Raw genomic sequence first — 230,686 nt, 5'->3', positions numbered from 1 at the left:
AACCCGGTCAACCCGAGCAACAGGTAGCGGCTGCGAGCACCGCCCGGCACCGAGACCCGCTGTGGCCGATAACGACGCCGGCTACGGCTCACAGTCTCCGGCGCGATCATGATCATCGGCACCGCAATGATCAACAGGGCGATGAAGATCAGATACACCATGCTCAGCGGCCGCGGCAGCAGCCCGGCCAGGATCCCGGCGACGATCGGGCCGAGGCCCAGGCCGCCGAGATTGGCAGCGGTGGCGACATGGTCGGCCAGCAGCGGGTGTCGGTCCGCATCGGCCCGGCCGTGCAGGTCGACCAGATAGGCCGTGGCGGTTGCCGTGATCAGTCCGATCCCGAAGCCGGAGATCAGTCGGGCGACCAGCAGAGCGGGCAGAGCGGTCGATGTCACGAAGATGACTGCGGCCACGATCTCTGCCAGCACCGCCGCGACCATGATCGGCCGGCGGCCGACCCAGTCCGAGACGTGACCGCCGAGGAACAGGCTGATCAACACCCCGACCGCATAGGCGGAGAACGCGATCGTGACGCTGCTGGTGCTCATCCCGTTGGCTTGCTGGTACAGCGGCCACAGCGGCGTCGGCAGGGTGGTGAACGCCATCGTGATCAAGAACGCGATCGCGATCAGCCAGAATCCGCGGCGGCTCGCCGCCCTTGTGATGGTCACGGGCTCAAGTCTGATCCCGATCGGCTGTCAGGAAAAGCGATGAACGATGATCGCCGTCATCTGAAATGGAGATAATGGCGGGATGGAGCTGCGTCAACTCGAGTACTTCGTAGCGGTTGCCGAGTCGCGGACGTTCACCGCTGCCGCCGCGCGGCTCAATGTCGTCCAGTCCGGGGTCAGTACGACGATCCGGGCACTGGAGCGCGATCTCGGGGTCCGCCTGTTCGAGCGTTCGGCCGGCACCGGTGCGCCACGGTTGACCGCCGCCGGCCAGGCACTGTTGACGGAGGCCCGGACCTTGATCAATTCCGCCCGGGCGACCCGTGAGGTGGTGCAACGTGCCGATGATCAGTTGGGCGGCGAGGTCGATCTCGGCATCATGACCGCGCTGGCGCCGGTCGACCTGCCCCGGTTGCTGGCTGATTTCGGCCGGGCCGCTCCCGGAGTTCAGGTCCGACTGCACGTCCGGCCGCGGGGATCGACCGACTTGGTGCGCGGTGTCGACGCCGGCGAGTTCGATCTGGCCTTCGTCGGCCCGAGCGAGGCGGCCCCGCCGACGGTTCGGCTGGAGCCGATCGCCACCCTGCCGATGCCGCTGCTGCTGCCGCCGACGCATCGGTTGGCGCGGCGGTCCCGGGTGCGTTTGGGTGACCTGGATGGCGAGCGGTGGGTCGACTCGCCGCCGGGATTCGGGACCCGGATCGCGGTGGACGCCGCGTTCGTGCACGCCGGTCTGACGCGGACCGTCGTGCTCGAAGTGCCCGACGTGCAGATGATCCCGGGGATGGTCGCCGCCGGACTGGGGGTCGGTTTCGCGCCGGGCGAGGTCGACCCAGACCTCGGCGTGCGGACGGTACGGTTACCCGAGCGGGAGCAGCCGATCTGGCGGCTGCGGCTGGCGACCCGGCCTGGCCGGCGGCGTCCCGCCGTCGCACTGTTGCTCGATGTGCTGGCACGCCAACACTCGCCGACGGCCCGGCACCGTTGACCAGCGCGACCGGCCGTGTCGGTGTCGATCATTACGGTTGACCGCGTGCTGTCGACATTGGCGATTGACGGATATCGGTCGATCCGGAGCCTGCGGGTCGCGCTCGGCCGGGTCACCGTGGTGACCGGCCCGAACGGGAGCGGCAAGTCCAGCCTCTACCGCGGACTCCGGTTGCTGGCGGCGGCCGGACGGCACGGAGCGGTGGCAGCGCTGGCCGGTGAGGGCGGGCTGCCGTCCACGCTGTGGGCCGGGCCGGAGGTGATCGGCCGCGCCGTCAGACAGGGCCGTGCCCCGGCTCAGGGCACCGTACGGCAGGGACCGGTCGCGTTGCGGTTGGGGTTCGCCGGCGACGGCTTCAGCTATGCCGTCGACCTCGGGCTGCCGACCCCGAGCGGGTCGATGTTCGAACGGGATCCCGAGATCAAGGTCGAAAGCATCTGGCACGGACCGATCCTGCGCCCGTCCACTCTGCTGGCCGAGCGGCGTGGCAGCCAGGTGCGGATCCGGGAAGACACCGGCTGGACGTCGGAGCGCAAACTCCAACCGTGGGAGAGCATGCTCGACGAGGTCGATGCTCCGGAGATCCGCGCGGTCCGGGCCGCGTTGCGTGGCTGGCGGTTCTACGATCACGTCCGGACCGATGCCGCCGCTCCGGCCCGCGCGGCGATGCTGGGGACCAGGACACCGGTGCTGTCCGGCGATGCCGGTGATCTTGCTGCCGCGATCCAGACGATCCGCGAGATCGGGAACGCCGACCTGCTCGATGCCACCATCGATGAAGCCTTTCCCGGCAGCACGATCATGGTCACCGAGCACGACGGCCGGATGACGCTGCAGCTACGGCAGCCGAATCTGCTACGGCCGCTGGATGCCGCCGAGCTGTCCGACGGCACTCTGCGCTACCTGGTCTGGGCCGCGGCCCTGCTGTCCCCGCGGCCGGCCGAGCTGATCGTGCTCAACGAACCGGAGACCAGCCTGCACCCGGAGTTGCTGCGACCACTGGCCCGGATGATCACCCGGGCCGCGGACGACTCCCAGGTCATCGTCGTCACCCATGCCGGCACCGTCGTCGAGCAACTCCGCCACGACGATGCCAGGCTGGTCGAGTTGGAGAAGCCCGATGGTGAGACCCTGGTCGTCGATCAAGGCGCGCTGGACGGTCCACCCTGGCAGTGGCCCAAGCGGTGAACCGCTGCCGCTCCAGTTCGTACGTCGAGCAGGGCCGCACGTCGAGCAGGCGATCAGTGGAGGTCGGCGGCCAGCCTCTGATAGCTGGGCACAAGATCGTTCCAACGAGCTTCCTCGTCGTCGGGCTCCTCATCGGCGAGGTAGCTGCGGAGATGCTCGGCATGCAGCTGCCAGCCGACCCCGTAGAAGGCGATCTTGTCCAGCGGCATGCCATGCGCCTCAATGATCAGGGTGGTGCCGTCGCCGTCGCCGGTCAACACCGCCTCGATGGACTCGTCGAACGTCAGCCCACCGTCACCCGGTCGCCAGGACTCCTCGGTCTCGGTGCTGACCACCTGGAGTCGATGCGGGGCATCGCACACCTCGATCCGACCGGCGCCGTGCAGCCCCGGGCCTGCCAGGAAGACGCGGTATTCGCCACCGACCCGGAGGTCGCCGTCGACCTCGCCGTACCACCGTGCCAGCCGCCGTGGATCGGTGATCGCGGACCAGAGATCCGCGGCATCGGTCTGGAAGCGCTCCTCGATCCGGACCACTCCGTGTCCGTCGGCAGCCCGAAGGCTGCCCAGGGTGCGACTGTCGGTCGCCGTCTCTTTCGTCATTGCTCTCTTCCGTCCCCGGTCATTTCTCGCTCCTCGCTCTCTTCCCGCGGGCCACCTCGGTGTGCAGCCGCATCCAGTCGCTGCTCCCACAGCACCCGGTACCGGCCCAACCATTGATCGACCTCGGCCAACGGCCGCGGCGCCAAGCTGTAGATCCGGCGCTGCGCCTGTTGGCGTACGTCGACCAGACCTGCCTCCCGCAGCACCCGCAGATGCCGCGACACCCCGGGTCGGGAGATCGACACCAGCGCAGCCAACTCGCCTGCGGTGGCTTCCCCATCGGCCAGTGTCTCCAGCACCGTGCGTCTGCTCTGATCCGCCAGTGCCCGCAGGACGACATCCATAGCGCTATGTAACCAGGTAGTTACGTAACCGTCAAGGTACAGTAGCGTCGACGGCCGGTCAGGGTCATGATCATCTCCAGGTCGCTCGTCGACCGGCGTCGTGATTCCCGAGCGCGCACCCGGCGCCGTATGCTCGCGCTGTGACGGATGCACCTGACGAGGGGCCGTTCTTCCACGGGACGAAGGCGGAACTGAAGCCGGGCGATCTGCTGACACCGGGGTTCCGCTCCAACTACCGGCCCGAGATCGTGATGAACCACATCTACTTCACCGCGCTGCGCGACGGCGCCGGTCTGGCCGCCGAGATCGCGGCGGTGGACACCGAGCCGCACGTGTACGAGGTCGAGCCCACCGGCCCGTTCGAGAACGATCCGAACGTCACCGACAAGAAGTTCCCGGGCAACCCGACCCGGTCCTATCGCAGCGCGGCGCCGCTGCGGGTGGTCCGCGAGATCACCGACTGGACCCGACTCACTCCACAAGCCCTGCAGACCTGGCGGGACCGGCTCGAGGCGATCCGCAACGACGAGCGCGGCGAGATCCTCAACTAGAGCGAGTCTGCCGGCTGCGCCGCGCCGGATGGAAAACCCCGGCACCCGCGAAACGGGTCTCACCCGGACGCGCAGCAGGCAGCTCACCTCGACGTCCAGACGGTGCCGCTCGGCGACATCGAAACTGCGTGGCAGCGCACCGACCTGCGAGGCAGGCGGCTCGTCGGGGAGCCGTGAGATCGGCCGATCCCGACCCGGTCGTAGGGTGTGGGCGGACCTCTCACCCATGAACTGCCGAGGACGACAGCGCGCGATGACCGATCCCGACCTGCTCCCCGATGACGCTGCAACCTTGCCGCGTCGTCGGGGTCGAGCGATCCTGGCCGTCATCGGCGTGCTGCTGGTAGCCGCCTGTCTGCGACCGGCGATCACCTCGGTCGGACCGGTCCTGCATCGGATCGGCGTCGACGTCGGCATCGGACCGGGTCTGCTCGGTCTGCTCGCCGCGCTGCCGCTGCTGGCCTTTGCGGTGGTGTCGCCGTTGGCCCATCTGCTGGCCCGCCGGGTCGGAACCGACCGGGCGGTTCTCGCCGCGTTGATCATGATCATCATCGGTCTGGCGGCGCGGTCGCTGGCAGTGCCCGGGCTGCTCTGGATCGGGACGTTGATCATCGGGATCGGCATCGCGATCGGGAACGTGCTGGTGCCGGCGGTGGTGAAACGAGACTTCCCCGGCCACATCTCACCGATGACCGGCGGCTATACCGCGACCATGAACACCTTCGCCGCGACCGCCTCGGGGATCTCGGTGCCGATCGCCGCATTGGCGATCGGCGGCTCGTCCGGTTGGCGTGGGTCGGTGGGGATCTGGTTGCTACCGGCGGCGGCCGCAATGATCATCTGGGCAGTGCGAATGCGGCTGGTCGAGCATCCGACCGCGATCGTCCCCGCTGGTATCGGTGATCATGATCGACGTCGACAGCGGTTGTGGCGGTCCGCCTTGGCCTGGCAGGTCACGCTGCACATGGGACTGCAGTCGACCGTCTTCTACACGCTGGTGAACTGGTTGCCGGCGATCGAGGCCGAACATGGCACGACGGCCGCTGCGGCGGGCAGCCATCTCTTCCTGTATCAGGCGGTCGGCATCGCCGCAGCCTTCGCCGTGACCGTCCTGATGGGGCGCCGTGATGATCAGCGCGGTATTGCGATCATGGTGGCGTTGCCGATGCTGATCGCGTTGACCGGGCTGCTGCTGTGGCCCGACCTGGTCGTCATCTGGGCCGTGCTCGGCGGCATGACGTCGGGCAGTTCGGTCGCGCTCGCGCTGGCGATGATGGGCCTGCGCACCGGCGACCCGGCCGATACCGCCCGGCTGTCCGGAATGGCGCAGGGCTTCGGTTATCTGCTTGCCGCGGGCGGTCCGATCGCGGCAGGATCGATCCGCGAACTGACCGGCAGCTGGTCGGCGGTGATCATCATCCTGATCGCGCTGACGCTGCTGCAGGCGACCGTCGGTCGGCTCGCCGGCCGCGATCGAGTGATCGGAACCACATCATGAACCTGTTGCTGCCGATCGTTTTCATCGTGCTCGGCTCGGTGACGACGGTGCTCGGGATCCGCGGCAGTCGACAGCTGTCCGAACGACGCCGACGCTGGATCTCCTATCCCGGTGAGGTCTACGACTATGTCTGGGACACCGGTAGCGACACCTCGGTGCAGTACTGGATGTTGCGTTGGATCGGAGCCGACGGTGTCTCCCGGACGGCCAAGAATCCGCACGGTGTCTCCGGTGGGACGCTGCGCGAATTCCCGTTCCCGATCAGGGTGCTGGTCGATCCCGATGATCCGACGAACGCCCAGGTCGCCGACGGCGCACACAGCGGCCGGATCGGTCTGCTGATCATGATTCCGGTCGGCGTGATCTTCGTCGGCCTCGGCGTGCTGATCGCCGTCCTGGGTTGATCCCTGTCCCGGTCTGATCCTGTCTCGGTCTGATCCCTGTCCCGGTGTCGTGGTGGGCCGCGTTGATCGTCGGACGGACCGGGATCTTCGTGGGCGCAGGGTCCCGGCATTCTCACGGGCTGTCAACCCGGTCCCACTCAGCGGGACCCGCGTTTGAGTCGCGGGCGCAAACGGGGGACGGTGGAGGAACCTGTTCACTACGGAAGGAGAGCGCATGCTCACCCTCACCGAGAACGCCAGCAACATCGTATCCACCATCGTCGACAAGCAGACCGAGTCCGAGGACGGAGGGCTGCGGATCAGCGGCCCGACCGATGGCGCGTTCGCCATCTCGGCGGTACCGTCCGGGGAGCCGGGCGACACCGTTGTCGAAAGTGGTGAGGCCAAGGTCTATCTCGAGGAGAGCGCGTCGGAGGTTCTCGACGACAAGGTCCTCGACGCCCAGGTCACCCAGGACGGCGACGTCCAGTTCCAGCTCGCCCAACAGCCTGAGACTGCCTGAGCGACCTGGCGCACCGATCTGCGCAGGCCGTCGCCCTTCGGGGCGGCGGCCTGTCCGCGTTCCGTCCCGGTGCTGCGAGGTCGGCGCCGGCGACACCCGTCGGGATACCGTGAGGGCCCCGAACCTGGTGGCCCGACACCGGGAGCCCGAGCCTGGAGGATGGATGACGACCGAGGGTGCCTGGCCGGTTCAGTTCCCGGACCTGTTCCGGCCGATGTATGTGGACTACGCCGATACCGACGTGACCTTCAGCGTCGATCCGTCACCGCAGGACGAGCTGATTAGCCGGATCCATTGCGTCGCGGTCGATCCGCAGGACCGGGTGATCGTCTGCCGCAGCGTGCAGGAGTGGCGCTTCCTGCCCGGTGGCACCCGAGAACCGGGCGAGTCGATCAGCGAGACGGTGACCCGGGAACTGTTGGAGGAGGCCGGAGCCAAGACCACCGGCGAGCCGATGATCTTCGCCTCCCACATCTCCCGCAGCCGTCGGCCGGAGCCGTACCGTCCGCACCAACCGCACCCGCTGTCGCACTGGGCCTTTGCCGTCGTCCGAGCCGAGGTGATCCAGCCGCCGACCAACCCGGCCGACGGCGAAGAAGTCATCGAGGTCCGGTCGATGGCCGCTCCGGCCGCAGCGGACTGGCTGACCGTCCATGACCCGGTGACCGCCGACATCGTCCGATTGGCCGACGCGATGGGACTGATCCACGGCGCGTGAGGGCAGCAGCGACCGCTGTCAGCCGCCGGATCAGCTCGCCGCGACCGGACGAAAACCCGAGCACATGATCCGGAGCCAGTCGATCCGCCCGCCGGTCTGCTGGGTGTAGGCGCGCTGCTCGACCACGAAATCGCCGCCGGCGTTGTGGCCGCGCAGCCGGTAGTGCACGGAGGTCCGGTCGGCCACCCGCTCCCCGCCCGCACTCAACACCGCCGTGATCACGTCGCCGGGTTCGAACCATGATCCGAAGACGATCTCGACGACCTCGTCGCGGTCGCCGGCCTCCCAGAAACGGCCCGGTGTCATCGCCCTGAAGTCGATCTGCTCGGTCAGCAGATCACGCAGCGCGGCCGCATCCCGACCGGCGATCGCGCCGGCCAGGCGGTGGGCGAGATCGCCGGCGTCATCTGATCCGCCCGGCCCCGGGCCGGTGCCGTTCTCGCGTCTGTCCGCGGCCGTCGCCTCCATGATCATCCCCCTCGGCGGCCGCTTGATCACCGGGACGGGATCAGCTACGACCGCACGATCCATTGAAGCAGCCGGCGGCCGGCCGGGGGCGGTATTCGTGCTGTCGCTCGGGTTTCAGCCGATCGCCTTCGCGAGCCGCGCCGAGACATCGGCCAGGACGTCGTCGACCGGCTGCTCGGCCAGTGACTTCATGAACGGCTCGACCTTGACCGGTCCGTCGTAGCCGGCGGCGCGGAGGGCGGACATGAAGCCGTCCAGATCGATCACCCCTGTCGCACCGGGGAGTCGACGGTCGAGATCCTGCTGCTCGTCGCGTTCCCGGTCGTCGCGGGCGTCGTTGATGTCGGCGGAGACGATGTCGGCGTCGGACAGGCCCTCGAGATCATCGGCGCTCTCGCCGGCGGTGTACCAGTGGTAGCTGTCCAGGATCAGCCCGATGTTCGGGGCGCCGACCTCGACGATCAACTCCAGCGCCTCGCCGAGGGAGTGGATGAACGGGAACCGCTCGGTGGACCAGAAGGTCTTCGGACCGATGTATTCCAGCCCGAGCCGGATGCCGGAATCGGCCAGCAGTTCGGCGATCAGCGACAGCCGGGACGCGTGTAGCGCCCAGTTGCGACGGTACGGCAGCTCGTCGTGCATCGGCCGGACCCAGGTGCCGACCGCGGTGACGCCGGCGGCGTTCAGCACCTCCAGTTTGGCCGGCAGCTCGGCGAGTTGCTGGGCGAACTCGGTCCCGGGTGCGGTGACGTTGATCGGCAGGCCCGCCATGCCCCACCGCAGTCCCTTCTCCGAGACCGAGCTGGCGAACTCGCTGACCGCGGAGGTACCGCCGAGTCCACTGAGGTAGCCGAGGTCGGGATCGACGCCGCCGAAACCGTGCTTGGCGGCCAGGTCGATCGCTGTCGGAAGGTCGGCGGTGAGGCCGAGGGCACCCATGCTGAGGTTGGAGAACACGGCTCAACGCTAGAACGTGATCTTGGTCGTGTCATCTCCGGGCCGTCCTGATGTCGCCTGGCGAGACGAGATGACGACCGTCCCGGTGCGTCGGGGCTCGGCCGCCCCGGCCGATCCCGATCAGCCGATTCGGCGCGCGAGTGTCGCCAACCGGCTCAACAGATCGTCGAAGAACGCGTCGACGTCGGTCCGGTCGGCGATCTGCGCATTGGCCGGTCGGCCCCAGAATCCGCCCTCGTCGGCGACCGTCATGCCGCGGGTCAGGCTGCCGTCCAGTTCGACGTCGACCACCGCCGGTCGGGTCTGGACGATGCCGGGGTCGATGGCGACGGCGGCCGCGAACGGGTCGTGCACGTGCGCGCGATACCCCTCGCCGACACTGTGGTGGAATTCGAAGTAGAACCGCAGCGCGTCGGTCAGCAGGGCGATCACCCGGTTGTCCGACACCGATCGTCGTCCATGATCATCTTCGGCGGTCGCCAGCTCGATCGGGGTACTGCCGGCCAGCTCGGCCAGTCGGGTCAGATGCTCGGGAGTGAAGGCGATCTGCTCGGTCAGCTGGAGTCCGCAGACGATCGGTTGCGGCGCGCCGTCGGTGCCGAAGGCGGTGAACACCTCGTGTGCCGCCTCCGGATCGACCAGCACATTCCACTCCGCGACCGGGGTGGTGTTGCCGGGGTGGACGAAGCTGCCGCCCATGATCACCAGTCGTTTCAACCGGGTCGGAAGATCGGGATCGCGGCGGATCGCCAAGGCCAGGTTGGTGCACGGCCCGACGACCAGCCCGACCAACTCGCCGGGACGATCGCGGGTGATCTCGATCCAGGCGTCGGCGGCGTCGCGGTCGGGTCGACCGGCCGACGGTGCGGTGCTCGCCGGCCGATCGGCGTATCCGAGCCCGTACGGGCCGTGGGTGTCCTCACAGGTCCGCAGCTCGATCGCCAACGGTCCGTCCGCGCCGCGGCAGACCTCGATGTCGTCACGACCGCAGAGCTCCAGCAGCGCACGATTGTTGGCGTCCACCTCTGCCACCGGAACATTGCCGGCGGTGGACAGCACGGCAGCCAGCTCGACGGACGGATGGGCCAGCAGGTAGAGCAGGGCCAGCGTGTCGTCGATGCCTGTGTCGCAGTCGAGCAGGAGCTTCTGCGCGGTCGGGGTGTTCGAGCTGGCCGCTGATGCACTCACACGGCGACACTATCGGGGTGGCTCGCAGCTGATCAGCGGGCCGTCGTCGGCGCCCGTTCCTCCGCGGTCGCGCGGTCGATGACCCCGGTCAGTCGGGCATGGAACTCCTTCAGTTCCGCCACATCCATGCCGAGCTTGTCCATCATCGTCGGCGGGATCTTCAGCGCCTGCTTGCGCAGGGCACGGCCCTTCGGGGTGAGCGCGATCTGCAACGACCGTTCGTCGTGGACGCCGCGGGACCGGGTGAGATAGCCGATCGTCTCCAGCCGCTTGAGCAGCGGTGACAGGGTCGCCGACTCCAGCGACAGTTTGGTCGCCAGTTCGCGGACGGTCAGTGGCCCGTCCTGCCACAGGGCCAGCATCACCAGATACTGCGGGTGCGTCAGCCCCATCGGCTCCAGCAACGGTCGATAGAGACCGATCACCCGTCGGGAGGCGACGGCCAGGGCGAAGCAGACCTGATTCTCCAGCGCGAGGAGGTCGCCGGCATCGATCGATTTCTGGGTGCTCACCCGGCCACTATAGAATGGGTACCAACAGTTAGCCCACTAACGGAACCACTGATCAAGAGGAGCTACTGCGGCCGGTGCTGCACGCCCGCTCGCTGCGTTGCACCGGTTCGACGGGCCCGGCCCGCCTTCACGCGTGCGCCTGGCGATCCGACGGGCAGCGTGGTCGTCGCAACGCTCCTCTTGGTCAGTGCTTCCCTAACTGTTCGGCAGATCTGCAGCGCAGGGAGGGATCCATGGTCGACCGGGAACCGAGCGGGACACGCTCGACGAGCAGCATGACCGATGAGATGACCCCGCGCTCGGCGGCCGAAGGGCGCAGCCTGGACCGGGTGCAGCGGGTGCTGGTCTCGTTGTTGATCACCGTGGTGGTCGGCATCCACGCCGCATCACTGGCGGTCTACGTGACCTTCAACCGGGCCGAGATGGCCCGCTCCGATGTGATCGGGCTGTGGGCGATGACCGGCCTGACCGGGCTGGCCAGCGCCGTGATGATCTTGATGATCAACCGGCGTAAGCCGTACAACCCGTTGGTGCTGCTGGGGCTGTTGCCGCTGGCCGCCTCGGGCCTGTCGATCTTCCTGTAGGGAACCACTGATTTATTCGGGCTACAGCGGCCCGCGCTGCACGACCGCTCGCTGCGTTGCCCTCGCTTGACGGGCCCCGGCCCGCCTGCACTCGTGCGGCTGGCGATCGAACGCGCATCGCGGGTCCGCAGCTCAGCCCGAATGAATCAGTGCTTCCCTAGTATCCCGCGCCCGAAGCTCGTACGATTATTCGAAGCCTGAAACGGCGATCTGCTGCGTTGTCGTCGGCTTACATGCACCCGGCATGCGCACCTCCTCCGCCTTGCAGCTCACCATTTCAGCCTCCGACTAATCACACGAACTTCGGGCGCGGGATACTAGACCTCAGCCCTCGGTCAGCGGTCGCAGCCGGCGGAGCACCTCGTCGGCGCCGAGCACCTGGGTGATCGCATGCATGTCGGGGCTGCGGGTCGACCCGGTGAGCGCGATCCGGACGATCTGTGACGCCTCCCGGATGGAGCCGGGGTAGTCGTCGGGATTCTTCTTGTATTCCTTGGCGTTCTTGGCAAAGCCGTGCTTGGCCGCCAGCTCCCGGATCTGCCCGAACCATTCCTGCGGATCGTCCAGCTGCTGGTAGCCGTTCACCAGATCGGCCGCGAACGCGGTGATCACCTCGACCGGCACCCCAAGATCAACAAGCCGCTGGTCGCCGGGCCCGTTGACCAACTCGAACAGAGAGGAGAAGAAGAAGCCGTACGCCGGTCGGAAGTCCGACCACATCCGCAGATCCTTGCGGGGGTTGTCCGAGCCGTCCCGTTCGACGGCCAGCGCGCGCAGCGCGAGATCGGCCTGCTGTTCCAGCAGTTCGGCGACCTCGGCGTCGTACTCCCGGGCCCAGACCTTCAACCGCTCCAGTACGGTCGGGCTGTCCAGGGTGCCGATGAAGTCGGCGCTGATGTCGGTCAGCTTGTCGAGGTCGACCAGCGGGCCGGCGACGCCGCAGTCGGCCAGGCTGATCGGCGTTGCCAGCGCGTCGGCCAGCGGCAGCTCGGCCAGCTTCCCGTTGGCCAATCCCTTCAGGTAATAGGAAACCGCCTCGGCCGGGTAGCCGACCGACATGTACCAGTCGACGTTGGCCTCGTCGTCCTTGCGCTTGGACAGCTTGCGCTTGCCGCCGGGGATCAGCTTCAGCAGCGGCGCGATGTGGGCATAGGTCGGCTGCTCGAAGCCGAGCGCCTCGAACAGCTGCAGGTGCAGCGGCACCGAGGAGATCCATTCGTCACCACGAATCACCGTGTTGACCCGCATCAGATGATCATCGACGGCGTGCGCGAAGTGGTAGGTCGGCAGCCGCGGTGACTGGTCCGACGACTTCAGGATCACCGCATCGTTGCGGTTGTCGTCGGCCGACAGCTCACCGCGGATCGCGTCGACGAAGCTGACCCGACGGCTGTCCGAGCCGTCCGGCGCGCGGAACCGCACAACGTACGGCGCCCCCTCGTCGAGCTTGGCCTGCACGTCGGCCGGGTCGGCGTCGCGCCAGATCGCCCAGCGGCCGTAGTAGCCGGTGGGCAGCTTGGTCGCGCGCTGCCGTTCGGTGATGTCGGCCAACTCCTCCTTGGTGGCAAAACACAGGTAGGCCTTGTCCTGACGGAGCAGTTCGCGGACGAAGCTGAGGTAGATCTGCTCCCGCTCGGACTGCTGGTACGGGCCGTAGTCGCCGTGCTCGGTGTCCTCGTCGGAGGCGATGCCGAAGTAGGAGAACGCGCGGTCGAACTGCTCGATCGCGCTGTCCACCAGCCGCGTCTGGTCGGTGTCCTCGACCCGGACCAGATAGACACCGCCGGAGTTGCTGGCGACGTCTCGGTCGATGGTGGCCACGTACACCGTGCCGATGTGCACGAATCCGGTCGGGGACGGCCCCAGCCGGGTGACCTTCGCACCCTCGGGCAGGTCGCGTGCGGGATAGCGCTGCTCCCACTGCTCGGCCTCGGGCAGGTCGGCGGGGAACAACGAATCGATCACTGCACGGTCCAGCATGGGGTTGATGACGCTCGCTCTCTGGGTGGTTCCGGTGCGCGACGCGGCCGTCGTGCTGTGTTCATGAAATGCCGTAGCGGCCGCCTCGCACAAGTCCGTTCATTATCCCCGGTCCCACGGCCACCCTCGACCAAGGTCCCTGAGCTTGTCGAAGGGCACCCCGTACCAGGTCCCCGAGCCGGTGGAAGGGCACCCCGTACCAAGGTCCCTGAGCTTGTCGACGGGGTGTTCTGTTGCTGGTGATCAGCACTTCGACGGGCTCAGGGCTCGGAGGTCAGGCGATCACCCGCACCGAGTCGATCGAGACGGTGCCGGTGGACGTGCCCTGGACCGGGTCGATCCGGAGCTGCCGGATCCGGCCGGTCCATTGCGGATTCTGCCGCAGGTCGATCCGATAACTGGTGAAGTCGGTGTCGTTCGCGGTGATCGTGATCGCCGCCCGTCTGCTGCCGTCGATGACCGGAGCGTCGTCGGTGCTGAAGTAGACGACCAGCTGGGTGTCCGCTGTCCGGTTGCGCATCCGGATCTCGACCTGCCCGTAGTCGGCGGTGGGTAGGCCGAGCAGGTCGGGCGTGACGATGCCCGGGTCGTCCTGGTTCACGGTCAGGTTCAGCGACCCGTCGGCCACGGTTGCCTGCGCCTTCCGGACGGTCACGGCCTCGAAGTCACCGTCGGAGTCGAAGGTCCAGCTCGATCTCCCGGAGGCCGGATACGGCTCGTCGGCCAACGCCAGATCGTCCAGCCCGTCGGTCAGCGGCAGCGTCCAGCCGAAGGTCTGATGATCGTCGGTGAATCCGGCCCGGTCGAACGATTCGAGCACCGTGCGGATGTCCGGGTTCGCCGGGTACTCGCGGTGGGCGAGCTCGTACAGGGTGACCAGGTTGTATTCGAGCGCGCTGGCGACGTAGTAGCCGGTGCGTGCGCCCGGGTCGGCCGTCATCAGGAAGTCGTCGTAGATCTCGAACGGCAGCTCGAGGTGCTCCCCGCGAGGACCCACGTAGTCGAACCAGTCGCGTCCGCTGCCTTCCTGGTTCTTCGCGATGTCGGCCTGCAGCATCAGCAGTTGCAGATGCAGGAACGTGTAGTGCAGCCCCTTGCCCTGCGCGGTGCGGCTGCGGTCCCAGATCTCTCCCGGTTCCGGCAGCGGCGCACCGTCGGTGTACGTCGGATCGCCCTTGTAGAGATCGCCGTCCGCGACGCCGCCGCCAAGATCATCCGGCATCACGATCGCGCCGTTGATCAATTCCTTCAGGTCCTTGTCGTTCCTCGGTGAATCGAGTTGCTCGGCGACCATCTCCCGATCACGCAGCGCGGCCCCGATCGCCAGCAGGCCGAGGTTGTGCGCGGACAGATGGTTGCTGAAGTAGTTGCCGCCGAGATAGGTGCCCGGCTCGCCGCGATAGCGGCAGACGCCGTAGTCGCAGGTCTCGGTCTCGTAGCGGAAGATGTTCCGGCTGATCATGATCGCCTTGGCCATCTTGCCGAACCACTGGGCCATCAGGGTGCGCTCCGCGGTCGGCAGCTCGTCCCAGAGCATCGCGTACGCGTCGGCGAAGATCGGCACCACCCGCCCGATCACCAGTCCCATCTGGTGCGGGCTGCCCCACCCCGGGTAGTCGCCGTCGATGGCGTCCCGGGCCCACAGCCGGAGGATCTCCCGGGCCTTGTCGGCATACGTCCGGTCGCCGGTGATCCGGGCGACGAGTGCGAGGCTGCGGGCGTCTTGTGCTTGCGGCCGGGCGATGCCGAAATAGGTCTCGTGGTTGTAGGACTGCTCCGGGATGTACGTCTTCGCCAGCGCCGCATCGGCCGCGGCCTTGGTCTTCAGCCAGGAATCGTAGAAGGGCTGCTGATGATCATGGACGCGACGGATCGCGCGGCTGATCTCCGCCTCGGTGGTGAAGATCACCGGTCGCGGTCGCTCCTGTGGTGTGGCAACGGCGGACGGTACCGCCACCGACACGCTCAGCAGGACCGCCGACAGCAGGCACAGCACAGCCGACACGGGCTTCATCATCGACGCCTCCGATTCTCCGGGAACGAGGTGAGCCTGGAAACACCGGTTTCCACCTACTGCGCGACTCCGGACGGGCACATCGGCGGCGTTGCCGACGCTCGATACACGCCCGGTATGCCGTTCGCGTCGGCGCCCGGCCGCTGCACCCGTCTGGCGCCGCTCGCGACGGTGCAGATCGGTGTTTCCAGGCTGAGCCTGCACCTGGCAGCACACCGAGGACCAGACAGCGAGTAGCAACCGGTCAGAACCCGTCAGCGCCGCCCTAGCCGGACTCCCTGATCACCAGGTCCGGAAGCAGCATCACCTGCTGCGTCGCGTGCGGCGGCGGGCCGAGGCGGGCGATCCTGCGCAGACACAGCATGATCGCGCTGAACCCGATGTCCTGCTTGGCCGGCGCGACCGCAGTCAGGGGTGGTGTCGCGGCACCGGAGAGTTCGTCGTCGTAGCTGATCACGGCGAGATCCTGTGGGATGCGCACCCCTCGGGCCCGGGCCGCGTCGAGCAGGTACAAGGCCGCCTCGTCCGGCTGGCAGAGGACCGCGGTGACCCGCTGTGCGCGCAACGCGGCCAGAGCCTCGACGACCTGACCACGATGATCTTGGTGGTCGATCCGGCCGAGCCACCGCAACGGGTGCTCGACCACAGTGGCGCCGGCGTCATCGATGGCGGTCCGCAATCCGGTGAGGACCGGTTCGTAGGTGGGCGAGACCGGCCAGCCGAGGAAGGCGATCCGGCGGTGCCCCCGGTCGAGCAGATGCCGGCCGGCCAGTCGTCCGCCGTGCGAATGATCGGAGGTGACCGAGTCGACGTCCCGCGTTGCGAAGGCCTCCGGAACACGTCGCTCCAACAGAACGACCGGCACGTCCACCCCCTGCAGCGCCTCCAACACCCTGGTGTCGCCGAGCCGGTGCAGGTTGGGGGCGACGAGCAGCGCGTCGACCTCGAGGTGCAGCAGGCTGCGGAGCCGTACTGCTTCGTCGGTCTGCGGATCGGGAGCCTCGCCGAGAACCAGGCGCAGCCCGGTCAGTTCCGCGGCACGTTGGGCGCCGTCGAGCACCGCGGCCCAGTAGTAGCCGCGCTGCGGGATCAGCAGCCCGACCGTGCCGGTGCTGCCGAAACGGTGTCCGCGGTTGGTGCGCAGGCCCAGCGCGACGGTTCGCAGCTCGTCCAGGACCGGTCCGCGGGACTGCCGGTCCTCCACCGTGGTCGCGCCGCCGTGCACCCGGCGCAGTTCGCCGAGACTCTCCAGCACCGCGAGATCGCGACGCGCCGTCGACTCCGAACAGCCGATCCGCACCATCACGTCGGCGAGCCGTACGGCGCCACGCAGTCTGAGTAACCGCATGATCTCGCGGTGCCGCTCCGGTGCCAACACGGGATCACCCAATCATGGGTCCCGGCCGAGCGGGGCCGGCCGCGTGCGGTCAGGGGTTGCGGTCTGCCTACTGATTGGTCCTTCGACAGCCTCAGGACCCGCGGGGTGTGGCGCGTGGATAGGGTTCTGGAGCCGACACCGTGGACCGAATCGAGGATCACCTGATGACTGCCAGCCCGTCCGAAACCAGTTCCGACGGAGGGCGGGAACGCCTGCGTGCGGTGATCGCCGTACCGCTGCCCGACGACCTGGTCGAGTTGATCCGCACCGCCGAGCCACGGCTGGAGGTCGTTTCTCGACCGGACCTGACGCCGCCGACCCGGCATCCGGCCGACTGGGGTGGCGACCCGGCGTTCCGACGGAGTCCGGAGCAGCAGGCAGAATTCGACCGGCTGGTGGACGACGCCGACATCCTGTTCGGGGTGCCGGACGTCGACGCGGACGCGCTGTCCCGGACGGTGGCGGCCAATCCACGGTTGCGCTGGGTGCACACCACGGCAGCCGGCGGTGGCGCGTCGGTGAAGGCGGCCGGGCTGACCGACGAGGCGCTGCAGCGGATCGCGTTCACCTCCAGCGCCGGTGTGCACGGATCGACGCTGGCCGAGTTTGCGGTCTTCGGGATCTTCGCCGGCGCGAAGGATCTGCCGCGGCTGCTGCGTCAGCAGGCCGACCGGGAGTGGCCCGGCCGGTGGGCGATGCGCCAGGTCGACGAGCTGACCGTGCTGGTGGTGGGTCTCGGCGGCATCGGCAAGGTGGTCGCGGCCAAGCTGTCCGCCCTCGGCGCCACCGTGCTCGGCACCAGTCGCAGCGGCGAACCGGTCGACGGCGTCAGCGAGCTCGTGGCGATGGATGATCTTGCCGAGGCCGCGTCCCGGGCCGACGCGATCGTGGTCACCCTGCCGGGCACCGATCAGACCACCGGCCTGATCGGGCAGCAGGTCTTCGACGCCGCACCGGACGGAGTGATCATCGTCAACGTCGGCCGCGGCACCGTGATCGACGAGGACGCCATGATCGCCGCCCTGAACTCCGGCCGGATCGGTTTCGCAGCCCTGGACGTCTTCGCCGTCGAACCGCTGCCCGCCGACAGCCCCCTCTGGCAACACCCGAATGTGCTGATCAGCCCACACACCGCAGCCCTCAACCCGGCCGAAGAACGCCGGATCGCCGAACTCTTCGCCGACAACGCAACCCGCCTCCTCGACAACCAACCCCTCCGCAACCCCATCAACACCCACGAGTTCTACTAACCCACGCCCCCGGAGGTGCCCAACCTCGATATATCGAACTTAGGCACGTTCCCGCGCCCCCGGAAGGTGCCTAACCTCGACGTCGAGGCGTGGTTTCAGGGCCGGGCCCGCCGGGACAGGAGATAGCCCGCGTCGCGGTCGAAGCCGACGACCGACCAGCCGGCGTCGAGGAGTCCGCCGAGCCAGCGGCGGAGCACCTCCCGCCAGCGGCGGGCGGCTTGTGGGTCCTGTCGGCGCAGCGCCTCGATGTCGGCCGGGATGGTGAGCCGGGCGGTGGTCGTCGTCGGCCCGAGCCCGGCCGGGCCACCGTGCGCCTCGACCGGCTCACCGTTCGGTCCGATCTTCACGACCGGCCGACAGCCGACGGCGGCGGCCGCGCCAGGGTCCGACGGTTCGACACCGGCGGATCGCAGGTCCCAGCCGACCAGCAGCCGGTCGGTCGGCTGGCCGTCGTTGACCCCGTCGGACATCGCACCGTAGAAGTCGGTGAGATAACTCCGGACGCCGACGCCGAGTCGGTGCAGGTTGAACGACGCATTCCGGGCGACCAGCGGATCGAAGGTCCAGGTGATGGTGCCGACGTCGCGCCGCAGGCACCACAGCCGCTGATGCAGCTTGAGCGCCGTCCCGATCCCTTGACCGGCGTGGTCGGATAGGACACCGGCGATGTGGCTGTGCAGGGCCGTGGCCGCGCCCGGGCCTCGGCCCGGCGGTGCGGAGAAGAAGCCGACACAGACGCCGACCAACCGATCGCCGCGGTAGGCACCGGCGACGTAATTGCCGCCGTGGGCCAGGGCGACCAGCAGCGACGGATGCAGGAGCGGCTGGTCGGCGCCGGTCTGCCAGATCGTCCGCAGCACCTCGGCCGCGGCGTTCATGTCCGCCCCCGATTCGAGCTCGAGGATCTCCACCGCTGCGGCGCGTGCGCAGCTGTCGGCCGCCTCTTCGGCCGCCGACACCGCGGGCGCGGTGATCATCCGTCCGCCGAGGTCCGAGGCAACCGTCGCGCACCGAACTGCAGGAACGACGACCCGTCCGGATCGGTCCGGAACACCGCCTGCCCCCAGGTCGCCGCACCCGGCGGACGGCTGGCGAAGACGCCGTCGGACACCGGCACCAGGTCCAGGGTCGTCGGCGGCTGCTCGGCTCCGGGCACCACGGCCCGCTGGGTGACGGTCACCGACAGCGAATCCTTCTTGCGTTCGACGGCGGCAGTCGTCCAGGCCGTCCGATACTCGCCCGGGAAGCCCGCCAGGGACACGGCGGGGCTCGGCGACGGCGGCAACAACCGGTCGGGTGGAGTGAGGCCGGTGAGCAGATCGGCAGCCTCGGCGAACAGGTCGGCCGACAGCCCGTCGACGACGCCACCGTTGGTGAGCAGCGCGATCGCCACCCGCTGGTCGGGGAAGAGCCGGAGGAACGCCGACTGGCCGATGGTGCCGCCGTTGTGGCCGAGCACCGTCGTGCCGTGCCAGTCCTCGATCCACCAGCCGAGTCCCCAGGCGTCCATCCCGTCGAGCAGGTCGGCGACCCGATACTGCGGGGTGGCCATCTGGGCCGCGGCATCGGCCGACAGGATCCGGGTCCCGTCGGCCGCAACACCGCCGCGGAGCATCATGCCGGCGAAGCTGAGCAGATCGCCGGCGCTGGAGTTGATCAAGCCCGCCGGACCCATCGATCGGGGGATGCCCCAGGTCGGCACCGGGACGGCGCCGTCGGGAGTGACGCCGTGGCCGATCGCGGCGGCGTACCGGATCGCCTCCTCGGGCAGGGTGACGCAGTGCTTCAGACCGAGTGGCTCGATGATCTTGGTCCGCAGCACCTGATCCCAGGTCTGTTCGCGGAGCACCTCGATCAGCCGGCCGGCGATCACGAAACCGGAGTTGCAGTAGGACCAGCCCTTGCCCAGCGGGTGCAGCTGGGCCGCGTCGGCGAGGGTGTCGACATAGGCGCGTACGGCGTCGTCGCCGCGTCCGGTGTCGGTGAACAGATCGCCGTCGATGCCACTGGTGTGGGTCAGCAGATGCCGTGTGGTGACCTCGGCGGCGACGGACTCGTCCAGCACGTTCAGCTCCGGCAGGATCTTGCGGACCGGGAGGTCGAGGTCGAGCTTGCCCTCGTCGACCAGTTGCATGATCATCACCGTCGTCCAGACCTTGGTGATCGAACCGATCTGGAAGAGCGCGTCGGGAGTGGCCGCAGCGCCGGTGGTCGCGTTCAACACCCCGGAACCCACCACCGTACGGGTCAGCTCACGACCGTCGTCGGTCAGCTCCAACACCCCGAACTGCGCACCGGGCACCTGATAGTGCTCACGAAGATCATCCAGCCGACGTTGCCAATGATCGCTGCCGAGGCCGGCCGGCACTCGTCCGGCCGGTCGGGTCGTCGCGGACGGATAGCGCTGCAGCCAGTCCACCAGCCGCCGGTTGTAGTCGAGTCGATGGGACGGCCGGCCGTCGATGATGAACAAGTGGCTGGCGCCGGGGTAGGTCACCAGTCGGGTCGGCACATCGGCCGAGCGCAGCGCAACGAACCACTGCTCGGCCTGATTGACCGGACACCGTTGATCATCGGCGCCGTGCAGGATCAGCGTCGGTGTCGTCACCTGGGAGACCTGCGCGATCGGTGAACGCTCGGCATAGCCCTGACGGTCCAACGGCTGATCACCGGCGACCTCCAGCGGAGTCATCAGCGCACCGATGTCGGAGCCGCCGGCGAAGTCGGCGAAGTCGCACAGCAGCCCGCCGGCAACCGCGGCGGCGAACCGGTCGGTGTCGGCGGTCAGCCGGCAGGTGGAGAACCCGCCGTAGCTGTAGCCGGTGACGGCGAGCCGTTGCGGGTCCGCGACGCCCTCACTGATCAAGGTGTCGATCGGCTGCAGGAAGTCGGCGCTGTCACGGCTGCCCCAGCCGCCGACGACGGCGCGATAGAAGTCTTCGCCGTAGCCGTCGGAGCCGCGCGGGTTGAGGGTCAGGATCGTCCAGCCTTGTTCGGCCAGCACCTGATGGTAGAGGTGTGCCGGGTCGGCGACGCCGGACCAGGCGTTGTGCGGTCCGCCGTGGATGTCCAGCAGCAGCGGACCTGGTTGAGCATGATCAGGGTCGCGCAGTAGCCAGCCGTGCACCTGCTGGCCGTCGTCGATGCCGAAGGTCCGCTGCTCGGCGGTGAAGAGATCGATGTCGGGTAACGCATCGGCGGTCAGGGCGCTGAGCGGGGTCAGCTCGCCGGTCTCCAGGTCGATCAGCGCGACCTCACCGAAGGACCGCTGATCGGTGATCAACACCGCCGCCACGGCAGCCGATGTCGCGACCGACAGCCCGGACACCACCTGATGATCATCGGTGATCAAGGATTCCACGGCCGGATGCTTGGCCCGGCCCACGATCGATACCCGATGCAGATGGGACCAGCCGCGTTCCCGCAGGCAGAACAGCACCGATCGGCCGTCGGCAGACAGCACCGGCCCGGCGCCGGGATAGCCAGGCATCCCCGGCATCACATTGCGGTCGGTCGACTCGGTCAGGATCCGGTCAGGCTTCGTCACGTCGAGGTGGAGCATGATCAACAACCCGTGCCCGATGGACACGTCCGGACGCCCGACGGCGATCACCGATGCACCGTTGGGACGCCACACCAGCGGTCCGCTGACACCGGTCGCGTGCCCGATCCGGGTGCCGCCGAGGGTGCGCTCGGCGACCGTCAGGTATTCGACGACGTGCTCGGCGGTGATGTCCGATCTGGGATCGTCGGTCGCGGTGACGTAGGCGATCCGGGTGCCGTCGGGTGACCAGGCCGGTGCCGTGACCCCGTACGGGGAACTGGTCAGTCGGGTGACCGTCCCGGTGTCGGCCTTGATCATGAACAGCTGGGTACGGAGCTCGCCGAGGTAGCCGGCGCCGTCCGCCTTGTAGCCGATCCGATCGGCGACCAGCGGAGCATGCGGATCGCTGTGCACACCGACGGCGGCGATCACGGCGATCCTGCTGCCGTCCGGGCTCCAGGTGGCGCTCGCGACGCCGTACGGGAAAAGGTCGGGCTCGGTGAGGCGGCGTTCGTCGGTGCCGTCGGTGGTGATCAGCCAGAGCTGCGGACCGGCGTCTCCGCTGCGCAGGAAGAGGATCCGGGAACCGTCGGGGGAGAACTGCGGATCGCTGTCCGCCTCGCCGGAGGTGCAGCGGGAGGGCCGAGCATCGGGTGTTGTCGACCGACTCCACAGGGTGCTGGGATTGGTGTCGGTCTGGGGATCGCTGCCGCGGACGGCGTACACCACCCGGGTGCCGTCGGGATCGATGGTGACGGCTGTGGGGACGCGGATCGCCGACAGGTCGTCGAACAGCAGGCGTCGGGACATCGTTGGCTCACTTTCTAGATCTGTTGCTGGCTGACTCGTTCGAGGGATCGGCTGTGGTACCCGTCGAGCTCGGTCGGCGTGCGGGCAGCCTTGGCGGATGCGTGGTCGTCGACCGGCTCGGTGAACAGCCGGACACCCAGCTGCGGCACCGACGCCAACAACTTCTGGGTGTAGGGGTGTTGCGGGTTCTCCAGAACCTCGGTGACCGTGCCGGACTCCACCAACCTGCCCCGGCTGAGCACGGCGACGTCGTCGCAGACGTGCCGGACAACGGCGAGATTGTGGCTGATGAACAGCACCGTCAGCCCGAGCTCGCGTTGCAGACCGGTCAGCAGGTTGAGCACCGATCCCTGGACGGACACGTCCAGCGAGGAGGTGATCTCGTCGGCGATCAGGACTCGGGGTGCGGCTGCCAGAGCGCGTGCCAGTGCGACTCGCTGTCGTTGTCCACCGGACAACGTGCTCGGCAGCGAACGACTCCGATCCGGATCGAGGTCGACCTGCTCCAGCAGGTGGCCGACCTGCTGCCGACGGCGGGTCCGTGATCGACTGCGGGGAGGTTGGCGCCGCTCGGCTGCCAGCAGGGCCTCCTCGATGGTCTCCCCGATGGTCAGGTGCGGATCGAGGCTGGAATACGGATCCTGGAAGACCATCTGGATCTCGTGGCGCAGCCGCGCGGTCCGGCCGCGGGCATGGGCGACATCGACGCCGTCGAGCAGGATCCGGCCGGTCGTCGGTTCGGTGAGGCCGACCACCGATCGGGCGATCGAGGACTTGCCGGACCCGGATTCGCCGACCAGGCCGAGCACCCGACCGGCGGGGACGGTGAGGTCGACGTCGCGCACCGCCGTGGTCGCCGTTCGGCCATGGCCGTACCGGACGGTCAGTTTCTGCAGCTGCAGTTCGCCGACAGGTTCGCCGGTCATGGCAGGTCCCCGATCGTGGCCAACGGTCGGTTGCGGTCGCCGGTCATGCTCGGGACGGCGGCCAGCAAAGCCTGGGTGTACGGGTGTTCGGCCCGTCCGGCCACCAGGTCGTCGACGGCGATCTGCTCCACGATCTCGCCCCGAAACATCACCAGCACGCGGGTGCACAGACCGGTCACCACGGCGATGTCGTGGGAGACGAACAGCACCGCCGAGCCGGCCTCCCGACTGACCTGGTGCAGCAACCGCAGCACTTCCTGCTGCACGGTGACGTCCAGGGCGGTGGTCGGTTCGTCGGCGATGATCAACGACGGAGTGCCCATCAGCCCCATCGCCAGCATCGCGCGCTGCCGCATGCCGCCGGAGTATTCGTGCGGATACTGCCGGGCACGGCGTCGTGGGTCGGGGATCCGGACGGCGTCGAGCCGGTCGATGGCACGCTCAGAGGCTGTCTGCCGGTCCAGACCCTCGTGCAGCAGACCGATCTCCGCCACCTGGGGTCCGACCCGGAGTGCCGGATTGAGCGATGCCATCGGATCCTGGAAGACCAGGGCCATCCGGGTGCCGAGCGCGGCCGCCAGCCGGCGCGAACCGACCCGGCCGCCGGATCCGGCCAGCGGTGCGAGATCGAGTCCGTCGAAGGTGATCTCCTCGGCCGTCACCTGCAGCGGCTCCTCCAGCAGGCCGGCGACCGACAAACAGGTCAGACTCTTGCCCGAACCGGATTCACCGACCAGTCCGACGATCTCGCCGGGCGCGATGTCGAAGCCGACGTCGCGGACCGGTCTCCGCCAGCCGGTGTCGGTCGGTGCGTCGACCCGCAGACCCCGGACCCGCAACACCGGCTGGATCCCAGACACGCGTTCGAACCCGTCGACGGGCTGTGGGCCCGTCCTTGAATCCACCACCGACCGGGGCCCTGGGCTTGTCGAAGGGCTGTGGCTCACGCCGGCCACACCCTCATGATCAACGATCTCTGCAGCTTCCGACCCGACCTGTACCGGACCACCGGCACGGGCCGGCTTCGGCGGCAGCAGCCGGCTCACCCGACGCTCGATCCCCAGGCCGCGGGCCAGGGTCTCGCCGAGCAGGGTGAAGGTGACACCGGCGAACACGACAGCCACGGCGGGACCGACGGCCGCACCCGGGGTCACCCAGATCCGGCCGATGCCCTCGTTGAGCAGCCGGCCCCAGTCATAGCTCGGCGGTTGCACGCCGAGGCCGAGGAAGGACAGCCCGGCAAAGGCGATCAAGGCTCCGCCGGCGGTGATGCTGGCGTTGACGATCAACGGTTCGCGAACGTTCGGCAGCACGTGCCGGAACAGGATCCGTGGCCGGGAGATGCCGAGGATCCGGGCGGCTGCGATGTAGTCCCGGCCGGCGACCGAGGCACTCAGGGTCTGGGTCAACCGCCCGTAGGCGGGAATGATCGCCAGCCCGATCGCCAGGATCGCCCCGAGCAGCCCCTGGCCCATGATCACCGCCAACATGATCACCAGCAACAGACCGGGGAACGCGATCGCCAGGTTGACCGCTGCGGTGACCATCCGGCCGGTCCGACGGCCCAGTACGGTCGGCAGGCACCCGACGACCACGCCGAGGCTGACGCCGATCGCGGTCGCCGCCAGCGCCATCAGGATCGACAGCCTGGTCGCCACCAGGGTGCGGGCGCCGATGTCGCGTCCGCCGGCGTCGGTGCCCAGCCAGTGCTGGGCCGACGGTGGCCGGGACAGGTTGTACGGATCCGCGGTGCTGGCAGCCGACCCCCAGACCGCGGGTGCGATGATCGTCAGAGCGGCCAACACCACCAGGCCGAGGGCCGCGGCAATGCCGATCGGGCTGAGGAAGGCCGATCGCAGTCGGGACGCCTTCTTGATCGACGAGCGGGCCATGATCACGACTCCTTCAACGCCGAACGCGGATCCAACAGGACCAGCACGACGTCCACCAGCAGATTGATCAACAACACCAGCGCGCCGTAGACGATCACGATCGCCTGGGCGACGGGGTAATCCTTGTTGCGGATCGACTCGACGATCGTCATCCCGAGCCCGGGCCAGGCGAAGATCGACTCCACCAGGACGGTCCCGGCGATCAGTGCACCGAGCACCAGCCCGCCGATGGTCAGCGACGAGGTGAGCAGGTTGGGCAACGCGTGCCGCAGATACAGCCGGATCACCGGCATCCGCTTGGCCCGTGCAGTCCGGATGTAGTCCTGGTCCAGCACCAGCAGGGCCTCGGAGCGGACGATCCGGGACAGGGCGGCGATGTTGCCGATCGCCAATGCTGCAACGGGAAGCACGTAGGACACCGGACCGGCCCGGCCGGCGACCGGGAAGATCGGGATGACGACGGCGAAGGCGTACACCAGTCCGACCGCGATCAGGAACTCCGGCACCACCGACAGGAATCCGGCGACGCCGGTGTAGCCGAGCTCGAGTCGGCGGCGCCGGCCGCCGCGGGTCAGGGCAGCCGCCGCCAGGCCGATCGGGATCGCGATGATCATCATCGACACCAGCGCCAGCACCGCCAACTGCAGGGTAGCCGGCAGCCGGTCGGCGATCACACTGCTGACCGGCACCTGCAGGGAGAACGAGTCGCCGAGGTCCCCGGTCAGCAGTCCCACCCAGAAGTCGACGTACTGCTTCGGCAAGGACTGATCAAGGCCGAGCGCGTGCCGCCGGGCTTCGACGACCGAGGCCGATGCCGTCACCCCGAGCATCGTCCGGACCGGGTCGCCGGGAATCAGTCTGATCATCGCGAACGCGGCCGTGACCAACACCACCAGCGAGATCACCAGCCGTCCCAGTCGTCGGAGCAGGAAAGTCGACCACGACCCCTGACCCCGCCGTGTCCTCGGGTCCTGCCCAGAGCCCTCGAACGATTCGTCGTCCACAAGGTCCGGCGGCGCTGTCGTTGCCATCTCCCGCGACCTCTAGGACCAGGACTGATTGTCGGTCACTTGGCCACCACCCGGACGGCAGGGCCGGGGATCATCGAGGTCAGCGGCTCGTAGATCGACGACGCTCCGTTGAAGAAGATCTTGGTCGGGGTCACCGAGATCGGCACCAGATTGAGGTCCTTGATCAACGACGCGTCGGCCTCGGCCCACGCCGCGCAGCTCTGGTCACCGGCGAGCCGGTCGGCCTTGGTTGCCGCGGCGGCGTACTCGGGGTTGTCGATGGAGGAGTAGTTGGTGCCCTTCGGCGGGCCGTCACCGGTCACGTACGGGACGAAGATGTTGGGCAGATTGCTCTGCAGGGTGAGGCCCGGGGTGACGTCCCAGCTCCCCGGATCCTTGCTGGAGATCGTCTCGTTGAGGACGAAGTTGGCGTCACCGCCCTTCAAGGTGATCTTGGCTCCGAGCTTCTGCCAGGCGGTCTGCAGCAGTTCGGCCGAGGCACTCGAACTGTCGCTGTTGTTGCGGAACACGACGGTCAGGGCGAGTTGCTTGCCGTCCTTGGTGCGGACTCCGTCGGAACCCTTCTTCCAGCCGGCCTCGTCGAGTGCGGCGGCGGCTGCAGCCGGGTCGTGGCCGGGCAGATTGCCGGCGATCGAGTCGTACTGGCAGGGCGATGGCGTCAGCACCGACAGCGTCTTGGCCCGCGACCCCTGGTCGGCGGTGTGCACCTTGGTCCAGGCATCCCAGTCGACCGCCTGGAACAGCGCCGTGCGGACAGTCGGGTCTGCGGTCGGTTTACCCTTCATCTGGTTGAAGGACAGCTCTCCACTCATCGATGGCGACGACTTGCTCGTCAGCCCCTTCATCCTGGCCAGGTCGGGGCCTTCGACGGTTGCCATGTTGAGCTGGCCGGACAACACCAGGTTGGCCACCGTGGACGGGTTCTTGATCACCTTGATCGTCACGGTCTTCGGCACCCCGGGTGTATTCGACGTCGTCTTGCCGTCCGGGCCCCACTCGTAGCCGTCGCGTCGGGTCAGTGTGTAGTGATCATTGGGCACCACCTCGGTGAGTTGGAACAGCCCGGTGCCGAGCGCTGCGGTCTTGTATTTGGTCGGATGGTCGACGACGTCCTGGCAGCCCAGTTGTTGGGCGCCGACGTCGAACAGCAGGAACGACTTCGGCTGCGGGACGGTGACGGTGATCGTGTTGGCCGCAGCATCCGCGGTGGCCCTGGCGTCACTGGGAATGATCGAGTCCCGCAGCGGCGACTGGTTCTTCGGATCGACGATCCAGTTGATGTTGTCGGCAACCGTCTCGGCGGTGAAGGCCGAGCCGTCGGAGCAGGTGATGCCCTTGCGCAGCGTGAAGCTGGCCGAGGTCGGCGTCTCGGACCACTTCTCCGCCAGATACGGCTTCGGCTTGCCGGTCTGGGGATCGAAGAACAGCAACGAGTCGTAGAGGTAGCTGTCGACGATCTGGGTCGCGACATAGTTGGTGGTCAACGGATGCAGATTGCCGGCATCCTGCGCGATCACCGTCGCGAAGGTGCCGTCGGTGACGAAGTCGGAGCTGTCGACCGGCGGACCGGACGACGGTTGCTCGGTGTGACCACCACAACCCGCGGCCAGCAGCCCGACCGCGAGGGCGGCGGCCGTCCAGCGTACGGCGACTGACCTGGACCTGATCATCGGATCCCCCTTGATCTCAACGAACTGTCATGACTCTGCGATGGCGGTGACGGTGTGTGCCGGCCGATCGGTGCGCTGCGCTGGGTCGGCGCGCAGGTGGTCGATGGCCAGTCGACCGACCTGGCCGATCGCGGCGTCGGCGACCGGGTTGTGATACCGGATCTCCCGCTGACGCAGGAAGACGGCGACGGCGTAGCGACCGCCGTCCGGATAGCTGACCACCCCGACCTCGTTGCGGACCGGGCCGATCGTGCCGGTCTTGCCGGCAACGGAGATCTCGTCGTCGGGGAAGCCGGAGGTCAGCCGGTGCGGCCAGACCTGCAGTGACAGGATCCTGCGGATCTCGGCACAGGCGGACGGATCGAGGATCTCGTCCCGCCACAGCATCGCCAGCAGAGCTGTTGTCGACCGCGGCGTGGTCCGGTTGGTCCGCAACGGGTCGAAGACGCTGAGCCCGAACCGTCGATCGGTCCCGTCGGCCGGTGCGCGGTAGGCGGCGTACGATTCGCCCAACTCGGCGTCCATCTGATCGAACAGGAACTGGCAGTCGCCCTCCAGGACGGTCGCGGGGAATCCCAGCTCCGCTTGGGTGTTGTTGATCGCGTCCAGTCCGACCAGGTCGACGATGACGTCGGTGGCCCGGTTGTCGCTGACCGACATCATCGCGTACCCGAGATCACGCAGCGACAGCTCGACGTCGTCCAGCATCACCGACAGTCCGGTCGGCCCGACCGTTCGGCGTTCGTCAGCCCCGATCCGGACCCGCTGCCTCGCATCCAGCCGCCCGACGCCGATCTGCCGGAACAGCTCGACCAGTACCGGCAGCTTGAAGACGCTGGCAGCCACCACCGGCTGGTCGGCGCCGGCCTCCAAGCTCGCTCCGGAGTCGAGGTCGACCGCATGCACCCAGCCGCGCACGTCGGCGGCCGCAAGGAGAACGTCGAGCCGACGGGTGAATTCCTGCTGCAACCCGTCGTCGGTCGGCAGAACCATGATCAAAGTCTGTCGGCTGGCTGCCACCGCCGATTCGTCCAAAAGGCCGAGACATCACCCCGAACCTGGTCGATCCGCACAACACGGACCGCGCTGAGCGCGATATATCAAGGTTGCGCACGTTCCCGGGCCCGCAGACGGTGCGCAACCTCGACGTCTGTCGTGGGGTTTGTCGCGCTCAGCGTGTTTCCGGGCTCTGGCCCGCTGGTTCGAGCTGGGTCGAAAGGGGTGGAGATCGGCGGGCTGTTCCCGCAGGGTGACCGATGGCGTCGGCGGGGTTCGGCGTCGTTCGGTCGACCGACGGGAGGGGTCATGCGGTTGCGGTTGACGGCGATCGTTGCGGCGGTACTGCTGTTCGCGGGGGTGACGGCAGTGCCGCCGGCAACGGCGAATCCGAGCAGTGGGCTGCAGCGGCTCTGTCTGGTGAACGAGCACGCTCCGAACCTGGAACACACTGTCCGCGTCCCGAGCTGGATGGTCGACAGGTTGATCGAGAAGACCCTGTCCTACCGCGGGCCGTGCGCCGAGTACGGTGATCGGGCCCCGTTGGGTGCGGGGGAACAGGTCGCCTACACCCAACGCGTCGGGTCGCGGCCGATCGCGGTCGGCTGGCGGGTCGACGGCGACAGCCTGCAGGGGCTGCCGACCGATCCACCCAACGCCGGCTTGTGGTGCTACGACAAGAACGGCGACGGCACGACCGACCGGATGACCGAGTGCACCGGCGGCTACGAGACCAAACTCGACCTCAGCGATCGCTTCACCGACGCTGTCCACAGCCAGTTCAGCTACGTCCTGAACAACTGGAATCCGATGGGTCACATGCCGCCGCATGTCTACGATCTGCCGCATTTCGACGTGCACTTCTATCTCAACGACAATGCCGAACGGCTGGCGATCCGGCCCGGTCCGTGTCCGGCGCTGGTCAACTGTGAGGACTACAAACTGGGCAAGGACCTGCCCGATGATCGTTACGTCGCACCCGACTATGCCGACCTGGATGCGGTCGAACCGGCGATGGGCAATCATCTGATCGACCCGACCGGGCCGGAGTTCAACGGGGAACGCTTCACCCACACCTTCATCTACGGATCGTGGGACGACGAGATCACCTTCTATGAGCCGATGATCACCCACGAATGGCTTGCCGGTGTCGCCGACGGCACCCAGCAGAGTGCCTGCTATCCGATGAAACTGCCCGACGCCTGGCAACAGTCCGGCTGGTTCCCGACCCGCTACTGCATCCGGGACCTGGACAACCGTGACGAGCTCTCGGTGTCGATGGAGGGTTTCGTCTACCGACAGGCTGCCTGATCGGCCGCATCCGTTGCCGGGCAACGGGAGTAGCGTCGTACGGGTGACCAGCGAGTCGGAGATGTCAACGTCCTTCGGTGCCGTTGCTGCGACCTACGATGCAGCCCGGCCGGGATACCCCGCGAAGGCGGTGGCATGGCTGCTGCAGCCGGTCGCCGCCGATCATCCGACGGTCGCCGATGTCGGCGCCGGGACCGGCAAGCTGACCCGGGCGGTGTTGGCGACCGGAGCCCGGGTGCAGGCGATCGACCCCGACCCGGCGATGCTGGCGCAACTGGCCGCAACGCTGCCGCAGGTGAGCACCGCGGTCGGTACCGCCGAACAGATCCCGCTGGCCGACGGAGCGGTCGATGCCGTCGTCCTCGGCCAGGCCTGGCACTGGGTGGACCCGGTCGCCGGATCCCACGAGTGCGCCCGGGTGCTACGTCCGGGCGGTGTGCTCGGACTGGTCTGGAACGTCCGCGACGAGTCGGTCGCCTGGCTGCGACGGCTGTCGACGATCATGCACAGCAGCAGGTCGGAGCAGTTGATCAGCGCCGGCGGTCCGGAGGTGGCCGCACCGTTCGCCGACCTGGAACGCGCCGAGTTCGAGTGGCAAACCACGATCACCCGGCAGGGAGTACTCGATCTGGCCAGGTCCCGCAGCTACGTGATCACCGCCTCGCCGCAGCGGCGGGAGGAGATCGAATCCGGTCTGGTCGCTCTCTGCGACGACCTCGGCCTCACCGGTGACCGGACCGTCGAGCTGCCGTATCGTACGTACGCCTACCGCGCTCGTCGTCCGAGCTGAGAGAGGCGAGCGCTGGTGTCGGAGTACACCTCGACGCGCCGGATCGAGGCGTCGTATCCCTACCCGGGCAAGACCTTTGACAACGCCGGCCGACCCGATCCACAGGACACGGTGAGCAGGGTCCCGCGGTGCTGGTATTGATCAAAGCCTTTGCGTTTGCCGAGTCGAGCTTGGAGCGCATGGCCTGCGAAAAGTCGCTGACGTTGCGATCCTGTACGACGCGGAAGTAGTCGACCCGCAACCGTAAGGACTCCACGAACGCCCTGATCGCCAACGCCCGTTCATCAAGGTTATGACCGGCCACGATGGCGACCACGCCGAGCATTCTCCTGCTCGAATCTAGCGATGGGGCGTTCCAGCGGGACGCCCCAAACCCATCCGCGCATCGGATGGATTCCTTGCAGGGCAGCGGTGCTCGGAGGAGTGCTCGATTCGAGACGACGCGGCCGTCGGCATTGTCTGTCGACGAGTCGATGGTCGCCCGACATGACGATGATCCGGTCCATCAGGACCGGCGGGACCGGTTCTGCCAAGCGATCGTGTCCGGCGAGGAGTTACCACCGCTGATAGCCATCGGAGTCGATTGCCGACTCGTCGACGGCTATGCCCGGCTCCGGGCCGCGCGTCTGCTGGAGATCGAAGACGTGTCGGTGCTCGTCCAGCGAGGTCAGTAGCCGGTTCTCGATCCGAGTCCGGTCGCGCCGCGTGACAGGAGCGGCACGTTCGACGGGAACCCTGCCGGGCGAGAGCAAGATCAACTAGTCAGGTGTCTTGGCGGGTCCGTCGAGCCGGAGCCGGCACTGGCGCGATCTCAGCGGCCGCGGGAGCGACCCGATGATCTTGATCCTGATTCTCCGGCTTGACGCGGATTCGGTGAGCGCCGAAACGTACCGTTGGCGACCCCCGTCCCTTCGAAACTGATCAACATGCCTACCACATCCACTCCGAATCGACCGGGTACCTTGCGTCGGTCTGCGACCGCGCTGGCGGCGTTCGTCATGATCCTGATCGGAGCTGTCTGGCCGACAATCGCTCACGCCGACAGCCGCACCGCGCAGCCGTCCGGCACACCCCCGGGTTGGTATTACCCGACCTGGCAGCACGGCTGTCCGCCCCATCAGGTCTGCGTGTATCCGCGAAACTCCGGATGGCACGGGAATGTCCCGGTCAGACACTGGGCGTACTGGAAGGAGGGCCACTACTGGGTCAACTTGCACAACGCGTTCGGCTACTACCGATTCTTCAACAACGGCGGCTACAACGAGGACTACGGCAACTTCTTCAGCGAGGACCTCCAGATCAACACCGGCTACAACGGCGGGGGCCGGCATGATGGGATCGGAGCCGGCAACTGGGTGGATATCAATCTGACTCCCTACAACTCATTCACGCTGAGCAAGACGATCATCCAGTACACCCACCCGTGAGACGGTGAACGACGTCGTGCCGCGACGCCGTCCCTGCGGACTCCAACTCCTCACCCGTAGGCCCGTTGTGATGGATACTCGGCATCCGGGCCGTCCGGCCGTCATCGCGGGAGGAGACGATCATGGCGCAGTCATCGGTTCTGTCGGGCTTGGATCGGGTGCGGGAATGGCAGGCGGACTTCTACCGAGACCTCCATCAGCACCCGGAACTCTCCCATGCCGAACAGCGCACGGCAGGGAAGGTGGCCGACAGGCTGGCGGACCTCGGCTGGCAGGTGCACCGCAACGTCGGTGGCACCGGGGTGGTCGGGCTGCTCGCCAACGGCGACGGGCCGGTCGTCCTGCTGCGCGCCGACATGGATGCGCTGCCGATGCGGGAGGAGACCGGACTGCCGTACGCGAGCACCGTGACCGGTGACGCCGATTCGTCCGACGAGAACGCCGAGCCCGCGACCGAGCAGCCGGTTGCGCACGGCTGCGGCCACGACATGCACGTCACCTGTCTGCTCGGCGCCGCCGCGCTGCTGGCCGACGGCCGGGACAGCTGGGCCGGCACCGTGGTCGCGGTGTTCCAGCCGGCCGAGGAGACCGGGGACGGTGCGAGCGCGATGATCGAGGACCGGCTGGCGTCGATCATCCCGCAACCTGACGTCGCCTTCGCCCAACATGTGCTGCCGTTCCCTGCCGGGCAGATCGCGACCCGGACCGGCCCGGCGTTGTCGGCAGCGGACAGCATGCGGATCACACTGCACGGTCGGGGCGGTCACGGCTCGATGCCCCAGGCCACCGTCGATCCGGTGGTGTTGGCCGCGATGATCATCGTCCGGCTGCAGACCGTCATCTCCCGTGAGACGTCACCGGCCGAGACAGCGGTGCTCACCGTCGGCAGCATCCAGGACGGGACCAAGAGCAACGTGATCGCCGACCAGGCGGTGCTGCAGCTCAACCTGCGTACCTACAGCGAACGTACCCGGGCCAAGGTGCTGGATGCGATCCGTCGGATCGTGATCGCCGAATGTCAGGCCTCGGACTGCCCGCGAGACCCCGACTTCGAGTTGTTCGACCGGTTCCCGCTGACCGATAACGACGCCGAGACCACCGAACGGGTGGCCGCCGCGTTCGCCGACTTCTTCGGCGACAGCGCCGGTGATCTCGATCAGCAGACCGCGAGCGAGGACTTCAGCGATCTCCCCGACGCGTTCGACATCCCCTACAGCTATTGGGGTGTCGGCTGCATCGATCCGGAGGACTACCGGACGGCGGTGCAGTCTGGCCGGGTGGATCAGGACATCCCGGTGAACCACTCGCCGAGCTTTGCGCCGGTCATCCAACCCACCTGCGACGTCGGCACACAAGCGCTGGTGATCGCGACCCTCGCCTGGCTGGGCACGGATCGTTGATCATCGCCGGACCTTGAGGCAGTCCTGTTGATCATGAGCGACACGTTGATCAGGCACGACAGTCCGCTGCCCCAGGCAAATGCATACACTCCGGCAACATCGTGGCTGCTCGACTTGTCGTATGAGTGGAAGCGTCGCCTCGATCAGGGCCGCGGATCGTGCCGACATCGACGCGGTCAGCGAACTCCTGGAGCAGCTCGGCTATCGACAGGACGATCGGCAGGCAACCGAGCAACGGTTGCGGCACTGGGCCGACGACCCGGCGAGCTCCGTCCTGGTGGCGATCGATGCCGGTGATCTGCTCGGGGTGATCGCCGTCCATGTCGGTCCCTTCCTCGAACGAGACGGCTGCTGGGGTCGGATCGTCGCTCTGGTGGTGGCCGATCGTGCCCGCGGCCGCGGGATCGGAAGCCAACTCGTTGCCGCCGCGGAGTCCTTCGCCGGCGAACGGGGATGTGTTCGGATGGAGGTCACCAGCGCCGATCACCGGACGGCCGCACACAAGTTCTACGTGCGGCGCGGCTACCTCGACCAGGCCGGGACATCATCTCGTTTTGTGCGTGACATCGCCGTCGCCGAGCACCAAGATCACGGACGGACCGCGTCCCGATCAACGACATGATCCTGCTCCAGGGCTGCGGCGACCTCCTCCAGGTGTGCCTCCCGGGAGGCCTTGATCAGGACGACGTCGCCGGCGGTGACCGTGCGTCGCAGCCAATCGATGGCGGCCGCGTTGTCCGCCAGCCTGACGGCTTGCGGACCGGCGCCGTCGGCGATCGGCCGGCTGTTGCCGACCGTCACCACCAGGTCGGCCCGTGCGGCTGCGTACGCGCCGACCGCCCGGTGTTCGGTGTCGCTGTCGGCGCCGAGCTCGAGCATCTCGCCGAGCACGGCGATCCGTCGTCGGCCGTCGAGGGTGGCGAGCGCGTCCACCGCTGCCCGCGCCGAGTCGGGATTGGAATTGAACGAATCGTTCAGCAACGTCACGCCACCACCAAGATCACGGAGCTCGAGCCGCCACTTCGACACCGTCGCGGTGGACAGTGCCGCTGCCGCCTCGACCAGCGGTACGCCGACAGCCAGCCCGGCCGCTGCGGCCGCTGCGGCGTTATGTGCCTGATGGGCGCCGACAAGCGGTAGCGTCACCGGCACCGACGTGCCGTCGGCCGACAGCCTGAACGACGGTCGACCCAGCCGATCCAGCACCAGGTCCGCGATCCGGACGTCAGCATGGTCGGCTCGGCCGAAGGTCAGCACCGCCCCGTCGGTCAAGGCTCGCATCGCGATCACCCGCGGGTCGTCGGCATTGAGCACCGCCGTTCCTCGTGGGGCCAGTCCCTGCACCAGTTCACCCTTGGCCCGGGCGATCGCGGCCCGTGACCCGAAGCCTCCCAGGTGGGCCTGGCCGACGTTGAGGACGACACCCACGTCGGGTGCCACCAGGTCGGTGAGATGGGCGATGTCACCGACCCGGCGGGCACCCAACTCGAGGACCAGGTAGCGGGTCGACGCGTCGGCGCGCAGCATCGTCAACGGCACTCCGAGTTCGTTGTTCAGCGATCCGATCGTCGCCGTCGTGGGCGCACTGCCGGACAGCACGGCCGCCAGCAGGTCCTTGGTGCTGGTCTTGCCCTGGGACCCGGTCAGTGCGGCGACCGTCAAGCCGCCGCGGAGTCGGCCGACAACGTGCGCGGCCAACCTCTGCAACGCCGCCTCGGTGTCGGCAACGACGACGGTCGGCAGTGCGGTCGGCCGCGAACCGAGCACCGCGACGGCGCCGGCTCGACCGGCTTGATCGGAGTAGTCGTGGCCGTCGACGCGGTCGCCGACGAACGCCACGAACAGGCCGCCCGGGCGGGCCTGCCGACCGTCCAGGACCGCCGGAGCGGACACCACAACCGCCGGATCGCCGACCGTCGAGCCGTCGACGACGGCGGCGATCTCGCCGACGGTGAGGGGAAGAGTCATGATCGGCAGTGAAGACGATCGGGCCTATCGTCGGCGTATCGAAATCGCCATACCTGCTGGCAACATCACGCACTGTTGACTGCTCGGCATGAGCTTCAGCCAACCAGAACTGACGGTGAGCCGCCGGGCCCGACCGCCGGTGACGCCGGCCCGGGCGACGTCGACGATCGCGGTCACGATCTACGGCTGCGACCCCGAGGAGGCGGCACGGTTCCGGGCGGCGGCGCCCCGCTTCGGCGTGCTGCCGGTGATCACCGCGGTCGCGCCGTCGGAGGCCACCAGTGACCTGGCGATCGGCAGCCGTTGCGTCAGCATCGGGCACAAGACCACGATCGACAGCCGCACCCTGCGGTGTTTCCGCAACGCTGGTGTGCGATACATCTCCACCCGGAGCATCGGCTACAACCACATCGACGTCGACGACGCGGCCGAGCTCGGGATCACCGTGCAGAATGTGACCTACTCACCGGACAGCGTCGCCGACTACACCCTGATGCTGATCTTGATGGCAATCCGGCACGCGAAGTCGATGATTCGTCGCACCGATGCCTTCGACTACCGACTCGGCGCCACGCGGGGACGGGAGCTACGAGATCTGACGGTCGGCGTGATCGGTGCCGGTCGGATCGGATCCGCGGTGATCGACCGGCTGCGCGGCTTCGGTTGCCGGATCCTCGTCCACGACAACCATCCGAGTGGCCACGAGCAACCCGGCCTTGATCAACTCCTGCAGCGCAGTGACGTCATCACCCTGCACACACCGCTGACGGCGCAGACCCACCACCTGCTCGATCGGCGACGCCTGGCCCGGACGAAGCCCGGGGCTATCGTCGTCAACACCGGCCGCGGGGCACTGATCGACTCCGCCGCCCTGCTCGACCGTCTGCGCGATGGTCGGCTGGCCGGCGCCGCCCTCGATGTCGTCGAGGAGGAAGGCGGCGTCTTCTACACCGACTGCCGCGACAGGCCGCCGCGCGGCGCTGCGCTCCGGCGGCTGCAGGGGATGCCGAACGTGCTGATCAGTCCGCACTCCGCGTACTACACCGACCACGCCCTTGACGACATCGTCGAACACACCTTGATCAACTGCAGGAACTTCGGAGGCGGACCACATCATGGCTAGATTGAAGCTCGGGATCATTTTTGGAGGCGTGTCCGAGGAACACGCCATCTCGGTCAAGTCGGCGCGCGAGGTCGCCGCGCAGCTGGACAGCACCCGATACCAGCCGTTCTTCATCAAGATCGGCACCGACGGCGGCTGGCGGCTGTGCGACGGACCGGACGATCAACAGCCTGGCAGCACCGTGACGCTGTCGCCCGACCGAGGCGTTCACGGTCTGGTGATCTTGGAGCGGGGCCGCTACCGGTCGGTCAGGCTGGATGTCGTGTTACCGGTGCTGCACGGCAAGCTGGGGGAGGACGGAGCGATCCAGGGACTGCTGGAGATCGCTGGGATTCCCTATGTAGGTTGCGGTATCCAGAGCTCTGCTTTGTGCATGGACAAGTCGTTGGCCTACACCGTGGTGCGCAGTGCGGGCATCGCGACGCCGGATTTCCGGGTGCTGGCCGCCGGCGAGGATCCCGATCCCGAGCGCTTGGACTATCCGGTGTTCGTCAAGCCGGCCCGATCGGGATCGTCCTTCGGCGTCAGCAAGGTCAGCCACCCCGAGGAGTTGTCGACCGCGGTGAAGACGGCCCGACAGTACGACTGCACGGTGCTGATCGAGGCGGCCGTGATCGGCAGCGAGGTCGGTTGCGCCGTGCTCGGCAACGGCACCGACCTGATCGTGGGCGAGGTCGACCGGATCGCCTTGTCCCACGGCTTCTTCCGGATCCATCAGGAGGACGCTCCGGAGATCGGGTCGGAGAACTCCACGCCGATCGTGCCAGCCGACATCGCACCGCGGACCCGGGCACTGGTCCAGCGGACCGCGCAGGCGATCTATCGCGCGCTCGGTTGTCGTGGACTGGCCCGGGTCGATATGTTCCTCACCGCCGACGGATCGATCATCCTCAACGAGGTGAACACGCTGCCCGGACTGACCAGTTACAGCCGCTATCCGCGGATGATGGCGGCCGCCGGACTGTCGCTGGGCGACATCATCGATCGGACGATCGCACTGGCGTTGGCGGCTGATCAGGGCGAGGTCCGGCACGATGAAGGATGACTTCGTCTTCGTCGACGATTTCGTCGCCGGCATCCGCTGGGACGCCAAGTACGCCACCTGGGACAACTTCACCGGCCGGCCGGTCGACGGCTACGGCGTCAACCGGATCGTCGGCACCAGGGCGCTGTGCGCCGCATTGGAATGGGCGCGGGAGGACGCCGCCTCGTTGGGCTACGGACTGCTGCTCTGGGACGGCTATCGTCCACAACGGGCAGTCGACCGTTTCCTGCACTGGTCCGAACAGGCCGAGGACGGCCGGACCAAGACCCGGCACTACCCCAACATCGACAGGGCCGAGATGGTCGCCCAGGGCTATGTGGCGACGAAGTCCGGACACAGTCGCGGCAGCACGGTCGATCTGACGCTGTTCCACCTGGACACCGGGGAACTGGTCTCGATGGGCAGCGGCCACGACTTCATGGATCCGACCGCACACCACGAGGCGCAGGGGATCGGCCGACAGCAGGCGAACGGCCGCCGGCAGCTTCGCGTGATCATGGAAAGCTGCGGCTTCCGGTCCTACGACTGCGAGTGGTGGCACTACACCTTGCAACGCGAGCCGTACCCCGACACCTACTTCGACTTCCCGATCAACTGATTGGATACACGCCCATGACGAGGACAGGAGATGGCGTGACCGGGCCCCGTGTTGTGGTGGCCGGCGGGCATTCCGCCGGCCACATCGAACCCATGATCAACTTCGCCGACGCCCTGCGCGAACTTGACCCGGCGGCCGAGGTCACCGCCCTGGGCACCGTACGCGGGCTGGACACCACGCTGATCCCGGCCCGCGGTTACCCGCTGGAGCTGATCCCGCCGGTGCCGTTGTCCCGCAAGCTGGATCGCGAACTGCTGCGGACCCCGGGCCGGCTCCGCGCCGCGGTTCGTGCCGTGGGGGGCGTGCTGGACGCCGTACGGGCCGAAGCGGTGGTCGGGTTCGGCGGCTATGTCGCCGCCCCGGCCTACCTGGCTGCCCGCCGTCGTCGGTTGCCGATCTTCGTGCACGAGGCCAACGCACTGCCGGGGGTGGCCAACAAGATGGCGACCCGGATCACCAAGCATGTCTACACTGCCGCGCCGAATGCCTGGCTGCCGCATGCGACGCCGATCGGGATCCCGCTCCGGCCGGCGATCACCGGCCTGGACCGCGCTGCCGTGCGTGCCGCCGCTCGGGAACGGTACGGGCTGCGCCCCGACGGCCCGGCCCTGATGGTCACCGGAGGCTCGCAAGGAGCCCGGTCGATCAACACCGCGGTGTCCAATGCGGCCGAGGCGCTGCGAACGGCCGGCATCCAGGTGCTGCACATCACCGGTCCGGAGAACAGCATCGACCCACCGCAGCGTGACGTCACCGATCCGCCGTACGTCGTGGTCGGCTATGTCGAGGAGATGCATCACGCTTACGCGGCGGCCGATCTGGTGATCTGTCGTTCGGGTGCGATGACCTGCGCCGAGCTGGCTGCCGTCGGACTGCCGGCGGCGTTCGTCCCGCTGCCGTTGCGTGGCGGCGAGCAGCGGTTGAACGCCGAGCCGGTGGTCGCCGCCGGTGGAGCGCTGATCATCGACGACGCCGATCTTGATGCCGCCTGGGTCGAAAGCGCTCTGATCCCGGTGCTGTCCTCACCGGAACGGATCGCGGCGATGTCCGCCCACGCCTCCGCTGCGGGTTCGCCGGACGCGGGCAAGGTCCTGGCCCGGCACGTCCTCAGGGCTGTCGGGCACTCGATATCGAAAGCGGATTGACGGCGAGGCCGGCTGACACATCGCGCGCAGCGTCGGTCAACCGAGCGCGGTCCGCGTCCCCTGATGATCATCGCCGCCGGGAGTCGCGGGCAGCCAGACCGTCACCCGCAGCCCGCCGTCGGGACGTGGGGTCAGGTCCAGGCTGCCGGCGTGGGCCTGGGTGATGCTCTTCACGATCGCCAGCCCGAGTCCGACACCGGCATGATCGGTCCGGATCCGCTGGGTGCCACGCTGGAACGGTTCGGTGAGAGTGGACACCAGTTGCGGGGTGAGCTGTTCGCCGGTGTTCTGCACGGTCAGCACCACGGCGCCGGCATCGGCGACGGTGTTGACCCACACCGTTCCATGATCAGCAACGTTGTGCAGGATCGCGTTCTGCACCAGGTTGGTGGTCAGCTGCAGCAGCAAGGCGTGGGAGCCGGTGGTCGGTGCGACGTCGCCGGTGGTCTCGATGCTGACCTGGTGCTTCTCGGCCAGCGGCAGCAACGTCTCGGTCGCTTCCTCGGCGATCAACGACAGGTCGACGGGTTCGCGGGTGAACGCTCCCTGGTTGGCGCGGCTGAGCAGCAGCAACGCCTCGGTCAGCTCGATCGCCCGGTCGTTGACCAGATGCAGCCGGTCGACCAGCTCGGCAGGGTCGTGCCCCGGATCGTTGCGGGCGACATCGAGCAGGGTCTGGGTGATCGCCAACGGTGTCCGGAGTTCGTGCGACGCATTGGCCGCAAACCGTTGCTGTTCGACATCATGGGCCTCCAACCGGGCGAGCATCACGTCGAAGGCGTCGGCAAGATCACGGAATTCGTCGCGATGCCCCTCCAGCTGGATCCGATGCGCCAGCGAACCTTCCGCGGCGAGTCGGGTGGCGTGCTTGATCCGGTTCATCGGGGCGAGCATCCGGCCGGCCAGGATCCAGCCACCGATCAGCCCGAACACCAGCAGCACGCCCATCGCGATGCCGGCCTTCGGCCAGAAGGCACGCCACAGGTCGTAGCGGTTGGGGATGAATGGCGGCCCGATCTCAACACCGCCGGGAAACTCCCGGCGGCTGACCGGTGTGTTGATCTCCGCGGGCACGTAGCGCAGCAGGAACACCAACACCACCGACAGCAGCAGGAAGCCGGCAACCATCAGGAAGCCGGCGTAGCTGAGGGTGAGCTTGGACCGAACGCTCATCCCACGTGGTCTACGCACCCCCGACCTCATCGGCGTTCGGCCTCATCTCGTACGGCCTTATCTCGTACGGGGTCGGCCTCGATCCGGTAGCCGACGCCGGCGACGGTGCCGATGATGCCCGGCTCCCCGAGCCGCTTGCGCAGCGCCGACACCGTGATCCGGACGGCGTTGGTGAACGGGTCGGCGTTTTCGTCCCAGGCCCGTTCGAGCAGTTCCTCGGCGCTGATCACACCGCCCTCGGCGGCGACCAGCACCTCCAGGACGGCGAACTGTTTGCGGGTCAGCGCGATGTACTTGCCGTCCCGATACACCTCGCGGCGGAACGGGTCGACGCGCAACCCGGCGATCTCCCGGACGGGCGGGCGGTTGTGCGCGCGTCGTCGGTCCAGCGCCCGGAGCCGCAGGACGAGCTCCTGCAGCGCGAACGGTTTGGTGAGGTAGTCGTCGGCGCCGAGCTCGAAGCCGGAGGCTTTGTCGTTGAGCCGGTCGGCGGCGGTCAGCATCAGGATCGGCATCCCACTGCCGGAGGCGACGATGCTGCGGGCGATCTCGTCGCCCGACGGGCCCGGGATGTCGCGGTCGAGCACCGCGATGTCGTAGTCGTTGATGCTCAGCATCTCCAGCGCGGTGTCCCCGTCGCCGGCGATGTCGGCCGCGATCGCCTCCAGCCGCAGCCCGTCCCGGACGGCCTCGGCCATGTAGGGCTCATCTTCCACGACCAACACACGCATGCTGACGATGCTACGGGGCGGCACATATCGTCGGCATACCGAAAATCGGATACGGGCTGGCAACCGCGACTTCCATTGACTGGCTCCATGACGAATCAGCAACATGTCTCAGCACGTCGGCGCAGCTCGTTCCTGATCGCCGCCGCTATGATCACCGGCGCGCTCGTCGCGGCCCTGGGGCTGCAGTCCTGGGTGAGCACGGCGTCGACGACCCGTCCCCGGCCGGCCTCCCTGACGCTCGACCAATCCTTGACCGACGGTCGCGAGCAGGTGCGGCCGTCCCGGGCCGATGCCGGCGCCGATCATCGCGGTCCGCTCGGCGTGGAGGGTGGCTCCGTACCGGCCGGAGCGACGGTGTTCGACGATGCGATCCCGGCGGTGGCCAACCTCGATCCCGACCTGCTGGCGGCGCTGCGTCGGGCCGCCTCCGCTGCCCGAACCGACGGGGTCGAGTTCGTCGTCAACAGCGGCTGGCGGTCGCCGGCGTACCAAGATCATCTCCTGCAGGAGGCGATCGCGAAGTACGGCTCCGCGGAGGAGGCGGCCCGCTGGGTTGCGACCGCGGACACCTCGCCGCACGTGGCGGGGAAGGCGATCGACCTCGGTCCGGTCGATGCCACCCCGTGGCTGGCCGAGCACGGCGCGGCGTACGGCCTGTGCCAGATCTACCGCAACGAACCGTGGCACTACGAACTGCGACCCGAGGCCGTCGAGCAGGGTTGTCCGGCGATGTACGCCGACCCGTCGCAGGATCCGCGGATGCAGAAGTAGACCTGGGGGCACCATCGGCGCGATTCGTGCGTCGAAACGGCTCTCGCTGCTCGCCGATCTGCGGCAGGATCGAGGAGACGACCCGATCGGGTCGGCGACCCGACAGCGATGTGTGAGGACGGCACGATGACCAAAATCACGACCGAGACATTGCAGGTACCCGGTGCGGCCCTGGTCTACGACATCCACCGGCCGGATCGGCCCGGTGATCATCCGCCGCTGTTCGTCTTCGGTTCCCCGATGGGTGCCTCCGGCTTTGCGCAGCTGGTCGAGCACTTCGACGACCGGGTGGTGATCACCTACGATCCGCGGATCGCCGAACGCAGCCGGCTGACCGACGGCGGCGAGCTGAGCGTCGAGACCCACGCTGATGATCTTCACCGGGTGGTCGAAGCCACCGGGCTCGGACCGGTCGACGCCTTCGGATCGAGTGGCGGCGCCTCGGCCTCGCTGCCCTGGGTGATCGCCCACGGCGACGAGATCCGCACCCTGGTCGCCCACGAACCTCCGCTGGCCACGCTGCTGGAGGACGGCGACGTGATCGCGAAGATCAATACCGACATCGTGAACACCTATCAGCAGCACGGCTTCGGTCCGGCGATGGCGAAGTTCCTGCAGCTGGTCAGCCATCAGGGCATCTTCACCGCCGACTACCTCGAGCAGCCCGCACCCGACCCGGCGCGGTTCGGACTGCCCACCGACGACGACGGCAACCGCGACGACGCACTACTCGGGCACAACATGGCGATGCCGCCGTACACGCCCGACATCGTCGCCCTGCAAGCATCCGGTGTCCGGATCGTTCCGGCCGTCGGGGCCACCAGCGGAGCCGGCATGCCCCGTCGCGGCGGCGAGGCACTCGCCAAGCTGCTCGGTACGACGCCGGTCGAGTTTCCCGGTGATCATGGCGGCTTCGTCGCCAACGAGTGGGCGCCGAACAACAACCCGGCAGCGTTCGCCGACAAGCTGCGGGAGGTCGTTGGTTAGGAGCCGACGACAAGGAGTCTCACGTCAGGGCGGGGCGACCAGGAACTCGGTCACCGTTCGAAGGAAACGATCATGGTGTTCGAGCTGGGCCCAGTGGCCGCAGTCCGGCACCAGGTCCAGCCGGGCATGCGGCATCAGCCGGGCGGCGGTCTTCGACCCGGACGGGTCGACCAGCGGGTCGTCGGCGCCGTGGAACAGCAAGGTCGGCGCCGCGATCTCATGGATCCTCGGGAGCAGATTGTTCGTCATCCTCCGGCGATCGATACTCGCACGGGTGTAGAGCGAATAGGCGTAACCCGATCGTGGCCGCCGAGCCTCGGCGGCGAACTCCTCGACCACCACATCGGGCAGAGTGCTCGGGTCTCGCACCATGGTGTTGATCATGGACCGGACGAACCGGTTGGCCAGCGCTGTCATCGGGATCAGCGCCGGATCGGGGATCAGCGTCCCGATCCAGGCCAGCCGATGGGCCAGCGGGCCGCGCCACTGCTCGATCAAGCCGCCCGCCGCGATCGCCACCACGGCCTCGACCCGCTCCGGATGGCGTAACGCGAACTGCAGTACGACCTCGCCACCCATCGACACGCCACAGACGATCACGCGATCGATCTGAAGTCGATCGAGCAACTCGGCGAGTTGATCGGCCATGCCGGCCGCCGAGCGCGCTAACCGAACATGAGCGGTGTACCCGAAACCGGGAAGGTCAGGTGCGATCACCCGCCGGCCGCGCGCGAATTCCGCGATCAGTCGGTACCAGGAGATGGCCGCGTTGTCCGAGCCACCGCCATGCACCAACAGAATCGGTGTTCCGGATCCTTCTGACTCCCCACGCAGTACGCGGAACACACCGCCGCCGGACGCGACGAAGGTCTCGGCGGACCCAGGAGGGACAAGGCGCGTACGGGCGTCCATGCCGAGACGTTAGCGTGTGCGGCCAAGCCGACACCGGCTGAAGGCCCGAGCCAGAAGGCTTCCCCCATGAGGTGGAGCTAAGGGGACTCGAACCCCTAACCCCCTGCTTGCAAAGCAGGTGCGCTACCAATTGCGCCATAGCCCCTCGGACGTGGTGGGTGATCCACGCTCGGTCCTTCGACGAGCTCAGGACCCTACCAGGTCGACGACTCAGCTTACGGCACTGGAAGGATGGGCAGCAAAGTGCATGCTCAGCCGAGGAGCCGAGGAGCTGTGGTGAACGACCTGACGACACACCCGCACAAGCACGGACCGATCCGGTTCGGGGTGATCGGGAGCGGCTACCGGACAGGCGCGTTCGTCCGGATCGCCGAGCGGCTGCCGGACCGGTTCACCTGCGAGGGCGTCGTCACCCGGACCGAGGCACGGGCCGACGAGATCCTGGAGAATTGGCAGGTGCCGGCGTACACCGATCTGGGCACCTTCCTGGAACGGCATCCGGTGGACTTCATGATCACCTCGACACCGATCTCGGTGACCCCGGACGTGATCGCCGACCTGGTCGGTCGGGAGGTGCCGGTGCTGGCCGAGACGCCGCCGGCCAAGGACGTCGAGAGCCTGCGGTCGTTGTGGAGCACGGTCGGCGGTAGCGGCTTGGTGCAGGTCGCCGAGCAGTATCCGTTCGCACCGGGCAACGCGGCCCGGCGGGCGTTGCTGGACACCGACGTGCTCGGTCGGGTCACCTGGGCAGAGGTCTCCTCGACGCAGTGGTACCACGCGGTCGCGCTGCTGCGGCAGATGCTCGGCATCGGCTTCGAGCCGGCGACGGTCTCGGCACGGACGTTCACCCTGCCGGTGGTCGATCCGCAGACCCGGGCCGGCTGGGCCGAGGACCTGAAGGTCGTCGACCGGAGCACGACGGTGGCGACCCTGGACTTCGGCGACCGGGTCGGCCTCTACGACTACACCGACAACCAGGTCCGCAACCCGGTCCGGGCCAACCGGATGGTGGTCCGCGGCACCCACGGCGAGTTGGTCGACGACCATCTGACCCGGCTGGCGGGCCCGAAGACCCCGTTGGAGTCCGACCTGCGCCGGCTGCGGACCGGGGAGTACCTGGATTTCGAGGCGCCCGATCTCTATCAGATCGGTGACGGCGCTCAGGTGCTCTACCGCAACCCGTACTACGGCGCCTGCCTGTCGGAGGAGGACATCGCGGTCGGGACCGTGATGGAACGCACCGGGCATTGGGTCCGTGACAACGCCGAGCCGCCCTACCCGCTGGCTTCGGCCGCGCAGGACCAACTGATCGCACTGGCGATCAAGGAGTCCGTCCGGACCGGCACCGAGGTCCGTACCGACGCCGAGCCCTGGGCCCGCTGACCCGCCCCGACCACACTTCCCGCGCACTTTTGACGTCGTCGCGCGGGCTCCAGCGTGCGCGGGGCCCGCAAAAGTGCGCGGCATCGGAAGTGGCGGGGCGGGGGTGAGATGAGAAGTGGGCAAGATTTGGCCGTGAAACAGCGGCGGCACGGGTCCGGTGCCGTCCTGGCGGCGGACTGTCGAAAATCGGCCGACTGTCCGGTTTTCGCGTCGCCGCCGCTCGCTGCTCTCGCCGCGGTCGGGTGGGTTCGGTTCGGCTGAGATGTGGCCGAGTGTCCGGTATTCGTGGCTGGATTGGGGTGTGCGGGCCGAGATTCGGCCGAGTGTCCGGATTTCACCGCCCGACGGCCGCTGCCGGTCCCGACCGCAGGACGTGTGCCGCCCGGCCGAGCCGCCGACGGTCTCAGGAAAGGCCCGTCCGACGCGGCACAGCGGGCGCAAAGCTTTAGCTGGGGGTTGTCGGAGTCGTACCCTTATGCCCATGTGGTCGCAGCGGGAGGTCATCGATTATGCGCTGCAGCGTCGCTCAACACTTCAGGCGATGCGGCAGCCGGTGCGTAATCTCGCGTCCGCTGACGCTTGTGACGCGGACCCGATGCTGATCCGGGCGGCCAAGCACCACGGTGAGCCGACCGATGACAGCTGCCCGATCTGCAGCAAGGACGACATGGTCCATCTGCACTACACCTTCGGCGATCAGCTCGGCCAGTACTCCGGCCGGATCAAGCGACTCTCCGAGCTGGACGAGATGCAGGGCCGGTTCGGCGAGTTCAAGGTCGTCGTGGTCGAGGTCTGCCCCGATTGCGGCTGGAATCACATGATCACCTCCTACCTGCTCGGTGACGGCGTCAAGCGGAAGCCGCCGCGCCGGCAGCAGACCGTCGAGGACATCTATGGCTGAACGTCCCCGGGGGCCACGCACAAGCGCCTCCAGCAAATCCCGCACGCCCTCCGCCCGGCGCAAGACCGACGCGAAGGGCGCTTCTGCTGCTACCCGCGCCCCCAAGGGCGGGAAGAAGGGGAAGAAGAAGCTGACCCCCGGCCGGGTGATCCGCCGGATCGCGCTCACCCTGCTGACCCTGATCGTGGTCGGCGGGCTGGCCTCGGCGGCGTTCGTGGTGATCTCCTACCAGAACCTCAAGCTGCCCGATCCGAACGCCGCCTTCACCACCAACACCAGCAACATCTACTACGACGACGGCAAGACCAAGCTCGGCGACATCGAGGTGCAGAACAGGCAGTCGATCCGCTACGACGAGATGCCGACCTCGATCAAGAACGCCACCGTCGCCGCGGAGAACAACACCTTCTGGACCGACCCCGGTTACTCGGTGCAGGGCATGATCCGGGCTGCGGTGAACATCGCCCGCGGCGGCGATCTGCAGGGTGGTTCGACGATCACCCAGCAGTACATCAAGATCATGTACCTGTCCCAGGATCAGACGATCACCCGGAAGTTCAAGGAGGTGCTGCTCTCCCGCAAGCTCTCGGAGAAGATGAGCAAGCAGGAGATCCTCACCGGCTACCTGAACACGATCTACTTCGGTCGCGGCGCGTACGGGATCCAGGCGGCCAGCAAGGCCTACTTCGACATCGACGCCAAGGATCTGACCATCCCGCAGTCCGCGGTACTGGCCGCTGTGCTGAACAATCCGGCCTACCTCGACCCGGACGCCAACGGTGGTGACACCGAGCCGCTGCTGAATCGCTACCGCTACGTGCTCGGCTCGATGCGGCACTCCGGCTTCATCTCCCAGGCCGAATACACCAAGGACGTCAAGAAGCTGCCGACGCTGCCCAAGATCAAGATCAGCGACAAGTACGGCGGCTCCAAGGGCTTCCTGATGAAGGCCGCCGAGGCCGAGCTGGCCACGTTGCCGATCGATCAGGCCAAGGTCCGTGGCGGCGGTTACAAGATCACCACCACCTTCGACGAGAAGGCTCAGAAGGCCGCGGTCAAGGCCGCTGAGTCCAACACCAAGGAGGCCGCCGAGCTGTCCGGACACAAGGCCTCCAAGTTGCACGCGGCGATCGCTTCGGTGGACGTGAACACCGGCGCGGTGCTGGCGATGTACGGCGGCCCGGACTACATCGAGAACTCCCGGAACTGGGCGACCACACCGCGGGCGACGGCGTCCACCTTCAAGCCGTTCGCACTGGCCGCCGGTCTGGAGAACGGCTTCAGTCTCTACTCCCAGTTCAACGGCAACACCTTCACCCCGCCCGGCGACGGTGTGCCGATCCGCAACGAGTTCTCCACCCAATACGGCCAGGTGTCGCTGCTGAAGGCGACCGCGGAGTCGATCAACACCGCCTTCGTCGATCTGGACACCCAGCTGCCCGGAGACGGACCGCAGAAGGTCGTCGACATCGCCCAGAAGCTCGGCGCGATCAAGGAGAAGGGCGCCCAGGACTGGGACGTCAACAACCGGGTTGCAATCGGCAGCGCCCAGGTCAGCCCGGTCAACATGGCTAACGCGTACGCCACCTTCGCCAACAACGGTGAGTACGTGCAGAATCACGTGATCGCCGAGATCAAGGACAACAACGGCAAGATCGTCTACAAGGCCGAGCCGAAGACCCATCGGGCGATCTCCAAGGACGTGTCGGCAGACGTCAGCTATGCGCTGCAGGGCGTGGTGAAGGACGGCACCGGTTCGGCGGCGCAGTCGTTGGGTCGCCCGGTTGCCGGCAAGACCGGCACCCAGGGGGTCGACGACAAGATCACGTCGGCCTGGTTCACCGGCTACACCAAGCAGATCGCGACCTCGGTGATGTACGTCGCCGGCGACGGTGGCACCGAGAATCTGGACAAGTACAAGCGGCCCTACGACCCGACCTTCTTCGGCTCCAGCTACCCGCTGCAGACCTGGGTCGACTACATGGAGAAGGCGACCGAAGGCCAGAAGATCAGGGACTTCCGGCAGCCCGCCTACGTCAACCGGGACAAGTTCCCGCCGCCGGTGATCAAGAAGTCCGCGCCGCCGAAGCAGACCTCCGGCACGGACAACTCCGACAACAACGACAAGCCGGAAAAGAAGACCCAGAAGCAGGACAAGAAGTCCGACAAGACCGAGGACAAGTCGTCGGACAAGTCGAACGACGACAAGTCATCGGACAAGTCGAGCGATGACAAGTCGAACGACGACAAGGGCCAGTCCGACAACAAGAGCTCTGATTCCGGCGGATCGGACAAGAAGAGCTCCGACTCCGGCAGGACCGACGACACCACATCCGACGACACCAAGTCCGGCGACGGATCGTCCGGTGACAAGAAGACGTCCGACGGATCGGGCTCCGGCGACAAGAAGAAGTCCGACTCCACGAAATCCGATTCGACCACGTCGGACTCGACCACCTCCGGGTCGGACAGCACGTCGACCGACACGACGAAGACGAGCAGTAGCACCGGAAGCAACTGATCGAATGCCGTCCGGCACCGCCGCCCGGGAACGCGACGAGGGCTTTGTCGCGCTGATCAGCAGGAGGATCGGCGGACCCCTCGGCCGCCATGCCGGCGCCTCCATGATCGGTTGGCTGACCCCGACCCGGATCGCACTCCTGACCGCGACGGTCGCCTGGATCATCGGCGCGGTCCAGAAGCTGCCCTGTCAGGTGCTCACCGCCGGCCACTACCCGAACAGCTACCGGCGGCTCTGCTACTCCGACATTCCCTTGCTGTACACGGGACGTGGGCTGGCCGACGGCAACATTCCGTACCTGGATCACGGCAACTATCAGACCCTCGAATACCCGGTGCTGACCGGCTGGCTGCTCGAATTGCAGCGCCGGATCACCGCGCTGCTCGGCGCCCCGGTCGGTCCCGGCCTGGACGAGCAGCAGGCGATCGACGCGTCCCGGCTGTTCTTCGAGGTCAACGTCGTCGTCCTCGGCGCGCTCTTCCTGCTCGCCGTCTGGGCCACGGCTCGTACCTATGTCCCCACGATCACTGAGTCCGTCGAAGGGTCCCGTACCAGTCCTTCGACGAGCTCAGGACGCTCGCGGGTGTGGGACGCGATGATGCTGGCCGTCTCGCCGTGTGTGATGTTGACCGGCTTCATCAACTGGGACATGCTGCCGGTGGCACTGACCGCGCTCGGCTTCATGTTCTGGGCCCGCCGCAAGCCCGGCCTCGCCGGGGTGATGTTCGGGCTCGGGATGGCGGCCAAGCTGTATCCGTTGTTGCTGCTCGGGCCGCTGTTCCTGCTCTGTCTGCGATCCGGGCGGATGCGCGAGTTCGGCCGACTGATGGTCGGGTTCTCGATCGCCTGGCTGGTGCCCAACCTGCCGGTGATGATCTTGGCGCCGGACCAGTGGCTGGCGTTCTGGACGTTCAACTCCGATCGTGGCGGCGACCTGGGATCGATCTGGTACGTGCTGTCACTGGCCGGCCATGAGGTGCCGCATCTCAACGTGGTGAACACCGTCGTCCTGCTGCTGCTCTGTGCCGGTATCGGCTGGTTGATCATCAGCGCCCCACGACGGCCGCGATTCGCCCAGGTCGGCTACCTGGTGATCGCGGCGTTCCTGATCACCAACAAGGTCTACTCGCCGCAGTACGTGCTCTGGCTGCTGCCGTTGATGATCCTGGCCCGGCCGCGCTGGCGGGAGTGGTGGATCTTCACCATCGGCGAGCTGGTCTACTTCCTGGCCATCTGGGGACACCTGGACCAGACCCTCGGCCCGGCCGACGGCGGTCCCGACCGGCTCTACTGGCTGGCCGTCGTCGTCCGGATCGGCTGCGAGGTCTGGGTCGGCATCATGATCATCCGCGACATCCTCGACCCCGACCGTCGTGACCCACTCCGCCGTACGCAGCCGTCCACCTCCGAACCGGCCCACTTCGGCGCACCCGACGAATCCCAGACTGTCGACCAGCCGCGACCGCAACCCAAGGGTCCTGAGTCTGACGAAGGACGGGTCTCGGGACCAACAGGTCCTGAGCCTGACGAAGGACCTCCCGGCGAGTCCGCGGAGGCAGGCTCGGCCCCAGCCCTTCGACAGGCTCAGGGCTCCCGTCGACAGGCTGAGGGCGCTGGGAGACCGGTGGTGTACGGGCCGGTGACGGTGGCCTACGGGCCGGTCCCGGACGGGCCCGCGGAAGGTGAGCTGACCGGCGCGCCGGATGCACCGTGGGTGGTCCGGCTGCGGGGGTGGCTGACGGCCGGTGCCACCGGTCCTCGGTAGGTTCGCTGCGATGACCCCGCGCACCACCGAGGCGGTCGGACACAGCCCCGCCGGCTCGGACCAGACCACCGTCGCCGCTCCGGTGACGGCTGCCGGCGCGCTCGAACGACGGGGCGGACTGCTGCGGCGATGGTGGGCAGCGCCGCCCGGTCTGACGCCGCATCGACTCGACCCGCGGGGTGGCCGCACCGTGGTCCAGGCCTGGCTGGCCAGCCGTGGCCTGATCGCGCTGATCGCCTTGCTGCTGGCGGTACTCACCAACCGCGACCTGATGGCGATGACGAACAACTGGGACGCCGTCCATTTCGGCGAGTTGGCCCGGTTCGGCTACTCCTACGATCCGCAGTGGCGGCTGACGGCGTTCTTCCCCGGGCTGCCGCTGCTGCTCCGAGTCGGCCTGTTGGTCGGTCTACCGACCCAGATCACCGGGGTGATCATCGCGGCGATCGCCTCGATGGCGGCGGCGATCGCCGTCGCCCGACTGGGTGGGCCCTGGGCGGCGGTGGTCTGGCTGTTCGTCCCGACGGCGGTCTTCACCACCGTTCCCTACACCGAGGCACTGTTCTGTGCCTTCGCCTTCTGGGCCTGGGAACGCGCCCGGTCCGACCGTTGGTTCGTCGCGGCGTTGCTCGCCGGCGCTGCCTGCAGCGTCCGCGTTTCCGGGCTGTTCCTGATCGGTGCCCTGTTCGTGATGATCATCACCGCCCGTCGGGTCAGCTGGCTGACCAGGCTGCAACGGATGGCGTTGTTGATCATCCCGGCCGCGGTGCTGGTCGGCTACTCGGCCTACCTCTATGGCCTCACCGGCAGCTGGACGGCGTGGTACGACGCCCAGGTCCAGGGCTGGTATCGCGGCTACACCTCACCGGTGCAGTCCTTCCTCAACACCTGGGCCGCCGTCCAACCCGGCGCCTACGCCGATCGGCCCTACTGGGCGTGGATCTTCCGGGCCGAGATGGTGTCGATGGCCGTCGGCGTCCTGGTCACCATCTGGTGCCTGACCCGGAAGCTGTGGGCCGAGGCCAGTTGGGTCGCGGTGCAGGTGCTGGCGTTCTCGCTGTCCTACTGGTACATGTCGGTCAACCGGGCGGTGTTGCTCTGGTTCCCGTTGATGATCATGATCGCCCGGTACGGCAGCTGGCGGCCGGAGAACCGTGCCGCCGCGGTCCTGCATCGGGTGACGGTGATCATCGGCAGCGTGCTCGGCGTGGCCGCGATGATCGTCTGGAGCTGGCTGTATTTCTGCGGCTACTGGGCCTCCTGACCATCGAGCCGTAACGATCCCTACACTGGCCACGTGACGGCGAACTGGATCGAACTCGATGGCTTGGTCAACATCCGCGACCTCGGCGGTACGCCGACGACCGATGGCGCGGTGATCGCCGACGGACAGCTGCTCCGTTCGGACAATCTGCAGACGCTGACCGAGTCCGACGTGGCCGCACTGTTGGACCGGGGGATCACCGATGTCGTCGACCTGCGCAGCGATCTCGAGGTCGAGCAGGAGGGCCCGGGACCGTTGACCCGCGAGCCCGGCGTCACCATCCATCACTTCTCCATGTTCAAGGAGAACCTGACAGACGCCGAGACCGAGACCGAGCTCACCGAGCAGATCAACGCGACCCTGAGCGCGGAGGAGATCACGGCCCAGGCACTGCCGTGGACCGAGATCATCAAGCCCACCGTCGAGGTCGAGGACGAGTCGGCGTCGTTCTATCTGTCCTATCTGGTCGACCGGCCGGACTCGGTTGTCGCGGCGCTGCGGTCGATCGCCGACGCCGACGGGGCGGCGCTGGTGCACTGCGCCGCCGGCAAGGACCGGACCGGCACCATCGTCGCGTTGGCGCTGCTGCTCTGCGAGGTCGATCGTCGACTGGTGATCGAGGACTACGCCCGCTCCGGGGAACGGATCGACAAGATCATCGCCAAGCTCGCCGCCTCCGACACCTACCGGGACAACGTGCTGTCCCGGCCGGCCTCGGCGCAGACCACCCGGCCGGAGACGATGGAGATGTTCTGCGACTACATCGACCGTGAGTACGGCTCGGTACACAAGCTGCTGGCCACCATGGGCTGGACCGATCAGGACACCGCGAAGATCCGGGCCAAGCTGCGCGGTTGATCACCCGCTGCGCTGACCGGGCACGCCCGGGACCGCACAACTGAACGGATTGTTCAGTACCCTTCGTCGAGGAGCACCACCCACCGCCGGGCCTGATGGCGGGTGGGCGAATTGTGTGCGTACCGCCGACGAAGAATGATGGGAGCCGTGCCGGAACAGCTGATCTGCCCGCGCTGCGGGGCGCCGAACGCTCCGAGCTCCACGTCCTGCTACTACTGCGGCTGGGCGCCGTCGAGCGCGCCCGCGGACGGGACGCCGGGTGCCGGATCGGGCTCCGCCGGAGGTCAGGACGCGCCGGGCCAGGACCCTTCCGCCGGCGGCTACGGAGCAGCAGCCGGCGGCGGTTACGGCGCGGGAGCCTACGGCCCGGGCAGTGCGGGCTCGGCCGGGCCGGGCAGCGCTGGTTCAGCCGACCCCGGCGCCGGTTCGGGCGGTTCCGCACCCGACCCGACCTATCCCGCGGGCGGCTACGGCTCGGGAGCGTACGGGACCGGCGCCGACTACGGCTCCGGCAACCAGAACGCCGCGGGCTACGGAGGCGCCGGAGGGTACGGGGCTGCCGGAGGGTACGGGGCTGCCGGCGGCTACGGCGCAGCCGATGGTTACGGCGCGGCCGGGGGCGCGGGCGGACCGGGCTACACCGAGATCCGCTCCAATGCCGGCGGACCGCCGACGCCGCCGCCCGCCGGGGGCGCCGCCGCCGGTGCGTCCGGACCGGGCCGCAACCGGTTGCTGCTGATGATCGCGGGCATCGGCGGCGGTGTGCTGCTGATCGCCGTGGCGATCGTGGTGCTGCTGCGTTTCTTCGGGCCCGGCACCGGTCCGGTCGCCGGACCGGGGCAGTCCCCGTCGGCGAAGGCCTCGGCCAGTTCGACCGCGGGCAAGCCGACGGCCCGCCCCTCCAGCGCCAAACCCACCCCCACCCCGACACCGCCGCCGGACTACGACAAGGTCGCCGGCAAGGTCAAGGACGGCGTCCTCAAGGTGATCGCGACCGGCTGCGGCAACGACGGCACCCGGGTCGGATCGGCCTTCCTGGTCGACGACGACACCGCGGTCGCCTCCTACGCCTCGTTGGCCGGGGCCCAGACCGTCGCGGTGTTCAACGGATCGGAATCGGTGCCGGCCGAGGTCGCGTCGGCCGACACCGAGCATGGCGTCGTGGTGTTGAAGCTGGACCGTTCGGTCGACGGCCACGTCTTCGATCTGGACAGCACCGCACCGAAGGCCAAGGACCCGGTCGGGCTGCTCGGCGTCAAGTCCACCGGATCGCGACCCGGGCTGCAGACGACCAAGATCACCGCGACGTCGGAAAGCGCGAAGGTCGGCCACGACACGGTCTCCGGGCTGGCCTCGACGAGTCTGGACGCCGACGACGGGTGGGCCGGTGGACCGACGCTGACCGACGACGGCAAGGCCAACGGAATGATCTTCGCCGGCTCCGGGTCGTCGAAGGCGATGATCGTTCCCGGCAGCGCGATCAGGGCCGCCGCCAAGAGCAAGGACTCGCTGCCGTCGACCAACTGCAACGACCCCAAGGGCCCCGACGTGACCGTCATCGGTGGCAAACCGACCAAGGCTGTCGAGGCCGTACTGCAGGACTATTTCGGCGGGATCAACTCCGGCGACTACCGCAAGGCCTACGAGCAACTCGGCCCGCACAGCAACAGCGGCAACTACAGCAGCTACGTCAGCGGCTGGCGCTCGGCCTACGACTACAACATCCTGGTGCACAGCGTTTCCGGGTCCGGGGACGGCACCCGCGCCAAGATCAGCTTCAACTCGATCACGCTGCCGGGCCAGGGCCCGAAGGGGCACACCGACGCGACCTGCGCGCGCTGGGACATGACCTACACCTTCGCCAGCAGTGGCGGCCGGCTGTTGATCGACCGGGTCGAGGCCGACCCGAGTCTGTGCTGAGCGGCCGGCTCAGACCTCAACGATCCGGTCCACCGTGGCGGTGGTCAGTCGCAGCTCGACCGGGACCTCCTGACCGACCTCGGGCGGCTGCTGGGAGCGGGGCAGGAAGATCATCGACGCCTGCATGTGCGGCGGTTCGCAGAACCATCGCTTCCGGCCACCGATCGTGTACGGGCTGAGCGCCAGCCCGGCCGCCTCCAGCGTGCCGGTGGCTGCGGAGATGGCCCGCTGCCGCAGCGACGCAGCCGGTGTCGGTGCCTCCAGCCCGATCCCGTGCGATGTCCCGCCGGAGACCACGACGATCCAGCCGTCGCTGGGAATGGCTCGTTGCCGATAGCCGATCCGCATCCCGCGCTTGACCTGATGCACGTCCAACACGGTCGCTGTCGACTCCCGGCTGCCCGGGTCGCCGAGCCACAGCCGGGTGCCGACCCGGAGCCGGACCGGCACCGGATCGCTCGGGCCGCCGAGCTGGCGGCTCAGTCCGATCGCTTCCTCCGAAGGAAGATGTGAATACCACAGCGTGCCGCGGCGGGCTTCCACCGCGGCCCGGCCGAGCCGTTCGGCCTCGGTGTAGCCGGCGCCGAGCTGCAGCGGCAGGTGGATCGTCCACCCTTCGAAGCGCAGGTCTCCCAGCGCCGCGATCGCCGCGGTGAGATCCTCCGGTGCGATGCCGTGTCGGCGCATCGAGGTGAGCACCTCGATCAGCACCCGGGTCCGCTTGCCGGTCTCGGCCAGCCGCCGGACGTCCTCCAATCGGGACACGGTGGTGATCACGCCGTCGTCGTCGGCCAGGTCCTCGGCAAGCGCGTCGCCGGGGCGCCAGGCCTGCAGCACCACGATGCTGCCGTCGAACCGCTCACGGACCGCCGCGACCTCGGCCGGCACCCCGACCGCCACCGTGTCGGCGGACAGTCGGGTCGCCTCGTCGGCCAGCCTGGCATGCCCGTAGCCGTAGCCGTTCCCCTTGATCACCGGCACCAGCCCGGGGGTGGATTCGGCCACCACCCGCAGATGTTCTCGCCAACGGTCAACGTCCAGTCGCAGTGTCACTCCGGTCACCCGTCGAGCCTATCGGCCCGGCGTCCGGTCCGAACGAACCACTGCGCGGCAATCCTGATCGGACGATAATTACTTGTCCGGTATCCCCGGCCCTGCCGCGACGACGGCTTTTCGTCGTCCACGGAGCGAACTGATCAGCACGATCTCGTCGGCGTCGACCAGTTCGTCGATCATGATCGACCGCTCGCGGAGCCGGCCGGCTTCCAGTTCGAGCCGCCGACCGATGCCCGGCAGGCAGCCGTCGGATACCGGCGGGGTGTACCAGGTGCCGCCGATCCGGACGCCCAGGTTGGCGATCAAGGTCTCGGTGACCCGACCGGCTCCGTTGATCAGTGCGACGTCGTCGGCGTCGGGGTGACGATGCCGGGCGTCGTCGATGGCCTGCCGCATCGTGGTCTTGTGATAGACCCAGCGCGACCCGATGTCGATCGGTACCGTGTCGATCGCCAGCCGCACCGGACGCGGTGCTGCCGGCGGCAGATCGCTGACAGTCAAGGAGATCCGGCCGTCGCGGTCGAGCGTCAACCGGGCCCGAGCATCGGATCGGGGGTCGGCTGCGACCACGCGGGCGATCTCGGCACGGACCGCCGCGGCGTCGTACGGGATGTCGAAGTAGCGCGCTGAGCGTTCGATCCGGTCGAGATGCTGATCGAGGTGGACCGCCACGCCGGCCCGGACCCCGAACGTCTCGAGTAGTGCGAAGTCGGCCGCCGGTGCCCGCAGCACCGCCGCCTTGGCGAGCAGTTCGGCGTACTCCTGGGGTGCGGTCGAGGCCCACGTGACCCCGCCACCGACCCCGTACGACGCCCGCCCGGTGACAGCGTCGATCTCGACGGTACGGATCGCGACGTTGAACCGGGCCCGGGGATGATCATGGACGGTGGCCGGTTCCAGGTAGCCGATCGTTCCGCAGTAGGCACCGCGGGGCGAGGTTTCGAGCTCGGCGATCAGCTCCATCGTGCGTTGCTTGGGTGCGCCCGTGATCGAACCGCAGGGGAACAGGGCGGTGAAGACGTCGGCCAGCGTGGTCCCGGTCGGGGTCTGGCCGCTGACGGTCGAGGTCAGTTGCCAGACGGTGTCGTACTTTTCGCAGTCGGCCAACCGGTCGACCAGTACCGTTCCTGGACGGGCGATCCGGGCGATGTCGTTGCGGATCAGATCGACGATCATCACGTTCTCCGCGCGGTCCTTGGCACTGGTCAGCAGGTCGGTACGGGCCCGTGCGTCGGCTGCGGGAGTCAGACCTCGGGCCGCGGTGCCCTTCATCGGCTTGACCTCCAGCCGGTGGTCCGCCCAGGCGAAGAACAGTTCCGGGCTGGCGCTGATCAGCAGCAGGTCGCCGGTGTCCAGGTAGGCGTGGTGGCTGCCGTGCTGGCTCGCCGCCAGCTGTCGGTAGTAGCCGAGCGGATCGCCGGTGAAGGTGCCGTCCAGCCGCGTGGTCAGATTGCACTGGTAGGTGTCGCCGGCTGCGATCGCCTGCCGGACCGCGGCGACGCGTTCGGCGTGCTCGGTCGCGGTCCACTCGACTTGCCAGCCGTCGACCCGACCAGCGTCGACCGCGTCGTCCGGCGACGCCGGGTTCACCGGTTCCGAGCCGGTCGGCGGCTGCGAGGTGATCCCGAACCAGAGCAGCGGCGTACGGTCCGGACGGCGGGTGACCAGCCGCGGATCGAGACCCGACGCGGCCTCGTAGCCGACGTAGCCGAAGGCCCAGTTGCCCGCCCGGACCGCCGCGTCGACCTCGGCCAGTGCCGGCAGCACCTGGTCCCGCGTCCTGGCCAGGACGTCCCGATCGACGGTGTCGAACTGCACTGCGGTGCCGGTCCGGAGATCGTCGAACCGGGCGACCGGACGGTGCGCGTCGTGCGGTGCCGTCCGGACTGCTGCGGACGTCGCCGATGGTCGTGGGTCGTCCCCGATCTGCGCCACGGTCGCCATTGTGGCAAGTCAGTGATCGAAAACGCAGAACTCGTTGCCCTCGGGATCGGTGAGCACGGTGTGATCGTCGTACGCGGCCTGCTCGCGGGCACCGAGCCCGACCAACCTGCCGACCTCGGCAGCGCGGTCGGTGACGGTCAGATCCAGATGCACCCGGTTCTTCACCGTCTTGGCTTCGCCGACCCGTTGGAAGAACAGCCGCGGCTGCCCAGCCGGCGACTCGACCAGCACGGTCGGATCGTCCTCCGGATCGTCGATGCCCATCCCTCGCAGGCGTTCCAGCTCGGCGTCGTCGTACGGCGCCACCCGATGGTCGTCCAGCGCCGCCGCCCAGAAGCGGGCCACTGTCGCCGGGTGCGCGCAGTCGACGACGACGTCCTTGATCCGTGCCATCCGAGCATGCTGCTCCCTCGCATCGGCGACGCCCAGCCGATTTGCGTACGGGTTTGATTGGGGGCAGGGGCGGTATTGGACGTGCGAACCCGATCGGCCGATGGCAGGCTGACCGTCGTGCATCCAACCGTGATCGTGATCACCGGACCGGTCGGCGCCGGCAAGACCACCAGCATCGAACTGCTCGCCGAACTGCTGGACAGCTAGGGTGAACCGGTCGCGATGGTCGACGTCGACGGCCTCCGCCGACTCTGGCCGGCCAACCCCGACGACCCGTTCCACATGCGACTCGCGATGGCCAATCTGGCCGCGATCTGGCCGCAGTTCGCCGATCGGGGAGCCCGCTGGCTGCTGCTGGCCGATGTCGTCGAACAGCCCGACCAGCGCGCCGACTACCAGCGGGCCGTGCCCGGAGCGAAGATCATCATCGTCCGGCTGGACGTGCCGTTGGACCGGGTCCGGGCTCGGCTCCGCGGTCGGGAACGCGACGACTCACTGGACTGGCACCTGCATCGCAGCGGCGAACTGCAGCAGTTGATGACCGACCGCGGCATCGGTGACATCGTCGTGCCGGTCGATGATCATGGTCCGGAACAGGTCGCCGAACTCATCCTGACCGAGGTTCAGCGACGGGACATGTAGAGTTCGAATGCCTTGTACAGCAGGTGATTCAGCGGCAGATCCCATTCGCCGAGGTATTCCACGGCCTCGCCGCCGGTGCCGGTCTTGAACTGGATCAGCCCGACATGCGGGTCTTCGGCGTCGACGGTGTCGGTGATGCCGCGCAGGTCGTAGACGGTGGCGCCGGCGGCCTTGGCGTCCTTGATCATCTGCCACTGCACTGCATTGGAGCCGCGGACCTCACGCTTGGCCGTGGTGGAGGCGCCGTAGCCGTACCAGACGTGCTGGCCGACCCGGACCCAGGTGGTAGCGGCGACCAGATCGCCTTCGTGGTGGGCGAGGTAGAGCCGGATCCGGTCCGGGTCCTCGGCCTGCAGAGCGCGGAACATGGTCTGGAAGTAGTCCAGCGGCCGCGGGTTGAAATGATCGCGCTCGGCTGTCTCGGTGTAGATCCGGTGGAAGTCCGGCAGGTCGGCGGCGGTGCCGACCGTCACCTCGACACCTGCCTTGGTGGCCTTTTTGATGTTGCGCCGCCAGAGCTGGTTCATGCCCTTCAGAAGTTGATCTTCGTCCTTGTCGACCAGCGGCAGTTGGAAGACCCACCGCGGCTGGCCGGCGGCGAATCCGGCGTCGCCGTTCTTCGGCGGCAGCCAGCCCAGATGCCGCAGCTGGGTGAGCGCTCGGGTCGTCGCGTGGTTGAGCTCGTCGGGCCGGACGTCACTCAGCCTGGTCACCGCTGGATCGGCGATCGCCGCCTTGATCGTGGCGCCGTGCCACCGGCGGGCGACCGCCGGTGCGCCGATCCGGACCGCGAAGGCGCCACGCTTCTTGAGGTAGGCCGCCATCGGACGCAGCCATCCGGCCAGATCGTCACTCGCCCAGTCGATCGACGGGCCCTCGGGCAGATAGGCCAGTGTCTTGTCCAGCGGCTTGAACTTGTTGATCTTGGGCAGCCGGCGGTGCAGCACCAGACCGGCACCGACCAGCTCTCCGGCGTCGTCGAACCAGCCCAACGACTCCCGGCGCCATTCGCTCTTCACCTCACCCCAGGCAGGGGTCTGGAGGAAGCTGACGCTCGGTCGGCTCGCGTTGAACGCGACGTGCTCGGCGGTCGTGATGGTCCGTACCTGAAATGCCACGGCCCGCAATCTACCTGTCGCAGCCGAACCGGCCTGTCAGCGCGCGCCGTGGCCGGCCGCCAGCGCGGCTCTGCGCTGGGTCAGATGTGCTCGTTCTGCTGCGTTTTCACAGGTCGCGATCGCGGCGTCGACCGCGGTCAGCGCCTCGGCCGTCCGTCCGAGGCGGCCGAGCAACTCGGCGCGGACGGTGTGCAGCCGATGGCTGTTGGCGAGCGCGCCCTGCTCCTGGCGTCGGCCGTCGGGTCGTACGGTGATGTGGTCGACCAGGTCCAGCCCGGCCTGCGGGCCGTCCACCTCGGCCACCGCGATCGCCCGGTTCAGTGCCACCATCGGTGTCGGAGCGATCGCCAGCAGTTGGTCGTAGAGCTGGACGATCTGGGGCCAGTCGGTGTCTGAGAACCGGGCCGCGTCGCTGTGCACGGCACCGATCGCCGCCTGCAGTTGGTACGGGCCGGGCTGGTTGCGACGGATGCAGTCCAGCACCAACTGTTGCCCCTCGGCGATCAGGTCACCATCCCAGCGGTCGCGGTCCTGCTCGGCCAGCGGGATCAGCGTGCCGTCCTGCCCGGTGCGGGCGGCGCGGCGGGACTGGGTGAGCAGCATCAACGCCAGCAGTCCGCGAACCTCCGGCTCGTCAGGCATCAGTTGCAGCAGCAGCCGGCCGAGCCGGATCGCCTCGGCGCACAGGTCGTCGCGGACCAGATCGGAGCCCGAACTCGCGGTGTGGCCCTCGTTGAAGATCAGATAGAGCACCGCCAGCACCGCGCGCAGCCGGTCCGGCAGGTCGGCGTCGGTCGGCACCCGGTACGGGATCCGGGCCCCCTTGATCTTGCCCTTGGCCCGGACCAGCCGCTGCGCCATCGTCGGCTCCGGCACCAGGAACGCGCGCGCGATCTCCTCGGTGCTCAGGCCGCCGAGCAGCCGCAATGTGAGGGCCACCTGCGCGGGCACCCCCAGCGCCGGATGGCAGCAGATGAAGATCAGCCGCAGTCGATCGTCCTGCACCGCGCCCTCCTCGTCGTTCTCCGCACCATCGATCCCCGGGTCGGAGCCGTCGGTCCCTGAGCTCGTCGAAGGGCTGGTCTGTTCCTGTAGTTGCATCGCCTGGGCATGTTTGACGTCCCGCTGCTTCTCCCGCCGCAGCCTGTCGATCGCCCGATTGCGGGCAGTGGTGATGATCCAGCCGGCCGGGCTGGGCGGCAGACCGTCGGCCGGCCAACGCCGTACCGCTGCGGTGAACGCTTCCTGCACCGCATCCTCGGCAAGATCGAGATCACCGAAGGTCCGGGTCAGCACCGACACCGCCCGGCCGTACTCCTCGCGGAAGATCTCGCCGATCCTCGCCTCGTCGACCGAGCCGTCACCGGTCATCGCTGCGCCCCCTCATTCCCGCACCGGCTGCGTACCCCCGCACCCCGTACACAGGGTGCGGGAGTACGCAGCCGGTGCGGGAATGAGAGACGGGTGGGCATCAGGTGTACTCGTTGAAGAACGGGCGGACCTCGATCGGGAGTCCGATCGCGCCCGCCAACTTGCGGGCCCAGCCGAGCGCCTGGTCCAGGTCGTCGACGTCGATGATGTCGAGACCGCCGAGGTATTCCTTCAGCTCGACGTACGGGCCGTCGGTGAGCAGCACCTCACCGTTGCTGGTGGTGACCACGGTCGCGGTGCTCGGATAGTCCAGGCCGCCGGCGAACACCCAGACTCCGGCCTGCTGCATCTCGGAGTTGATCACCTGCACGTCGGCCATGATCTTGTCCAGCTCCTCCTTCGGCGGCTGGGTCTGGCCGGACGGCTGGTAGATGCTGAGCAGATAGTGCGACATGGGATCCTCCTGGTTGGTGGGTCGGTTCACCAGCTACACGTACGGGGTGGGCGTCGATCGACACCGGCCAGGCAATTTACGATCTCATTCTCGGACGGGACGGTCGGCTGAGCGTGGATCCGGTCCGTGAGTAGCGATGACATCGCGTTCTGCCTGGAACTCAGCTCGTGTCGATGATGTTCAGGTCGCGGACCGCGAAGCGATGGTGGTGCCATTCCTCGTTCATGATCACGCCGAGGCATTCGCGCAGCGTCGGCCGCCACTCCCCATCCCGGCCCTCGGCGAAGGGCGGCGGCGTGCAGGGCCGGCCGAGATCGTCGGGCTCCACGGTGGCCAGGAAGTCCCGTACCATCGCCACCCGCCCGAGCCGCACCTCCAGGGTTTCGGTCCAGGTCGGGGCCGCTTCCAGATCGATGCCGACCGTCGGTGACTGATCGCGCCACGGCACAAAGGCCAGGCCGATCGGGTGGTAGGCGTCGCGCCGGTCCTGGATCGCCCAGCCGAGCCAGGTATCGGTGGCGAAGACGAGATGACGCAACGTATCGGCGAAGGACCACTCCTCGTCGACCGAGATGTCGACGGTGCCGGGCGGCATCCGTTCGACCCGCTCGTGGGTCGTCGCCCACATGTGTTCGAGCCCGGCCCAGCCGGTCCGGAATTGCTCCGGGTTGTGCGCCCGGAGCACGGCTCGTTCGGGGTGTCGCCGATCCAACTCGGCCTCGATCAGCGGCAGCACTTCGACGCCGTTGACCACCAGGCCGTCGATCTGCCCGTCGAGATCGGCATCGCTCAGCCGAACGCCACGCATCCGGATCCCGCGCAGATCGGTCTCCCGGAATGTCGCCCCGCTCAGGTCTTCATCGTCGAAACGGACCACGTCGGGAACGCTACCGCCAGTTCACCCGGATCTGTCCCGAAACCGTTCAGCCCGGAACCGATGGCTTCGGCAGCGGCACCGATCACCACCAGACGCCGCCCCACCACAGGCTGGTGCCGCGCATGCACGGCCGGACACCGTCGATCGTGTTCGCCGGCCAGGCCCGGATCCGGTCGATCGCGACGTCGAGGCGGGCCTTGCACAGCGCATAGCTCGAGCCGCTCGGATGGAGCGGTGAACCAGGGACGGTCAGTCGACGGCTGCGGGTTCGAGGATCGGTTCGGAGGCCGACTTGCGGGGGCGGCTGGCGTAGAGAACGCCGCCGATCACGGCCAGGCCGGCGATCAGCTCGACCACCGAGATCCGTTCGCCGAACATCAGCCAGGACGACAGCACCCCGACCACCGGTACCAGCATCGAGAACGGCGCCACCTGGGAGGACGGGTTGCGGGCCAACAGGGTGTTCCAGATGCCGTAGCCGATCAGGGCGGCGATGATCACGATGTAGAGCAGGCCGAGTACCGAGATCCAGGCGTGCAGGTCGGACAGGCCTGCGAAGCTGGCGCCGATCCGCCGCGGCCCTTCGAAGATCAACGACAGCAGCAGCATCGGGACCGGCGGGACCACCGCCATCCAGAGGGTGAAATGCAGTGGTTTCGGCGCCCGGGCCTGGCGACTGCAGACGTTGCCGATCGCCCAGCCGAGTGCACCGGCCAGGGTCAGCACGACCGGGAGCAGCGCGGCGACCTGGGACTGGTAGGCGGCGATAGCGGCCAGTCCGAGGACGGCCAGCCCGATCCCGACCGCCTGCGGCCGGTTGATCCGTTCCCGCAGGAAGAAGCCGGCCAGCAGCATCGTGAACGGCGCCGAGGCCTGCAACACGAGTGAGGCCAGCCCGCCGGGCATGCCGGCGTTCATCCCCAGATAGAGGAACGCGAATTGCAGGCAGCCGATCCCTGCGCCGGCACCGAGCAGCCAGCGCAGCTTGACCTGGGGCCGGGGCACGAACAGGATCGCCGGGATGCCGAGCAGCGCCCAGCGCAGACCGGCCAGCAACATCGGCGGGAAATGCTGCAACGCCAACTCGGTGGCCGGGAAGTTCAGTCCCCACAGCACAGCGACGATCAGGGCGAGCAGGCGATCACGGAACGACACGCGCCCATTCAACGCCCTGCTAACTGTCAAGGACAAGAACGCATCACTGCCACGTTTGTGTAGCCTGACTTCATGGATGTGGCCCATCTGGAGTTGCTGCGGGAACTGGCAGACCGGGGCAGCGTCACCGAGGTCGCTCGAGCGACCGGCAAGACCACCTCCGCGGTGTCCCAACAGTTGCGGTTGTTGCAGCGTGACGTCGGGGTGCCGTTGGTGATGCGGTCCGGTCGGGGCGTCCGGCTGACCGACGCCGGAGTGGCGCTGGCTCGGACCGCGACCCGGGTGGCCGGCGCGATCGCGGAGGCCGAGGCCGAGTGGGACCGCTATCGACAGACAGCGGCGGGCACCGTACGGTTGGCGTTCTTCTTCTCTGCCGGTGAATTGCTGATTCCCGGTCTGCTGCGCCGGACGGCCGACTATCCCGAGATCGAGTTGATCACCCAGGAACACGATGTCGCCGAGGGCGAATTCGAGCCGTTGACCGCCGATCACGACATCGTGATCGCGCACTGCGCCGACGACGGGGTGGAACCGGATCGTCGGCAGCTGTCGGTGATCAAGTTGCTTCGCGAGCCGCTGGACGTCGCGGTCGCCCTTGATCATCCACTGGCCGGCCGGCAGCAGGTCACCGCCGGGGAGGTGATCGACGAGCCCTGGATCGGCGTACCGGAGTCCTACCCGATGAATCGGGTGCTGCGGGCGGTCGCGATGCAGGCCGGCCGACCGGCCAAGATCATCTTCCGGTCGACCCATCTGCCGTTGATCGAGAAGTTGGTCGCCGACGGTCAGGGCATCGCCCTGCTGCCGCGACACACCTCGCGCGACCGGGCCGCCGGCCGGTTCGCGCTGCTGCCGCTCACCGGGCTGTACGCCGGTCGGCACCTGGAGGTGCTGTCGCGACCCGATCGCGCGGCGCGACGGGCGGTCCGACTGGTGATCGACGCCGTGGTCGACGAGGCGGCGTCGGTACAGGCCTGACGGATCCGGTGACGGGGCTGCCGGATCACCCCGCCAGCCGGGCCGCGATCCCGTCCAGCAGGATCTGGATGCCGAGCTCGAACGAATCCTCGGCCGACCTCGGCATGGCCGGGCCGACCCTGCGCAGCGTCGGCCACTCTTCGGAGTCGGCGGCGGCGCGGGCTGCTCCGATCACCGGTTGTTCCTCGGCCACTGAGTTCAGGACGTGGGCGGCCAGCAGGGCGGTCACACCACCGATCTCGCTCTCCGGCAGTCCGGCAGCCGACAGGATCCGCATCGTCGTCTCGATGTGCCGCAGTCGATGCGGTCCGGTCGGCGGCCGCCGACGTAACAGCGTGGCGGCATCACGGTGGCTGCTGACCAGCCGGCGGAACTGGTGCAGACCGCTCGTCAACTGCTCCCGCCAGGGCGCCGTCTCGTCGATCGCGAAGGCGTCGGCGCAGATCGCCTCGGCCACCAGGTCCAGCAGCTCGTCCTTGTTGCGGACGTGCCAGTACAGCGTCGGGGCGCGGACGCCGAGCGCGGCTGCCAGCCGGCGGGTGCTGATGGCTTCCAGCCCGACCTCGTCGAGCAGTTCGACCGCCGCCGCCGTGATCTGTTCCCGGTCCAGGCCCGGTACCCGCCGTTCCGCCATGCCCGAAGGGTAGCCAGCACCGTCGGGCAGTCGACGGCTGGCTCTCTACCACTGTTAGATAAACTCCGCCACCATGACTCCCCCTCGTGATTCCCGCCGTTCCCCGCGGAGTGATCGGGCCGGCAGTGTGCAGCTCATCACCGGTATCTGTTCGATCGTCTTCACGATCGGCACGGTGCTGCAGAACTTCGTGATCATCAACCGTCGCGCCGTCGAGCAGATGATGGTTCTCGCCGGCCAGTCGGCCGAGGCTGCTTCGGCTGCCGCACCCGGGTTCCTGACCGGCTTCCGGATCGTCGGCTGCGTCTACATCCTCGGCAACGCGATCGGCATCCTGGCCCTGCGCCGGCGCAACGCGACGTGGCTGTTCTGGGTCGTGCTGGCGGTCAACCTGACCCAGGCCGCCGGGGTGGTGATGATTCCGCCGGAGGTCTTCCGGGCCAGCATCGCGCTGTACGGGCCGGCCGGCATCCTGCCCTCGGTCATCACCGACGGCGGTGCGTTGCTGGTGACCGTCCTGCTGGTGATCGTCCTCATCCGCCACCGTCGGCCGTGGGGGCCGGCCCGGACCGGCACCGCCGAACGTCAGCGGCAGCACTGGCGAGATCCGGGATGACCGATCCGACGACTCGGGCGGGCAACCGGGCCGCCGACGAACTGGCCGTCGGATTCGGGGGATGGCGTGGACGAAGCGGCTCGTTCAGCGCGAGCGCAGTGCGGTGACGACGGCCCGGGCCGCATCGACGACGGTCTCGGTGACGACCGCGACCGGGAGGCCGGCGTCGAGTTGTCGGAAGCCGGCGTCGAGGATGCCGACGGTGAGTCCGGCGGCGATCCGGACCCGATCGGTGTCGGCATCCAGCAACTCGTTCCAGGCGTCGGCCAATGAGCTGCGCATCCCGCTGTGAGCCAGGTCAACCGCCTCGTCCATCGAAGCACTCGGCGCCAGTCGGGCGGCCTCCATCAACCAGCCGTGTCCGGTGCCGGCGGCCTGTTCGAGGTTGGCGCGGACCCAGGTAACGACCCGTTCCTCGGGTGTGGTCGCGGTCTCCATCGCCGCCGCGACCGCCGCCAGCCAGTCGGGTAGGTAGCGGTCGACGACCATGGCCCGGAGGTCGTCGACGGAATCCACATACCGGTAGATGCTGTTCCGGGCGATGCCGGCAGCGGTTGTCACCGCGCCGGCGGTCAGGTGCGTCGGATCCGATCGCAGCGCGGCCTCGGCGGCATCCACCAATCGGGCTCGGACGTTGGCGCGGTGCTCGGCAACGGTCGGCGCATCGATCTTCGGCACCGGCGACCCTCCCGTGTTAGCGACATCACTGTCGCTAAGTTGCCGACAGCATGTCTCCAAGACTACAGTGGAGTCTGTTAGCGACACCTTGTCGCAAAGCCTGGCACGTTTGACCGGGCGCATTGAATCGAGGAGCGTCATGCTGAAGAAGCCCGAGTCCGTCCTGTTCCGGATCACCGCCATCTGGACCGTCATCGGGTTGGCGGGCGGGCTCACCTACCGCGAGCTCACCAAGAACCTCGACTTCAGCGGGTCGACCCAGCTCGCCGTCGTGCACACCCACACCCTGGTGTTGGGAACCCTGATCGGCCTCGGACTGCTCGCCCTGGAACGGGTCTACCGACTGAGCCGGGACCGGCGCTTCGGCTGGTTCCTGTGGATCTGGAACATCGGTCTGCTGATCACCGTCGGCGGCCTGACGACCAAGGGAACGCTGCAGGTGCTGGGCTCCGCGGCCGCCGAGAGTCCTGCCCTTGCGGGAATCTCGGGGATGGGGCACATTCTGCTCACGGTCGGCTTCCTGCTGCTGTTCCTGACTCTCGGCCGGCGCATCCGCGATGACCGCTCCGCTGCCGCCGAACTCGGCCCGGCCGATCTCGGAACCGGCGAATCGGCAGCGCTGGACGCCCGCTCATGATCATCAGCAGCGGCCATGATCATCGGCAACCGGTCGCGGCGCTGGGCGGGCCTGGCGGTACTGGCAGCATCGCTGGCGATGATCGTGCTGGACGGCACCGTCGTCGGTGTCGCGCTGCCGACGGTCATCGCCGATCTGCACCTCGATCTCACGGACGCGCAGTGGGTGAACAGCCTCTATTCCGTCGTCTTCGCCGCGCTGTTGATCACTGCCGGCAGGATCGGGGACCGGTTCGGGCGCCGGCGGCTGCTGCTGATCGGACTCGCCGTCTTCGTTCTCGGCAGTGTCTGCGCCGCGCTGTCCTCCGGCATCGGAGCACTGCTGGGGGCCCGCGCATTGCAGGGGCTGGGCGGTGCCCTGGTGTTGCCGTCCACCCTGTCGGCGGTGAACGCCACCTTCCGCGGCCGGGACCGGGCCACGGCGTTCGGGATCTGGGGCGCGGTGATGTCGGGTGCGGCCGCCCTCGGTCCGCTGCTCGGCGGCTGGCTGACCCAGCTCGGCAGTTGGCGGCTGGTCTTCTGGGTCAACGTCCCGATCGGCATCCTCGTCCTCGTCGCGGCGATCCTGCTGGTCGACGAGAACCGATCTGGAGCGGTTGGGCGTGCGGGTCTGGACATCGGCGGAACGCTGTTGAGTGCGGCCGGCCTCGGGCTGATCGTCTTCGGCCTGATCGAGAGCAGCACCCTGGGCTGGTGGCGACCGAAGGCCGTCCTTGACCTGCCCGGCCTGAGCTGGCCGACAACGGCGCCGATCTCACCCGTCCCGGTGGCGATCGCGGTCGGCGGGCTGCTGCTGTTCGCCTTCGTCGGTTGGGAATCCCGGCGTCGGCGGATCGGCCGGGCCACCGTCCTCGACCTGGGGCTCTTCGGCATCCGCACCTTCGTCTTCGGCAATGTCACCGCGATGTTGGTCGCGGTGGGCGAGTTCGCGCTGGTCTTCGTGCTCCCGCTGTTTCTGATCACCTCACTCGGACTGTCCACCCTCGCAGCCGGTCTGGTGCTCGCCGCGATGGCTGCCGGCGCCTTCGTCTCCGGTGCGGCGGCGCGCCACCTCGCCGCGGCGATCGGGGCCACCCGGGTGGTCGTCCTCGGGCTGGCGTTGGAGGTGGTCGGCGCGGCGCTGACCGCGGTCACCGTCGGGCTGAGTGGCCCGGGCTGGAGTGTTGCCCTCACCCTGCTGCCGTACGGTCTCGGCCTCGGTCTTGCGTCGGCCCAGCTGACCTCGACCACGCTGCGGGACATCCCGACCGACCGGTCCGGCAGCGGTTCGGCAACCCAGAGCACCGTCCGCCAACTCGGCTCGGCGCTCGGCAGCGCGGTTGGCGGTGCCACGCTGGCCGGCGTTCTCGGTGGCCGGGCAACGCCGGGACCGGACACCGATCCGGCAACGTTCGCCACCGCCGGCGCTGCCGCGATCTGGGCCTCAGTCAGCATTCTCGCCATCGCCCTGGTCGCTGCCTGGCGGCTCGATCGGGTCAGCGGGCGGCGACCGGACCAGCCGATCAACGTCGGCGACGGGGGAACAACCAGCCGGCCCACAGCGAGCTACCGACGAGGATGAGCAGGCACCAGCCGAGTGCCCACCAGCCGTGAGTGGCCATCGGTGTCCCCATCAACAGCGACCGGAGTGTTTCGATGATCGGGGTGATCGGCTGATGACCGGCGATCCACTGCAGCCAGCCGGGCATCGTCGCCACCGGTACGAACGCACTCGACAGATAGGGCAGGAAGAGCACCGCGAAGCCGTAGTTGTTGGCCGCCGAGGCGGTCTTGGCCAGGATTCCGAGGGCCGCGAACAGGGTGGTGATGGCCAGGATGTAGAGCGTGATCAGGCCGGCGGATCCCAACCAGGCAAGCGCTGTGGCGTTCGGCCGGTAGCCGATCAGGATCGCTACCCCGAAGACGATCACGGTGGCGAACAGGTTGCGGACGACGCTGGCGACAACATGCCCGCCGATCACCATCGCGCTGTGCACCGGCATCGTCCGGAATCGGTTGATCACGCCGTTGGTGAGGTCGCTGGTGACGGCCACCGCGGTGCTGGCCGATCCGAAGCCGGCACACAGCAGGATGACACCGGGGACGACATAGTTGACGTACCCGCCGTCGTCCTCGATCGCTCCGCCGAAGACGTAGGTGAAGAGCAGCATCATGATCACCGGCATCACCACCGCCATGATCAGCGCCTCCGGATCGCGAAGGCTGTGTCGCAGGCTGCGTCCGACGAACGTGAGCTGGGTGGTGATCGCCGAGGGCCGTCGAGTCCGTAGCTCGGGTCCGATCGAACCTCCGCGCGGTTCGGCGTCGCGGGCGGTCGAGGGCGCCTGTCTGATCATGGTCATGCTGCTGTCTCCTGATCCGTGGGTTGTCCGGTGAGGTGGAGGAAGACGTCGTCCAGACTCGGCCGCCGAACGCTGACCCGCAGCCGGCGTTGTTCCTCCGTCAGCCCGGCGAGCAGTCGTTGCAGTCCGTCGGCGGTGCCGTCGGTGCCCAGTTCGGTGATCACCCGGTCGTCGGCATCACGCAGCTCGAGCACGTCGGTGCCGACCCGGTTCTTCAGCTCGTGTGCCGAGCCTTCCGCGACCAGCACTCCGTCGTTGATCACCGCGATCCGGTCCGCCAGCTGGTCGGCCTCCTCCAGATACTGCGTGGTCAGGAAGACTGTTGCGCCGAGCTCGGTCAGCGAGCCGATCACCTGCCAGAGTGCCTGCCGGCTGCGGGTGTCCAGGCCGGTCGTCGGCTCGTCCAGGAAGATCACCGACGGGATCGCGATCAGTCCCAGCGCCAGGTCGAGGCGGCGTCGCATCCCGCCGGAATAGCTGCCCGCCCGCTTGGCTGCGGCGTCGACCAGATCGAACTGCTCGAGCAACTGCGCCGTCCGCGTGGTGGCCTGCTGGCGATCCAGCCCGGACAGTCGGCACAGCATGATCAGGTTCTCCCGACCGGTGAGGATCTCGTCGACCGCGGCGTACTGTCCGGTCAGGCTGATCACCGACTTGACCCGTTCGCGGTCACCGACGACGTCGAAGCCGCCGACCCGGGCTCGACCGCCGTCCGGCGGCAGCAGCGTCGACAGGATGTTGATCAAGGTTGTCTTGCCGGCGCCGTTCGGCCCGAGCAGGGCGAAGATCCGACCGGCTGGGACCCGGAGATCGAGCCCGCGCAACACGGCGACCTCGCCGAAGCTCTTGGTCAGTCGATCGGTCTCGATCGCGTACCCAGTGGGTGAGTCGGTCATCGGGCGGTCCCTTCCGTCGGTCCGGCGGCTCATCGTCGGCCGACCGGGTCGGCGTGGAGCGTGTAGTCGGGGAGCTCGATGGCGTCGGCCTTGGCGAACTGGCGCGCCATCATCCGGTTCAGTGGCCAGCGCAGTGAAGCCCGCATCGAGGCCGTTCGGAGTTTGATCATGAAGCGGCTGGACGGGGCGAACCCGCCGGCTCCGCCGGGTGGCAAGGTCTGGGCCTGGCTGACGTAGGGCCGCATGATCTGCTCGTACCGCGCGAACGCGGTCGCATGATCGGCGCCGGCAGCGCTCAATTCGCCGGCCAACACATAGCTGCCGACCAGCGCCAGGCTGGTGCCGAGCCCGGTCAACGGGCTGGCGCAGTAGCCCGCGTCGCCGAGCAACACGACCCGACCCTGGTGCCAATGATCCAGGTGGATCTGGTCCATCGAGTCGAAGAAGAAGTCGTCGGCCGACCTCATCGCGTCCAGAAGTCGTGGGACCTCCCACCCGACCCCGGCGAACCGCCGGGACAGAATGTCCTGCTGGGCATGCAGGTCGCGGCGGTCGTAGTCGAACGGCGTGGAACGGAAGCTCAGTCCGACCTTGAGGTCGCCCGGTGAGGTCCCCGGACGCACCATCGCGACCCGACCGCCGGGAGCGTTGTGCATCTGCACCCAGCCGTGACCATCGATCGCGGCGTCGCTGCTGAACCAGGACGTGTAGCAGTTCATCGGCCGGACTCCCGCGTCGCCGCCGAGGATCAGATTCCGGACGACCGAGTGCGAGCCGTCGGCGCCGATCACCAGCCGACAGCGGATAGCGGCGGACTTCTCCAGGCGCACCGTCACGCCGTCGTCGTCGGCGTCCAGGGCGGTGATCGTGTCATCGAAGATGTAGTCGGTGCCGGCCGGAACCGCATCGTGCAGCATGGTTGCCAGATCGCCGCGGAGGATCTCGATCTCGGAGATGATCCCCTCGCCGCCGAAGCTGTCGACCGGCAACCGGAACAGCGAACGTCCGTCGTCGCCGACCAACTCGAGTCCGTGTTGATCGGTGGCGATCTCCCGTGCCCGGTCGAGCAGGCCCATCCGTTCGACCACGGTCCGGCCGGCGCCGCGCAGGTCGACCGCCTGTCCGCCGGGGCGAGGTGCCGGTGCTCGTTCGACCACGGTCACGGAGAAGCCGGCCCGGGCCAGCCAGAAGGCAGCAGCGCTGCCGGCGATGCCGGCTCCGCTGATCAGTACGTCGGTGGTGTGCATCGCAGATCCCCTTATGTGTGCGGCATATACAGAGTGCGTGATACACAGAGTATGGCATACACAGAGTGTCCGGTACACAGTTTGCCGGGAAGTCGATAGATTGGTGCCCGTGCAGGAGATCTCGCGATGACCGAAGCTGCCGACGAAGGGCTGCCCCGAGCGGTCGCCATCGCCTGGGGGATGGTGGCCGACCCGCAGCGCGGCCCGAAGCGCGAATTGAGCCACGAGCGGATCGTCGAGGCCGCGATCGAGATCGCCGACGCCGACGGTCTCGGTGCGGTGACGATGAGCAAGGTGGCCAGCTCGCTCGGCTTCACCACGATGGCGCTCTATCGCTACGTGACAGCCAAGGAGGACCTGCTGCACCTGATGCAGGAGGCCGTGACGGCCGATCGGCTGACGGCGCCCGAGACCGATCTGATGCCGCCGGCCGACGACGACGGCGAGCGATCAGGGTGGCAGCGGGAGCTTCGGTTGATCGCCGACCAGCTGTACGCGATGTATCGGGAGCATCCGTGGCTGACCGACATCCCGGTCTCGTCGGCGCAGCTGCTGACTCCGAACAATCTGCTGGTGGCCGATCAGGCCATCCGCGCGATGCGGACGCTGCCGATCACCGATCACGAGAAGGTCGGGGTGTTGTTGTTGATCAGCACCTTCGTCCGCAGCGCCGCCGAGCTCGCCCGGGACATGGCCGACGAGTATCAGCAACTGTCCGCAACGGCGGTAGCGCGGCGCGTCGAGATCGTCAAGGAGCTGGTCTCGCCGGAACGCTTCCCGTATCTGCGGCCCCTGGTCGACTCCGGCGCCTACATCGTGGAGATGGAGGATCCGCCCGACGACGACACCAGCGACTACGAGTTCGGCATCCACGTGATCATCGCCGGTGTTGCGCAGTACGCCGACGGCCGCGAACCGGTTGCCTCGGCAGTCGCCGATCCAGGCATCCGGACCGAAGATCAACTCGCCGAGGCGATGGGACTGGATCACGTCCGCAAGGACGCCAAGGTCCGTGATGCCGTCAAGAAGCGTCGCGAGGCCGAGACCAAGCTGCGTGAGGCTCGCAAACGCGAACGCGAACTGATCAAGGCAGCGCTGGAGCGCGGCGCGAAGTGATGATCAAGGAATGGATTGGTGATCGGAGTCGACCGTCCGATACCAACAAAGCAGCTCGTCGAGCAGAGGGATGCTCGGCGCCGCCTGCGGATGATCAAGGAAGAAGAACGCCACCGAGGAGTGCGCGAACGGCGCCAGCCGGTCGGCGTCCCAGGGGCTCTCGAAGGTCATCCGGAACCGACGGTCGAAGCGGATCGCGTCCAGATCGTGCATCCGATACATCGCCACCGAGCTGTCCAAGGTGTCCTTCACCGGCACCCCGTGCGACGGCCCGATGAATGGACCCTCGCGGAAGTACCAGCCGCCGAGGAAGTAGTCCTCCAGGCCGGTGCCCACGATCTGCGGCGCGGTCCAGTTGTCGTCGATGAAGACGTGTTCGGGCGCCTCCAGGTAGGACAGGTAGTTGGGCCGTTCTCCCTGGCAGGACAGCGTGCATCCCAGGTAGCGGCCGGACCCGGTCAGCTCGGCCAGCAGCAACGGTTCCGAACCCGACTGGCGACCGGTGTGGAAGAAGCCGTGCAGTGACGGTACGTCGTCGGGCAGTTCGTCGACCCGCTGGTAGAGCACGTTGCAGAACACGTCCGTGGCAAAATCGGGGTCGACATTGCGCACCTCGATCCGCAGCGAGCTGCGAAACGGCATCGGCAGGTTGAGGTAGAACCCACCCGAGGACATCCCGAACGCGTTCGCGGCGAAGCTGGCCATCCGGCACAGACCGATCCCGAAGAGGTCGCCGACCGGGGCACTGATCTGTGGTTGCTCCGCACCGTCGAGGTAGACGTTGACGATCAAGGTCTTCAGGACCCGTTGATCAACGGGCCGCTCCGGCTCCCAGTGCGCCCAGAACCAGCCCGGGAAGGTCAGCCACAGTTTGGCCACGTAGCCCGGTCCGGTGATCGTTCCGACATCGGCTCGGGTCAGCGGCTCGAGGGTCAGCACCTTGTTCCGCGTTGCCGGGTCGAAGGTGGTGAGCTGATGTGTCGAACGTGCTGGGGGAAGGTTGATCAAGAGACTGCTCCGATCGGGGTGCGTGCTCGCCGGCCTGGTGTCAACTCGGGACACTGGGAAGGTTCAACCGGCCTGGATGCCCTTCTGCAGCTCGGTCCGGAGTTGGTCGCCACCCTGCTTGCGCCAATCCTGGCGGAACTGTTTCAGTGCGGACAACGGCTTGCGTCCGGTGACCATACCGTTGACGTAGTCGGTGGTCAGCTCGGCCAGCTTCGGTGCGACCTTGGCAGATGAGTCGGCGAACAGCCCGACGGTCGGGTCCTTGATCGAGCTCTTGGTCACCGCCTCGGTGTAATGCACGGTGTCGGTGACGTGCTGGCTGTCGTCGGGGTAGAAGAAGGCCACCGGAACCAGGCCCGTGTAGCTCAGACCGTCGACGTCTCCGTTCGCGGCGTTCTCAGTGATGGGCGTCGGTGCGCCGTCCTTGTCGTAGCGGAAGTTGACGCCTTCCAGACCGAACCGCAGGAAGAAGCCCTCGGCGCTGGCGAACGGCGCCCTCAGGTAGTTCATGATCGACAGGATCTCGGCCAATCGTTTCTCGTCCGACGCCGCCTCGGCCGAGACGGCGACGACGGCGTAGAACCCGGGACTGCTGGGGAAGGCGTAGTCACCGCCGTCGTGGCCGAACGGCAACAGCAGTTGCGGATCCGAGCCCTCGCCTCCCTTGCTGCGGACGGCATCGAGCCCACCACTGCGGAACCAGGTGTCGGCCGACGCCACCTGGCACCCGATCGTTCCGGACTCGAACAGGGAACGGTCCTTGGCACCCTGCTCGGCCAGGCTGAGGGCGTCGGGATGGAACGCTCCGCCGCGCCACAACTTGTTGGTGTAGGTGAGTGCCTGCTCGTACTCGTCGGTCTCGATCATGTGCGTCAGTCGACCGTCGGACTCGGACCAGTTGTTCGGCACCTTGAACATGGCGTTGATGAACTGCGTGACACCGCCGGAGTAGCCGCCGAAGCCGTAGGTCTTGCCGCTACCGACCTTGCTGCCCGACATCCCGGTCATCAGTTGGTAGAACTCGTCGGCGTTCTTCGGTGCCGCGTCGAACCCGAGCTTCTCGGCCCAGTCCCGGCGGTACACGTGCAGCGAGTTCACATACGCCAGGTCGACCGGGATGCCGTAGATCCCGTTGTTGATCGCCGACGCCTCCCACTGATACTGCGGGACGTTGGCAAGGTTGGGATACTTCTTGATCTTGTCGCCACCGAGCACCGCGGACAGCTCGGCGAAGGCGCCGTCCTGGACCGCACGCTGGGCGTTGGCCGAATCGGTGTGCAGGAAGACCATGTCGGCGATCTTGCCGCCGGAGATCATGGTGGCCAGCTTGTCCTCGTAGGCGTCGGCCGGGACGAGGGTCGGCTCGTAGGTCACGCCGAGCCGCTTCTCCAGCTCCTGCCAGTACTTGTTCTTCGCCTTCGGTCGCGGCGGTGCTCCCCAGTTCACCTGGAAGGTGGTGAAGGAGCCGCCCTTGCCCGGCACTGACTTGGTGGTGGTCGGCAGTTTCTTGGGCAGTTGGGTGTAGCCCGGCGGCACGCCGTCGACCGCGCTGACGATCTGACCCGGGACATCGGGCGGATCGACGTGGGTCGGGACCTTCAACGCCGTGTTCTTGCCGAAGTCGGAGCCGGTGCTCTGCGACGAGCAGCCGACCAGGGCACCGCCGACGGCGGTGGCCGACAGTCCGAGCATCAGCCGTCGGCTGAACGGGTGGGTGGCGATCGTGTGTTCCATGATGATTCTCCTTAGCCCTTGATCGCCCCGGTCAGCACTCCCTTGGTGAAGTAGCGCTGGGCGAACGGGTAGACGACCAGGATCGGCAGGGTCGCGAGGACGACGACGGCCATCTGGATGGCCTGGGGTGGCGGTGCAAGATCAGGATTCTGGATCTGGTCCAGCGGCGATCCCTGCAGGACGTACTGGTTGAGCACCAGCTGGACCGGCCACTTGGAGGTGTCATTGATGTAGAGCAGTGCGTTGAAGAAGTTGTTCCAATAGCCGACCGCGTAGAACAGCGCGATCACGGCGATCACCGCACGGGACAACGGAATCACGATCCGCCAGAGGATCTGCCATTCGTTGGCACCGTCGATCCGGGCAGCCTCCAGCAGGTCCTGCGGCATGTTCATGAAGAAGTTGCGGATCACGACCATGTTGAACGCGGAGATCAGCGTCGGCAGGATGAGTGACCAGTAGGAGTCGAGCAGGCCGAGATTCTTCACCAGCAGGTAGTTCGGGATGATCCCGGCGTTGAACAACATCGTGACCAAGATCAGATAGAAGATCACCCGACCACCCGGGACGGCCCGGGTCCGGGTCAGGCCGAAGGCCAGCAGGACGGTGAAGAACACCGACAGGGCGGTGCCGACCACCGTGACCCCGACCGAGACCAGCATCGCTCGGCCGACGATGCCGCCGGACAGCAATGATCGGTACGCCGCCAAGGAGAAGCTGGTCGGGAAGAGGCCACCGGCTCGGGAGTCGGGTGCGGCGAGACTCTTGGCGATCACGTCGACGAACGGGAACGCCATCACGATCACGATCGCGATGATCAAGACCGCCTTGAGGATACGGACCGGCGTCGGTGTCGGGGTCTGCCACGGAGCCGTTGCTGGTCGACCGGCCATCAGAACAGCCCCTCGGCACCGAGACGCTTGACCACCGCGTTGGCCCCGATCACCATCGCGGTGCCGACGACGCCCTTGAACAGTCCGGCCGCGGCCGCCAGGCCCCAGTCGCCGCCGAGCACGCCGCGGAAATAGGTGAACGTGTCCAGCACCTGCGCGGCATCCTTACCGACGGCTCCCTGCTGGAGCAGCAGTTGCTCGAAACCCACGGTCAGCACGGTGCCCAGTCGCAAGATCAACAACAGCACGATCACCGGCATGATCCCGGGCAGTGTGACGTGCAGCATCCGGCGCCAGGCGCCGGCGCCGTCCATCGCCGCCGACTCGTACAGGTCGTTGGAGATGGTGGAGATCGCGGCGAAGAAGATGATCGTGCCCCAGCCGACCTCCTTCCAGATCACCTGGCCGGTGATCAAGGCCTTGAATGTCGACGGATCGGTCATCAGATGTTGCGGTCCGACTCCGATCGTGGTGAGCAGGCCGTTCACCACGCCGTCGCCACCCAGGACGTCCTGCCAGATCGCCACCACGACCACCCAGCTGATGAAATGTGGCAGATACACGACGGCCTGCACCAGGCGCTGGATCCGCCCGGAGATCAGGCTGTTCAGCAGCAGCGCCAGTGCGATCGGTGCGGGAAAGGCGAAGACGATCTGCAGCGCGCTGATCAGCACCGTGTTGCCGAGGGCGGTCAGCACCTCCGGGTCGGTGAAGATCGCGGCAAAGTTCTGCAACCCGACGAAGGTGCTGCCGACGATCCCACGGAACGGCGAGAAGTCCTGGAAGGCGACCACATTGCCGGCCAGTGGCAGATAGGCGAAGACCGCGAAGAACAGGGCGCCAGGAAGGATGAAGAGATAGCTCCAGCGTTCCCGACGCATCCGCGACCACAGCGTCGTCCGCCGCTGCCCGGCGGTCGGGGCGAGGGGCCTCGTACGGTCCGTCAACTGCGATGTTGCCACGCGGCAACATTGGACCTTGCCACGTGGAATGTCAAGGGCGAATCAGCAGTCGGGTGTTACGTGATTCGGGTGTTGCGTCATTCGGGTGTTGCGGGCGATGCCGACCGGCCCAGGGTGCTCTCCCGGGCGATCAGCTCCCAATCGACCCAGACCGTCGTCGGATCACCGGCGTCACCGTCCAGCCGAGCAACGATCGTCTCCACCGCCCGGCGGGCGATCTGCTCCCGGTCCTGGGCGATCGTGGTCAGGCTGGGCACGCTGTAGCGACCGTCGGTGATGTCGTCGAATCCGACCACGGCCACGTCCTCAGGAACCCGGTAGCCGTGGGTCAACAGCGCCCGGATCGCGCCGAGCGCACACGGGTCGTTGTGGCAGACCACGGCGTCCGGCGGGACATCGGCGGCCATCAGTTCCAGCATCGCTCGATAGCCGTCCGCCCGGGTTCCCGGAGCGTTCTTGATCAGCTCCTCGTCCGCGGGGAGTCCGGCAGCCTCGAGAGCCTGCAGGTAACCCTGGTGTCGATCCATCGGGCCGGCGGCAACACCGACACCGCTGCGGATCAACGCGATCCGCCGCCGTCCGAGACCGAGCAGGTGCTCGGTGGCCGCTCGGGCAGCGGCCAGATTGTCGAAGACGATCCGATCGAATTCGCCGGAGATGTCGGCCCGTTCGCCGAGCAGCACCATCGGCAGCCGCGGCCGCAGATCGGTCAGCTCGCGCTCGTCGAGCCCGTCCAGGCTGAAGATCAGGCCGTCGAACAGCGCGGTCCGATCCGGCCGCAGCACCATCTCCCGTTCGCGGTCGGGGTCGCCGTCGGTCTTGTCGATGACGACGGTCAGTCCGTGCTCCCGGGCGACCTTGATGACCTGGTCGGACAGCTCGGCGAAATACGGCGCATCGAACGGAACGACCAGGGTCAGCAGGCCCGTCCGACCCTGCCGGAGCTGCCGGGCCGCGATGTTGGGCCGGTAGCCGAGCTCGTCCATGGCGGCGCGGACCCGGGCCCGGACCGGCTCGGAGACGTAGTGGAAGTCGCGCAGCACATTCGACACCGTCCGAGGTGAGACCCCGGCACGTCGTGCCACATCACGTTGGTTGACCATCCGCTCGCGCCTCCTTCGCCGGCCGATCGACCGGTTCGATCACCAGGATCGACCTGCTCGGGATCGGCTCGGTCACCTGCAGACCGTCCGGTGTCCGATCGAGTCCGATCTTCCGCGGCCGTGCCATCGGCGCCAGCAGCCAGCCGTCGACAGGTCGTTCGGGGACGTCGGACAGGCTCACCGTCTCCGGGTCACCCGAACCGTTGACCACCGCGATCAGCAGATCGCAGTCGTCGTCGCCGCCGGACCGGCACTCGGTGTCCATGATCACCGGGGCCAGGTGCGGACCTCCCGTCACCGTCGGCCACGGATCATTGTCTCCCAGCGCGAACCGTACCGCCGACTGCAGCAGGGTCCGTTCGGTGTCACTGGCCGGCAGCTCGGCCACGGCGTGCGCCGCGGTCACCACGATCCGTCCACCGAGCCGGTTGACCGAGGCGATGCGGCCGGCACCCCACAGCTCGTCGATCGGTGTGCGGATGTCGGTCCAGCAGGCGCCGCCGTCGACGGCCAACCGGGTCAGCCCGGGCTGATGGTTCACGCTGGTCACGGTGTCGCCAGGCAGTCCGGTGGCGGCCTGCCCGTCGGCGGTCAGTCGCTCCAGAGCGTACGGGCTGTCCGAGGCCGACAGCCGCGGAACACTGTCCAGGATGCGTACGCCGAGCAGGTCGCCGAATCCGCGACGAGTGAGCCGTACGGCGGCATCGCCGTCGACCAGCAGCGGTCCGCTCAGCAGGCCCAGCAGTTCGTCGTCGGTCAGTGCGTCGCTGACAGCGCCGAACAGGAATCCCGGTCCGTCGTCGTCGGCGCTGACCGGAACCCCGTTGCGCAGCAGGTACGCGGCGACCGGGGTCGGATCCACCACGAGGTCCGGCCAGGTTGCCTCTTTGCGAAGCCACTGCCGGGTGCTCACCGCGGGATCCCAGATGACCCGTACGCCGCGCCGACGCCGTCGGCCGTCGCAACGCTCGGCGAGCCAGGTCAGCGCCGGGTGTGTGGCATCCAGGAGTGTGTCGATGTCGGGGGTGTCGTCGGGTTCGTCGCCGTAGAAGGAGAACAGGCACAGCAACAAACCGTCGGCGCCGGACAGCTTGGCCAGCGCCAGCTGGGACCAGGTCTCGGTGTGCGACTTCGACCAGCGGGTGTGCGGCCAGTTGTCGATCTCGGGTGTCACCGGAGTTCCCGGCGGGCGCAGCGGGCGTTGCTGATCCAGCAGCGCAAGCTCGGTGGACACCCGGGACGGTGTCGACTCGCTGTAGCCGGCGAAGTGCGGCCGGTGCAGCGTGCCCGGTCCGAGGGCGTCGAACAGTCGGTGCCAATCGCGTCCCTCGACCGCGTGCTGTGCAGGCACCGATGACATCAGTCCCATCCGGGTGTTCCCGCCGGAACGTGTCGCGACCGCGTGCCCGATCGCCGCGGCGGCGTCCAGTTGCGCCTCTCGCCAGGTGAGCTGCAGCGCCGCCCGCCAGGGATGCGGAGCACCCGGCGACAGGATCGCCGCAACAATCTGCTCCCGGCTCGGGCGTTCCCCGATCGCGTCCCGGAAGCGATCCAGCATGATCTCCTCGAACCCGCCGAAGTCCACCGGTGCGTGGTTGTGCAGCCTGAAGTCGTCCTCCAGCCAGAAGACGTCGGGGCGCAGGGCGGCGAGGTCGCCGTACCAGTCGGTGATCCACTGCAGCCAGACGGGACAGGCGAACGACGCCTGTTGTTCCGCGCGGCGGCCGGACGCCGACACCATCGGTTCGAAGCCGAGCCGGTTGGCCCGGCCGAGGTCCCAGGGGCCGACCGAGGACCAGGGGTTGAAGCCGACCTGCAGGTCGAAGCTGCGCAGTTCCTCGGTGGCGACGGCCAGTGCCTGCAGCCAGTCGGCACGCTCGGTCGGCTGCGGATGGCCCGGATAGCGTTCTTCGGCGGCGATGAACAGGACGACACCGCGCGCCCGTCGTTGCCGGCAGTAGTCACCCCACCGGCGTGCCCGGCCTGCCGTCGTCGCGCCGGGCCTGACCTGCAGTCGGAGCTGGATTCCCGGATCGATGGAGGTCTCGCCTGCGCCAAGCATTGCCACGTGGCAAGAGTGCTGCACGACCTGCTCCCTGTCAACCGTCGATGCTCAACTGCCGGTGGTGCGGAGGCAGATCGCCGATCAAGAATTCTGAGCTCGTCGAAGGGCTCACCTGATCGGCGGTCCCTGAGCTTGTCGAAGGTTCGCGTGATCTTGAACGCGGTCCTTCGACAGCTCAGGCCCTTTGGGATCAGCCGGTGATCTTGCCCGGATTGAAGTTGCGGCCGGGGTCGACGGCGGCGAACAGGCCCTTCATGATCTTGGTGCCGGCGGGGGAGATGTCCTGGGCCAGCCAGGGGGAGTGCTCGGTACCGACGGCGTGGTGGTGGGACAGGGTGCCGCCGTTGTCGATGAAGGACTGCTGGATCGCGCCCTTCACCTTGTCGTACATCGGGATCGGGTCCTGATCGCCGTAGGCGAAGGCGAAGGTGAAGTAGAGGCAGGCCCCGGAGTGGTAGGAGTGCGACAGGTGGCACATGATCCAGCCGGGGTCGACGCCGAGCTCGGCGTAGGCGTCGTTCGCCGCCTCGATGGTGTTGTAGTACAGGTCCTTCAGATTGCTCCACGGGCCGGCGGTCTCGGACACGTCGGCGGCGCCGCCCCAGTCCAGCAGGAAGTCCCGAATGTACGGTGTGTCGAACTTCTTCTGGTCGTACAGCACGCCGGGGCCCTTGCCGACACCGATGCCGCCGTGCTTCTTGACGATCTCCTTGACCTCGGCCTGCTGTCGGGAGACGTGGGACTTGGTGCCCTCGTAGCCGATGAACGACAGGCACATCTTGTCCAGATCCCAACCCCGGCGCTGCAGCACCTTGAACAGGATCGCCTGGCCGGCCGAGGACTTCTTGGCCGTGGCCATCGTGAAGCCGGTCTCACCGGCATCGGAGACCCGAGTGATGGAGGGCCGGAAGTCCAACAGCGAGATGTCGTGCATGGCTTCCAGGCCGGCGTCGAAGGTCGGGAAGAAGTAGGCCAGGATGACCCGCTCGTCGGGCAGCCGGTGGACGTGCGCGGTGACCTCGGTGATCACGCCGAGCCGGCCCTCGCTGCCCAAGATCATCTCCCGGACGCTCGGCCCGGTCGAGGTGCTCGGCAGCGGGCGCAACACCAGCGGACCGCCCGGTGTGGCGACCCGGACGCCACGGGTGATGTCGGCGATGTCGCCGTACTTGTCGGACTGCATGCCCGAGGACCGGGTCGCGACCCAGCCGCCGATGGTGGAGTGGTTGAAGCTGTCCGGGAAGTGTCCGACGGTCCAGCCGCGGGCGTTCAGTTGCTCCTCCAGGTCGGGTCCCTGGGCGCCGGCCTGGATCCGGGCCAGCCCGGCCTCCTCGTCGATGTCGATCAACTTGCTCAACCGACCCATGTCCAACGAGATCACGGTCCGGGTCTCGGCCGCCGGCGGCTCCAGGCTGCCGGAGATGTTGCTGCCACCACCGAACGGGATCAGCACCGCATCGGCGGCCACCGCCAGATCGACGATCGCCTGGACCTCGTCCTCCTCACCGGGATAGACGACCACGTCGGGGACCCGCGGCAGATCACTGGCCCGGACCCGGAGCAGGTCCCGCAGCGACTTGCCGTAGGTGTGGACGACCCGTTCCTCGTCGTCGCTGGTCACGTACTCCGAACCGACCGCGCCCTTGAGCTGGGTGAGCAGATCATCGGAGACCTTGGCCGCCGGAATGGTCAGCTGGCTGAAGTCCTGGACCTTGGGCGGATTGTTCTTGGTCAGATCGAGCCCGACCGCCTTCTTCACGAACGGCGCGAACTTCGGCTTGTCGTCGAAGTGGAACGCGACGCCCTCGACGCCCCACCCCCACCACTTCATGTGCTTGACCGAGTTCTGTGGGTTGGTGGCGGTCATGCGTCCTCTTTCCGCGCATCACGACGGCACTGCGGGCGTAGGCCAACGGTCGGTCGTGGTCGACTTGCTGCTGTCCGATAGGTGTTCAGGCGACGCCATCCGGCGGGTCCGCCGAACGTATCGTCTCAGTCGATCTTGCCACGCGCCCGGTCGGCCCGCTCACGACGCTCCATCGCCTCGTCGGTGAGCGCGCGAACCTCCTTGGCCAACCGCTCGGAGAACGCCACCGCATCCTCGTCCGGCTCGGCCGACATCGGCCGGCCGATGTTGATCGTGACCGGCGGGCGGCCCTTCTTGACCCAGTTGGCGCCCTTCGGCATCGCGTCGTACGCGCCGGCGATCGCCACCGGCAGACAGGGCACGCCCTGACCGATCGACAACGCAGCCGCACCGGGCTTGAACGCGCCCATCTCGCCGCTCATCGAGCGGGTGCCCTCCGGGAAGAGCAGCAACGGGATGCCGGCGTCCAGCAGATCCTTGGTGATCCGGTTGCGGCCACGGACCCCGGTGCGATCCACCGGGAAGGCGTTGAAGAAGAGCCGGGTGAGCTGCCAGCGGATCCCGGAGAAGTAGTCCGCCGCCGCGTTGGTCGCCAGGTAGCGGGCCTGCTTGGTGGGCAGTGAACCCATCACCAACGGCGCGTCCAGGTGGCTGGCGTGGTTGGCGACCACGATGTACGGCGGCTGCAGGTCGTCCATGTTCTCCCGGCCGTAGACCTGCACCGAGGTGAGCGACCAGATGAACGGTTTCATCAGCCCGCGCTGGGCGAGGAAGCGCAGTCCCGCGTGCCCGCGCGAGGTGTACCGATTCGGGCTGGTCATTCGTTCACCTTAGCGTCACTTCCGCCGATTGCCACGACTCTGCGAGCCGTGCCGCGGCGGCTGTCCCGGGCCCCGTCCCGTTCCACGGTGACGCATTGCCGGGTACGACGTCGACCGGCTACGGCGCGGACTGACCGGATCTTGCGCAATTCTTGCGCCGCTCAGGAATCATGCCGGCTGGACGACATCATCCGGGAGACGGCGCGGATCGCGCCGCGGGGCAGGTGCCGGGCCAGTCCGATCAGGATCTTGTAGCGCAGACTCGGCAACGAGATCACCTTGCCGGCTTCGAAATCGGCCAGTGCCTGCCGGACCAGTGGCTCGGCGTCCAACCAGAGCGGTGCCGGGATGGAGGAGGCGTTGATCCCGGCCCGCTGATGGAACTCGGTCCGCACCCAGCCCGGGCAGAGTGCGGTGACCCGGACACCGGTGCCGTGCAACTCGTTGGCCAGCGCCTCGGTGTAGGACGTCACCCACGCCTTGATCGCGGAGTAGTTGCCCATCGTGACGAAGCCGGCGGTGCTGGACACGTTCAAGATGCCGCCGGAGCCGCGTTCCCGCATCGCCCGGCCGGCTGCGTTCGACAACACCAGGACGGCCTTGATCATCACATCGATCGCAACGTCGTGCCGGCCGGTGTCCGGATCGAGCAGCCGGGAATGGACGCCGAACCCGGCGTTGTTGATCAACACCTCGATCGGACGGTCCGGGTCGGCCAGCCGTTCGGCGACCCGGTGCAGGTCGGCCTGCTGGCCGAGGTCGGCCGGCAGGGTGTCGACCGTGACGCCGTAGCGGGTGTGCAGCTCTTCGGCGGTCTCGTCCAGTCGGGCCTTGTCCCGGGCCACCAGCACCAGGTCGTAGTTCTGTTCGGCGAGCTGGCGCGCGAACGACGCACCGATGCCGGAGGTGCCGCCGGTGATCAAGGCTGTAACCATGCCGCCGATCCTACGGCCGCCCCCACTCACCCACCCACACCGCCGTTCCCGCGCACTTTCGCGGTTCTGGCGCGGGCTGCAGGTTGCGCCAGAACAGCGAAGCTGCGCGGGAACCGGGGGAGGAGGGGAGAGGGGAGGGGAGGAGGGGTCAGTCGATGGGTTCGTGGGCGGTTTCCTCGCCGTCGTCGGCGAGGGCGATCTCGACGGTGTGCAGGTTGCCGGTGAAGGGGAACTCGCGCGGATAACGAAGACTGACCGGTGACAGTGCGTCACGACCGATCGTCAGGCCCTGCCAACCGAGCATGTACCGGGCGGTGCTCGGCAGCTCGAGCGACCCGACCCTCACGTCGTCGACCAACAGGTCGGCCGTGCCGGACAGCTCTCCGGACTTGCTGAAGTCCAACGACAGCCGGTGCTCGCCGGCCGTCAGGGAACCGCCGGCGACATACCGCCGGGTGCCCTGATGGTTGTACTCGTAGTGCAACTGGTCGCCGTCCACCCAGAGCGCATAACCGCCGTTCACATCGCCCTGAGCGATCAACACACCATGATCATCGGCGGCCAGGGTGACCGAGACATCGATCCGATAGGAGCGGTCGTAGATCAGCGGTGTGACGCCGGCCGGGATCCGTCCGACGCCGCGGTGGAACAGGAAGTGCCGACGGCGCCGGGGTGAGGCGGCGCTGTGATACTTCGCCGCCCGTTCGGCGAAGTTGCGGTCGTCCAGCGGGAAGACGCCGTAGCGCTCCGCCTCGGACCACCAACGCCCGATCAGCTCGGCCAGCTTCTCCGGGCGTTCCCCGGCCAGGTCGTGGCACTCGGAGAAGTCGTTGTCCAGGTCGTACAGCTCCCAGCGGTCGTCGTCGTAGCTGCTGTGCCGTTCGTGGTAGGCGACCGCCTTCCAGCCGTCGTGCACGATCGCCCGGTGTCCGTACATCTCGAAATACTGGGTGGGGTGCCGGGTCGGTGCCTGTGGCTCGGTGAAGGTGTATTGCAGCGAGGTCCCGTGCACCGGCAGCTGCGGCACACCCCGGTACTCCTCCGGCATCGTGACACCGGCGATCTCCAACACGGTCGGCGCGATGTCGATCACATCGTGGAACTGATCGCGGCGTTGGCCGGCGACCTCCCGCAGCCGGTCCGGCCAGGAGATGATCAAGGGTGCCCGGACACCACCGGCGTGCACGTTCTGCTTGTAGCGCTTGAGCGGGGTGTTCCCGGCCTGTGCCCAACCCCAGGGATAGTTGCTGTGACAACGCCAGGTGCCGATGTCGTCGAGCTGCTCGAGGGCGTCGGCGATGTCGATCTGATCGCCGTTCTCGTACGCGATGGTGTTGGTGTTGCCGACCGGTCCACCCTCCTGGCTGGCGCCGTTGTCCGACATCAGGATGATCATCGTGTTGTCCCGGACGCCGAGCTGCTCGAGATGGGCGATCAGCCGCGCCAGTTGATCATCGGTGTGCTCCAGCATCGCAGCGAACGCCTCCTGCAGCCGAGCCATCAGCCGTTGTTCGTCCGGCGACAGCTCGTCCCAGGCCTGCACGCCATCGTTGCGCGGAGCCAACTCCGTGTTCGGCGGTACGATGCCCAGCTCGATCTGCCGCTCCAGCCGTCGCCGCCGGATCTCGTCCCAACCGTCGTCGTACCGGCCTCGAACCCGTTCCAGGTACGAGGCGGGGGACTGGTGCGGACAGTGCGCGGCACCCAGCGCCAGGTAGGCGAAGTAGGGCTTGTCCGGAGCGATCGACCGGTGATCGGAGACGTAGTCGATCAGATGATCGACGAGATCATCGGTCAGGTGATAGCCGTCCTCGGGTGTCCGGGGCGGATCGATCCGGTGGTTGTCCTGGACCAGCTCGGGGAAGAAGTGATCGGTCAGTCCTTCCAGAAACCCGTAGTGCTGTTCAAAGCCACGGCCCAGCGGCCACTGATCGTAGGGTCCGGCACTGGAGGTCTGATCCATCGGCGTCAGGTGCCACTTGCCGAAGGCCGCGGTGTTGTAGCCCTGGTCGCGGAGCACCTCCTGCAGCATCGCGGCCCGGTGCGACACCATGCCGCGCTTGCCCGGGTAGCCGCTGTCGGCGTTGGACAGCATCGACATCCCGACAGCGTGGTGATTGCGACCGGTCAGCAGGCTGGCCCGGGTCGGCGAACACAGCGGAGTGACGTGGAAGTTGGTGTAGCTGAGTCCGTCAGCCGCCAGCGCATCCATCGTGGGAGTCGAGATCTCGGAGCCGAAGCAGCCGAGGCTGCCGAAACCGACGTCGTCGAGCAGCACCACGATGACATCGGGTGACCCCTCGGCGGGCCGCTGCGGTTCGGGCCACCAGGGTTCACTGTCGCGGTAGGTGGTTCCCACGGTGGAGATGGGCGCGATCGGGTGCTCGGTCAACGGATACCTTTCGTCGTCAAAGGGGGATCGGGACGATTCAGCGACGGTGGCCGAATCGAGTGACGCCGCGGGCCAGGTCGTCGAGGCTGCGGCCCTTGGTCTCGGGTGCCAGCAGGAACACGACAGCAAGATTGATGGCTGCGGCGACGGCGATGATCATGAAGATGGTGTTACCCACCGACTCGTACAGCGTGGGCAACGCCAGGGTGCCCAGCACGCTGCCGGCCTTGCCGATCATGTTCGCCAGGCCGACGGCGCGGCCACGGATCGCGGTCGGGAAGAGTTCCGGCGCCCAGGCGTAGAAGGCGATCGACGTTCCGCCGTTGATCACCGCAATCGCAGCGCCGAATGCGACCAGAACCAGAGCCGCGACCCCGATCCCGAAATAGATCAGCAGGCAGGCGATGATCAACAACGTCAGGCAGCCGAGCGCGACGAACCGACGACCCAGGCTTTCGATCAGGTAGAGGCAGACGATGGTTCCGACGACGCCGGCGATCAACAAGGTGGCACCGGTGAACAACAGTGCGGTGTAGGTCTTCGGCGTGACGATCCGGGTGATCAAGGTCGGCTGGTAGAGCAGGATCGCCGACCCGTACAGGTTGTTGAAGCCCCAGAAGACGCAGATGCAGAGCATCAGCCAGCCGAACGGTCGACGGAACAGCGCCCGCAGCGGGGTCGGTGCCGCTGCCGAGACCGGTCGGTGACCGGGCGCAGTGTCGGGCTCGCTGCCCTGGGCGTACTGCCAGGCCGCGACCGCGTCCTGGTGTCGGCCGCGGGATTCCAGCCAATGCGGCGACTCTGGGGTCTTGTGGCGCAGGAACAGCAGCACCAGTGCCGGAATCGCACCGGTCGCCAGCACCCAGCGCCAATGGTCCTCGTTACCGAAGGCGGTGTAGATCGCCAAGGTGACCCCGATCGCCAGCACGCCGCCCAGCATCCAGGCCACCCCGCCCAGGCCGGTGAACGTGCCACGCCGTTGACTCGGAATGAACTCGGCGATCAGCGCCGCCGACGGCGGCATGTCGGCCCCGATCGCCAGTCCGATCACGAAGCGGAGCGCGATCAGCGGTGCCAGCGACGGCACCGCGAGGGTGAGCGCCGACCCGACCACGAACAGCACCATGGCGGTGAAGAAGATCGGCTTGCGTCCGAAGCGGTCGGTCAGCGGGCCGGAGATCGGTGAGCCGACCGCCATCCCGACGAACGCCGCTGCGGTCAGCATCCCGACCTGACCTGCCGAAAGCCCGAGCTCGGGCTTGATCGCCAGCAGTGCGCCGCCGAGTACCAGCAGGTCGTAGCCGTCGACGAAGTAGCCGCCGACGGCAGTGAGCGCGATCCGACGTTGGCCGCGGGTCAGTGGGCCGGAATCGAACGTTGTTGGGGACGTCGTCGTCATCGGGTGTCCTTCGTGCGACAGGGGGCGAGAGCGTTCCCGACGACGCTAGAGAATCCGGTGCCATACGTCTAATGCTGATTTCGTCTAGCAGCCATACGATGGGCGTATGGCGTGGGCAACTGGCGAACCGCCGGCCATCGTTTGGCTGGTGTCCTTTGTGGCTGTGGTCGAGCACGGGACGTTCACCGCAGCCGCTCAATCCTTGAATCGAGCCCAGCCTCGGGTCAGCGCTCACATTGCTGCCCTGGAACGGCAGTTGGGTTCGGCATTGCTGGTGCGCCGACCGCGGCGGGTCGAACTGACCAGCGCCGGTGCCGCCTACCTGCCCCATGCCCGTGCCGTCCTGCGTGAGCTCCGGGGCGGGACCGATGCGGTCTCGGCGCTGACCTCGACGGTCCAGGGCAGGGTGGCGGTCGGCGGTTATCCGGGCGTGATGGCGGTGGTGATCGCCCCGCTGGTTCGGCGGTTCGGTGGCCTTTATCCCGGTGTGGCGATCGAGCTCCGGGAGGCCGATCCGGCCGGGCTGGAAGCGTTGGTCGCCGCCGGGGAGATCGATCTGGCCGTGCGCACGGTGGACGTTCCGCAACGCCATCACAACGTGCCGTCGACCCCACTCTTCGCCGAACGGATCCAACTGATCGTCACCGACGATCATCCGCTGGCCCGGGCCGGGGTCGCCGATCCGGCGGCCCTGGCGGGCCGAACGGTGATCGTCAGCGGCGACCCGCTCAGCGGTTGGTCGGACTACCGGGAGCGATTGGATCGGATCGGGGTGGAGCCCCGGCAGGTGATCACGGTTTCCGAGCCGACGACCGTGGTCGCGTTGGTCCGGGAAGGGCTCGGCATCGGTCTGCTGGGTGCCTTGGCGGCGAAGGTGACGGTGTCGGACGACACGACAGCGGTGGATCTGCCGGAGCCGCTGTGGCTGCGGCAGATCAGCGTCTACCGGCTCGCCACCAACGAGCCGACTCCGGCAGCCGCAGCCTTCCTCGAGTTGCTGACCGAGGAAGGTCCGGTGCTCACCGCAGGTCGGGCGGTGTGGGGCGGATCCTCGGTGACCGACGCACCCGGCTGATCGCGACGCCGGTCAGGCAGAGCGCGCCGCCGATGATCGCGGCGACCGGGGGCAGTTCGTGCAGCACGATCGCCGACATCACCAGGGCGATCGCCGGAATGATCAAGGAACCGGCCGCGAGTTGGCCGGTCGGGATCCGGGTCTGGGCGTAGGCCCACAGCGAGAAGCCGATCGCGGTCGGGCCGACACCGAGGAAGGCGGCGCCGATGGTCGCGCTGATCGGGGCGGTCGCGATCTGCTGCACGGTCTGGCCGACGAACGGCAGGGTGGCCAGCAGGCCGGCGGTGCAGCCGGTCCAGGTCAGGGCCAGGGCGTCGACCGAGCGCAGCACGATCTTCTGGATCAACATTCCCGCGGTGTAGAGCAACGCCGAGGCGAGCCCGAGGACCAGCCCGAGGAGGTCGTTGTCGCCGCCACCGGTCGCAAAGCCGATCAGCACCACACCGCCGAGGGCGATCCCCATCCCCAGGAACAGCGGCCGGGGCAGGCCCTCACCGAGGAACAGCCCGGCCAGCAGGGCGATCAGGATCGGGGCGACGTTGACCAGCATCGCGGCGGTGCCGGCGTCGAGGTGGTGTTCGGCCCAGTTCAGCAACACGGTGTAGCCGGCGAACCAGGCCACGCCGTACGCGACCGCCAACACCAGCGACCGACCGGTCGGGACGCGTCGGCGGCGGACCACGAACAGTACCGACAGCGTCGCCGTCCCGAACGCCAACCGGACCAGTGCCAGCGGGCCCGGCGACAGGTACGGCGCCACCCATCGGATGACGACGAAGGCCGACGCCCACAACAGCATCGTGGAGATCATCGCCAGCCCGGCCGATGCAGGCGCCGAGGTCGGGGTCGACCGATCCGGCACCACCTTGATTGCGCTCACGGATCGATCATGACGGCGCCGAATCAGTAGCACAAGGCGGTATTCGGACATCACAATTCAGCAGCGCTTTACAATGGAGCGTATGTTGGACACCAACCGATTGCGCGTCTTCCGCGCAGTGATCGCCGAAGGCTCGGTCGCCCGGGCGGCCACCAACCTCGGCTACACCCCGTCGGCAGTCAGTCAGCAGGTCAGCACCCTGCAGCGTGAGACCGGGCTGTCGCTGATCGAACGCAGCGGCCGCGGCATCGTCGCCACCGCCACCGGCCGACTGCTGGCCGCCGAGGCCGATGCCGTTTTGGAACGGCTGGCCCGACTCGAATCGCTGACCGCCGACCTCCGCGCCGGCCGAGTCGGCTCGTTGACCGTCTCGCACTTCGCCTCCGCCGGCAGCACCTGGATCCCGCCGATCGTCGCGACCCTGTCCCGCGAGTTCCCCGGCCTGCGGCTGGACCTGCGCCTGACCGAGTTGCATCAGGGCTCGGCGGAGGAACCGGACGTCGAGATCTTCGTCGAAGGCGCCAATTCCACCCCGCTGACCGGCTACGACATCCGGCCGCTGCTCACCGAGCCCTATCTGGCGGTACTTCCGGTCGGGCATCGGCTGGCCGACCGGCAGCAGATCGCGCTGGCCGAGCTCGCCGAGGAGAGCTGGGTCGACAACGACGTGGCCCGCGGCAGCTGCCGGCAGATCCTGCTCGACGCCTGTGCCGCGGCCGGCTTCAGCCCCGGCTTCCAGATCGAGACCCAGGACTACCCGACGGCGGTGGCGTTCGTCGCCGCCGGCGCAGGGATCACCGTGCTGCCCCGGCTGGGGTTGGGTACGCCGCCGGCCGGCGTCCGGGTCGTCGCGCTGGAGGATCCGACACCGACGCGGTCGATCCTGGTCCGCAGCCGCCAGAGCCTGCGCAACAACCCCGCCGTACGCCGACTGCTCGGCCTGCTCGACACCCGGGTGTCGGCGTCGTCATGATCAATCGTCCCGCTGGTCGGTCGATGTGGGACCATCGTGCACGTGACTCTGCGCGACCGCACCCGGGTATCCCGCTCGGGCAGGAATGAGGCGCGCAATCCGGCGCGACTGATCGCGGCCGGCTTCGCGTTGATCATCGCTGTCGGTGCGGTGCTGCTGAGCCTCCCGATCGCATCGGCCGGCGGCGAGTCGACCCCGTTCCTGACCGCTCTGTTCACGGCCGTCTCGGCGACCTGCGTGACCGGACTGATCTTGGTCGACACCGCGACCCACTACAGCACCTTCGGCCAGGTCGTGATCTTGGCGCTGATCCAGGTCGGCGGCACCGGAGTGATGACACTGGCCACGATGATCGGTGTCGTCGTGACCCGCCGGATCGGGTTGCAGATGGCCACCACCGTGCAGACCGAGAACAAGGCCTTCGGGACTGGTGACGTCCGCGACATCGTGCGCCGGATCGCGATCATGACGGTCGCCATCGAGGCGGCGGTCGCCCTGGTGCTGACCCTGGGCTTCGCCCGAACGCCGGGGGTCGGTCCGGGCCGGGCCGTCTACGCCGGTGTCTTCCACTCGGTGTCGGCGTTCAACAACGCCGGCTTCTCGATCTTCTCCGACAATCTGATGGGCTACGTCGGTGACCCCCTGATCTGCGTCCCGGTGATGCTCGCGATCATCCTCGGCGGGATCGGATTCCCCGTTCTGGTGGAGGTCCAGCGCCTGGCCCGTGGGCATCGGCGACGACTGGGACTGCACGCCTCGATCACGATCGGGACCACGATCGTCCTGCTGGTCGTCGGCAGCGTCGGATTCCTGATCACCGAATGGGGCAACCCGAAGACCCTCGGCCCGCTGTCGCTGCCACAGCAGGTGCTGGCTTCGATCTTCGGTGGTGTGGTGCCCCGGACGGCGGGCTTCAACAGCCTCGACGTCGCGCAGTTCCGCCCGGCGACACTGCTGCTCAACGACATCCTGATGTTCATCGGCGGCGGCAGTGCCGGCACCGCCGGCGGTATCAAGGTGACCACCTTTGCGCTGCTGGCCTTCGTCGTGTGGGCCGAGCTGCGCGGCGAGCCGACGGTGCACGTCCGCCATCGCCGACTGCCGGAGGCTGTCCAACGGCAGGCGTTGACAGTGGTCCTGCTCGCGGTCGGACTGGTGACCGTGTCGACGTTGGTGATCATGATGATCAGCCCGTACTCGATGGCCAAGGTGCTGTTCGAGGTGATCTCGGCCTTCGCTACCGTCGGCCTGTCGGCAGGGCTGACTCCGAAGCTGCCCGTCGCCGCCCATTGCATCCTGATGGTGTTGATGTTCGTCGGACGACTCGGCCCGATCACGCTCGGCACAGCGCTCGCGCTGCGGGATCGACGCCGCCGCTACGAATTGCCCGAGGAACGCCCGCTGGTCGGTTGACCCAGGGCTCAGAACACGAGGAGATGATCATGTTCGGAAGCGGTTCCGGCAGACGGAGCCAGAAGGACGAGCCGGCGCACAAGGTCGCCGTTCTCGGGCTCGGCCGGTTCGGCAGCTCGGTGGCGCTGGAGCTCGAATCGACCTCGGTCGAGGTGCTCGGCATCGACTCCCGCCCGGCGGTGATCAACTCCTACGCCGATCAACTCACCAGCACCGCGATCGCCGATACCACCGATCCGGAAGCGATGACCCAGCTCGACCTGCCGAGTTTCGACCGGGTGGTCGTCGGAATCGGCAGTGATCTGGAGGCCAGCATCCTGACCACCTCGGTGTTGGTCGACCTGCAGGTCGAACACATCTGGGCCAAGGCGATCACCCGACAGCACGGCCGGATCCTGGACCGGATCGGCGCCCACCATGTCGTACTCCCCGAACACGACATGGGCGAGCGGGTCGCCCATCTGGTGATCGGCAAGATGATGGACTACATCAAGTTCGAGGACGACTTCGCGCTGGTCAAGACCCACGCCCCGGAATCGCTACTGGGCAAGGCGTTCGCCGAAACCAGGCCACGTAGTGCGTACGGCATCACGATCGTCGGGCTGAAACGTCCGGGCGAGAACTTCACCTACGCCACCGAACGCACCGTGCCGCAACGCGGTGATGTCCTGATCGTCTCCGGCACCGTGGCTCAGGTGGAGCAGTTCGCCAATCACGCCTGAGACCCGCCCGGCCAGGGGCAGCGAGACGAGCACGACATCAGATCGACACGAAACGAGTGACACCGGTGCACAACGATCATCAAGCACTGCTGGACCGACTCCGGGACCGGCATCAGGTGCCGGGCGCGAGCCTCGGTGTGCTCTCCCTGGCCGACGCGGAGAGCAGCGACCGGATCGACAGCTACGCCTCCGGTGTGCTCAACGTCGAGACCGGCGTCCCGGTGAGGACCGACGCCGTCTTCCAGATCGGGTCGATCTCCAAGACCTTCACCGCGACCATGATCATGCAGCTGGCTGAGCAGAGCCGCCTCGAACCGGACCAGACCGTGCAGAGTCTGCTGCCATGGTTCCGGTTGCCGGATCCGGAGGCGGCGGCCACCGTGACGATTCGCCAATTGCTCAGCCACAGCTCCGGGATCGACGGCGACGTCTTCACCGACTACGGGCGCGGCGACGATGCGGTGACCCGCTATGTCGCAGGGCTCGCCGACGTCGGCCAGCTCTATCGGCCCGGCAGCATGTTCTCCTACTGCAACGCGGGTTTCGTCGTTCTCGGACGGGTGATCGAAGAGCTCACCGGCACGACCTGGGACACCGCTCTCCATGATCAACTGCTCGGACCGCTGGGCCTGACCAGCGCGGGAACACTGCCCGAGCAGGCGATCCTCGGCAACGCCGCCGTCGGCCACTCCGGCGGCCCGGGCGAACCTCGCCAACTGATCAGACGCTGGCAGCTGCCACGATCCATCGGCCCGGCGGGCTTGATCCACGCCGACATCACCGACCTGCTGCGCTATGCCCGGCTGCACCTGCGCGACGGCAGTGTCGACGGAGTGGAGTTGATCACCGGCGGCAGCGTGGCCGCGATGCGTAGCAGGCAGATCGGTACGCCGCCGGGCATCCAGGTCGACGGCTGGCAAGGTCTGGGATGGCAGGTCGACCATTTCGACGGCCACCAGGTGTTCGGGCACAACGGTGCCACGGTCGGGCAGTACGCCTACCTGCTGCTGGTCCCCGACGCGGGCCTGGCGGTCGGTCTGCTGACCAACGGCCCCGGCGCCGGCCTGCTCTGGGCCGAGCTGCGTCAGGCCCTGTTGGCCGAGCACGGCATCGCCGCACCGTTCACCGTCGATGCCCCGCCGGAACAGCCCCATCGACTCACCGGGTCCGTGCCCGCGGTCGGACGCTTCGCCCGGACCGGCGAGGAGTACGAGGTCGCCGCCACCGACAGCGGCCTGCAGGTCACCGTGATACCCACCGACGAATCCCCGGACCCCGACGACGAACCGGAGACGATGCCGCTGGTGCCGGTCGATGATCATCACTTCGTCGGCCGGACCGACGATCGGCTCGGCTGGACCACCTTCAGCTACGGCACCTTCACCGATGATCAGAATCCGGCCGGCGGCGACTACCTCTACACCGGCACCCGGCTGACCCCGCGCGCCCGAGCGGACTGACCAGCCGGCGGCGGTCAGCGGAGGGTCCGGCGCAACAGGGCGATCGCGGCCGGGATCCGGTCGACGCCGATGTTGCGGAAGCCGAGCGCCAGGCCGGGCCAGCGGTCGGCGCCGACGAAACGGGGCGAGATCGGTTCGACAGTGACGCCGAGGTCGGCGGCCCGGGCGGCGACCGTCCGGTCTTCGCTGCCCGGGGGCAGTCGGAGACAGACATGCAGCCCGGCTGCCGACGGCAACACGGTCACCTCGTGCAGCCGATCGAGCTCGGCCAGCAGCGTCGTCCGACGCTCACGGTAGATCTTCAGCGATCGACGCAGATGGGTCGAGAGCTGCCCCTCCCCGAGGAAACGGGCCAATGCACCCTGGGTGACCGCGTCGCCCTGCCAGTCCGTCAGCCGCTTGGCCTCGCCGAGCGCGGCCTGCAACGAGCTCGGTGCGACCAGATAGCCGACCCGCAGCATCGGATGCAGGATCTTGGAGAACGAGCCGAGGTAGACCACCCGTCCGTCGGCATCCAGGCTCTGCAACGGTTCGAGCGGCCGGTCGGCGTAGCGGAACTCGCTGTCGTAGTCGTCCTCCAGGATGACCGCGTTGTGGACAGCAGCCCAATCCAGTAAGGCGATCCGGCGGCGCAGCGACATCACCGCACCGGTCGGGAACTGGTGTGACGGGGTGACGTAGATGATCTTGGTCCCGGTGGGCAGCCGGTCGACGATCAGTCCTTCGTCGTCGACCGGGACGCCGATGACCTTCGCTCCGTGGGAGGCGAACAACCGGGCCGCGGCGTTGTAGCCCGGATCCTCGACGGCCACCCGATCACCGGCGGCGAGCAACACCCGCGCACATAGATCGAGGCCCTGTTGGGCACCGTTGGTGAGCAGCACGTCGTCGTCGGCCGCCTGCACCGATCGGGATTGACCGAGGTAGCGCGCGATCTCACCCCGTAACGGATGCGGTGCGGTGTCGTAGACGGCAGAGTTGATCAAGCCCGTCCGCAGCGTCGCCGAGACCATCCGGCGCCAGACCGGCAACGGGAACAGGTTCGTGTCCGGGCCACCGACCGACAGGTCGTAGGGCAGCGCCGGCGCTTCGGAGACCGCCGCCGGCAGCCGATTCCAGATCGGGCGAGGGTCGGCACCGCGCCCGCGGGGTGCGTGCCGGGAGCGATCCGGTCTCGCGTCGGCACCGACGAACGTGCCGGAGCCGGCCCGGCTGGTCAGGAACCCTTCGGCGGCCAGCCGGTCGTAGGCGGTGCTGACGGTCCCGCGCGCGACACCGAGAGTGCTCGCCAATTCCCGCGACGACGGCAATCGCTCGCCCGGCCGAAGCCGGCCGTCGAGCACGGCGTCCAGCAACTCCCGGTAGATGCTCGCGGCGTGCCCGTCGGCGACGTCGAGCCGGACATGGAACCTCACCTTCTTCAGGGTACGCACAACCGCCGACAACTGGACCAATGAGTTTGGGGCAATGTGGCCCTTCTGCACGGTCCACTTCGCCCGCACGATGGAGCCATGGAACCCAGCACATCGATCAGCAGGGGCGATGCGGCGGTGCAGCCGACCGAACTCGCCCCACCCGGGGCGGCATCGTCATCGCGCGGGTTGACCGTCGCGCAGGGCACGGCACTGACGGTCGGTGCCGTGCTCGGTACCGGCGTGATCACGCTGCCGGCGGTCGCGGCCGAGATCGCCGGGCCGGCCTCGCTGATCGCCTGGGCGCTGTTGGTGCTGCTGTCGGTCCCACTGGCCGGCACCTTCGCCACCCTCGGTGGTCGTTACCCCGACACCGGTGGTGTCTCCAGCTATGCCGGCCGCGCCTTCGGGCCGCGGTGGGCGACGGTGGTCGGCTGGATCTTTCTGTTCAGCGTGCCGGTCGGAGCTCCCGCGGCCGCGATGATGGCGGCCGGTTACGTCGCCGACGCCTTCGGCGGTGGCCGGACGACGACGGTTGCGGTGGCGTTCGCGATGATCATCGTCGTGGTGATCATGAACGCGTTCGGTCTCCGGCTGTCCGGCCGGGTCCAGCTCGGGTTGACCGCGGCACTCGCGTTGATCATGACGGTGACGATCGTCGCCGCGCTGCCGCACGCCCGGCTGTCCAACCTGACCCCGTTCGCGCCGCACGGTTGGCTGGCGATCGGACCGGCGGCGGCCGTCCTGGTGTGGGGCTTCGCCGGCTGGGAGGCGGTGTCGTCGCTGGCCGCCGACTATCGGCGTCCCGGACGGGACGTGCCGCGCGCCACCGGAGCGGCGATCGGCATCGTCGGTGTGCTCTATCTGGCGTTGGCCGGCACCGCGCTGCTGGTGCTCGGACCGGCGACCGGCAGCAGTACGGCGCCGCTCTCCGACGTGCTCGCCGTCGGCACCGGAGGTCAGGTCCGCGCCGTCACCGCCGTGGTCGCCGTATTGCTCAGCATCGGTGCGATGAACGCCTACTTCGCCGGCTCGTCCCGGCTGGCCGCAGCGCTCGGCCGTGACGGCGGACTGCCCAGCTGGTTTGCCCGCGGCAGCGAGGCCGGACAGGTCCCGACCCGGGGTGTGCTGCTGGTCGGTGTGCTGTCCCTGCTCGCTCAGGCCATCGCCGCCATCGGCGGCTGGCAGGTCGACGACGTGATGTTGCTGACCACCGGCGGCTTCACGCTGGTCTACGTCGCGGGCACGGCCGCCGCCGTCCGGTTGCTGCCAGCACGGTCCTTCGACCGTCGGCTCGCTCTGCTCGCCCTGGTCTCGGTGGTGATCTTGGCGGTGATGACCGGTCCGCATCTGGTCTGGGCCGGGTTCGTCGCCATCGCGGCGTACGGCTACACCCGGCTCACCGGGCGATCAGGTGACGGCGGTGCGCCGCGCGGGCTGCCTGCGTCGGCCGTGCCGGATGCAACAGGTCCGGACCATGATCAACTGTCTGCTCGCCGCGGCGGATCGCCACTCGGGCCGCAGTGATCGGGCTGTGCACGGTGCACCCGTCGGTCAGCACCACGACCGTCGCGCCACGGCTCAGCAGCCGACGATCCACCTCGATCGATCGCACCTGCTGCCAGCCGATCCGGCGGGTCCGGAACGCTCCGGTGATGATCAACCGCTGATCCGTCACCGTGAAGGACTGCCGCAGACCGGTCAGCAGGATGACAGCGGGGCCGGCGATCAGCGCGACCGACACCACCCAGGTCAGCGGCGTCGGCCCACGGCCTTCCCGATACCAGGTGAGATTGGCCTGCACCATGATCACCGCCAGCAGGGCGACGACGCCGATCGCGACCAGCTGCACCCACAGTGCGTAGCGGGCTCGGTAGAGCACGGTCTCGGTCGTCGCTGGATGCATGGCGCGGACTGCCCTTTCTGGCCGAGGGTGAGCCAGCCTAGTGTCCTGCACCCGAGATCCGTCACATAATTCGAACGCCTGAAGCGGCAATCTGCTGCGAAGCCAGGTGGCTTACGTGCACCCGGCATGCGCACCTCCTCCGCCTTGCAGCTCACCACTTCAGCCGCCCGACTTCTGCAACGGATTTCGGGTGCAGGACACTAGACGATCATGATCAACTCCGGCTGAACCAGCTGACGACGGCGCCGTTGTCGAACGTCTCGCGACGGGTCGGTGTGAAGAGCGTCGGGTCGAACGGTCCGTCGACGAGCGCGATACCACCGCCGGACAGCACCGGGTAGCTCTTGATGATCAACTCGTCGATCTCGGCCATCAGTGAGCCGGCGAGCCGGCCGCCGCCACAGAGCCAGATGTGCTTGTCGCTCTCCTCGGCCTTGAGTCGCCGGACCAGGCCGATCGGATCGTCGGGCACGACGGTGACGGTGTCGTCGTCGATGCTCAGGGTGCTGGAGACCACGTACTGCCGCAGGTGCGCGTACGGGCTGGTGGTGGGGACGGTGAGCGCCGGCTCGTAGGTGCCGCGACCCATCACCAGGGTGTCGAAGGTCGAGTTCGAGCGTCCTTCCACTCCGGCGTCCCGGCGCAGGTGGGTCGGGATCGTCTCCGGATAGCGCTCGGTGATCCAGGTCGCCATGTCCGGCGAAAGCGGAAAGAAGCCGAATTCGCCGCCCGGGCCGGCGATGTAGCCATCGAGCGAGGCGCCGACGTAATAGATGAGCTTTCGCATCGGATTCCTTTCGTACTACTCTATATGTAGTGGTTCAAACGTAGTACTACAACTGGAGTGGTGTCAATGCGCAAGAACGAGGAACGTCGGCGTGGTCTGATTGACGCGGCCATCGAGGTGTTGGCCGATCAGGGCGCGCGCGGCCTCACGTTCCGGGCGGTGGACGCCGGCGCCGCCGTTCCCGCGGGAACGGCCTCCAACTACTTCGTCAACCGCGACGACCTCTTCACCCAGATCGGCGGCCGGATCTACGAACGGTTGCTGCCCGACGACGCGACGATCGCGCAGAGCCGGACCGGCGCTCGGGACACGGAGCGCTATCTCGAGCTGATGCGGGAGGTCGTCGGTCGGGTGACCTCGTTCCCGTCGGGACAACTGGCGCTACTGGAACTCCGCCTGGAGGCCACCCGGCGGCCGGCACTTCGAGCCGTCCTCACCGAGCGGATCCGGCAGGACATCGACATCAACATCGCCAACCACGAAGCGTCGGGACTACCCGGCGACACCACCTCGGTGCTGGTGCTCTACCTGGCGTTGAACTGGCTGATCCTGGAGCGGCTGACGCTGCCCGACCTGCTCACCGAGGAGGAGGTCGAACGGGTCCTGGTCGCCGCCGTCCGCCGAGCGCTGATCACCTAGGGAAGTACGAATAAATCAGTGGTTCCCTAGCCAACCCGCTGACGCAGCCAGTCGATATCGGCCGATTGTCCCTCGACGCCGCCCGGGGTCTCGACCACGACCGGGACGCCGGCATCGGCGACCACCGCGGCCAGACCGTCGGGATCGGCCTCACCGGCACCGAGGTTGGTGTGCCGATCGGCGCCGGAACCGAACGCGTCGCGGGAGTCGTTGGCGTGCACCAGATCGACCCGGCCGGTGATCGCCTTCACCCGATCGACCAGGCCGACCAGTTCCTCGCCGCCGGCATGGAAGTGGCAGGTGTCCAGACAGAAGCCGACCTGCTCGGCTCCACTCGCCGTGCTGATCGCCTGCCAGAGCTTCTCGATACTGGACAGGTGCCGGGCCATCGCACGGTCGCCGCCGGCGGTGTTCTCGATCAGCAGCGGCACCTCGATCTCGGTCCGGTCGATGCACTTGAACCAATTCTCGAATCCGAGCTCCGGATCGTCCTTGGCGAGCACGTGACCGCCGTGCACGATCACTCCGGCGGCACCGATCTCGGCGGCCCCGGTCAGCGTCTGCTGCAACAGCTTGCGGCTCGGGATCCGGATCCGGTTGTTGCTGGTCGCGACGTTGATCACATAGGGCGCGTGCACGTACAGCTTGATGCCGGCCTCACCGGCGGCATCCTTGAGCGCCTCGGCCCCGCCGGCATAGGCGACCTTCGGACCCTTCCAACCCTGCGGATCCCCGAGGAAGAACTGCGACAGCCCGGCGCCGCGCGCCGTCGCCTCCGCGATCGGATCTTCCTGCTCGACATGGCCACCGACCAACAACCCACTCATGACCGCGACCCTAGCGCCCGCCCCCGACACCCGGTCCCACGCCGTACCGAGATCCCCACCGACTCCCGCGAACCTCCAGGGCGATGTGGTATCACGTACTGCGAAAAGTCCCCGGCCGGCGCATTCCGAGGGCGATGTGGCATCAGCTGCTGCGAAATGTCCGGAGGCGAGTCGGGGTTGAGGTGAGCTCAGGGCGGTGACTTGCGGTCACGAGGTGCTGGTGTCGTCCTTCGGCGGATCGTTGCGACCGGCCTGCCACCAGTCGCGGAACCGGCCGGCGGCAGCACCGCCGACACCGCCCATCACGCCACCGACCTTGTTGACCACCTTGAACAGCGGATCGGAGCTGGTGCTGAAGCTCTCCTGGTACGCCGACGCGGCGGCCTTGACGTCCTCGCCGAGCGGGGCGTTCTTGTCCTCCGACCGGCGGGGGTAGTTGCCGGCCAGGATGTCGGGGTACTCCGTCCCGGCAGCCCACTTCTGCAACTCCGCGGCGCGCAAGGCAGCCATCGGGTGCGACTGGCCGGAGATCTGCAGCAGCTTCAACACCGAATCGCGGACGTCGCCGGACTCCTGGTAGTCCTTGGCCTGATCAAGGAAGCCGGCCACGTCCATCTCGTCGGGGTTGAGGGCACCGGCCAGTGACGCGTGCACCTTCAACGCGACCGCCGGATCCTGGACGCACAACAGCCCGGCCCGGTCGCAGGACAGCTCGGACTTGCGGAACCACTCGTTCAACGCGGCGATGATCGCCCGCAGCCCCCAGACGCCGATCGGCATCCATTGGATGTTCTGCGCGATGCCGATCAGCTGCATCAACATGGTGCGATAGACGGCGTGGCCACTCAGTACGTGACCGACCTCGTGTCCGATCGCGAACCGCAGCCCGTCGGTGTCCAGTAGTTGGAGCAGTCCGGTGGAGACCACGATGATCGGCTTGTCCAGCCCGATCGTCATCGCGTTCGGGATCGGATCCTGCTGGATGTAGAGCTCCGGGATCGCCTTCAGGTCAAGGGTTGTGGCGCATTCGCTGATCATCTGGTGCAGGTCCGGATACTGCCGCGGCGACACCCGGATCGAGGTCGCCAGATAGAGCAGCCGGATGCTGCGTTCGCCGATCGCGCCGGACACCGCCTTGAGGACGGCGTCGAATCCCGGGATCGCCCGCAACGCGACGAGCGCGCCACGATCGGTCGGATGCTCGTACGCCCTCGGGCTGATGTCGGGGAATCGGATCCGGCCTCGGCCGACCTGTCGCTGCACCGCGTAGCTCACTCCAGCAGTGTATGAGGTGCCACGGGTCGGTGCGGACGTTCGGTGCCTGGCCGGGTCGATACTCGCGCGCTATTCGCCGGTGCTGTCGTCGATCAACTCCCGTACGACGTCGAGGTGGCCGAGGTGCCGGGCGTATTCCTGCAGCAGGTGGAAGCCGATCCAGCCCAGCGTCGGCGGATCGTCCGCGAAACGTCCGCCGATCGCCGCCCGCCGGTCCAGCGGATGCCCGGCCAGCACCGCGTTCGTCCGCGACGCCTGGTCGAGCAGGAGTCCGCTCAGCTCGGCGACGGACTCGTCGGGCCCGACCGACCAACGGCTGCCGTCTGGCGTGCGATCACCCCACGGCGCGGCGACCGCCAGCGCCTCGAACCCCCAGCCGATCCAGCGCTGCTCGACGAAGGTCAGGTGCTTGATCAACTCGATCGGAGTCCAACCGCTGGGCAGCACCGAGCCCCGCAGCTGGGCCTCGGTCAGGCCATCGACCTTGGCCAACAGCGCGGCTCGGTAGTAGTCCAGATAAGCGATCAACAAGCGTTGCGGATCGCCGATGCTGCCGGGAGGTTCGGTCGGGTGCTCAGCCATGCCTTCAGTATTGCCTCGGACGCGTCGGAGACCGCGGCAGGTCGTGACATGCTGGGATCATGGCCAAGCAGGAATTGCCGCACCCGCGGGCGCGCCCGCAGACCCGTCCCGAACGGGTAGCGGCGGCCGAACGGGCCCGGTCGATGGGTGTGGCCGAACGGATCTTCGACGTGATGATGATGATCTTGTTCGCGATCCTCGGAGCGATCCTGATCGTGCTCGGTGCGATGCTGTCGTCGACCCTGAGTGTGATCGGCGGAGTCGTCGTGCTGGCCAGCGTGGTCCCGCTGTGGCTGGGAGCCGGTGGCCCAGGCCGCCGCGCCCGCAAGCTCGGTTGGTATCCGGTCGCGGTCGCGATGGTGATCATCGGACTGGTGCTGTGGGTCAACCCGTGGGCGTGACGGCCGTCGTCCGGCCCGATCGACCGCCGGTCAGTCGGGTCGGACGTTGTGATTGCCGGCGAACACGTTGCCGGGATCGTAGCGGCGTTTGATCATCGCCAGTCGGCGCCGGGTCGCCGACGGATAGATCGCGTCGACGTCCTGCTCGGTCGCCGTGCTCAGGAAGCTTGCATACGCGCCGCGCACATGCGGAGCGAGCCGCCGCCAGACCGCATCCAGCGCCGGACCGGCGGCAGCGACCACCGCGTCCGGCCCGAGCATCGTCGTCGCCACCATCAGCTCGGCCCCGCGATGGGCATAGGCGGTGGCGTCGTCGGCAACCTCCGCGACGGCGCCACCGACGGCCCGGATGGCGATGATCGGTGACCCCTCCGCTGTGCCGATCTCGGCAAGTGTGCTGATCGCCTGCGGCACAGATCCCTTATAGACAAAGGAACTCCGCGTGATCAACGCGATGCCGGGCGGCGGTGTCATCCCGTCCACCAGGGTGTCGGCGTAGGGGATCACGGCGACGTCGTCGGAGATCACGGTACCGAGCCGGCGGATCGGTTCGAGCACCGCTGCTGCGGTGTCGGTGTTATCGGTGTCAACGACGACGTGCACCTGGATCGGCGCCCGCGGACCGCCGGCGAACGGGTTGGCGAATTCGACGGTCGAGGTCAGCTCGAGCGGAGCGTCCCGGAGATACCCGGCCCAGCCCTGGAGCACGGCGGTCGCCTCGGTCGACGGGAACGCGATGATCCCGCTGTGGACCGCGGTGGTCGGATGGGCGAGGAACTCGAAACTGGTCACGATCCCGACATTGCCGCCACCACCCCGAAGAGCCCAGAACAGGTCGGGGTGCTGATCCGCGCTCGCCCGCGCGACGCTGCCGTCGGCGAGCACGACGTCGGCGGCCACCAGATTGTCCAGGGCCAGCCCGTGTCTGCGGACCTTCCAGCCGATGCCTCCGGACAGCGTCAGACCGCCGACCCCGACACTGCGGGTGTCGCCGGCCGAGATCGCCAGTCCCTCGCCGGCCAGCGCGGTCGACACCTGCCCCCAGGTTGCCCCGCCGCCGATCCGTACCCGATGGGTGTCCGGGTCGATCAGCTGCACCTCGGCCAGGTGACGGAGGTCGATCACCACCCCACCCTCGTTGGTGCCGAAGCCGGCAAAGCTGTGACCGCCGCCGCGGACCGACAGCGGGATCGCTGCCTGGGCAGCAGATCCGACCGCATCCTGGACATCGCGGACGGTTGCCGGGCAGAGCACCCGGATCGGCTGACCGGCGCCGAACACCGTACGGCTGGCCGCTTCGTAGCCCTGATCACCGGGCCCGATGATGTCGCCGGTGAACTGCTGCAGGGATTCCAATGCTGTGGTCATGATCATCCTTCGACTCGAGATGTTGATCACCGGCGCCGCAGGCCCTGCGGCCGATGACGGACGGAAAGAGGGGATGTACAGAAGAGGGATCGCCGATCACGGATGTGACGCGGCCCGATCGTGACCTACGTCACGCCGGCGTCGTTGGGAGGAAAAGGTCGATCGATGTCACACAACCGACGCGGCGTACGTCAGATGGATGAGCAGTCCGACCCGACCGGCAGCCCGCAGCGAGAGGTGGCCACCATGGCCCGTACGTCGTCCGTCGCCCCCGAGGACCGGGAGCTGAGCGCGATCACCGACCCGGCGACCGAGATCTTCCTGGCCCACCGCAACCTGCTCTTCACCGTCGCCTACGAGCTGCTCGGATCGGCCGCCGATGCCGAAGACGTCGTGCAGGAGACCTGGTTGCGCTGGACCGGGGTCGAACTCGACGCCGTGCGGGATCAGCGCGCGTATCTGATCAAGATCACCACCCGGCAGGCGGTGGACCGGCTGCGGACGCTGGCCCGCCGCAAGGAGACCTATATCGGTCCGTGGCTCCCCGAACCGTTGCTCACCACGCCCGACATCGCCGACGACGTCGTCCTCGCCGACAGCATCTCGCTGGCGATGCTGACGGTGCTGGAAACCCTGACCCCGACCGAACGCGCGGTCTTCGTGCTGCGTGAGGTGTTCGGCCTCGCCCACGACGAGATCGCCGAAGCCGTCGACAAGAGCCCTGCCGCGGTCCGGCAGATCGCCCACCGGGCCCGTCGAGCCGTCGCCGTGCGTCGGCCCCGTGCCGTCGCCGACCCGGTCGAGGGGCGGGCGGTGGCAGAGGCGTTCCGGCAGGCACTGCGGACCGGTGACCTGCAGGGTCTGCTCGAGGTGCTCGCCCCGGACGTCGTCCTGGTGGCCGACGGCGGCGGCATCAGGGTCGCCGTGCAGCAGCCGCTGTACGGTGCCGACGCCGTCGCCGACTTCTTCCGGCGGGTCGACCCGCCGATCCTGCGACCGGCCGTGATCAACGGCAAGCCCGCCCTGATCGCCGACCGCGCCGGCGAGATCGAGACCGTCATCTCGCTGCACATCGCCGATGGTGCGATCAGCCGGCTGTCGATCGTCCGCAATCCGCACAAGCTCGGCCGGCTGAACCGTGAGACCCGGCTCACCCGCTGAGCCCGCCCGCGCCGCGACCGGCTGTGGAGTTGATGTGAAAACCCTGGTCGGCTTGTCCGGGTTGATCGGGTCGGGGACGCTGGTGGGATGGCTCTCACTACCGAACGGCCTGTTGCCGTCCAGCACGGGCAGCCGTCCCGGCCCGACCGCTCGGCGATCGCGACCCCGGCGATCCCGGTGGCGATCCTCGCCGTGATCGGATTCGCCGTCACCTCGTGGCTGGCGCTGTTCACCGCACAGGGACAGCAGTACGACGAGACCGCCCGGCAGGTCTTGGACGGGGCGGGCAGCGACACCACCGCCCGGCTGGTCCGGCTGTTGCAGGAGGTCAGTGTCGGCAGTGCGGCTGTCGCACTGGCCGCTCTGATCGTCGTCGCCCTGGCCCGCGGCCGGGTACGGGTCGCGCTGGCCGCCGTCGTGTTGGTCGCCGGTGCCAATGTGAGCACCCAACTGCTCAAGCACTACGTGCTGGATCGTCCCGACCTCGGCGTCGGCTCGGCGGCGAATTCGCTGCCCAGCGGGCACACCACCGTGGTGTTCTCACTGGTCCTGGCGGGCGTCCTGGTGGCACCACGGGCGCTGCGTTGGCTGGTCGCCCTGATCGGTGCCGGCGTCGGTGGGCTGACCGGACTGGCCACCCTGATCGCCGGCTGGCACCGGCCCAGTGACGTGATCGCCGCGATGCTGGTCACGCTGGCCTGGGCCGCACTGGTCAGCGCGCTGCTTGCCGGCCGGCCGCGGGACGGCCGGGTCGGCTTCGGTGGGGTCTTCCCGGCGCTGCTCGGTGCCGGGCTGGCCGCCGTCGGCGTGATCATCTACGGCTTCGGCTGGAGTGCCTCGGCCGACGCCTCCCGGGTGATCCCGTTCACCGCTGCAGTGATCGCCGGCGTCGCCGGGGTCGGCGTCGGTGCCTACAGCCGACTGGTCGCCCGCACCTCCAACTGAGACGCTGCAACAGAGTGAGACCCGGCACGTCCACCGGAGACTTCCGCTGGGTGAGAAGGATCCGCTCCCGGATCGGGCACATCCTCCTGGATCTGGGGACCGGCTCCGTACCAGGAGCGGATCCTTCTCACCGGTTGTCAGCGACGATCAGAGCGTGATCAATGCCTGCACCGGCGCGTGGTCCGACGGATACCGGCCGTCCACCCGGTACATGTTGATCGCGGCCTTCTGGACGGTGCCGGCATCGCGGAGCAGGATCCAGTCGATCCGATCGTTGCCGACCACCGGATCCTTGTAGCCGGGGAAGGTGCCCCAGGCCGGCGTCAGCTGCTTGGCGGCTTCCTTCCAGCTGTCCTTCAGCACACCGGAGCCGACCAGCGTCTGATAGGCGCCGGAGGTGTCGGCGGGGGAGTTGAAGTCGCCGGTGACGATCGTCGGCAGGTCGGCCAGATCGCCGTCCACGAGATCGACGATGGCCTGGGCGCTGTGGATCCGGGCGTTCTCGGACTGGTGATCAAAATGGGTGTCGACGTGGACGAAGTCCTTGCCGGTGCGGCGGTCGTGCAACCGTGCCCAGGTGACGATCCGGGTGACGGTGTTGCCCCAGGTCGCCGACCCGATCAGCTTCGGGGTGTCGGACAACCAGAACTGGTCCCAGCCGACGACGTCGAATCGGCGGGCGTCGTAGTAGATCCCTGAGTATTCGTCGTTGCTGCCGCCCTGGCGTCCGTAGCCGATCAGCTTGTGATGCGGCAGGGCCTCCTCGATCGCCGGCAACTGCTGGTACAACCCCTCCTGGATGCCCAGCAGCGACGGTTGTTCCAGTTTCAGCAACGAGGTCAGGATCGGTGCCCGCTCCGGCCAGTGGTCGGGATCGCCGGGCTGGGTCGAGCTCGACCGGTCAAGCCGGATGTTGAACGACATCACGTGCAGTCGCTCGCCCGCTGCCGGTCCGATCAGGGCCTGCTGCTGGCCGGCCGAAGCGGTGGTGGCGGTGCCGGCAGCCAGGCCGACAGCACCGAGGACGGCTCCACCGGCGAGCAGCGTGCGACGGTCGATGGTGGTCATGGGTCTCCTTGGTGAGAGTGCTGCGGTGACTTGGCAGCAAGGGGGATGGATTCAGACGGCGATCGGTCGCGAACGGTAGGGCCACCGGATGGCACGTCGGTGTACTCCAGGCGACCGTTGCGTGCAGAGACGATCATGGCGCAGCCGGGAGTCGACGATCTTGATCGCCGATGATCATCGACGGTGTTGATCATGAAACTCGGTCCGGCACCGGGCGGGAGGGCGCACCGTACGGCTGGGGTCTTGACGGCACCGGCCGGCACCTCTACATTGCGTTGAAATCGATTTCGCAAAGCGGCGGATCGAGAGACGGGGGCGACCATGACAGTCGGCGGTGCCGGCCCGAGGACGATGCGCCGGGCAGCAGTGGGTTCGACACGCTTCAGGTTGGCAGCGGCGACGGTACTGGCACTGTTGGTGACCGGCGCGGCCAGTGCGCACGCCGACACCGACCGAACCGACACGGATCGAGGTCACACCGGCAGAGCCGGGGTGTCGGCCGGTAGTACGGCCGACAGTCGTTTCGTCGGCACCGCCCAGATCGAGCCGAAGGAGTCGGTCAGCACCGACAGCGACGGCGACCTGTGGGCCAACTGCTGGGCCGACAACGATCACTTGTATGCCGCCAACGGCGACGGCAAGGGATTCAGCACCGACGGCGAGTTCGCCGACATCGCGGTCAGCGAGATCAGTGGCGGACCGTCGGACCTGAGCGGCAGGACGGTCTCTCGCGGCGACAAGATCAGCTCGATCTGGAGCGGCGCCGGCTACAACCGCAAGCCGACCGGGATGGTCTGCATCGGCGACACCCTCTACCTCGCCGTGCAGGATCTGGCACTGGACTTCAACGACGTCCCGGCCGCGACGATCGTCAAGTCGACCGACGGCGGTCGGAGCTGGAGTTGGCATACCTCGGCGCCGATGTTCGATGATCATGTCTTCACCACGATCTGGTTCGCCGACTTCGGACGGGGTGGTGCCGACGCACCCGACGACTTCGTCTACGCCTACGGGCTGGACGGCAACTGGCGGGACTCCTTCGACGACACCGTCGAGGACCCGACCGACGTTTTTCTGGCCAGAGTGCCGAAGGACAAGGTGCAGGACCGCAAGGCCTGGAGGTTCTACACCGGCACCGAGGACGGATCACCGACCTGGAGCAAACGCATCGCCGAGCGGCAGCCGGTGTTGTCCGACGACCGTCGGGTCTACCGGCACACCTACAGCAACGGCGATCCCGGCTTCTCGGTGATCGGGCAGGGAGGTGTGCTCTACGACCCGGCGCTGGACCGCTATCTCTACACCTCCTGGACCGAGTGGACCTATGAGTTCTACGAGTCGCCGACCCCGTGGGGTCCGTGGAAACACTTCCTCAGCAAGGATTTCGGTGCCTACCCCTGGACCACCGACCAATACGGCGGCTACGGCACCACCATCCCGTCCAAGTTCCTCAGTGCCGACGGCCGCAGCATGTACGTCCAGTCCAACGTGTGTCCTTGCGCGCCGGCCGGCACCAGCGTCTATCACTTCAGTCTGCGTAAGCTGCAGCTCGAACCGAGCCGGGACGATGCCGCCGACAATCCGCCGGACGGCAGCGACCTGGCCGCCGATGAGGCAACGGTGCCGATCTCGAAGTCGACCCGCACCGGCACCCTGGACGCCTTGTCCGACGGCGATCCGGCGACCGTCGTCGACGACTTCGACGACGAGGTGAAGTCGGAGAGCTGGTGGGGCTACACCTGGCCGCAGGCCCTCTCGGTGAACCGGGTCCGCTACACCACCGGGACGGTCAGCGAGCGCGGCGGCTGGTTCAACGCCAAGCCGCGGGTGGAGGTCAAGGACGAGGACGGCGCGTGGCAACCGGTGGCCGGGGCGACGATCACCCCGGACTATCCGGGGGACCCCAGTGCCGGCGAGGCCACCTCGTACACGATCGACTTCGCGCCGGTCCCGACCGACGGCGTCCGACTGATCGGCTTCCCGGGCGGCACCCGGACCTTCAGCTCGGCCGGCGAGTTGGCGGCGTCGTACCGTACGCAGCCTGCCGACCCCGGCTTCGAGTCCCGCAGCGCGACCTCGGCCTGGACCTACCAGGGCACCGCCGGCCACGGAGTTGATCGCGGGCTGGGCTTCGAACACAGCGGCGACAGCAACGGCTGGATCCGCACCTCGGGCACCGGATTCAGCAGCTACTCCCAGCCGGTGCCGGTGCAGCCCGGCAAGAGCTACACGTTCAGCGTCTGGACCCAGTCCTCCAGCGGACTCACCGGAGCCGAGTTCGGCGTCCGTGGAGCGGACGGTACGGCGCTGAAAACCGTCGACGTCCCGGCCTCGGCCGGCTACACCCAGCACACCGTGACCGTCACCGCGCGCGACGGGGCCGATACCCTGACGCCCTTCATCGGCTTCGACGGCAACGGCACCGATCAGTATCTGCAGATCGACGACCTCGAGGTCCAGCCGGCCGGCTGACCTCGCCGATTGGCGTGCCGGCGTCGCGGTCGGTAATCTTGTCTGCTGGCCCACCTCGCCTGCAATCGTGCCTACCACGATCACCGGCACTGGGCCGAGCATCGCCCTCCTGTCATGGGGACGTCCCATGACCGCAACAGACCAGAGGAGGAGGAGTTCGCGTATGCGCAAGTACGAGGTCATGATCATCGTCGACCCGGACACCGACGAACGTCAGGTCGCTCCGACGCTCGACAATTACCTCAAGGTGATCACCAACGACGGCGGGTCCGTCGAGAACGTCGACATCTGGGGCAAGCGCCGGCTGGCCTACGAGATCCGTAAGAAGCCCGAGGGCATCTACGCGGTCGTCAACCTCACCGCCGAACCGGCCACGGTGCAGGAGCTGGATCGTCAGCTCGGCATCAACGAGTCGATCATGCGGACGAAGGTCATGCGGGCCGACGCCCAGTGACCCTGGGCACCAGCTGACCCTGGGGACAAGCAGCAGACATCGTCAGGGGTCCGTGGCACAGTGGGGACCCAGGTCGCTGCGAAGCGACATCCCCGTGGTGTCCGACCGCGCCGGTGTCCACCGGTGCCCGGGCATCCAGAGTGCGTACGGACCGACAACCGCTGATCACCGGAGACATTCATGGCAGGCGAAACCGTCATCACCCTCGTCGGCAATCTGACCGCCGACCCGGAGCTGCGCTTCACCCCCTCGGGTGCGGCCGTGGCCAACTTCACCGTTGCCTCGACGCCGCGGACATTCGATCGTCAGACGAACGAGTGGCGCGACGGCGAAGCGATGTTCATCAACTGCGCCGTCTGGCGGCAGGCAGCTGAAAACGTCGCAGAGTCCTTGCAGAAGGGCATGCGGGTGATCGTCCAGGGTCGGCTCAAGTCGCGGAGCTACGAGACCCGCGAGGGTGAGCGCCGTACCGTCTTCGAGATCGACGCCGACGAGATCGGCCCGGCGCTGCGTTACGCAACGGCCAAGGTCACCCGCACCAGCGGTGGCGGCGGTCAGCGTGGCGGTGGCGGCGGATACGGCGGCAACTCCGGCGGCGGTTCCTACGGCGGTAACGCCGGCGGACCCGGCGGTGGCAATGCCGGTGGCGGTTCTTACGGTGGCGGCAATTCCGACCCGTGGGCGACCAATCCCGGCGGCAACGGTGGCGGCCAGGGCGGCGGCAACGCCGGCGGCATGGCAGGTAACGACCCGTGGGCCACCAACACCGGTGACGAACCGCCCTTCTGATCCAGCAACAGCAAGGGCCCTGAGCTTGTCGAAGGGCTCGCAACACACACAAACACCACATGGCACATTCCGGTGAGAGCCGGGCTCAAGTAAGGAGAGCACCACAATGGCCAATGCACCAGCCGTACAGCGCAAGCCGAAGAAGAAGGCCAACCCGCTGCGCGCAGGCCAACCGATCGATTACAAGGACACCGCCACGCTGCGGAAGTTCATCTCCGAGCGGGGCAAGATCCGCGCCCGCCGGGTGACCGGACTGAGCGTCCAGGAGCAGCGCAAGGTCGCCATCGCGATCAAGAACGCCCGTGAGATGGCGTTGCTGCCGTACGCCTCGACCGCCCGCTGAGCTGAGTAGGAGAAACAGGATATGAAGCTCATTCTGACTGCACCGGTCGACAATCTCGGCGTCGCCGGCGACATCGTCGAGGTGAAGAACGGCTACGGCCGCAACTACCTGGTCCCGCGGGGCTTCGCGATCACCTGGACCAAGGGTGGCGAGAAGCAGATCGAGGGCATCAAGCGGGCGCGGGACGCCCGGGAGATCCGTGGCGTCGAGCACGCCCAGGAGGTTCGCCAGCAGCTCGAGGGCGTCGACGTCCAGGTGCCCGTCCGGGCATCGCAGGACGGCAAGCTCTTCGGCTCGGTGACCCCGTCGCTGATCGTCGGCGCGATCAAGAAGGCCGGTGGCCCGGCCGTCGACAAGCGCGCCATCCAGATCGGCAAGCCGATCCGCGCCCTCGGTGAGCACACCGTCGGCGTCCGGCTGCACGACGCGGTGAGCGCCCACATCGGCATCACCGTGGTCGCCGACGCCTGATCAAGGGCGCATTCACGACCAGCTTGGGCGGTTCCCCCTCGGGGGAGCCGCCCTTGGCGTTTCGCCGGATCCGAGGAAACGTTGGACGTCCAATGTCTAGACTTGTAGGCTGCGGAGCACCATCCGTCGCCGTCGCGGCCACCCGAACTCGAAGGAACGCACTGTGTCCACCGCAGGATCTGTCAACCTGGGCGGGATCGTCCCGCCGCTGAGCACGCCACTGACCGCCGACGGCGAGGTGGACACCGATTCGCTGGTGCGGCTGACCGAGTATCTGCTGGCCGCCGGGGTGCACGGATTGTTCGTGCTCGGATCGACCGGTGAGGTCGCCTTCCTCCGCGACGATCAACGCGGTCAGGTGATCGACACCGTCGTCCGCACCGCGGCCCATCAGGTGCCCGTGGTGGCCGGCGTCATCGACACCACCACCCCGCGGGTGATTCCGCACCTGCGCCAGGCCGAGGAACTCGGCGCTGACCAGATCGTGGTCACCGCGCCGTTCTACACCCGCACCCATCCGGCCGAGATCGAGCAGCACTTCCGGCTGCTCGCCGCTGCCTCCTCGCTGCCGATCATCGCCTACGACATCCCGGTCGCGGTGCACACCAAGTTCGACCCGGCGATGCTCGCCCGACTCGGCGCCGACGGCGTGCTCGCCGGGGTCAAGGACAGCAGCGGCGACGACGCCGGGATGCGCGGGCTGGTACTCGCGTCGCGCCCGATCGCCGATCGGTTCGTCGTCCTCACCGGGTCCGAGCTGACCACCGACAACGCGCTCGCCTTCGGAGCACAGGGCGCCGTCCCCGGGCTCGGCAACGTCGACCCGGACGGCTACGTACGGCTCTGGGAGCTGGTGCAGAAGGGTGACCTGGTCGCCGCCCGGGCCGAACAGGACCGGCTGTACGAGCTGTTCGGTCTGGTCAACGCCGCCGATCCGGGCCGGATGGGGGCGGCGTCCTCGGCGCTCGGCGCGTTCAAGGCGGCCCTCCAGCTCCGCGGTGTGATCGACTGTGCGCGGACCGCCGATCCGTACCTGCCGCTGAACGTCGACGAGATCGCCCGGGTCCGGACCCGGCTCGAAGTGGCCGGCCTGCTCTGAGCCGATGATCGCCCTCGGAATCGATATCGGCGGCACCAAGATCGCCGCCGGACTGGTCCGGTCCGACGGCCGGATCCTGGATCGGACGACGGTCCCGACGCCGGCCCGCGAAGGATCCTCGGCGATCCTCGACGTCGCCTGCACGACGGCGGAATCCCTGCTGGACCGGTCACCCGATCGCGTGGTCGGTTGCGGGATCGGGTCGGCCGGGGTGATCGACCCGGACTCCGGGACCGTCAGCTCGGCGACGTCGTCGCTGGCCGATTGGGTCGGCACCGATCTGCGCGGTGGCGTCCGGCGAAGGCTCGGGCTGCCGGTGCGAGTGCTGAACGATGTGCACGCCCACGCTGTCGCCGAAGCCCGGCTCGGCGCCGGAGCCGGCGCGAACCGGATGTTGTTGCTGGCGCTCGGTACCGGCATCGGGGGCGCGCTGGTCGATGCCGGTCGGGTGGATCGTGGTCGGCACGGCGCGGCCGGACACTTCGGCCACCTGCCGGTCGCCGAGGCCGCCGGCCTGCCCTGCCCCTGCGGACGCAGCGGTCACCTGGAGGCGGTCGCTTCCGGCCCGGCGATCCTGGCCCGCTGCCGGGACCGGCTCGGCGACGGACCGGAACTCACCGACACCCGTGACGTCTTCGCGGCGGCGGCCGCGGGTGACATTGCGGCACGGACCGTCCTGGACGAGGCGGCCACAGCGATCGGCGCGGCAACGGCCGGCCTGATCAATGCCCTCGATCCCGATCTGGTGGTGCTGGCCGGCGGACTCGCCTTCGCCGACCGGTCCTGGACCGACCGGATCGTCGACCAGGCCCGGTCGGGCATGATTCCGGTGGTCGAGCAGTGCCCGATCGTGCCGTCACAGCTCGATGTCGGCTCGGCGATGGTCGGTGCGGCACTGTGGTGTCTGTCCGGAGAGGAAGTCCAGTGACACTCGACGTCCTGCAGCGCCTCCGCGGCGGCCTGATCACGTCCTGCCAGGCCTATCCCGGCGAGCCGATGCGCCACCCAGAGACGATGGCGCAGGTCGCCGAGTCGGCGGTCCGGGGCGGTGCGGTCGGCATCCGTGCCCAGGGGATCGCCGACATCAGCCTGATCCACGAACGCGTACCGGTGCCGCAGATCGGACTGTGGAAGGTCGGGTCGGAGGGCGTCTTCATCACCCCGACCCTGGCGCATGCGGTCGTCGTGGCCAACGCCGGCGCCGAGATCGTCGCCGTCGACGGCACTCGCCGTCCCCGGCCCGATGGGCTGACGCTGGCCGACACCGTACGAGGCTTCCGGGAGCAGTCCGACGCGCTGCTGATGGCCGACATCGGCAGCGTCGCCGACGGGCTGGCCGCGGCCGAGGCCGGGGTCGACTGCCTGAGTACGACGCTGTGCGGTTACACCGACGAACGCCCCAAGGCCGACGGACCGGACCTGGAGGTGCTGGCCGAGTTGGCCGCCACCGTCGACCTGCCGGTCTTCGCCGAAGGCCGGATCCACACCCCCGCGCAGGCCGCCGCCTGTCGCGACGCCGGTGCGTACGCGGTCGTGGTCGGCACCGCCATCACCCACCCGGCCACCATCACCGGCTGGTTCGCCGCCTCGATCAGCCGCTGATCCCTCCCGGGCCGCTCGGGGCGATTTGGTAGCTCGTGTTGCGGTATCGCCCTCGGTTCTGCTGCCCTGGGGGCGATTTGGCAGTTCGTGTTGCGGTATCGCCAGTCGGCCGAGCTGCCCTCGGGGCGATACGGCATCTGGTGCCGCGAAACGGCCGATGGCGGGTCGCGCAGCTTTGGGCCGCGCAGGTGGATGATGGGCGGAACGGCCGCCGGCAAGCGGGTCGGGTCAGCGACCGGGGGCGAGTTGTTGATCTTGGTCGGACAGCGAGAGTCCGCCCTGCCGGGCGAAGTCGCCGGCCCAGGAGGCGTCCGGGTGGATCAACTTCTGCACCCGGGCCGGCACGTTGAACGCCATCAACAAGATCACCACCGCGGTGAGCGAGAACGAGATCACCGCCAGCGCCGTGCCGAGTGAGGAGAACGGGCCGGCCAGGGTGGCGCCGAGGACGGGTGCGACGGCACCGCCCAGCGCGCCCACGTTGTAGGTGAAGCCGAGCCCGGCCGCCCGCTGTTCGGTGGTGAAGAAGCCGCCGATCCACTTCGGCAGCAGGCCGGAGATGCCCTGACCGAAGACCTGCTGGACGAACAGCAGTAGGCCCAACAGGAGCAGCGATGCGCCGCCGACGGCAAACATCGGGAATACCAGGATCTCGGAGATGATCAAGCTGATCACGTACGCGCGGCGGGTGCCCAGCCAGTCGCCGGTGAAGCCGGCGACCCAACAGCCGACCGCGGCACCGAAGCCGGCGAAGAACAGCGCGTTGCTGACGTGCGCCGGGTCGTAGTGCAGGTCGGTGCTCAGATAGGTCGGCAGCAACGACTGGATCGGCCAGGAGTAGAGGAAGGCGGCAAACACGGTGATCGTCACGGCCAGCACGGCGGGCCAGCGACGCTGGGAGAACTGCACGATGTAGGAAACGAAGATCGCACCGACCAGCACTGCGCCGAGCACCAGCAGTGCCGGATGCCGGATCAGCTGGCCGAAGATCAGCCCGAGGGTGACGATCGCCAGCACGGCCGTGACGATGTTGATCACCCGCAGGCGTCCGTTGAAGAGCACGCCGAAGACGTTCGGGGCGACCGAGCTGTCCTTCGTGGCGTTCTGCGCCTCGCGCCAGTCGGCGGACTCCGGCAGCGACCGCCGCAGCCAGATCGTGATCGCGATCGGGACCAGACCGATCGCAAACAACGCCCGCCAGCCGAACTCGGGCACCACGAAGCGGTACACCTGGGCGGCGATGATGGTGCCGATCGAGTAGCCGGAAATCAGAAAGCCGCTGGCCTTGTTGCGCAGGTGGGCCGGCCAGGACTCGATCACGTAGGTGGAGCTGGCGCCGTACTCGCCGGCCATCCCCAGGCCGATCACCAACCGGGCCGCGAACAGCACGCCGTAGGACGGTGCGATCGCGCAGACCGCCGAGCCGAGCGAGAACAGCACGATGCTGGTGATCATCGCGCTCTTACGGCCGAATCTGTCACCCAGCGCGCCGAGCGCCAGCCCGCCGAACCAGCGGCTGATGAACGCCGCCGAGATCAACGAGGCACCCTGCACGGTGCTCAGCTGCAGGTCGCGGCTGATCTCGGTGAGCACCAGGGTGATCAGGACGAAGTCGAAGCCGTCCAGCAGATAGCCCAGCCAGGACGCGATGAACTGCTTCCACTGCTGCCGGGAGATGTCGCGGTAGAACGGACCGGACTTCGGTGTCGGCGTTGCAGCCATGCGTGCCCCTCTGCTCTCATGGTCAAATCAAACGTTGGACGTTGGACGTCCAGCGTGACGCTAACATCGGGGCCGCGCGGTTGCAACGGCTGCGTCGAAGAACACACAGCGGAGCTCCCGGCGCACGGCGAGCAGACGACGGCTCGCGACATCGGGCGACGGGCGAGAAAGGGCGGCGGCAGGTGAGTCTTGGTCCGACACGTGAACCGGTGGCGCAGCAGATCGTCGGGATCATCCGCGAACTCGGGCTGCATCCCGGGGATGCGATGCCCACCGAACGGGATCTGATCGACCGGCTGCGACTGTCTCGCAACACGGTCCGGGAGGCGATCCGCGAGCTCCGCGCCTGGGGCATCGTCGACATCCGGCACGGCCACGGAACATTCGTCGCCTCGCCGTCGCTGCAGGCGCTCGCACCGACCTTGGTCTTCCGCACCCTGGTCGCCGGCCCCGAAGGCCTGGACGCGCTTCGCAACCTGGCCCGGATCCGGGAGATCCTCGAGACCAGCGCGATCGGTGAGGTCGCCGAGGTGCTGAGCGAGGAGGACCGCACCGAGCTGGACCGGCTCTGTGATCTGATCGGCGATCCGGAGACGTCCGCCGACGCCGATCGACGCTTCCATCGACTGCTCTACAACCGGGTCGACAACCCGTTGATCGGCCAGCTCGTCGACGTCTTCTGGGAGGCCTACAACGAGGCCCATGATCAACTCGCCGAGGTGGTGCAGCACGGCCAGGACTCCGTGGCAGCACATCGCCGGATCGTACGTGCCCTCACCGCCCACGATCGGCAGGAGGCCGAGCAGGCGATGCACGCGCACTTCGACGGCATCTACGCGCGACTGGACGACAGCAGGGCCGGGTTCTCCTCGGCTCCCGTTGGCGACGGCAGCACCGCCTGATCGTCACTGTCGCGCTACTGCTTGACTGCGCCGGCGATGCCTTCGACGAAGTAGCGCTGCAGCACCAGGAACAGGACGATGATCGGCAGCAGACTGATCGTCGCCGCAGCCGCCATCCCTGACCAGTCGGTGAAGTTGTCTCCCTGGAACGCATAGATCCCGACCGACAAGGTACGCAGCTCCGGCCGGGACAAGGTCATCACCAGCGGCAGCAGGAAATCGTTCCAGGCATGCATGAACTGCAGGATCGTCACCGTGGCGATCACCGGCTTGGCAAGCGGCAGATAGATCATCAGGAATGTCCGGACGAAGCCGGCTCCGTCGACCTTGGCCGATTCTTCCAGCTCGGCGGGCAGCTGGCGGAAATAGGCGGTGAACAGCAGGATCGCGATCACGTGTGCACCGCCGGACTCCGCCAGCGTCAGGCCGACCAGTGACGACGACAGGTGCAGCGACTTGAGCAGGTCGAAGATCGGAATGATCGTGTAGCCCTCCGGCAGGAACACCGCAGCCGCAAACAATCCGATGATGATCGTCTTGCCGGGAAAGCGGTAGCGACCGAGGACGTAGCCGATGGTGGAGACGGCGAACAAGGTGATCACGATGGATCCGGCGGTCACCAGCACGGTGTTCAGGAAGTACTGCCCGACGTGCGCCTGCTGCCAGGCCCTGACGTAGTTGTCCAGGCGAACGACCGAGGTGAACGGATTCAGACCTGCGAAGATCTCGGAGTTGTCCTTCACCGAGGCGGAGACCATCCAGACGAACGGATAGACCCAGGCCAGGGTGATCGGCAGCAGGACAAGGCCGAGGACGGCCAGGCGGATCCGGCCGAGTCGCCGGCTGCGTCGACGCAGGTGCGGTTCGGAAGGCTGCGAAAGAGCCGTCGGCCGGTCATGTTCGGCGAGTGTCGTCGTCATCGGATCTTGGTCCTCACGGTTCGGCCGGGGAGGTGTTGATCATGGTCATCGTGTGGGGCTGCTGGTTGAGCGCCGGACGCCGATCGCGCGACCGACCCAGACCTGCAACACGGCGATGATCATGGTGGCCAGGCCGAAGAAGCAGCCGGCCGCGGACGCGTAGCCGAGTTGCGGTGCGATGTCGGGATCGGACGGGGCGAACGCCGTCTGGTAGATGTAGGTCTCGATCACCTGGCTGGAGAAATACGGTCCGCCGGCGGTCATCGACTGGACGATCGCGAAGACGTGCAAGGTGTTGTTGGCGGTCAGCAGCAGGATGATCGCGGCGAACGGCAGCAGCAGCGGAACCGTGATCTGGGTGAAGACGGCGACCCGCCCGGCTCCGTCCGTCCGCGCCGCCTCGTAGGTGCTCCGCGGAACGGTCTGCAGTGCTGCCAGCCAATAGATCATGGTGATCCCGAAGTCCTTCCAGATCTGGACCGCGATCACCGACCACAGCGCTGTGTGCGGATCACCGAGAAAGTCGATCGGCTTCGAGATCAGGTGCAACTGGGACAGCAGTGTGTTGATCGGACCGTGGAACGGGCTCATCACCGAGGACATCACCACGCCGACCACCGCGGCGCTGGTGACAACCGGCAGGAAGAACATCGTCCGGTAGACCGGCGCGATCTTGAACGACTCGTTGTTGAGCAGGATGGCGACGACCAGGGACAGGAACATCCGGATCGGAACGGCGACGGCGACGAACAGGAACGAACGGCCGAAGGCACTCCAGAAATACTGATCGCCGATCAGCCGGCGATAGTTCGCCAGGCCGACGAACTGGGAGTCGGCGGTGAATCCGTTCCAGTCCAGCAACGAGTAGTACCACGACATCACGGTCGGATAGAAGGTGAACAGGGCGGCGAGGATCAGGGCCGGCGCGGCGAAGAAGTAGCACCAGCGGGCACGGCCCATTCTCGCCCACAGGGATGGGGTGGCTCGCCGCTCCATGACGGACGCGGGCAGCGTCGATGCTGGCATCTCCATCCTTCCCTGGTCGGACCGAAATCTGATTCGAAGTCCGAACCTTGTTATCTAACCCGCGTTAGGTTAGATTGATCAGCATGGCGCAATCACGGACCAGGCGCAAGGGTGCGACCCGAGCTGATGTCGCGGCCCGGGCCGGAGTCTCCCCGGCCACGGTCTCGGTGGCGCTCAACGGGCAGGCCTCCGACGTCGGCCTGGCGGCGGCGACCGTGCAACGGATCAAGGACGCCGCCGCCGCCCTGAACTACACGCCGAACGCGACCGCCCGGGCCCTCAGTACCCGGCGCAGTACGACGGTCGGGTTGATCTTGAACCGACCGCAGGGTGGCCCGCACGCGCCGGTGTTCTCCGACCTGATGCTGTCGGCGGTCGATGCCGCGCGGCAGTCCGGCCACTTCATCCTGTTGATGACCGACGCCGGTGCAGAGGATCTTGATCAGCAACTGCGCACGGCCGACATCGGTGGCCTGGTTGCTCAGTACGGCAACCAGCGGGCGAGCATCGCAGCGGCGGCAGAACGGCGCGGCATCCCGTTGGTCTGGGTCGATCCGGCCGAGACATCTGCGGAGGCGGAGGAGCTGTGTGTCGTCCGTCCCCGACACCAGCCAGGGATGGCGGCTCTCGCCGCTCACCTGGCCTCGGTCGGATGCCGGTCGGTGCAGGTGCTCGACGGGCCCGGCTCCGGCTACCCCGAGTCACCCCGATACGCGACGTTGCGGGCACATTTCGACGGGCGGGTCGATCATCTGAGTGCTGACGGGTGGAGCTCGGAGGACGGCCGGTCGGCGATGCGACGGCTGCTCGCCGGCAGGCGACGGCCGACGACGATCTTCGCCGGCAATGATCATCTCGCCGCCGGGGCGCTGCAGGCGTGCCGAGAGGCAGCGCTGGCCGTCCCCGACGACATCCGGATCGCCGGTTTCGGCAACTTCCCGATCGCCGAGCAACTCGACCCGACGCTGACCACCGTCGACTGGCCGCTGACCGAAGTGGCGCAGCGGGCGGTCGAGTTGGTCATCGGCGAGCTGGCCGGATCGGCCCCTGTCTCCGATCAGGTGGTCGAGGTCGACACCTCATTGTTCGTTCGCAGATCCGCCTGACAAAGGAACCTGCATGCCCTTCCTGAACCCCCACGCCGCATCCGCTGATCATCACCGACCGAGCCGCCGCGCCGTGCTCGGTGCCGCCGCCGGCCTGCTCACGGCGGGCTGCACGGTGCGATTCACCAGCCCGCAGAGCCAGTCCTCGGCCGCGGCACTGACCCTGCCCGACAGCGGAGCCGTGCTGCCCAAGGAGAAGGTCTCGATCCGCTGGCTGAGCGGCGGGCCCGGAGCCAAGAGCAACTACTTCAAGCGTCTGGTGCCGGCCTATCACCGACAGCATCCCCAGCTGACGATCGAGTACGACGAGCTCCCGAATGACAAGATCGCCGAGGTGCTGCCCCTGCAGATCCGCAACGGCAACGCCGACGACATCTTCATCAGCGCGATACCGCTGCCGCAGTTGGTGGCTGCCGGGGAGGTCGCGGCGCTGGACGACATCGTCCCCGACTTCACCGCCTGGCGAGACAACTTCCCGTTCGGCGTCGTGGTTCCCGGCATCAACGAGTTCAACGGAAAGATGTACGGTCTGCCGGCCAGCACCAACCGGGTGCTGGGCAACCTGATGATCTACAACACCGAGTACTTCCGTGCCATCGATGTCGATCCGTCCCGGCAGGCGCTGACCTGGGACGATGTACGCAACGCCGCCCGCAAGATCACCCAGCGTGGAGCCGGTAACTACTACGGCCTGATGATCGCCGCGCCGATGCTGTCCGGGCTCGCCACCACGATCGCCCAGCTCGCCGGCGCCCGCGGCGTCGGCCTCGACTACCGGACCGGCACGTACAACGCCAAGAACGATCATCTCGGCGATGCGTTGGATCTGCTGCTCGCGATGAAGGCCGACGGCAGCTTCTTCCCCGGATGGGCCTCGCTCACCGAGCAGGAGGCGAGAGCACGGATGCCGCAGGGCAACGGCGGCATGATCTTCAACGGAGCCTGGAACTACTCGGTCTGGGCCGAGCAGGCGCCCGGGTTCAGCTACGGAGTGGCCCGCCCGCCGGCACCCGAAACGCAGCCCCGTGGGCTGATCAGCTACTCGCCGGGCGGTGGCAACCCGTACGTCGCCTATGCCAAGAGCCCGAAGAGTCACCAGGCCGTGGTCGGCGACCTGCTGCACTACCTCGGCACCGACGCCGGGCAGACGACCTGGGCACTCAGCGACGGTTCTGCGGACCCCGCCTGGTCGGAGAAGGCGTTGGCCACAGCACGTGCGTCCGCCGACCTCCGTCCGCAGGACAAGGTGTCGTTCGGGATCTACGACGATCTGCTCCGGCTCGGACCCAGCCCGCAGCTCCGCAACCCGCAGACCGATCAGGTCCAACTGGCACTGAAGCCGGTGAAACCGTCGCTGAGCGACGTCGTCCAGGGAGTGCTGACCGGGCAGATCAGCGATGCCGGAAAGGCCCTCCGCAAGCTCGATGATCAATCCGAGAAGGCGTTGGACGAGGCGATCGCCACCGCCCGCAAGAAGGGCGCCGAGGTCTCGCGGGACGACTGGCGGTTCCCGGACTGGGATCCGACCGTGGACTACGGTGCTGAGCACTACTGATCCGTCGGATCGACCGATCTGACGATGACCAACCAGGAAAGTACGGCGGAGATGGCGAGCAGGCACGTGGACCGACCCAACATCGTGATGATCATCGCCGATGATCAAGGTGCCTGGGCGCTGGGCGCGGCCGGCAACACCGAGATCCACACGCCGCAGCTGGACGCATTGGCGGCGTCCGGGACCAGGTTCAGCAACTTCTACTGCACCTCGCCGGTCTGCTCGCCGGCTCGGGCGACGCTGCTCACCGGGCAGCCGCCGTCGCGGCACGGCGTCCACGACTGGATCAGTGGCCGGCACGTCGGAGCGGACGGCGTCGACTACCTCCACGACCAGCCGATCATCACCGATCGGCTGTCCGAGGACGGCTATCGGTGCGGGCTCTCCGGCAAGTGGCATCTGGGCGCCAATGACCAACCACGGAAGGGCTTCGTGCACTGGTACGCCCACCAGACCGGTGGCGGCCCCTACTACGACGCACCGGTGGTCCGCGACGGCGAGCTGACCGAGCAGCCCGGCTATCTGACCGAGGCGATCGCCGACGACGCAATCGGGTTCATCACCGCCGAGGCGGGGCGACCGGACCCGTTCTGGTTGAGCGTCAACTTCACCGCACCGCACGCACCGTGGAAGGACAATCACCCCGAGGAGTTCACCCGGCTCTACCAGGACTGCGCCTTCGACAGCTGTCCACAGGAAGATGATCATCCGTGGACCCGCTACACCGACGGCGGTTGGCCGATCGGCCGCGAGCCCGACGTGCGCCAGTCATTGATCGGCTACTTCGCCGCGATCACCGCGATGGATCACCAGATCGGCCGGATCGTGGCGGCACTGGAGGAGCAACAGCTGCGCTCGAACACGGTGATCATCTTCGTCGGCGACAACGGGTACAGCTGCGGCCAGCACGGCATCTGGGGCAAGGGCAACGGCACCTATCCGCTGAACATGTACGACGAGGCAGTGCGGGTCCCCGCGATCATCAGCCGGCCCGGCCACATCCCGGTTCAGGTCCGCGACGACCTGCTCAGTGGGTACGACGTCGCACCCACCCTGCTGCAGCTGGCCGGGCTGCCGGCTGACGGGTTGGGCGCCGGTCCGGGACGCAGTTTCGGTGACCTGCTGGACGGCAGCGAACGGCCGACCGAACGAGTCGTCGTCTTCGACGAGTACGGCGCCAGCCGGATGCTGCGGACCCGGGAGTGGAAGTACGTCGCCCGTCGCGGCGACGAACCCGACGAGCTGTACGACCTGATCACCGACCCCGGCGAACGGACCAACCTGGTCGCCGAGGAAACGCACGCCGCAACCGTCACAGCACTGGCAGGCGAGCTGACCGACTGGTTCGACCGGTACGCCGATCCCGCTCGCGACGGCAGCAAGCTCGAGGTGACCGGCCTCGGCCAGACCGACCCGATCGCCTGATCCGAACCTGGCACCCCTCTTTCCCGCACCAGTTACGTCTTCCCGCACCCTGTGCACCGGGTGCGGGGGTACGTAGCTGGTGCGGGAATGGGGCGGCGGACCGAGGACCGCGGTCGACACTAGGCTCGGCGGGAGCTGTCGACGGCGAAGGGGAGCACGGATGAGCAAGCGGGAGCGGACCGCCGGGGTCGCGGCCGGAGCGGCCGGTGCGCTGGCGGCGGTGGCTGCCTGGGATCTGTTGCAGCGTCAGCATTCGGTGCTGCGGAACTACCCGCTCGTCGGACATCTGCGCTACCTGCTGGAGGGGATCCGACCGGAGATCCAGCAGTACTTCATCGAAAGCAACACCGAAGGTCGGCCGTTCGATCGGGAGATCCGCGACACCATCTACGAACGGGCCAAGGGCATCCACGGGGAACAGGCGTTCGGCACCGAGCGGGACGTCAACCTGGCGGGTTATGAATACCTGGTGCACTCGATCGCCCCGCTCGAGCCGCCGGCGGAGCCGCCGCGGGTGGTGATCGGTGGACCGGACTGCAGCCGGCCGTACAGCATGGCGCTGTTGAACGTCTCGGCGATGAGCTTCGGCGCGCTGTCGGCCAACGCGATCCGAGCGCTGAACAAGGGTGCGGCGCTGGGCGGGTTCGCCCACGACACCGGCGAAGGTGGGTTGACGCCGTACCACCTGGAGAACGGCGGCGACCTGATCTGGGAGATCGGCTCCGGCTACTTCTCGACGCGGACCAGCGACGGCAACTTCGACCCGGCGAAGTTCGTCGAGAACAGCAGTCATGATCAGGTGAAGGCGACCTCGCTGAAGCTGTCGCAGGGCGCCAAGCCGGGCATCGGTGGGGTGCTGCCGGCCGCCAAGGTGAGCGCCGAGATCGCCGCCATCCGCGGGGTACCGGAGGGTGAGAAGTGTGTCAGCCCGCCCGGCCACAGCGTCTTTTCCACCCCCGTCGAGCTGATCGAGTTCATCGCCCGGATGCGGGAGCTGTCCGGCGGCAAGCCGGCCGGGTTCAAGCTCTGCGTCGGCAGTCGGACCGACGTGTTGGCGATCTGCAAGGCGATGCTGCAGGTCGGGACGACGCCGGACTTCATCATCGTCGACGGCTCCGAGGGCGGCACCGCGGCAGCACCGTTGGAATACGAAGATCATGTCGGGATGCCGCTCACCGACGGACTGATGCTGGTCCACAACGCGCTGGTCGGCAGCGGTCTGCGGGATCGGATCAAGCTCGGCGCCAGCGGCAAGGTGGCCGCCGGCAACGACATCGTCAAGCGGCTGATCCAGGGGGCGGACTTCACCAACTCGGCCCGCGCGATGATGATGGCGATCGGCTGCATCCAATCGTTGCGCTGCCACACCGATCGGTGCCCGGTCGGGGTCGCCACCCAGAATCCGCGGCGGTCCCGCGCGCTGGACGTCGCCGACAAGAGCGAACGGGTGCATCGCTACCAGCAAGCGACCGTCGCCGAAGCGGTCAAGATGATGGCCTCGCTCGGCGCCGGCTCTCCCGAAGAACTGAACCCGCGGCTGCTGCGCCGCAACGTCAGCGAGGTGGAGAACGCCTCGTACGCGGAACTGTACGAGTGGTTGCAGCCGGGGGAACTGCTGGCCGGTGCCCGACCGAGCTGGTCGGTGGACTGGCAGGACGCCTCACCCGACCGGTTCGGCAGCCCGGCCGTCGGCCGCTGAGGTCGGCGCATCGGACTGGTTACCGACCGCTGCGACGGGTACCGGTCGATCAGGGCATGGTGCGGAACGCGCGGTGCCCGTCCGACCTGTACCCGTCGAACGGAGCAAGACGATGACAACCCAGAGCACCGGCGGTGACAACGCCACGGCCCGTGGCCGGACGGCGGTCGTGATCTGCACCGACTTCGGCGTCGAGGAAGCCGAACTCACCCGACCGGTCGACGCACTGCGCGAAGCCGGTGTCCAGGTGACGATCGCGGCGGTCGGCGGCAGCACGATCCAGACGGTGACCGGCGACAAGGATCGGGCATCGACGGTACAGCCCGACGCAGCGCTGGAGGACGTCGTTGCCGACGAGTTCGACATCGTCGTCGTACCGGGCGGCACCGTCAACGCCGATACGCTGCGCGGCAACGAACACGCCCGCAAACTGTTGCGTGCCTTCGCCGACTCCCCGAAGCCGATCGCCGCCATCTGCCACGCACCGTGGATCCTGATCGACGCCGGATTGGCCGCGGGAAAGACACTGACCTCCTACGAGAGCCTGTCGCTCGATCTGGCCAATGCCGGAGCGACCTGGCTGGACACCTCGGTCTATCGCTGCCCGGCCGACGGGTGGGTGTTGATCACGTCTCGCAACCCGGGCGACCTGGACGATTTCAACGACGCGATCCTGCACGAGCTGCAGAACGGAGCCGACGCCGGCAGGTGAGGCGCCGGTGTGGTTTGATCGACGTCTACGACCCGTCGACGAAAGGCAGCCGGCACCATGCAGATGAGCAACGAACTCGAACAGAAGTTCAACAACCAGATCACCCTGGAGTTCGAGGCATCGCTGGTGTACCGCCAGCTGGCGATCGAGATGGAGGTGCAGGATCTGTCCGGCGCCGCGGCGTGGCTGCGGCATCAGGCCGACGAGGAGATCGTGCACGCCAACAAGTTCATCGATCATCTGGCCGACCGGGACAACCATCCGCGGATCGGCGGGATCGAGGCGCCGAAGGTGGCCGCCGACTCGATGCAGGCAGCGTTCGAGGCGGCGCTGGCCCACGAGCAGCGGGTGTCGGCGGCGATCCGCGATCTGGTCCGCGCGGCCGAGTCCGATGGTGATCTTGACTCCCGCCCGTTGCTGAACTGGTTCCTCAGCGAGCAGATCGAGGAGGAGGCGACCGTCGGGGAGATCATCGGCCGGATCGAGCTCACCGGCGACGACGGCCCCGGCCTGCTGCGGCTGGACGAGGACCTCGCCCAGCGCCCGACCGCGACAACCGAAGCCGGCGCCTGATCCGCTGCGGATCCTGATCCTCTGAAGACCCCGCCCCGGCACGCCTGTTGACGGGCGCGGGGTCTCGTCGTAGCCTGTTTGGAACGTTTCAGCCCATCCGGGCTCGCATGATCACGTTCGAAGAGGAGCGGCATGTCGATCGACGAGCTGGCGAAGTTGATCAAGGATCCGCCGATCGAGTACCGCCCCGAGGTCAGGTGGTGGCTGGCCGAGGGACTGCACACCGACCAGACCCTGCGCCACGAGATCGATGCGGCGCATCGGCTCGGTTTCGGTGGCATGGAGTTCCTCGCGATGGACGAGGGCGATGTCGATCATGAGCGGTACGGCTGGGGTGCCGAGGAGTGGGTGCACGACTCCCAGATCGTGGTCGAGGAGACGACCCGGCGCGGGATGGCGGTCAGCTTCACCTCCGGTACCAACTGGTCGAATGCCAACCTGCCGACCATCGACCCCGAGCATCCGGCGGCGGCGCAGGAACTGGATGTGGTCGCCGAGGACCTGCCGGCCGGCGGGTCACGCACCGGCGCGCTGCCGCGGGTCGATCTGCAAGCGCCGGTCGAACAGAGTGTGATCCCGGGCCATCGGGCGACGGTGACCGGTCAGAGCCTGGTCGCGGTCGTCGCGATCCGGATTGTCGATCAGCCCGCCCGGGGCGCCGTGCTGGATGCCGAGTCCGCGATGGTGTTGACAGGTCAGGTCCGCGACGAGACGTTGGATTGGACGGCGCCCACCGGCGGCGGTCGGTGGCGGCTGTTCAGCTACTGGATGCACGGGACGGGGCAGACCGCTTCGCCCTCGGCGTCGGTCAACTACACCGTCAACTACCTCGACCCGGACGGCGCCGAAGCGGTGATCGACTACTGGCAGACGCAGGTGCTCACGCCGCAGTTGCGCGAGCAGATCGATCGCAATCCGCGGACCCAGATGTACATGGATTCGCTGGAGTTGTTCACCTACGGCGCCGGCGGACTGTTCTGGGGTCGGACCGTGGCCGAGGAGTTCCGGAACCGACGCGGCTATGACATCGCGCGCTGGTTGCCCTTCCTGACCAGGGATGTGGACCTGATGGCGCCGGCAACGCAGTATCACCATGAACCGCTCGATGATCAACGTCGTGACGTGCAGAAGGTGCGTTACGACTACGTCCGGACCCTGACAGATCTGTACATCGAGAACATGCTGCGGCCGTTCGCCGCCTTCCTGCACAGTGTCGGGATGGGCCTGCGATCGGAGATCAGCTACGGGCTGCCGTTCGAGCTGACCCGACCGGGGCCGGAGGTGGACGGGATCGAGACCGAGTCGCTGGAGTTCGCGGCTCAGATCGACGCCTACCGGTTGCTCGCCGGGCCGGCACACCTGTTCGGCAAGCAGTACTCGTCGGAGACTGGGGCGACCACCCGCAACCACATGCTCGACCACCGTTTCTACGATCAGATCATCGCCACTCAACTGGCGGCCGGGATCACCAAGACGGTGCTGCACGGCTGGGCCAGCACTGCCGGAGCCGACGGTGTCACCGAATGGCCCGGGCACGAGGGGATGCTCCCGCTGTTCTCCGAACGCTTCGACACCCGGCAGCCGGCCGCCGAGTTCTATCCGCTCTGGACCGCGGCCCTCGGGCGCCAACAATGCCTGCTGCGGCAGGGGAAACCGCGAATCGACGTCGGTATCCTGCGAACCGATCACTTCACCGACAACATGTCCGGACTCGTCTTCTTCGACGCCGACGGCAACAGGATCCCCGACGAGGACGCGTACGGCCGGTGGTGGATGCGTGACCGCCAGAACCATTGGTGGTCGGATCTGGGTATGCAGGACGCCGGTTGGAGCTACGAGTTCTTCGACGGCTCGCTGTTGCTGCGCGACGATGTCCGGTTCGCCGACGGTGTCGTCCAACCGGACGGGCCCGGCTATCAGGCCTTGATCATCTTTCAGAGTCAACTCGATGCCGACGTCGCAGCCCGGCTGTTGCAGTGGGCACGGCAGGGCTGCCGGATCCTCGTCGTGCACGGCGCGGCCGAGCTGAAGCTGCTGATGTCGGCGGAGTACACGGCCCATCCTCGGGCTGCGACCGGGACGCCGGGGCTGGACGGCCGGGACGGCGAACTGGCTGAGGCGATGGCCGCGCTGCTCGCTCAGCCGACCGTTGCCGAGGCAGCGGATCCGTCGGAGACACTGGCCGCACTGCGCGGGCTCGGGGTGACCGGACGTGCCGAGTTCGCCGCAGACAATCGCAACGTGTTGACCCATCTGCGGCAGGACGGTGACCTGCTGCAGCTGTACGCCTACCACTTCCTGTACGAGACTGGGGCACCGACGACCGTGGAGATCACGCTCGCCGGCCGTGGGACGGCGTACCGGATCGACCCGTGGACCGGCGCCGTCCGGCACCATCGCGGCGTGCGGTTCGACGGCGGACGTACGGTGTTGACGGTTGAGCTGGCGCCGGGCGAGACGGCGCTGTTCACGGTGGACTGCTCCGCTACTGCGCGGTCGTCGACGCCGGCCTCCCGGCAGCCGGTCGTCGAGCTGGCCGACTGGACCGTCGCCGTCGAGAGCTGGGACGCCGGTGAACCGGAGTTGATCACCGAGGACCGCGGGCTGGGCTATCAATCGCGGGAGGTGCGCCCGAGGACTGCTGTCACGCGGATCGACGCGCCGACTCCAGGACTCCTTGCCTGGAAGGACATGCCCGGGATCGGACCCGACGTCTCCGGGGTCGGGGAGTATCGGACGTCGGTAGCATTGGACCGACTGCCTGAGCCCGGTGAACGCTATCTGCTCGACCTCGGCAGCACCGCGGGCGGCCTGGGGTCGGTCCGCATCAACGGCGGCGACCCGGTCGGCTTCGACACCTCCCGTCCGGTCGTCGATGTCACCGATCGGCTCCGCCTCGGGATCAATTCGATCATGGTCCGGACCGCCAGCTCGTTGAACAATCGACTGCTGGCGCGTGGCTACTACGACTCCATCCCCGACGTCGCCGCCCAACTCGGCGGCCGCTCGCCGAGGATGCAGCACACGGTGCCGCAGCCGCACGGTCTGCTCGGCCCGGTTCGGCTCGTCTGCGAATCCTGATCTCAGGTCCCTGGGCGTAGCGTGGCGGGGGTGAGTCCGTTCTGGTTGACAGCGTTTGCCGATTACCCGGCCGCGGCGTACCGGCCGGCGGTCGCCCACCTGCAACGGCTGACCGGCTGGCAGTTGTCGGACACTCGTGGCGTGGGTCATGAGTTCGCGTCGCTGCTGCCGCCGGACGGCGATGACTTCCTGCGGGTGCAGCGGCTGGCCGACGGGCCGGCCCGGATCCACCTCGACCTGCACGTCGACGATGCCCGTGCGGCCGCCGACGGTGCCCGGTCCGAGGGCGCCGAACTGCTGGCGGACAAGGGATATCAGGTGCTTCGCTCACCCGGCGGCTACGTGTTCTGCTTCGTCGAGCAGGCCGCTTCCCGGCGGCCGACCACCAGCCGGTGGCCGGACGGTCACAGCGCCATCCTGGATCAGGTCTGTTTGGACATCCCGGCCGACCGCTGGCAGAGGGAGATCGCGTTCTGGGCAGCGATCACCGGCTGGCCGCTGCGGCCGGTCGGCGGTGAGTTCACCCGACTGCAGCAGCCGCCGCTCCCGGTGAAGCTGCTGCTGCAGCGCCGCGACGACAGTGCCGGTCCGGTCCGTGCCCACCTGGACTGGGCGACCGACGATCGACAGGCCGAGATCGCTCGTCATCAACGGGCGGGCTCCGACCTCGTCCGCCGCTTTCCGCAGTGGACGGTGATGGACGGACCGATCGGGACCTACTGCATCACCGGTCGACGGCCGGACTGAACGACGAAAGGGCCGCAGCCAGCAGCCGACCGTCGGTGCCGCGCGGCACGATCACCGGTGCTGCCAGACGTCGCTCGGGATCCGGTCCAGGACATCGCACATCAGGTCCAACCGGGGCTGCACCAGTTCCGGCTTGAGGAATCCGTTCTCGTAGCTGAGCATGTCCGGCCCGGTGAAGCGCCAGTCCCACGGCCCGGTCGCCTTCAGCATCTGCAGCAGCGGCTGCTGCAACACCAGGGCACCGAAGCGGGCATCGTCAGACTTGACCTTGAAGTCGTTGTCGAAATCCGGGTCCCCGCTGTCCACCCGTTCGAAGCCGAGTGCCTCGGCGACCTTGCCGCCGAAGATGCCCTCGCCCTCGACGCTGAACGCGGGGACGGGCGCCGGCAGCTGGACGACGAAGATCGAGAAGTCGTGGTTGTGCCTCCTGGTGGTCCCACCCGACGTGGAGACCGTCGAGTAGTGATACTCGAAGCTGCAGACGTTACGCCCACGGTGCTGCCCGACCACGATGTTGCGTGCGGTTCCTCCCCAACCGGTGAAGGGCTTGCCTGTCCACCGGCTGGCATACGACTCGTCCTCGCCGATGAACTGCCACCCTCGACCGGCGGCGAACTGTTGGACTGCCTGCTGTCGTTGTTCCTGCCGCCGCTGCTTGACGTAGCGTGCCGCAAACCAGAGCCCGATCACCGCGACGAACACGACCACGAAGACGGCGATTCCGATCTGTTCCATCTCGATCTCCTGTTGCCTCGGCTTCGGGTCGGTCAGCGTAGTGCACCGAACCGTCAACGCGATCATCGTGCGGGACCGCACCCGCAACGGAGTCAGCGCCGCCAGGCGTCGTTCGGGATCCGATCCAGGACGTCGCACATCAGGTCCAGCCGGGGTTGCACCAGCTCCGGCGCGAGGTGGCCCTTCTGGTAGCTGAGCATGTCTTGTCCGGTGAGGCGCCAGTCCCATGGCCCGGTCGATTTCAGCATCTGCAGCAGTGGCGGTTGCAGTAGCAGCGCACCGAAGCGGGGATTGTCGGACTTGACCTTGAAGGTGTTGTCGAAATCCGGGTCGCCGCTGTCGATCCGTTCGAAGCCGAGCGCTTCGGCGACCTTGCCGCCGAAGATGCCCTCGGCCTCGACGCTGAACTCGGGAACCGGCGCCGGGAGCGCGATCGCGAAGATCACGAAGTCGTGGCTCTGGGTGGTGTTCACCTGCCCGGTGTGTGACGTCGTCGTGTAGTGATAGGCGAAGGTGCAGAAGCTGCGTCCGCGGTGCTGGCCGATGATGATGTTGTGCGCCATCCCCCGGCTGGCGAAGGGTTTGCCCTGCCAGCGATGGGAATAGGAGTCATCCCGGTCGATGAACTGCCAGCCGCGGCTCGCAGCGAACCGGCCCACCTCCTGCTGCCGTTGCCGACGCCGACGCCTGGTCAGGAACCCGAGCGCGACGCCGATCGCGATGATGACGACAAACAGCACAAGGGTCAGCACCCCGACGTTCTCCACAGCAACCTCTTCCCAACACCTCGGCCGGTCAGCACACCGGCCGATCCGACCGATCCGGCGGGCCAGCGTAGTGCCCCGAACGGCCGGAAGACCGCCGAGCCGGCGGCTCAGCGGTCTTCCGGTTGGATCAGGATCTGGTCAGCACCGGCTCACTTCAGGCTGCCCGCCGTGACCGAGCCCTGCAGTTGACGCTGGAAGATGACGTAGATGATCAGCACCGGAACGATGGTGATGATGACCGCGGCGAACAGCATCCCGAAGTCGGTGCGATAGCCCGCCTGGGAGGCGAACGAGGCGATCGCCTGGGACAGCACCCAGTTGTTCTTGTCGGTGTTCAGCACGATGGGTAGCAGGAACTGGTTCCACAGACCGAGGAAGTTGAAGATCGCCACCGACGCCATCCCGGGACGGGCCATCGGCAACATCACCAGGAAGAACGTCTGCCACTCGCCTGCTCCGTCGATCGCCGCCGACTCGCCGATCTCGTACGGCAGGGTCTTGAAGAACGAGTACAGGAAGAACACCGTGAACGGCAGCGCGAACGCCACGTACACGATGATCAACCCTGGCAGGGTGTTCAGCAGGCCGAAGTTCTTCAACACGAAGAACAACGGCACGATCGCCAGGAACGGCGGGAAGGTCAGCCCGGCCAGCATCAGGTAGTAGATCGCCCGCCGGCCGGGGAAACTGACCCGCGCCAGCACGTAGGCACACATCGCTCCCAAGATCATCACCAGCAGCAGCGCGCCACCGACCACGATCACAGTGTTCAGAAAGGCCCGGCCGATGCCTGCCTGCTGCCAGGCGTTGGCGTAGTTCACCCACTGCGTCTTGGCCGGCAGTTTGAACGGTGAGGCGAAGATCTCCTTCGACGTCTTGAACGAGGACAGCAGGGTCCACAGCATCGGGACGACGACGATGATCGACCAGATGATCAACATCAGGTGGGCGACGCCACCGAAGATCTTCTCGCCCGGAGTGTCACGGGCCTTGCGGTTGGCATCGACGGCGGAGGTCTCGGACTGCTCCGCCGACAGCGTCGTCGTGGTCATCGCGCGGTGTCCTTCTCTGCGCCGGTCAGTCGATTCACGATGAACACCAAGGCTGCGAAGGCCAGCGTCACCAGGGCCAGCGCGACGCCCATCGCGGTTGCCAGACCGAACTTGCCCTGGGTGAAGGCGGTGCGGAACAGCACCTGGCCCATCACCAGGGTCGAATTCTCCGGGCCACCGGCCGGGTTCAGCGCCTGGACGAAAACGAAGCCGTCCAGCGCGCCGATGCCGAGATAGATGTAGGCGGTCTGTACGTTGTCCCTGATCATCGGAATCGTCAGGTGGATCGCGGTCTTGAAGCGACCGGCGCCGTCCAGTCGCATCGCCTCGAACAGCTCCGGTTCGATCCCGCGGATGGCGGCGATGAACAGCACCATGTAGAAGCCGATGCCGCCCCATGCCATGGCGAAGATCGTCGCTCCCATGGCGGTCCGGGAGTCACCGATCCAGGGGTAGGCCTCGAACTGGTCAAGACCGATCCCGGTCAGGATGCCGTTCAGCAGCCCGGCGCTCGGGTCGTAGATCTGAGCCCAGACCAGGCCGATCACAATGCCTGGGATGACGTAGGGGAAGAACGACACCACGCGATAGATGCCCGAGTACTTCAGCCCGCGCACCTGACCGCGACTGCTGCCGGCGACGGTGACCAACGACGCCAGGATCAGCGCCACACCGAGCACCAGGATCGGCAACACGATCAAAAGGATGATGTTGTTGCCGAGCGCCTTGCGGAACAGGTCGTCGGTCAGCAGCGCCTTGAAGTTGTCCAGTCCGACGAAATCCATCGTGGTGCTGAAGCCCGACCAGTTGGTCATCGAGTAGTAGATCGCCTGAGCGAACGGGGAGATCACGAAGATCAAGAAGATCGCCAACGGCACCCCGAGGAAGACCGCCAGGAAGCTGATCTTGTCAAAGGTCCAGCGCCGACGACGCCGCCGGGTGCTGCCCGGCGACGTCGTCTGAACCTGTGCAGTCACTTGGCTTCGGTCTTCTTCACCGAGTCGTCGGCCGCGACCTTGTCCATGATCTTCTGCAGGCCCGAGGTCAGGCCCTTGGCGTCGATCTTGCCGGACAGGAAGCTGTTCCAGACGACCAGCTGGTCGGTGTTCATGCCGTAGGTGCCGATCGTGGTGAACCGGAAGGTGTTCTTCCCGGCGGCCTCGAGCAGCTTGACCTGCGACTTCAACGCCGTCGACCCGAAGGCGTCCTCGGGCAGCGTGTCCTTCACTACCGTCGGTGCCAGCTTGGTCTTGGCGAAGTTGGCAGCGGCCTCCTTGGACAGCATGGCCCGCAGGATCTCCTTGCCACCGGCCGGATTCTTGCCCTTGGTCGGCACCAGGAAGCCCTCACCGGCGGTGCTGTGCAGCGCCTCACTCGGCAGCGCACCGTTGGCGGAGACGTCCGGCGTGTTGAAGCCGGTCATCTCGAAGCCTTCCTTGGTCTGGTCCTTCATCTCGTTCTCGATCCAGGAACCGGACGGATAGAGGACGGCGTCCTGCGCGTTGCTCCACTGCGCCTGCGCGGCGGTGAACTGGGTGCCCGAGCCGCCCGGCTTGAAGTAGCCCTTCTTGACCGCGGTCTCCAGCGCGGTGAACACCTTCTGGATCGCCGGATGCGACCAGGACTTCGGCTTCAGGTTCTCCAGCGGCAGCCGGAAGTCGTCGCCGGCCTCCTTGACCGCGGAGTCCATCGCCAGCGTCTGGTAGTAGGTCGCCGCCTCCTTGCCCCAGACGAAGAGGTACTTCTTCTTCGCCTTGGCCTTGGCCCCGAGATCGAGCACCTCATCCCAGGTTGCCGGCGTGGTCCAGCCGTACTGCTTGAACAGTGAGGCCGAATACCAGATCCCGAAGACCGACAGCACGTAGTTCAGCTGCAACAGCTTGCCGCCGTAGGTGCCGGCCTCGATGGTGCCGGGGTAGAGGGTGTCGGCGATCTTCTTGCCCTCGTAGTTGTTGGCGTTGACGACGTCGGTCAGTTCCTCGAGTTGATCTTGGATCGAGGTGAACGTGATCGCGCCGGCGCCGGAGTTGTCGATCAGGTCCGGCGGGTCGCCGCCGGCGAAACGCGGCTGCAGCTCCTGCGAGATCTGTGTCGACGGCGACACCTTCGGCTTCAGCTTGGGGAACTTCTTCTTCACCTGGTCAGCGGCGAACTGAACGTAGTCGTAACCGTAGCCGCCGTTGAAGATCACGGCATCGATGGCCGAGGCGTCCGGCACCCCGAACGGGTTGTCACCGGACTTCTCTCCGGTCTCCTGCTTGGGGCCGCCGCCCCCGGCGGTTGCACAGCCCGCCAGTACGCCGCCGAACGGCACCGCGACGGCTGCTGCCAGCGACCCTCGCAGCAGGGTCCGTCGCCCTAGCGTTCTCGTCTCAGTCATTCGGTCTGCCCTTCTCCTGGTCCCGACGTCGGTGTCTGGGAACTGGTTTTGCCTCCGACCGTCACCACGCCCCTTGTGGCTACATGTGATCGAATCCGCCCCAAACGGACAGTTTTGCTCAGCATACGATGCGATCGGCCCTGCCGTTGGTCACTTCTCCTAGTCGTAACATCATCGGGCAATGAGCAGGGTGACGGCATGCCAAAACAGGAAGAAGTGCGAAACTTTCCTACATCTGGCCCAGATTCTTCCCGTTCGGAGACCCTCGAAGGCGTTGAAACCTTTCGACTGTCGAGTCCGCCACGAGACTCGCCGGACCCCACCGCCGTACCGATCGCAGACCATCACCTCACCCCCGGCGGCGCATTTCTCAGCACCTGGCGCAATATCGCCCCGGGAAGTCGAGCAATAGGGGGCGGATGGCAGTACGTGGTGCCATATTGCCCTTGTCGGTCCGGATGGGTCAGAGTTCGCGGTTGCGGTAGAGGCGGGTGGCCAGGGCGGCGGAGGCGGCCAGCAGCGCCGTACCGAGCACCAGCACGGCGACGACGGCCAGGGCGGGCGGGGCGTCGATCGCACCGAAGGTGGACGACGACCTCCCGCTCAGCATGCCGGTCTGGCCGGCGATCCAACCGGCCACGGCGATCACGGCCACCGGGATGAAGATCATCGGTCGGCCGCGGGTGAACCCCATGGCGAAGAACCAGGGCAGCTGGACCGACAGCGCAACGGCAACGATCGCGTACGACCCGAGCAGCATGATCGCGATCAGCGGCCAGCTCAGCTGCTGGTCACGGACGACGCTCAACACCAGGGTGGTGATCACACCGAGACCGATCGCCGCAGCCGCCATCGCGAGTGCGGAGAGGTAGCGTCCGACGGTGACCGCTCGGCGGCTGATCGGCGAGGTCGCGTACAGGGTGTCGAGCAGGCCGCGTTCGTCGCCCTGGAAGGAATACGAGGCGGTGACCGAGGCGATGATCGCGCCGGCCAGGATCGGCATCCCCGGCACCGGCAGGGTCGCCCCGAAGACGACGACGAAGGCCAGCGGGATGATCACTCGTGCCGGCTGGGTGGTGGCGAAGTTGCGGAGGTCGAAACGGGTGAAGGTGGCGATCATGAACGGATCTCCTTGCCGTGTTGCCGATGATCAGGTGCAGGACGGCCGGCTGCTGCGTCGGCGCGAGCCTGTTCGCCGAAGTGCACCACGATGTCGTCGGTGCTGGCGGCGTCGATGACGGTCTCCGGGCCGAACCAGGAGGTGTCCTCGACCCGGATCAGACCCTCGTAGCGGCCGGACGTCTCGATCCGCAGACCGATCGTCGACGGCCGGGCGGCCTCGGGGAACGGCGCCTGCCCGCGGACGACGGCGAACTGCTCATGCAGCTCATCCAGCATTCCGGTATAGGCGACCGTGCCGGCGTTGAGGACGACGACGTGATCGGCCAGATCGTCCAGGTCGGAGGTGATGTGGGTGGAGAACAGCACCGTGTGGCTCGGGTCGATCATGAACTCCCGGATCGTGTCGGTCAGCTCCCGACGGGCGCCCGGATCGAGTCCGCTGGACGGTTCGTCGAGGATCAACAGCTCCGGATGATGGGCCAGTGCCATCGCGAAGGACAGCTTGACCGTCTGTCCACGGGACAGTGCGTCGACCCGATTGCCGGTGGGCACCTCGAAGCGATGCAACAGCTCGGTGAAGAGCGGTTCGTCCCAGTGTGTGTACAGCCCGCCGATCCGCCGCCCGATCGATCCGGCGCGCCATTCCGGTGCGGCGGTGATCCGATCGAGGACGACGCCGACCCGCTCTTGGATGCCGACGTTGGCGGCCGGTTCGGTGCCGAACAGGTTGACGCAGCCGGCGTCCGGCTCGACCAGCCCGAGCAGACATTTGATCAAGGTCGTCTTGCCGGCACCGTTGGGCCCCACCAGGCCGGTGACGAAGCCGGTCGGGATCCGCAGGTCCACTTCCCGCAGGGCGAACGTCCCGCGACTCTTCTGCAGTCCCTGGGTCAGGACTGCAGTTTCGGTCAGCGTCGTTTCCATTCTGCTTCGACCTCTCGGTTGATGTCGTCGATGTTCAGGTGCGCCGAGCGGCCGGCGGCGACGAGTTCGACGACCGCGCGGTCGAACCGTTCTGCCAGTGCGGCGCCGGCGACGGTGCTGTCGACCGGTCGGACGACGAAGCCGCGTCCGTGCTCGTTGCTGACCAGCTGCTCGGCCACCAGATCGTTGTAGGCCCGGGTCACCGTGATCACGCTGACCCGCAGCTCGGCCGCCAGCTGCCGCAGCGACGGCAGTCGGGCACCCTCGGCGATGTCGCCGCTGTGGATGGCATGCCGGATCTGGGTCTTGATCTGCTCGTAGATCGGCACCGCACTGGTGCTCGACAAAATGATCTGCACGTTCCCCACCAGTCAACTGTATATGTACACCATAACAGTAGCAGTGGTTCGGGTCAGGCCCAAGCCGGCTCGACCGGGCTCGCGAGCACGGGAACGCCGAAGCCCGTCCGACACCAGGTCGGACGGGCTTGCGGTGACTTGTCTTGGCGCGCGGTCGTCAGTGATGGTGTCCCGGCTTGTGAGACGGACCGAACATCTGGTTGCGGTTGCCGAGGCGCAGGAACACCGTCTCCCCGGTCGCGTCCTTCACACCGTCGTTGTCGGTGATCGCGAACACCTTGCCGTTGCGGGCGATGGTCAGGCCCTCGAGCTTCTCCTGGGTCCAGCCGTTGGTCTTCTGCAGCAACGGCAGCACGTCGACGGCTTCGGTCTTCTTCAGGGTCGCGCTGATCGCGTCGCTGTCGGCAGGGGTCCGGGTGACTCCGGTCGAGCCACCGGTGCTGTCGGCGGGAAGTTCGACGGTGTAGACCTTCTTGATCTTGGCGTCCGGTCCGTTCAGCTTGTCCCGCTCGATGACGGCGAGGCGATGATCATCGACCGCGGTGATCTCGCTGAGCCCGATCCAGTCGCCGGCGGTGGCGGTGCTGTCCAGCGGGTAGCCGTACCAGGTCCAGGTCTTGGTGGCCGGGGTGTAGCGGCCGATCCGCGCGGTTCCCTTCGGGTCGCCGGAGAGTTCACGTTGGACGGCGACGTAGACCTGTTCGGTGCCGTCGACGACCTGGGCGGTGACACCCTCCAGGCCTTGCTTGCCGAGCTGGTCGGCGATCTCGGCCGGCAACCCGATCTCCTGCTGCACGGCGCCGTCGGCAGCGACCTCGACCAGTTTGTTCTCCGGACCGGTCGCGCCCTCGGCGGCGATCCAGAAGCTGCCGTCCGGGCGTTGGTAGATGCCCTCGGCGTCCAGCCCGTACGGTTTGCCGTCCTTGGTGATCGTCAGCTGGGTGTCGATGGTGGCCGGCGTGCGGGCGGTGTCGATGCCGAGGATCCGGGTCGGGGTGTAGGCGGCGTCGGTGGTGCTGTAGAGCCGGGTCGGATGATCTTGGTCGGCGGTCAGGGCTCCGAGCGCGCTCCACGGGATGGGTGCGCCGTCGACGTCGGCGGACTCGATCGACGGGAAGAACGGTTTCCCCGCCCCAGACGTCTTGGCGCCCGACGCCTCGGATCCGAAGGAGAACAGGCCGACGCTTGCCCGGACCAGGTTGTCCGGGTCGTCTTCCTCACTGGAGACGGCGAGCAGGTTGCGACCCGGGATCGGCAGCACGCCCTCGGGGCCGTTGGTGGTCGGCAGCGTCTGGACATACCGCGGAGCGGTCGGGTCGGAGACGTCGTAGACCGCTACGAAGTTGCCACGCTCGGAGCTGACGAACACGTACGGGGTGCCGCCGAATTCGGCATGGGCGATGCCTTCCGGCTCGGTGCCCTTGTCCTCCGAACGGCTCTCCGGATACAGCCCGAGCCGGATCGCCTCCCGGTCGAAGGTGTTGCCCGCATCCCAGGCGACCTTGCCGGTCCGCGCGTCGAACACCGACCAGCCGCGGGTGCCGCCCTTCCAGTCGCCCTCGTTGGCGGTGGCCAGATGATCATCGCCGAGCCAGGTGATGCCGTCCGGTTCCCGCGGCACGTCGGTGATGGTCCCGGTCGGGTCGATCTGATCATCTTCCTTGGTGTCGACGCCGCTGACCGTGTCGGTGCCGGCCGTGAACGCCTTGATCATCCTGTCGTCGGTGGGGTCGAAGATCGCGATCGCATTGTTCTCCTGCAGGGTCAACGCGACCTTGCTGGAGTCGGGGGAGTAGGCGACGTACTCCGGCTCGGGGTCCTGCGGGGTGTCGATCCCGTCGATCCCGGAGAGATCGTCGGCGATGTCGACGTCCTGGCTGGTCCAGTCGGCCGGGTCGGTGCTGTCAAGATCGTGTAGGAACGTCAGCTGTCCCGGTGGTTGTTGCGGCAGTCCGCCGTCGCCGGCGTCCTCGTCGCGTTCGTTCTCGATCGCGATGGCTGCGCTGCTGCCGTCGGGCGCGACGGCGATGGAGTCGGGCTGGCCGGGTAGCTCGATGCTGCGGACGCGTTCATGATCGGAGACCCGGACGATGTCGACCCGACCGGACGGCTCGGTGAAGGAGTCGCTGGTGTTGATCACGACCAGCACGTAGTCACCGTGCACCGCGACCGAGGTCGGCTCGCCCTCGGTGTCACCGAGCTCGGACAGCGAGAGCGTGCCCCGACCCTGCGGTGCCTGCGGATCGGTGATGTCCAGGAAGCCGAGCTGCTTGGCGACCGCGTCGGTGTAGATCAGGGTGTTGCCGTCGGAGCTGACGGCGGAGATCTCCGCGACGGTTTCTGCCTGTGGATCGGAACCGTTATTCAGGTACACCGGGTAGGTGGCGGTCCGGTCGAAGTAGCGGTGGCCATGGGCTTCGGCGGCCGGCATGGCGGCGATGCTGCCGGCACAGAGGGCGAAGACTCCGATGCCCGCAATGAGATGACGACGCACTCTTTCCCCCGATCATCCTGGCCGCGATCGCCAGGCCTGCTGCTTGATTCGTTTGCACTCCCGGGCGCTGCGGCCCGCCGAGCTCGGAGCCGACCCAACCAGCGGCTCGCAACATCTGAGTGACATCCAGGTGACGGGTCGTCCCGAGTGTCGGTGACCCGCCTGACGGTGTCCGGGGTTTGCCGACTAGCCTCGTCAACCATGACTGTGTCGCACCCCGAATTCGCCTTCTGGTCCGAGCAGATCGACCGGGCCGCCGAGGTGCGGAGCGACCCAGCCCGGTTGGATGCGCTGTGGAAGTCGCCGACCAGCCGCGTCGCAGTGGTCGACGGCAGCAGTGTCGGAGCCGTCGACGGTGCACCGCGATGGTTGGCCTCCGACGAGGCGCCGGAGGGGGAACGGATCTTCCTCGGGCTGACCGGTGAGGACCCCGAGCAGACCGCCTGGTGGGCGGTGATCGTCGAGCAGTCGGCCGAGGAGTTGCAGCCGACGCCGGTACGCGACCTGTTGCCGACGTTGACAGCGCTGGACGGCAGCCTGCTCGCCCAGGCGGTCGGGATCGCCAACTGGCACCGGACGCATCCGCGGTGTGCGCGCTGCGGCGCACCGACCGAGATCGTCGCGGCCGGTCACGTCCGCCAGTGTCCGGAATGCTCGGCTCAACACTTTCCCCGCACCGACCCGGCAGTGATCATGTTGATCACCGATGATCAGGACCGGGCGCTGCTCGGCCGTGGCGCCGGCTGGCCGGAGGGACGGTTCTCGACTCTGGCCGGCTTCGTCGAGCCGGGCGAGGCGCTGGAGGACGCTGTCCGACGTGAGGTGATGGAGGAGACCTCGGTCGCGGTCGACACCGTACGGTATGCCGCCAGTCAGCCGTGGCCGTTCCCGTCCAGTCTGATGGTGGGCTTCTACGGCACCGCGCGGGATCAGGAGATCACCATCGATCCGGTGGAGATCGCCGAGGCGCACTGGTTCACCCGGGAGGAGGCCCGGCAGGTGCTGTTCCCGCGGCTCAACGGGCCGGTCAGCGGATGGTCGATCTCGTCCTGGCTGATGAGCGGTTGGCTGGAGTCGATCCGGCCATGATCAACTTCGCGCCGGATCGAGGATCTGAAGCGGTGCTGTCGTGACCGACGACCGGCTGCGGATCCACGAGTTGATCAACCTGCACGGCCACCTGATGGACGAGGGCCGATTCGACCGGCTCGACGAGCTGGTCACCGCAGATGTCGTCTATGACGTCACCGCGCTCGGCGGCGGTGTCCTGGTCGGTCCGCAGGCGATGACGGACGCCGGCCGGCAGCTCGGCGACCGGAATCCGGTGGGCCACCTGGTGACCAACATCGTTGTGGTCGCTCTGGAGGACGATGTCGCCTCGGCCGTCAGCAAGGGCCTCGGTGTGCTGACCGACGGTTCGGTGGCCGCGGTTGTCTACGAGGACGAGCTGGTCCGGACACCTGAGGGTTGGCGGATCGCTCGACGCGTCGTGCTGCCACGGCGCAGACCGCTGCACCCGAGCCGGCCCTAGCCTGTCGGGCCCGATCGTCGAATCGCCCGTTACGGTGAAGGGAAGTCCCTGCGGCGTCGTACCGGCGGAGAAGGGTGACGAGGTGGACGTTTCTGCAGTTCCGGATGAGTTCGCCGACACTGTTCGCGCGGTCGCTCGACGATTCGGCGTCCCGGATCGGGAGGTGACCGTTGCGCCGCGACAGGGACAGGTCAATCTCACGATCTATCTGGGCAGCGACCTTGTTCTCCGACTGCCGCGGCAGCGACGCTTCGAGGAGCGGCTCGTCAAGGAGGCGGAGGTCATCGGCCTGGTACGGGATCGAGGGATTCCGACGGCCGAGCTCGTGAGCTTCGATGCGACACACGAACTCGGCGACAACAGCTACATCGTGCTGGAACGACTGCACGGGCGAGAGATCGGGGACCTGCCCTCCCTGGCGGACGGCGGCGATCGGATCTACGGTTCGCTGTTCGAGATCCTGACCGGCCTGCATGCGATTCGCAGAGACGTCGAGACGTCCGTCCGAAGCGTTGGGACCGCCGATTTCTCCGTCGAGGAACTGCTCGACGAGTTGACCAGTGGTGGCGAGATCGGCCGCACCCAAGCTGGATGGTTGCAGCGGTGGTTCAGTCTGCTGGAGTCCAGGGGTGCGCGCCGTTCGGAGCCGGTACTGCTGCACGGGGATGTGATGCCGTCGAATCTGATCCTCAACGATTCCGGAGACGTGTCCGCGATCATCGACTGGGGTTCTGCCTGTTGGGGTGAACCGATGCGTGACCTGGCAGGGTTCCGAACGTCGGCGCTTCCCGACGTGGTGGACGCCTATCGCCAGGTCGCCTGCCGGCAACGAACTCCGGCTGAGGTCGCAGCGCTCGAGGCGAGCGTGCTCTGGTATCAGCTGTTCTTCGCTCTGGCCAAACTGCTCGGCAGGCCGTCCAGCTCGGAGACCCGCAACTGGTCCGCGCCGAGAGGAGCACGGTTGCTCGAGATCCTGAGGTTCTTCACGACTGCCGTCCCGGATCGATGGAGACAGCTCCTCCAGCAGGACTGACGGTGAACTCCCGTCGCCGCCGACTCGATGATCAAGAAGACGCCCTCGGTTTGTCGAACGGCACCAACTCGATGGTCGAAACACCTCGGTGATCAAAACACAAGGCCCTGACCCTGTCGAGGGGCAGTCGGCTTGAGCTTCAGATTCTCCCTCAGAATCTGTGGATATCTGTTGCTGGCTTGGGATCCCGACTAGCACAAACTGTCAGAACCAGTGTCTAGTGTTGATCACATGATCGATGGCAGCAGACTGATCGACACCACCCTCACCGGGCCCGGTGTCGACCCGGCCTGCCTGACCACCGACCAACTCCTCACCCAGATCGAAGCAGCCGACCGACTCGAACGCGTCACCGGAGCCAACCGACTCCAACTCGCCGCGACCTTCGCCGACCAACACCCCGCCGACGGTATCGCCCCGCATCAACTCGCCCTCCCCGGCGGCGACCGGCCCATCCACCCCGGCGGCGACGGCACCCCAGAACTCGCCCGATTCTGCGTCACCGACCTGGCCGGCACCCTGCACAAATCCACCGGCACCACCGAACGGATCATCGCCGACGCCCTGGACCTGCGCCACCGCTTCCCCCGACTCTGGGCCCGGCTCTGCCACTACGAGGTCGCCGCCCTGGACTGCCAGACCATCGCCCGCCACACCCATCACCTGACTGTGGAGCAAGCACTGGAGGTTGACCGCTCGATTGCCGAGCTGGTCGGCCGGTTCAGCTACGGCCGGCTGATGAGCCAACTCGACGCCGTCATCATCCGGGTCGACGCCGACAACATCGCCAAGCTGGCCGAGCAGGCAGCCGAGGATGTCGGGGTCTGGATCAACCAGAGCAACGACCATGGCATCAAAGGGATGTTCATCAAGGCCAAGACCCCGGCCGTGATCCGGTTCTATGCCCAGGTCGCCCGAATCGCCGACATCCTGGCCCGCTGCGGACACACCGGTACCAAAGACGAACGGATGGCCGCTGCCGTCGACATTCTGGCCAACCCGCTGGACGCGGTGCGGATGATCGCCGAAGACACCGAACCCACGCTGTTCGATCCCGATCCTGACGACGACTCCCTCTGCCCGGAACCAGCAGCGAGTGACACGGTCCGCCGGCCGTCCGCGTCCGATCAGGCAGGCTCGCAACCGCATGATCATGACGCGAGTGAACCGCCACCCGATGATCCCGACTCCGAGGACGAACCGCCGCCGGACCCTCAGGGCGACGACGGCACGACCGATCGGTTCCCGCGTGTTGATCAAGACCACCGGCTCGCCGAACTCGCGCTCGCTGCGATCGGCCAGATCGATCCGGCGAAGTTCCGGCCCGACGCCACCCTCTACGTCCACATCGCCAAAGAGACCCTCGACACCGGACTCGGTGTCACCCGGGTGGAAGACATCGGCCCCATGGTCTCCACCCTGGTCGCCGACTGGCTCGGCAACTGCAACCTCACCGTCAAACCCGTCGTCGACCTATCGGTCGACCTGACACCCGTGGACTCCTATGAGATCCCGCGGGCGATGCGGGAACGCCTGTTCCTGAAATACCCCGGCAGCATGTTCCCGTTCTCCGGGTCGATCGGGCGTCGTCTTGATCTTGACCACAACATCCCCTACGTCGACGGCATCCCGGCCCAGACCAGGGAAGACAACCTCGGCCCCACCGGCCGCCGGGAACACAATGTGATCACCCACGCACTGTGGAAACGGCGACGAGCCGAGCCCGGGACGTTCTTGTTCCGGGCGCCGGACGGCAGAGTGTTTCTGGTCAACGCGACCGGCGGCCACGACCTCGGTCGTGGACAGTTCGCCCAACACATCTGGCACACCAGCGCGCCCATACCCGAAGCCGGCTGAGTCGTTGCCAGAACCCGGTGGGCGGATCGCGGCGCTTTCAGTCCGAGGCGGACGGTGCTTCGCTCGCAAGCCTGCGGACGTCCAGCCGCGAATGTTCGATGTGATCGCGCATCTGTTCGTACGCATTACGCGGATCTCTGTCGGAGATCGCCTGATAGATCCGTTGGTGGTGGGGCAACGCGAGCAATGGATCGGCGGGCGGCGAGAAGACGCGCTTGCGATACTCCCGCAGGCTCGGGATGAAGGTCTCGTAGAAGGTGGTGAGCCCCTTGTTGCCGCTGGCTTTCATGATCAATGAGTGGAATGCCTCGTCCGCCGCAACCTTCGCGTCGACATCGTCCCCTCGCAGGATTGCTTCGAACTCCTCGACCGAGGCGTGCAGGCGTTCAAGATCATCGCCGGTCATCCGGGCGGCGGCCAGCTCGGCAACGTATGGCTCGACAGCGGCACGCATCTCCAGCAGCTCAGCGATCTCGAACTGGTTGCCTCGGAACCATCCTTGAAACCTGGCCACGTCGTTTGCCGACTTGTCCACGATGAAGGCACCCTTGCCGTGTTGGATCTCGACGTAGCCCTCGGACTGGAGGATCGCGAACACCTCGCGCGCGGTCTGCCTGCTGACCCCGTGCTCCTCGACGATCTGCGATTCGGTCGGCATCTTCGCCCCGATCGGGAGCTTCTCCGCTTGGCCGCGAAGGACCGTGAGTACATCCTCGGTCACCCGTCGTCGGGGTCGCGCCACGCTAGCCTCCTTCAACGGCGGTCGGCTCGGATTATAGAACACAGCCGAGTGCCCGGACCGGCTGCTGACGATCCTGGACACTCGGCGACTGTGATCACACCAGCTGTGCCTTCTCCAGCTCAGTCCGGATACGTAGCTTGAGATCCTCATCGGGAGGTGTGATCGGGCTGCGAGCCACGCCGTTGTCCCGGCCGAGCAGTGAGAGTGCGTACTTGGCGTTCGCTGGCATCCCCGGCCCCTCGATGGATCGCCACACCGGTAGCAGTTTCTGATGCAGCGCAAGGGCCTCGTCGTGCCGCTGCTCCCGGACGAGTTCATACAGTCGCCTGGTCTCGCGGGGGAACACCGCAGTCATGCAGGTGATTGCACCGTCGACGCCGAGCACGAAGGTGGGATAGAGCAGGTCGTCAATGCCGGTTGTGATCGGCACCTTCTCGTGCAGCACGGCCAGCATGTCAGCGACCTTGTGCATATCACCGCCGCTCTGCTTGACGCCAAGTACCCAGGGGGAGCGGTCGATGATCGCGTTCATCGCATGCACATCGATGTCGACCCAGGGGATGACGTTGTAGATCAACAACGGCAGTTCCACGGCATCACCGATCACGTCGAAGTGATGCACCAGGCTGTCGATCGACGGCGCCCACAGGTAGTGCGGCGGAGTCAGTTGGAGTGCGTCAACCCCTGCCTTCGCGGCCGCTCGACCCTTGCGGACGGCTTCGATCGTCGAGTCGGCAATGATGCCAGCAAGCACGCGTACCCGACCGTCGGCCTGCTCGACGACGGTCCGGTTGAGCAGCCCGATCTCCTCCTCGGACATGCCCTGCCCCTCGCCGGTGCTCCCTGCGATGCAGATGGCGCCGACCCCGGTGGAGATCAGATACTCGGTCTCCTGACGGATGAGGTCGAGATCGAGCTCCTCGGTGGTGGGGGAGAATGCGGTGACCATCGGCGGGATGATGCCGGAGAGGTCGAGCTGTCGGCCGTTCTGGGACTTGCTGAACTGGGTCATGGGTGTCTTCCGTTTGCAGGTTCGATGGGCAGGTCAGGTCAGCGTGCTGACGGCGGCCTTCAAGTCGGCGCGAACGTCGGCGGGTACGGGTGAGGACGGGCTACGGCAGGAGCCGAGATCGTGGCCGAGAAGCGCGGCTGCCGCCTTCATCCGGGCGGGGAACTGTGGACCACGGACCGACTTCCAGATGGTGAAGAGCTGCCGTTGCAACTGCAGACCCCGGTCGGTTCGGCCGTTCTGGGCGCAGTCCCAGATCTCGCGGCATTGCTCCGGGAAGAGCGATAGCACCGCGGAGATCGCACCGTCCGCGCCGAGGGCGAGGCAGCTGTACATCATCTCGTCGGTGGCGCCGTAGACGGCTGCCCGGTCGCCGGCGGTGATCCGCATGTCGTACATCGCCATCACGCCGCCGACGCTCTGCTTGACCCCGATGATCTGCGGTATCTCCAGCAGGTCGAGGAAGACCTCCGGGGTGATCTCGTTCTGTGGCACGACGTTGTAGATGATGATCGGCAGGTCGACCTGTTCTGCGATCGTGCCATAGAAGTCCTTGTTGCCGGCCGCATCAGGTACCAGGACGTTGTAGAAGGTCGGAGTGATCATCAATGCGGACGCACCGGCGTCGCGGGCAGCCAGAGCCGTCCGGACAGCGGACTTGGTCGAGGTACGGATGACGCCGGCGACCACCGGTCGATCAGCGGCCTCCTCCCGCGCGATGCGGACCAAGGTTGCGAGTTCGTCGTCGTCGAGCACGGCACCTTCACCGGTGCTGCCGCCTGGGCTGATCCCGTGCATGCCGCGATCGAGTAGGTCTGCGACCTGTCGGCGGAAACAGTCGTAGTCGACGGCGCCGCCGGCATCGAATGGTGTCAGCGCTGGGGCGATCATGCCTCGTGGCGCATCCGTTCGGGACATCGAGCGAAGTTCCTTCCTGGTTGGGGATCCTGTCGGCAGATTCGGCGGACTTGCAGGTAGCAGTGCCCGCCCGGACGGCACAGCTCAGTCGGTCGTGTCAGCAGGGTTGCCGGAGTGCACTGGAGCAGTCGGCGACACAGGACTTCCCGAGGCGAGGTTGACAAGATCTCGGCCGCGGGTTTCCGGAACGATCTTGATCGCGATCAGGGAGACGACCGCCCCGAGAACGACGTAGCCGGCGACCAGGTACCAGCGGGTGCTGTCCGGGCCGGCCAGCAGCGCGGCGATGAATGGTGTGAGCCCAGCCGTGACAATTCCGGACACTTCACGGGCACCGGCGACGCCGCTGTACCGGTTCTTCGCCGGGAACATCTCGGCGAACAACGATGGCTGAACCGCGCCAACCAGGTTGTGTCCGAGATTGAGCACCAGGATGTAGCCGAGAGTGATCAGCCAGAACGAACCGGTGTTCAGCAGGAGGAAGAATGGGAACGCGGTGATGGCGACGACTGCTGAGCCAATTGCGAAGATCGGCCGTCGACCGACCTTGTCCGACAGGTGACCGTAGAGTGCTGTGACCGGGATGGCGACTGCGGCCATGATGAGGATAGAAGTCTGCATGCCGGCAGCGTCGACGCCGGTGGCCTTGGCGTAATTGATCGCGAACACCGTGAGGAGGAAGTACGGCAGACCCTCCGAGAATCGAAGGCCGAGCATCAACAGTACTTCCCGCCAGTGATCGATGAACAGTGATCCGATCGGGCCGCGCTCACGGAGCGGCGACGTATCAGCCCTGGCTCGTTGATCTTGAGAATGATGTTCTTGTTGCTGTTCCTGGGCCTCGACGAAGACGGGTGTCTCGACCAGGTTGCGGCGCATCCACAGCCCGGCGATCAATACGATCAGGGACAGCAGGAACGGAATTCGCCAGCCATAGGAGAGCTGCGCGTCCTCGGGGAGTCGAAGCACCAGCACCATGACGCCGGCAACGAAGAACTGGGATACGAAGCCGCCCAGGTTGGGGATCGAGGAGTAGAAGCCACGCCGATGGGTGGGCACCGACTCGGCGACCAACACCATCGATCCGCCCCACTCGCCACCCATCGCGATGCCCTGAAGGATCCGGACCAAGATCAACAGGATCGGAGCAAGAACGCCGACACTGCCGTAGGTGGGCAACAGGCCGATGGCAATCGTGCACGCACCCATCAAGTACATCGTGATCAGCAGCGCCTTCTTCCGGCCGAGCCGATCACCGATGCGACCGATCAGCAGGCCGCCGATCGGGCGGGCGATGAACCCGACCGCGAACGTCGCCAAGCTCGAAAGAGTGGACAGGAAGTCGTTGCCTTCGGGAAAGAACAGCTTCGGGAAGTACAACGAGGCTGCGGTGCCATAGAGCAGGAAGTCGTACAGCTCCAAGGTGTTGCCGGCCAGCCCGGAAAGGGTGGCCTTCCAGTAGTAGCCACGACCGGTCGGTCGCGGTGCTGCAGGGTTGGTCGACATTGAACGTCCCCATCTCGCTCTGACTTGATCTGGCGGCGTGTCGTCAGGTGTCGCCGCAGGCCGGTAGGTACCGACCGTCGGAGAGTATGTCAGTTATCAGTTGTCCGTCAACTGATGAGCCAAACGGATTTGAGTCAGCCGTTGTCCACTTCTGCCGCTTCCGCGCCGCCCGATCAGTCGCGTTCGCGCGAATGGGCCGTCTTGAGCCCCTCCGACTCGGTCAGCCGCTCGCCGGCACGCTTGGCGGCGGCGGGCCGCGCCAACACGACGACCAACACGATGATCAGCACGCCGATCGACAGGCCCGGACCCCAGAGCGCGCTGCCGGTCGGGATCGGCACCACGTTGCGGAACAGGGTGTAGGCGAGCAGCGCCAGGCCGAGGATCGGGATGATCAGCTCCCACTTGGCGACCGGCTTCACACCGGGTGCCGGCGGTCCGGAGAAGAAGAGCAGCTTGACGCAGCCGACGGTGGCCAGCCCGTACGCGATCAGCAGGATCAGGGTGCCGCCGGTGCCGCTGTAGACGAAGAGATCCAGCGACGGTGTGCCGACGATCATCGCGATCAGTTCGACCACGAAGATCACCGCGACCGACGCGCCGACGGCGCGGTGCGGGACACCCTGACGCTCGTGCACGGCGGCCAGCGGGCGGGGTCCCAGTCCGTCCCGGCTCAGGGCGAAGATCAGCCGGGAGGCGCCGACCACGGTGGCCAGGGCGCAGGCTGCGGCGGAGAAGGTCGCGCCGACGGTGATCACCACGCCGAGCCACGGAGCAACCCAGGAGGAAGCAAGATCACCGATCAACGAACCGGAGTTGATGAACGCCTCGATGCCTGCCTTGTCGGTGCCGTAGGCCATCACCTCGACGGCAGTCACGATGACGAAGAACAGCCCGCCGAAGATGGCGGTGCCGAGGATCGCCCGCGGGATGTCCCGCTTGGGCTCGCGGGCCTCCTCGCCCAGCGTCGCAGCGGCCTCGAAGCCGGCGAAGGAGAGGAAGCCGAACACGACTCCGAGGAACACCGTCGACACCCCGGCACCACTGACGGTGAACACCGACAGATCGAAGGTCTGGCCCTGCGGCGCGCTACCGGTCAACAGGTGCACCAGGACGATCACGGTCAGGATCAAGATCAACAGAACAGTGACGGCCTCGACCACGAACAACACCCGGGTGCCGCCCTTCGCCGGTCGGCTGGCCAGCAGCCAGACGACCAGCAGAGCAACCCAGGCGAAGACATAACCCATCCGGTCCGGAGCGGTCGGCCACAGCCCGGACTTGATCACCAGATCGTTGATGAACCGACCGGCGGCCATCGACGTCACGACACCGTAGAACAGATAGGTGCCGGCATTGAGCCAGCCGGCGATGATGCCCGGCCGCGGTCCGAGCGTCGCGCCGACGAAGCCGTAGACGCTGCCCGAGTGACTGAAGCGCTGGCTCAACCGGACGAAGGTGTAGGCGATCAGCAGCACACCGACCGTGGCCAGCGCGAACGCCAGCGGCACTGCCCGGCCGACCACCGACGCCGTGCCCTGCGGGTTGATGTTGGCGGCCATCGACGGCGCCATCAGCGCGATCGAGACTCCGATCGCTTCCCAGACCGAGAGGTTCCGCTTCAGTCCTGACCCGCCCGCCGCATCGCCGCGGGAGGTGTCTCCGGATGATCTTGTGGTGTCGGTCATGGCCTGCTCCTGGGTGCTGGTCCGGCCACCCCCGAGGCGGCCGGAGTGTGGTCAGAGCTGATAGAGCCTGCGGGCGTTGTCGGCGGCGATCAGATCGGCGATCCGGCGGGCGTCGGCTGGCGACCAGTCGCCGTCGGTGACGAAGCGGTCCAGGACCGCCGCCGTACCGGTCCGCCACAGTTCGGCGCCGAGGTAATGCAGCTCGGCGGGACCGTAGGCGTCGGAGGAGTAGAGCAGCTTGCGGAACGGTGCGAGCTCCAGGCTGCGGGCGATCAGGTCCCGACTCCGACCGCCGAGGTAGTTGATCGCGAGTCCGACGTCGAGATGGACGCCGGCGAACGCCTGGGCGAGATAGCCGGCCTGACGCTCGTACGGATAGCAATGCAGCAAGGCGATCGAGGCCTCGGTGGCGATCGGCTCACGGAGCAGCGGCAGCAACAACAGCGGATCCGTCCGCTGCAGATCCTCGTCCCGATCACCGAAACCGACGTGGACCTGCAGCGGTAGGCCACCCCGTTCGGCCTGGATCTTCAGGGCGGTCCGGATGCCGAAGCAGAGCAGCATCGGATCGGACAATCGCGTGCCGCCCTGGTCGGCCCATCGTCGCGCCGCCTCGTCCACCGCTGCTCGGTCGGGCTCGGACCAGTCAATGGCGAAGCCGGTGCGATAGGCGATCACGGTCTTGAATCCGACCGCCTGGTGGTCATCGACCCGGGCTCGGACAAGATCATCGAAGGTCGCCGGATAATCGCCGCCGACCGCCACCGCCTGCTCGGCGAGCGACTCCAACCGCAGCACCGTACGGGCGTTGCTGCCGCTCCAGGATGCCAGGCGTTCCGGGCCGCAGGTCTCACCCTGGAAGCCGGTGTCCACCAGCCAGTCCGACACCCCGGCGCTGCCGACGAACCGGGCGGCAACCTCGGCCTCGCCGAGCTCCGTGCGGCGTTGCCAGTAGTCGTCCGGGTCGGCGTGCGGATCAAGATCGAGAAGCGGAGCGCAGCGCGCCCGGATCGCAAAGCCGAGTTGACTGTCGAACGCCGAATCCCAGGCCGGCAGCGGTTCGGTGTTGGCTTCGTTCAGGGCGTTCTCGAATCGGTCGCGTGGACCGTCGGTCGGCCAGCAGCCGTGCACGTGATGATCGACAAGTCGTGTGGACCGCAGATGATCAAGGAGCTCGGACATCTCACAGACTCCAGGCGAAACGGAAGCGTTCGGTCAACGCCTCGGGGCTCAGGTCGCCGTAGTTGTCGGCCTCATGACGCCGGCCGGCAACGATCGCATCGACCAGGCCGTCGCCGATCAGACCGCGTACTGCGGTGCTGGCGTCCAGTCGGTCCAGCGCGGTGCGGTGATCATCGGTGAGCACGGTGATGCCGGCAGCGGCCCGTTCCTGCTCGGTCATGGCGCCGGGATCGCAGGTCGCCTCGGCCGGCAACGTGGTGGCTCGGGTGATGCCGTCCAGCATCGCGGCGAGAACACCGGCCGAGGCGATGTAGCCGGAGCTGGACGGGTCGATGATCTTGACCTCGACATGGGCGCCGAGCGGGTTGCTCGGCGTCGCAGCGATCAGCCGGACGGCGACCTCGCGATTCTCCAAGCCCCACGCAGCATGCGCTCCGGCCCAGGTGCCCGGCGCCATCCGGGTGGCGGACAGGATCGAGCCGGCAAACACAGCCTGCAGCTCCGGCAACAGCTCGACAACACGTCCGACGGCGGCGGCACCGTCATCGGTCAATCCGTGCGGCCCGGTGCCGTCGGAGAACAGCGGCGTGCCGTTGCGGCTCAGTGAGAAGTGCTGATGGGCACCGTTGCCGGCGTCGGTGGCGTACGGCTTGGGAGAGAAGGAGACGCCGAGCCCGGTGGCATGGGCGGCCCGTTGCACGACCAGCCGGGCCAGCGCCAGCGAATCGGCGGCAGCGACCGGAGACTGCGGTTCGAGGCAGAACTCGAACTGTCGCATCGCATACTCGGCATGCAACTGCTGGATCTGCAGGCCTGCGACGGCGGCCATCCGATACAGCTCGCGGACGAAGTCCTCATGTTGCAGCACCCCTGCCAGCGAGTAGGGCGCCCAACCGGTCGTCGGCAGTGGCGAGCCGTCCGCGGCAGCCAACTGGAACTCCAACTCATGCCCGACGAGGGCGCTGATTCCCTGCTGTTGCAGCGATTCCTCGATCCGAGCCAGCGCACCGCGCCCGCATTCGGCGACCGGTCCGCCCTCCTGGGTGACGAATCGCGCCGGTCCCCAGGCAAACCCGTCGCCGATCACCCGCACGGCATCCGGATCGATCCGCAATCGCAGATCTCCGACCGGTGAGATCGCCTTGGTGACAGCGATTCCACCCTGATCGATGGTGAAGCCGTGCCAGGTCGGCGAGGCGCCGAGACCCGTTTCGACAAAGGCATCCGCCCGCTGTGTCGGCACAGTCTTGGCCAGCAGCAGCCCGTTGGGATTCCAGACCGTGCCGATCAGTGTCGACACCTGACGGTCGAGCAGGTCCTGGGTCAACGACGAGGACGTCATGACACCATCATCAACCGAAATCGTGTCTCCCGTGTTACGGATCAGACATTTTTCTCACTATGTTGGATCTGTAACATCGGTGGTGGTCATGTCCACCGTGATCATGAGAGGGAGAGGGCGAAGCGTATGTGTCGGCTACTGGGCCGGGTGTCACGGAGTCTGAGCACCGACGCCGACCTGATCGGCGTCGACGGCTGCGCCGAATTCCAGCGGCTGGGTCGGCTGCACGCCGACGGCTGGGGGACGGCGTGGTTGACCGACGGCCCGGACGGTACGCGGCTGGGTCGGCTGCGCGATCCCGGCGAGCCGACCGCCGCAACGGATCTGACCGGCGCGCTGACCCGTACGCCGTCGCGGGCTCGGATCACCCATCTGCGACTGGCGACCGAGGGACTGGCGACCCAGGTCAGCAACACCCATCCGTTCCTCGCCGACGGCATCGCCTTTGCTCACAACGGAAGCGTGCCGGTGGCGCCGCTGCGCGAACTGGTGACCGCCGACGAGCTGAACGCGATCGGCGGCGACACCGACTCGGCGATGATCTTCGCTCTGGTGTTGCGCCGGGTCCGTCGCGGCGAACCGCTGTTCGACGCGGTGATCGCCGTGGTTGCCGAGCTTCGCGATCGCTTCGGCCAGGCCGCTCTCAATCTGTTGCTGTTGTCGGAGCGCGAGCTGATTGCCGCCCACGCCAACGAGGGGGCGCGGGTGCCGCATGAGGACTTCGTGGCTTCCGGTCTCGGTGCCGACCTGCCGGCCGATCATGTTGATCACTACTACCGGATGTCCTGGCGGCGGACCGACGACGGCCTGGTGATCACCTCCAGTGGCCTGCCCAGTGACGGGTGGATGCCGCTGCAGCAGCACACGGCGGCCCGGGTCGACTGCGCGAGCCTCGAGCTGGAACTCCGCTCGATCCGCGGCAGCCGCGCCGGGGACGGCCGGTCCGACGCGGCGTGACCGATGTCGACAGCCGAAACCACTTCCGTCCGTGATCGGATCGCGGCCGCAACCTTGCGGCCGAGCGAGCGCCGGGTCTCGTTGCGGCTGCTCACCGACTATCCCAGTGCGGGGCTGTCGACGACCGGTGCGCTGGCCACGGCTGCCGCCGTCAGCACCCAGACGGTGATCAGGTTTGTCCGGGCCCTGGGCTTCGACAGCTTCGCCGACTTCCGCGACGCGCTACGGGAGGAGGTTCGCACGGCCAGCCAGGGGCCGGAGCCGGTCGAAGGTCCGTTGTCCAAGCTGGGCAGCAAACCCGAGGGGGAGACCGCCGACCTGACCGGCTTTGCCCGCGTCGTCGGTGAGCGGACGGCTCGCGGCTTCGATCGGATCCCGGCGGCCAGCATCGATGCGACCATCGATCTGCTCACCGACCTGCGTGGTGATCTGGTCACCGCCGGTGGCCGGTTCACCGAGGTGCTGGCCCGACACCTGGCCTTCAACCTGCAGGCCATCCGCCCCGGCGTCCGGCTGCTCGACGATCCGATGGGAGCGTCGCTGGCGACCATGATCGATCTCGGGCCTCGCGATGTCGTCGTCCTCTTCGATGTCGAGCGCTACCAGCCGGCCATCCGGCGGTTGGCCGAGGCAGCCGCCGAACGTGGTGCGTCCGTCGTGGTGGTGACCGACGAACCCGGGACAGCGGCCGCCGACTTTGCTGTCGTCACCTTGATCATCGATGTGGAAGCCCCATCGCCGTTGGACACGCTGGCCGGTGGGGTCCTGCTGGTGGAATACCTGGTGGCGCGAGCCATTGATCGACTTGACAGCGTTGCCCGCGATCGGTTGTCCGTGTGGGAGACGGCTCGGTCGTCGGACTTCGACTGATCTATCGAGCCTGGCGCACAGCTATTACGCCGGCTGATCTTCCTGCTCAGCCACTTGGTCGAGATGTCGTTGGACAGCCTTGATGACGCCGTTCTCGGTCATCTCGGCAGCCAGGGCGATCGAGCGCCAGGTGTTCCCGGCGTCGCGAGCTGCGGCCATCGCCTCGTCGCGCCGCAGCGTGGCTTCGCGAATGGTCTCGGCGGCGTCGCTGACCGCTTGGAGATCGGCGTCGGGGGTCTGGGCTGCCATGTTCCAAAGGGTATCGCAACTCTGTTGCAAACCTGAACTGTCAACCTGAGATTGATATCTGAGTTGTGATACTTGCTTGTACTACTCAGTTGGGATACTCTCTTGCTAATCCCGGTTGAATGACGGCCGATTCCTGGATCGTGCGAGGTCAGAAGGCACAGCGAGAGACCGGGTCGAACTGCGGCGGTCGGCGCCGCGTCACTACGCTCCCAGAACGGAACTCGATGTCCCTCGCCACACCCCACCAAGCCTCGAACCACCCATCTGAGCAGTTTCCCGGCCAGCACGCTCAACCTGGGCAGCAATGGTTGCGTGTCACGACGCAGCAGCAGCTCAAACCGTTCGTCTTCGACGGCGGTGCCGGAAGCTACCTCGGGATGAGCATCCTGTCCCTTCTTCTGACGCTGGTCACCCTCGGATTCGGTGCGCCGTGGGCGATCTGCATGAAGTATCGGTGGCAAGCCGAGCACACGCTCATCCACGGCCGGCGGGTGCACTTCACCGGCACGGGCGGAGGGCTCTTCGGTAACTGGATCAAGTGGTTCCTGCTGTGCATCATCACCATCGGCATCTACGGTTTCTGGGTTGCGCCCAAGGTGACCAAGTGGGTCGTTGAACACCAGGACTTCAGTTGAGCCGGCCGCACCGATCGCGACGAGTCATGGCTCACCAGATCGTGACGGCAGGACCGCGCCAGATGCTGCGCATCACGATGGCGATGTTGATCACCCTCGGGCTCGCCGCGGCATTCCTCATCGCCTCGCCCACTCCTTCATCAGCGGCGACGCTGGACTCGCGTGTGACGTTCCGTGCGGAGCAGGGAGCTAAACCGAAGACCTGCGTGTACGGGCGTCTGACTGCGCAGGGCTCGGCCGGTCGACCGCAGGGTATCCCCGGCAAGACAGTGCTGATCCAGAAGAAGAAGTCATCTGGTTGGCGCACCGTGGCGAAGGCAAAGACCGGTCGCAACGGCAGCTATGGCAAGTGCGTCAAGATCGGATTCGGCAAGCAGAAGGGCCACTATCGGGTCGCGGTCCGCGGCTATTCGATCTCCAAGGGCTACAAGGGCAGTAGATACGTGTCCCGCTCGCTCTACTTCTGGTGATCTGCACAGCGGCCGGGTGTCTCGATGTCTGTTGATGGTGGGTGACGTTCATCCATGAGGATTTATGGCATGGCATGTATTCACATTGCGGACGGGATAAAATAGGCTGACGTCGACACCGTACGAGCTGCGAACGACGTTGGAGGAACAGTGCCGAGCCGACTCACAGCCCGTCGCCCGGCGTTGGGCTGCGTGATCTCACTCCTGATCGGGATTGTGGTGATGTCGATGACGACGGCTCGCCCCGGAACGGCATCGGCCGAGCCGGAAGCGGCCGAACCTCGTGTCCAGCAAGGCGATCTGCTGATCGACAATCACAGCTTCGAGGACGGCACGACGGGTTGGTCGGCACTCGATGCGACCGGTCGGCCGGACGGGGCAGCGGCCGACTGCAGCATCACCGGCACCGAAGCCTGGTCCACCGACGGCACCGACAGCCTGCTGCTGAAGGGCGGCGGAGCCTGCCAGTGGCCGGGCGCCAGCAGTTCCCCGGTAGCTGTCGTCGCCGGTGAGGCCTTGACCGCCTTTGCGACGATCCGGGCGACCACCCGAGCGGCGATCGGCATCCGGTTCACCGACGACAGCGGCTCGACCGTCGGGCGCCGGACGTCTCCGCGGACCACGATCGACAAGGACCGTTCGATCGAGATCACCGCGACCGCGCCGGCGACGGCGACCCGTGCCGTGGTGGAGATCCAGGCGCTGAGCTCGGCCGCGATGGACAACGTGTTGATCACCGGGCCGGCCACGGCGCTGGGCACCCAGATCAGCAAGCGGATGGGCTTCCTGGCGATGGGGGACGGTGTCGATCAGGACGGGCGGGCGATCGTCGTCACCGTCGGGACGGGCTCGGAGGAGGATCCGGCCAAGATCATCGCCACCGACGTGCTCACCGGCACGGTGACCCAGGTGGTCGACATGCCCGGCGCCGTCGGCTCCTGGACCGTGGCGCAGAATCCGGTGTCCAAGATCTTCTACATCGGCACCTACTCCAGTGGCGCACTGTGGTCCTGGAAACCCGGTGCCAGGACCGCGACCCGGATCGGCCCGCCGCCGCTCAAGGCGTTCGGATTCGCCTACGGCCTGAGTTTCGGCGCCGACGGTACCGTCTACGGCGGCGGCTGGGGCGAGGGCACCGACGGCTATCCCGGCGCCTCGATCTGGAAGTACGTCGAGGGTGACGGCTTCGGCTCGATCGCCCCCGAACCGCTGACCACCGATGCCAATTACACCCGGTGGACCGCCTACGACGAGGTCACCGACGCCGTCTTCACCGGTACCGGCACCAAGACCCACCTCTACGGCTGCAACGCATCGGGAGATCAGGCCTGCACCGAATTCACCGACCTGCTCAGTCCCGAACTGCAGCAGGCCGCTTGGCTCTACACCGGCAAGGCGTCCAACGGCTACTTGACGATGTGGGGTGGGGACTCCAAGAGCAGCGGCAACGACTACCTGGCGATCCTCAAAGTGAGCCGGGACGCCGCCGGTGACCTGCAGGCGGAGAAGGTCACCGAGATCAAGGGTGTGATCTACGCCGGACCGTCCGACATCGTCGACGGCAAGGTCTACTTCAACGTCGCGGGGGAAACCGACAATCCCTTGCACTCCTACGATCTGGCCACCGGCGAGGAGAAGACGATCACCAGCGCGGCGGTGAACATCTTCAGCCGCGGCTGGGAGGCGATGCAGCTGGCCGATCCCGCCTGGCCCGGCACCACGCTGGTCGGGTGGAACAGCGGCGGCTGGCTGGTCAAGTGGAACATCGAGACCGGGAAGCTGTCCCGCACCCTGACCGAGGACATTCCCGAGACCAGCATCCGGGTGAACAACCTCAGCAGTGGCGCCGACGGCCGGATTTGGACCGGCGGCTACCTCACCGGTGGGCTCGGAGCCGTCGCCCCGATGCGCAGCGATCAGCACGCGACGTACCCGATCGGTGCCCAGGCCGAGGGCATGATCAACTATCAGGGCCGGATCTACCAGGGCAGCTACCCCAACGGTCGGATCGAGTCCTTCGATCCGGCCGCGGACGGTGATCCGAAGCCGCGGGTCGACTGCACGATCGGCAACAACCAGAATCGGCCCTACGGACTGTCCGGCTACCACGACCGCGTCTACTTCGGATCGCAGGCCGAATACGGACATACCCAGGGCGCCTTCGGCTATCTGGATCTGACGACCGGTACCTGTACCACGATCGTCGGCCCGCTGGGAGAGCAGTCCATCAACGCCGTCACCGGCAGCGAGGGCAAGGTGTTCGGTGCCGGCAACATCTTCTACAGCTACGACGGGACACCAACCGAGGACCAGGCCAAGCTGCTGATCTTCGACGAGAAGACCGGCAACGCCAAGTCCGTGGTCTGGCCGATCCCCGACACCCGATCGATCAACGCTGCCGCAACCGGACCGGACGGGACCGTCTGGCTCTACGCCGAAGGCTGGCTGGTCGCGATGGATGCGAGCACCGAGAAGATCATCATGAAGAAGGAGATCTTCCCCGACCTCAAGCCGGGCGACCGGATCAGCGGCAACTACGGACAGTTGATCACCAACAGTGACGGCCGGATCTACGGCAATGTCGGCGGCCGGGTCTTCGGCTTCGACCCGGACCCGTCCGATCAGGGAGCCGATCTCGATCTGCGGGTGCTCTTCGACGGCGCCGGCCCGCACATCGCCAACGACGACTACGGCAATCTCTACGTGGCCTACCGGAGCGCCCAGTTGCTGCGGCTCGACCCGCGCAGCTGAAGCGTTCTGAGAGTCAGGACGGCCACCCGGGCGGGTCGGTCAGCGTCCGTGGAACGTGGCCGGTCGCTTGGCCAGGAAGGCACCGATTCCCTCCTGGGCGTCGCGGGTGCCGAAGAGACGGGAGAGTTCACCGAGCTCGGCGGTCAGCCCGGCGGCAAGTTCGGTCGCCGGCGCCGCGTCGATCAACCCCTTCGCCGCGCGGACGGCGAGTGGGGCGTTGTCGCTCAGTTGCTGGGCAAACTCGGTCACCGTCGTGGCGAGGTCTTCGACCGCGACTCGGCGAGTCAGTAGCCCGGCGCGTTCGGCGTCCTCAGCACCCAGCATCTCCCCGGTCATGATCAACTCCTTGGCCAGCTGACGTCCGACGGCCCGGGTGAGCCGCTGCGTGCCCCCGCCACCGGGAATCAGTCCGAGCTTGACCTCCGGCAGTCCGAAGCGTGCCTTGTCGGAAGCGATGATGAAGTCACAGCAGAGGGCGACCTCGAAGCCGCCACCGAGCGCGAACCCGTTGACTGCCGCGATCGTCGGCTGCGGAAGATCGGCGAGCTCACCGAAGGTGGCCCGGGACAGCCGCTGATACGCGTCGAACTCGGCCGGGCTGCTGTCGGCGTACTCCTCGAGGTCTGCGCCGGCGATGAAGCTACGGCCGGTTCCGGTGATCACGACGACCCGGATCGCTTCGTCGCCGCGGATCGTCCGCAGCAAGGTGCCGAGCTCGGCGACCATCGACCGGGACAGGGCTCCCAGTCGGTCCGGTCGGTTGATCGTGATCCTGCCGATCGGTCCGTCCGGCCGGTAGTCGATCGGGCCCATCATCGGGTCTCGACCAACGCGGCGAGCTCCCGATCATCCAGGATCTCGCCGAGGACATCGGCGGTGTGTTGGCCCGTCGTCGGTGGTGCGTACCGAAGATCCCAGGGCGTCTCCGACAGCCGGATCGGACATCCGATCAGCTCAAGGGTGCCATGTTGGGGATGATCGACGGTGACGATCAGATCGCTGCCCTGGTCACGTAACTCGTCGACGGCCTCCTTGGTCGATCGGACCCGAGCGCACCAGATGCCGGCCGGCATCAGCAACTCGATCAGATCGTCGGCCGTGCGGTCTCGGGTGTGTTGTTCCAGGGTTTCCTTGACCTCATCGCGATCCGACCACGGATCCTTGTCGGTGAGATCCGGTGCTCCGAGCAATTCCGCGACCCGCGCTACCGGCGCCATCGCGATGGCGACATGTCCGTCGGCGGCTTGATAGATCCCGAACGGTGCCGACAGCCACGGTTGACCGACGCCGGTCTCGGACCGTTGCCACTCCTGTCGCTGATTGACCAGGGCCGAGATTTCCTGGCACTGCAGGGAGATCGCGGTGGAGAAGAGGTCGACCTCGACCCGTTGGCCGATCCCCTGCCGTTCCCGGGCTACCAACGCGGCCAGGATTCCGTTGGACAATGTCAGCGCGGTCGAGGCGTCGACGATGGAGGTGCCGGCCGGTGTCGGAGCCTGCTGCCGGGTGCCGCCGTTGGCGGCCAACCCGGACATGGCCTGGATCAGCAGATCCTGACCCGGGCGGCCTTCCTTGGCGAACACCGTGTCCCGACCCCAGCCCGTACCGGAGCAGTAGATGATGTCGGGTTTGACCTTCTTCACGTCCTCATAGCCCAGCCCCAGACGATCAAGGACGCCGGGCCGGAAATTCTCCACCAACACATCGCAGGTGGCTGCCAACCGAAGCAGGGCGTCCTGGGCGAGCTCGGACTTCAGATCGAGCGCCACCGAACGCTTGTTGCGGTTCATCGCCAGGAAACAGGCGGAGTCGCCGTCGATCAGTTCGCCCATCATCTCCAGGCCGCGTTCCCACTCACCCTCGGGACGCTCGATCTTGATCACGTCGGCGCCGAGATCGGCCAGCAGCTGGGTCGCGTACGGGCCGAGCATCATCTGGGTGAAGTCGAGGACGCGGATTCCGTCCAGTGCGGCGGGCATTCAGTGTGCTCCTTCGATGGGTTGGTCAGGGGTGCCACCGACGCGGGGCTTGCCGCGAACGAAGGCGAGCCAGAGCGGCGGGATGGCCACGACGATTCCGGAGATCACGAACGACAGGATCCAGGATCCGGTGTGATCGACGGTTGCGCCGAGGACGATCGGGGCGATGATGCCCGCGATGTTGGCGATGAAATGGATGAAGCCGGACACCGTGCCGAATCGGGCCAGCGGAATGACCGGGCCGATGATGGCGAAGAACTGGGCACCGACGATGTAGAGGATGAAGACGGTGACCGCCATCAGCGCCACGGCCGCCGTGGTGGACTGCACCAGGCCGACGAAGGCGAACGTGACGGCCACCAGCAGCAGCGCGATCACGGTCACCCATTTGCGGGCCCGGAAGATGCCGAACCGACGTCCCAAGGTGTCGGTGAAGATACCGCCGATGCCGAGACCGACGACACCGCACAGCCACGGAATCGCCCCGGTGAAGGCGATCTGGGACAGATCGAGACCGTGCACCTCATGCAGGAACTCGGGAAACCAGGTGAGGAAGGTGAACAGCACCCAGGAGTAGCCGAAGTAGCACATCGCCGTCGACAACACGAGCGGCATCCGCAGATAGGACTAGAGGCTGCGTCCGGCGCTGTCGGCGTCGGTGGTCTCCTGCTCGTGCTGGCGATGATCGGCCGCCATCTCCTCGGCCTCGACCTTGCGAACCCAAGGGTGGCCGGCCGGGTGGTCACGGACGACGACCAGCCAGCCGATCATGAACAGCACGCCGATGCTGCCGAGGACGATGAACGGGATCCGCCAATTGCCGTTCGCTGCTGCGATCAGGCCGGCGACGATCGGGGTGCCGACCGCACCGCCGAGCGGCGTCGAGCATTGCGAGAGTCCCATCGCGGTGGCCAGTTTGCGTTGTGGGAACCAGTTGGACATGGTCTTGGCGGTCACGGTCGCCTGCGGTCCTTCGCCGAATCCGAAGAAGAACCGAATGATCATGAAGCTGATGAAGCTGAACCCGGCACCGGTGAGTGCGGTGAACAGTGACCACCAACCGATCGCGACGGCCATCACCTTGCGCGGCCCGAACTTGTCTGCGGTCCAACCGCCGATGAAACAGAACGGGGCGTAACCGATCGAGAAGATGGCGGCGATCCAACCCCAACTGGTCTTGCTGAATCCGTATTCGGCGATGATCAGCGGTGCCGCGACACCGATGGCGGCACGGTCTGCATAGTTCAGTCCGAGGACCAGGAAGTTCATACTGAGAACTGCCCAGCGGAAACGGGCGCGCGAGGGGGCGCGGGTCCCTGGTCGGACATGCGACGTCGTCATGTTCACTCCTTCTGGACGGACGGGGCAACCGCCCGGTCGGTCAGATTTCGATCTCTGCCAGGGCGTTCTCACGCAGTCGCCGGCGGTCGACCTTGCCGGTGTTGGCGATCGGCAGCCGATCGACGACCCGGACCCGGGTCGGCTTCTTGTAGTCGGCGAGCCGTGACCGGCAGAACGCGACGATGTCGTCCGGTGTCGGCGCTGCGTCGACGTCGTCCGGGACGACGACGGCCGTCACTGTCTCGCCCCACCGCTGATCGGGGACACCGAAGACGACAGCGTCGCTGACGCCCGATGCCTCGCGCAGGACGCGTTCGATCTCGGAGGGATAGATGTTGAAACCGCCGGAAATGATCACATCGCGGGCGCGGTCGACGATGTGCAGCAGTCCGTCCTGGTCCAGGAATCCGATGTCTCCGGTGGCGAACCAGCCGTCCTGGTCGACAACGGCCGCAGTGGCATCGGGCCGATTCCAGTAGCCGGCGGTGACCGGCGCGCCGCGAACGCAGATCTCGCCGCGGAGGTCGGCCGCGGAGGTCAGCCCGCGATCATCGGTCTTGATCATCAACTCGAGGCCGGGCCGCGGGCGACCGGCGGACGCCAGTGCCGGACCGCTGTGCTCACGGGCATCGAGAACGGTCAGCGGAGCCAGTGCCTCAGCCAAGCCGTAACACTGGTACAGCCGGTCCGGGAACGCTGCGACCGCACGATCGGCATCCGTGCTGCCGAGCGCGGAGCCGCCGTAGACGACGGCACGCAGCGTGGCCAGGTCGGTGCGGTCGGCGGCGGCCGTGGCGAGTCGGCTGAGGATCGTCGGCACACAGGGAAGAACGGTCGCCCGGTGGTGGGCGGCCAGGTCGAGGGCGCTGTCGGCATCGAACCTGCTCAACGTCACCGCAGCGCCGCCGCGGAAGCTGATCGCTGATCCGACCGAGCCTCCGAAGTGGCTCATCGGTGCGCAATGCAGGACGATGTCTTCGGGTCCGATCGGCGGCAACGCCGACCAGAACCGGCTGAGCATGGCGATCCATGCTCGGTGGGTGACCATGGCGCCCTTCGGCTCACCGGTGGTGCCCGAGGTGTACATCAACGCCGCAAGATCATCGGGCCCCGGTGCGATCCAGGACGGCCAGCCGTTTGCGCCTGTACCCGCCGCACCGTGCGTGAGTTGATCGAACTGCTCGCCGATGCTGATCACCAGGGCGTCGTCGCCGATCAAGGGGCCGAGTTGGTCGGACATCCGCGGCTCGCAGAAGATCACTGACGCCTCGGCGTCTCGGGCGATGCCGACGATCTCCCGAGGATGGAGTCGTGAGGACAGTGCGACCCGCACCAACCCGGACCCGAAGAGCGCGTGCTCGATGACAAGCACCTCGGGACGGTTGTCCAACGCCCAGACGACGCGGTCGCCCGGGCGGACACCGCGAGCCGCGAGGCTGTCGACCAGTCCGCGAGCAGCGCCGGCCAGCTCCGAGAAGGTCAACGATCGTTCACCGTCGGTGACCGCCGTCCGATCACCGTGATGGGCATGGGTGGCTCTGGTCAGGGTGACCAAGGTGCTGTCGGCCGCCATGGTGGCGTCGGTCATCGTGCCAGCCAGATCCGGTTGATCTCGGTGATCACCTGGTCGGGTGATGTGCCGGTTGTGATCATGGTGTGCAGGGCAGCGCCGCCGTGGCGTTGGAATGTGGGGTAGCGGGAGTCCCTGCCGCGCAGGAAGCTGTGATCGAGTGTGGTCAGCGTGTCGGCGAAGAAGTTGTTGGTGATCTTGTTGACCGTCGGGTCCGTCCACGCCCGTCGATGACCCGGCTGGCCGCCGGACCGGGCATATCCGTCGGACTGGAAGGACGGCGCCACCACGTGCCGGACGTAGCGGATGGCGGTGTCGATGTCGAGGCACTGGGCTGAGATCGCCAGGCCGACGCCGCCGATCATGGTGCCGGTGCCACCGGGGGCATCGCTGAAGCGGACCAGTCGCTCGCCGTAGTCGGCCCGGGCGTAGTTGGAGTATCCGAAGACCAGCGGTGCGTAGCCGATCGGTCGGCCGTCCCCGGTCGGTTGTCGGCCGGACATCCGGTCCAGCAGCGCGATCGGATCCATCTCCAAGGAGCTCGGGTCGAGCAGGTTGATCAACTCCGACAGTCGTCGCGCTGCCTCGGTCCCGACGGCGGTGTCGATGCCGTCGTCGGCCCACCAGAGTGGGCGACCGGTCGGCCCGGACGTCCGTTGCGAGGTGTCGGCGGTGTCGTGACACAGCGACACGAAGGAGGAGAACAGGTGGGTCGGATTGGCCGGCATGGCGGCGATCCAGTCATGATCATCGCGCAACAGGTCGAGTGCCTGGTCCCAGTCGGTCGGCGCCGCCGCGACCAGATCGGGGCGCCAGGCGCTGACCTGTGCGGCCGCGTCCATCGGCAAGGCCCATTGATGGCCGGCGATCCGGTAGCTGTCGAAGCTCGGCCCCACCGACCCGCTGCGCTGCTCGTCCAGGACCTCGGGCGGCAGCACGTCGGCCAGGTCGACCAGGGCGCCGGTGGCCTCGGCCTGGCCGGCGAACGGATGGTCGATCGCGATCAGGTCGTAGCGTGCCGCGAGCTCGGTGATCGGAGTGTCCTCGAACTCGGCCAGGCTGCGGGCCTCCCAGTCGATCGGGATGCCGGTCTGGCTGCAGGCCTCGGTCAGCGGGGCGCGACCGCGTCGATGGTTCCAGGTCATTCCGTGCAGGGTTCGGGTCATCGGGTGTGCCTCGGTGATCGGGGTTTCGGGGGTTCAGTGGTGTCCCGGGGGACCAGGTAGGGGGCGGGATCGTTGATCATGGTCGTCCGGGTCGCTGGAGCGTCCGCAGCAGCGGACTCGGACGCCAACTGCTGGATCCGGGTGACGGACTGTCGGCCCAGCTCCCGCAGCGGAAGGCGGACGGTGGTGATCGCCGGAGACGCCAGAGCGGCGAACCAGGCGTCGTGCAGCGTGATCATCGACAGCTCGGTCGGTACCGACACTCCGCGGCTGCGGGCGGCGGCCAGGGCGCCGGTGGCGACGATGATGTTGGCCACGAAGACGGCTGTCGGCGGTTCGGCCAGGGACAACAGCTCGGCCATCTGTCGGCCGCCCGAGTCGGCGTCCCAGGCATCCGAGCAGACCAGCCGGTCGTCGTTCGGCACGCCGTGTTGTTGCAGGGCATCCAGGTAGCCGGCGTAGCGGCGCCGGGTCAGGTCGGAGTGTGGTGCGCCGCCGAGGAATCCGATCCGACGATGGCCGAGACCGATCAGGTGATCGACCGCAAGCCGGGCGGCGCCCGTGTCGTCCAGATGCAGGGCCGGGACACCGACCTGGCTGGTGCTGTTGATCAACAGGGTCGGCATGGTCGCTGCGGCGCGGGTGATCATCGCTGCGTCGTAGCTCTCGCCGCTGGCGTGCCAGATGAGGCCGTCCATCCGGCCCGGTCCGAGGATCTCGGTGAACGTGTCCGGGTTGCGGGCGAGTTCTTCGGCGTCGGCGAGCAGCAGCGCGTGCCCCTGTTCTGTCAGCGCGCCCTGGGCGCCGCGGATGATCTCGGCGTGGATCGGATTGGTGACGTCGTGGACGACCAACCCGATGGTCCCGACCCGACTCATCCGCAATGCCCGCGCACCGCGATGCGGCTGATAACCCAACCGCTCCGCGACGGCGCGGACCCGTTCCTGGGTCTCCGGCTTGGCCCGCAGGCCGGGATGCCGGGACAGGATCCGGGATGCCTGCGAGGTGGACACTCCGGCCTCGGCGGCGATGTCGGCCAGCGAGGGGCGTCCGGAACTCCGAGCGTTCACTGGCAGTCCCACCTCCGTTGCACAATCGATTGTGCACGAGGATGCATCAGGTTTCGAGGTCTCGTCAAGTCGCGCGGGCCCGGGTCGAGATGCCTCGATCTGGATCGATCTGGTCGCGATTGTCGGATCCGGGGCCGGCCGTTCGTGGATAGGTTGGTCGGCGGACACCGGGTCCGCCGCGGGAACGAGGAGCAGCGATGGCGGAGTATCTGATCTTCTTCAATCAGCAATGGGTGGGAGACCATCCCGACGACTGGTGGGCCACGCGTATCGCGCCGTCGATGGCGGTGGTCGAGGAGATGAAGGCCGCCGGGGTGTACGTCTTCGCCGGCGGCCTGGAGGAGGACCCGGAGGACGCTTACAGCGCCGACGCGACCAGCGGCGAGGTGGTGATCACCGACGGGCCGTTCGTCGAGACCAAGGAATTCCTCGGCGGCTTCACCGTGATCGACGTGCCCGACGACGAGACCGCCACGATGTGGGCCGGCAAGGTCGCGGTTGGCTGCGGCTGGCCGCAGGAGGTGCGCCGGTTCAAGCCGGTTCCCGAACCTCCGACCGGCGGCGGGTGACGCCGATCCTGGCGACCACCTGGATCAGGGCAGCAGGGTCAGGCCGACGTCACCGGCAGCACGGCGTCCAGCAGCTTGCGGGTGTAGGGATGCTGTGGGTCGGCGAAGAGCTGTTCGGTGTCGCCGGTCTCGACAACGGTGCCCGACGACATCACCGCAACCCGGTCGGCGAGGCGTTCGACGACGGCCAGGTTGTGGGAGATGAAGACACAGGACAGCCCGAGCTGGTCCTTCAGATTCTCCAGCAGGGCAAGGATCTGGGCCTGGATCGACACGTCGAGACTTGACGTCGGCTCGTCGCAGACCAGCAGCTCCGGCTCCAGTGCCAGTGCTCGGGCGATGGCGATCCGCTGCTGCTGGCCGCCGGAGAACTGGGTCGGGTAGAGGTCGGCGAAGTCGGGATTGACGCCGACCAGTTCGAGCAGCTCGATCGCCCGCTGCCGGCGGGACTGCTTGGTGCCGCGTCCGTGCACGCGCAGCGGCTCCATCACCGCTGCCGCGGCGCTGAAGTGCGGCAGCAGGGAGCCGAGCGGACTCTGGAAGACCATCTGCATCCGTTGCCGGAGCCGGCGCATCTCCTTGCCGCGGTAGCTGGCAAGATCACGATCACCGAAGACGATCCGGCCGTCGGTCGGCGGCTGCAGTCCCATCAGCAGCCGAGCCAGCGTCGACTTGCCGCTGCCGCTCTCGCCGACAACGCCGAGTGTCTCGCCGCGCCGGACCTGGACGCTGACGCCGTCGACGGCGGTCACCGGGCCGGCTCTGGTGTCGTAGATCTTGGTCACGTCCTCGGCGGCGATCAACACGTCGGCCATCTCGGTCGGGCTCATGCGGTGGCCTTCCAGCAGGCGGCCTCGCGACCGGGTGACACCATGATCAACTGCTGTTCCTCGGCACAGCGGTCCTCGGCCTGGGCACAGCGCGGACGAAACGGGCAGCCCTCGGGACGGTGCGCCAGATCCGGCGGGCTGCCGGGGATCGGCTCCAACGGTCGTTCCCGGCCGCCGACCTCGACACTGGAGGCGAGCAGTCCTTGGCTGTACGGATGGTGCGGCCGGTCCAGCAGATCCCGTACGGGTGCCCGCTCGACCACCCGGCCGGCGTACATCACCACCGCGTCGTCGCAGAAATAGCGGGCGACGCCCAGGTCGTGGGTGATCATGATGACGCCGGTGCCGCGTTCCTTCTGCGCTGCCAGCAGATCGAGGATCTGGCGCTGTACGGTCACGTCGACAGCGGTGGTCGGTTCGTCGGCGATCAGCAGCGACGGCTCGGTGATCATCGCCATCGCGATCATGGCCCGCTGCCGCATCCCGCCGGAGAGCTGGAACGGGTAGACCTTGACCCGCCGCTCCGGTTCGGGGATGCCGACGTCGCCGAGTGCCTGGATGGCGCGCTGCCGGGCGTCGATCCGGTTGCAGATGCCGTGCCAGATCAGCGGTTCGGTGAGCTGTCGTTCCAGGGTCAGGGTGGGGTTCATCGCCTCCATCGCATTCTGGAACACCATGCTGATCTCGCGACCCTGCACCCGGCGCATCGCTCGGGAGGAGAGCGCCAGCAGATCCCGGCCGCCGAACATCGCGTGGCCGTCGGTGGTGCGGGCCGTGCGCGGCAGCACCCGCATCAGGCTGCGGACGGTGACGCTCTTGCCGCTGCCGCTCTCGCCGACGATCGCCAGCGCACGGCCGCGGCCGACGTCGAAACTGACGCCATCCACCGCCCGTAAGGGATCGGCGTGATCGCGACGGAACTCGGTGCGCAGATCGGTGACCCGCAGCAGCGGCTCGTCCTGGGCAGCCGGCCGGCCGATCGGCTGCTCCCGTTCGGCGGTGATCATCGCTGGTCTCCTCGCGGATCGAACGCATCCCGGATGCCGTCGCCGACCCAGGTGAAGGCGAGCATCGCCAACGCGAAGAAGGCCGCCGGCGCGACCAGCATGTGCGGTGCGGCGAGCAGGTAGCGGGTGCCCTCGGAGATCATCCCGCCCCAGCTCGGCGTCGGTGGCTGAACGCCCAGACCGAGCAGCCCGAGACCCGCCTCGGCGGCGATCGCGGCCGGGATGGCGAAGCTGCTGGTGACCAGCATCGGACCGAGCGCGTTCGGCAGGATGTAACGGACCGCGATGGTCGGAGCGGAGGCACCGGACGCGCGGGCGGCCTCGACGTACTCGCGTTCCTTGATCGTCATCACCTGGGCCCGGACCAGTCGGGACTGGGTGACCCAGCCGGCGATGCCGATCGCGATCACCAAAGCGAAGATGCTCCGACCCAACACGGCGACCATCACGATCGCGAACAGGTAGCTGGGGAAGGCGTACATGATGTCGGTGAACGCCATCAGTCCCTGCTCGACGCGGCCGCCGCGGTAGCCCGCGGTCAGTCCGATCAGCAGCGCCAGCAGCAGCGCGAAGAGCTCGGCACCGAAGGCCACGATCAGTGCGGTCCGGAGCCCGTACAGGGTGCGGCTGAGGATGTCGCGGCCGAGCTGATCGGTGCCCAGCGGATGGCCGTCGGCGCCGAAGCCGACCAGCTGCTGCTGATAGTCGGTGGCGGCGTAGTGGTACGGCGCCAGCAACGGTGCGGCGACCGCGGTCAACACCAGCAGACCGCAGACGATGAGGCTGATCAGGGCAAGGCGGTTGCGGCGGAAGCGGTCCCAGGCACGGCCGAACGGTCCGCGAGCGTGCGCTCGCGGTGCCCGGATCGTGGCCGTGGCTGCCGTCGGCTCGACCTCGGTCAGGCCGGCTGGGGCGTCGATGCTTTGCGAATTCGCGATCGTGTCCACCTCCCTTGGGTCCGCACGCGGGGATCGATCAGGCCGTAGGTCAGGTCGACCAACAGGTTCATCAACATCAAGATCACGGCGAAGAACATCACCGTGCCCATCAGCAGCGGCATGTCGCGACTGGCGGCCGCCGTGGCGGCGTAGTAGCCGAGGCCCGGGATCCGGAACAGTGCTTCGACGAACACGGTGCCGGTCATCAGCGCCGCCAGCTGCGGTCCGACGACGGTGACCAGCGGGATCAGCGAGTTGCGCAGCGCGTGCCGGATGATCACCACCGCCTGCGGTCCGCCCTTGGCCAGGGCCGCAGTGACGTACTCCTCGCGCAACGTCTCCAGCATCGAGGATCGGACGTAGCGGGCCAGTACGGCCGCCGGCCCGAGGGCGAGCGCGATCACCGGCAAGATCAAGTTCTGCGGTGTCGACCAGCCACTGGACGGCAGCCAGCCCAACTCCGCGGTGAACAGCAGGATCAGGAACGCAGCGATCAGGTAGTTGGGCAGGGCGTGCCCGAGCGTGACCAGGAACATCGTGCCGTGGTCGACCACCGAATTCTGTCGGAGTGCGGCGATGATCCCGGCCGGTACGGCGATCAGCAATGCCAGACCGACCGAGATCAGCGCCAACGACGCCGACACCGGGAAGGCCGAGCCGATGATCTCCTCGACCCCGCGCCCGGCATAGCGGTAGGACGGGCCCATGTCCCAGGTGACGAGCCCCTTCATGAAGGTGAGGTACTGCTGCCAGACCGGCACGTCGCTGCCGTAGCGGGCCTGGGTCTCGGCGAGCATCGATTCGGTGCCGGTGCCGCCGATGCTGGTGGCGCCACTGGTCACCCGGCTGATGTCGGCGAAGTTGCCCGGTGCGAGCTGCAGCAGTCCGAAGGTGATCACCGAGACGGCGATCAGGGACAGGATCAACCGGACCAGGCGGATCCCGAGGTATTTGGCAAAGCCCATGATCAACTTCCGGCTCAGGCTACGTGCAGCGGTTTGAAGTAGAAGAAGTCCGGGTAGCGCCGCAGTTGCAGTCCGCTGATCTTGGGGCGGACCGCGAAGAAGCTGCCCAGCCAGGAGACCGAGAAGTACAGATACTGATCTTCGCGGACCCGGGCGGCCTGCAGGTAGAGCTGGCGCCGCTTCTCGTCGTCCAGCTCCTTGCCGGCCTGGGCGACCAGATCGGCCATCTCCTTGGAGCCGGCGGAGGAGTACTTCTTGATCAACGCCGCCTTCCGCTTGGCCGCCACGGCCGGGTCCATCTTCTTGTCGGCGTCGAGATCGAGCATCTGCTGCCAGACCTTGCCCGGCAGGCTGAAGTTGGCGATGTCGGCCGGTGACCAGAGGGCACCGACGTAGGTCGGCAGCGTCGGCAGCCCGGCGAAGGTGCCGAAGTAGAAGCCGACGTAGTCCTTCTTCTGCACCGCCCAACGGCGTTCGACGTAGACACCGGCCTCGACGATGTCCGCGGCGGCCTCGATGCCGAGCCGGTTCTGCCACTGGTCGACGATCGCGTCCACCAGCGGTGACTCGACCCCGGCCAGGATGCGGACCTTCGGAAGTCCTTTGCCACCAGGGAATCCGGCCTCGGCGAGCAGCTTCTTGGCCTTGGCCAGATCCTCGGTGACCGCCAGCGACTTGTCCCAGCCGGCAACCCGATCATGGGGCAGCGACAAGCCCGGACGACCGCCCGGCGAGACCCCGGCCAAGGTCTTGCGGTCCAAAGAGATCGACAGAGCCTGCCGGACCCGTACGTCCTCCAGGGCAGGATTCTGACTGCGCAGGGTGGCCAGGTAGGCGACACTGTAGGTGTCGATCTGTTTCAGTTCCTTGGCGAGCTTCGGATCCTTCTGGAAGCGGAGCACATCGGCATCGGTGATCGGGAGCAGGTCGGTCTCGTTGTTCTCGTACGGGACGGTGACGGTCCCGGCGGCCGCGCCGGCATCGACCTGCTGGACCTCGATCCGTGACAACGAGACCTGCTTGACATCCCAGTACTTGTCGTTGCGGACCAACTGCAGGCTGGAGTTGGGCACGAAGTCCTTGACCGCGAAGGCACCGTTGGCCACGAAGTTCGGCGGCTTCTGCCAGTCATCCGGCTTCTTCTCGACCGTGTCCATGTGCAGCGGCAACATCGCCGGATGGGTCAACGCGAGCAGGAAATCGGGGTTGGGGGTGTCCAGCTCGAGGACCAACTCGTTGTCGCTGGGCGCCTTCACCCCGACGCTGTTCCAGTCCTTGCTGCCACCGGCGAGGAACTCCAGCGCGCCCTTGATCCCGGTGGTCGGCTGATAGGAGTTCTGTCCCATCGTGGTGCCGCCGGAGGCCTTGCCGCTGGGCGTGAAGAGCCGCTTCAGGGTGCGTTCGAAGTCCTTGGCCACGACCGGGTCACCGTTGGACCACTTCGCGTCCTTGCGCAGGTGGAAGGTGTAGGTCAGCGCGTCATCGGAGATGTCCCACTTCTCGGCGACAGCCGGCACGACATCGGTGCCGGCCTCGTTCTGGACGACCAGGCCTTCCAGGATGCCGCGGCTGAGGATCCACATCCCGTTGGTGATCAACTGCGGATCCAGCACCTCGACGGTGGTGAAGGTCATCCGCAGGACGGCGTCCTTGCCGCCTCCGGTGCCACCGGCCGCGTCCTCGGTGCCGCCTCCGGTCATGCCGCAGCCGGTCAGCGTGACGCCTCCGGTCGCCAGCCCGACCAGGCCGGACACCCGGAGGAAGTCCCGCCGGGTCACGCCCGGCCACGGCTTCAGGTTGTCGAATGCGGACTTGCCCATCGCGCACCTCCTGTCGTGCCCCGACGTCCCGGCACGCTCACCCGGCTATTTCGGACGGGTGAATAGTCGAATAAGACTGGACCCTATTCACGTAGCAGGGCGGGTGTCAACGTTTCGGATGTTCCCAATAGGTAACTTCGGTCGGCCGCTTCGAGTGGGCAGCTGGTAGCCTCTCGCCGTCGCGGACAGCGGGTCTGGGCCGGCGGCATCGGGGAACACAGCGGACACCGGAACTCAATGAGGAGTCGTCGTGCGGGCCAGCCGTTCCGTCCTAGCCGTAGCGTTCGTCGCGGGTGCGCTGATCACGACGGTGGCGTTGCCGACCGCGACCGCCGAACCGTCGGCGGAACGCCGGGTCAGCCACGGGGCGTCGACCGACAAGGAGCAACACGGCCGGACACCGTCCCGGCTGCCCGGTCAACAGCGCGCCGAGCAGCAGCGTCCGTCGTCGCCCGCCGAGACGACTCGGCTGCTCGCCGCGGAGAGCGAGGACGCACCACCCGGCTCCACCTGGGCCGGCACGGCGTCCATCGCGTCGGCCAACACCACCTTCACCGAGGCCGACGGAGATCTGTGGCCGTCCTGCTGGGCCAAGAACGACTCGATCTACGCGGCCTGGGGCGACGGCGCCGGATTTGATCTTGATTCGGGTTTCGTCGATGTCGGCGTGGCACGGATCGACGGCGACGACCCGGCGGCCCTGACCGGCAGCAACCTCGCGACTGCGGACGAGATCGTCAAACGATGGGCGCCGAGCGGGACCACCCGCAAGCCGACCGGGATGGTCTGCGTCGGCGACACCCTCTACCTGGCCGTGCAGGATCTGGCCGGCAACTTCAACAAGGCCGAACAGGCGACCATCGTGAAGTCGACCGACGGTGGCAAGACCTGGACCTACGATCACGACAAGCCGATGTTCGATGATCATCAGTTCACCACGGTCTGGTTCGCCGACTTCGGCCGCGGCGGCGCCTGGGACCCGACGAAGTACGTGTACGCCTACGGGATTGACGGCAACTGGCGCAACTCCACCACCGATGAAGTACCGGACCCGCAGGACCTGTATCTGGCCCGGGTGCCGAAGACCAAGATCCAGCAGCGGTCGGCCTGGCAGTTCTTCGCCGGCTTCCGTCGCGATCAGGTGACGCCGACCTGGGAGAAGTCGATCAAGGACCGGGTGCCGGTGCTGCACGACGGCCGGCGTGACATCCCCCGGTCATTCATCGACGCCGACTGGCAGAACTCCTCGATCATCTCCCAGGGCGGCGTCACCTACGACAAGCCGCTGAACCGCTACCTCTACACGTCCTGGTCGGAATGGGAGCACCACTTCTACGAATCGCCGACGCCCTGGGGTCCGTGGAAGCGGCTCCTTGATCACAACTACACCGTTTACGACACCGCACCCCAGCAGTACGCCGGCTATGCGGCGACGGTGCCGTCGAAGTTCCTGTCCGACGACGGACTGACCGTGATGGTCCAGTCCAACCGCTGCTGCTCACTGCCGAACGCCCATGTCGCCTACAACTTCTCGATGCGGCCGCTGGCTCTTGATCTCCATGCCGGCGGTATCGCCAACCCGTCGCCGGACGGCAGCAACCTCGCCACCGATCCGTCGACGGTCGCCGTGTCGGATTCGTCGCGGCAGGGGAGCTTGGCCGAACTCAATGACGGGGACGTCTCCGGCAGTGTCGACGACTTCGACGGTGAAGCCAAGTCCGCCAGCTGGTGGGGCTACACCTGGCCCCAGGATCACGTGATCAATCAGGTCACCCTGACCACCGGAACACCGGCCGACGACGGCGGTTGGTTCATCACGAGGCCGACCGCGGAATACCGTCGCGACGGGGAGTGGCACACCATCCCGATCCCGCAACAGACCATCACCCCAGCCTTCGAGCCGGGCAAGGATTTCGGTGACCACGCGACCTACACCATCACCTTCGATCCAGTGACCGCCGACGGCATCCGGATCGTCGCCGCGCCCGGCGGTGATCACACCTACTCATCGATGTCCGAACTGGAACCCACCTGGACTCCAGGTCCTGAGCCCGTCGAAGGACCGTGAACGTGACCCGGGGCCGAATCAGAAGATCGCGATCGGGTTGACCGCGAGCCCGGTGGTTCCGGTGATGCGGGGCGGCGCCACGACGAGCATGAAACTCCACCGCTGCAGCGATGCACACCGGTCGGCAAGATCGTCGAGGGCAGCGACATCGACCAACGGCAGGCCCAGCCGTGCCAGCGCAACCTGATGCATCGGCATTGGGAGGCTCGGAGGTCGGGCATCGCCGATATCGCCGACATAGAGTGCCGCACCGTGCTGGTCGAGCCAGTCGACGGCACTGAGGCCGAGCCCGGGAACCGGCTGTGTCATCGGCTGGTTGAAATCCCAGCCGCCACGCACGACGATCGCGTCGCCGGAGTGCATCGTCGTACCCGTCCGATCGAGCGCGGCGTCGAGTTCTGCTCCGGTGACTCGGTGGTCCGCAGCGAGGCTGTCGCCGCCAGAAGCCAGATCGAGGAGGACGCCCCGAGTGACGATGCCGTCGCTCGCAGAATCGGCGGACGCGTGCCGGACGCCGGTCGGCGTGACGGCGTCCGGCAGCGGAACACCCGGATAGACCTGGTCGCCGACGGGGACGTGACAGGGGGCGTCGAGGTGGGTGAGTGCGGCGTTGTGGGTGTTGATCAACAACGAGTCGGTGGTGGCCATCGGCCTGATCCCGTTGAAGTTCACGACCTGCATGACAGCCGCCGGCACGGTGGCTGGACTCCCGGTCAGGGCAGCGCCGGTCGTCATCGGCACGGGCGTGGTGGGACGCGCGAGGCTCACCGACGTGCCGTCGCGTACCTCGGCAGCAGCGCGGGCTCGGGCTCGGTCGTCGATCAGGTTGAGGGTGCCGCGTTCGTCATGGTCGCCCCATCGTCCCCAGTTGCTCGGAAGATCGTTCTCGCTCATGTGGCTGATTCCTGTCGGTGTCGAAGCACTGTGTCAGCTATGCTGACACTACAGTCTACCCGTACCGGAAAGGACCGCGATCGATGGCAGCCGATGATCGTCTGATGGCGGAGCCGCCACTGTTTGCGCTGCTGCAGCGCGGCGTCCGCTGGTCCAGCGACGAGTTCGTCAAGCGTCTGACAGCTGCCGGCGTCGGGGCGATCACACCCGCGCACGGCACCGTGCTCGCACACCTCGACGCCGACACGGCACTGAGCATCGCCGAACTGGCACGCCGCGCGGACGTCACCCGGCAGACCATGCATCGCGCCGTCACGCAACTCATCGACGAAGGTCTGCTGGCCAGCGCACCCGGGCCTGGATTCCCGCGCAGCACCCTGATCAGCCTGACCGCCGCGGGCTGCCGGAGACGCGAGGTCGCCGTCGAGATCTTTCACGACCTGGAGCAGGAGCTGAGCGAACGGCTGGGGGCCGAGACACTGGCACAGTTGCGCCAGACTTTGACCAAGGCCTGGCCCCGCTGAATGACAGTGGCAATCCTCTGGGGAGCGTCCCGGCGGTCCGGTCATGAGGATGCGATCTCGAGTCGCATGGTTATCCACAGGCATCTGGCGAAATGCCGCGGCCCATCCGTAAACTCCATGCCGCCGGGGCTGACGATCGAGGAGACGCTGGATGTCAAAGCGCATGCTGCGCGGTGTTGTGGTTGCCCTACTCATGCTCCCGCTCGCGGCCGCGTGCGATGGTGATGGCCCATCCACGGATCCATCGGCGTCTGGACGTGCAACGACGGCACGGCCGTCGGCATCGCCGACGCCGACTGCCAGCCAGAACGAGATGATGCTGCAAGCTGCGCAGTCACAGTTCGTGAAGTACTACAAGGCCTACCTCGTCGAAGGCATGCATCCGACGCATGCACCATCGAAGAGGCTCCTAGCGATGACACACCCCGACGGGGCCGAACGCACAATCCTCAAGGAGTCGTTCGCGAATGCGCGGGAGGAGGGATCACGGATCGAGTCAGCAGAAATCAGCATCTCGGTCGGGCCCGAGGGCAAGTCGAATGGGTCGAAGCGGACAGAGTTGAAGTTCAAGGCGTGCATTGACGGCCGGAGGGCAAAGGTCGGCGACGGGACCAAGAGCCGAAGCCTCCCGTGGGAACTACTCAACGTCGATATGCGCGCCAAGGCAGGTGCCTCGCCGGACGCTAGGGCGACCGAGCCGAGTTCGTGGCTGGTCTACAGCGCGAATCAGCTAGATAAGGGCTCTCCGTGCGAGCTATAGCACCACGCTCCCTGGTGGGTCTCTGGCTCGGACTTGCCATCGCCCTCACAAGCGGTGGTATGTCAACCGCCAACGCGGATGACCCCGATGAGGTCAGTCGAAGCGACTCGCTGTCAGTGAATGACGAAGAGATCTCTGCGGAGGCGAGCAAGTCCACGACGGAATCGACGAAGACAACCCCGAAGTCCACTGATACGACGAGCTCGCAGAACCAAGGAGCTGACGACCCAGCAGTTCAGCCCTCGGACGGCGCGGGAGACAACTCAAATGGCGGTGGTGGGGATGTTCGCAATGGACCGACATACAAGGAGCTGGTGGCTCGAGCACTCGCCCACAATGAGAACGAGTTGGCAAAACAGGCTGCGTCCGAGGCGCGCCAGGCAAACTGTGTCGATGGTGGCCTGAGGACGGTGCTTGCTGCGTCGTGCAATCCGGCCTACGCCGCGCAGCTGATGGATATGCCTGATAGGCCCCAACAGGAAGCAGCGCCCGCAGCGCCGGCACCCGCGGCACCCGCTGCCCCCGCGGCGCCCGCAGCGCCGCCGAGGATCACGAAACAACAGGTGTGGACGCGGGTGAAGACGACACTTGCAGTCGACGCGGCGACTCCGCGAGTCGGGCCCGACTACTCCGTCCACCATCTGCGCAGCGCCGTAACTGGCAAGCCGCTGGATTCGGCTGTTGGCTATCCCCTGTGGTTCTGGGCCGAAGGTGGCGATCTCGCGGCGAAGTCGTCCACCAAGAAGGTCGCAGACATGACCGTTTCGCTGTCCATGCGTCCCGGCAAGGTCAGCATTGACGCTGGTGATGGCAACAGGTTCAGCTGTTCGACCGATGCACCAGAATGGACTCCGCGCGTAGCGCCCGGCACGAAGTCGCCGAGCTGCGGCCACACGTACGTGAAGACTGGAACGTACACGGTTTCGATGACCAGCCATTGGAGTGTGCACTACGTGATCGACAATGGCGAGGGCGAGCCGCTCGTCGGCGATGAGCCGTTGAGCGGGACGCAGACCCGACAGTTGCGGATCGGCGAGCTTCAGGTCGTCACCGTTGATCGGTGATCCAGGCACCACTGACTGCCAGGACCTACGTGCCGCACGCGAACTCACCGGTTGGGTTCGTGATATCCGCCGAACCAGCGATCGCAGTCCTTCTCCGGATCGTCGAGCACCCGGTGCGAGCTGATGCTGTTGCTCCAGGTGCTGGAACCGTCGCCGTACCAGGAGATCCTGTTGATCCAGGCGCCGGGCCGTAGGCAAAAGCTGTCGCCTTCGGGATGGCCGTCGTTGTACCTGGGGTAGTTGTAGAACTTGATCGTCTTCGTGGTGGTGTTGACGATCGAGTCGACCGCATTGTCCAGGTCCTCGATCTGACCCTTGCCGTCGTCGTAGTCGCTGTCGGAGCCGTCGGCCTTACCGTCGTTGGCGCCGTCGCATTTGGTGCCGCGATACAGGTAGAGCAGGTGTTTGGAGGCGTACTTGTCGGCGGTCTCGTGACAGTTCAGCGGATCGGTCAGATCGATGTCGGAGCGGCCGCCGTCACAGGCGGTCGGCTTGCTGGTCTGCCAACAGGTGTGTGCGGCGTTGCGGACGTCGACGAAGTTGTCGACGAACCGGTCGTGCACGCCGGCATCGTTGATCTGCAGCCAGGTCTCGTCGTTGACGGTGATCTTGTCACTGGGATTGGCCGCCGACGATTGGGTGAAGTTGTAGCTACCGGTGAAGACGACCTTCTGGTTGATCTTGTCGTCGAACGTGCCGTCGATCATCAGGTTCTTCTCGTGCAGCCCGTGCGGCTGTCCGCTATTGAACTCCCGTACCTCGGGGCCGTGGTAGTTGATCCTCTCGTCGTTCGCCGGGATCGGCTGCTGCAACAGCGCGCGCAGGGACGCGTAGTTGCCCTTCTTGTCTCCGATGCCGTCCGCGACGACGTCGACGTAGCAACCTGCGTTGTCCAGCGACCACAGTTTCTTGGCGATCTCGAGCCCGTAGCCGCCGGTGTCGGAGATCGTCCACATGGCGACCCGGACGATGGTCCGGTGACCGGGATCGGTGCCACCGGAGGTGCTGCCGTGGCAGTCGATCTTGTTCAGGGCGTCGGTCAGCGCGGTGATCCCGTCGGCCCGTGGTGAGTGGAAGACGCGATAGTTGCCGATCGGCTTGTCCAGGACGTCATCGTGATCTTCGTAGTAGCTGAGATTCTCCTCACCGGAGGCCAGATCGTTGAAGTAGTTGTCGGCGAACCAGTGGTAGAGCGGCTCGTCGTTGGCCGCGGTGTAGCCGCTGTTCCACATGCCCATGCCCGAATTGTCGGTGCCGTCCTCGCCGTCGTTGTCCTCGTAGTTGGAGGAGGTCAGAAAGGTGACGTGCTGGGTGCCGTGGGTCTCCGACAAAGTGACGAGCTTGTTGTGCATCCGACGGTTGGCGATACATCCGTAGTCTCCCTTCTCCTCATTCGTGGGGCACTTCTTGATCGACGACTTGCCGTCCCCGACTTCGTCGATCGCCGCCTGCACCCGGGTCAGGTGCTTGGGGTCGTCGGGGTAGTGACCGATGTTGCCGTCCACGACGATCCGGACCTGGACCCCGTTGCGGATCGCCTTGATCACCGCCGAGGTCATGGTCTCGTCGGCGAAGTGGTAGCCGGCGATGTTGATCTTGGCTCCTTCCGGTGCGCCGTCGATCATGCAGCCGATGTGGCGATGGATCCGACCGGGATCGGTTTGCGGGTTGTTGAAGATGGCACCGGTCGTGACCGAACCGTCCAGGGCACAATCGCCGGCTGTGGCCTTCGGCCCATCAGCGGTTGCCTGCGGCGCGGGAGTGACCTGGAGGGTTAGGCCGGCAACCACGGCGATGGCGCCGACAAGCGCCGCCAACCGTACGACGAGCGACCGTCGGAACGCTGTCCGTCTCGGACCTCGGCTATCGGCACCTGCGGTCACCATGATCACTCCCTGTCCCCGGTCTCGCTGGCTGAAGCAGTCAGCGTTGGGCACCGCGAGGCCAACGGGCAAGGACCTTCGAAGTGGGTCGAAACGGGCAGCTCGATCACCGCCGCGACAGCGCCCGAACAGCCAGCGGCCGAACCGGGGTCAGGCTTGGCGCGACGAAGGTTTGCCGGAAGCGGCAAGGAGCTGGGGGAGCAGCGTCGACCACGCTGCTCGTTCCTCGTCGGAGCGGTATTCGGGGACGAAGCCCAACCGCAGATAGGTCCGTACAGCAGCGTGTCGGAAGATTTCGGTCTCCAACACCGCCCGTCGGAACCCGCGTTCGGTGAAACCGCGGAGGCAGGCCACGGTGACGACCTTGCCCAACGACTGCCCACGGGCTTCGCGGCGTACGCCGACCCAATGTAGGTAGCCGGCGTCGGGGTACTTCTGCAGGACGCGTTCCGACGCGGTGGCCACGATGCGGCTGCCGTGGGTGATCACCCAGGTCCGCGGCACGTCGGCTGCGCCGAGCAGTGCTGACGTCACCCGGCTCGTCGACCAGTCGTCCTCGAAGGCGTCAGTCAGCGCATCGGCGAGCTCGGCAGTATCGACGTCGGTGGCTTCGCGCATCCGCAGGTCGCCGGGCAGCACAGGCTCGGCATGATCGAGCGGTCCCGGATGGGTCATGAAGAGTTGCGTCAACGTCTCCCCTTCTCGTCGTCGCAGGCAGCCTACTCAGATCCTCGGGAGAACTGCGGAACGGTGCCGCCGCGCTGCTGAGCGCGATCGGCGGTGGTCGTCGGTCCGCGTGGGGAACCGAGCCTGGATGTTGCCGCCTCCTTCTGCTTGACCGTCGAGCCGGCCGTTTGCCGGCGGCGATGCGCGAAGCTGCTCTGGGCAAGTCGTACGGGAGATATCGATGGCGGCGAGCGCGGATGATCGTGATCCTGGGCGTCGGCCACCGGCACGTGTTGATGGGTGTTCCGGGTGTGATGGAAGAAGCCCGGGGAAGGCGGTGCGGTAGAGACGTCGAGGTAGGGCACGGGTGGCACGACGTCCGCGTCGCCGAGGCTGATGCCGTTGCGTTCCATGGACTTGCGCGATGCGCGGAGCTGCTTCAGATCGATCAGCATCGGCGGTCCGGGCAGACCGCTCACGCCCGGATTGACCGCCGCATGGATCGATGCGGCTTGGCCGACCGCGACGGCCGTGTAGTAGTTGGTGTAATCGGAGTCGCCGTGATGGCCGAGGAAGGTTTGGCTTGCCGGCTTGTCAAAGAAGTTCTTTCCCATGCCCTCGATGTTCTGGGGTGACAGATCGACCGTCAGATCAGAATTCAGGTGGAGGTTCGGGCGGACGCCCCAAGTAGAGTCGAACTTCCGCTCGACGAAGTCCCTGGCTCGGAACTCATTGGTCCTGACGATCTCGTGGACGGCCTCCCACGGCTCCAACGATCGGTGGCAGTCGAGCATCGCATTCCAGCCGGCCAGCGTTGCGCTGGCTTCGTCCTCCCGATGGGCTTGCACGACGTGCGCGACGGCGTTGGTGTAGTCGTGGCTCGACTGCGCGGCGGCGTGGGCATCGAAGTAGAGATCCCTGACTGCCGAAGCGACGGTCGGTGCGTTCAGTGCGTGCTGCATCTCGTGCCCGAGAATGAACGCCAACTCCTCCTTCGTCGACAATGTGACAATCGCCGACGGCAGCTTGATCAGTCCCGAAGACGGCCAGTACTCACCGCCCGCATTGGCGCTCGGCGCCAACGCCCCGAAGCCGGTCAGGCGGCCCGACGCCACGGCATCGTTCAGTTGCGCTTTCAGGTGTGGGGATTGCTTGATCACCTGGCGCAACACCGCGACCTGTCCGCGGGTGCCGGCTTCACCGCTCCCGAAGGTGGCGATGACGCGCTTGGCCTGCCGGGTCAGCTTTGCAGCCGTGGCAGGCATGTCAGCTCACGACGACCGACTGGATGGTCTTCAGGAGTGGCCCGTCGTCGACGCGGTGGCCGGTCACGATCACTTGTAGCTTCAGGCCGTCGCGGACGAACTCGTCACCCAGCCGGCGACCGTGTTCGCCGTAGCGAGTTTGCTGCTGAAATCCGGCCTGCTTGAGTCGCTCGGCGAATCTGTCGAGTCGCAGCTCTGGCGCTGGCTCGTCACTGGCTGCATCGCCGTCCTTGGAGAAGAAGGTCAGATGGAGATACACACGATCTGTGCCGGCTCCATGCAGGCCGAACGCATAGCTGCGGGTCGACGTGAGCCGGGCGTAGCTCCCGGGGTGACCGCTACGGAGTTCTTGGAGCTCCAGCTTGAAGGCTCGGCCCACAGTCTCGCGCGTGAGATCTGTTGCTTTCCGGGTGTCGATGACAAGATCAACAAGCCCGTCGACGATCTGTTGGGTCGTCCGCGTTGACAGAGGCAATGACTCCCAGCTCGGGCCGGTGTCTGACATGGTGATCTCCTGGTGGGCAGGGCGGTTCTGGACGGTCCGCCGCGAAGAGGCGTCGGACCGCGTCCCAGGAGTCTAGGCATCATTGAGCCGGGGAGTCCTCGGTCGTTGCCCAGCCTGTGGATAACCCTGGTCCCGACCTGGTGACACCTGGCCAACGGCGCTGAGTTGGCGGACTGCCCCGCCGATCGATCGGACCTGGTGGCTTCCACGTGCGGCTCGTCCGTTCAGGGCTGGACCCGATCAGCATCGAGTCCTGCGAGATCCCGCGCGAGTCGGTCCAACTCCTCGAGGCGTTCCGGCTCGAGTGGAGCGACCAATTCGGTCGGAAACCCGAAGCGAGCTGCAAGGACGGCGCCGCAGATCGCTCCATTGGTGTCGGTGTCTCCACCCAGACGTACCACCGTCTCGATACCGCTCGTGAAGTCGGTAGCGGCAGTCGCCGACCAAATAGCAAGATCAAGAGCGTACGGTGCGTAGCCGATACCCGGACAGGGAATATTCGTCGGCGGCAGGTCGGGATGAAGATCAAGATCGAATTCGGCCAGAGCATCGATCCAGTCGGTTGTTGGTTGATCGCCGTTCATGATCATCTGCAGCATCCCGACGTAGGCTCGAACGCAGCCGAGCACCTGCGGATGCGCGTGCGTGGTCCGGGAGGAGTCGACCGCGAGCTCGGCCCAGGCCGATGCGGTGGAGTCGGCAGCGCCCTGACAGATCAGCGGTCGTCGAGGTGGCCGGCTCTCGGCCCCAGCAGCAGATCGATCAGCTCGAACATCCAGTTGCGGGCAGCTTCGGTGGTGATGCCTTGTGCGTCCTGAGCGAGTTGGGTGCCTAGGCCGTCGGAGTAGGCGGCGAGCTTGAGGGCCGTCTCGTCAGGATCGACGGTGCGGAAGGTGCCGTCGTCGACACCGCGGGTGATGATCCGGACGCAGCAGGCTTCCCAGCTGCGGATCCGCATCGCGTAGGCGCCGGCGATCTCGGGGCGGCGAGCGACGATCGCCCAGTAGTCGGCCCAGATCCGCCAGTGGGCCTGCACATCGGCCGAGTCGCCGAACAGTGGTTCGATGATCAACTGCAACGCGCGGCGGGCGTCGGGTTCGGCGTCGGCTGCGGTGATTACGTCACCGTAGAACCGTTCGGACTCGGCGATCACGACGGCGCGCAGGATTTCGTCGGTGCTGGCGAAGTGATAGGTGACCGTGCCGATCGACACCCCGGCCGCGGCAGCGATGTCCCGCAGCGCGGTGGCGGCGAGTCCGCGTTGGGCGATCGCGCTCCGGGCAGCCCGGACGATCTGTTCGCGCCGCTGTGCAGGGGAGAGCCGGGAGGTCACGCTGACGTCCTCGGGATCCGATCATGGAACGTCCGATCCGCCACGATCTCCTTCTTCCCACCACGGTCTGCCGTCGCCAGCACGCGATTGTCGACGATGAAGTCTGTCGTATCAGCCGTGATCGTGGACCAGGTCTCGATCTCGGCGACCCAGTCATCCTTGCTCATGGTGATCTGCCAATGGGAATCGGCACGAGCCGCCGCCGGATCCCCCTCGATAATCCGATAGGTCTCCTCGGCCGACTCCAGGAAGTCCAGCCCGTCGGGATAGCGGCGGGTGCCGCCGTACCCGGGATCGACGGTGAGGACGGTCTCCCGCGCCGCGACATCGGTCGTCACTGTGCGTTCGGGTCGTGGTTCGGCTCGGTCATCCGGCTGCGTGATCGCCAGTGGGCGGGCATGCTCCGCCGGTTCGAAACTCACCGCCTCATGCTCATCGGGGACCAGCGGAAGGTCGATCATGCTGGCCGACAGATTCACCTCGATGGTGTCGTCGACCGGATGGGGCCAGACCCATGGCCAGTAATGATTGCTGAGTGCGATCCGGAGACGATGACCGGCGGCGAGCCGATAACCGTTCGCGACCAGCGGTACTTCGACGTCGACGAACTCGCCGACCGGTAGCGGATCGATCCGGTCCATCCCGGACCGCTTGACCAGGTTGAGGACACCACGGGTGATCAAGGTCGACGCACCGTCGGGTGCGACATCGCAGACTCGGACGATGATGTGCCCACGATCATGATCAGAACGCAGCCGAAGCCGAGCGATCGGGTTTCCGAGGAACTCCAGACCGTCAGGCAGTAGATGATCAACACAGACCGAGCGGCCGTCCTCGGCACGTTGATCGGGCGGCAGATCGGCCCGATTGCCGAACGGGAAGAACCGGCCGGCATCCTGCCCCGTCGCCCACGGCGTACGGACGGTGACCGTCCCAGTGCCCAGCCCGAAGCTCCGACAATCGACTGCAGCGGGTCGATCCACGCCGATCCATCGGCCGGTGCGTTCGGCGACGTAGCTGCTCGGCGGTTCGGAGTCGGTGATCCAGACCCGCAGCGCTGGCTCGTGATCGACGCCGGTGTCCTGGTCTTTCAGCCAGCGGTCCCACCAGCGCAGCGTCTCCTGCAGGAAGCCGATCGCCGGCCCGGGCGCCAGACCGCGATCGGGATACTGATGCGACCACGGCCCGATGATGCCCTTGGCCGGTGCATCGAGGTGGTCCAACAGTCGGAAAACCGTGTCCCGGTAGGGATCCGACCAGCCGCCGACAGCCAGCACGGCCGCCCTGATCCCAGCGTAGTTCTCGCACACCGAGCCGTGCCGCCAGTAGTCGTCGCGCTCTTGATGGCCGAGCCACACCGGAGCCAGTGGTTGTTGCTGGTCGAGCCGTTCGCGCCACTGCTCGACCCAACCGTCGCCGACAACCTCGGGCCGCGGCGGACGGGAGGCGAAGGCCAGCATGGTCCCCGCCCAGGCAGCCATGTCTACGCCGAGCACCGCGCCGCCGATGTAGTGCACGTCGTTGTCGTACCGATCATCGGTGGAGCAGACCGTGACGATCGCGCCGAGCGCCTCCGGAGCCCGCTCGGCGATCTGCAGTGCGTTGAACCCACCCCAGGAGATGCCGAACATGCCGACCTTGCCAGAACACCACGGCTGGGCGGCCAGCCACTTCACCACCGCGACACCGTCATCCAATTCGGCGCCCGAGTACTCGTCGGTGAACAGACCGCCCGAGCTGCCACTGCCGCGGATGTCGACCCGAACCGAGGCATAGCCGTGAGCGGCGTAGTACGGGTGCCGTTCGCTGTCCCGCACCGAGGTCCAGTCGTCGAGCCGATACGGCAGATACTCCAACAACGCAGGCACCGGGTCGGCCTCGGCATCGGTGGGCAGCCAGACTCGAGCGTGCAGCTCGACACCGTCCGCCATCGGGATCCACAGATCTCGTTCTTCGATTGTGGACGGGTCGATCTCGACAAGACTCATTGTTGCTGTGGGCTTCCTTTCGCTACGCGGACGACATGATCATCACCAACGGTGATCAACTCACTCCCAGCTCCTGAGCCTGTCGAAGGACCGGCAACCGAGTCTCGGTCCGGGGCAAGATCGTGATCGTCACCGGCCACTGTCCGCCGACCTGCTCCCGGCTCGAGCACGGCGGCGAGCAGCTGGCGGGTGTAGGGATGCCGCGGATCGGCGAACAAGATCGCGGTCGGAGCGGACTCGACGATCCGGCCGTCCTTCATCACCACGATCCGGTCGGCCACCTGCCGGACCACCGCCAGGTCGTGGCTGATGAACACGCTGGCCAGCCCGCGATCCGTACGCAGCCGTTCCAGCAGGTCGAGCACCTCGGCCTGCACCGACACGTCCAGAGCGGTGGTGATCTCATCGGCGATCAGCACCCGCGGTTCGGCGGCCAGCGCGCGGGCGATGCCGACCCGTTGGCGTTGCCCACCGGACAGCTGGCCGGGCAGCCGACCCGCAAACTCCGGATCGAGCCCCACCTCGGTGAGTAGGGTGCCGACAGCCTCCCGCGCTGTACTGCGGCCACGGGATCGGCCGAAGACCCGCAGCGGTCGCGCGATCGCATCGCCGACACTGCGGCGCGGATTGAGCGAGAGGTCGGCGTTCTGGAAGATCAACTGCACCGCCCGGCGCAGCTCGGTGCTCCGCCGTCCGGCCGAGGCCAACAGATCATGATCACGACCATCCAATGCCAGCGAGGCACGGCCACGCTCGGCCTCGGTGAGACCGGCCAACGCGGCCGCCACCGTCGACTTCCCGCTGCCGGACTCGCCGACGATCGCCACGCTCTCGCCCTGTCGCAGGTCGATACTGAAGTCGTCCACCGCCCGCCGCCGCGCGCCCGGATAGCGGACGTCAAGATCGACACATCGGATCAGAACCGCAGCACCAAAGGGCCCTGTAGAAGGGCCGGCTTCCGCACCTGACACTCGGGGCGCCGCACTCAGCAGCTGTCGCGTGTAGGTCTCCGCCGGTGCAGTCAACACCCGGTCAGCTGGTCCGTGCTCGACGGTCCGGCCGTCCTGCAGCACCAGCACCTCGTCGGCGATCGCCGACACCACACCAAGATCATGACTGACGATCAACACCGCCATCCCGAGCCGCGACTGCAGATCGTCGATCAGGTCGAGGACGGCGGCCTGGGTGATCACGTCGAGCGCCGTCGTCGGCTCGTCCAGGACCAGGATGTCGGGATCGGTCGCCACCGCCATCGCGATCGCCACTCGCTGCTGCTGCCCCCCGGACAGCTCGTGCGGATAGCGGCGTCGCAGAGTCTCCACTGACGGCAGCCGGACCAACTCCAGCAGCTCGAGGATTCGCTGCGGACCGGCCGGAACCCCATGCACACGGAGGATCTCGGCGATCTGATCACCGACCCTGATCGACGGCGTGAGGGCGTCCCCGGCATTCTGCGAAACCAGCCCGACGGTGTTCCCGCGCAGCCGACGCAGCGGCTCGGCGGCGAGCCCGAACACGTCCTGGCCGTGCACGATCACCCGACCGTTGTCGATCCGGGAACCGGTGCGGAGGTGCCCCAGTAATGTCCGAGCTACGGTCGACTTGCCGCTGCCGGATTCGCCGACCAGCCCCAGGGTGCGGCCGCGTTCGAGAGTGAACGACACCCCGTCCACGACAGTGACCTGCTGGGTGTCGGCCTGGTAGGAAATGGTCAGATCTCTGACCTCGGCAACAGCACCCTGCACCGAAGATCCCTGGGCTGGTCGAAGGGCATCGTTGGGCTCGCTCATCAGACCACTCCTCGTCCGGCCCGGTCGACGCCGAGATACTTCCCGAGCCCGTCGGCGGCCAGGTTGAGTCCGACGACCAACGCGGCCAGCGCCAGGATCGGTGCGACGGTGCCGGTCGGAGCCACGGTCAGCGCGGTCCGGTTCTCCTGGATCATCAGTCCCCAGTCCGGCGTCGGCGGATTCACGCCGAAGCCGAGGAACGACAGCGTCGACACCAACAGCACCACCCAGGACGCCCGCATCGCGAACTCGACCAGCACCGTGCCGAGGATGTTCGGCAGGATCTCGCGACCGATGATCGGCAGCGGACCTTCACCGCGACTCCGGGCGGCGGTCACATAGCCGGTGGTCATCACCGGTCGGGCGGCGGCCCGCACCACCCGTGCCACCGCAGGGACATAGACCACCGAGACGGCCAGCACCATCACCCACAGCCCGTTGCCGAAGACGGAGATCACCAGCAGCAGCGCCAACACCGACGGCACCGCCAGGATCGCATCCAACACCCGGGTGATGCCGCCGTCGACCCACCGACCGTGGTACGCCGCCACGGCGCCGATCGCGGTCCCGATCACTACGGCAACCGTGGTCGCCAACAGCGAGACCAGCAGGGCGTACCGACCGCCCATCAGCGTGCGGGACAGGATGTCGCGGCCGTACTGGTCGGTGCCCAGCCAATGCTGCGGACTCGCGCCGGCCAACGCGCGTTGGGCATCGGTCGCCACCGGATCGTACGGCGCCAGCACCGGTGCCAGGATCGCCACCAACACGGTCAGGCTGACCAAGATCAAACCGACTCGGGTGCCGGGCGTCATCCGACCGATGCTCCGAAAGGTCGGGCGGACGAGAGTCTGCAGGACGCTCATCGTGCCGCCACCTCGCTCGGCGCCGCTGCCGGATCCGCCTCGATCGAGCGTCGCCGTGACCGGGTGTGCAAGGTGCGCTGCCGCGGATCGGCGGCCAGCGCCAACAGATCGGCGGCCAGGTTGACCAGCACGTAGATCATCGCGCTGAGCACCGCGATCGCTTCCAGCATGGGCAGATCGCGGGTGGAGACGGAGTCGATCATCAGCTTGCCGACTCCCGGATAATTGAAGATCGATTCGACGACCACGACACCGCCGAGCAGCCAGGCGACGTTGATCGAGATCACCGGCAATACCGGCAGGATCGCCGACGGCACCACATGCCGCCACAGCACCCTCCGTCGCGGCACGCCCTTCAAAGTGGCGGTGGTGGCGAACTCGGTGGCCAGCACGTCGATGGTCGAGGACCGGGTGGACCGGATGATGTAGGCAGCCATCGCGATGATCAAGGTGATCGCCGGCAGCACCGCCGTCGGGATCAGCTGACTGATCGTCGCCCGGGGCCCGTCCAGCACGACGGCCGGGAAGATCGGCAACGCGATCGCGAAGATCAACACCAGCACGGTGGCGACCACGAACTCGGGAATGCTCATCGCCAACAGGGCGATCACCGAGATGCCGGAATCGGCGGCCGTCCCGCGACGTGCGCCGGCCAGGATCCCGAGCACCACCGACAGCAGCACGCCGATCACGATGGCCGGCAGCGCGATCAGCAGGGTGTGCCCGAACGCGGTCCACAACGTGGCCGACACCGACTCACCGGAGACCAGAGACTTCCCGAAGTCGCCACGAACGGCGTGGCCGAGCCAGTCCAGATAACGGAGCCAGACATTCTGATCAAGACCGAGCTGGCCACGCAGCGTGGCGACGGCCTTCGGGGTGGCGTTCTGACCGAGCAGCTGTTCGGCGACGTCTCCGGGAAGGGCCTGGACGGCCATGAACACGAAGAACGAGGCCAGCAGCAGGGTCACCACCGCGGTCGCGAGTCGGGTCAGGACGAGCTTCATCGGCCCTCCCGCAGCCCGAGACGGAGATAGTCGAATTCGAAGCCGTACTCGTCGTAGTTGACGACGTCGTCGGACATGCCGACCAGCCGATCACCGAAGATCGGGGTCAGGTCGGCGCCGTCGGCGATGATCAACTGCTGCGCGTCGCGATACTTGGCCAGCCGGCTGTCGTCGTTGGTGTCGGCGCGGGCCTCGTCCAGCAGCTTGTCGAATCTCTTGTTGGACCAGGCCGACTCGTTGTAGCTCGACCCGGACCGGAAGATCTGGTTGAGCAGTTGGTCGACCGGACGGCCGGTGAACCAGTAGCTGACCATCAGCGGCACTTGCATCCATTGCTGGGTGTAGTAGGAGTCGGCTGCGACGTTGGTGATCTTGAGCTTGATGCCGGCCTGCTTGACCTGATCGGCGTAGGCGACGGCGATCGCGGCGAAGTTGGGTTCGTAGGCCGAGGTGTAGAGCTTGGTGCTGAATCCCTCGTGGCCGATCTTCTTCAGGATGCTGCGTGCCTTGTCAGGGTCGTACTCTCGGTGTCCGTCGGCGCGGGCCGCGAGTTCGGGCGGCACCGGGTTGTCCCAACCGGGCGTACCGGTTCCCTGGAGGGCGGTCTCCAAGATCGCCCGCGGATCGTAGGCCAGCTGCATCGCCTTGCGCAGCTGGGGATTCTTGAATTCCTTGCTGGTGGCCAGCATCGGGATCGTGTACCACTGCGCGTCGGCGACTCGGGCCACCGTGGTGCCCGGGGAGTCGGCGACGACCCGGGCGGTCGGGTTGTCCAGATTGGTCTGCGAGATCAGATCGACCTGGTGCGCCAGCAGGGCATTGACCCGGGCCGAGGTGTCCTGGATCGAGGAGAATTCGATCTTGTCCAGGGTGGGTCGTCCGTCGAAGTAGTCCTCGTTGACCGTCACCGCGCCCGGCCCGGCAGGCGTGAACGACACCAGCCGGAACGGTCCGGTGCCGACGCCGGTCTTACCGATCGTCTTGGCCGAGCCGTCCGGAATCACGTAGCACTGATAGGCGGTCAGCAGCGACGGGAACTCCGCGTTGGGCGCTTTCAGCCGGACCCGTACGGTGTGCTGGTCGACAGCCGTGGTCTCGTCGATGGACGACAAGGTCCCGGCCTGTGGCGAGGCGACGTCGGGATCGAGGATGTGTTGGATCGTGTAGCGGACGTCGCGGGACGTGAGCGGTCGCCCGTCGTGGAATTTGATGCCGGTGCGCAGCTTGAACGTCCACACCGTCGCGTCGGCGTTACGGGACCACTCCTCGGCAAGATCGGGAACCGTGTTGCCCTTGCGATCGAGCTTGACGAGCCGGTTGTACAGAGCGCCCAGATACTCGTACGCCGACAGCCCGCTGGCCGGATCCAGGGTCTCCGCCGCGCTGGCCGCCGGCCGAGCGATCCGCATCATGGCGCCCTTGCTGGCCGGCCCGGTCGCCGCGCGTTCGGGCAGCGTGAGCGCCGGAGCTCCGCATGCACTGAGCCCGGTTGCCGTCGCGCCGCCGAGCGCACCGAGAAGAACATTCCGACGACTGATCGAGGGGGTCACACAACCTCCGAGAGTTATCGTTCAGGTGAACGATAAGCGGATCGGGTCGGGTTGTGAAGTCTGTTCCGCTGGGTGATCCCGATTGCCGGAATCGTGCGTTGACGAGGTATGACGCGCGTGCGCGCCCGCCGCCGGTGCTCGGACCGGGAGTCTCTTCAGCTTCGGTAGTGCTTCGTTTGACCTACTCGCGGCTGTGATTGCTCGGCACCGACACGGTCCAGATCGAGGCGACAGAGGTCGAGGCGGCAGCGGTGTCGCGTGCACTCGTACCTCGCATCCGGGTCAGTGCATCCGTCCGGTCCTTGCCGCCTCGGCGAGTCCGACGGATGGGTTGGCGCAGGCGTAGAGGGTGGCTTGCCAGGCGTGATAGAGATCTGGTTTGCCGGGCCAGGTATCGCCCTTGAACGAACCGTCGGGGCCGGTTTGGTGCAGCCAGGACCCAAGCCGGCGGTCGATGAGGTGGTGCTCGATCTCATCCCAGAAGGTTCGGTACCAGTGCTCGTACTGCGGGTCGTCGGTGGCCGCTGCCAGGAACACGGCGGCGCCCACTCCTTCGGCGATCGCCCAGTGCATGCGATCGGCGTTGATGACTCGGCCGGTGAAGTCGGTGCTGTAGACGATGCCGCCGTTGGTCGGGTCCCAGCCGTCGGTGACGCCGCGTTGGAAGAGCCCGATCGCTGCTTCTTGAGCCCAGGGCACTCGGGAGTTCGGCAACTGATGCAGGGCGAGGACGAGCCGGGCCCACTCGAACCAGTGTCCGACGAGAGCTCCGTAGGGGCGGAACTGATCATGGGGTCGGTCGATGTTGAAGGACGGCACCACGTTCCAGTCTTGGTCGAAATGCTCGGGAACGCGCCATTGCCATTCTCGTGCGTGGTGGTTGATCAACTTCGTTGCGATGCCCTCTGCGCGTCGTCGGAGCTGGTGGTCGTCGGTTGCTTCGGCGGCGGCCATGTAGGCCTCGGTGAGATGCATGTTGGCGTTCTGGCCGCGGTATTCGGGCTCGGCGATCGTCCAGTCGCGGTGACAGGAGTCGATCACGGCACCTTCGTCTTCGCGCCACAGATGATCATCGATCGTTGCCAGGGCCTCATCGAGAAGTACCCGTCCACCAACCAGGCCGGCTTGTGTCGCTGATGCCGCAGCCAGGACGACGAAAGCATGCCCGTACGCCGACTTGGAGGTGTCGGCAGGAGTGCCGTCGGGATTCACTGCCGCGAACCAGCCACCGTGTTCGGTGTCGTGGAAAACGGTCTGCAATGCCCGCAACCCGTGCTGAGCGATGGCGGCTGCTCCGGGCCGGCCGAGAAGGTGCTCGATGGCGAAGCAGTGAACGAGCCGGGCGTTCAGATAGAGATCACGGGGCGCTCGTCGGATCGGGGAGCCGGCGACATCGAGGGGCGCGAACCCGACTGCGGCGTCGAAAGCGTGGTGCTCATGGAACCGGAGGAGCCGATCACGCTCTGCCTGAAGCCAATGGCGGTGGGTCGGCAGCGTCGACCATGGCGGACCGGCCGGTTCGCTCGACTCGTCTGCTGGCGCGCTTGTCTGGGCTGGCGTCGAGACATCTGCCATGCGGTGCTCCTGACACTGGGCCTGATCGTCGTCGAATCCTCAAGGCTAGAGCGTGTCCGGACGGCTCGAAGCCGGCCCCGGCTGAAGTCTCGTCCGACCAGTCACTGTTGTGGCGTCCAGGGAACAAGCCGGCCGACGGCCGCCAAAGAGGACGTCGGCGGCTGTCGTGCTGCCGTCACGGCCCGTCCCTCGCGCCGAAGTCCGAACGGACGCGTTGCGTCCGCAATGAGGTCGGCCACTGCGATCGAGTCGCCGTCGCTGCAATCTGGGTGACGGTTCGGAGCTGAGGGCGGGACGCAAAGCCCAGTCGGGCCAGCCGCGCAGGGACCGGCGACGTGCCGTTCAGATCGGGACGATCGGCGATCGGCACGAAGCGGTGGCTGGCGGCGGTGTGGTGCAGGAGATGATCGGTCGGTGGGTGCCCGGTGGCGTCGACGAGTGGGATCGGTTGACGCCGCTGCCCGAGATCGACGCCATTTTGCTCGAGCAGGCTGCGATCCAGGTGGAGTTGTTCAAGATCGACACGCATCGAAAGTGACGGCTTGCTGGGGTGGTGCGTGGTGTGCTTCTGCGCGGCGACACTGATCGCCCACGCTCCGTAGTGGTTGGCGTAGTCGGAGTTGCCGTTGTGTCCGAGTTTGGTGGCCTCGGGCAATCGGTCTACATAGGCCCGTGCCATCGCCTCGACGTTTGTTGGTGTCGGGTCGATCCGGCCATCTGCGAGTATCACCAAGGACCCGCGAGGGCGCAGCTCCCGAGTGGTCCGATCGCGTTCGACGAAGTCGAGGGATCTCCACCGTGCTGCGTTCCTGATCATCTCCAGTGTCAGGTCGGAGTGACGTTGGCGCAGCCGATCGGCCAGCGCGTTCCAGCCCGCGATGTTCGCTGACGCCTCGTCACGCCGATGAGCGCGGACCACCCGTGCGATGGGACGGGTGTAGTCCTGATCATGGCGCGCCGATCGATCGAGGTCGTCGAAGAATGCCTGATCCGCTCGGCTCGTCTCCCGGCGGTTCAGCGCATGTTGCACCTCATGGCCGAGGACGAACGTTGCCTCGTCGACGTTCGCGCGGTTGAGCTTGCTCAAGGGAAAGCTGATCGAACGATGGGTCGCTTCGTAGGTGCCCCCGGCCGAGGACGACTCAGGCAATGGCCTCAGGCGGTCGAGAGTGCCGCCCCTGACGGCGTTGTCGAAGTTCTGAGCCAGCGCGGGTGAGGAATAGATGGCGGCGCGAAGACAACCGACGTGATCGGGCGTCACGCCGGGATGATTGGCGAAATCGTCGATCACTGCTCTCGCCCGATCGGAGAGCCGCGCTCTGGTGATCATGTCACTGGACGGTGACCGACTGTACGCAGTCGTGCGTGACCTTCTCCGGAGGACTGCCTGCCTCACCGCGGGCGACGACGCTGACGACGAGAGGTCCACGGGTGAACTCGTGGCCGATCACTTCACCGTGTTCGCCGTAGTCCTTCCTGTAGGCGTATCCGGCTGTCGTCAACCGTGAGCGGAACTGATCAAGATCGACTGCGCAGATGTCGGTCATGGCAGCCTCGGAGCCCTCGCCGTCGAAGAACTCCACCTCCAACACCGGACCGAGCGCGAAGTCCGGGTCCGCCAAAACGTTGTAAAACCACACATCGGTCAGCTGGGCAAAGTAGTTAAGCCGGCGACCACCATCCGAGCTGAGCCCAAAGGCCTGCCCCACGGCCCGATGATCAAGGTCCTGCATGGTCGTTGCGGACGCGAGGAGGTCCAGCAGTCGGGTCAGCAGATCGGCGGCAGAGGTGGGCGGCCGATTGCCGTTCGACTCGCCGGTCCTGTCACTCATCTCCGTCTCCTCTGCTCGGCTACGTGCTCGATCGTAAGGGGTTCGGATCGTCATCCGGCGTTGCGCGGAGGCAGCTGTGGATAACTCTCGTCCAGGAACGGGAGTTGTCGCCGCGGCGATCGGCGTCGGCTCAGGGTCGGAGCTGGTCTGCATTGAGGACTGCGAGACGTCGCCCGAGGTGGGTCAGCTCGTCGACCCGCTCAGCGTCCAGTGGCGAGACCAATTCCGACGGAAAGCCGAAGCGGGCAGCCAGGACGGCGCCACAGATCGCTCCGTTGGTGTCGGTGTCTCCTCCGCGCCGGATGATCGTTTCGATACCGCTACTGAAGTCGGTCGCAGCAGTGGCCGACCAGACCGCAAGATCAAGAGCGTACGGTGCGAAGCCGATCCCTGGGCAGGGGATTTCGGCAGGCTCCAGCTCGGGATGAAGATCAAGATCGTCTTCGGCCAGATCACCGACCTGGATGGCTGTTGGTTCTGCACCGTTCATGATCATCTGCAGCATGCGTACGTAGGCACGAACACAACCGAGCACCTGCGGATGGGCGTGGGTGGTGCGGGAGGAATCGACGGCGAGCTCGGAGCCGTCGCCGTTCATCACGGCAAACGGCGCCGAACGCATCAGCGACCCGTTGGCAACACTGTGCTCCGTGGCGGCTCCGGATCGGGGATCGCCCGAGTGGTCGAACGCGTCCAAGCCGGACGCGGTGGTGCCGCCGACGTCGGGAGGACTGGTCCGGTGCCAGGCCAGCAGCCGTTCGGCGATCGCCGTGGTGGTGCTGCGGCCGTCCTGGCTGGCGTCGATGAGGCCCTCGGCGACCGCGACGGTCGTCTCGGTATCGTCCGTGCCACGACCGGCCGGGTGCCCGAACACCGACGGGCCGACAGCGATGGGCGAGGTGACGGGACCGTTGTGGAACTCGTACGGTGCGCCCAGGCAGTCGCCGTAGAGGACCCCGAACAACACGTCGACGGCCGTGCTCATGAGCAGAGACCTCGAGCCCGCGGTTGCGCGGCGCCGTGCTCACCGATCCCCAAGGGAACGCCGCAGATCTGAACAGGCATCACGAACTCGACCCTACGTGCGGAGAGCGCATGCACTTCTGCCTGTTGCACGTCGTCGGGCGGTTATCCACAGCTCGTTGACGTGGCTGGGCTCTGTATTCGTAGACTGCGGGCGGCGGAGCCGACGACTGAGGAGACGATTGATGCCGAGGCGGAGTCTGTTGTGTGGTGCCGTCGTTGCGATGCTCACCCTCACGGTCGCTGCCGGATGTGACGGTGGCGGCGGTACGCCGAAGCAGTCGCCGTCCGCGCCCGGATCGTCTGCGGCGTCGTCCTCGGCGTCGTCGTCACCGAGCCCTACGGTGAGCCAGAACGAGATGATGCTCCATGCTGCGCAGGAGCAGTTCAAGACCTACTACAAGCTCCATCTCGTGGAGGGTAAGAAGCCCGAGTCAGGCCCATCGAAGTCGCTTCTCGCGATGACGGATCCGTACGGCCCCGAGCGTGACGCGCTGCAGAAGTCGTTTGCGGCCGCCAGGAAGGAGGGGTCTTACATCAAGTCGGCGAATGTCAGAGTCACTGTTGGCCCTGAGACCTCTTCGAACGGCTCGAAGCGCACGGAATTGACATTTCGCGCCTGCATCGACGGACGGAAGGCGAGCGTCACCAATGGGACGCAGAGTCGCCCGCTTTCGTGGGAGCTGCTGGACGTCAACATGCGTACGAAGGATGGTGAGTCCGTGGAGCGGCGAGCGAGCGAACCGGACGCCTGGCGGGTCTATCGGGCAAATCAGGCGGACGAGGACAAGGCGTGCGAGTTCTGAGGAAGCGCGCTCTGAGGTCGCTGGTTGGTGCCGCCGCACTGGCGCTGTCGATTCAGCTCGGCCTTTCTTCCGCTGCGCTCGCGGACACTTATGACGACGAGGAGCGGGGGAACTCTCTTTCGTTCGAGGACAACGATGTCGAAGGTGTCGCCAGGAAGAAGGTCGAGGCCGAGGTCGAAGCGACGCAAACTGCACAGGGCACCGACCGAGTGAAGAGCGGCGACTCTGGATCTTCCCAATCGAGTTCCAGCTCCACCGGTCAGCCGCGCGTCCGTACAGGTCCGACCTACGAGGATCTCGTCGCTCAGGCTCTGAAACACAATCAGGCGGAACGGGCGAAGCAGGAGGCCTCGGAAGCGGCGCAGGCCAACTGTGTCGATGGCGAGACGCTGGCGCACTTGATGCACTCGTGCAATCCCACGTATGAAGCGCAGCTGATGGACATGCCGGACAAGCCGGCGCCGGCAGCCCCAGCGCCGCAGGCTCCGGCTCCGGTCGGTGGCGCTGCACCGGCTCCCCCACCCAAGATCACGAAGGAAGACGTGTGGCTGAAGGCCAAGGCGACGTTGTCAACGAAGCCGGCAACTCCGCGCGTAGGGCCGGACTACTCGGTTCATCATCTGCGCAGCGAGGTGACCGGTCAGCCATTGGACTCGGTGGTGGGTTATCCGTTGTGGTTCTGGGCCGAGGGTGGAGATCTGTCGGCGAAGGTGGCCAAGCAGAAGCTGGCCGGGATGACGGTGTCGTTGTCGATGAAGCCGGGCAAGGTCACGATCAATCCTGGCGACGGCAACACGTTCACCTGTGCGAACAACGGGACCGAGTGGACGCCGCAGGTCGAGGCAGGTGCTGCGTCGCCGACGTGTGGTTACAAATATCAGAAGACCGGAACCTACAGGGTGTCGATGACGACGCAGTGGACGGTGCACTATGTGATCGACAACGGCGAGGGTGAGCCGTTGGTCGGTGACGAGACGTTGCACGGGACCCGAACCCGGCAGTTGCGGATCGGGGAGCTACAAGTCGTAACGGTCGACCGCTGACAGAGTTGTACCGAAGTCTGAGTCTGAGGAGGGTAATGATGCCGATGATCGACACGACGTACGACTTCCGAACGGATACCTGACCGGGCAAGGACCCGGACTGGGGAAGCGCTACCTTGCACAGGTATCACCAGGCGCTGTGGGGGCGGCCGCTGCCCTCGGGTGCGTCCTTCGAACCTGCCGACGGTTGACCGAGCGGCTACCCGGTCCACCGATCAGAGCTCGGTGAATTCTGGTTGGGCAGCGACGCGGTCGTGCCGTCGCTCCGGCACAAGGCCGACAAGATCATCCCCCAGCTCGAGCCGGGAGAGTTCGAAGCCTTTCACACTCTGGGGTGTCGGGTCAGAACGATGTCGGACTCGCAGTAGTGCTCGACTTTACGCTGAAGTCCTTGATCGATGCAGGGATGTTGTAGCCGTAGTAGTAGAGAGCGTGAGATTCCCGCGCCGGTTGAGATACTCGGCATGGCGCTTCAGCCCGGGATGACCTTGTGCGGCTGCGATCCAGGAGTGTGCTTCTGTGATGAGGCCGCAAGTTTGCGTTCTGCGGCGTCGCCGAGGTCGATGTCCAGGACGTCGGCCAGCCTGATGAGGTAGAGCAAGATGTCGGAGATCTCTTCCTCAGCGCGGGGCCGCAGTGGCTCGCGGTTGGCCAGCTCCTGCGCCGTCTCGGCAGGCAGCCATTGGAACAGCTCGCTGAGCTCGCCGACTTCGCCGACCAGTGCCAGGATCAGCGACTTCGGATCATGAAACCGAGACCAGTCACGCTCCTCGGTGAAGCTACGCATCCCGTCGCGAAGCTCGATCAGATCAGCCATCCGTTCAGTCTGCCCTAACGCTGCGGGATGAGTTCGTCGAGGAGGTGCTGGGTCTCCGGATCAGTGGAGTAGACGGCTGTGCCGATCATCCCGCGGGTGAGCAGGACCTTGTACGTGTTACGAACGGCCCTGTCGAACTGCTCGGGTGTGCCGCGCTTGGCGGCGGTGTCGTGGCTGTGCTCCGGCCGGGCAACCCATCGATCGGTCCGCCAGACGAGATCCGGGCCCATGATCACACCGGCGTAGTCGTACTCGAAGCCCTGCGCGGTGTAGACGCAGCCGACCTGCTCGAAGCCAGCCGGATCGCTGGCCCAGAAGGGAGTTCCGGGCGCACCGGCGTGCGACGTCTGCTTCTTGTTGTTCCAGGGCTTGTGCCAGTCGCCGATCTCCACGTCCAGCTTGAGACCACCAGGAATCGGGTCGCTCCAGGGCCAGCAGAAACCGGCTGCCAGGCGGGCGCCGTATCCGGCCTCCAGGCGGTTACGCAGGAGACTCTCCAGTTCCGACGGACCAACAGCGGTACGCAGGATGAACGATTCGTCGCCGTCCCAACGTGCCGGCCCTCCTGGCGCAAGTCCGAGCAGTCGGAGCACCCAGGTCTCGTACGCCCGGCTACCGCCGCAGCGGAACTGCCCGTCGAGCTCGACGACACGAGTCGTGAGACCGACCTGTGTCGCGGCAGCCTTGATGTCCGCGACCGTCCCGAGCTCGCCAGGACGGACGACCTGATGCTCGTCCAGGAGGAAGACCGGCACCCGGGCGGCGTCGATCAGCTCGGCGACCTGGGCCTTGCCGGTCCGCAGATGCGCCGCGGTGTACCGATTGGCCGAGGTCTCGCGAAGGCGGTGCGCCTCGTCGCAGATCAACACGTCCAGACCGTTCTGCTCGGCGTCGACGAACTGGTTGAAGTACTTGAACATCTGCTTCACCCGCGGCGCGCGGTTGCCGGCCACCTTGCGGAGTGTCTGGGTGAAGGCACTGGAACCGGTCGCGTGCAGCACGGTCCGACCGCGCCGGGACAGCTCGCCGAGCAGGGAGAGCGCGATGACGCTCTTGCCCGAGCCCGGCCCGCCGGTCACGATGATCACTTCCTTGGTGTTGGCGCGGTAGGACGAGTCGACCGCGCGCATCACCAGCTCGTACGCGACTCGCTGCTCGTCCAGGAGCACGAACTGTTCCCTCTGCTGGACCTCATCGGCTGCGAGGGTGAGCAGTTGCTTGCTCGGCCGCACTGCCGAGGACAGCAGGCGGTCGGCCGCGTCGACACCCGCGCTGCCGTCGAGCCTGCTTTGGAGGAACGTGTGAAAGTCGCCGCGGCGCTGTCCTGTGAACAGCCGGCCGAGCTCGTCCTGCGGATACTCGAAGAGCGCATCGACATCGAGATCAGTGGCGTTGTGGAGGTAGGCGACTCCTGACACGGCGTCAGGCTCATCGCTCAACGTGCCGATGAAGTCGGTGAGGTGGGTGCAGTAGGTGCGGACCTGCTCCAGCGGATGGAGCTGCTCGCCGAGGCCTTCCAAGAGGCAGACGTTGTCCGTGCCGTCGAGCATCTGCACACGGCTCCACTGTTTGAGCTCGACCACCACGTACTGATCCCGCCCCGTCGACGGGTGCGTCCCGCAGAGCACGACGTCGGCCCGCTTGCTGGTCAGCGGCAGTTGATACTCCACCAGCGCTTCGACCGAGCCGAGCCCGGCCTCGAGCAGGTCAGCCGACAGCACGTCGAGGCTGCGCGCCCAGGACCGCGCCTCGCTGTCGGGGACCGAACGACCCAACTGGTGGCGATACTGCTCGGACAAGGTGGGCACCAGGGAACCGTTGTCGATCTTGGATCGAAGATGCTGAACGGACCCGCGGAAGAGCGGCACGACGAAAACCCCAGGAAGACATGACGGACTTCCCGCAGCGGGTGGAGGCTTGTCGCAGACGCGCCTGTCGGGCCGAAGCGGACTTGGTGCGGACGCTATCCATTTTGATGCGGGGCTGCAATCGGCCACGCAGGGTTCTCCGGCATTGCCGTGATCGATCTATATAGTGAGGCTCAGTCAGAACGAACTGAGCACGGCCCGACGGGCTCCGCCAAGGCGGCCGCCCCACCCGTTGCGATCCCGAAAAGGTCCGCAGCTTGTGGTTGGTGCCACGTCGTCTCTGGACAGCTGCCACGACACGGGGCAATGGCCCAAACGGCATCGATTTAGGATGCCGCCCTTGTTCCGAGGTACGCGTAGCGAACTCATCCAGTAGTTTTCAGACATGGCCCGCATCCGCACCTTCACCCAAACGAGTTCGGACAGCTCTCCACACCCGACCGAGACAGACGCCCAGTGGAGCGTCCTCCAGGCCGGTGGCATCCGCTGGCTCCAGATATCGACGTACGGGTCGGATGCTCGCATGTCGAAGCCGAAGGTAAGCCAGACGATTCAGCTTGACAGGGAACGCGCAGCCCTCCTAAAAGAGGCAATCGAAGTGGCCTTCCCCGGCATCTAAGGGGGGCGATTCCCAACACCGTGCCCGGGAAACAACCGTGAGAGCGATGGTGTCGCTGACTGACAGTGCTGCAGCAGTTCGCGGCCGAGAGGTCAGTGGTGACGAAGAGCTGCGTTGGTCATGGCTCTCCGGTTTACTCGGGAGCCGCCGGCGAGCATCCGATCAACTGTCGGTAGATGGCAGTATCGTTGCGGCCTCTGACGGGAGGAGTCACGCATGGCCGACGAGGCGGCAGCCTTCCGGTTCATCGACCTGTTCGCCGGGCTCGGGGGCTTCCACGTCGCGTTGCGACAGCTTGGCGGCGTCGGCGTGTTCGCGGCCGAGTGGGATGCAACGCTGAACGCTTTATACAAGGTCAATTTTGATATCCAGCCTTGGGGCGACGTCGACGATTTGGAGGACGAAGCAGCGATTGCTCAAGAGGTTCCCGAGCATGACGTTCTTACGGCGGGCTTTCCCTGTCAGCCATTTTCGAAGGCCGGTGAGCAACTTGGATTCGGCCACACGCTTCAGGGTAAGCTGTTCTTCAAAGTGCTTGCGATTCTGAAGGAGAAGCGACCCCGTCGCTTCATCCTTGAGAACGTGCCGAACATACTGCGTCACCAAAACGGCGATACTCTTGGCATTATTCGTAAGGAACTCGAAGACCTCGGCTACGCAGTCGATGTGCACAAATACTCGCCGCACGAATTCGGCGTGCCCCAGATTCGGGAACGAGCGTATTTCGTAGGTTCGCTCGATGGACTCGGTGGGTATAAGTGGCCGACCCCCTCCCGGCAGAAGACGGATATCGGCAGCGTTTTGGATAGGCGGGCGAAGCCAGTCCGAGAAATCCCGATTCAGACATTGCAGGCCATTGACATGTGGGACGACTTTCTAAAGCGCGCTCCGAAGTCGTTGAAATTGCCGTCTTTCCCTATATGGTCAATGGAGTTTCGGGCAACGTATCCCTACGAGGACGCCACGCCCCCGGCGATCTGGAAGGAGCTAGGGCCGCGCGATTTGGATCACGCCCTAGGCAGTTTCGGGTTCGAACTGAAAGGGCTGACGCAGGCCGATCAGTCTGTTCTCCTTCCGAGCCATGCGCGTCGAACGACAGATCTCAAGTTCCCCTCATGGAAACAAGCCTTCATCCGCCAAAACCGACAGTTCTACTCGGCTAATATAAAATGGATCGATCCGTGGCTCGACGAGTGGAAGCCGTGGAATCTTTCGTCGAGCCTTCAGAAGTTCGAGTGGAACGTGCAGGGCGGCCGACGACGGATTGACAGCTACGTTCTGCAAGTGCGAGCTTCGGGTATCCGGGCAAAGCGGACTTCCACTGCTCCAAGTCTCATCGCCATGACGCACACCCAGGTCCCGATCCTCGGTAAAGATATTGTCGGCATTCGTCGCTATATGACACCGGCAGAGTGCGCCGCGCTCCAGAGCCTGGGCCCGATCTCCCTTCCCGATGGCGATCTGCGCGCATATAAGGCGCTCGGCAACGCTGTCAACGCCGAGGTAGTACGTGCGATCGCTGAGCCGCTCCTCTGTGGTCTTGACCAGCCCTCAGTAGGTATGGAGAGCAGTCGGCACTCTGCCGCATAATCTGCCACGACAAATTCGGAGACCGTTGACGCCCACGATGTCGGAGTTCTTCGCTAGGTTTGGGACCAACAGAGTGGTGCAAGGGAGACTGCCGTGGGTTCCGAGTACGAACGCGTGAGCGAGGCGATCGCTGACGTCATGTTCGATCCATCGAAAGCCGGCCGGCCCGTCTACGCGTTGGCGGACGCCGAGACCATCCGTGCTGTGCTTGAAGCTGCGGAGGTTGAGGACCAGACGCTTGCCGGGCTAGCGTCCGTCGCCACGTCATCGCTCCAACTGAATTTGCCTGGGGTTGCCCCGTTTCATTGGCAGGCCGAGGTTGCGCGACACCATCAACGCCAGCCACTCGAAACACCTCCGGCACTCCCCCTCTTAGTAGTATTGTCGATCGCCGCAGAGCAGATGCAAGCGGATGGGGACCTTGCCGCCCACAACTACTACTCAAGGCTGCATCGGATGCTTCATGTCCCCACGAGCGAGCACCAGAGAGTCGAGAACGACTACCGTCGCATTGCCAATCTGCTGTGGGGATCATTGAACTCGTGGCTGGAGGCATGGGAGGGCGAGCGAGGAATCCCGACTGCCTACGCGGTCGGAGGACATGCGTTCATCGGGCTACCGATGTCGCAAGCGGTTGTCCGGCAGCATGATCGCGCCGGTCTCCACGAACTCTTCGCGATCGAGGGTCTGCCCCCCGGTGTGCGTATCGCGCCAGACGACATGAGCCTCGCGATGGAACCTTATGCAACAGCAAATCCGAGCCTGCCTCTGAGTTCGCACCTCGCGAGTCTCTGGCGTGTCCCGGCTGCCAGGCAGCGAATCGTCGATGCCGCGTGTCTCGAACTCGAAACGTGGGACGGGTCAGGGATCGAGGCGGTCGCATCTGCAAGACCCGTTGTCGCAACGCGTCTACTGGCCTTCCTGCGGACCTTCCCGCGTAAGTCGATTGAGTTCAATTTGATGCTGCCTTACCGGTCAGAAGAGCCAGACCGCGCTCGGTTCCAGCTCGCGCACGGGGAGTCGATTGTTCCGACCATCTCCGGGCCGGGTGGTTCCACGCGGCTCTCAGGTGTAGAGGGAGTCAGTGCGACTTCTCTCATTGGCGAACAGCTTGCGGGAGAGTTCGGAGAGGACGACCGCCGACCGTTTGGTCGCCGACCGAAGCGCGTAACACCGCTCCGGTGGGACGACCTCCAAGGGGCGTTTGTCGAGGCCGAACGCATATCGCTCGGTGAGGACAGTGTTGTCTTAGCAAGGTCCGATGCACGCCAGCGCGTCGAGGCACATCTCAACTCTCACGCCCGGCCGGGCTGGCAAGAGCTCGCTGACCTACCCGGCAACCCAGAAGGATGGCTGGTCTACCAGCATGTCCAGATTGTCTCCGCTCCTACAGGGCAGGTGCATCTCGATCTCCTACCGCTCGCCCCGCGCGCGCGGACGAGCCTGACGCTGCGAGGAGGCTTCGTGCTTCCCGGCCTGCTTCGCAAGTGGTCCACATTGGAACCTCCCGAAGTTGTCGCTGTCGCCGCTGGGGGGTCTTCGATCCACATCCGCGTATACCGCGGCACCCGAATCGACCCAGCCATGGTCGTAGCTGAGTCTGTTCAGACTGGCGAGCTTGCAGTCCTTCCGCTCGTAGGTCGTGGTCTATCTGACGGTGAGTATGTCATTGCGATGTCCGTTGACGAGGCGTCGAAGCCGTCATCGACGGCGCTCCTCAGGCTGCGTTCCTCGCGCACCCCGCAGTTCAGGGTCGAGGAGGTGGATATCCGCCTGGTCTACTCACCTAACTCCTCGCCTTGCTGGCCATTGACCGCTGGTCCTCCAAAGTGGCCGAGTCATGTGAATGGTGCGAGGACCGTTGGCCTCAACTCGCTCGTTGGCGAAGCTGTAACCCCCATGCCGGAGTTCATGCCCAGGAAGCGAGGCCCGTCCACCGCGGTGCCGGCGAAGACGCGAGTGGGTACCCCGACGGCGAGCGACTCGTGTCTAGTCACCGGGAAGCACAGGTTCCTCCTTCCCCCCGTGCTCGCGGGCCAAACACCTACGCGGAGCATTGAAGGCGAATGCACAGGCTGCGGTCTCGTGCGACGTTTCGCCGGCACTCCCTGGGCTGCGAAGAAGAAGGATGCCGCAGCCAAAGCCGTCGTTCTTCCGAAGATCCCGCCGGTGACCGAGTCGGCTGAGCCAGACTTTGAGGTCGCGTTTGATGCGGTGAATCATGTCGGGACCGGATCGCTCGGGACATTCGAGCGGATCGCCGCTCAGATTGAAGGCTCCGGCCTGTTCGCCGACTCCTTCCTCCGGCGGCTTGAGGTCGTCGGGCATGTCGACGTTGCTAGAGACGCCTATCACCAGGTGACGGAGTGGGCTGTAAACACGGCAACTCTTGTGCCGACCGATGACGATCGGTGGGTTCTCATCGGATCTCGTTCCGGTGCACTGCTGGATCGGCTCAAGGGGTTGCTCGATGGCTACGCCGAAGTCGCTGCGACAGTTGACGCTGAACTCTCCCGCGTCGAGGTCTGCGGCACGTTACCGGTCTCGACCTTGATGGAAGCGGGGTTTACCGTGCTTGATGCTTCGCCAGCGAAGGACATCGCTGAGGCGCTCCCTGCACTTAGCGATGTGGCGAAATCACTCAAGCGTGTCATCGTGCCGACACACAGGTCGGCGGAGTTCTGGGACACGTCTGCCGCCTCGTGGCGTCAGGCAGAGTCACTCGTCAAAGTCGGCGCCTACCGACTCAAAGATTTCGGCTCGACTTACGCGATCCGCACAGCGGACGACATCGCGAACGGAACCATTGGACTCGGCAACGCGCAGATCGTGAAACACATCGCAAACCTGTGGGCATGTGATCCCTTGGTTGGCTACCATTCGCGCAGTCGATCGGTAGTTACGCCGTTGGGCGCGGATCTGCCAGCGCTGTACGGGCGCGCGCTCGCTCTTTGCTCAGCCAGGGCGCCGCGAGAGATCGTCAATCACCGGATGCTTCAGTACCCATCAGTGCCGCGAGAGATCGCGGACATCATCTACGACCGAGTAAGTCGGTGAGAACCATGCCATTTCCAACTCCAGTGAAGATCGCCGACGAGCTCCAAGACGCGTTCCTCCGCTATATCGATACCGCCTATGCCTTACGAGACCAGCTGCTCAGCAACGAGCGACGGCGTCTTCTACTCGAAGGCCAAGGGAACCTGTTCGCACCGCTCATGCTTGAGCCTGTGCTTCCCTACGATGGGGTTGCACCTGTCGACGAGGCCGCGAGGCAGGCGAGAGTCGACGCCCGTGATCTCGGCGATGTACTCCGGGCAGTCTTTGGTGTGACCCCTGACGAGCTCCCGGATGTGATGCTGCGCAAGCATCAGGCGGCCGCGCTCGCGACGCATTTCGCGAAGAGCATCTCTCACAATCCCGTTGTAACATCGGGCACTGGTTCTGGAAAGACCGAGTCCTTCCTGATTCCGCTCCTTACCCGGATCGTGGCCGAGAAGCGGACGGGGACACCTCTCACGTCGATTCACGAGTGGTGGGATCTGAGCCGGCAGGCTGATAACTGGCGACCGACACGAGCCGTCGACGCAAGCCCGGCGGCGGTCCGATCGGTGATCCTCTATCCGACTAACGCATTGGTCGAAGACCAAGTTGCGCGGCTTCGACGAGCTGTGCGAGGTCTCCGGAATCAGGAATCACCGATTGATCTATGGTTCGGTCGCTACACTGGTGCGACGCCGGGTTCAGGTGGAATCCCGACTGGAAAGGCTTCCGGGCCGGCGACCGCAGATGCGGCCCGGGACATGCGTGATCTATCGCGTTTGAACGCCAAGCTTGCTGAGTTCAACGACCCGGATCTCATTGCTCAGTTCCAGGACCCCTACGCCGGCGAGCTCATCACCCGCTGGGACATGATCGCCACTCCGCCCGACGTTTTAGTAACGAACTACTCGATGCTCAACGTGATGCTGATGCGCGACGTCGAGGAGCCAATCTTCGAGTCGACGCGACGCTGGCTTCAGCAATCGTCCGATCATGTTTTCACCCTGGTCGTCGATGAACTGCACCTGTACCGCGGCAGCACCGGTGCCGAAGTCGGCATGGTTGTGCGAAACCTCGCATCGCGGCTTGGACTCGAGCCGTCGTCCGATCAATTCAGAATCATCGCGACGAGCGCCTCACTCCCCGGAGACGACTCGGGTCTGGAGTATCTAGAACGCTTTTTCGGCGTCGACCGTACGTCCTTCGTAATCGAACCGGGACAGCCACGATCACTCGTTTCTGGCGAGAAGCCAACCGCGGCGGAGGTGTTGAGCATCTCGCCGAACGAGCTTGGAGATGTCGCGACGAGGGATCGATGGGCGGACACCATTGCGGCAGCGTGCATGAACCAAGACGATAGCCGTCCGAAGGCAACGCGTATCGACACAGTGGCGACCCGCCTCTTCGCGGACGACCCACTTGCACCGACGGCGCTGGGGGCGATGCTCGCCGGTCTCGGCGACGTCGCCAAGCCCGCAATCCCGTTCCGCGGTCATGTGATGATGCGAGGGATGCGTGGGCTCTGGGCCTGCTCTGATCCCGGTTGCCCTGGTGGCACCGGCTCAGAGCCACGGCGAGTCGGTCGGATGTATGACACGCCACGGTCCACGTGCGCTGAGTGTGGCGCACGCGTACTTGAACTCCTGTACTGCTTCGAGTGTGGCGACGTAAGCCTCGGCGGTTACGTCGTCGAGCGGCCCGGTCGCGGCGCTGTGGTGCTGTCCACCACTCCGGTTACGCCCGGTGAGAACTCCGGCGACTTCGTTTACCGGAGGAACGATGACGAGTACCGATGGCTGTGGCTCGGCTCGCCCGTTCCCGACGCCCCAAACCGGCACAAGCTCCCTGCCGACATAGACGAGAATCAGGCCACGATCGAGACCAACTTCGGTGCGGCAACCTGGAATCCGAAACTCGGTTCGCTCACCCTTGGCAGTTTTCCTGACGGCATCCCAGCGGTGGTTCTTAGCCACAATGCGGGCGATGACAGTGGGCTGGCCCTGCCCGCGCTTCCGGAAGCCTGCCCTCGCTGCGGTGGGAGTCAGGACAACCACGACGCAGCTGTGTACTTCGCCGGAAACGTCCGGTCGCCAATCCGGGCACACACTTCAGGTCGCGCGCAGCTCAACCAAATGGCGGTGTCCCAACTTTTCCGTAGCCTGGGCTCTGACGCGGCGGAATCGAGGACGATCGTCTTCACCGACAGCAGGGACGACTCTGCACGCATCGCAGCCGGGATTGCGCTCAACAACTTCCGTGACCAAGTGCGGCAAGTCGTTCGGCAGCTTCTGCACGGACGCGAGAACCCAGTGCCGCTGCTCCGAGCGCTCCTCATCGGTGAACTCGCTGGTGATGATCTCCGACGGGGCGAGCAACTGCGCGCCAGCCGTCGGGAACTCTTCGACAAAATCCGGCTCGAAAGTCTCGGTGCAGCCGATTCAGCAGACGAAGAGATGATCGCTGCTGCGGAGCGAGAGGCCGAATCCCTGCCGTGGGCAACACTCATCCACGCCGCCGAGCGGGTGATGCTCGAAGTCGGCGTGAACCCAGCTGGACCAGGGCCATCCGTTGCAGAAAGCGAGGGCGATGCCCCTTGGTACCGTGCTTACGAACCTCCAGTCCGTCATGCCTGGGAGCCACTGGCTGATGCCGTGGCACGTCCGATCCGCCAAGATCGCTATCGACTCACCGCTAAGGCTGTTGCCGAAGCAGTTTTCGATCGAGCTTCACGAGACCTCGAATCCACTCGACTGGGTGTAGTTCGAGCGCGGCCGCCCGCCCCCAATAGCTGGGGAATCTCGGCGGAGACCGCAGGCGATGTCCTGGCCAGTGTCATTCGTCTCCTCGGGATTGCAAAGCGGTTCGAGGGCGGATATTCAGCCCGATCAAATTCGACGCCGAAGGTTGTCGTCACCTACCTGAAGCGCGTCGCCGCGAAACATCAGATTGACTGGCAGACCCTGGCGGCGAACCTCGGCGAGTTTCTGCGCAGGAGTGGCATCGTCGACGAGACCTGGGCGCTAAAGACCCAGACTGGTCAAGACGCTCTGGAACTCAGGACGCCTGGCGACACGGTCTGGGTTTGCGAGAACTGCGGAACCACGCACCTGCATCCCTCGGCCGGCATCTGCACCAATGAGGAATGCCCGAATGGTGTGCTCCACGAGGCGGAATGGTCCGAAGAGTTCGACTACTACGGATGGCTCGCCTCGCAACCGCTTCGACGTATGAGGGTCGCTGAGCTTACCGGTCAGACCAGACTCAACGACCAACGGACCCGGCAACGCCTATTCAAGGGCGCGACACTTCCTGCACCCGCCGAGAGCGCTCTGGCGGACCCCCTGGATTTGCTTTCGGTGACAACCACAATGGAGGTCGGTGTCGATATCGGATCGCTCAGAGCCGTAGCGATGGCGAACATGCCGCCTCAACGGTTCAACTATCAACAGCGGGTCGGTCGAGCCGGACGTTCAGGTCAACCGTTCTCGTTCGCGGTCACCGTCTCGCGGGACCGAGCCCACGATGATTACTACTTCCAGGCCCCGGAGAAGATGACCGCCGCCGACCCTCCGCCGCCGTTCATCGACTTGTCGCGGCCTCGGATTGTCCGCCGAGTGATCGCAGCCGAACTGCTCCGCAGGGCATTCCTCACAGCCCAGAATCCGCCGAGGCGCACTAGTGACAGCATCCACGGGACGTTCGGCTTAACCCAAGACTGGCCGCAACGGAGAGCCGAGGTCGTCGCATGGCTCGAGGCATCCAATGACGTCCCCGTCGTCTGCGCACGGTTCAGTGCCTACACGGCTCTCGATGCAGACGAGCTCGATGACTGGGCGCGAAACGGTCTCGCCAACGACATCGACGAAGCCGTCGGGAATCCGTACTTCCAGCACGCCGAACTCAGCGAGTTGCTTGCAAACGCCGGGGTGCTCCCAATGTTCGGTTTCCCGACGCGGGTACGACCGCTCTATTCAAAACAGCTCCGTGGTGCTGGCGACGTAGACAGGCATACAGTCGCCGATCGTGATCTTCGAATGTCCATCACGGCATTTGCTCCTGGAGCCGTCGTTGTGAAGGATGGCGCAGAGCACCTAGCGGTGGGCTTTGCGGCCTACAACGTCATCGGGAAAAGTACACGAGCCAAAGATCCTCTCGGGGCACCCTTCCCGATTCACCGTTGCGTACAGGTACAGTGTGGCAGCCTCGATACTCGGCCTACGGACGAGTCACTCAGGTGTTCGGTCTGCGGCGAACAAATGAGGGCGTTCTCGCTCTATCAGCCTGAAGGCTACCGGACGATCTATAGCCAGCCGGACTACGACGACTCGCACATCACGCCGATGTACGCCGGCTACTCCGAGCTTTCCGCCAACACTGAGCTCGGGCAGGAAACGAGGCTCCACGGGATTTCACTTCGACTACTCGAGCAAGCGGAGGTCGTAGCAGTGAACGACAACAACCGCAAGCTATTCGATCTGAGCCGGCAGTCGGACGGGTCGGTGATTGCTCAGAATCGCGATCTCTATCGGCGCCCTCTTCCCGAGTTCATGCGGACTGGCGGGCAAGCCCTCGATTCAGCAGCGATCGGCGAAGTCCGTCGAACCGATGTGCTACTGCTCGGCCTCGATGATCTGGCATTGCCAGAAGGGGCAGTCGCCACCCTGCCCTGGGCGTGTCCGGCGGGCAAAGGAGCATTACTCTCCTTTGCTGAGTTGCTCCGCAACGCTGCTAAGGAGTACTTGGACATTGAGCAGTCGGAACTTGAAGTCGGACTTCAGCCCGCACTTAACAGCACCACCGTCTCAGCGCGGGTGTTCCTTGCCGATGCCCTCGACAACGGCGCTGGGTATGCGTTGGAACTCGGCGAGCCGGCCACGTTTGGGAAGCTCCTCACCTCAATCCGAGAAGATACAGGTCAACGACTCCGTGAAGACCCGCACGGAACAGCCTGCACCTCCTCATGCCCGGGCTGCCTCCGTAACTACGAGAATCGCTTCAATCACTGGGCGCTGGACTGGCGCCTCGGGCTGGACGTCGTTGACCTTGTTCTCGGAAGAAGCCTCGACCCGTCCCACTGGGCAGATCGAACCGCTGCGTTGATGCAGAGCTTCGCTCACGGTTACGGCTCGCACCTCCGAATCGAACAACATGTGGTCAACGGGCTACCAGCACTCGTTTCACCAGAGGGCCAAGGTGCCGCTGTCGTCATCGGCCATCCGCTTTGGCGACATGAAGACGCACATTGGAATCCGAACATGAGACGAGCCGTGACTGAACTGCGGGGGCGCGGTCTGTCACACATCACGGTTTCTGACACGTACGTCCTCGACCGCACACCGATCAAACTGTTTAACGCATTGCTTGAGAGTGCGTGATGGCCGACAGCGGAAGTTCTCGGCATCACTCCAAGAGTAACGATCCGCCTCAGATCAGTTGGCCCAAGCACACGGCACCGTCGATCGACGCTCAGTTTGCTAGGCCAAAGACCTAGTCAAGCAGCTTCGCGGCGACGGGGCTCACGGTCTCGTATCGCGGCTCTTCATCGCTCCGGTGGGCGCTGAGTGACACGCCTGGGGGTTGTTGGTGCGGTGAGTTGAGGGGCGAGGACTTCAAGATCAGAGCGACCAAGCAGCTGTTCCTCAAGGACCTCGACGATGCCTGAGGCTACGCTCGGTGATCGTGCCTGAACCGGCCACTGCGACCGTTGCGACGTGTTGGCCGGTCTGGACGGGCCGCACGTGATTGAGATTGGTCGCGCCGCCGGCGGTCGGCTGTTCGTGACGTTGGAGTCGGAGCCGTACCCGTCGGGCTACGGCCTGCGGGATGATCGCAGCCTGGCGCGGACGACGCGACGTGTCTTGATCAACGTCCCTTGTTTCGGCCGACTGGATCGGTTCTGCTGGCGGGCCTGGAGTTGGCGTGTGAAACAAGCGCGTTCTTCAACGAGCAGGGCTCGATCGCGACAGCGCCACCGGGCACGCATGGACGATCCGCTCTACAAGATCAGAAATATCCTCGGCTGCGACGCCGACCGGCTCACCGACCGGCAATAGACTCGGCTCGACGAGGCGATCTGAGCCGAGCCGCGGCACGACGAAGACGCCACCGAAATTGGTGGTGCGAGGGTGGACCGCACCGCACCGCACCGCACCGCCCCGAGCTGAGTATGCGAGCACGGCCAAGCTCTGGCCAGGTGCGCTTGTCTGCAATGCACCCGTCAAGTGACGTCGGAAAGAGGACCGGCGAAGTCCCTTCGGAGTGCCTCGGCTTCGGCCTGCAACAAAGGAATCGCCTTCGCACCCAACTCCTTGGTCATCCGGAACGTCGGCCCCGAGACGGAGACGGCCATCGAGATGGGCAGCCCGAGGACCGGGACGGCGTAACAGAAGACGCCGTCCTCCTGCTCCCCGGCATCGGTCGCGTACCCTTGGCGGTTGATCTTGGCCAACTCCCGGTGCAGCTTGGCGCGGTCGGTGATGGTTCGCGAGGTCGCGGCCGGCATGCCGGCGCGGTCGAGGATGCGATCGATGTGCGCTTCCGGCAGCTGGGCCAGGATCGCTTTGCCGACTCCGGTCGCGTGGGTGTGGGCGCGGTGGCCGTTCTCGGTGAACAGCCGCATCGCGTGCGGGGACGGGACGTGGGCGACGTAGACGACCATGTTGCCGTCGAGCACCGCCAGATTGGCCGACTCACCGATCTCGGCCACCAGGCTCGCGAGATGCGGTTGCGCAATGGGGGAGAACTCCGTCCCGACCGGGCTGGCCAGCCGAGCGAGCCCGAGACCCAGACCGTATCGCCGGTTATCGCGCTGCCTCGCATATCCCAACCCGACCAGGGTCTGGAGGAAGCGGTGGATGGTCGGGACCGGAAGGTCCATCGCTTGCGCCAACTCCGTCAGGGACTGATCGCCTCGTTCCACCATCAGCTCGAGTAGCGCGAAGGCCCGCTCGACCGATTGGACGCCTCCGCCTCTCTTCGTCACGGATGCCATTCTCCTCCGCCCTGTCTCGTCGGCTTCCTGCCCGCGACGAAGCCAATGTGGGCGTGAAGCTAGCACACCGTGCGGTCCGCGCTCGTTGGTCGAGGTGGGCGCCGGCACGGGCGCGCGGAGCGCCCGACAAGCTCAGGCTTTCACCGGAATCTTGTCCAAACGATTGCGGACCCGTTCCAACTACTCCATTATATGAGCAACGATCTCCACTATCTGGAAGGCGTCATGGACGACAGCATGCTCGTGGTCGGAGTGCAGGTAGATCCGGAACTGGAGGGGCCGCCCGTCGACTGGGCTCTGGATCTGCTCCGCGATCGGTCGGGCGGAGACGTACAACGTGTTGCTGTGGGGGAGTCGCCCGCGGGCGCCTCGTCAGTGGTCCTGCGACAAGATGATCAAGGAACTCAGGGCTACTCCTACGTCCGGACGGGCGACGGGCTGGAGATCAAGGCGACCGACGTCGTGGGCGCTTCGTACGCCCTGGTCGGGCTGGCCGATGAGGTCGAGATCGCCGGAGACCTGAGCGGCGCGCTCGAGGGTCTGGACGGCGTTGCCTCGTCGACCACGATGCCGGTGCGGGGGATCATGCGGTCGTTCTCCAGCGTGGACGAAGACCTGCCGTGGTTCACCTCGAAAGAGTTCTGGGCGGAGTATCTGGACTGGATCGCCCAGGCGCGCTTCAGCCGCTTCCACCTGGCGCTCGGGATGCAGTACAACTACGGCGCCGATCGCAACGGCGCCACCGACAATTACCTCTGCTTCGCCTACCCGTTCTTGCTGGACGTTCCCGGCTGGAACGTCGCCGCCGAAGGTGTCTCCGTCGAGGAGCGGGAGACCAATCTGCGGATGCTCCAGTTCATCGCCCGGGAGACCAAGCGGCGTGGGATGGACTTCCAGCTGGGCTTGTGGAACCACGCCTACGACTACGGCCGCAACTCGGTCCACCGATTCCCGATCACCGGGCTAACCCCGGAAACGCACGCGGACTACTCCGCGGCCGCGATCTCCGAACTGCTCCGCGTCTGCCCGGAGATCGACGGGTTCAGCTTCCGTGTGCACTACGAGGGCGGCATCCCCGACGAGGGGCACGAGAAATTCTGGGACCCGGTCTTCGAGGCTCTTTCCCAAAGCGGCAAGGAACTACAGGTCGACATGCACGCCAAGGGTGTCGACGACGCGCTCCTCGACGCGGTCAACAAGCCGGGGCTGCAGCCCGTCCTCGGTGCGAAGTACTGGGCCGAACACCAGGGGCTGCCCTACCATCAGGCAGCCATCCGCCGGCTCGAAGAGTCCAAGCCGGTACCGCCCGGCAAGGAGCTGACCTCGGTCACCGAGTTCGCGCGCCGGTTCACCCGCTACGGGTATGCCGACTTCCTCGGCTCGGATCGTCGCGCCGATCTGATCTTCCGGGTCTGGCCCGGCACCCAGAAGCTGCTGCTGTGGGGCGACCCGGAGCATGCCGCCGGCTACGGCCGGCTGTCGACCTTCGCCGGAGCACTCGGCGTGGACATCTGCGAGCCGCTGTTCTTCAAGGGACGCAAGGGATCCGGCGCGCCAGGACGTCGTGACCCGTACATCGATCCCGAGCTCAAGCTCGGGCTGCGGGACTGGACCAAGTACGCCTACACCTATCGCGTGTGGGGCCGGAAGCTCTACAACCCCGAGGCGCCGCGCAGGGAGTGGGAGGGCTACCTCAACCAGGCGTACGGCACGTATGCAGAGACCGTCGAACGCACGCTCGCACCGCTCAGCCGGATCCTGCCGCTGATCACGGTCGTGCATGGTGTCGGTGGCTCCAACAACGGCAACTGGCCCGAGGTCTACACCAACCTCCCGGTCACCGAAGGCGCCTACCCGTCGCACCACGGCAGCGACACCGAGGCACCGCCGATGTGGGGGACTGTGAGCCCGTTCGACCCGCAGACCTTCTACATCATCAACGAGTGGGCCGACGACGTGATCGCCGGCCGACTCGACGGCCGCTACACCCCCGTGGAGGTCGCCGACTGGCTCCAGCGCTTCGTCGACGAAGCGGCCGCCGGGGCCGCCGAGTTGTCCGCCGCCACCGATGCCTCGCCGCAGCTGCGTCGGACCGCGATCGACGTCGAAGTGCTGCTGCGCCTGGGGCGCTTCTTCGCGGCGAAGTTCCGCTCTGCAGCCGACTACGCCCTCTGGCAACGCACCGGTGATCGGAGTCGGCTGAGCCGGGCGTACGACCAGTCGAAGATCGCCCGCGACGTCTGGGCCGAGATCGGCGATCTGGTCGAAGGCGTCTACCAGGCCAACCTGCGCTTCGGTCCGGAGCGCAGCGAGCACGGCAGCTGGACCGACCGTAGGCCGGCGCTGGAGGCCGACGTCGATGCCATGGGCAACGAGCTCCGCGCGGCAGCCGAGGACAGCACCAAGACGTTCACATCGTCGGTGCCGTCGCGGCCGTCACAAACCGGAGTTGTACACACGGCACCGGACGCGTTCGATCGCGGCAAGCCGGTCGCGCTCGACGTCTCGGTGACCGCGCCGGTCAAGAAGATTGTGCTGAACTTCCGGCACGTCAACCAGGCCGAGCACTGGCAGTCGGTCGAGATGCAGCGATCCGGGGACGGCTATCGGGCCGAGATTCCCGCCGACTACAGCGATTCCAGCTATCCACTGATGTACAGCTTCACCGTCGAGCACGAGGGTGGGGCGGTGGCGCTGGATCCGGCCTTCGATGACGCGTTGGCCAATCAGCCCTACTACGTCGTGATGCCCGCGGCCGGTTGAGGTCGCGGGCGGGGGCTGCGGATCGGCGTCGGTTACGAGAAGCAGCCCTTCGGCAAGTTCGGGGCCCTTCGACAGACTCAGGGTCCTGGTGGTCAGGGATCTTCGGGCTCCGCTAACTGAAAGTTTTCTCTCACTAGGCGGAGTTCTCCATTAGAGTGAGAGTCACCTTACGATGATGAAAGGTGGTAGCGATGTCCATGTCCGTGTCGCGTCGCCAGATCCTGTTGGGGTCTGCATCCGTCACCGGCCTCGCTGCGTTGAGTGGCTGTAGTTTCTTCTCCACCGATCCGGACCGAGGCACCGACGACGGGCCGAAACAGGCCAAGGGCAAGGAAGCACCGATGTTGGCCGCGAAGGTCAAGTCGGGCGACCTTCCCGCCGTCGCCGAACGGCTGCCGAAGAACCCGCGGGTGATCACACCGCTGCAGAAGGTGGGCATCTACGGCGGCACGCTCCGCACCGTGTTGGAGAGCACCGACCCGAGCTGGCTCTGGATGACGGTGACCAATGATCATCTGGTCACCTGGGATCCGACCTACAGCAAGATCATCGAGAACGTCGCCGAGAAGTTCGAGGTGCTCGAAAACGGTCGGGTCTACGTCTTCCACCTGCGCGAGGGGATGCGCTGGAGCGACGGCGAGCCGTTCACCTCGGAGGACCTGACCTGGTGGTACGAGAATGTCCTGCTGCAGAAGGAACTCACGCCGGTCATCCCGAGCGCGCTCAAGATCGGCGACGAGCCGGTCAAGGTGACCGCCGACGGGCCGCTGAAGGTCACCTTCACCTTCCCGTCCCCGCAGGCGCTGTTCCTGCAGCAGCTGACACCGCACGGTCCGCCGTTCTGGTTGCTGCCGCAGCACTACCTGAAGAAGTTCCACAAGAAGTTCAATCCGGATCTTCCGAAGGACTGGAGCGAGACCTTCCTGGCCAAGATCGACCAACTGGAGAATGTCGATCTGCCGGTCGTGAGCGCCTGGGTGCCGAAGAACCCGCACGGGGACGGTGGACGCCAGCTGTGGGAGCGCAATCCCTACTACTGGAAGGTCGACACCGACGGCAGTCAGTTGCCGTACGTCGACGAGGTGGCGTTCACCTTCTTCAACGAGCCGAACCCGCTGCTGCTGTCGGCCGCCAACGGTGATGTCGACCTCTACATGCGGCAGGAGGTGACGATTCCCAAGAACCGACCGGTGCTCAGCGGTGGGCAGGAGACCGGAAAGTACAAGTTGGTCGGTGTGAAGGACTCCAATCACAACTCGATCGGCATCTGCCTCAACCTGACCAGCAAGGATTCAGCCAAGCGGGCGATGTACCGGAACAAGGACTTCCGGATCGGGCTGTCCTACGCGATCGATCGCCAGCAGATCATCAACCTGGTCTATCAGCGCCAGGGCCGACCGTGGCAGACCGCGCCACGGCCGGAGGTGCCCTTCTACACCGGCGACGAGTTCGGCACCCAGTACACGCAGTTCGATCTCGACAAGGCCGCCCAACACCTGGCGACTGCAGGCTATGAGAAGAAGAACTCCGCGGGCAAGCTGATCGGTGAGGACGGCAAACCGATCGTCATCTCGATCCTCTGCCAGGCCCGCTACCCCGACATGATCGACGCACTGCAGTTCATCAAGGCAACGTGGGCGAAGGTCGGAATCGAGCTGCGGATCGATACCGCCAGCCCGGAACTGGTGTCGGAACGTCTGACGGCCAACGACTACGACTGCACGCTGGACAAGGGCGAGCTCGGCTACGTCGACCTGGTGGCCGATCCCCGCTGGCTGTTCGCTACCGGCGGTTCGTCCTACGCGCCGCTGTGGTCGAACTGGTACGAGGGTGGCAGCCCGCGCGAGGCGCCACCGGAAGCGATGCAGAAGCAGATGTCGATCTATCGCGAAAAGGTGATCGGTTCTGCGGACCAAAAGACTCAGTACGCGGCGCTGAAGGAGATCAGCGAGATCGCCAAGGATGAGTTCTGGACGATGGGTGTCTCGCTGCCCGGCGACCCGTTCTGCATCGTGTCCGACCGGACCCACAACGTGCCCGGTGATGATCAGATGTGGTTGTCCTTCAAGGCGCCGTATCCGGCGGTCACCAACGTCACCGCCTACTACCTGGATCCGCAGTCGTGATTGCTTATATCGCCCGTCGGCTGCTGTTCATGATCCCGACTCTGTTCTTGATCAGCATCGCGTCGTTCGTGATCATCTCGCTGCCACCCGGGGACTATCTGACCACGATCATCGCGCAGATGCGTTCTCAGGGCGGCGACGTCGATCAGTCCCGGATCGCCGCACTGCAGTTGCGCTACGGGCTCGATTCTCCGCTGTGGGTGCAGTACTTCAAGTGGATCGGTGGCGTGCTCACCGGCGACTTCGGCGAGTCCTTCCAGTTGAACCGTTCGGTCTCCAGTGTGTTGGCCCAGCGCCTTCCGCTGACCATCGTGATCTCGTTCTGCACCTTGATGTTCTCCTGGATCGTGGCGTTGCCGGTCGGCCTGTACTCGGCGGTCCGGCAGTACAAGGTCGGGGACTACATCGCCACCACGATCGGCTTCCTCGGGCTGGCCGTGCCGAACTTCATGATCGCCCTGGTGCTGATGTACATCGGCTACCGGTACTTCGGGCAGAGCGTCGGCGGACTGTTCTCACCCGACTACGTCGACGCGCGATGGAATCTGGGCAAGTTACTGGATCTGTTCTCCCATCTCTGGGTGCCGATCATCGTGCTCGGGAGCGCCGGCACGGCCGGCCTGATTCGGATCCTCCGTGCCAACCTGCTCGACGAGTTACGCCGGCCGTACGTCGTCGCGGCACGAGCCCGTGGTGTCCCGGAACGAAAGTTGATCTTGAAGTATCTGCTGCGGGTGGCGCTCAATCCGTTCATCTCCACGATCGGCTGGGTGCTGCCGGCGTTGGTCGCCGGCGAGGTGATCGTCGCCCAGGTGTTGTCGCTGCCGACGACCGGGCCAGTGTTGCTGAGCTCGCTGACCAGTCAGGACATGTACCTCGCCGGATCGATCATCCTCGTGACAAGCCTGCTGACGGTGATCGGAACCCTGCTGTCGGATTTTGCTCTGGCCTGGCTCGACCCACGGGTGCGGCTCCGGATGGCGAGGTGACAGCATGGTTGATCGCGTAGTAGCCGCCGTCCACCCGGGCCAGCCGCTGGAGCCGGCGAGCCCGCCCGCCGAAACGGCAGCCGACATTGACGAAAAGGTCTCGACCGCCAGCCAGTCCCAGCTCGTCTGGCGAGCGTTTCGTCGGCATCGGTTGGCGATGGCCGGCGCGATCGTCACCGTGCTGCTGTACCTCACAGTGATCTTCGCCGAGTTCTTGGCACCGTTCAGCACCACGATGTTCCACGAGCAGTACCCGTACGCGCCCCCTCAGCGACTGCACCTGATCGACAACAGCTCCGGCAGCACCCAGATCGGCCTGTATGTCTACGACTTCAAGCAATCGGTGGACAAGGAGTCGCTGGCGGTGCAATACACCGTCGACCGCTCCAAGAAGATCCCGGTGCGACTGTTCGACAGATCGGCGGACAGCTATCGGCTCTTCGGTCTGATCAACACCAATGTCCATCTGATCGGCCCCGTCGACGACAGCCGACCGATGTATCTGCTCGGCTCCGACCGCAACGGCCGTGATCAGTTCTCCCGGATCGTCTTCGGGACCCGGATCTCGATGACCATCGGGCTCGTCGGCGTCACCATCGCCTTCTTCCTCGGCGTCCTGATGGGCGGCATCTCCGGCTATGCCGGCGGCAAGCTGGATCTGCTGATCCAGCGACTCGTCGAGCTGTTCATGTCGGTCCCGACCCTGCCGCTCTGGCTGGGACTGGCTGCTGCACTACCTCCGGGTTGGGGACCGATCAACCGCTACTTCGCGATCACCGCGATCCTGGCGCTGTTCGCCTGGACCGAGCTGGCCCGGGTCACCCGCGGACGATTTCTGTCCCTGCGTGAGGAGGACTTCGTCACCGCGGCCCGACTGGACGGGAACAGACCGCCACGGTTGATCTTCCGGCACATGCTGCCGCTGTTCACCTCACACCTGATCGCGTCGTTGACCCTGTCGATCCCGGCGATGATCTTGGCCGAGACGGCGCTGTCGTTCCTCGGGCTCGGGCTGCTGCCTCCGGTGGTGAGTTGGGGTGTTCTGCTGCAAGAGGCGCAGAACGTCCGGGTCGTCGCCTCGGCGCCGTGGCTGATGTTGCCCGGCCTGATGGTGGTCATCGCCGTGCTGTCGCTCAACTTCGTCGGTGACGGGCTTCGGGACGCCGCCGATCCGTACAAGCAATAGACGCCTCCAAGGAGCACATCATTTCCACCGCGGATCTCCTCGAGGTCGAGGACCTGTACACCCAATTCCGATTCGACGACGGGGTCGTCCGAGCCGTCGACGGCGTCAGCTTCAGCGTCCCCGCAGGCAAAACCGTCTGCGTCGTCGGTGAGTCCGGCTGCGGCAAGAGCATCACAGCACGGTCGATCCTGCAACTGATCGACAGACCCGGCCGGATCACCGGCGGAAGGATCTGGTGGCGGTCAGCAGCTGCGATCTCCTCGGCCGAACGATCAAAGCGACCGCGCCGGTCACGGAAGTCGACGGACGCCGACGAACAAGCAACGGACGACTCGGGCGTCGACCTCGTTGCGCTGGATCCGGCCGGTGATCACCTGCGGGAGATCCGCGGCGGCGAGATCGCGATGATCTTCCAGGAGCCGATGGCCTCCCTGTCGCCGATGTACACGATCGGCAACCAGTTGATCGAAGTCATCCGACTGCATACCCCGGTGAGCAAGGCCGCCGCCACCGATCGGGCGCTGGACCTGTTGGCCCAGGTCGGCATCCCGCGCCCCAAGCACACGATGGACGCCTATTCCTTCCAGCTCTCCGGTGGCATGTGCCAACGGGTGATGATCGCCATCGCCCTGTCCTGCAATCCGAAGCTGCTGATCGCCGACGAGCCGACCACAGCACTCGATGTCACCACCCAGGCGCGGATCCTCGATCTGCTCCGCGACCTGCAGCAGGACAGCGACATGGCGATGATGTTCATCACCCATGACCTCGGAGTGGTGGCCGAGATCGCCGACGAGGTGGTGGTGATGTACCTCGGCACCGTTGTCGAGCAAGGGCCCGTCGACGAGGTCTTCGAGCATCCGCAGCATCCCTACACCCGAGCATTGCTGGCGTCGATCCCGCGGATGGGGGCCGGGGCACGGCAACGGCTGTCCGCGATCCAGGGGCAGGTGCCGCATCCGTTCAACTATCCGCAGGGATGTCCGTTCCATCCACGGTGCCCGGAAGCGGTCGAAGGGGTCTGCGATCGGGTCGACCCGCCGACGGTCTGGCTCGGTGAGCGGCGCCGTTCGCGCTGCGTGCTCAACGATCCGGAGTTCCTGGCCGAAACCGAACCCGCGAATGAGGTGAGCAGATGATCACCACCCCGGAGGCGCCGTCGGCCGAGGCGACGGTGCAGGAACCGATCCTCAAGATCGAAGAGCTGGCCATGCGGTACCCGATCCGTGGTCGCGGCATCCTGTCCCGCCGAACCGGCTGGGTGCATGCGGTGAACGGCATCGACCTGGACGTACGGCCCGGTGAGGTACTCGGGCTGGTCGGCGAATCGGGCTGCGGTAAGACGACACTCGGCCGGTGCATCGTCCGCAGCGAGCAACCGTCGGACGGCAAGCTGATCTACCGGACCGTCGACGGGTCGACGGTGGACCTGGCACCGATGTCGACCGCGGAACTCCGGCCCTATCAGCGCCAGATCCGCGAGGTGTTCCAGGACCCGTTCTCGGCCCTCAACCCGCGGATGACCATCGCCCAGATCGTCGGCGACCCGCTGAAGGCTTCGGGGTTGGCGCACGGATCGGAACTGGAAGATCGGGTCGCGGAGATGCTGCGACGCGTCGGCCTGTCCCCGAGCCTGGCGAACCGGTATCCGCACGCCTTCTCCGGTGGACAGCGGCAGCGGGTCAACATCGCGCGGGCGTTGATCACCAATCCACGACTGGTCGTCGCCGACGAGGCCGTCTCGGCGCTCGACGTGTCGGTCCGGGCGCAGGTCCTCAACCTGCTGCGCGATCTGCAGGAGGAGCTGGGCCACACCTATCTCTTCATCTCCCATGACATGTCGGTGGTGGAGAGCATCTGCGATCGGGTTGCGGTGATGTACCTGGGCAAGATCGTGGAGATCGCCGAAACGGACAAGATCTACCGCAATCCGCAGCATCCGTACACCGAAGCACTGCTGTCGGCCGTACCACGTCCGGATCCCAAGCTCAGGGACACCAGCCGACGGATCAGACTGTCCGACGACTTCCCCGATCCCGCCAACCCACCGTCCGGCTGCTTCTTCCACACCCGCTGCATCTATGCCGACGGCAAGGCCTGCACCGACAACGTGCCGCCGCTCCGCGACCTGGCAGCAGGGCACGGAGCCGCCTGCCATCACAGCGAGGACCTCGAGCTGGCCGGTGTCTTCGAGCTCGGCGTACCGGAGACCGGCAACCTGGACGGCCAATCAGCAAGGAGGTTCGCGTGATCACGGTCGAAGACTCCGCGGCCGTCGACACCTGGGGATCGGGCTGGGCGCCCGTCGAGTGGGCGGCCGACACGGTCGCGGACGCGGTGACGGCGCGCGGATCGGCCGAGGACGCACGGCTGCAGCTGATCATCTGCCGCCCCGGGAGTCGGAGCTGGTCCGACCTGGTCTCACGGGCGGAAGCGCCGGATCGGTTCTCCCCCGAGGCGTTCGCCATCGCGACCCGACCGTCCGACGACGGTACGGAGGTCCTGGTCGGCGCCGCCGACAGCAGGGGACTGACCTATGCCTTGCGCGACATCGCCGACGTCATCGAACACACCGGCGAACTCGCGGCGGCACTGGCGGCCATCCGCACCCGGTACGAACGACCACGGGTGCCGACCCGCAGCATCACCCGGCTGTACGCATCGCACCGGTTCGACAGCGGCTGGTTGCATGATCATTCCTTCTGGGACGAGTATCTCACCGAGTTGGCGACCCACCGCTTCAACCGGTTCACGATCGCGTTCGGACTCGGCTACGACTTCTTGATCGACAAGCGTGTCGTCGACAACGACCTGTGCTTCCTGTATCCGTTCGTCCTCGATGTGCCCGGACACCAGGTATCGGTCACCGGTCTGGAGCCGCAGCAGCAGAAGGAGAATCTCGCCGCCATCCAGTACGCCGCCCGGGCCGCCGCTGCGCGCGGCATCGAATTCGGACTCGGTCTGTGGAACCATGCCCCGCGACTCGAGCCGAAGGTGGCGACCGAACGCTGGCTTGTCACCGGACTGCCCGACACCGACCATGCGCGCTACTGCGCTGATGCCCTGAAGCTGCTCCTCGACGAGGTCCCGGAGATCAGCACACTGACCTTCCGGGTGCACTTCGAAGGCGGAGTTCCCGAGCCCACGCACGCCTTCTGGGCCGAGATGATGGCAGCAGTTGCCGAGGTCGACCGCGAGATCAGCATCGACGCCCATGCCAAGGGCATCAACGACGACCTGCTCCGTGCACTGAAGTCGGCCGACGGTCCACTGACCCTGTCCACCAAGTACTGGGGCGAGCACATGGGGCTGCCCTACCACCAGGCCGGCATCCGCGCCCGAGAGTTCAACGGGCATCGCCGGGCCCGCCCGGACTCCGACCTGGCCGCTGAAGGCGGCGGCCGGTCCGGTGCCGACGTCACCCGGCAACGCAGCTTCACCCGCTACGGCTACGCCGACTTCGCCCGCGTCGATGCCGGCTACCAGCTGCTGCACCGCGTCTGGCCCGGAACGCAACGGGTGCTGTGCACACCCGACCCGGTCACCGCCGCCGGGATCGCCCGGAACGCAACGTTCGCCGGGTCTCGCGGCGTCGAATGGTTCGACGCCCTGACCTTCCTCGGCAAGAAGGACTCCGCCGAGAATCCCCTGCCCGGCCGGCCGATCCGCGAACGTGGCCTCTACGGTGACGAGCGAATCGAACTGGACGGAGTGGAGACCTGGCGCAAGTACGCGCCGTGGTTCCGGGTGAGCGGCCGAGCGGCGTACAACCCCGACAGTGACAGCTCCGGCTGGCTCCGCTGGTATCAGTCCCGCTTCGGTGACGCAGCAGTTGACGTGCAGGCGGCCTCGGCCAACGCGGGACGGATCCTGCCGTTGATCACCGTCGCGCATGCCCCGTCGGTGGCCGGGAACATCTACTGGCCAGAGATGGAAACCCCGCTGCCGCTGATCGAATTCGAGCCGCAGGCCGATAACCCGTTCGCCGACCGGGGCTGGCATCTCGACCCGACGTTCGACATGGATCCGCCCTACTCCTTCGGACACGTCAGCCCGCTCGATCCCGAACTCTTCGCCTCACCCGAGGACTACGCGGCGGCCCTGCTCGAGGGAGCGGTGCTGCCGCGGCACACCCCGATCGAGGTCGCCGCGTGGCTGGACCAGCTGGCGTCCTCGGCACGCAGCCACATCGAGAAGGCGCGGTCGGCCGCCGACGTTTCGTCCGATCCTGCGGAGCTGGAGCGGCTGATGATCGACGCCGAGATCGCCGCCGGCCTCGGCGAATCTTTTGCCGACAAGCTGCGGGCTGCCGTCAGCTGGGCGCTTCACCGGCGAACGGCGAGCGCCGATGATCTTGAGGACTGCCTGCGCCACTACCAAGCAGCACGGGACCACTGGCGCGATCTTTCGGCAGCCGCCGGAGCCTACCGAGACGATCTGCCGTTCGGACAGATGCCGTATCAGCGCGGCCATTGGCGAGATCGACTCCCGGCGATCGAGGAGGACCTGGCCGGAATTGCTGCCCACGGCAACACCTGCGACTGCTCGACCGGGCAGCAGGCTGCGCGACCGTGGGTCTCGCTGCCGGCGGCGATCGATCACCAGCCACCGAACGGATGCGTCGCCGGTCGGCCGGTCCGGCTCGCAGCAACCGTGAGCGACCCACGCATCCGGCTCGTCCTCCGGTATCGCGAAGTCGATCAGTCGCAGTCCTGGTCGGAGACGGCCATGCTGCCCACACCCGGGAACACCCAGGAACGTTCGGCGGAGATTCCGGGCAGCGCAGTGACCGGCCGCTACCAACTCCAATACCGCCTGATCGCCCAGCTGCCGGCCGACGAGGACAACCCCGCAGCCGTCGGTTTGGCGCCCGGGCTGGATCCGCCACGGCTGGACCGCCGGCCCTACTACGTCCTGAGTCCGCGGCCCGGCGACTGATCGCCGAGTGCGAGGCACCGCCAACCGTCCACGTCAGTCCACCGCAAGGGAGCCACCGATGCCCAACCCGTCAGCCGAGGTCAAGCACGTCCTGGACGACCCGCCGCCCTTCCACAGCAAGCTCCTGGACTACGGCGAGCGACCCTACTGGTCGGCCGACGGCAGCCGGATCGCCTTCATCGAACGTAATTACGGAGACGCCTGCGAGCTCGACGTCGGCACCGGCGAGGTCCGCAACCTGACCCGCGATCTCGGCGACCACCACAGCTTCCTGCGCGTGTTGATCTTGTCCACCGGCGACTACCTGTTGATCGGACCCCGACAGTTCAAGGATCGGGATGTCAGCCGACACGTGGAATCGGAACTGTGGGTGCTGGACAAGAACCTGACGTCGCCGCCGAAGCCGCTGGGGCGCCGGATGTTCGAGGGCGCCGGGGTCTCGGTCCACGAACCGAAGATCACCTATGCCGTGTCCGGACGGAACGACCCGACACTCGGTGATCCGGGTGTCGTCGAGTGCCATGTCACCAAGATCGACTACACCGACGACGGCCCGGCCCTCGGCGAGGACGAGATCTTCTACCGCACCGGCGGCGGCGTCGCACCGGAGCCGCAGGACTTCCGCCATGACGACTCCGAAGTGATCATGGCCGAATACGTCACCGGCCGCACCCAAGGAATCTTCCCGACACCCAACTGCATCGTCAAGGGCGTCACCCTGGCCGACCGTACACACCACACCTATGTCGCCGAATCGCTGGTCCACAACGAATGTGAGGGCATCTTCCCCGGCGGCGACTACATCTGTCTGGAATCCTCCTGCGACACGGACTGGCCGCACTATCCGCCGCGCGATCTGTGGAAGCTCAAGCTCGACGGCTCCCAGCAGCGGGTGCGGATGACCTCGATGCCAGCCGATCACACCTGGAAGGCGACGAACTCCAACGTCAGCCCGGACGGCCGCTGGCTGGCGTACATGGTCGCGTTGAACAGCGACGAGGCCGGCTTCGGCCGCGGCCTCGGTCTCCTTGATCTTGACGCCTGGGGCAACACGGAGGCCGCGCAGGCCTGGGAGACTCCGACCGATCGTGCGGAGCAGGCCAGGCGATGACGCGGTGCGCCCGAGTGGGCGGATCCACTCGGGCGACGAGGGTGTCACTCCGTCCGTCAGGCAGCACCGATCGGGTAGGAGACGTAGGCGAACCGGGTGGAGTCGGGGGACCAGCTGTTGACGTTGATGGTGCCCTGGCCTCCCGGCAGTGAGATCCGCTCCAGGGGTGTCGTCCAGTCGGTGGTGTTCACCACGACGAGATTGACCGGGAGATCGGCGGGGTGTCCCTGGGTGCCGGTCGGGAACTCGATGTAGACCGCCTTCGATCCGTCCGGCGACAGGTGCGGGAACCAGTCGACGGTCCCGCTCTCGACCAGTCGTTCGAGTGTGCCGCCGGACTCCCGGATGCGGCAGACCTGGGCGTGCCCGGGTTCAGTGGCCCAGTGCTCGCTGTTCAGGTAGAGCCACTGTCCGTCGGGCGACCATTCCGGTCCGTCGATGTGGCCGGCGCCGGTGTCGACGAGGGTCGGCTCGCCACCCGTCGCAGGAATGATCATCAACACACCCGGCACGCCCTGAGCGGACATCTGGACATAGGCCAGTCGCTTGCTGTCCGGGGACACCCCGTGCAGGTAGTGCTTGAGACCGTCATCGGGAGTGATCTTGGTGACCGGGCCACCGCTGAGCGCTGCTCGATAGATGTGGCCATCGGCTGCCGAGAGGTAGATCGACTCGCCGTCGGGGTCGAGGACGTGATCATTGTTGATGTCCGGTAGCCCGTCATGAGTGATCGTTGCGGGTGACGAACCGGCCTCGGGCGCAAGCGACCACAGGACGCCGTTGCCGTTGAGCAGGAGTGCCCGGCCATCCAGCGACCAGTTCGGAGCCTCCAACAGGACATCGGGGTCCTCGAAGATCACCGTGTCGGTCCCGTCGGCCGCATCGTGCACGTGGATCCGGGCAACCTGATCTTGGTGGAGTGATCGATAAGCCATCTACGTGGTCCCTTCTGCTCAGGCCGCGGCGGTGTCGGGTCCGGCGGCGAGCCAGGCCGCTCCGTGCACTTCGGCGACGACGAGCAGGACGTTGTCACGTTTGATGCCGAGCTGGGCGAGTTCGTCGGCGATCGCGGTCATCGCCGCCTGCTTCTGTTCGTCGCTGTAGCCGACCTGTGCCAGCAACTCGATGAAGATGATGTCGTCACGCTGGTGCCGCGGGTGGGTCGGCGAAAACACCAGCTCGCCCGGTTCGTGCAGCCGGAAGATCTGGAACAGGTCATCCCTCGGCATGTCGAGCCCGCGCACCATCCCCTCCAGGATGGCGTCGCTGAACTCCTTCAGCCGTGGTTGATGGACCTTGTGCAGATCGATACGTGCGTGAGGCATGTCGTCCCTTCTGAGATCGGTTCGTGGGTCGTGCTACTTGAGTGCGCCCGCGGCGAGACCGCGTTCGAAGTATTTCTGCAAGAAGATGTAGGCGATCACGATCGGTAGACCGATGACCACCGCTGCCGCCAGAACCTTCGTCTGATCGTTGTTGTACTGACCGATGAAGAAGGACGGCACCAGCGTGACGGTCTGCTGCTCCGGGCTCTGCAGGAACAGCAGTGGGAACAGGTACTCGTTCCAGGAGTTGATGAACACCAACACCCCCACGGCGGCGATGATCGGCCTGGTCAGCGGCAGCATGATGTGCCAGAAGATCTTCAGGATGTTCGCGCCGTCGACACGCGCCGCCTCCATCAGCTGATCAGGGATGCCGTCGACGAAGTTGCGCGCGAGCAGGACGGTGAACGGCACCTGCAGTGCGGCGACCGGGATGATCACCGCCCACAGCGTGTTGTACGCACCCATCCTGGTCACCGTGGCGAACAACGGTGCCAGCAGTACGACGCCGGGCAACGTCAGGCAGGCCAGCAGTGCCCAGAAGAAGATCTCCTTGCCGCGGATCCGGAGCTTCGAGAATCCGAACGATGCCGTCATGGTGCAGATCAGCACCAGCACGATCACCGAGGCGGCGATGACGGCGCTGTTGATGAAGAAGCCCGGCAGCAGGGGGAGCGAGAGCACCGTGGCGTAGTTGCCCCATCCCTGTCCAGCCAGGGATCCCTGCACCATCGCCACCAACGGGAACACGAACGGGATCACCAGGACGGTGAGCAGGATCTGCAGCAACACCCGGGTCCGGGTGCGTCGGATCTCAAACATCGGCTTCCTCCCCTCGTCGACCGGCGGTGTTGATGATGATCGCCGCCACGATCGCCAGCACCAGCAGCACGATCGAAATCGCGGCGCCGTAGCCCACCTGCGCATAGGAGACGCTGACCCGGTAGATCAGCGTGCCGAGGAACTCGGTCGCGTAGCTCGGACCGCCGCCGGTGACCAGGAACGGCACGTCGAAGGTCTTCAGGGACCCGATCGCGGTGAGGATCGCGATCGCGATCGTCGTACCCTTCACACCGGGCCAGACGATCGCCCCGATGATTCGGAGATTGCCGGCGCCGTCGATCCGCGCGGCCTCGATGGTTTCCGGTTCCACCTGACCGACCGCGGCGTAGTACAACACGAAGACCACACCGGTGGACTGCCACACGTGCACCATGATCACGATGATCAGCGCGAAGACCCGGTTGGCCATCCACGGTTGGGCCAGCCCATCGAGTCCGACCGTGTTGAGGATCGTGTTGAGCACTCCGTCGGCGGCGAAGATCTGCCGGAACACCGGCGCCACCGTCGCCGTCGCCAACACGACGGGAATGAAGATCAACACCTTGTAGAAGGTGCGCAGATACAGCTTGGAGTGCAGCAGGCAGGCGAAGACCAGGCCGAGTACGACCTGCAGCGCGAAGGTCGACACGGCGAAGATCACCGTGTGCACGATCGCTCCCCAGAAGATCGGGTCGTGCACCAGGTGGACGAAGTTCGCCGCACCGACCGGCTGCTGCAGCGGGCTGGCGCCATCCCAGTCCAGGGTGGAGATGTAGCCGGTGTAGCCGATGCAGTAGTAGAGCGTTCCGACCGAGAAGATCAACGCTGGAAGGATCCATGGCCAGCCGACCGGCGTCTTGAGTCGCCGACCGGTCGACAAGCCGTTCGTTCGGACGATCGGATGGACCGCCTCCGTACGGCTCCGCAACACCTAGCGGCCCTCACCAGAGTCTGCGGCTGCCTGGATCGTGTCGGCGACCTGCTGCGGGGTCTTCGTGCTGTTCACCATGGCCTGGGCCGCATCGGTGATCGCCTGGCCGACTTCGGCCGACATGCCGATGTTCCGCGGCGCAGTGGACTCCTCGAGCAGTTTGGTCTGCGCCTTGAGCGCCGGCTGCTGCACCTTCGGGTTCACCAACTTGATCTTGTCCCACTGCGGACCGACGTCCTCTCCTTTCAGGGTGGGGAATTCGTCCAGGTTGTTCGCCACGACGTGAGCACCCTCCGGCGTGTTGCCGAGCCAGAGTGCGAAGGTGATGGCCGCATTCAAATGCTTCGACTTCGCGTTGACAGCCTGGCCGGCATCGGGGTCGGAGTAGACCGTCATCGGGATGCCGCTGCCGCTGACGTCGGGGAACGGGATCGGCATGATGGTGATCTTCTTCGTTCCCTTCGGCACGCCGGCTCCTTCCAGGGCGGCCTCCATGCTGTTGACCGTCGCATACTGCGAGTACCAGGTGCCCATCTGGACCATCGGGATCTTCCCGGACAGGAACGCGTTGTTGACATCGGGATACTGCTGCACGCCGACCGCACCCTTGTCGAGAATTCCCTCTGCCTGCAGGGTTCTGAGATTCTGAAGTCCCTTGACGAAGGCGGGGGAGTTCCACTTGCCCTTGCCGGAGAGGGCGTTCGTCCAGGCGTTCGGGTCGACGTTGTTGACCAGCGAATGCAGGGTGTCGGTGCCGAAGTTGGACGTCGAGGCGAAGCCCTCCTGGAAGCAACCGTGACCCTTCGAGCGGAACGTTGCGCACAGGGTCTTCCACTCCGCCAGGTTCTTCGGTGGCTTCAGACCGTACTTGTCGAACATGTCCTGGTTGATCCACATCATGCCGGCGCCGACCTTGGCCCACTCCGCTGCGACGAGGCGACCCTTGACGGTGAACGCGTCGGCGCCGGGCGCGAACACCTTGGAGCGCCAGTCGTCGCCGAGCAACTTCTTGATGTGCGGTGTGAGGTCCTCGGCGTACGCGGCGAACGCCTGCGCCGAATGCGATCCGCTGGCGTTGACAGTGAACACGTCCGGGCCGTCGTCCGAGGCGAGTGCCGGTCGGAGGACCGCGGACAGTTGATCACTGTTGATCTTCTTGTACGTCACCTTGATGTCCGGATAGACCTTGTTGAAGGCCGCGATCTCACGCTCGGCAAGATCATTGTCCGGGGTCCAACTCCACCAGTTGAGGGTGCCCTGGGTGGCCGACCCGCCGTCCTTGGTGCTGCTGTCGGTCGACGGGCTGCATCCGGCGAAGGTCATCGCGGTCACCGCAAGGACGGTGGCGCCGGCGAGCACGGCTCGGGTGCGCTTGAGGCGAGGAAACATCATGGTTCTCCCTTGTGAGGCGAGGCCGGCGTGTGGAGACGACACGGGCCCCGCGTTCCGACGCTGGAACTGACGGCACAGTAAGCGAGATCCACTAGACTTAGCAATAGATAGTCAAGAAAGTTAGTTCAGATGAGATCACCCGAGCCCTGAGCCTGTTGAAGGGTGGTGTAGCGGGTTGGCGCTACTGCGAGTTGAGTTGAGGAGTGAGGTGACGATGCAGGACCAGTGCGGCTGCTCCGAGTGCCGCGATGTCGGCGCTCGCCTCACGCAGCTGCACCTCGATCGGATGGATGGAGCTCATGTACGTCGTCCGGATGCGGGTGCGGACGGCTTCGACGTAGACGTCGGCACCGACGGAAAGTCCTGGACCGGCGAGGATGATGCGGTCCAGGTCGATGGTGTTCACCAGGCTGACCAGGGCAGTGGCGAGGAATCCCGCAGCCTCCTCGATCGCGTCCCGGACCACCGGCTCACCCGCTTGCGCCAGCGCCGCGACCTTCGCGTAGGTCACCGCGGGGGAGTCATCGCTGCGCAGCTCCCACTCGTCCTTCTTGTCGGGCGAGGTCAGCACGGCCCGGGCGATCGCCTCCGGTGTTCCCACGGTGTCCAGGCAGCCGACGGAGCCGCACCAACAGGGTCGGGCGGACGGGTCGACGAAGCTGTGGCCGATCTCGCCGAAGTGGCCGGATCGGCCGCGGTAGGCATCGCCGTTGATGATCATGCCGACGCCGACGCCGTCGGCCAGGTAGACCAGGGCGAAGTCGCGATCATCCGGCACTCGTCCGGACCAGAATTCCCCGAGCGCAGCGCAGTTGGCGTCGTTCTCCTGCAGGACATCCAGGCCGGTGAGCTCCTGCAGTCTGTCGGCGACGAAAGGTTGCCCCCACCAGGCTTCGGACGGTGCAGATCCCGGGGCAGGATCCTCGATGCGCCGGCCCGAGACCGCAACCCCGAGGCCGATCACGGCGTCCTTGGCGACGCCGTTGCTCTCCAGGAGTTGGTGCACCGCGTCGGCGACCGCGTTCAGCACGGTGTCGGTGTCGTCATGACCGGCACCCGGCAGCTCGACAGAGGCGACTTGGCTGCCGTCGATGCCACACAACGTGGCAACGATGCGGAAATGATCAAGGATGACGCCGACGGCCCAGCGCCCCGAGTTCACCAGCCGGAGCAGGATCGGCCGTTTGCCGCCGGTCGACTCGGCGTAGCCCGACTCCACGATGATCTCTTCGGCCAACAGCGCCTTCACGGCCTTGGAGACCGTCGCTTCGGTGAGCGCGGATTGGCGCGCCAGGTCTCGACGCGAGATCTCTCCACTGGAACGGATCAGATCGAGAATCGCTCCCCGGGTCTCGGCAAAGGACCGTCCCCGCCGGCTACGTGGCACCGTCGACACAGATTCCCTCATCCCCTACCTCGTGCTCTTGAGCTGTGCGAGCACGATAACGCCCGGAACCCATTCACCAGCACAGGAGTCGATCAATGCCCGAGTCACCGATCATCCCTGCACCGCGTCCGCGACAGCCCGCACCAGCACTGAAATGGGGCATTCTCGGCCCCGGCGGCATCGCCGGCCGCTTCGTCGATGCACTGCACCGGCAGAGCGATCAGCAGGTCGTCGCCGTCGGGTCACGAGCGCTCGCGAGGGCACAGGAATTCGCTGCCAGGCATGACATTCCGCAACCCGTCGGCTCACCGGCCGAACTGGTCGGACTCGACGAAGTCGACGTCGTCTACATCGCCACACCGCACGACAGTCATCGGGCCATGGCCGAACTCGCCCTCAACGCCGGAAAGCACATCGTGGTGGAGAAGCCCTTCATGATGACCGAGGACGATGCCCGATCCGTCTTCGAGCTCGCGCGGCACAATGGGCTGTTCGCGATGGAGGCGATGTGGACCCGGTACCTCCCGCAGGCCGACGTCCTGGCCCAGATCCTCGAGGCCGAGCTGATCGGCGAGGTGACCTACGTTGCCGCCGACTTCGGATTCGTCGCGAACTACGACCCGAAGCACCGGCTCTTCAACCCCGACCTCGGCGGCGGCGCGCTGCTCGACGCGGGCGTCTACCCGGTCTCGTTCATCTCCTCGGTGCTCGGTGCGCCACGGGCGGTGCATGCTGTCGGATCACTGGCTGCGACCGGAGTCGATGATCATGCCCAGCTCTCGCTGAGCTACGAACGCGCGCTCGCCTGTGCTGTCACCTCGCTGCGCTCCGCCTTGCCGGTGACCGCGGTCATCGGTGGCACGAAGGGACGGGTGGAAGTCGACTCGCCCTACATCCGGCCGAGTGGGCTGATGCTGTCGACCAAGGCCATGTGGGGCC

At 66.7% G+C, this 230,686-nt stretch carries 198 protein-coding genes, 1 tRNA gene and 2 pseudogenes (2 of these 201 running past the window's edge); 91 read left to right on the top strand and 110 right to left on the bottom strand.

What is annotated here, in order from left to right; translation table 11 throughout:
• On the bottom strand, positions 1-671 hold the 5' portion of the coding sequence (locus BLU38_RS13680) for an MFS transporter (RefSeq protein WP_091525627.1). 532 nt of this gene lie to the left of the window's left edge; the window shows 671 of its 1,203 coding nt (coding positions 1-671); the start codon lies at positions 669-671; its stop codon lies off the left edge, out of view.
• A gap of 82 nt (positions 672-753) precedes the next feature.
• On the opposite strand from BLU38_RS13680, the gene BLU38_RS13675 reads away from it, so the two are divergent.
• Together BLU38_RS13675 and BLU38_RS13670 are read left to right on the top strand one after the other, a co-directional pair.
• On the top strand, positions 754-1,659 hold the full coding sequence (locus tag BLU38_RS13675; protein ID WP_091525625.1) for a LysR family transcriptional regulator: 906 nt from the start codon (positions 754-756) through the stop codon (positions 1,657-1,659).
• 45 nt (positions 1,660-1,704) lie between these two features.
• Complete coding sequence (locus tag BLU38_RS13670) at positions 1,705-2,847, top strand: AAA family ATPase (RefSeq protein ID WP_091525624.1); 1,143 nt, start codon at positions 1,705-1,707, stop codon at positions 2,845-2,847.
• A 53-nt stretch (positions 2,848-2,900) separates the two neighbouring features.
• On the opposite strand, the gene BLU38_RS13665 is transcribed toward BLU38_RS13670, so the two are convergent.
• A complete protein-coding gene (locus tag BLU38_RS13665) occupies positions 2,901-3,449 on the bottom strand; it encodes an SRPBCC domain-containing protein (RefSeq protein ID WP_091525622.1) in 549 nt (182 codons plus the stop codon).
• A complete protein-coding gene (locus BLU38_RS13660; protein WP_231920331.1) occupies positions 3,446-3,793 on the bottom strand; it encodes an ArsR/SmtB family transcription factor in 348 nt (115 codons plus the stop codon). The genes BLU38_RS13665 and BLU38_RS13660 overlap by 4 nt, the downstream gene beginning before the upstream one ends.
• A gap of 140 nt (positions 3,794-3,933) precedes the next feature.
• Between BLU38_RS13660 and arr the strand changes: the two genes are divergently transcribed.
• The 5 genes from arr (at position 3,934) to BLU38_RS13635 (ending at position 7,466) form a co-directional block, all read left to right on the top strand.
• Positions 3,934-4,344 carry an NAD(+)--rifampin ADP-ribosyltransferase gene (gene arr, locus BLU38_RS13655; RefSeq protein WP_091525620.1) on the top strand — a complete coding sequence of 137 codons (411 nt, stop codon included), beginning with the start codon at positions 3,934-3,936 and terminating at the stop codon, positions 4,342-4,344.
• Between the two features lie 253 nt (positions 4,345-4,597).
• Positions 4,598-5,842 carry an MFS transporter gene (locus BLU38_RS13650; protein WP_091525619.1) on the top strand — a complete coding sequence of 415 codons (1,245 nt, stop codon included), beginning with the start codon at positions 4,598-4,600 and terminating at the stop codon, positions 5,840-5,842.
• Entirely contained in the window at positions 5,839-6,246 is a 408-nt protein-coding gene (locus BLU38_RS13645; RefSeq protein WP_091525617.1) for a DUF3592 domain-containing protein, read from the top strand. Before BLU38_RS13650 ends, BLU38_RS13645 begins: the two co-directional genes overlap by 4 nt.
• Positions 6,247-6,460: 214 nt before the next feature.
• On the top strand, positions 6,461-6,748 hold the full coding sequence (locus BLU38_RS13640; protein ID WP_091525615.1) for a hypothetical protein: 288 nt from the start codon (positions 6,461-6,463) through the stop codon (positions 6,746-6,748).
• A gap of 163 nt (positions 6,749-6,911) precedes the next feature.
• The gene (locus BLU38_RS13635; protein WP_091525613.1) at positions 6,912-7,466 is read left to right on the top strand and encodes an NUDIX hydrolase; all 555 of its coding nucleotides are present in this window, start codon (positions 6,912-6,914) and stop codon (positions 7,464-7,466) included.
• Between the two features lie 30 nt (positions 7,467-7,496).
• Here the strand turns inward: BLU38_RS13635 and BLU38_RS13630 are convergent, their stop codons facing one another.
• The 4 genes from BLU38_RS13630 to BLU38_RS13615 form a co-directional block, all read right to left on the bottom strand.
• A complete protein-coding gene (locus tag BLU38_RS13630; RefSeq protein WP_197680111.1) occupies positions 7,497-7,934 on the bottom strand; it encodes a hypothetical protein in 438 nt (145 codons plus the stop codon).
• Between the two features lie 114 nt (positions 7,935-8,048).
• Positions 8,049-8,891 (bottom strand): sugar phosphate isomerase/epimerase family protein, encoded by an 843-nt coding sequence (locus tag BLU38_RS13625; protein WP_091525612.1) that lies wholly within the window; start codon positions 8,889-8,891, stop codon positions 8,049-8,051.
• 120 nt (positions 8,892-9,011) lie between these two features.
• Entirely contained in the window at positions 9,012-10,079 is a 1,068-nt protein-coding gene (locus BLU38_RS13620) for a nucleoside hydrolase (RefSeq protein WP_091525610.1), read from the bottom strand.
• Positions 10,080-10,111: 32 nt separating this feature from the next.
• Positions 10,112-10,591, bottom strand: a complete 480-nt coding sequence (locus BLU38_RS13615; RefSeq protein WP_091525608.1) for a MarR family winged helix-turn-helix transcriptional regulator — start codon at positions 10,589-10,591, stop codon at positions 10,112-10,114.
• Positions 10,592-10,866: 275 nt separating this feature from the next.
• Here BLU38_RS13615 and BLU38_RS13610 point away from each other — a divergent pair, with 275 nt between their 5' ends.
• Positions 10,867-11,175 (top strand): hypothetical protein, encoded by a 309-nt coding sequence (locus BLU38_RS13610; RefSeq protein WP_091525606.1) that lies wholly within the window; start codon positions 10,867-10,869, stop codon positions 11,173-11,175.
• A 324-nt stretch (positions 11,176-11,499) separates the two neighbouring features.
• Here BLU38_RS13610 and BLU38_RS13605 read toward each other — a convergent pair whose 3' ends face one another.
• The 3 genes from BLU38_RS13605 to BLU38_RS13595 all read right to left on the bottom strand — a co-directional run bounded on the left by BLU38_RS13605 (position 11,500) and on the right by BLU38_RS13595 (position 16,547).
• Complete coding sequence (locus BLU38_RS13605; protein ID WP_091525604.1) at positions 11,500-13,155, bottom strand: glutamate--tRNA ligase; 1,656 nt, start codon at positions 13,153-13,155, stop codon at positions 11,500-11,502.
• A 274-nt stretch (positions 13,156-13,429) separates the two neighbouring features.
• Positions 13,430-15,172, bottom strand: a complete 1,743-nt coding sequence (locus tag BLU38_RS13600; RefSeq protein ID WP_091525602.1) for an alginate lyase family protein — start codon at positions 15,170-15,172, stop codon at positions 13,430-13,432.
• 262 nt (positions 15,173-15,434) lie between these two features.
• Entirely contained in the window at positions 15,435-16,547 is a 1,113-nt protein-coding gene (locus BLU38_RS13595; RefSeq protein WP_091525600.1) for a LacI family DNA-binding transcriptional regulator, read from the bottom strand.
• 164 nt (positions 16,548-16,711) lie between these two features.
• Here BLU38_RS13595 and BLU38_RS13590 point away from each other — a divergent pair, with 164 nt between their 5' ends.
• Entirely contained in the window at positions 16,712-17,797 is a 1,086-nt protein-coding gene (locus tag BLU38_RS13590; protein ID WP_091532403.1) for a D-2-hydroxyacid dehydrogenase, read from the top strand.
• Positions 17,798-17,892: 95 nt separating this feature from the next.
• Here BLU38_RS13590 and BLU38_RS13585 read toward each other — a convergent pair whose 3' ends face one another.
• The 7 genes from BLU38_RS13585 to BLU38_RS13555 are packed head-to-tail and all read right to left on the bottom strand — an operon-like array spanning position 17,893 to position 28,663.
• A complete protein-coding gene (locus tag BLU38_RS13585; RefSeq protein WP_091525597.1) occupies positions 17,893-18,774 on the bottom strand; it encodes a hypothetical protein in 882 nt (293 codons plus the stop codon).
• Positions 18,771-22,151, bottom strand: a complete 3,381-nt coding sequence (locus BLU38_RS13580; RefSeq protein WP_091525595.1) for a serine hydrolase — start codon at positions 22,149-22,151, stop codon at positions 18,771-18,773. Before BLU38_RS13580 ends, BLU38_RS13585 begins: the two co-directional genes overlap by 4 nt.
• 14 nt (positions 22,152-22,165) lie before the next feature.
• The gene (locus BLU38_RS13575; RefSeq protein WP_091525594.1) at positions 22,166-23,077 is read right to left on the bottom strand and encodes an ABC transporter ATP-binding protein; all 912 of its coding nucleotides are present in this window, start codon (positions 23,075-23,077) and stop codon (positions 22,166-22,168) included.
• Positions 23,074-24,969 carry a dipeptide/oligopeptide/nickel ABC transporter permease/ATP-binding protein gene (locus BLU38_RS31705; protein ID WP_091525592.1) on the bottom strand — a complete coding sequence of 632 codons (1,896 nt, stop codon included), beginning with the start codon at positions 24,967-24,969 and terminating at the stop codon, positions 23,074-23,076. Before BLU38_RS31705 ends, BLU38_RS13575 begins: the two co-directional genes overlap by 4 nt.
• A 2-nt stretch (positions 24,970-24,971) precedes the next feature.
• Entirely contained in the window at positions 24,972-26,000 is a 1,029-nt protein-coding gene (locus BLU38_RS13565) for an ABC transporter permease (protein WP_091525590.1), read from the bottom strand.
• A 35-nt stretch (positions 26,001-26,035) separates the two neighbouring features.
• Positions 26,036-27,670, bottom strand: coding sequence for an ABC transporter substrate-binding protein (locus tag BLU38_RS13560; RefSeq protein WP_197680110.1), 1,635 nt, complete (start codon positions 27,668-27,670; stop codon positions 26,036-26,038).
• A 27-nt stretch (positions 27,671-27,697) separates the two neighbouring features.
• Positions 27,698-28,663 (bottom strand): serine hydrolase, encoded by a 966-nt coding sequence (locus tag BLU38_RS13555; RefSeq protein ID WP_091532399.1) that lies wholly within the window; start codon positions 28,661-28,663, stop codon positions 27,698-27,700.
• A 312-nt stretch (positions 28,664-28,975) separates the two neighbouring features.
• Between BLU38_RS13555 and BLU38_RS13550 the strand changes: the two genes are divergently transcribed.
• The 6 genes from BLU38_RS13550 to BLU38_RS13525 all read left to right on the top strand — a co-directional run bounded on the left by BLU38_RS13550 (position 28,976) and on the right by BLU38_RS13525 (position 34,216).
• Complete coding sequence (locus BLU38_RS13550; RefSeq protein ID WP_157683446.1) at positions 28,976-29,977, top strand: hypothetical protein; 1,002 nt, start codon at positions 28,976-28,978, stop codon at positions 29,975-29,977.
• A gap of 43 nt (positions 29,978-30,020) precedes the next feature.
• Positions 30,021-30,767 (top strand): class I SAM-dependent methyltransferase, encoded by a 747-nt coding sequence (locus BLU38_RS13545; protein ID WP_091525585.1) that lies wholly within the window; start codon positions 30,021-30,023, stop codon positions 30,765-30,767.
• Positions 30,768-31,072: 305 nt separating this feature from the next.
• A complete protein-coding gene (locus tag BLU38_RS30895; RefSeq protein ID WP_157683445.1) occupies positions 31,073-31,441 on the top strand; it encodes a ParB N-terminal domain-containing protein in 369 nt (122 codons plus the stop codon).
• Positions 31,442-31,693: 252 nt separating this feature from the next.
• Entirely contained in the window at positions 31,694-32,194 is a 501-nt protein-coding gene (locus tag BLU38_RS13535; protein WP_157683444.1) for a hypothetical protein, read from the top strand.
• Between the two features lie 122 nt (positions 32,195-32,316).
• Positions 32,317-33,594 carry an amidohydrolase gene (locus BLU38_RS13530; RefSeq protein WP_091525579.1) on the top strand — a complete coding sequence of 426 codons (1,278 nt, stop codon included), beginning with the start codon at positions 32,317-32,319 and terminating at the stop codon, positions 33,592-33,594.
• Between the two features lie 121 nt (positions 33,595-33,715).
• Entirely contained in the window at positions 33,716-34,216 is a 501-nt protein-coding gene (locus BLU38_RS13525; RefSeq protein WP_091525577.1) for a GNAT family N-acetyltransferase, read from the top strand.
• Here BLU38_RS13525 and BLU38_RS13520 read toward each other — a convergent pair.
• Entirely contained in the window at positions 34,183-35,562 is a 1,380-nt protein-coding gene (locus BLU38_RS13520; protein ID WP_091525576.1) for a UDP-N-acetylmuramoyl-tripeptide--D-alanyl-D-alanine ligase, read from the bottom strand. The two genes, BLU38_RS13525 and BLU38_RS13520, sit on opposite strands and share 34 nt — an antisense overlap.
• Before the next feature lie 88 nt (positions 35,563-35,650).
• Here BLU38_RS13520 and BLU38_RS13515 point away from each other — a divergent pair, with 88 nt between their 5' ends.
• Genes BLU38_RS13515 through BLU38_RS13500 form a run of 4 tightly spaced genes read left to right on the top strand, consistent with a single transcriptional unit; the run spans position 35,651 to position 39,473 of the window.
• Positions 35,651-36,685 (top strand): NAD(P)-dependent oxidoreductase, encoded by a 1,035-nt coding sequence (locus BLU38_RS13515; protein ID WP_091525574.1) that lies wholly within the window; start codon positions 35,651-35,653, stop codon positions 36,683-36,685.
• On the top strand, positions 36,678-37,730 hold the full coding sequence (gene vanA, locus BLU38_RS13510) for a D-alanine--(R)-lactate ligase (protein WP_091525573.1): 1,053 nt from the start codon (positions 36,678-36,680) through the stop codon (positions 37,728-37,730). The genes BLU38_RS13515 and vanA overlap by 8 nt, the downstream gene beginning before the upstream one ends.
• Positions 37,720-38,328, top strand: a complete 609-nt coding sequence (vanX, locus tag BLU38_RS13505; protein WP_091525571.1) for a D-Ala-D-Ala dipeptidase VanX — start codon at positions 37,720-37,722, stop codon at positions 38,326-38,328. Before vanA ends, vanX begins: the two co-directional genes overlap by 11 nt.
• A 35-nt stretch (positions 38,329-38,363) precedes the next feature.
• Positions 38,364-39,473, top strand: coding sequence for a UDP-N-acetylglucosamine--N-acetylmuramyl-(pentapeptide) pyrophosphoryl-undecaprenol N-acetylglucosamine transferase (locus BLU38_RS13500; protein WP_091525570.1), 1,110 nt, complete (start codon positions 38,364-38,366; stop codon positions 39,471-39,473).
• A 36-nt stretch (positions 39,474-39,509) separates the two neighbouring features.
• Here BLU38_RS13500 and BLU38_RS13495 read toward each other — a convergent pair whose 3' ends face one another.
• Both BLU38_RS13495 and BLU38_RS13490 read right to left on the bottom strand, forming a co-directional pair.
• A complete protein-coding gene (locus BLU38_RS13495) occupies positions 39,510-40,646 on the bottom strand; it encodes a sensor histidine kinase (RefSeq protein WP_269458176.1) in 1,137 nt (378 codons plus the stop codon).
• Between the two features lie 26 nt (positions 40,647-40,672).
• Positions 40,673-41,377, bottom strand: coding sequence for a response regulator transcription factor (locus BLU38_RS13490; RefSeq protein WP_091525566.1), 705 nt, complete (start codon positions 41,375-41,377; stop codon positions 40,673-40,675).
• An 87-nt stretch (positions 41,378-41,464) separates the two neighbouring features.
• Between BLU38_RS13490 and BLU38_RS13485 the strand changes: the two genes are divergently transcribed.
• Together BLU38_RS13485 and BLU38_RS13480 are read left to right on the top strand one after the other, a co-directional pair.
• Entirely contained in the window at positions 41,465-42,148 is a 684-nt protein-coding gene (locus BLU38_RS13485; RefSeq protein WP_231920329.1) for a M15 family metallopeptidase, read from the top strand.
• A gap of 126 nt (positions 42,149-42,274) precedes the next feature.
• Complete coding sequence (locus tag BLU38_RS13480; protein WP_091532394.1) at positions 42,275-43,135, top strand: alpha/beta fold hydrolase; 861 nt, start codon at positions 42,275-42,277, stop codon at positions 43,133-43,135.
• A 24-nt stretch (positions 43,136-43,159) separates the two neighbouring features.
• On the opposite strand, the gene BLU38_RS13475 is transcribed toward BLU38_RS13480, so the two are convergent.
• Both BLU38_RS13475 and BLU38_RS13470 read right to left on the bottom strand, forming a co-directional pair.
• Positions 43,160-44,047, bottom strand: coding sequence for an alpha/beta fold hydrolase (locus BLU38_RS13475; RefSeq protein WP_091525564.1), 888 nt, complete (start codon positions 44,045-44,047; stop codon positions 43,160-43,162).
• Positions 44,048-44,119: 72 nt separating this feature from the next.
• Positions 44,120-44,192: transfer RNA gene (locus tag BLU38_RS13470), tRNA-Ala, on the bottom strand.
• A 131-nt stretch (positions 44,193-44,323) separates the two neighbouring features.
• Here BLU38_RS13470 and BLU38_RS13465 point away from each other — a divergent pair.
• The 7 genes from BLU38_RS13465 (at position 44,324) to BLU38_RS13435 (ending at position 54,659) form a co-directional block, all read left to right on the top strand.
• Positions 44,324-45,430 (top strand): Gfo/Idh/MocA family protein, encoded by a 1,107-nt coding sequence (locus BLU38_RS13465; protein WP_197680109.1) that lies wholly within the window; start codon positions 44,324-44,326, stop codon positions 45,428-45,430.
• 481 nt (positions 45,431-45,911) lie between these two features.
• Positions 45,912-46,331 carry a DUF5318 family protein gene (locus tag BLU38_RS13460; protein ID WP_091525559.1) on the top strand — a complete coding sequence of 140 codons (420 nt, stop codon included), beginning with the start codon at positions 45,912-45,914 and terminating at the stop codon, positions 46,329-46,331.
• The gene (locus tag BLU38_RS13455) at positions 46,324-48,852 is read left to right on the top strand and encodes a transglycosylase domain-containing protein (protein ID WP_091525557.1); all 2,529 of its coding nucleotides are present in this window, start codon (positions 46,324-46,326) and stop codon (positions 48,850-48,852) included. Before BLU38_RS13460 ends, BLU38_RS13455 begins: the two co-directional genes overlap by 8 nt.
• A gap of 4 nt (positions 48,853-48,856) precedes the next feature.
• On the top strand, positions 48,857-50,617 hold the full coding sequence (locus BLU38_RS13450; protein ID WP_157683443.1) for a glycosyltransferase family 87 protein: 1,761 nt from the start codon (positions 48,857-48,859) through the stop codon (positions 50,615-50,617).
• Between the two features lie 10 nt (positions 50,618-50,627).
• Entirely contained in the window at positions 50,628-51,881 is a 1,254-nt protein-coding gene (locus BLU38_RS13445; protein ID WP_091525554.1) for a mannosyltransferase family protein, read from the top strand.
• 33 nt (positions 51,882-51,914) lie between these two features.
• Positions 51,915-52,739, top strand: a complete 825-nt coding sequence (locus tag BLU38_RS13440) for a tyrosine-protein phosphatase (RefSeq protein WP_091525552.1) — start codon at positions 51,915-51,917, stop codon at positions 52,737-52,739.
• A gap of 147 nt (positions 52,740-52,886) precedes the next feature.
• Positions 52,887-54,659, top strand: a complete 1,773-nt coding sequence (locus BLU38_RS13435; protein ID WP_157683442.1) for a zinc ribbon domain-containing protein — start codon at positions 52,887-52,889, stop codon at positions 54,657-54,659.
• Positions 54,660-54,668: 9 nt separating this feature from the next.
• Here the strand turns inward: BLU38_RS13435 and BLU38_RS13430 are convergent, their stop codons facing one another.
• From BLU38_RS13430 to BLU38_RS13420, 3 genes are all read right to left on the bottom strand, one after another.
• Complete coding sequence (locus BLU38_RS13430) at positions 54,669-55,721, bottom strand: alanine racemase (RefSeq protein ID WP_231920328.1); 1,053 nt, start codon at positions 55,719-55,721, stop codon at positions 54,669-54,671.
• A gap of 69 nt (positions 55,722-55,790) precedes the next feature.
• Positions 55,791-57,650 carry an aminodeoxychorismate synthase component I gene (gene pabB / locus BLU38_RS13425; protein ID WP_197680108.1) on the bottom strand — a complete coding sequence of 620 codons (1,860 nt, stop codon included), beginning with the start codon at positions 57,648-57,650 and terminating at the stop codon, positions 55,791-55,793.
• 18 nt (positions 57,651-57,668) lie between these two features.
• Positions 57,669-58,052 carry a VOC family protein gene (locus tag BLU38_RS13420; protein ID WP_091525546.1) on the bottom strand — a complete coding sequence of 128 codons (384 nt, stop codon included), beginning with the start codon at positions 58,050-58,052 and terminating at the stop codon, positions 57,669-57,671.
• Between the two features lie 117 nt (positions 58,053-58,169).
• On the opposite strand from BLU38_RS13420, the gene BLU38_RS32190 reads away from it, so the two are divergent.
• Entirely contained in the window at positions 58,170-58,259 is a 90-nt protein-coding gene (locus BLU38_RS32190; RefSeq protein WP_331715076.1) for an AAA family ATPase, read from the top strand.
• Positions 58,260-58,274: 15 nt separating this feature from the next.
• Positions 58,275-58,694: a hypothetical protein gene (locus tag BLU38_RS13415; RefSeq protein WP_091525544.1), complete on the top strand. Its 420-nt coding sequence runs from the start codon at positions 58,275-58,277 to the stop codon at positions 58,692-58,694.
• Here the strand turns inward: BLU38_RS13415 and BLU38_RS13410 are convergent.
• The 5 genes from BLU38_RS13410 to BLU38_RS13390 form a co-directional block, all read right to left on the bottom strand.
• Complete coding sequence (locus BLU38_RS13410; protein ID WP_091525542.1) at positions 58,676-59,812, bottom strand: lipid II:glycine glycyltransferase FemX; 1,137 nt, start codon at positions 59,810-59,812, stop codon at positions 58,676-58,678. The two genes, BLU38_RS13415 and BLU38_RS13410, sit on opposite strands and share 19 nt — an antisense overlap.
• 36 nt (positions 59,813-59,848) lie before the next feature.
• Complete coding sequence (locus BLU38_RS13405) at positions 59,849-61,183, bottom strand: RNA polymerase sigma factor (RefSeq protein ID WP_091525540.1); 1,335 nt, start codon at positions 61,181-61,183, stop codon at positions 59,849-59,851.
• Between the two features lie 100 nt (positions 61,184-61,283).
• Positions 61,284-61,637: a YciI family protein gene (locus BLU38_RS13400; protein WP_091532390.1), complete on the bottom strand. Its 354-nt coding sequence runs from the start codon at positions 61,635-61,637 to the stop codon at positions 61,284-61,286.
• A gap of 160 nt (positions 61,638-61,797) precedes the next feature.
• Positions 61,798-62,514 (bottom strand): DinB family protein, encoded by a 717-nt coding sequence (locus tag BLU38_RS13395; protein ID WP_231920327.1) that lies wholly within the window; start codon positions 62,512-62,514, stop codon positions 61,798-61,800.
• 249 nt (positions 62,515-62,763) lie between these two features.
• The gene (locus tag BLU38_RS13390; protein WP_091525539.1) at positions 62,764-63,669 is read right to left on the bottom strand and encodes an EamA family transporter; all 906 of its coding nucleotides are present in this window, start codon (positions 63,667-63,669) and stop codon (positions 62,764-62,766) included.
• Between the two features lie 72 nt (positions 63,670-63,741).
• Here BLU38_RS13390 and BLU38_RS13385 point away from each other — a divergent pair, with 72 nt between their 5' ends.
• Positions 63,742-64,647: a LysR family transcriptional regulator gene (locus BLU38_RS13385; RefSeq protein WP_091525537.1), complete on the top strand. Its 906-nt coding sequence runs from the start codon at positions 63,742-63,744 to the stop codon at positions 64,645-64,647.
• Between the two features lie 25 nt (positions 64,648-64,672).
• Here the strand turns inward: BLU38_RS13385 and BLU38_RS13380 are convergent, their stop codons facing one another.
• Positions 64,673-65,281, bottom strand: coding sequence for a TetR/AcrR family transcriptional regulator C-terminal domain-containing protein (locus tag BLU38_RS13380; RefSeq protein WP_091525535.1), 609 nt, complete (start codon positions 65,279-65,281; stop codon positions 64,673-64,675).
• Positions 65,282-65,354: 73 nt separating this feature from the next.
• Here BLU38_RS13380 and BLU38_RS13375 point away from each other — a divergent pair, with 73 nt between their 5' ends.
• Positions 65,355-65,897, top strand: a complete 543-nt coding sequence (locus BLU38_RS13375; protein WP_091525533.1) for a hypothetical protein — start codon at positions 65,355-65,357, stop codon at positions 65,895-65,897.
• Between the two features lie 84 nt (positions 65,898-65,981).
• On the opposite strand, the gene BLU38_RS13370 is transcribed toward BLU38_RS13375, so the two are convergent.
• Complete coding sequence (locus BLU38_RS13370; protein ID WP_091525531.1) at positions 65,982-66,575, bottom strand: TetR/AcrR family transcriptional regulator; 594 nt, start codon at positions 66,573-66,575, stop codon at positions 65,982-65,984.
• A 139-nt stretch (positions 66,576-66,714) separates the two neighbouring features.
• Here BLU38_RS13370 and BLU38_RS13365 point away from each other — a divergent pair, with 139 nt between their 5' ends.
• Together BLU38_RS13365 and BLU38_RS13360 are read left to right on the top strand one after the other, a co-directional pair.
• Entirely contained in the window at positions 66,715-67,212 is a 498-nt protein-coding gene (locus BLU38_RS13365) for a DUF2871 domain-containing protein (protein ID WP_091525529.1), read from the top strand.
• Positions 67,213-67,227: 15 nt separating this feature from the next.
• The gene (locus tag BLU38_RS13360; protein ID WP_091525527.1) at positions 67,228-68,772 is read left to right on the top strand and encodes an MFS transporter; all 1,545 of its coding nucleotides are present in this window, start codon (positions 67,228-67,230) and stop codon (positions 68,770-68,772) included.
• On the opposite strand, the gene BLU38_RS13355 is transcribed toward BLU38_RS13360, so the two are convergent.
• From BLU38_RS13355 to BLU38_RS13345, 3 genes are read right to left on the bottom strand one after another with little or no spacing between them, the layout of a single operon-like run.
• Positions 68,714-69,553 carry an ABC transporter permease gene (locus BLU38_RS13355; protein WP_091525525.1) on the bottom strand — a complete coding sequence of 280 codons (840 nt, stop codon included), beginning with the start codon at positions 69,551-69,553 and terminating at the stop codon, positions 68,714-68,716. The two genes, BLU38_RS13360 and BLU38_RS13355, sit on opposite strands and share 59 nt — an antisense overlap.
• Positions 69,550-70,449, bottom strand: a complete 900-nt coding sequence (locus BLU38_RS13350; RefSeq protein ID WP_091525523.1) for an ATP-binding cassette domain-containing protein — start codon at positions 70,447-70,449, stop codon at positions 69,550-69,552. Before BLU38_RS13350 ends, BLU38_RS13355 begins: the two co-directional genes overlap by 4 nt.
• Positions 70,450-70,478: 29 nt before the next feature.
• Positions 70,479-71,696 (bottom strand): FAD-dependent oxidoreductase, encoded by a 1,218-nt coding sequence (locus BLU38_RS13345; protein ID WP_091525521.1) that lies wholly within the window; start codon positions 71,694-71,696, stop codon positions 70,479-70,481.
• 126 nt (positions 71,697-71,822) lie between these two features.
• On the opposite strand from BLU38_RS13345, the gene BLU38_RS13340 reads away from it, so the two are divergent.
• On the top strand, positions 71,823-72,812 hold the full coding sequence (locus tag BLU38_RS13340) for a TetR/AcrR family transcriptional regulator (protein WP_091525518.1): 990 nt from the start codon (positions 71,823-71,825) through the stop codon (positions 72,810-72,812).
• Positions 72,813-72,815: 3 nt separating this feature from the next.
• On the opposite strand, the gene BLU38_RS13335 is transcribed toward BLU38_RS13340, so the two are convergent.
• The 11 genes from BLU38_RS13335 to BLU38_RS13285 form a co-directional block, all read right to left on the bottom strand.
• Positions 72,816-73,820: a glycoside hydrolase family 172 protein gene (locus BLU38_RS13335; protein ID WP_157683441.1), complete on the bottom strand. Its 1,005-nt coding sequence runs from the start codon at positions 73,818-73,820 to the stop codon at positions 72,816-72,818.
• Between the two features lie 63 nt (positions 73,821-73,883).
• Positions 73,884-75,554, bottom strand: coding sequence for an extracellular solute-binding protein (locus tag BLU38_RS13330; RefSeq protein WP_091525514.1), 1,671 nt, complete (start codon positions 75,552-75,554; stop codon positions 73,884-73,886).
• Positions 75,555-75,565: 11 nt separating this feature from the next.
• Entirely contained in the window at positions 75,566-76,447 is an 882-nt protein-coding gene (locus tag BLU38_RS13325; RefSeq protein ID WP_091525511.1) for a carbohydrate ABC transporter permease, read from the bottom strand.
• Complete coding sequence (locus BLU38_RS13320; protein WP_231920326.1) at positions 76,447-77,409, bottom strand: ABC transporter permease; 963 nt, start codon at positions 77,407-77,409, stop codon at positions 76,447-76,449. Before BLU38_RS13320 ends, BLU38_RS13325 begins: the two co-directional genes overlap by 1 nt.
• A gap of 77 nt (positions 77,410-77,486) precedes the next feature.
• The gene (locus BLU38_RS13315; RefSeq protein ID WP_091525508.1) at positions 77,487-78,512 is read right to left on the bottom strand and encodes a LacI family DNA-binding transcriptional regulator; all 1,026 of its coding nucleotides are present in this window, start codon (positions 78,510-78,512) and stop codon (positions 77,487-77,489) included.
• On the bottom strand, positions 78,496-80,580 hold the full coding sequence (locus BLU38_RS13310) for a hypothetical protein (RefSeq protein ID WP_157683440.1): 2,085 nt from the start codon (positions 80,578-80,580) through the stop codon (positions 78,496-78,498). Before BLU38_RS13310 ends, BLU38_RS13315 begins: the two co-directional genes overlap by 17 nt.
• A 187-nt stretch (positions 80,581-80,767) precedes the next feature.
• Positions 80,768-82,444: an FAD-binding oxidoreductase gene (locus tag BLU38_RS13305; RefSeq protein WP_091525504.1), complete on the bottom strand. Its 1,677-nt coding sequence runs from the start codon at positions 82,442-82,444 to the stop codon at positions 80,768-80,770.
• A 125-nt stretch (positions 82,445-82,569) separates the two neighbouring features.
• The gene (locus BLU38_RS13300; RefSeq protein ID WP_091525502.1) at positions 82,570-83,265 is read right to left on the bottom strand and encodes a lysophospholipid acyltransferase family protein; all 696 of its coding nucleotides are present in this window, start codon (positions 83,263-83,265) and stop codon (positions 82,570-82,572) included.
• 161 nt (positions 83,266-83,426) lie between these two features.
• Positions 83,427-84,200, bottom strand: a complete 774-nt coding sequence (locus BLU38_RS13295) for an SDR family NAD(P)-dependent oxidoreductase (protein ID WP_091525500.1) — start codon at positions 84,198-84,200, stop codon at positions 83,427-83,429.
• Positions 84,201-84,348: 148 nt separating this feature from the next.
• Positions 84,349-86,592 (bottom strand): arylsulfatase, encoded by a 2,244-nt coding sequence (locus BLU38_RS13290; RefSeq protein ID WP_197680107.1) that lies wholly within the window; start codon positions 86,590-86,592, stop codon positions 84,349-84,351.
• A gap of 37 nt (positions 86,593-86,629) precedes the next feature.
• Positions 86,630-87,991 (bottom strand): MFS transporter, encoded by a 1,362-nt coding sequence (locus tag BLU38_RS13285; RefSeq protein WP_091525498.1) that lies wholly within the window; start codon positions 87,989-87,991, stop codon positions 86,630-86,632.
• 106 nt (positions 87,992-88,097) lie between these two features.
• On the opposite strand from BLU38_RS13285, the gene BLU38_RS13280 reads away from it, so the two are divergent.
• Entirely contained in the window at positions 88,098-89,066 is a 969-nt protein-coding gene (locus BLU38_RS13280; protein ID WP_091525496.1) for a LysR family transcriptional regulator, read from the top strand.
• On the opposite strand, the gene BLU38_RS13275 is transcribed toward BLU38_RS13280, so the two are convergent.
• Entirely contained in the window at positions 89,011-89,946 is a 936-nt protein-coding gene (locus BLU38_RS13275; protein ID WP_197680106.1) for a DMT family transporter, read from the bottom strand. The two genes, BLU38_RS13280 and BLU38_RS13275, sit on opposite strands and share 56 nt — an antisense overlap.
• An 82-nt stretch (positions 89,947-90,028) precedes the next feature.
• On the opposite strand from BLU38_RS13275, the gene BLU38_RS13270 reads away from it, so the two are divergent.
• The 4 genes from BLU38_RS13270 to BLU38_RS13255 all read left to right on the top strand — a co-directional run bounded on the left by BLU38_RS13270 (position 90,029) and on the right by BLU38_RS13255 (position 94,514).
• Positions 90,029-90,919, top strand: coding sequence for a LysR substrate-binding domain-containing protein (locus BLU38_RS13270; protein WP_091525492.1), 891 nt, complete (start codon positions 90,029-90,031; stop codon positions 90,917-90,919).
• Positions 90,920-90,961: 42 nt separating this feature from the next.
• Complete coding sequence (locus BLU38_RS13265) at positions 90,962-92,332, top strand: TrkH family potassium uptake protein (protein ID WP_231920325.1); 1,371 nt, start codon at positions 90,962-90,964, stop codon at positions 92,330-92,332.
• A gap of 23 nt (positions 92,333-92,355) precedes the next feature.
• On the top strand, positions 92,356-93,054 hold the full coding sequence (locus BLU38_RS13260) for a potassium channel family protein (protein ID WP_231920324.1): 699 nt from the start codon (positions 92,356-92,358) through the stop codon (positions 93,052-93,054).
• Positions 93,055-93,119: 65 nt separating this feature from the next.
• Positions 93,120-94,514 carry a serine hydrolase domain-containing protein gene (locus BLU38_RS13255; RefSeq protein WP_157683439.1) on the top strand — a complete coding sequence of 465 codons (1,395 nt, stop codon included), beginning with the start codon at positions 93,120-93,122 and terminating at the stop codon, positions 94,512-94,514.
• Between the two features lie 14 nt (positions 94,515-94,528).
• Here BLU38_RS13255 and pdxR read toward each other — a convergent pair whose 3' ends face one another.
• A complete protein-coding gene (gene pdxR, locus BLU38_RS13250; RefSeq protein ID WP_091532381.1) occupies positions 94,529-95,929 on the bottom strand; it encodes a MocR-like pyridoxine biosynthesis transcription factor PdxR in 1,401 nt (466 codons plus the stop codon).
• A gap of 96 nt (positions 95,930-96,025) precedes the next feature.
• Here pdxR and BLU38_RS13245 point away from each other — a divergent pair, with 96 nt between their 5' ends.
• The gene (locus tag BLU38_RS13245; RefSeq protein WP_091525487.1) at positions 96,026-97,453 is read left to right on the top strand and encodes an APC family permease; all 1,428 of its coding nucleotides are present in this window, start codon (positions 96,026-96,028) and stop codon (positions 97,451-97,453) included.
• A gap of 593 nt (positions 97,454-98,046) precedes the next feature.
• Here the strand turns inward: BLU38_RS13245 and BLU38_RS13240 are convergent.
• Positions 98,047-98,619 (bottom strand): dihydrofolate reductase family protein, encoded by a 573-nt coding sequence (locus BLU38_RS13240; RefSeq protein ID WP_091525484.1) that lies wholly within the window; start codon positions 98,617-98,619, stop codon positions 98,047-98,049.
• A 66-nt stretch (positions 98,620-98,685) separates the two neighbouring features.
• Between BLU38_RS13240 and BLU38_RS13235 the strand changes: the two genes are divergently transcribed.
• Complete coding sequence (locus BLU38_RS13235; protein WP_091525482.1) at positions 98,686-99,258, top strand: TetR/AcrR family transcriptional regulator; 573 nt, start codon at positions 98,686-98,688, stop codon at positions 99,256-99,258.
• A gap of 26 nt (positions 99,259-99,284) precedes the next feature.
• On the opposite strand, the gene BLU38_RS13230 is transcribed toward BLU38_RS13235, so the two are convergent.
• From BLU38_RS13230 to BLU38_RS13220, 3 genes are all read right to left on the bottom strand, one after another.
• Positions 99,285-100,085 carry a deoxyribonuclease IV gene (locus tag BLU38_RS13230; RefSeq protein ID WP_091525480.1) on the bottom strand — a complete coding sequence of 267 codons (801 nt, stop codon included), beginning with the start codon at positions 100,083-100,085 and terminating at the stop codon, positions 99,285-99,287.
• A 207-nt stretch (positions 100,086-100,292) separates the two neighbouring features.
• Positions 100,293-101,360, bottom strand: coding sequence for a M48 family metallopeptidase (locus BLU38_RS13225; RefSeq protein ID WP_231920323.1), 1,068 nt, complete (start codon positions 101,358-101,360; stop codon positions 100,293-100,295).
• Positions 101,361-101,429: 69 nt separating this feature from the next.
• Positions 101,430-101,942, bottom strand: coding sequence for a DinB family protein (locus tag BLU38_RS13220; protein ID WP_091525477.1), 513 nt, complete (start codon positions 101,940-101,942; stop codon positions 101,430-101,432).
• 59 nt (positions 101,943-102,001) lie between these two features.
• Between BLU38_RS13220 and BLU38_RS13215 the strand changes: the two genes are divergently transcribed.
• The gene (locus BLU38_RS13215) at positions 102,002-102,343 is read left to right on the top strand and encodes a hypothetical protein (RefSeq protein WP_091525475.1); all 342 of its coding nucleotides are present in this window, start codon (positions 102,002-102,004) and stop codon (positions 102,341-102,343) included.
• 30 nt (positions 102,344-102,373) lie between these two features.
• On the opposite strand, the gene BLU38_RS13210 is transcribed toward BLU38_RS13215, so the two are convergent.
• On the bottom strand, positions 102,374-103,711 hold the full coding sequence (locus BLU38_RS13210; protein ID WP_091532377.1) for an FAD-binding oxidoreductase: 1,338 nt from the start codon (positions 103,709-103,711) through the stop codon (positions 102,374-102,376).
• A 246-nt stretch (positions 103,712-103,957) separates the two neighbouring features.
• Between BLU38_RS13210 and BLU38_RS13205 the strand changes: the two genes are divergently transcribed.
• The gene (locus tag BLU38_RS13205; RefSeq protein WP_091532375.1) at positions 103,958-104,872 is read left to right on the top strand and encodes an RNA polymerase sigma-70 factor; all 915 of its coding nucleotides are present in this window, start codon (positions 103,958-103,960) and stop codon (positions 104,870-104,872) included.
• Between the two features lie 87 nt (positions 104,873-104,959).
• Positions 104,960-105,817 carry a phosphatase PAP2 family protein gene (locus BLU38_RS13200; protein ID WP_091525473.1) on the top strand — a complete coding sequence of 286 codons (858 nt, stop codon included), beginning with the start codon at positions 104,960-104,962 and terminating at the stop codon, positions 105,815-105,817.
• A 147-nt stretch (positions 105,818-105,964) separates the two neighbouring features.
• Here BLU38_RS13200 and BLU38_RS13195 read toward each other — a convergent pair whose 3' ends face one another.
• Complete coding sequence (locus BLU38_RS13195; protein ID WP_091525471.1) at positions 105,965-106,885, bottom strand: endonuclease/exonuclease/phosphatase family protein; 921 nt, start codon at positions 106,883-106,885, stop codon at positions 105,965-105,967.
• 321 nt (positions 106,886-107,206) lie between these two features.
• Here BLU38_RS13195 and BLU38_RS13190 point away from each other — a divergent pair, with 321 nt between their 5' ends.
• From BLU38_RS13190 to BLU38_RS13155, 8 genes are all read left to right on the top strand, one after another.
• Complete coding sequence (locus BLU38_RS13190; RefSeq protein ID WP_091525469.1) at positions 107,207-109,357, top strand: DUF4185 domain-containing protein; 2,151 nt, start codon at positions 107,207-107,209, stop codon at positions 109,355-109,357.
• Positions 109,358-109,520: 163 nt separating this feature from the next.
• Entirely contained in the window at positions 109,521-109,811 is a 291-nt protein-coding gene (gene rpsF, locus BLU38_RS13185) for a 30S ribosomal protein S6 (protein WP_091525467.1), read from the top strand.
• A 180-nt stretch (positions 109,812-109,991) separates the two neighbouring features.
• On the top strand, positions 109,992-110,600 hold the full coding sequence (locus tag BLU38_RS13180; protein WP_091525465.1) for a single-stranded DNA-binding protein: 609 nt from the start codon (positions 109,992-109,994) through the stop codon (positions 110,598-110,600).
• 106 nt (positions 110,601-110,706) lie between these two features.
• Complete coding sequence (gene rpsR / locus BLU38_RS13175) at positions 110,707-110,943, top strand: 30S ribosomal protein S18 (RefSeq protein ID WP_091525463.1); 237 nt, start codon at positions 110,707-110,709, stop codon at positions 110,941-110,943.
• A 21-nt stretch (positions 110,944-110,964) separates the two neighbouring features.
• Positions 110,965-111,414 (top strand): 50S ribosomal protein L9, encoded by a 450-nt coding sequence (rplI, locus tag BLU38_RS13170; protein ID WP_091525461.1) that lies wholly within the window; start codon positions 110,965-110,967, stop codon positions 111,412-111,414.
• 163 nt (positions 111,415-111,577) lie between these two features.
• Positions 111,578-112,513 (top strand): dihydrodipicolinate synthase family protein, encoded by a 936-nt coding sequence (locus tag BLU38_RS13165; RefSeq protein ID WP_091525460.1) that lies wholly within the window; start codon positions 111,578-111,580, stop codon positions 112,511-112,513.
• A gap of 4 nt (positions 112,514-112,517) precedes the next feature.
• Positions 112,518-113,441: an ROK family protein gene (locus tag BLU38_RS13160; protein WP_091525457.1), complete on the top strand. Its 924-nt coding sequence runs from the start codon at positions 112,518-112,520 to the stop codon at positions 113,439-113,441.
• The gene (locus tag BLU38_RS13155) at positions 113,438-114,115 is read left to right on the top strand and encodes an N-acetylmannosamine-6-phosphate 2-epimerase (RefSeq protein WP_197680104.1); all 678 of its coding nucleotides are present in this window, start codon (positions 113,438-113,440) and stop codon (positions 114,113-114,115) included. The genes BLU38_RS13160 and BLU38_RS13155 overlap by 4 nt, the downstream gene beginning before the upstream one ends.
• 228 nt (positions 114,116-114,343) lie before the next feature.
• On the opposite strand, the gene BLU38_RS13150 is transcribed toward BLU38_RS13155, so the two are convergent.
• On the bottom strand, positions 114,344-115,837 hold the full coding sequence (locus BLU38_RS13150; RefSeq protein WP_091525454.1) for an MFS transporter: 1,494 nt from the start codon (positions 115,835-115,837) through the stop codon (positions 114,344-114,346).
• Positions 115,838-116,046: 209 nt separating this feature from the next.
• Here BLU38_RS13150 and BLU38_RS13145 point away from each other — a divergent pair, with 209 nt between their 5' ends.
• The gene (locus tag BLU38_RS13145; RefSeq protein WP_197680103.1) at positions 116,047-116,739 is read left to right on the top strand and encodes a FadR/GntR family transcriptional regulator; all 693 of its coding nucleotides are present in this window, start codon (positions 116,047-116,049) and stop codon (positions 116,737-116,739) included.
• Between the two features lie 14 nt (positions 116,740-116,753).
• Here BLU38_RS13145 and BLU38_RS13140 read toward each other — a convergent pair whose 3' ends face one another.
• On the bottom strand, positions 116,754-117,659 hold the full coding sequence (locus tag BLU38_RS13140) for a carbohydrate ABC transporter permease (protein WP_091525452.1): 906 nt from the start codon (positions 117,657-117,659) through the stop codon (positions 116,754-116,756).
• A gap of 45 nt (positions 117,660-117,704) precedes the next feature.
• Positions 117,705-118,685 carry a carbohydrate ABC transporter permease gene (locus BLU38_RS13135; RefSeq protein WP_197680102.1) on the bottom strand — a complete coding sequence of 327 codons (981 nt, stop codon included), beginning with the start codon at positions 118,683-118,685 and terminating at the stop codon, positions 117,705-117,707.
• Between the two features lie 83 nt (positions 118,686-118,768).
• On the opposite strand from BLU38_RS13135, the gene BLU38_RS13130 reads away from it, so the two are divergent.
• The 8 genes from BLU38_RS13130 (at position 118,769) to BLU38_RS13095 (ending at position 129,583) form a co-directional block, all read left to right on the top strand.
• Positions 118,769-119,791: a LacI family DNA-binding transcriptional regulator gene (locus BLU38_RS13130; protein WP_091525448.1), complete on the top strand. Its 1,023-nt coding sequence runs from the start codon at positions 118,769-118,771 to the stop codon at positions 119,789-119,791.
• 13 nt (positions 119,792-119,804) lie between these two features.
• Positions 119,805-121,346: an ABC transporter substrate-binding protein gene (locus BLU38_RS13125; RefSeq protein ID WP_091525446.1), complete on the top strand. Its 1,542-nt coding sequence runs from the start codon at positions 119,805-119,807 to the stop codon at positions 121,344-121,346.
• 24 nt (positions 121,347-121,370) lie between these two features.
• A complete protein-coding gene (locus tag BLU38_RS13120) occupies positions 121,371-122,771 on the top strand; it encodes a sulfatase family protein (protein ID WP_231920322.1) in 1,401 nt (466 codons plus the stop codon).
• A 160-nt stretch (positions 122,772-122,931) separates the two neighbouring features.
• Entirely contained in the window at positions 122,932-124,470 is a 1,539-nt protein-coding gene (locus BLU38_RS13115; RefSeq protein ID WP_091525444.1) for an FMN-binding glutamate synthase family protein, read from the top strand.
• Positions 124,471-124,582: 112 nt separating this feature from the next.
• Complete coding sequence (locus tag BLU38_RS13110) at positions 124,583-125,182, top strand: type 1 glutamine amidotransferase domain-containing protein (RefSeq protein ID WP_091525442.1); 600 nt, start codon at positions 124,583-124,585, stop codon at positions 125,180-125,182.
• 57 nt (positions 125,183-125,239) lie between these two features.
• Positions 125,240-125,755 (top strand): ferritin, encoded by a 516-nt coding sequence (locus BLU38_RS13105; protein ID WP_091525440.1) that lies wholly within the window; start codon positions 125,240-125,242, stop codon positions 125,753-125,755.
• A gap of 132 nt (positions 125,756-125,887) precedes the next feature.
• Positions 125,888-128,836: a glycosyl hydrolase gene (locus tag BLU38_RS13100; RefSeq protein ID WP_091525438.1), complete on the top strand. Its 2,949-nt coding sequence runs from the start codon at positions 125,888-125,890 to the stop codon at positions 128,834-128,836.
• 30 nt (positions 128,837-128,866) lie between these two features.
• A complete protein-coding gene (locus BLU38_RS13095) occupies positions 128,867-129,583 on the top strand; it encodes a VOC family protein (protein ID WP_091525436.1) in 717 nt (238 codons plus the stop codon).
• A gap of 51 nt (positions 129,584-129,634) precedes the next feature.
• Here the strand turns inward: BLU38_RS13095 and BLU38_RS13090 are convergent, their stop codons facing one another.
• From BLU38_RS13090 to BLU38_RS13050, 9 genes are all read right to left on the bottom strand, one after another.
• On the bottom strand, positions 129,635-130,318 hold the full coding sequence (locus BLU38_RS13090; RefSeq protein ID WP_157683438.1) for a type III secretion system chaperone family protein: 684 nt from the start codon (positions 130,316-130,318) through the stop codon (positions 129,635-129,637).
• A gap of 92 nt (positions 130,319-130,410) precedes the next feature.
• Positions 130,411-131,085: a hypothetical protein gene (locus tag BLU38_RS13085; protein ID WP_091525432.1), complete on the bottom strand. Its 675-nt coding sequence runs from the start codon at positions 131,083-131,085 to the stop codon at positions 130,411-130,413.
• A gap of 149 nt (positions 131,086-131,234) precedes the next feature.
• Entirely contained in the window at positions 131,235-132,137 is a 903-nt protein-coding gene (locus BLU38_RS13080; protein WP_091525431.1) for a carbohydrate ABC transporter permease, read from the bottom strand.
• Positions 132,134-133,114, bottom strand: coding sequence for a carbohydrate ABC transporter permease (locus BLU38_RS13075; RefSeq protein WP_091525429.1), 981 nt, complete (start codon positions 133,112-133,114; stop codon positions 132,134-132,136). Before BLU38_RS13075 ends, BLU38_RS13080 begins: the two co-directional genes overlap by 4 nt.
• The gene (gene ngcE, locus BLU38_RS13070) at positions 133,111-134,517 is read right to left on the bottom strand and encodes an N-acetylglucosamine/diacetylchitobiose ABC transporter substrate-binding protein (protein ID WP_091525426.1); all 1,407 of its coding nucleotides are present in this window, start codon (positions 134,515-134,517) and stop codon (positions 133,111-133,113) included. The genes BLU38_RS13075 and ngcE overlap by 4 nt, the downstream gene beginning before the upstream one ends.
• A 463-nt stretch (positions 134,518-134,980) precedes the next feature.
• A complete protein-coding gene (locus BLU38_RS13065) occupies positions 134,981-135,637 on the bottom strand; it encodes an ABC-2 transporter permease (RefSeq protein ID WP_091525424.1) in 657 nt (218 codons plus the stop codon).
• A complete protein-coding gene (locus BLU38_RS13060) occupies positions 135,634-136,563 on the bottom strand; it encodes an ABC transporter ATP-binding protein (RefSeq protein ID WP_091525422.1) in 930 nt (309 codons plus the stop codon). The genes BLU38_RS13065 and BLU38_RS13060 overlap by 4 nt, the downstream gene beginning before the upstream one ends.
• The gene (locus tag BLU38_RS13055; protein WP_231920321.1) at positions 136,548-136,931 is read right to left on the bottom strand and encodes a GntR family transcriptional regulator; all 384 of its coding nucleotides are present in this window, start codon (positions 136,929-136,931) and stop codon (positions 136,548-136,550) included. The genes BLU38_RS13060 and BLU38_RS13055 overlap by 16 nt, the downstream gene beginning before the upstream one ends.
• A 148-nt stretch (positions 136,932-137,079) precedes the next feature.
• A complete protein-coding gene (locus tag BLU38_RS13050) occupies positions 137,080-139,353 on the bottom strand; it encodes an esterase-like activity of phytase family protein (RefSeq protein WP_157683437.1) in 2,274 nt (757 codons plus the stop codon).
• 264 nt (positions 139,354-139,617) lie between these two features.
• Between BLU38_RS13050 and nudC the strand changes: the two genes are divergently transcribed.
• The 4 genes from nudC (at position 139,618) to BLU38_RS13030 (ending at position 143,837) form a co-directional block, all read left to right on the top strand.
• Positions 139,618-140,505, top strand: coding sequence for an NAD(+) diphosphatase (nudC, locus tag BLU38_RS13045; protein ID WP_091525420.1), 888 nt, complete (start codon positions 139,618-139,620; stop codon positions 140,503-140,505).
• 40 nt (positions 140,506-140,545) lie between these two features.
• Complete coding sequence (locus tag BLU38_RS13040) at positions 140,546-140,947, top strand: nuclear transport factor 2 family protein (RefSeq protein WP_091525418.1); 402 nt, start codon at positions 140,546-140,548, stop codon at positions 140,945-140,947.
• Positions 140,847-141,980 (top strand): phosphotransferase family protein, encoded by a 1,134-nt coding sequence (locus BLU38_RS13035; protein ID WP_091525416.1) that lies wholly within the window; start codon positions 140,847-140,849, stop codon positions 141,978-141,980. Before BLU38_RS13040 ends, BLU38_RS13035 begins: the two co-directional genes overlap by 101 nt.
• A 231-nt stretch (positions 141,981-142,211) precedes the next feature.
• Positions 142,212-143,837 (top strand): DUF222 domain-containing protein, encoded by a 1,626-nt coding sequence (locus BLU38_RS13030; RefSeq protein ID WP_091525414.1) that lies wholly within the window; start codon positions 142,212-142,214, stop codon positions 143,835-143,837.
• Between the two features lie 37 nt (positions 143,838-143,874).
• On the opposite strand, the gene BLU38_RS13025 is transcribed toward BLU38_RS13030, so the two are convergent.
• The 7 genes from BLU38_RS13025 to BLU38_RS12995 all read right to left on the bottom strand — a co-directional run bounded on the left by BLU38_RS13025 (position 143,875) and on the right by BLU38_RS12995 (position 152,224).
• Entirely contained in the window at positions 143,875-144,660 is a 786-nt protein-coding gene (locus BLU38_RS13025) for a FadR/GntR family transcriptional regulator (RefSeq protein WP_172836133.1), read from the bottom strand.
• Between the two features lie 13 nt (positions 144,661-144,673).
• Complete coding sequence (locus BLU38_RS13020; protein ID WP_091525410.1) at positions 144,674-145,591, bottom strand: dihydrodipicolinate synthase family protein; 918 nt, start codon at positions 145,589-145,591, stop codon at positions 144,674-144,676.
• A 33-nt stretch (positions 145,592-145,624) separates the two neighbouring features.
• Positions 145,625-146,506 (bottom strand): dihydrodipicolinate synthase family protein, encoded by an 882-nt coding sequence (locus tag BLU38_RS13015; RefSeq protein ID WP_091525408.1) that lies wholly within the window; start codon positions 146,504-146,506, stop codon positions 145,625-145,627.
• Positions 146,507-146,590: 84 nt separating this feature from the next.
• On the bottom strand, positions 146,591-148,012 hold the full coding sequence (locus BLU38_RS13010; protein WP_091525406.1) for an MFS transporter: 1,422 nt from the start codon (positions 148,010-148,012) through the stop codon (positions 146,591-146,593).
• Between the two features lie 173 nt (positions 148,013-148,185).
• Complete coding sequence (locus BLU38_RS13005; RefSeq protein WP_091525404.1) at positions 148,186-149,700, bottom strand: APC family permease; 1,515 nt, start codon at positions 149,698-149,700, stop codon at positions 148,186-148,188.
• Positions 149,701-149,751: 51 nt separating this feature from the next.
• Entirely contained in the window at positions 149,752-150,882 is a 1,131-nt protein-coding gene (locus tag BLU38_RS13000) for an amidohydrolase family protein (protein ID WP_091525402.1), read from the bottom strand.
• A 1-nt stretch (position 150,883) separates the two neighbouring features.
• Positions 150,884-152,224 (bottom strand): type I glutamate--ammonia ligase, encoded by a 1,341-nt coding sequence (locus BLU38_RS12995; RefSeq protein WP_091525400.1) that lies wholly within the window; start codon positions 152,222-152,224, stop codon positions 150,884-150,886.
• A gap of 126 nt (positions 152,225-152,350) precedes the next feature.
• On the opposite strand from BLU38_RS12995, the gene BLU38_RS12990 reads away from it, so the two are divergent.
• Positions 152,351-153,181, top strand: coding sequence for a class II glutamine amidotransferase (locus tag BLU38_RS12990; protein WP_091525399.1), 831 nt, complete (start codon positions 152,351-152,353; stop codon positions 153,179-153,181).
• Positions 153,182-153,184: 3 nt separating this feature from the next.
• Positions 153,185-154,051: a MurR/RpiR family transcriptional regulator gene (locus BLU38_RS12985; protein WP_091525397.1), complete on the top strand. Its 867-nt coding sequence runs from the start codon at positions 153,185-153,187 to the stop codon at positions 154,049-154,051.
• A gap of 24 nt (positions 154,052-154,075) precedes the next feature.
• Here BLU38_RS12985 and BLU38_RS12980 read toward each other — a convergent pair whose 3' ends face one another.
• Entirely contained in the window at positions 154,076-154,300 is a 225-nt protein-coding gene (locus BLU38_RS12980) for a hypothetical protein (RefSeq protein ID WP_091525395.1), read from the bottom strand.
• Between the two features lie 224 nt (positions 154,301-154,524).
• On the opposite strand from BLU38_RS12980, the gene BLU38_RS12975 reads away from it, so the two are divergent.
• From BLU38_RS12975 to BLU38_RS12965, 3 genes are all read left to right on the top strand, one after another.
• The gene (locus tag BLU38_RS12975) at positions 154,525-154,935 is read left to right on the top strand and encodes a DUF898 family protein (protein ID WP_091525393.1); all 411 of its coding nucleotides are present in this window, start codon (positions 154,525-154,527) and stop codon (positions 154,933-154,935) included.
• Between the two features lie 62 nt (positions 154,936-154,997).
• Entirely contained in the window at positions 154,998-155,405 is a 408-nt protein-coding gene (locus BLU38_RS12970; protein WP_157683434.1) for a hypothetical protein, read from the top strand.
• Positions 155,406-155,633: 228 nt separating this feature from the next.
• Positions 155,634-158,156, top strand: coding sequence for an NHL repeat-containing protein (locus BLU38_RS12965; RefSeq protein ID WP_157683433.1), 2,523 nt, complete (start codon positions 155,634-155,636; stop codon positions 158,154-158,156).
• 39 nt (positions 158,157-158,195) lie between these two features.
• Here the strand turns inward: BLU38_RS12965 and BLU38_RS12960 are convergent, their stop codons facing one another.
• The 6 genes and pseudogenes from BLU38_RS12960 to BLU38_RS12930 all read right to left on the bottom strand — a co-directional run bounded on the left by BLU38_RS12960 (position 158,196) and on the right by BLU38_RS12930 (position 165,282).
• Positions 158,196-158,972: an enoyl-CoA hydratase/isomerase family protein gene (locus BLU38_RS12960; RefSeq protein ID WP_091525387.1), complete on the bottom strand. Its 777-nt coding sequence runs from the start codon at positions 158,970-158,972 to the stop codon at positions 158,196-158,198.
• On the bottom strand, positions 158,969-160,135 hold the full coding sequence (locus tag BLU38_RS12955) for a CaiB/BaiF CoA transferase family protein (RefSeq protein ID WP_091525385.1): 1,167 nt from the start codon (positions 160,133-160,135) through the stop codon (positions 158,969-158,971). The genes BLU38_RS12960 and BLU38_RS12955 overlap by 4 nt, the downstream gene beginning before the upstream one ends.
• Positions 160,136-161,404, bottom strand: a pseudogene (locus tag BLU38_RS31700) (MFS transporter).
• A gap of 112 nt (positions 161,405-161,516) precedes the next feature.
• Positions 161,517-163,064: a class I adenylate-forming enzyme family protein gene (locus BLU38_RS12940; protein WP_091525379.1), complete on the bottom strand. Its 1,548-nt coding sequence runs from the start codon at positions 163,062-163,064 to the stop codon at positions 161,517-161,519.
• Positions 163,061-164,191 (bottom strand): ABC transporter substrate-binding protein, encoded by a 1,131-nt coding sequence (locus BLU38_RS12935; RefSeq protein ID WP_231920320.1) that lies wholly within the window; start codon positions 164,189-164,191, stop codon positions 163,061-163,063. The genes BLU38_RS12940 and BLU38_RS12935 overlap by 4 nt, the downstream gene beginning before the upstream one ends.
• A gap of 17 nt (positions 164,192-164,208) precedes the next feature.
• A complete protein-coding gene (locus BLU38_RS12930; protein ID WP_157683431.1) occupies positions 164,209-165,282 on the bottom strand; it encodes a LacI family DNA-binding transcriptional regulator in 1,074 nt (357 codons plus the stop codon).
• Positions 165,283-165,479: 197 nt separating this feature from the next.
• Between BLU38_RS12930 and BLU38_RS12925 the strand changes: the two genes are divergently transcribed.
• Positions 165,480-165,851 carry a YciI family protein gene (locus BLU38_RS12925; protein WP_091525373.1) on the top strand — a complete coding sequence of 124 codons (372 nt, stop codon included), beginning with the start codon at positions 165,480-165,482 and terminating at the stop codon, positions 165,849-165,851.
• Between the two features lie 38 nt (positions 165,852-165,889).
• On the opposite strand, the gene BLU38_RS12920 is transcribed toward BLU38_RS12925, so the two are convergent.
• The 5 genes from BLU38_RS12920 to BLU38_RS12900 are packed head-to-tail and all read right to left on the bottom strand — an operon-like array spanning position 165,890 to position 171,411.
• Entirely contained in the window at positions 165,890-166,681 is a 792-nt protein-coding gene (locus tag BLU38_RS12920) for an ATP-binding cassette domain-containing protein (protein WP_231920319.1), read from the bottom strand.
• Positions 166,678-167,688, bottom strand: coding sequence for an ABC transporter ATP-binding protein (locus tag BLU38_RS12915; RefSeq protein ID WP_091525371.1), 1,011 nt, complete (start codon positions 167,686-167,688; stop codon positions 166,678-166,680). The genes BLU38_RS12920 and BLU38_RS12915 overlap by 4 nt, the downstream gene beginning before the upstream one ends.
• Positions 167,685-168,635 (bottom strand): ABC transporter permease, encoded by a 951-nt coding sequence (locus BLU38_RS12910; RefSeq protein ID WP_231920318.1) that lies wholly within the window; start codon positions 168,633-168,635, stop codon positions 167,685-167,687. Before BLU38_RS12910 ends, BLU38_RS12915 begins: the two co-directional genes overlap by 4 nt.
• Positions 168,587-169,591 (bottom strand): ABC transporter permease, encoded by a 1,005-nt coding sequence (locus BLU38_RS12905; protein WP_172836291.1) that lies wholly within the window; start codon positions 169,589-169,591, stop codon positions 168,587-168,589. Before BLU38_RS12905 ends, BLU38_RS12910 begins: the two co-directional genes overlap by 49 nt.
• Positions 169,592-169,605: 14 nt before the next feature.
• Positions 169,606-171,411, bottom strand: a complete 1,806-nt coding sequence (locus BLU38_RS12900) for a peptide ABC transporter substrate-binding protein (RefSeq protein ID WP_091525367.1) — start codon at positions 171,409-171,411, stop codon at positions 169,606-169,608.
• 250 nt (positions 171,412-171,661) lie between these two features.
• On the opposite strand from BLU38_RS12900, the gene BLU38_RS12895 reads away from it, so the two are divergent.
• Positions 171,662-173,479, top strand: coding sequence for a DUF4185 domain-containing protein (locus BLU38_RS12895; RefSeq protein ID WP_091525365.1), 1,818 nt, complete (start codon positions 171,662-171,664; stop codon positions 173,477-173,479).
• Positions 173,480-173,497: 18 nt separating this feature from the next.
• Here the strand turns inward: BLU38_RS12895 and BLU38_RS12890 are convergent, their stop codons facing one another.
• On the bottom strand, positions 173,498-174,373 hold the full coding sequence (locus tag BLU38_RS12890) for a cyclase family protein (RefSeq protein WP_091525363.1): 876 nt from the start codon (positions 174,371-174,373) through the stop codon (positions 173,498-173,500).
• Between the two features lie 83 nt (positions 174,374-174,456).
• Between BLU38_RS12890 and BLU38_RS12885 the strand changes: the two genes are divergently transcribed.
• From BLU38_RS12885 to BLU38_RS30890, 3 genes are all read left to right on the top strand, one after another.
• Complete coding sequence (locus BLU38_RS12885; RefSeq protein WP_091525361.1) at positions 174,457-174,897, top strand: MarR family winged helix-turn-helix transcriptional regulator; 441 nt, start codon at positions 174,457-174,459, stop codon at positions 174,895-174,897.
• Between the two features lie 151 nt (positions 174,898-175,048).
• A complete protein-coding gene (locus tag BLU38_RS12880; protein ID WP_157683430.1) occupies positions 175,049-175,657 on the top strand; it encodes a hypothetical protein in 609 nt (202 codons plus the stop codon).
• Positions 175,658-175,716: 59 nt separating this feature from the next.
• Positions 175,717-176,721, top strand: a complete 1,005-nt coding sequence (locus tag BLU38_RS30890; protein WP_157683429.1) for a hypothetical protein — start codon at positions 175,717-175,719, stop codon at positions 176,719-176,721.
• Positions 176,722-176,765: 44 nt separating this feature from the next.
• Here BLU38_RS30890 and BLU38_RS12875 read toward each other — a convergent pair whose 3' ends face one another.
• The 15 genes from BLU38_RS12875 to BLU38_RS12805 form a co-directional block, all read right to left on the bottom strand.
• The gene (locus BLU38_RS12875; RefSeq protein ID WP_157683428.1) at positions 176,766-178,607 is read right to left on the bottom strand and encodes a phospholipase D-like domain-containing protein; all 1,842 of its coding nucleotides are present in this window, start codon (positions 178,605-178,607) and stop codon (positions 176,766-176,768) included.
• A gap of 147 nt (positions 178,608-178,754) precedes the next feature.
• Entirely contained in the window at positions 178,755-179,294 is a 540-nt protein-coding gene (locus BLU38_RS12870) for a GNAT family N-acetyltransferase (protein ID WP_157683427.1), read from the bottom strand.
• A 29-nt stretch (positions 179,295-179,323) separates the two neighbouring features.
• Positions 179,324-180,535 carry a M48 family metalloprotease gene (locus tag BLU38_RS12865; protein ID WP_091525353.1) on the bottom strand — a complete coding sequence of 404 codons (1,212 nt, stop codon included), beginning with the start codon at positions 180,533-180,535 and terminating at the stop codon, positions 179,324-179,326.
• Between the two features lies 1 nt (position 180,536).
• Complete coding sequence (locus tag BLU38_RS12860; RefSeq protein WP_157683426.1) at positions 180,537-181,040, bottom strand: hypothetical protein; 504 nt, start codon at positions 181,038-181,040, stop codon at positions 180,537-180,539.
• A gap of 224 nt (positions 181,041-181,264) precedes the next feature.
• The gene (locus BLU38_RS12855; protein ID WP_331715081.1) at positions 181,265-181,756 is read right to left on the bottom strand and encodes an ADP-ribosylglycohydrolase family protein; all 492 of its coding nucleotides are present in this window, start codon (positions 181,754-181,756) and stop codon (positions 181,265-181,267) included.
• Entirely contained in the window at positions 181,756-182,373 is a 618-nt protein-coding gene (locus BLU38_RS12850; protein WP_091525345.1) for a TetR/AcrR family transcriptional regulator, read from the bottom strand. The genes BLU38_RS12855 and BLU38_RS12850 overlap by 1 nt, the downstream gene beginning before the upstream one ends.
• Complete coding sequence (locus tag BLU38_RS12845) at positions 182,370-184,361, bottom strand: CocE/NonD family hydrolase (protein ID WP_091525343.1); 1,992 nt, start codon at positions 184,359-184,361, stop codon at positions 182,370-182,372. The genes BLU38_RS12850 and BLU38_RS12845 overlap by 4 nt, the downstream gene beginning before the upstream one ends.
• A complete protein-coding gene (locus tag BLU38_RS12840; protein WP_091525341.1) occupies positions 184,358-186,151 on the bottom strand; it encodes a dipeptide ABC transporter ATP-binding protein in 1,794 nt (597 codons plus the stop codon). Before BLU38_RS12840 ends, BLU38_RS12845 begins: the two co-directional genes overlap by 4 nt.
• Positions 186,151-187,017 carry an ABC transporter permease gene (locus tag BLU38_RS12835; protein ID WP_091525339.1) on the bottom strand — a complete coding sequence of 289 codons (867 nt, stop codon included), beginning with the start codon at positions 187,015-187,017 and terminating at the stop codon, positions 186,151-186,153. The genes BLU38_RS12840 and BLU38_RS12835 overlap by 1 nt, the downstream gene beginning before the upstream one ends.
• The gene (locus BLU38_RS12830; protein ID WP_091525337.1) at positions 187,014-188,024 is read right to left on the bottom strand and encodes an ABC transporter permease; all 1,011 of its coding nucleotides are present in this window, start codon (positions 188,022-188,024) and stop codon (positions 187,014-187,016) included. Before BLU38_RS12830 ends, BLU38_RS12835 begins: the two co-directional genes overlap by 4 nt.
• The gene (locus BLU38_RS12825) at positions 188,021-189,574 is read right to left on the bottom strand and encodes an ABC transporter substrate-binding protein (protein ID WP_091525335.1); all 1,554 of its coding nucleotides are present in this window, start codon (positions 189,572-189,574) and stop codon (positions 188,021-188,023) included. Before BLU38_RS12825 ends, BLU38_RS12830 begins: the two co-directional genes overlap by 4 nt.
• A 282-nt stretch (positions 189,575-189,856) precedes the next feature.
• Positions 189,857-191,149 (bottom strand): AGE family epimerase/isomerase, encoded by a 1,293-nt coding sequence (locus tag BLU38_RS12820; RefSeq protein WP_091525333.1) that lies wholly within the window; start codon positions 191,147-191,149, stop codon positions 189,857-189,859.
• Between the two features lie 175 nt (positions 191,150-191,324).
• Positions 191,325-192,479, bottom strand: coding sequence for a hypothetical protein (locus tag BLU38_RS12815; RefSeq protein WP_091525331.1), 1,155 nt, complete (start codon positions 192,477-192,479; stop codon positions 191,325-191,327).
• Position 192,480: 1 nt separating this feature from the next.
• A complete protein-coding gene (locus BLU38_RS12810) occupies positions 192,481-192,981 on the bottom strand; it encodes a hypothetical protein (RefSeq protein ID WP_091525329.1) in 501 nt (166 codons plus the stop codon).
• Between the two features lie 130 nt (positions 192,982-193,111).
• Positions 193,112-193,966 carry an ADP-ribosylglycohydrolase family protein gene (locus BLU38_RS12805; RefSeq protein WP_091525328.1) on the bottom strand — a complete coding sequence of 285 codons (855 nt, stop codon included), beginning with the start codon at positions 193,964-193,966 and terminating at the stop codon, positions 193,112-193,114.
• 382 nt (positions 193,967-194,348) lie between these two features.
• Here BLU38_RS12805 and BLU38_RS12800 point away from each other — a divergent pair, with 382 nt between their 5' ends.
• The 3 genes and pseudogenes from BLU38_RS12800 to BLU38_RS32365 form a co-directional block, all read left to right on the top strand.
• Positions 194,349-194,810 carry a hypothetical protein gene (locus BLU38_RS12800; protein ID WP_091525326.1) on the top strand — a complete coding sequence of 154 codons (462 nt, stop codon included), beginning with the start codon at positions 194,349-194,351 and terminating at the stop codon, positions 194,808-194,810.
• Positions 194,798-195,853 carry a hypothetical protein gene (locus BLU38_RS12795; RefSeq protein ID WP_091525324.1) on the top strand — a complete coding sequence of 352 codons (1,056 nt, stop codon included), beginning with the start codon at positions 194,798-194,800 and terminating at the stop codon, positions 195,851-195,853. Before BLU38_RS12800 ends, BLU38_RS12795 begins: the two co-directional genes overlap by 13 nt.
• Positions 195,854-195,951: 98 nt before the next feature.
• A pseudogene (locus BLU38_RS32365) lies at positions 195,952-196,044 on the top strand (hypothetical protein); the annotation flags it as partial.
• A gap of 281 nt (positions 196,045-196,325) precedes the next feature.
• Here the strand turns inward: BLU38_RS32365 and BLU38_RS12790 are convergent.
• Both BLU38_RS12790 and BLU38_RS12785 read right to left on the bottom strand, forming a co-directional pair.
• Positions 196,326-196,670: a nucleotide pyrophosphohydrolase gene (locus tag BLU38_RS12790; RefSeq protein WP_172836131.1), complete on the bottom strand. Its 345-nt coding sequence runs from the start codon at positions 196,668-196,670 to the stop codon at positions 196,326-196,328.
• Positions 196,671-196,684: 14 nt separating this feature from the next.
• Positions 196,685-198,478, bottom strand: coding sequence for a DUF2075 domain-containing protein (locus BLU38_RS12785; RefSeq protein WP_231920317.1), 1,794 nt, complete (start codon positions 198,476-198,478; stop codon positions 196,685-196,687).
• Positions 198,479-199,373: 895 nt separating this feature from the next.
• Between BLU38_RS12785 and BLU38_RS12775 the strand changes: the two genes are divergently transcribed.
• From BLU38_RS12775 to BLU38_RS12765, 3 genes are all read left to right on the top strand, one after another.
• On the top strand, positions 199,374-200,747 hold the full coding sequence (locus BLU38_RS12775) for a DNA cytosine methyltransferase (RefSeq protein WP_091525318.1): 1,374 nt from the start codon (positions 199,374-199,376) through the stop codon (positions 200,745-200,747).
• A gap of 93 nt (positions 200,748-200,840) precedes the next feature.
• Positions 200,841-203,804, top strand: a complete 2,964-nt coding sequence (locus tag BLU38_RS12770; RefSeq protein ID WP_091525316.1) for a hypothetical protein — start codon at positions 200,841-200,843, stop codon at positions 203,802-203,804.
• Positions 203,805-203,827: 23 nt separating this feature from the next.
• Complete coding sequence (locus BLU38_RS12765; RefSeq protein WP_172836130.1) at positions 203,828-209,161, top strand: DEAD/DEAH box helicase; 5,334 nt, start codon at positions 203,828-203,830, stop codon at positions 209,159-209,161.
• 842 nt (positions 209,162-210,003) lie between these two features.
• On the opposite strand, the gene BLU38_RS12755 is transcribed toward BLU38_RS12765, so the two are convergent.
• A complete protein-coding gene (locus BLU38_RS12755) occupies positions 210,004-210,768 on the bottom strand; it encodes an IclR family transcriptional regulator (RefSeq protein ID WP_231920316.1) in 765 nt (254 codons plus the stop codon).
• A 201-nt stretch (positions 210,769-210,969) separates the two neighbouring features.
• Here BLU38_RS12755 and BLU38_RS12750 point away from each other — a divergent pair, with 201 nt between their 5' ends.
• From BLU38_RS12750 to BLU38_RS12715, 8 genes are all read left to right on the top strand, one after another.
• The gene (locus BLU38_RS12750; protein ID WP_091525308.1) at positions 210,970-213,540 is read left to right on the top strand and encodes a hypothetical protein; all 2,571 of its coding nucleotides are present in this window, start codon (positions 210,970-210,972) and stop codon (positions 213,538-213,540) included.
• Between the two features lie 191 nt (positions 213,541-213,731).
• Entirely contained in the window at positions 213,732-215,666 is a 1,935-nt protein-coding gene (locus BLU38_RS12745) for an ABC transporter substrate-binding protein (protein WP_091525306.1), read from the top strand.
• The gene (locus BLU38_RS12740; protein ID WP_091525303.1) at positions 215,663-216,655 is read left to right on the top strand and encodes an ABC transporter permease; all 993 of its coding nucleotides are present in this window, start codon (positions 215,663-215,665) and stop codon (positions 216,653-216,655) included. Before BLU38_RS12745 ends, BLU38_RS12740 begins: the two co-directional genes overlap by 4 nt.
• A 4-nt stretch (positions 216,656-216,659) precedes the next feature.
• The gene (locus tag BLU38_RS12735; protein ID WP_091525302.1) at positions 216,660-217,841 is read left to right on the top strand and encodes an ABC transporter permease; all 1,182 of its coding nucleotides are present in this window, start codon (positions 216,660-216,662) and stop codon (positions 217,839-217,841) included.
• Positions 217,838-218,980 (top strand): ABC transporter ATP-binding protein, encoded by a 1,143-nt coding sequence (locus BLU38_RS12730; RefSeq protein WP_331715080.1) that lies wholly within the window; start codon positions 217,838-217,840, stop codon positions 218,978-218,980. The genes BLU38_RS12735 and BLU38_RS12730 overlap by 4 nt, the downstream gene beginning before the upstream one ends.
• Complete coding sequence (locus BLU38_RS12725) at positions 218,977-220,092, top strand: ABC transporter ATP-binding protein (RefSeq protein WP_091525298.1); 1,116 nt, start codon at positions 218,977-218,979, stop codon at positions 220,090-220,092. Before BLU38_RS12730 ends, BLU38_RS12725 begins: the two co-directional genes overlap by 4 nt.
• Entirely contained in the window at positions 220,089-222,779 is a 2,691-nt protein-coding gene (locus BLU38_RS12720; RefSeq protein WP_091525296.1) for a hypothetical protein, read from the top strand. Before BLU38_RS12725 ends, BLU38_RS12720 begins: the two co-directional genes overlap by 4 nt.
• A 58-nt stretch (positions 222,780-222,837) precedes the next feature.
• Positions 222,838-223,890 carry a TolB-like translocation protein gene (locus BLU38_RS12715; protein ID WP_091525294.1) on the top strand — a complete coding sequence of 351 codons (1,053 nt, stop codon included), beginning with the start codon at positions 222,838-222,840 and terminating at the stop codon, positions 223,888-223,890.
• 56 nt (positions 223,891-223,946) lie between these two features.
• Here BLU38_RS12715 and BLU38_RS12710 read toward each other — a convergent pair whose 3' ends face one another.
• From BLU38_RS12710 to BLU38_RS12685, 6 genes are all read right to left on the bottom strand, one after another.
• On the bottom strand, positions 223,947-224,825 hold the full coding sequence (locus BLU38_RS12710; RefSeq protein ID WP_091525292.1) for a TolB family protein: 879 nt from the start codon (positions 224,823-224,825) through the stop codon (positions 223,947-223,949).
• Positions 224,826-224,843: 18 nt separating this feature from the next.
• On the bottom strand, positions 224,844-225,215 hold the full coding sequence (locus tag BLU38_RS12705) for a tautomerase family protein (protein WP_091525290.1): 372 nt from the start codon (positions 225,213-225,215) through the stop codon (positions 224,844-224,846).
• Between the two features lie 33 nt (positions 225,216-225,248).
• Positions 225,249-226,037, bottom strand: coding sequence for a carbohydrate ABC transporter permease (locus BLU38_RS12700; protein ID WP_091525288.1), 789 nt, complete (start codon positions 226,035-226,037; stop codon positions 225,249-225,251).
• A complete protein-coding gene (locus BLU38_RS12695; RefSeq protein WP_197680101.1) occupies positions 226,030-226,860 on the bottom strand; it encodes a carbohydrate ABC transporter permease in 831 nt (276 codons plus the stop codon). Before BLU38_RS12695 ends, BLU38_RS12700 begins: the two co-directional genes overlap by 8 nt.
• Before the next feature lie 108 nt (positions 226,861-226,968).
• On the bottom strand, positions 226,969-228,360 hold the full coding sequence (locus BLU38_RS12690) for an ABC transporter substrate-binding protein (protein ID WP_091525285.1): 1,392 nt from the start codon (positions 228,358-228,360) through the stop codon (positions 226,969-226,971).
• Between the two features lie 181 nt (positions 228,361-228,541).
• On the bottom strand, positions 228,542-229,768 hold the full coding sequence (locus BLU38_RS12685) for an ROK family transcriptional regulator (RefSeq protein ID WP_091525283.1): 1,227 nt from the start codon (positions 229,766-229,768) through the stop codon (positions 228,542-228,544).
• A 74-nt stretch (positions 229,769-229,842) separates the two neighbouring features.
• On the opposite strand from BLU38_RS12685, the gene BLU38_RS12680 reads away from it, so the two are divergent.
• Positions 229,843-230,686, top strand: the 5' portion of a protein-coding gene (locus BLU38_RS12680) for a Gfo/Idh/MocA family protein (protein ID WP_091525281.1). The gene runs 191 nt beyond the window's last position; only the first 844 of its 1,035 coding nucleotides appear in the window; the start codon lies at positions 229,843-229,845; the stop codon falls past the right edge of the window.

The organism is Microlunatus soli (assembly GCF_900105385.1).
In the GTDB taxonomy this organism is placed as follows: Bacteria; Actinomycetota; Actinomycetes; order Propionibacteriales; family Propionibacteriaceae; genus Microlunatus; species Microlunatus soli.
The sequence above is the reverse complement of the archived record's forward strand: the minus strand, read 5'-3'. Positions and strand labels throughout refer to the sequence as shown.

Excerpts from the sequence above, each read along its gene's own strand:
- BLU38_RS12725 (WP_091525298.1), top strand. The coding sequence starts at position 218,977 with ATGATCACCACCCCGGAGGCGCCGTCGGCCGAGGCGACGGTGCAGGAA.
- BLU38_RS13235 (WP_091525482.1), top strand. The coding sequence starts at position 98,686 with ATGCGCAAGAACGAGGAACGTCGGCGTGGTCTGATTGACGCGGCCATC.
- BLU38_RS13365 (WP_091525529.1), top strand. The coding sequence starts at position 66,715 with ATGCTGAAGAAGCCCGAGTCCGTCCTGTTCCGGATCACCGCCATCTGG.
- BLU38_RS12835 (WP_091525339.1), bottom strand. The coding sequence starts at position 187,017 with ATGAGCGTCCTGCAGACTCTCGTCCGCCCGACCTTTCGGAGCATCGGT.
- BLU38_RS13355 (WP_091525525.1), bottom strand. The coding sequence starts at position 69,553 with ATGACCATGATCAGACAGGCGCCCTCGACCGCCCGCGACGCCGAACCG.
- BLU38_RS12905 (WP_172836291.1), bottom strand. The coding sequence starts at position 169,591 with ATGGGCTTTGCCAAATACCTCGGGATCCGCCTGGTCCGGTTGATCCTG.
- BLU38_RS12925 (WP_091525373.1), top strand. The coding sequence starts at position 165,480 with ATGGCGGAGTATCTGATCTTCTTCAATCAGCAATGGGTGGGAGACCAT.
- BLU38_RS12975 (WP_091525393.1), top strand. The coding sequence starts at position 154,525 with ATGTCCCTCGCCACACCCCACCAAGCCTCGAACCACCCATCTGAGCAG.
- BLU38_RS12920 (WP_231920319.1), bottom strand. The coding sequence starts at position 166,681 with ATGAGCCCGACCGAGATGGCCGACGTGTTGATCGCCGCCGAGGACGTG.
- BLU38_RS13580 (WP_091525595.1), bottom strand. The coding sequence starts at position 22,151 with ATGTCCCGACGCCTGCTGTTCGACGACCTGTCGGCGATCCGCGTCCCC.
- BLU38_RS12815 (WP_091525331.1), bottom strand. The coding sequence starts at position 192,479 with ATGATCACCAGAGCGCGGCTCTCCGATCGGGCGAGAGCAGTGATCGAC.
- BLU38_RS13555 (WP_091532399.1), bottom strand. The coding sequence starts at position 28,663 with ATGGTTCTGCCGACCGACGACGGGTTGCAGCAGGAATTCACCCGTCGG.
- BLU38_RS13030 (WP_091525414.1), top strand. The coding sequence starts at position 142,212 with ATGATCGATGGCAGCAGACTGATCGACACCACCCTCACCGGGCCCGGT.
- BLU38_RS12750 (WP_091525308.1), top strand. The coding sequence starts at position 210,970 with ATGAGCAACGATCTCCACTATCTGGAAGGCGTCATGGACGACAGCATG.
- BLU38_RS13105 (WP_091525440.1), top strand. The coding sequence starts at position 125,240 with ATGCAGATGAGCAACGAACTCGAACAGAAGTTCAACAACCAGATCACC.
- BLU38_RS13575 (WP_091525594.1), bottom strand. The coding sequence starts at position 23,077 with ATGACCGGCGAACCTGTCGGCGAACTGCAGCTGCAGAAACTGACCGTC.
- BLU38_RS13325 (WP_091525511.1), bottom strand. The coding sequence starts at position 76,447 with ATGGCCGGTCGACCAGCAACGGCTCCGTGGCAGACCCCGACACCGACG.
- BLU38_RS13495 (WP_269458176.1), bottom strand. The coding sequence starts at position 40,646 with ATGAGCGTTCGGTCCAAGCTCACCCTCAGCTACGCCGGCTTCCTGATG.
- BLU38_RS13550 (WP_157683446.1), top strand. The coding sequence starts at position 28,976 with ATGCGGTTGCGGTTGACGGCGATCGTTGCGGCGGTACTGCTGTTCGCG.
- BLU38_RS13125 (WP_091525446.1), top strand. The coding sequence starts at position 119,805 with ATGCCCTTCCTGAACCCCCACGCCGCATCCGCTGATCATCACCGACCG.
- BLU38_RS12705 (WP_091525290.1), bottom strand. The coding sequence starts at position 225,215 with ATGCCTCACGCACGTATCGATCTGCACAAGGTCCATCAACCACGGCTG.
- BLU38_RS13330 (WP_091525514.1), bottom strand. The coding sequence starts at position 75,554 with ATGGAACACACGATCGCCACCCACCCGTTCAGCCGACGGCTGATGCTC.
- BLU38_RS12965 (WP_157683433.1), top strand. The coding sequence starts at position 155,634 with ATGACGACGGCTCGCCCCGGAACGGCATCGGCCGAGCCGGAAGCGGCC.
- vanA (WP_091525573.1), top strand. The coding sequence starts at position 36,678 with ATGGCTAGATTGAAGCTCGGGATCATTTTTGGAGGCGTGTCCGAGGAA.
- BLU38_RS13630 (WP_197680111.1), bottom strand. The coding sequence starts at position 7,934 with ATGGAGGCGACGGCCGCGGACAGACGCGAGAACGGCACCGGCCCGGGG.
- BLU38_RS13160 (WP_091525457.1), top strand. The coding sequence starts at position 112,518 with ATGATCGCCCTCGGAATCGATATCGGCGGCACCAAGATCGCCGCCGGA.
- BLU38_RS13215 (WP_091525475.1), top strand. The coding sequence starts at position 102,002 with ATGGCCAAGCAGGAATTGCCGCACCCGCGGGCGCGCCCGCAGACCCGT.
- BLU38_RS12710 (WP_091525292.1), bottom strand. The coding sequence starts at position 224,825 with ATGGCTTATCGATCACTCCACCAAGATCAGGTTGCCCGGATCCACGTG.
- BLU38_RS13130 (WP_091525448.1), top strand. The coding sequence starts at position 118,769 with ATGGCGCAATCACGGACCAGGCGCAAGGGTGCGACCCGAGCTGATGTC.
- BLU38_RS13295 (WP_091525500.1), bottom strand. The coding sequence starts at position 84,200 with ATGGTTACAGCCTTGATCACCGGCGGCACCTCCGGCATCGGTGCGTCG.
- BLU38_RS12900 (WP_091525367.1), bottom strand. The coding sequence starts at position 171,411 with ATGGGCAAGTCCGCATTCGACAACCTGAAGCCGTGGCCGGGCGTGACC.
- BLU38_RS12775 (WP_091525318.1), top strand. The coding sequence starts at position 199,374 with ATGGCCGACGAGGCGGCAGCCTTCCGGTTCATCGACCTGTTCGCCGGG.
- BLU38_RS13360 (WP_091525527.1), top strand. The coding sequence starts at position 67,228 with ATGATCATCGGCAACCGGTCGCGGCGCTGGGCGGGCCTGGCGGTACTG.
- BLU38_RS12685 (WP_091525283.1), bottom strand. The coding sequence starts at position 229,768 with ATGAGGGAATCTGTGTCGACGGTGCCACGTAGCCGGCGGGGACGGTCC.
- BLU38_RS12830 (WP_091525337.1), bottom strand. The coding sequence starts at position 188,024 with ATGAAGCTCGTCCTGACCCGACTCGCGACCGCGGTGGTGACCCTGCTG.
- BLU38_RS30890 (WP_157683429.1), top strand. The coding sequence starts at position 175,717 with ATGTCAACCGCCAACGCGGATGACCCCGATGAGGTCAGTCGAAGCGAC.
- BLU38_RS13415 (WP_091525544.1), top strand. The coding sequence starts at position 58,275 with ATGGTCGACGTCGACGGCCTCCGCCGACTCTGGCCGGCCAACCCCGAC.
- BLU38_RS12940 (WP_091525379.1), bottom strand. The coding sequence starts at position 163,064 with ATGACCGACGCCACCATGGCGGCCGACAGCACCTTGGTCACCCTGACC.
- BLU38_RS13565 (WP_091525590.1), bottom strand. The coding sequence starts at position 26,000 with ATGGCAACGACAGCGCCGCCGGACCTTGTGGACGACGAATCGTTCGAG.
- BLU38_RS13345 (WP_091525521.1), bottom strand. The coding sequence starts at position 71,696 with ATGCACACCACCGACGTACTGATCAGCGGAGCCGGCATCGCCGGCAGC.
- BLU38_RS12840 (WP_091525341.1), bottom strand. The coding sequence starts at position 186,151 with ATGAGCGAGCCCAACGATGCCCTTCGACCAGCCCAGGGATCTTCGGTG.
- BLU38_RS12810 (WP_091525329.1), bottom strand. The coding sequence starts at position 192,981 with ATGAGTGACAGGACCGGCGAGTCGAACGGCAATCGGCCGCCCACCTCT.
- BLU38_RS13460 (WP_091525559.1), top strand. The coding sequence starts at position 45,912 with ATGTGGTCGCAGCGGGAGGTCATCGATTATGCGCTGCAGCGTCGCTCA.
- BLU38_RS13590 (WP_091532403.1), top strand. The coding sequence starts at position 16,712 with ATGACTGCCAGCCCGTCCGAAACCAGTTCCGACGGAGGGCGGGAACGC.
- BLU38_RS13140 (WP_091525452.1), bottom strand. The coding sequence starts at position 117,659 with ATGACGACGACACTCGCCGAACATGACCGGCCGACGGCTCTTTCGCAG.
- BLU38_RS12985 (WP_091525397.1), top strand. The coding sequence starts at position 153,185 with ATGTCGACAGCCGAAACCACTTCCGTCCGTGATCGGATCGCGGCCGCA.
- BLU38_RS13605 (WP_091525604.1), bottom strand. The coding sequence starts at position 13,155 with ATGCTGGACCGTGCAGTGATCGATTCGTTGTTCCCCGCCGACCTGCCC.
- BLU38_RS13080 (WP_091525431.1), bottom strand. The coding sequence starts at position 132,137 with ATGACCACGACGACGCTGTCGGCGGAGCAGTCCGAGACCTCCGCCGTC.
- BLU38_RS13110 (WP_091525442.1), top strand. The coding sequence starts at position 124,583 with ATGACAACCCAGAGCACCGGCGGTGACAACGCCACGGCCCGTGGCCGG.
- BLU38_RS12805 (WP_091525328.1), bottom strand. The coding sequence starts at position 193,966 with ATGAGCACGGCCGTCGACGTGTTGTTCGGGGTCCTCTACGGCGACTGC.
- BLU38_RS13535 (WP_157683444.1), top strand. The coding sequence starts at position 31,694 with ATGCCTACCACATCCACTCCGAATCGACCGGGTACCTTGCGTCGGTCT.
- BLU38_RS13485 (WP_231920329.1), top strand. The coding sequence starts at position 41,465 with ATGACGAATCAGCAACATGTCTCAGCACGTCGGCGCAGCTCGTTCCTG.
- BLU38_RS13005 (WP_091525404.1), bottom strand. The coding sequence starts at position 149,700 with ATGACCGACACCACAAGATCATCCGGAGACACCTCCCGCGGCGATGCG.
- rpsR (WP_091525463.1), top strand. The coding sequence starts at position 110,707 with ATGGCCAATGCACCAGCCGTACAGCGCAAGCCGAAGAAGAAGGCCAAC.
- BLU38_RS13000 (WP_091525402.1), bottom strand. The coding sequence starts at position 150,882 with ATGTCCGAGCTCCTTGATCATCTGCGGTCCACACGACTTGTCGATCAT.
- BLU38_RS13515 (WP_091525574.1), top strand. The coding sequence starts at position 35,651 with ATGAGCTTCAGCCAACCAGAACTGACGGTGAGCCGCCGGGCCCGACCG.
- BLU38_RS13445 (WP_091525554.1), top strand. The coding sequence starts at position 50,628 with ATGACCCCGCGCACCACCGAGGCGGTCGGACACAGCCCCGCCGGCTCG.
- BLU38_RS13675 (WP_091525625.1), top strand. The coding sequence starts at position 754 with ATGGAGCTGCGTCAACTCGAGTACTTCGTAGCGGTTGCCGAGTCGCGG.
- BLU38_RS13650 (WP_091525619.1), top strand. The coding sequence starts at position 4,598 with ATGACCGATCCCGACCTGCTCCCCGATGACGCTGCAACCTTGCCGCGT.
- BLU38_RS12880 (WP_157683430.1), top strand. The coding sequence starts at position 175,049 with ATGTCAAAGCGCATGCTGCGCGGTGTTGTGGTTGCCCTACTCATGCTC.
- BLU38_RS12820 (WP_091525333.1), bottom strand. The coding sequence starts at position 191,149 with ATGGCAGATGTCTCGACGCCAGCCCAGACAAGCGCGCCAGCAGACGAG.
- BLU38_RS13245 (WP_091525487.1), top strand. The coding sequence starts at position 96,026 with ATGGAACCCAGCACATCGATCAGCAGGGGCGATGCGGCGGTGCAGCCG.
- BLU38_RS12860 (WP_157683426.1), bottom strand. The coding sequence starts at position 181,040 with ATGTCAGACACCGGCCCGAGCTGGGAGTCATTGCCTCTGTCAACGCGG.
- BLU38_RS13520 (WP_091525576.1), bottom strand. The coding sequence starts at position 35,562 with ATGACTCTTCCCCTCACCGTCGGCGAGATCGCCGCCGTCGTCGACGGC.
- BLU38_RS13200 (WP_091525473.1), top strand. The coding sequence starts at position 104,960 with ATGGCTCTCACTACCGAACGGCCTGTTGCCGTCCAGCACGGGCAGCCG.
- BLU38_RS30895 (WP_157683445.1), top strand. The coding sequence starts at position 31,073 with ATGGCGACCACGCCGAGCATTCTCCTGCTCGAATCTAGCGATGGGGCG.
- BLU38_RS12890 (WP_091525363.1), bottom strand. The coding sequence starts at position 174,373 with ATGAGCGAGAACGATCTTCCGAGCAACTGGGGACGATGGGGCGACCAT.
- BLU38_RS13455 (WP_091525557.1), top strand. The coding sequence starts at position 46,324 with ATGGCTGAACGTCCCCGGGGGCCACGCACAAGCGCCTCCAGCAAATCC.
- BLU38_RS13420 (WP_091525546.1), bottom strand. The coding sequence starts at position 58,052 with ATGGCACGGATCAAGGACGTCGTCGTCGACTGCGCGCACCCGGCGACA.
- ngcE (WP_091525426.1), bottom strand. The coding sequence starts at position 134,517 with ATGACTGAGACGAGAACGCTAGGGCGACGGACCCTGCTGCGAGGGTCG.
- BLU38_RS13400 (WP_091532390.1), bottom strand. The coding sequence starts at position 61,637 with ATGTCGCACTATCTGCTCAGCATCTACCAGCCGTCCGGCCAGACCCAG.
- BLU38_RS12790 (WP_172836131.1), bottom strand. The coding sequence starts at position 196,670 with ATGGCTGATCTGATCGAGCTTCGCGACGGGATGCGTAGCTTCACCGAG.
- BLU38_RS13385 (WP_091525537.1), top strand. The coding sequence starts at position 63,742 with ATGGATGTGGCCCATCTGGAGTTGCTGCGGGAACTGGCAGACCGGGGC.
- BLU38_RS13375 (WP_091525533.1), top strand. The coding sequence starts at position 65,355 with ATGACTCCCCCTCGTGATTCCCGCCGTTCCCCGCGGAGTGATCGGGCC.
- BLU38_RS13525 (WP_091525577.1), top strand. The coding sequence starts at position 33,716 with ATGAGTGGAAGCGTCGCCTCGATCAGGGCCGCGGATCGTGCCGACATC.
- BLU38_RS12735 (WP_091525302.1), top strand. The coding sequence starts at position 216,660 with ATGGTTGATCGCGTAGTAGCCGCCGTCCACCCGGGCCAGCCGCTGGAG.
- BLU38_RS13100 (WP_091525438.1), top strand. The coding sequence starts at position 125,888 with ATGTCGATCGACGAGCTGGCGAAGTTGATCAAGGATCCGCCGATCGAG.
- BLU38_RS13380 (WP_091525535.1), bottom strand. The coding sequence starts at position 65,281 with ATGGCGGAACGGCGGGTACCGGGCCTGGACCGGGAACAGATCACGGCG.
- BLU38_RS12715 (WP_091525294.1), top strand. The coding sequence starts at position 222,838 with ATGCCCAACCCGTCAGCCGAGGTCAAGCACGTCCTGGACGACCCGCCG.
- BLU38_RS13480 (WP_091532394.1), top strand. The coding sequence starts at position 42,275 with ATGACCAAAATCACGACCGAGACATTGCAGGTACCCGGTGCGGCCCTG.
- BLU38_RS13115 (WP_091525444.1), top strand. The coding sequence starts at position 122,932 with ATGAGCAAGCGGGAGCGGACCGCCGGGGTCGCGGCCGGAGCGGCCGGT.
- BLU38_RS13305 (WP_091525504.1), bottom strand. The coding sequence starts at position 82,444 with ATGACCGCCACCAACCCACAGAACTCGGTCAAGCACATGAAGTGGTGG.
- BLU38_RS13560 (WP_197680110.1), bottom strand. The coding sequence starts at position 27,670 with ATGATCAGGTCCAGGTCAGTCGCCGTACGCTGGACGGCCGCCGCCCTC.
- BLU38_RS13340 (WP_091525518.1), top strand. The coding sequence starts at position 71,823 with ATGACCGAAGCTGCCGACGAAGGGCTGCCCCGAGCGGTCGCCATCGCC.
- BLU38_RS13450 (WP_157683443.1), top strand. The coding sequence starts at position 48,857 with ATGCCGTCCGGCACCGCCGCCCGGGAACGCGACGAGGGCTTTGTCGCG.
- BLU38_RS13600 (WP_091525602.1), bottom strand. The coding sequence starts at position 15,172 with ATGATGAAGCCCGTGTCGGCTGTGCTGTGCCTGCTGTCGGCGGTCCTG.
- rpsF (WP_091525467.1), top strand. The coding sequence starts at position 109,521 with ATGCGCAAGTACGAGGTCATGATCATCGTCGACCCGGACACCGACGAA.
- rplI (WP_091525461.1), top strand. The coding sequence starts at position 110,965 with ATGAAGCTCATTCTGACTGCACCGGTCGACAATCTCGGCGTCGCCGGC.
- BLU38_RS13610 (WP_091525606.1), top strand. The coding sequence starts at position 10,867 with ATGACCGATGAGATGACCCCGCGCTCGGCGGCCGAAGGGCGCAGCCTG.
- BLU38_RS13190 (WP_091525469.1), top strand. The coding sequence starts at position 107,207 with ATGACAGTCGGCGGTGCCGGCCCGAGGACGATGCGCCGGGCAGCAGTG.
- BLU38_RS13490 (WP_091525566.1), bottom strand. The coding sequence starts at position 41,377 with ATGCGTGTGTTGGTCGTGGAAGATGAGCCCTACATGGCCGAGGCCGTC.
- BLU38_RS12955 (WP_091525385.1), bottom strand. The coding sequence starts at position 160,135 with ATGCCCGCCGCACTGGACGGAATCCGCGTCCTCGACTTCACCCAGATG.
- BLU38_RS13135 (WP_197680102.1), bottom strand. The coding sequence starts at position 118,685 with ATGCCAGCATCGACGCTGCCCGCGTCCGTCATGGAGCGGCGAGCCACC.
- BLU38_RS13050 (WP_157683437.1), bottom strand. The coding sequence starts at position 139,353 with ATGCCGGCCGCCGAAGCCCATGGCCACCGCTACTTCGACCGGACCGCC.
- vanX (WP_091525571.1), top strand. The coding sequence starts at position 37,720 with ATGAAGGATGACTTCGTCTTCGTCGACGATTTCGTCGCCGGCATCCGC.
- BLU38_RS13315 (WP_091525508.1), bottom strand. The coding sequence starts at position 78,512 with ATGGTCAACCAACGTGATGTGGCACGACGTGCCGGGGTCTCACCTCGG.
- BLU38_RS13285 (WP_091525498.1), bottom strand. The coding sequence starts at position 87,991 with ATGACGACGACGTCCCCAACAACGTTCGATTCCGGCCCACTGACCCGC.
- BLU38_RS12915 (WP_091525371.1), bottom strand. The coding sequence starts at position 167,688 with ATGATCACCGCCGAACGGGAGCAGCCGATCGGCCGGCCGGCTGCCCAG.
- BLU38_RS12970 (WP_157683434.1), top strand. The coding sequence starts at position 154,998 with ATGCTGCGCATCACGATGGCGATGTTGATCACCCTCGGGCTCGCCGCG.
- BLU38_RS13195 (WP_091525471.1), bottom strand. The coding sequence starts at position 106,885 with ATGACCACCATCGACCGTCGCACGCTGCTCGCCGGTGGAGCCGTCCTC.
- BLU38_RS13635 (WP_091525613.1), top strand. The coding sequence starts at position 6,912 with ATGACGACCGAGGGTGCCTGGCCGGTTCAGTTCCCGGACCTGTTCCGG.
- BLU38_RS13150 (WP_091525454.1), bottom strand. The coding sequence starts at position 115,837 with ATGGCTGCAACGCCGACACCGAAGTCCGGTCCGTTCTACCGCGACATC.
- BLU38_RS12845 (WP_091525343.1), bottom strand. The coding sequence starts at position 184,361 with ATGAGTCTTGTCGAGATCGACCCGTCCACAATCGAAGAACGAGATCTG.
- BLU38_RS13010 (WP_091525406.1), bottom strand. The coding sequence starts at position 148,012 with ATGTCGACCAACCCTGCAGCACCGCGACCGACCGGTCGTGGCTACTAC.
- BLU38_RS13090 (WP_157683438.1), bottom strand. The coding sequence starts at position 130,318 with ATGGAACAGATCGGAATCGCCGTCTTCGTGGTCGTGTTCGTCGCGGTG.
- BLU38_RS13585 (WP_091525597.1), bottom strand. The coding sequence starts at position 18,774 with ATGATCACCGCGCCCGCGGTGTCGGCGGCCGAAGAGGCGGCCGACAGC.
- BLU38_RS12700 (WP_091525288.1), bottom strand. The coding sequence starts at position 226,037 with ATGTTTGAGATCCGACGCACCCGGACCCGGGTGTTGCTGCAGATCCTG.
- BLU38_RS13240 (WP_091525484.1), bottom strand. The coding sequence starts at position 98,619 with ATGCGAAAGCTCATCTATTACGTCGGCGCCTCGCTCGATGGCTACATC.
- BLU38_RS12690 (WP_091525285.1), bottom strand. The coding sequence starts at position 228,360 with ATGATGTTTCCTCGCCTCAAGCGCACCCGAGCCGTGCTCGCCGGCGCC.
- BLU38_RS13665 (WP_091525622.1), bottom strand. The coding sequence starts at position 3,449 with ATGACGAAAGAGACGGCGACCGACAGTCGCACCCTGGGCAGCCTTCGG.
- BLU38_RS13660 (WP_231920331.1), bottom strand. The coding sequence starts at position 3,793 with ATGGATGTCGTCCTGCGGGCACTGGCGGATCAGAGCAGACGCACGGTG.
- BLU38_RS13205 (WP_091532375.1), top strand. The coding sequence starts at position 103,958 with ATGGCCCGTACGTCGTCCGTCGCCCCCGAGGACCGGGAGCTGAGCGCG.
- BLU38_RS13060 (WP_091525422.1), bottom strand. The coding sequence starts at position 136,563 with ATGGAAACGACGCTGACCGAAACTGCAGTCCTGACCCAGGGACTGCAG.
- BLU38_RS13230 (WP_091525480.1), bottom strand. The coding sequence starts at position 100,085 with ATGAGTGGGTTGTTGGTCGGTGGCCATGTCGAGCAGGAAGATCCGATC.
- BLU38_RS13270 (WP_091525492.1), top strand. The coding sequence starts at position 90,029 with ATGTTGGACACCAACCGATTGCGCGTCTTCCGCGCAGTGATCGCCGAA.
- BLU38_RS13020 (WP_091525410.1), bottom strand. The coding sequence starts at position 145,591 with ATGACCCAGTTCAGCAAGTCCCAGAACGGCCGACAGCTCGACCTCTCC.
- BLU38_RS13065 (WP_091525424.1), bottom strand. The coding sequence starts at position 135,637 with ATGATCGCCACCTTCACCCGTTTCGACCTCCGCAACTTCGCCACCACC.
- BLU38_RS12745 (WP_091525306.1), top strand. The coding sequence starts at position 213,732 with ATGTCCATGTCCGTGTCGCGTCGCCAGATCCTGTTGGGGTCTGCATCC.
- BLU38_RS12995 (WP_091525400.1), bottom strand. The coding sequence starts at position 152,224 with ATGACGTCCTCGTCGTTGACCCAGGACCTGCTCGACCGTCAGGTGTCG.
- BLU38_RS13300 (WP_091525502.1), bottom strand. The coding sequence starts at position 83,265 with ATGACCAGCCCGAATCGGTACACCTCGCGCGGGCACGCGGGACTGCGC.
- BLU38_RS12980 (WP_091525395.1), bottom strand. The coding sequence starts at position 154,300 with ATGGCAGCCCAGACCCCCGACGCCGATCTCCAAGCGGTCAGCGACGCC.
- BLU38_RS13530 (WP_091525579.1), top strand. The coding sequence starts at position 32,317 with ATGGCGCAGTCATCGGTTCTGTCGGGCTTGGATCGGGTGCGGGAATGG.
- BLU38_RS31705 (WP_091525592.1), bottom strand. The coding sequence starts at position 24,969 with ATGGCCCGCTCGTCGATCAAGAAGGCGTCCCGACTGCGATCGGCCTTC.
- BLU38_RS13180 (WP_091525465.1), top strand. The coding sequence starts at position 109,992 with ATGGCAGGCGAAACCGTCATCACCCTCGTCGGCAATCTGACCGCCGAC.
- nudC (WP_091525420.1), top strand. The coding sequence starts at position 139,618 with ATGACTGTGTCGCACCCCGAATTCGCCTTCTGGTCCGAGCAGATCGAC.
- BLU38_RS13405 (WP_091525540.1), bottom strand. The coding sequence starts at position 61,183 with ATGACCGGTGACGGCTCGGTCGACGAGGCGAGGATCGGCGAGATCTTC.
- BLU38_RS12990 (WP_091525399.1), top strand. The coding sequence starts at position 152,351 with ATGTGTCGGCTACTGGGCCGGGTGTCACGGAGTCTGAGCACCGACGCC.
- BLU38_RS13015 (WP_091525408.1), bottom strand. The coding sequence starts at position 146,506 with ATGTCCCGAACGGATGCGCCACGAGGCATGATCGCCCCAGCGCTGACA.
- BLU38_RS12960 (WP_091525387.1), bottom strand. The coding sequence starts at position 158,972 with ATGATGGGCCCGATCGACTACCGGCCGGACGGACCGATCGGCAGGATC.
- BLU38_RS13260 (WP_231920324.1), top strand. The coding sequence starts at position 92,356 with ATGATCATGTTCGGAAGCGGTTCCGGCAGACGGAGCCAGAAGGACGAG.
- BLU38_RS13280 (WP_091525496.1), top strand. The coding sequence starts at position 88,098 with ATGGCGTGGGCAACTGGCGAACCGCCGGCCATCGTTTGGCTGGTGTCC.
- BLU38_RS13350 (WP_091525523.1), bottom strand. The coding sequence starts at position 70,449 with ATGACCGACTCACCCACTGGGTACGCGATCGAGACCGATCGACTGACC.
- BLU38_RS13475 (WP_091525564.1), bottom strand. The coding sequence starts at position 44,047 with ATGGACGCCCGTACGCGCCTTGTCCCTCCTGGGTCCGCCGAGACCTTC.
- BLU38_RS13210 (WP_091532377.1), bottom strand. The coding sequence starts at position 103,711 with ATGACCACAGCATTGGAATCCCTGCAGCAGTTCACCGGCGACATCATC.
- BLU38_RS13120 (WP_231920322.1), top strand. The coding sequence starts at position 121,371 with ATGACCAACCAGGAAAGTACGGCGGAGATGGCGAGCAGGCACGTGGAC.
- BLU38_RS12875 (WP_157683428.1), bottom strand. The coding sequence starts at position 178,607 with ATGGTGACCGCAGGTGCCGATAGCCGAGGTCCGAGACGGACAGCGTTC.
- BLU38_RS13645 (WP_091525617.1), top strand. The coding sequence starts at position 5,839 with ATGAACCTGTTGCTGCCGATCGTTTTCATCGTGCTCGGCTCGGTGACG.
- BLU38_RS12865 (WP_091525353.1), bottom strand. The coding sequence starts at position 180,535 with ATGCCTGCCACGGCTGCAAAGCTGACCCGGCAGGCCAAGCGCGTCATC.
- BLU38_RS12885 (WP_091525361.1), top strand. The coding sequence starts at position 174,457 with ATGGCAGCCGATGATCGTCTGATGGCGGAGCCGCCACTGTTTGCGCTG.
- BLU38_RS13220 (WP_091525477.1), bottom strand. The coding sequence starts at position 101,942 with ATGGCTGAGCACCCGACCGAACCTCCCGGCAGCATCGGCGATCCGCAA.
- BLU38_RS12935 (WP_231920320.1), bottom strand. The coding sequence starts at position 164,191 with ATGACCTGGAACCATCGACGCGGTCGCGCCCCGCTGACCGAGGCCTGC.
- BLU38_RS13640 (WP_091525615.1), top strand. The coding sequence starts at position 6,461 with ATGCTCACCCTCACCGAGAACGCCAGCAACATCGTATCCACCATCGTC.